The organism is Enterobacter sp. WPR_3_1, assembly GCF_003635055.1.
Classification (GTDB): domain Bacteria; phylum Pseudomonadota; class Gammaproteobacteria; order Enterobacterales; family Enterobacteriaceae; genus Enterobacter; species Enterobacter ludwigii.
Genome location: NZ_RBXU01000012.1, coordinates 115302 through 321065, shown reverse-complemented (window position 1 = coordinate 321065; position 205764 = coordinate 115302). Strand labels below are relative to the sequence as shown.

196 protein-coding genes, 2 tRNA genes, 1 other RNA gene, 2 pseudogenes and 1 riboswitch (1 of these 202 cut by a window edge) are annotated in these 205764 nt (G+C 55.2%); of the genes and pseudogenes, 107 read left to right on the top strand and 94 right to left on the bottom strand.

Annotated features, from left to right (window positions below; translation table 11 throughout):
* Window positions 1-233 precede the first annotated feature (233 nt).
* Window positions 234-486, bottom strand: a pseudogene (locus tag BJ887_RS18185) (DUF4113 domain-containing protein); the annotation flags it as partial.
* An 83-nt stretch (window positions 487-569) separates the two neighbouring features.
* Window positions 570-2603 (bottom strand): peptidyl-dipeptidase Dcp, encoded by a 2034-nt coding sequence (gene dcp / locus BJ887_RS18180; RefSeq protein WP_121340235.1) that lies wholly within the window; start codon window positions 2601-2603, stop codon window positions 570-572.
* Window positions 2604-2745: 142 nt separating this feature from the next.
* Here dcp and ydfG point away from each other — a divergent pair, with 142 nt between their 5' ends.
* Window positions 2746-3492, top strand: coding sequence for a bifunctional NADP-dependent 3-hydroxy acid dehydrogenase/3-hydroxypropionate dehydrogenase YdfG (ydfG, locus tag BJ887_RS18175; RefSeq protein WP_020884259.1), 747 nt, complete (start codon window positions 2746-2748; stop codon window positions 3490-3492).
* 91 nt (window positions 3493-3583) lie between these two features.
* Window positions 3584-4270: a GntR family transcriptional regulator gene (locus BJ887_RS18170; RefSeq protein ID WP_014169893.1), complete on the top strand. Its 687-nt coding sequence runs from the start codon at window positions 3584-3586 to the stop codon at window positions 4268-4270.
* Window positions 4271-4305: 35 nt separating this feature from the next.
* On the opposite strand, the gene BJ887_RS18165 is transcribed toward BJ887_RS18170, so the two are convergent.
* Window positions 4306-4737: a universal stress protein gene (locus BJ887_RS18165; RefSeq protein ID WP_121340234.1), complete on the bottom strand. Its 432-nt coding sequence runs from the start codon at window positions 4735-4737 to the stop codon at window positions 4306-4308.
* A gap of 289 nt (window positions 4738-5026) precedes the next feature.
* Here BJ887_RS18165 and ydfZ point away from each other — a divergent pair, with 289 nt between their 5' ends.
* Window positions 5027-5230, top strand: a complete 204-nt coding sequence (gene ydfZ / locus BJ887_RS18160) for a putative selenium delivery protein YdfZ (RefSeq protein WP_013096785.1) — start codon at window positions 5027-5029, stop codon at window positions 5228-5230.
* Window positions 5231-5273: 43 nt separating this feature from the next.
* Here the strand turns inward: ydfZ and BJ887_RS18155 are convergent, their stop codons facing one another.
* From BJ887_RS18155 to BJ887_RS18135, 5 genes are all read right to left on the bottom strand, one after another.
* Window positions 5274-6737, bottom strand: a complete 1464-nt coding sequence (locus BJ887_RS18155; protein ID WP_121340233.1) for a fructuronate reductase — start codon at window positions 6735-6737, stop codon at window positions 5274-5276.
* A gap of 220 nt (window positions 6738-6957) precedes the next feature.
* Window positions 6958-8337: an MFS transporter gene (locus tag BJ887_RS18150; protein ID WP_121340232.1), complete on the bottom strand. Its 1380-nt coding sequence runs from the start codon at window positions 8335-8337 to the stop codon at window positions 6958-6960.
* A gap of 73 nt (window positions 8338-8410) precedes the next feature.
* On the bottom strand, window positions 8411-9430 hold the full coding sequence (locus BJ887_RS18145; RefSeq protein ID WP_025204304.1) for a Zn-dependent oxidoreductase: 1020 nt from the start codon (window positions 9428-9430) through the stop codon (window positions 8411-8413).
* 14 nt (window positions 9431-9444) lie between these two features.
* On the bottom strand, window positions 9445-10659 hold the full coding sequence (rspA, locus tag BJ887_RS18140) for a starvation-sensing protein RspA (protein WP_020884262.1): 1215 nt from the start codon (window positions 10657-10659) through the stop codon (window positions 9445-9447).
* Between the two features lie 113 nt (window positions 10660-10772).
* Window positions 10773-11099 carry a YnfA family protein gene (locus BJ887_RS18135; RefSeq protein ID WP_025204305.1) on the bottom strand — a complete coding sequence of 109 codons (327 nt, stop codon included), beginning with the start codon at window positions 11097-11099 and terminating at the stop codon, window positions 10773-10775.
* 152 nt (window positions 11100-11251) lie between these two features.
* Between BJ887_RS18135 and BJ887_RS18130 the strand changes: the two genes are divergently transcribed.
* The gene (locus tag BJ887_RS18130) at window positions 11252-11590 is read left to right on the top strand and encodes a DUF1283 family protein (RefSeq protein WP_020884264.1); all 339 of its coding nucleotides are present in this window, start codon (window positions 11252-11254) and stop codon (window positions 11588-11590) included.
* Window positions 11590-12150, top strand: coding sequence for a spermidine N1-acetyltransferase (gene speG, locus BJ887_RS18125; protein WP_020884265.1), 561 nt, complete (start codon window positions 11590-11592; stop codon window positions 12148-12150). The genes BJ887_RS18130 and speG overlap by 1 nt, the downstream gene beginning before the upstream one ends.
* A gap of 16 nt (window positions 12151-12166) precedes the next feature.
* Here speG and BJ887_RS18120 read toward each other — a convergent pair whose 3' ends face one another.
* On the bottom strand, window positions 12167-12877 hold the full coding sequence (locus BJ887_RS18120) for a YnfC family lipoprotein (RefSeq protein ID WP_121340241.1): 711 nt from the start codon (window positions 12875-12877) through the stop codon (window positions 12167-12169).
* Window positions 12878-13299: 422 nt separating this feature from the next.
* Between BJ887_RS18120 and catA the strand changes: the two genes are divergently transcribed.
* The 6 genes from catA (at window position 13300) to dmsD (ending at window position 19184) form a co-directional block, all read left to right on the top strand.
* Window positions 13300-13998, top strand: coding sequence for a type A chloramphenicol O-acetyltransferase (gene catA / locus BJ887_RS18115; RefSeq protein WP_121340231.1), 699 nt, complete (start codon window positions 13300-13302; stop codon window positions 13996-13998).
* Between the two features lie 167 nt (window positions 13999-14165).
* Window positions 14166-14459, top strand: a complete 294-nt coding sequence (locus BJ887_RS18110) for a DUF1161 domain-containing protein (protein ID WP_014169881.1) — start codon at window positions 14166-14168, stop codon at window positions 14457-14459.
* A gap of 145 nt (window positions 14460-14604) precedes the next feature.
* A complete protein-coding gene (gene ynfE, locus BJ887_RS18105; RefSeq protein WP_121340230.1) occupies window positions 14605-17043 on the top strand; it encodes a selenate/tellurate reductase subunit YnfE in 2439 nt (812 codons plus the stop codon).
* 10 nt (window positions 17044-17053) lie between these two features.
* Window positions 17054-17671: a DMSO/selenate family reductase complex B subunit gene (locus BJ887_RS18100; protein ID WP_014169373.1), complete on the top strand. Its 618-nt coding sequence runs from the start codon at window positions 17054-17056 to the stop codon at window positions 17669-17671.
* A gap of 1 nt (window position 17672) precedes the next feature.
* Window positions 17673-18527, top strand: a complete 855-nt coding sequence (locus BJ887_RS18095) for a dimethyl sulfoxide reductase anchor subunit family protein (protein ID WP_121340229.1) — start codon at window positions 17673-17675, stop codon at window positions 18525-18527.
* 42 nt (window positions 18528-18569) lie between these two features.
* Window positions 18570-19184, top strand: a complete 615-nt coding sequence (gene dmsD / locus BJ887_RS18090; RefSeq protein WP_121340228.1) for a Tat proofreading chaperone DmsD — start codon at window positions 18570-18572, stop codon at window positions 19182-19184.
* A gap of 18 nt (window positions 19185-19202) precedes the next feature.
* Here the strand turns inward: dmsD and atzF are convergent, their stop codons facing one another.
* From atzF to BJ887_RS18050, 8 genes are all read right to left on the bottom strand, one after another.
* Window positions 19203-21002, bottom strand: coding sequence for an allophanate hydrolase (atzF, locus tag BJ887_RS18085; protein ID WP_121340227.1), 1800 nt, complete (start codon window positions 21000-21002; stop codon window positions 19203-19205).
* Window positions 20999-24601, bottom strand: coding sequence for an urea carboxylase (gene uca / locus BJ887_RS18080; protein WP_121340226.1), 3603 nt, complete (start codon window positions 24599-24601; stop codon window positions 20999-21001). The genes atzF and uca overlap by 4 nt, the downstream gene beginning before the upstream one ends.
* Window positions 24602-24753: 152 nt before the next feature.
* Window positions 24754-25386, bottom strand: coding sequence for an urea amidolyase associated protein UAAP2 (locus BJ887_RS18075; protein ID WP_047357368.1), 633 nt, complete (start codon window positions 25384-25386; stop codon window positions 24754-24756).
* Window positions 25387-25397: 11 nt separating this feature from the next.
* Window positions 25398-26105 (bottom strand): urea amidolyase associated protein UAAP1, encoded by a 708-nt coding sequence (locus BJ887_RS18070; protein WP_040019021.1) that lies wholly within the window; start codon window positions 26103-26105, stop codon window positions 25398-25400.
* Between the two features lie 13 nt (window positions 26106-26118).
* Entirely contained in the window at window positions 26119-26895 is a 777-nt protein-coding gene (locus BJ887_RS18065; protein WP_014169870.1) for an ABC transporter ATP-binding protein, read from the bottom strand.
* The gene (locus BJ887_RS18060; RefSeq protein ID WP_104440204.1) at window positions 26892-27707 is read right to left on the bottom strand and encodes an ABC transporter permease; all 816 of its coding nucleotides are present in this window, start codon (window positions 27705-27707) and stop codon (window positions 26892-26894) included. Before BJ887_RS18060 ends, BJ887_RS18065 begins: the two co-directional genes overlap by 4 nt.
* 17 nt (window positions 27708-27724) lie before the next feature.
* Window positions 27725-28783, bottom strand: coding sequence for a putative urea ABC transporter substrate-binding protein (locus BJ887_RS18055; protein ID WP_032681129.1), 1059 nt, complete (start codon window positions 28781-28783; stop codon window positions 27725-27727).
* A gap of 57 nt (window positions 28784-28840) precedes the next feature.
* Window positions 28841-28939: riboswitch (guanidine-I (ykkC/yxkD leader) on the bottom strand.
* A 216-nt stretch (window positions 28940-29155) separates the two neighbouring features.
* Window positions 29156-29608: a MarR family winged helix-turn-helix transcriptional regulator gene (locus tag BJ887_RS18050; RefSeq protein WP_014169866.1), complete on the bottom strand. Its 453-nt coding sequence runs from the start codon at window positions 29606-29608 to the stop codon at window positions 29156-29158.
* Between the two features lie 68 nt (window positions 29609-29676).
* Between BJ887_RS18050 and BJ887_RS18045 the strand changes: the two genes are divergently transcribed.
* The 8 genes from BJ887_RS18045 (at window position 29677) to clcB (ending at window position 36785) form a co-directional block, all read left to right on the top strand.
* The gene (locus BJ887_RS18045; protein WP_196480812.1) at window positions 29677-29970 is read left to right on the top strand and encodes a DUF1330 domain-containing protein; all 294 of its coding nucleotides are present in this window, start codon (window positions 29677-29679) and stop codon (window positions 29968-29970) included.
* A gap of 106 nt (window positions 29971-30076) precedes the next feature.
* Window positions 30077-30700 carry a glutathione S-transferase family protein gene (locus BJ887_RS18040; RefSeq protein ID WP_014169864.1) on the top strand — a complete coding sequence of 208 codons (624 nt, stop codon included), beginning with the start codon at window positions 30077-30079 and terminating at the stop codon, window positions 30698-30700.
* Window positions 30701-30856: 156 nt separating this feature from the next.
* Window positions 30857-31600, top strand: a complete 744-nt coding sequence (locus tag BJ887_RS18035) for a YoaK family protein (protein ID WP_121340225.1) — start codon at window positions 30857-30859, stop codon at window positions 31598-31600.
* A gap of 273 nt (window positions 31601-31873) precedes the next feature.
* The gene (gene osmY, locus BJ887_RS18030) at window positions 31874-32584 is read left to right on the top strand and encodes an osmoprotectant ABC transporter permease OsmY (RefSeq protein WP_059306006.1); all 711 of its coding nucleotides are present in this window, start codon (window positions 31874-31876) and stop codon (window positions 32582-32584) included.
* An 18-nt stretch (window positions 32585-32602) separates the two neighbouring features.
* Window positions 32603-33502, top strand: coding sequence for an osmoprotectant ABC transporter substrate-binding protein OsmX (gene osmX / locus BJ887_RS18025; RefSeq protein WP_014169861.1), 900 nt, complete (start codon window positions 32603-32605; stop codon window positions 33500-33502).
* Between the two features lie 8 nt (window positions 33503-33510).
* On the top strand, window positions 33511-34158 hold the full coding sequence (gene osmW, locus BJ887_RS18020; protein WP_014169860.1) for an osmoprotectant ABC transporter permease OsmW: 648 nt from the start codon (window positions 33511-33513) through the stop codon (window positions 34156-34158).
* Window positions 34158-35306, top strand: a complete 1149-nt coding sequence (gene osmV, locus BJ887_RS18015) for an osmoprotectant ABC transporter ATP-binding protein OsmV (protein WP_047357361.1) — start codon at window positions 34158-34160, stop codon at window positions 35304-35306. Before osmW ends, osmV begins: the two co-directional genes overlap by 1 nt.
* 168 nt (window positions 35307-35474) lie before the next feature.
* On the top strand, window positions 35475-36785 hold the full coding sequence (clcB, locus tag BJ887_RS18010) for a voltage-gated ClC-type chloride channel ClcB (protein WP_121340224.1): 1311 nt from the start codon (window positions 35475-35477) through the stop codon (window positions 36783-36785).
* On the opposite strand, the gene bioD is transcribed toward clcB, so the two are convergent.
* From bioD to BJ887_RS17995, 3 genes are all read right to left on the bottom strand, one after another.
* Window positions 36720-37415, bottom strand: a complete 696-nt coding sequence (gene bioD / locus BJ887_RS18005) for a dethiobiotin synthase (RefSeq protein WP_014169857.1) — start codon at window positions 37413-37415, stop codon at window positions 36720-36722. The two genes, clcB and bioD, sit on opposite strands and share 66 nt — an antisense overlap.
* 130 nt (window positions 37416-37545) lie before the next feature.
* Window positions 37546-38766: a sugar metabolism global transcriptional regulator Mlc gene (mlc, locus tag BJ887_RS18000; RefSeq protein ID WP_121340223.1), complete on the bottom strand. Its 1221-nt coding sequence runs from the start codon at window positions 38764-38766 to the stop codon at window positions 37546-37548.
* Window positions 38767-38860: 94 nt separating this feature from the next.
* Complete coding sequence (locus BJ887_RS17995) at window positions 38861-39793, bottom strand: LysR family transcriptional regulator (protein ID WP_032678049.1); 933 nt, start codon at window positions 39791-39793, stop codon at window positions 38861-38863.
* Between the two features lie 121 nt (window positions 39794-39914).
* Here BJ887_RS17995 and BJ887_RS17990 point away from each other — a divergent pair, with 121 nt between their 5' ends.
* Window positions 39915-41168: an MFS transporter gene (locus BJ887_RS17990; RefSeq protein ID WP_032681138.1), complete on the top strand. Its 1254-nt coding sequence runs from the start codon at window positions 39915-39917 to the stop codon at window positions 41166-41168.
* A gap of 1 nt (window position 41169) precedes the next feature.
* Here BJ887_RS17990 and BJ887_RS17985 read toward each other — a convergent pair whose 3' ends face one another.
* Entirely contained in the window at window positions 41170-41532 is a 363-nt protein-coding gene (locus BJ887_RS17985) for a cell envelope integrity protein TolA (RefSeq protein ID WP_121340222.1), read from the bottom strand.
* A 156-nt stretch (window positions 41533-41688) separates the two neighbouring features.
* Here BJ887_RS17985 and BJ887_RS17980 point away from each other — a divergent pair, with 156 nt between their 5' ends.
* From BJ887_RS17980 to BJ887_RS17970, 3 genes are all read left to right on the top strand, one after another.
* Window positions 41689-43176 (top strand): carboxypeptidase M32, encoded by a 1488-nt coding sequence (locus tag BJ887_RS17980; protein ID WP_121340221.1) that lies wholly within the window; start codon window positions 41689-41691, stop codon window positions 43174-43176.
* Window positions 43177-43353: 177 nt separating this feature from the next.
* The gene (gene asr / locus BJ887_RS17975) at window positions 43354-43740 is read left to right on the top strand and encodes an acid resistance repetitive basic protein Asr (RefSeq protein ID WP_025204322.1); all 387 of its coding nucleotides are present in this window, start codon (window positions 43354-43356) and stop codon (window positions 43738-43740) included.
* A 278-nt stretch (window positions 43741-44018) separates the two neighbouring features.
* Window positions 44019-44840 (top strand): serine protease, encoded by an 822-nt coding sequence (locus BJ887_RS17970; RefSeq protein WP_020884292.1) that lies wholly within the window; start codon window positions 44019-44021, stop codon window positions 44838-44840.
* 1 nt (window position 44841) lies between these two features.
* On the opposite strand, the gene BJ887_RS17965 is transcribed toward BJ887_RS17970, so the two are convergent.
* The 3 genes from BJ887_RS17965 to mdtJ form a co-directional block, all read right to left on the bottom strand.
* Entirely contained in the window at window positions 44842-47004 is a 2163-nt protein-coding gene (locus BJ887_RS17965; protein ID WP_020884293.1) for a bifunctional diguanylate cyclase/phosphodiesterase, read from the bottom strand.
* An 85-nt stretch (window positions 47005-47089) separates the two neighbouring features.
* Window positions 47090-47419: a multidrug/spermidine efflux SMR transporter subunit MdtI gene (gene mdtI, locus BJ887_RS17960; protein WP_014169849.1), complete on the bottom strand. Its 330-nt coding sequence runs from the start codon at window positions 47417-47419 to the stop codon at window positions 47090-47092.
* Entirely contained in the window at window positions 47406-47768 is a 363-nt protein-coding gene (mdtJ, locus tag BJ887_RS17955) for a multidrug/spermidine efflux SMR transporter subunit MdtJ (RefSeq protein ID WP_032670478.1), read from the bottom strand. The genes mdtI and mdtJ overlap by 14 nt, the downstream gene beginning before the upstream one ends.
* Window positions 47769-48189: 421 nt before the next feature.
* Here mdtJ and BJ887_RS17950 point away from each other — a divergent pair, with 421 nt between their 5' ends.
* On the top strand, window positions 48190-49233 hold the full coding sequence (locus tag BJ887_RS17950; RefSeq protein WP_014169847.1) for an AI-2E family transporter: 1044 nt from the start codon (window positions 48190-48192) through the stop codon (window positions 49231-49233).
* A gap of 96 nt (window positions 49234-49329) precedes the next feature.
* Here the strand turns inward: BJ887_RS17950 and BJ887_RS17945 are convergent, their stop codons facing one another.
* Window positions 49330-50355 (bottom strand): LLM class flavin-dependent oxidoreductase, encoded by a 1026-nt coding sequence (locus BJ887_RS17945; protein ID WP_014169846.1) that lies wholly within the window; start codon window positions 50353-50355, stop codon window positions 49330-49332.
* Between the two features lie 178 nt (window positions 50356-50533).
* On the opposite strand from BJ887_RS17945, the gene yajD reads away from it, so the two are divergent.
* Both yajD and BJ887_RS17935 read left to right on the top strand, forming a co-directional pair.
* Window positions 50534-50881: an HNH nuclease YajD gene (gene yajD, locus BJ887_RS17940; protein WP_014169845.1), complete on the top strand. Its 348-nt coding sequence runs from the start codon at window positions 50534-50536 to the stop codon at window positions 50879-50881.
* Window positions 50882-50937: 56 nt separating this feature from the next.
* The gene (locus BJ887_RS17935; RefSeq protein ID WP_068794561.1) at window positions 50938-51207 is read left to right on the top strand and encodes a hypothetical protein; all 270 of its coding nucleotides are present in this window, start codon (window positions 50938-50940) and stop codon (window positions 51205-51207) included.
* A 120-nt stretch (window positions 51208-51327) separates the two neighbouring features.
* Here the strand turns inward: BJ887_RS17935 and BJ887_RS17930 are convergent, their stop codons facing one another.
* Window positions 51328-52095 (bottom strand): arylamine N-acetyltransferase, encoded by a 768-nt coding sequence (locus BJ887_RS17930; RefSeq protein WP_025204325.1) that lies wholly within the window; start codon window positions 52093-52095, stop codon window positions 51328-51330.
* Between the two features lie 36 nt (window positions 52096-52131).
* Between BJ887_RS17930 and BJ887_RS17925 the strand changes: the two genes are divergently transcribed.
* The gene (locus tag BJ887_RS17925; protein WP_121340220.1) at window positions 52132-53640 is read left to right on the top strand and encodes a PLP-dependent aminotransferase family protein; all 1509 of its coding nucleotides are present in this window, start codon (window positions 52132-52134) and stop codon (window positions 53638-53640) included.
* Window positions 53641-53706: 66 nt separating this feature from the next.
* On the opposite strand, the gene BJ887_RS17920 is transcribed toward BJ887_RS17925, so the two are convergent.
* Window positions 53707-54762, bottom strand: a complete 1056-nt coding sequence (locus tag BJ887_RS17920) for an SDR family oxidoreductase (protein ID WP_121340219.1) — start codon at window positions 54760-54762, stop codon at window positions 53707-53709.
* A 97-nt stretch (window positions 54763-54859) separates the two neighbouring features.
* On the opposite strand from BJ887_RS17920, the gene BJ887_RS17915 reads away from it, so the two are divergent.
* Window positions 54860-55741, top strand: coding sequence for a LysR family transcriptional regulator (locus BJ887_RS17915; protein WP_121340218.1), 882 nt, complete (start codon window positions 54860-54862; stop codon window positions 55739-55741).
* A gap of 7 nt (window positions 55742-55748) precedes the next feature.
* On the opposite strand, the gene umuC is transcribed toward BJ887_RS17915, so the two are convergent.
* The 3 genes from umuC to BJ887_RS17900 form a co-directional block, all read right to left on the bottom strand.
* Entirely contained in the window at window positions 55749-57011 is a 1263-nt protein-coding gene (gene umuC, locus BJ887_RS17910) for a translesion error-prone DNA polymerase V subunit UmuC (RefSeq protein WP_121340217.1), read from the bottom strand.
* On the bottom strand, window positions 56995-57429 hold the full coding sequence (gene umuD, locus BJ887_RS17905; protein WP_014169838.1) for a translesion error-prone DNA polymerase V autoproteolytic subunit: 435 nt from the start codon (window positions 57427-57429) through the stop codon (window positions 56995-56997). The genes umuC and umuD overlap by 17 nt, the downstream gene beginning before the upstream one ends.
* Before the next feature lie 233 nt (window positions 57430-57662).
* A complete protein-coding gene (locus BJ887_RS17900; protein ID WP_032678040.1) occupies window positions 57663-58529 on the bottom strand; it encodes an aldo/keto reductase family oxidoreductase in 867 nt (288 codons plus the stop codon).
* A 144-nt stretch (window positions 58530-58673) separates the two neighbouring features.
* Between BJ887_RS17900 and BJ887_RS17895 the strand changes: the two genes are divergently transcribed.
* Window positions 58674-60335 carry a methyl-accepting chemotaxis protein gene (locus BJ887_RS17895; RefSeq protein WP_121340216.1) on the top strand — a complete coding sequence of 554 codons (1662 nt, stop codon included), beginning with the start codon at window positions 58674-58676 and terminating at the stop codon, window positions 60333-60335.
* 37 nt (window positions 60336-60372) lie between these two features.
* Here BJ887_RS17895 and smrA read toward each other — a convergent pair whose 3' ends face one another.
* Window positions 60373-60936: a DNA endonuclease SmrA gene (gene smrA / locus BJ887_RS17890; protein WP_020884302.1), complete on the bottom strand. Its 564-nt coding sequence runs from the start codon at window positions 60934-60936 to the stop codon at window positions 60373-60375.
* A 355-nt stretch (window positions 60937-61291) separates the two neighbouring features.
* Entirely contained in the window at window positions 61292-62203 is a 912-nt protein-coding gene (locus BJ887_RS17885; RefSeq protein ID WP_014169834.1) for a LysR family transcriptional regulator, read from the bottom strand.
* 175 nt (window positions 62204-62378) lie between these two features.
* Here BJ887_RS17885 and BJ887_RS17880 point away from each other — a divergent pair, with 175 nt between their 5' ends.
* From BJ887_RS17880 to uspE, 6 genes are all read left to right on the top strand, one after another.
* Window positions 62379-63689: a M20 family metallo-hydrolase gene (locus tag BJ887_RS17880; RefSeq protein WP_121340215.1), complete on the top strand. Its 1311-nt coding sequence runs from the start codon at window positions 62379-62381 to the stop codon at window positions 63687-63689.
* Window positions 63689-65134 carry a M20 family metallopeptidase gene (locus BJ887_RS17875; protein ID WP_121340214.1) on the top strand — a complete coding sequence of 482 codons (1446 nt, stop codon included), beginning with the start codon at window positions 63689-63691 and terminating at the stop codon, window positions 65132-65134. The genes BJ887_RS17880 and BJ887_RS17875 overlap by 1 nt, the downstream gene beginning before the upstream one ends.
* 44 nt (window positions 65135-65178) lie before the next feature.
* Window positions 65179-66705 carry a p-aminobenzoyl-glutamate transporter gene (gene abgT, locus BJ887_RS17870; RefSeq protein ID WP_121340213.1) on the top strand — a complete coding sequence of 509 codons (1527 nt, stop codon included), beginning with the start codon at window positions 65179-65181 and terminating at the stop codon, window positions 66703-66705.
* A 10-nt stretch (window positions 66706-66715) separates the two neighbouring features.
* Window positions 66716-67231, top strand: a complete 516-nt coding sequence (gene ogt / locus BJ887_RS17865; RefSeq protein ID WP_020884306.1) for a methylated-DNA--[protein]-cysteine S-methyltransferase — start codon at window positions 66716-66718, stop codon at window positions 67229-67231.
* 183 nt (window positions 67232-67414) lie between these two features.
* Window positions 67415-68167: a fumarate/nitrate reduction transcriptional regulator Fnr gene (gene fnr, locus BJ887_RS17860; RefSeq protein WP_014070017.1), complete on the top strand. Its 753-nt coding sequence runs from the start codon at window positions 67415-67417 to the stop codon at window positions 68165-68167.
* 439 nt (window positions 68168-68606) lie between these two features.
* Window positions 68607-69557 carry a universal stress protein UspE gene (gene uspE, locus BJ887_RS17850; protein WP_014169827.1) on the top strand — a complete coding sequence of 317 codons (951 nt, stop codon included), beginning with the start codon at window positions 68607-68609 and terminating at the stop codon, window positions 69555-69557.
* A 50-nt stretch (window positions 69558-69607) separates the two neighbouring features.
* Here the strand turns inward: uspE and pntB are convergent, their stop codons facing one another.
* Together pntB and pntA are read right to left on the bottom strand one after the other, a co-directional pair.
* On the bottom strand, window positions 69608-70996 hold the full coding sequence (pntB, locus tag BJ887_RS17845; RefSeq protein ID WP_025204333.1) for a Re/Si-specific NAD(P)(+) transhydrogenase subunit beta: 1389 nt from the start codon (window positions 70994-70996) through the stop codon (window positions 69608-69610).
* A gap of 10 nt (window positions 70997-71006) precedes the next feature.
* Window positions 71007-72536, bottom strand: a complete 1530-nt coding sequence (pntA, locus tag BJ887_RS17840) for a Re/Si-specific NAD(P)(+) transhydrogenase subunit alpha (RefSeq protein ID WP_121340212.1) — start codon at window positions 72534-72536, stop codon at window positions 71007-71009.
* A 535-nt stretch (window positions 72537-73071) separates the two neighbouring features.
* Between pntA and ydgH the strand changes: the two genes are divergently transcribed.
* The 3 genes from ydgH (at window position 73072) to folM (ending at window position 76346) form a co-directional block, all read left to right on the top strand.
* Window positions 73072-74016 (top strand): DUF1471 family protein YdgH, encoded by a 945-nt coding sequence (ydgH, locus tag BJ887_RS17830; protein WP_020884309.1) that lies wholly within the window; start codon window positions 73072-73074, stop codon window positions 74014-74016.
* A 185-nt stretch (window positions 74017-74201) separates the two neighbouring features.
* The gene (locus tag BJ887_RS17825; protein WP_020884310.1) at window positions 74202-75584 is read left to right on the top strand and encodes an amino acid permease; all 1383 of its coding nucleotides are present in this window, start codon (window positions 74202-74204) and stop codon (window positions 75582-75584) included.
* A 39-nt stretch (window positions 75585-75623) separates the two neighbouring features.
* Window positions 75624-76346 (top strand): dihydromonapterin reductase, encoded by a 723-nt coding sequence (folM, locus tag BJ887_RS17820; RefSeq protein ID WP_025204335.1) that lies wholly within the window; start codon window positions 75624-75626, stop codon window positions 76344-76346.
* Here the strand turns inward: folM and BJ887_RS17815 are convergent.
* On the bottom strand, window positions 76343-76678 hold the full coding sequence (locus BJ887_RS17815; RefSeq protein ID WP_020884312.1) for a GlpM family protein: 336 nt from the start codon (window positions 76676-76678) through the stop codon (window positions 76343-76345). The genes folM and BJ887_RS17815 overlap by 4 nt on opposite strands.
* Before the next feature lie 128 nt (window positions 76679-76806).
* On the opposite strand from BJ887_RS17815, the gene rstA reads away from it, so the two are divergent.
* The 3 genes from rstA (at window position 76807) to tus (ending at window position 80311) form a co-directional block, all read left to right on the top strand.
* On the top strand, window positions 76807-77523 hold the full coding sequence (rstA, locus tag BJ887_RS17810; protein ID WP_025204337.1) for a two-component system response regulator RstA: 717 nt from the start codon (window positions 76807-76809) through the stop codon (window positions 77521-77523).
* Window positions 77524-78008: 485 nt separating this feature from the next.
* On the top strand, window positions 78009-79307 hold the full coding sequence (rstB, locus tag BJ887_RS17800) for a two-component system sensor histidine kinase RstB (protein ID WP_014169816.1): 1299 nt from the start codon (window positions 78009-78011) through the stop codon (window positions 79305-79307).
* Window positions 79308-79381: 74 nt separating this feature from the next.
* Complete coding sequence (tus, locus tag BJ887_RS17795) at window positions 79382-80311, top strand: DNA replication terminus site-binding protein (RefSeq protein WP_014169815.1); 930 nt, start codon at window positions 79382-79384, stop codon at window positions 80309-80311.
* Here the strand turns inward: tus and fumC are convergent, their stop codons facing one another.
* A complete protein-coding gene (gene fumC / locus BJ887_RS17790; protein WP_121340211.1) occupies window positions 80312-81706 on the bottom strand; it encodes a class II fumarate hydratase in 1395 nt (464 codons plus the stop codon).
* A gap of 137 nt (window positions 81707-81843) precedes the next feature.
* Window positions 81844-83490 (bottom strand): class I fumarate hydratase FumA, encoded by a 1647-nt coding sequence (fumA, locus tag BJ887_RS17785; RefSeq protein WP_121340210.1) that lies wholly within the window; start codon window positions 83488-83490, stop codon window positions 81844-81846.
* Window positions 83491-83687: 197 nt separating this feature from the next.
* On the opposite strand from fumA, the gene manA reads away from it, so the two are divergent.
* Both manA and BJ887_RS17775 read left to right on the top strand, forming a co-directional pair.
* On the top strand, window positions 83688-84863 hold the full coding sequence (gene manA, locus BJ887_RS17780; RefSeq protein ID WP_020884317.1) for a mannose-6-phosphate isomerase: 1176 nt from the start codon (window positions 83688-83690) through the stop codon (window positions 84861-84863).
* Window positions 84864-84962: 99 nt separating this feature from the next.
* A complete protein-coding gene (locus tag BJ887_RS17775) occupies window positions 84963-86549 on the top strand; it encodes a YdgA family protein (protein ID WP_121340209.1) in 1587 nt (528 codons plus the stop codon).
* Between the two features lie 71 nt (window positions 86550-86620).
* Here BJ887_RS17775 and BJ887_RS17770 read toward each other — a convergent pair whose 3' ends face one another.
* On the bottom strand, window positions 86621-87649 hold the full coding sequence (locus BJ887_RS17770) for a Mal regulon transcriptional regulator MalI (RefSeq protein ID WP_014169810.1): 1029 nt from the start codon (window positions 87647-87649) through the stop codon (window positions 86621-86623).
* Window positions 87650-87826: 177 nt separating this feature from the next.
* Between BJ887_RS17770 and malX the strand changes: the two genes are divergently transcribed.
* From malX to add, 3 genes are all read left to right on the top strand, one after another.
* Window positions 87827-89419: a maltose/glucose-specific PTS transporter subunit IIBC gene (malX, locus tag BJ887_RS17765; protein ID WP_014169809.1), complete on the top strand. Its 1593-nt coding sequence runs from the start codon at window positions 87827-87829 to the stop codon at window positions 89417-89419.
* Between the two features lie 48 nt (window positions 89420-89467).
* Window positions 89468-90640 carry a MalY/PatB family protein gene (locus BJ887_RS17760; RefSeq protein ID WP_121340208.1) on the top strand — a complete coding sequence of 391 codons (1173 nt, stop codon included), beginning with the start codon at window positions 89468-89470 and terminating at the stop codon, window positions 90638-90640.
* 96 nt (window positions 90641-90736) lie between these two features.
* A complete protein-coding gene (gene add, locus BJ887_RS17755; protein WP_014169807.1) occupies window positions 90737-91738 on the top strand; it encodes an adenosine deaminase in 1002 nt (333 codons plus the stop codon).
* Window positions 91739-91783: 45 nt separating this feature from the next.
* Here add and BJ887_RS17750 read toward each other — a convergent pair whose 3' ends face one another.
* Complete coding sequence (locus BJ887_RS17750; protein ID WP_014169806.1) at window positions 91784-92824, bottom strand: oxidoreductase; 1041 nt, start codon at window positions 92822-92824, stop codon at window positions 91784-91786.
* Window positions 92825-93067: 243 nt separating this feature from the next.
* Between BJ887_RS17750 and blr the strand changes: the two genes are divergently transcribed.
* The 12 genes from blr (at window position 93068) to gstA (ending at window position 103361) form a co-directional block, all read left to right on the top strand.
* Complete coding sequence (gene blr / locus BJ887_RS17745) at window positions 93068-93193, top strand: division septum protein Blr (RefSeq protein WP_168112406.1); 126 nt, start codon at window positions 93068-93070, stop codon at window positions 93191-93193.
* Between the two features lie 232 nt (window positions 93194-93425).
* The gene (ydgT, locus tag BJ887_RS17740) at window positions 93426-93641 is read left to right on the top strand and encodes a transcription modulator YdgT (protein WP_006174966.1); all 216 of its coding nucleotides are present in this window, start codon (window positions 93426-93428) and stop codon (window positions 93639-93641) included.
* An 86-nt stretch (window positions 93642-93727) separates the two neighbouring features.
* Window positions 93728-94168 (top strand): DUF2569 domain-containing protein, encoded by a 441-nt coding sequence (locus BJ887_RS17735; RefSeq protein ID WP_025204344.1) that lies wholly within the window; start codon window positions 93728-93730, stop codon window positions 94166-94168.
* Between the two features lie 76 nt (window positions 94169-94244).
* A complete protein-coding gene (gene rsxA, locus BJ887_RS17730; protein WP_014169803.1) occupies window positions 94245-94826 on the top strand; it encodes an electron transport complex subunit RsxA in 582 nt (193 codons plus the stop codon).
* Window positions 94826-95404 (top strand): electron transport complex subunit RsxB, encoded by a 579-nt coding sequence (rsxB, locus tag BJ887_RS17725; protein WP_121340207.1) that lies wholly within the window; start codon window positions 94826-94828, stop codon window positions 95402-95404. Before rsxA ends, rsxB begins: the two co-directional genes overlap by 1 nt.
* Window positions 95397-97520, top strand: coding sequence for an electron transport complex subunit RsxC (gene rsxC, locus BJ887_RS17720; RefSeq protein WP_121340206.1), 2124 nt, complete (start codon window positions 95397-95399; stop codon window positions 97518-97520). Before rsxB ends, rsxC begins: the two co-directional genes overlap by 8 nt.
* Window positions 97521-98573, top strand: a complete 1053-nt coding sequence (gene rsxD, locus BJ887_RS17715; protein WP_121340205.1) for an electron transport complex subunit RsxD — start codon at window positions 97521-97523, stop codon at window positions 98571-98573.
* A 10-nt stretch (window positions 98574-98583) separates the two neighbouring features.
* Window positions 98584-99204, top strand: a complete 621-nt coding sequence (gene rsxG / locus BJ887_RS17710) for an electron transport complex subunit RsxG (protein WP_020884325.1) — start codon at window positions 98584-98586, stop codon at window positions 99202-99204.
* Between the two features lie 2 nt (window positions 99205-99206).
* On the top strand, window positions 99207-99893 hold the full coding sequence (locus BJ887_RS17705; RefSeq protein WP_020884326.1) for an electron transport complex subunit E: 687 nt from the start codon (window positions 99207-99209) through the stop codon (window positions 99891-99893).
* A complete protein-coding gene (gene nth, locus BJ887_RS17700) occupies window positions 99890-100525 on the top strand; it encodes an endonuclease III (protein WP_014169797.1) in 636 nt (211 codons plus the stop codon). Before BJ887_RS17705 ends, nth begins: the two co-directional genes overlap by 4 nt.
* 617 nt (window positions 100526-101142) lie before the next feature.
* A complete protein-coding gene (gene dtpA / locus BJ887_RS17695; protein ID WP_014169796.1) occupies window positions 101143-102651 on the top strand; it encodes a dipeptide/tripeptide permease DtpA in 1509 nt (502 codons plus the stop codon).
* Window positions 102652-102755: 104 nt separating this feature from the next.
* The gene (gene gstA, locus BJ887_RS17690) at window positions 102756-103361 is read left to right on the top strand and encodes a glutathione transferase GstA (protein ID WP_014169795.1); all 606 of its coding nucleotides are present in this window, start codon (window positions 102756-102758) and stop codon (window positions 103359-103361) included.
* Window positions 103362-103420: 59 nt separating this feature from the next.
* On the opposite strand, the gene pdxY is transcribed toward gstA, so the two are convergent.
* The 5 genes from pdxY to anmK form a co-directional block, all read right to left on the bottom strand.
* Window positions 103421-104281: a pyridoxal kinase PdxY gene (pdxY, locus tag BJ887_RS17685; protein ID WP_014169794.1), complete on the bottom strand. Its 861-nt coding sequence runs from the start codon at window positions 104279-104281 to the stop codon at window positions 103421-103423.
* A gap of 65 nt (window positions 104282-104346) precedes the next feature.
* Window positions 104347-105621, bottom strand: a complete 1275-nt coding sequence (gene tyrS, locus BJ887_RS17680) for a tyrosine--tRNA ligase (protein WP_032678025.1) — start codon at window positions 105619-105621, stop codon at window positions 104347-104349.
* Between the two features lie 125 nt (window positions 105622-105746).
* Window positions 105747-106403: a pyridoxamine 5'-phosphate oxidase gene (pdxH, locus tag BJ887_RS17675; RefSeq protein WP_025204349.1), complete on the bottom strand. Its 657-nt coding sequence runs from the start codon at window positions 106401-106403 to the stop codon at window positions 105747-105749.
* Window positions 106404-106460: 57 nt separating this feature from the next.
* Complete coding sequence (gene mliC / locus BJ887_RS17670; protein ID WP_020884329.1) at window positions 106461-106784, bottom strand: C-type lysozyme inhibitor; 324 nt, start codon at window positions 106782-106784, stop codon at window positions 106461-106463.
* A gap of 93 nt (window positions 106785-106877) precedes the next feature.
* On the bottom strand, window positions 106878-108002 hold the full coding sequence (gene anmK, locus BJ887_RS17665) for an anhydro-N-acetylmuramic acid kinase (RefSeq protein WP_020884330.1): 1125 nt from the start codon (window positions 108000-108002) through the stop codon (window positions 106878-106880).
* A 255-nt stretch (window positions 108003-108257) separates the two neighbouring features.
* On the opposite strand from anmK, the gene slyB reads away from it, so the two are divergent.
* Window positions 108258-108725, top strand: a complete 468-nt coding sequence (gene slyB, locus BJ887_RS17660; protein ID WP_014169789.1) for an outer membrane lipoprotein SlyB — start codon at window positions 108258-108260, stop codon at window positions 108723-108725.
* Between the two features lie 248 nt (window positions 108726-108973).
* The gene (locus tag BJ887_RS17655; protein WP_121340204.1) at window positions 108974-110335 is read left to right on the top strand and encodes a GGDEF domain-containing protein; all 1362 of its coding nucleotides are present in this window, start codon (window positions 108974-108976) and stop codon (window positions 110333-110335) included.
* A gap of 35 nt (window positions 110336-110370) precedes the next feature.
* On the opposite strand, the gene slyA is transcribed toward BJ887_RS17655, so the two are convergent.
* Window positions 110371-110811: a transcriptional regulator SlyA gene (slyA, locus tag BJ887_RS17650; protein WP_014169785.1), complete on the bottom strand. Its 441-nt coding sequence runs from the start codon at window positions 110809-110811 to the stop codon at window positions 110371-110373.
* A 186-nt stretch (window positions 110812-110997) separates the two neighbouring features.
* Between slyA and BJ887_RS17645 the strand changes: the two genes are divergently transcribed.
* The 3 genes from BJ887_RS17645 to BJ887_RS17635 are packed head-to-tail and all read left to right on the top strand — an operon-like array spanning window position 110998 to window position 114130.
* Window positions 110998-111234 carry a DUF1656 domain-containing protein gene (locus BJ887_RS17645; protein WP_020884333.1) on the top strand — a complete coding sequence of 79 codons (237 nt, stop codon included), beginning with the start codon at window positions 110998-111000 and terminating at the stop codon, window positions 111232-111234.
* Between the two features lie 2 nt (window positions 111235-111236).
* Window positions 111237-112097: an HlyD family secretion protein gene (locus BJ887_RS17640; protein ID WP_020884334.1), complete on the top strand. Its 861-nt coding sequence runs from the start codon at window positions 111237-111239 to the stop codon at window positions 112095-112097.
* Window positions 112097-114130 carry an FUSC family protein gene (locus BJ887_RS17635; RefSeq protein WP_047366454.1) on the top strand — a complete coding sequence of 678 codons (2034 nt, stop codon included), beginning with the start codon at window positions 112097-112099 and terminating at the stop codon, window positions 114128-114130. The genes BJ887_RS17640 and BJ887_RS17635 overlap by 1 nt, the downstream gene beginning before the upstream one ends.
* On the opposite strand, the gene sodC is transcribed toward BJ887_RS17635, so the two are convergent.
* The 3 genes from sodC to BJ887_RS17620 form a co-directional block, all read right to left on the bottom strand.
* Window positions 114109-114627, bottom strand: a complete 519-nt coding sequence (sodC, locus tag BJ887_RS17630; protein ID WP_020884336.1) for a superoxide dismutase [Cu-Zn] SodC — start codon at window positions 114625-114627, stop codon at window positions 114109-114111. The two genes, BJ887_RS17635 and sodC, sit on opposite strands and share 22 nt — an antisense overlap.
* Before the next feature lie 79 nt (window positions 114628-114706).
* Complete coding sequence (locus BJ887_RS17625) at window positions 114707-115603, bottom strand: aldo/keto reductase family oxidoreductase (RefSeq protein ID WP_014169781.1); 897 nt, start codon at window positions 115601-115603, stop codon at window positions 114707-114709.
* A gap of 48 nt (window positions 115604-115651) precedes the next feature.
* Window positions 115652-115891 (bottom strand): DUF1289 domain-containing protein, encoded by a 240-nt coding sequence (locus BJ887_RS17620; protein ID WP_020884337.1) that lies wholly within the window; start codon window positions 115889-115891, stop codon window positions 115652-115654.
* Window positions 115892-116040: 149 nt separating this feature from the next.
* Here BJ887_RS17620 and eptA point away from each other — a divergent pair, with 149 nt between their 5' ends.
* From eptA to rnt, 5 genes are all read left to right on the top strand, one after another.
* The gene (eptA, locus tag BJ887_RS17615; protein ID WP_020884338.1) at window positions 116041-117666 is read left to right on the top strand and encodes a phosphoethanolamine transferase EptA; all 1626 of its coding nucleotides are present in this window, start codon (window positions 116041-116043) and stop codon (window positions 117664-117666) included.
* Between the two features lie 41 nt (window positions 117667-117707).
* Complete coding sequence (locus BJ887_RS17610; protein ID WP_014169778.1) at window positions 117708-118307, top strand: TetR/AcrR family transcriptional regulator; 600 nt, start codon at window positions 117708-117710, stop codon at window positions 118305-118307.
* Window positions 118308-118360: 53 nt separating this feature from the next.
* Window positions 118361-119458 carry an alkene reductase gene (locus BJ887_RS17605; protein ID WP_020884339.1) on the top strand — a complete coding sequence of 366 codons (1098 nt, stop codon included), beginning with the start codon at window positions 118361-118363 and terminating at the stop codon, window positions 119456-119458.
* A 100-nt stretch (window positions 119459-119558) separates the two neighbouring features.
* Window positions 119559-119966 carry a lactoylglutathione lyase gene (gene gloA / locus BJ887_RS17600; protein ID WP_020884340.1) on the top strand — a complete coding sequence of 136 codons (408 nt, stop codon included), beginning with the start codon at window positions 119559-119561 and terminating at the stop codon, window positions 119964-119966.
* Between the two features lie 96 nt (window positions 119967-120062).
* Entirely contained in the window at window positions 120063-120713 is a 651-nt protein-coding gene (gene rnt / locus BJ887_RS17595) for a ribonuclease T (protein ID WP_014169774.1), read from the top strand.
* 45 nt (window positions 120714-120758) lie between these two features.
* On the opposite strand, the gene grxD is transcribed toward rnt, so the two are convergent.
* Window positions 120759-121106, bottom strand: coding sequence for a monothiol glutaredoxin 4 (gene grxD / locus BJ887_RS17590; RefSeq protein WP_003832760.1), 348 nt, complete (start codon window positions 121104-121106; stop codon window positions 120759-120761).
* Between the two features lie 339 nt (window positions 121107-121445).
* On the opposite strand from grxD, the gene BJ887_RS17585 reads away from it, so the two are divergent.
* Window positions 121446-122219, top strand: coding sequence for a C40 family peptidase (locus BJ887_RS17585; protein WP_014169773.1), 774 nt, complete (start codon window positions 121446-121448; stop codon window positions 122217-122219).
* A 122-nt stretch (window positions 122220-122341) separates the two neighbouring features.
* Window positions 122342-122923: a superoxide dismutase [Fe] gene (sodB, locus tag BJ887_RS17580; protein ID WP_020884341.1), complete on the top strand. Its 582-nt coding sequence runs from the start codon at window positions 122342-122344 to the stop codon at window positions 122921-122923.
* A gap of 38 nt (window positions 122924-122961) precedes the next feature.
* Here the strand turns inward: sodB and BJ887_RS17575 are convergent, their stop codons facing one another.
* Together BJ887_RS17575 and BJ887_RS17570 are read right to left on the bottom strand one after the other, a co-directional pair.
* Window positions 122962-124128 (bottom strand): MFS transporter, encoded by a 1167-nt coding sequence (locus BJ887_RS17575; protein ID WP_020884342.1) that lies wholly within the window; start codon window positions 124126-124128, stop codon window positions 122962-122964.
* 163 nt (window positions 124129-124291) lie between these two features.
* On the bottom strand, window positions 124292-124381 hold the full coding sequence (locus BJ887_RS17570; protein WP_032670423.1) for a YnhF family membrane protein: 90 nt from the start codon (window positions 124379-124381) through the stop codon (window positions 124292-124294).
* A gap of 297 nt (window positions 124382-124678) precedes the next feature.
* Between BJ887_RS17570 and purR the strand changes: the two genes are divergently transcribed.
* Window positions 124679-125704, top strand: coding sequence for an HTH-type transcriptional repressor PurR (gene purR / locus BJ887_RS17565; protein WP_014169769.1), 1026 nt, complete (start codon window positions 124679-124681; stop codon window positions 125702-125704).
* Between the two features lie 16 nt (window positions 125705-125720).
* On the opposite strand, the gene punR is transcribed toward purR, so the two are convergent.
* A complete protein-coding gene (gene punR / locus BJ887_RS17560; protein WP_032681165.1) occupies window positions 125721-126632 on the bottom strand; it encodes a DNA-binding transcriptional activator PunR in 912 nt (303 codons plus the stop codon).
* A 115-nt stretch (window positions 126633-126747) separates the two neighbouring features.
* On the opposite strand from punR, the gene punC reads away from it, so the two are divergent.
* Both punC and cfa read left to right on the top strand, forming a co-directional pair.
* Window positions 126748-127947, top strand: a complete 1200-nt coding sequence (gene punC, locus BJ887_RS17555; protein WP_014169767.1) for a purine nucleoside transporter PunC — start codon at window positions 126748-126750, stop codon at window positions 127945-127947.
* Between the two features lie 299 nt (window positions 127948-128246).
* Window positions 128247-129395: a cyclopropane fatty acyl phospholipid synthase gene (gene cfa, locus BJ887_RS17550; protein WP_014169766.1), complete on the top strand. Its 1149-nt coding sequence runs from the start codon at window positions 128247-128249 to the stop codon at window positions 129393-129395.
* Between the two features lie 28 nt (window positions 129396-129423).
* Here the strand turns inward: cfa and BJ887_RS17545 are convergent, their stop codons facing one another.
* Window positions 129424-130065: a riboflavin synthase gene (locus tag BJ887_RS17545; RefSeq protein WP_020884345.1), complete on the bottom strand. Its 642-nt coding sequence runs from the start codon at window positions 130063-130065 to the stop codon at window positions 129424-129426.
* A 225-nt stretch (window positions 130066-130290) separates the two neighbouring features.
* Here BJ887_RS17545 and mdtK point away from each other — a divergent pair, with 225 nt between their 5' ends.
* The 4 genes from mdtK (at window position 130291) to BJ887_RS17525 (ending at window position 133689) form a co-directional block, all read left to right on the top strand.
* A complete protein-coding gene (gene mdtK / locus BJ887_RS17540; protein WP_106503985.1) occupies window positions 130291-131664 on the top strand; it encodes an MdtK family multidrug efflux MATE transporter in 1374 nt (457 codons plus the stop codon).
* Between the two features lie 153 nt (window positions 131665-131817).
* Window positions 131818-131894 (top strand) — tRNA-Val (locus tag BJ887_RS17535).
* A gap of 4 nt (window positions 131895-131898) precedes the next feature.
* Window positions 131899-131975 (top strand) — tRNA-Val (locus BJ887_RS17530).
* A gap of 118 nt (window positions 131976-132093) precedes the next feature.
* The gene (locus BJ887_RS17525; RefSeq protein WP_121340203.1) at window positions 132094-133689 is read left to right on the top strand and encodes an FAD-NAD(P)-binding protein; all 1596 of its coding nucleotides are present in this window, start codon (window positions 132094-132096) and stop codon (window positions 133687-133689) included.
* Between the two features lie 28 nt (window positions 133690-133717).
* Here the strand turns inward: BJ887_RS17525 and BJ887_RS17520 are convergent, their stop codons facing one another.
* On the bottom strand, window positions 133718-134353 hold the full coding sequence (locus BJ887_RS17520) for a carbonic anhydrase (RefSeq protein ID WP_025204359.1): 636 nt from the start codon (window positions 134351-134353) through the stop codon (window positions 133718-133720).
* 72 nt (window positions 134354-134425) lie between these two features.
* Window positions 134426-135208: an MBL fold metallo-hydrolase gene (locus BJ887_RS17515; protein ID WP_121340202.1), complete on the bottom strand. Its 783-nt coding sequence runs from the start codon at window positions 135206-135208 to the stop codon at window positions 134426-134428.
* 125 nt (window positions 135209-135333) lie between these two features.
* Between BJ887_RS17515 and BJ887_RS17510 the strand changes: the two genes are divergently transcribed.
* A complete protein-coding gene (locus BJ887_RS17510; protein WP_020884349.1) occupies window positions 135334-135474 on the top strand; it encodes a hypothetical protein in 141 nt (46 codons plus the stop codon).
* Window positions 135475-135509: 35 nt separating this feature from the next.
* On the opposite strand, the gene BJ887_RS17505 is transcribed toward BJ887_RS17510, so the two are convergent.
* The 4 genes from BJ887_RS17505 to BJ887_RS23200 all read right to left on the bottom strand — a co-directional run bounded on the left by BJ887_RS17505 (window position 135510) and on the right by BJ887_RS23200 (window position 138283).
* Window positions 135510-135989: a heme-binding protein gene (locus tag BJ887_RS17505; RefSeq protein ID WP_020884350.1), complete on the bottom strand. Its 480-nt coding sequence runs from the start codon at window positions 135987-135989 to the stop codon at window positions 135510-135512.
* Between the two features lie 89 nt (window positions 135990-136078).
* Window positions 136079-136690, bottom strand: coding sequence for a response regulator transcription factor (locus BJ887_RS17500; RefSeq protein WP_014169758.1), 612 nt, complete (start codon window positions 136688-136690; stop codon window positions 136079-136081).
* Window positions 136683-138008 carry a sensor histidine kinase gene (locus BJ887_RS17495; protein WP_121340201.1) on the bottom strand — a complete coding sequence of 442 codons (1326 nt, stop codon included), beginning with the start codon at window positions 138006-138008 and terminating at the stop codon, window positions 136683-136685. The genes BJ887_RS17500 and BJ887_RS17495 overlap by 8 nt, the downstream gene beginning before the upstream one ends.
* A gap of 107 nt (window positions 138009-138115) precedes the next feature.
* Window positions 138116-138283 carry a hypothetical protein gene (locus BJ887_RS23200; protein WP_229216855.1) on the bottom strand — a complete coding sequence of 56 codons (168 nt, stop codon included), beginning with the start codon at window positions 138281-138283 and terminating at the stop codon, window positions 138116-138118.
* A gap of 244 nt (window positions 138284-138527) precedes the next feature.
* Here BJ887_RS23200 and BJ887_RS17490 point away from each other — a divergent pair, with 244 nt between their 5' ends.
* From BJ887_RS17490 to BJ887_RS17475, 4 genes are read left to right on the top strand one after another with little or no spacing between them, the layout of a single operon-like run.
* A complete protein-coding gene (locus BJ887_RS17490) occupies window positions 138528-139358 on the top strand; it encodes an ABC transporter substrate-binding protein (RefSeq protein WP_020884352.1) in 831 nt (276 codons plus the stop codon).
* Window position 139359: 1 nt separating this feature from the next.
* Window positions 139360-140175, top strand: a complete 816-nt coding sequence (locus BJ887_RS17485) for an amino acid ABC transporter ATP-binding protein (RefSeq protein WP_063156077.1) — start codon at window positions 139360-139362, stop codon at window positions 140173-140175.
* Window positions 140175-140921: an amino acid ABC transporter permease gene (locus BJ887_RS17480; RefSeq protein WP_040017295.1), complete on the top strand. Its 747-nt coding sequence runs from the start codon at window positions 140175-140177 to the stop codon at window positions 140919-140921. Before BJ887_RS17485 ends, BJ887_RS17480 begins: the two co-directional genes overlap by 1 nt.
* Window positions 140905-141591: an amino acid ABC transporter permease gene (locus BJ887_RS17475; protein ID WP_121340200.1), complete on the top strand. Its 687-nt coding sequence runs from the start codon at window positions 140905-140907 to the stop codon at window positions 141589-141591. Before BJ887_RS17480 ends, BJ887_RS17475 begins: the two co-directional genes overlap by 17 nt.
* On the opposite strand, the gene fumD is transcribed toward BJ887_RS17475, so the two are convergent.
* The 4 genes from fumD to BJ887_RS17455 all read right to left on the bottom strand — a co-directional run bounded on the left by fumD (window position 141572) and on the right by BJ887_RS17455 (window position 144414).
* On the bottom strand, window positions 141572-141781 hold the full coding sequence (gene fumD, locus BJ887_RS17470) for a fumarate hydratase FumD (RefSeq protein ID WP_014831602.1): 210 nt from the start codon (window positions 141779-141781) through the stop codon (window positions 141572-141574). The genes BJ887_RS17475 and fumD overlap by 20 nt on opposite strands.
* 108 nt (window positions 141782-141889) lie before the next feature.
* Window positions 141890-142702, bottom strand: a complete 813-nt coding sequence (locus BJ887_RS17465) for a MetQ/NlpA family ABC transporter substrate-binding protein (RefSeq protein WP_014169750.1) — start codon at window positions 142700-142702, stop codon at window positions 141890-141892.
* 28 nt (window positions 142703-142730) lie between these two features.
* Window positions 142731-143399 (bottom strand): methionine ABC transporter permease, encoded by a 669-nt coding sequence (locus tag BJ887_RS17460; protein ID WP_020884356.1) that lies wholly within the window; start codon window positions 143397-143399, stop codon window positions 142731-142733.
* The gene (locus BJ887_RS17455) at window positions 143392-144414 is read right to left on the bottom strand and encodes a methionine ABC transporter ATP-binding protein (RefSeq protein ID WP_121340199.1); all 1023 of its coding nucleotides are present in this window, start codon (window positions 144412-144414) and stop codon (window positions 143392-143394) included. Before BJ887_RS17455 ends, BJ887_RS17460 begins: the two co-directional genes overlap by 8 nt.
* Before the next feature lie 399 nt (window positions 144415-144813).
* Here BJ887_RS17455 and BJ887_RS17450 point away from each other — a divergent pair, with 399 nt between their 5' ends.
* From BJ887_RS17450 to lpp, 4 genes are all read left to right on the top strand, one after another.
* A complete protein-coding gene (locus BJ887_RS17450) occupies window positions 144814-146184 on the top strand; it encodes a pyridoxal-phosphate dependent enzyme (RefSeq protein ID WP_014169746.1) in 1371 nt (456 codons plus the stop codon).
* Between the two features lie 11 nt (window positions 146185-146195).
* Complete coding sequence (locus BJ887_RS17445; protein WP_041162559.1) at window positions 146196-147341, top strand: PLP-dependent aspartate aminotransferase family protein; 1146 nt, start codon at window positions 146196-146198, stop codon at window positions 147339-147341.
* Window positions 147342-147718: 377 nt separating this feature from the next.
* A complete protein-coding gene (pykF, locus tag BJ887_RS17435; RefSeq protein ID WP_014169744.1) occupies window positions 147719-149131 on the top strand; it encodes a pyruvate kinase PykF in 1413 nt (470 codons plus the stop codon).
* 310 nt (window positions 149132-149441) lie between these two features.
* A complete protein-coding gene (gene lpp / locus BJ887_RS17430) occupies window positions 149442-149678 on the top strand; it encodes a murein lipoprotein Lpp (RefSeq protein WP_001082307.1) in 237 nt (78 codons plus the stop codon).
* 60 nt (window positions 149679-149738) lie between these two features.
* On the opposite strand, the gene BJ887_RS17425 is transcribed toward lpp, so the two are convergent.
* From BJ887_RS17425 to BJ887_RS17385, 9 genes are all read right to left on the bottom strand, one after another.
* Window positions 149739-150752 carry a L,D-transpeptidase family protein gene (locus BJ887_RS17425; protein ID WP_014169743.1) on the bottom strand — a complete coding sequence of 338 codons (1014 nt, stop codon included), beginning with the start codon at window positions 150750-150752 and terminating at the stop codon, window positions 149739-149741.
* A gap of 97 nt (window positions 150753-150849) precedes the next feature.
* Window positions 150850-151266 carry a cysteine desulfuration protein SufE gene (gene sufE, locus BJ887_RS17420; RefSeq protein WP_025204370.1) on the bottom strand — a complete coding sequence of 139 codons (417 nt, stop codon included), beginning with the start codon at window positions 151264-151266 and terminating at the stop codon, window positions 150850-150852.
* A 14-nt stretch (window positions 151267-151280) separates the two neighbouring features.
* Window positions 151281-152501, bottom strand: a complete 1221-nt coding sequence (gene sufS / locus BJ887_RS17415; protein WP_121340198.1) for a cysteine desulfurase SufS — start codon at window positions 152499-152501, stop codon at window positions 151281-151283.
* Window positions 152498-153769, bottom strand: a complete 1272-nt coding sequence (gene sufD, locus BJ887_RS17410; protein WP_063925053.1) for a Fe-S cluster assembly protein SufD — start codon at window positions 153767-153769, stop codon at window positions 152498-152500. Before sufD ends, sufS begins: the two co-directional genes overlap by 4 nt.
* A complete protein-coding gene (sufC, locus tag BJ887_RS17405) occupies window positions 153744-154490 on the bottom strand; it encodes a Fe-S cluster assembly ATPase SufC (protein ID WP_020884365.1) in 747 nt (248 codons plus the stop codon). The genes sufD and sufC overlap by 26 nt, the downstream gene beginning before the upstream one ends.
* A 9-nt stretch (window positions 154491-154499) precedes the next feature.
* A complete protein-coding gene (sufB, locus tag BJ887_RS17400) occupies window positions 154500-155990 on the bottom strand; it encodes a Fe-S cluster assembly protein SufB (RefSeq protein ID WP_121340197.1) in 1491 nt (496 codons plus the stop codon).
* 8 nt (window positions 155991-155998) lie between these two features.
* Window positions 155999-156367 carry a Fe-S cluster assembly scaffold SufA gene (gene sufA / locus BJ887_RS17395; RefSeq protein ID WP_121340196.1) on the bottom strand — a complete coding sequence of 123 codons (369 nt, stop codon included), beginning with the start codon at window positions 156365-156367 and terminating at the stop codon, window positions 155999-156001.
* A gap of 311 nt (window positions 156368-156678) precedes the next feature.
* Complete coding sequence (locus BJ887_RS17390; protein WP_020884367.1) at window positions 156679-157407, bottom strand: MerR family transcriptional regulator; 729 nt, start codon at window positions 157405-157407, stop codon at window positions 156679-156681.
* Window positions 157408-157595: 188 nt separating this feature from the next.
* Complete coding sequence (locus tag BJ887_RS17385) at window positions 157596-158816, bottom strand: diguanylate phosphodiesterase (RefSeq protein WP_025204373.1); 1221 nt, start codon at window positions 158814-158816, stop codon at window positions 157596-157598.
* A 341-nt stretch (window positions 158817-159157) separates the two neighbouring features.
* Here BJ887_RS17385 and ycgZ point away from each other — a divergent pair, with 341 nt between their 5' ends.
* The 4 genes from ycgZ (at window position 159158) to fdhF (ending at window position 162373) form a co-directional block, all read left to right on the top strand.
* A complete protein-coding gene (gene ycgZ, locus BJ887_RS17380) occupies window positions 159158-159397 on the top strand; it encodes a regulatory protein YcgZ (RefSeq protein ID WP_020884368.1) in 240 nt (79 codons plus the stop codon).
* A gap of 4 nt (window positions 159398-159401) precedes the next feature.
* A complete protein-coding gene (locus tag BJ887_RS17375; RefSeq protein ID WP_020884369.1) occupies window positions 159402-159722 on the top strand; it encodes a hypothetical protein in 321 nt (106 codons plus the stop codon).
* A gap of 29 nt (window positions 159723-159751) precedes the next feature.
* On the top strand, window positions 159752-160030 hold the full coding sequence (locus BJ887_RS17370) for a biofilm development regulator YmgB/AriR family protein (RefSeq protein WP_014169732.1): 279 nt from the start codon (window positions 159752-159754) through the stop codon (window positions 160028-160030).
* A gap of 192 nt (window positions 160031-160222) precedes the next feature.
* Window positions 160223-162373, top strand: coding sequence for a formate dehydrogenase subunit alpha (fdhF, locus tag BJ887_RS17365; protein WP_041162557.1), 2151 nt, complete (start codon window positions 160223-160225; stop codon window positions 162371-162373).
* A 37-nt stretch (window positions 162374-162410) separates the two neighbouring features.
* Here fdhF and fliB read toward each other — a convergent pair whose 3' ends face one another.
* From fliB to BJ887_RS17330, 7 genes are all read right to left on the bottom strand, one after another.
* The gene (fliB, locus tag BJ887_RS17360; RefSeq protein WP_044859405.1) at window positions 162411-163628 is read right to left on the bottom strand and encodes a flagellin lysine-N-methylase; all 1218 of its coding nucleotides are present in this window, start codon (window positions 163626-163628) and stop codon (window positions 162411-162413) included.
* A 110-nt stretch (window positions 163629-163738) separates the two neighbouring features.
* Complete coding sequence (locus BJ887_RS17355; RefSeq protein ID WP_020884372.1) at window positions 163739-164401, bottom strand: LuxR C-terminal-related transcriptional regulator; 663 nt, start codon at window positions 164399-164401, stop codon at window positions 163739-163741.
* Window positions 164402-164448: 47 nt separating this feature from the next.
* Window positions 164449-164964, bottom strand: a complete 516-nt coding sequence (locus BJ887_RS17350; protein ID WP_121340195.1) for a fimbrial protein — start codon at window positions 164962-164964, stop codon at window positions 164449-164451.
* A gap of 8 nt (window positions 164965-164972) precedes the next feature.
* The gene (locus tag BJ887_RS17345; RefSeq protein ID WP_121340194.1) at window positions 164973-165920 is read right to left on the bottom strand and encodes a fimbrial protein; all 948 of its coding nucleotides are present in this window, start codon (window positions 165918-165920) and stop codon (window positions 164973-164975) included.
* Between the two features lie 2 nt (window positions 165921-165922).
* The gene (locus tag BJ887_RS17340; protein WP_121340193.1) at window positions 165923-168448 is read right to left on the bottom strand and encodes a fimbria/pilus outer membrane usher protein; all 2526 of its coding nucleotides are present in this window, start codon (window positions 168446-168448) and stop codon (window positions 165923-165925) included.
* Window positions 168449-168492: 44 nt separating this feature from the next.
* Window positions 168493-169170: a molecular chaperone gene (locus BJ887_RS17335; protein ID WP_020884376.1), complete on the bottom strand. Its 678-nt coding sequence runs from the start codon at window positions 169168-169170 to the stop codon at window positions 168493-168495.
* 54 nt (window positions 169171-169224) lie between these two features.
* Window positions 169225-169755, bottom strand: a complete 531-nt coding sequence (locus BJ887_RS17330) for a fimbrial protein (RefSeq protein ID WP_025204380.1) — start codon at window positions 169753-169755, stop codon at window positions 169225-169227.
* A 451-nt stretch (window positions 169756-170206) separates the two neighbouring features.
* Here BJ887_RS17330 and BJ887_RS17325 point away from each other — a divergent pair, with 451 nt between their 5' ends.
* Both BJ887_RS17325 and BJ887_RS17320 read left to right on the top strand, forming a co-directional pair.
* Complete coding sequence (locus BJ887_RS17325) at window positions 170207-170866, top strand: winged helix-turn-helix transcriptional regulator (RefSeq protein ID WP_025204381.1); 660 nt, start codon at window positions 170207-170209, stop codon at window positions 170864-170866.
* A gap of 67 nt (window positions 170867-170933) precedes the next feature.
* Complete coding sequence (locus BJ887_RS17320) at window positions 170934-171563, top strand: winged helix-turn-helix transcriptional regulator (RefSeq protein ID WP_044858819.1); 630 nt, start codon at window positions 170934-170936, stop codon at window positions 171561-171563.
* A gap of 58 nt (window positions 171564-171621) precedes the next feature.
* On the opposite strand, the gene BJ887_RS17315 is transcribed toward BJ887_RS17320, so the two are convergent.
* The 3 genes from BJ887_RS17315 to BJ887_RS17305 all read right to left on the bottom strand — a co-directional run bounded on the left by BJ887_RS17315 (window position 171622) and on the right by BJ887_RS17305 (window position 175365).
* Window positions 171622-171816 (bottom strand): YdiH family protein, encoded by a 195-nt coding sequence (locus BJ887_RS17315; RefSeq protein WP_003857766.1) that lies wholly within the window; start codon window positions 171814-171816, stop codon window positions 171622-171624.
* 85 nt (window positions 171817-171901) lie between these two features.
* Window positions 171902-172312 carry a 1,4-dihydroxy-2-naphthoyl-CoA hydrolase gene (menI, locus tag BJ887_RS17310; RefSeq protein ID WP_040017277.1) on the bottom strand — a complete coding sequence of 137 codons (411 nt, stop codon included), beginning with the start codon at window positions 172310-172312 and terminating at the stop codon, window positions 171902-171904.
* Window positions 172309-175365 carry an FAD-binding and (Fe-S)-binding domain-containing protein gene (locus tag BJ887_RS17305; RefSeq protein WP_032677991.1) on the bottom strand — a complete coding sequence of 1019 codons (3057 nt, stop codon included), beginning with the start codon at window positions 175363-175365 and terminating at the stop codon, window positions 172309-172311. The genes menI and BJ887_RS17305 overlap by 4 nt, the downstream gene beginning before the upstream one ends.
* A gap of 197 nt (window positions 175366-175562) precedes the next feature.
* Between BJ887_RS17305 and ydiK the strand changes: the two genes are divergently transcribed.
* Window positions 175563-176678: an AI-2E family transporter YdiK gene (ydiK, locus tag BJ887_RS17300; protein WP_020884383.1), complete on the top strand. Its 1116-nt coding sequence runs from the start codon at window positions 175563-175565 to the stop codon at window positions 176676-176678.
* A 208-nt stretch (window positions 176679-176886) separates the two neighbouring features.
* An RNA gene (gene rprA, locus BJ887_RS17295) (antisense sRNA RprA) lies at window positions 176887-176994 on the top strand.
* A 5-nt stretch (window positions 176995-176999) separates the two neighbouring features.
* Here the strand turns inward: rprA and BJ887_RS17290 are convergent.
* The 3 genes from BJ887_RS17290 to ppsA form a co-directional block, all read right to left on the bottom strand.
* Window positions 177000-179375 carry a glycoside hydrolase family 3 N-terminal domain-containing protein gene (locus tag BJ887_RS17290; RefSeq protein ID WP_121340192.1) on the bottom strand — a complete coding sequence of 792 codons (2376 nt, stop codon included), beginning with the start codon at window positions 179373-179375 and terminating at the stop codon, window positions 177000-177002.
* A 3-nt stretch (window positions 179376-179378) separates the two neighbouring features.
* Complete coding sequence (locus BJ887_RS17285; RefSeq protein ID WP_121340191.1) at window positions 179379-180779, bottom strand: MFS transporter; 1401 nt, start codon at window positions 180777-180779, stop codon at window positions 179379-179381.
* A gap of 231 nt (window positions 180780-181010) precedes the next feature.
* A complete protein-coding gene (ppsA, locus tag BJ887_RS17280) occupies window positions 181011-183389 on the bottom strand; it encodes a phosphoenolpyruvate synthase (RefSeq protein ID WP_020884386.1) in 2379 nt (792 codons plus the stop codon).
* Window positions 183390-183724: 335 nt separating this feature from the next.
* Between ppsA and ppsR the strand changes: the two genes are divergently transcribed.
* The 8 genes from ppsR to BJ887_RS17240 all read left to right on the top strand — a co-directional run bounded on the left by ppsR (window position 183725) and on the right by BJ887_RS17240 (window position 191832).
* Entirely contained in the window at window positions 183725-184558 is an 834-nt protein-coding gene (ppsR, locus tag BJ887_RS17275; RefSeq protein WP_020884387.1) for a posphoenolpyruvate synthetase regulatory kinase/phosphorylase PpsR, read from the top strand.
* 152 nt (window positions 184559-184710) lie between these two features.
* Complete coding sequence (gene aroH, locus BJ887_RS17270) at window positions 184711-185757, top strand: 3-deoxy-7-phosphoheptulonate synthase AroH (protein ID WP_025204385.1); 1047 nt, start codon at window positions 184711-184713, stop codon at window positions 185755-185757.
* Between the two features lie 166 nt (window positions 185758-185923).
* A complete protein-coding gene (gene hemP, locus BJ887_RS17265) occupies window positions 185924-186112 on the top strand; it encodes a hemin uptake protein HemP (protein WP_020884389.1) in 189 nt (62 codons plus the stop codon).
* A 76-nt stretch (window positions 186113-186188) separates the two neighbouring features.
* A complete protein-coding gene (locus BJ887_RS17260; RefSeq protein ID WP_121340190.1) occupies window positions 186189-188174 on the top strand; it encodes a TonB-dependent hemoglobin/transferrin/lactoferrin family receptor in 1986 nt (661 codons plus the stop codon).
* A gap of 47 nt (window positions 188175-188221) precedes the next feature.
* A complete protein-coding gene (locus tag BJ887_RS17255; protein WP_044867859.1) occupies window positions 188222-189250 on the top strand; it encodes a hemin-degrading factor in 1029 nt (342 codons plus the stop codon).
* Entirely contained in the window at window positions 189247-190068 is an 822-nt protein-coding gene (locus BJ887_RS17250; RefSeq protein WP_121340189.1) for a hemin ABC transporter substrate-binding protein, read from the top strand. Before BJ887_RS17255 ends, BJ887_RS17250 begins: the two co-directional genes overlap by 4 nt.
* Entirely contained in the window at window positions 190068-191060 is a 993-nt protein-coding gene (locus BJ887_RS17245) for an iron ABC transporter permease (protein ID WP_047955484.1), read from the top strand. The genes BJ887_RS17250 and BJ887_RS17245 overlap by 1 nt, the downstream gene beginning before the upstream one ends.
* The gene (locus BJ887_RS17240) at window positions 191053-191832 is read left to right on the top strand and encodes a heme ABC transporter ATP-binding protein (RefSeq protein ID WP_121340188.1); all 780 of its coding nucleotides are present in this window, start codon (window positions 191053-191055) and stop codon (window positions 191830-191832) included. Before BJ887_RS17245 ends, BJ887_RS17240 begins: the two co-directional genes overlap by 8 nt.
* On the opposite strand, the gene BJ887_RS17235 is transcribed toward BJ887_RS17240, so the two are convergent.
* Window positions 191799-192722, bottom strand: a complete 924-nt coding sequence (locus BJ887_RS17235; protein WP_020884395.1) for a LysR family transcriptional regulator — start codon at window positions 192720-192722, stop codon at window positions 191799-191801. The two genes, BJ887_RS17240 and BJ887_RS17235, sit on opposite strands and share 34 nt — an antisense overlap.
* A 140-nt stretch (window positions 192723-192862) precedes the next feature.
* Between BJ887_RS17235 and BJ887_RS17230 the strand changes: the two genes are divergently transcribed.
* The 5 genes and pseudogenes from BJ887_RS17230 to BJ887_RS17210 all read left to right on the top strand — a co-directional run bounded on the left by BJ887_RS17230 (window position 192863) and on the right by BJ887_RS17210 (window position 197648).
* Entirely contained in the window at window positions 192863-193570 is a 708-nt protein-coding gene (locus BJ887_RS17230; protein ID WP_032677981.1) for a CoA transferase subunit A, read from the top strand.
* Window positions 193571-193572: 2 nt separating this feature from the next.
* Entirely contained in the window at window positions 193573-194229 is a 657-nt protein-coding gene (locus BJ887_RS17225; protein WP_121340187.1) for a CoA transferase subunit B, read from the top strand.
* 9 nt (window positions 194230-194238) lie between these two features.
* Window positions 194239-195419 (top strand): annotated as a pseudogene (locus BJ887_RS17220) (acetyl-CoA C-acetyltransferase).
* 53 nt (window positions 195420-195472) lie between these two features.
* Entirely contained in the window at window positions 195473-196867 is a 1395-nt protein-coding gene (locus BJ887_RS17215; RefSeq protein WP_196480799.1) for a GntP family permease, read from the top strand.
* 10 nt (window positions 196868-196877) lie between these two features.
* On the top strand, window positions 196878-197648 hold the full coding sequence (locus BJ887_RS17210) for a 3-hydroxybutyrate dehydrogenase (RefSeq protein ID WP_044867294.1): 771 nt from the start codon (window positions 196878-196880) through the stop codon (window positions 197646-197648).
* Between the two features lie 59 nt (window positions 197649-197707).
* On the opposite strand, the gene selO is transcribed toward BJ887_RS17210, so the two are convergent.
* The 8 genes from selO to pheT form a co-directional block, all read right to left on the bottom strand.
* Window positions 197708-199150, bottom strand: a complete 1443-nt coding sequence (gene selO, locus BJ887_RS17205; protein WP_121340186.1) for a protein adenylyltransferase SelO — start codon at window positions 199148-199150, stop codon at window positions 197708-197710.
* Between the two features lie 64 nt (window positions 199151-199214).
* The gene (locus BJ887_RS17200; RefSeq protein WP_020884402.1) at window positions 199215-199925 is read right to left on the bottom strand and encodes an EAL domain-containing protein; all 711 of its coding nucleotides are present in this window, start codon (window positions 199923-199925) and stop codon (window positions 199215-199217) included.
* Window positions 199926-200219: 294 nt separating this feature from the next.
* Window positions 200220-200684 (bottom strand): NlpC/P60 family protein, encoded by a 465-nt coding sequence (locus tag BJ887_RS17195; protein ID WP_020884403.1) that lies wholly within the window; start codon window positions 200682-200684, stop codon window positions 200220-200222.
* Window positions 200685-200758: 74 nt separating this feature from the next.
* Window positions 200759-201514 carry a vitamin B12 ABC transporter ATP-binding protein BtuD gene (gene btuD / locus BJ887_RS17190; RefSeq protein WP_020884404.1) on the bottom strand — a complete coding sequence of 252 codons (756 nt, stop codon included), beginning with the start codon at window positions 201512-201514 and terminating at the stop codon, window positions 200759-200761.
* Window positions 201514-202065: a glutathione peroxidase gene (locus BJ887_RS17185; protein WP_014169696.1), complete on the bottom strand. Its 552-nt coding sequence runs from the start codon at window positions 202063-202065 to the stop codon at window positions 201514-201516. The genes btuD and BJ887_RS17185 overlap by 1 nt, the downstream gene beginning before the upstream one ends.
* Window positions 202066-202098: 33 nt before the next feature.
* Window positions 202099-203079, bottom strand: a complete 981-nt coding sequence (gene btuC / locus BJ887_RS17180) for a vitamin B12 ABC transporter permease BtuC (RefSeq protein WP_121340240.1) — start codon at window positions 203077-203079, stop codon at window positions 202099-202101.
* A gap of 103 nt (window positions 203080-203182) precedes the next feature.
* A complete protein-coding gene (gene ihfA / locus BJ887_RS17175; protein ID WP_003857805.1) occupies window positions 203183-203482 on the bottom strand; it encodes an integration host factor subunit alpha in 300 nt (99 codons plus the stop codon).
* Between the two features lie 4 nt (window positions 203483-203486).
* Window positions 203487-205764, bottom strand: partial view of a phenylalanine--tRNA ligase subunit beta gene (gene pheT, locus BJ887_RS17170; RefSeq protein WP_121340185.1) — the 3' portion only. It continues 110 nt past the right edge of the window; only the last 2278 of its 2388 coding nucleotides appear in the window; its start codon lies off the right edge, out of view — the gene reads right to left on this strand; it ends in the stop codon at window positions 203487-203489.

The following is a 205764-nucleotide window of genomic DNA, read 5'->3' as shown; positions in this document are numbered from 1 at the left end:
TTCTTCTAAAACTAACGCACTCTTGGATTTCATAATTGCATCCTTGCGTATGCCCATACTCTTGGATTCTGAAATGGAGGAGTTTTTATTATATATCGTAATTATTACCCAACAGACCTAAATATTTCTGTGCTTCCTCTTCAGGATAGTTACGGAGGTCCGCTTCTGGCACATAACGGCCCTAGAAATTGGGAAAATCACCGGACCCTTAGCAGATCTGAATATCTGGTCGTCTATCTCGGCGACAGCATTTCACGTTTCATCTGCCAATACTGCTATATGCCCTGTCCTGCAAAGTAAAGCGTGCCTTTCCCGTCTTTCGCATTCAGGTGTTCGAGCACCTCAATCAACTTTTCGCTGCCAGCATACGGTGCGTTCTCATCGAAAAGGTTGAGCTGGCTCCCCCTGGCTGAAGAAGTCACCCGACATTATTCCGGCTTTCTGGTAACGATGGCCATCCTTCCAGATTTTATCCAGGCACTTTATGCGGCGTTAATGATTTTGGGGAAGAAAAATCGGACAAAAAACCGGGCATCGCGCCCGGTTCTGTTCCCATACTAAAAAATCCCTTAAGCACTCAATCCACGATTCTCCAGCATCGGTTCAATCCTCGGATCGTGCCCACGCCACTGGCGGTAAAGTTCAGCTAAATCACTACTATTCCCGCGCGACAAAATCGCCTCGCGGAATTTCTGCCCGTTTTCGCGGGTTAAGCCGCCCTGCTCAACAAACCACTGGTAGCCATCGTCTGCCAGCATTTGCGTCCACAGGTAAGCGTAATACCCTGCCGCATAGCCGCCGCCGAAGATATGGGCGAAGTAGCTGCTGCGATAGCGCGGTGGAACGGCGGGCAGATCCAGCCCCTCTTTGTGCAGTGCTGCCGCTTCAAAGGCGTCTACATCGTCCACGGGTTCGCTGATGCCGTGCCAGTTCATATCCAGCAGCGCAGCGCTAAGCAGCTCGGTCATGTCATAACCTTTATTAAACTGCGTCGCGTTAAGCATTTTATCGCGCAGCGCCTCCGGCATCGGCTCTCCGGTCTGATAGTGGCGGGCATAGTGGGCAAACACCTGCGGGTGGCTCGCCCAGTGCTCGTTGATTTGCGATGGGAACTCGACAAAATCACGCGGCGTATTGGTGCCGGAGAGGGAGGCGTAGCGCTGGCTGGCAAACAGACCGTGCAGCGTATGACCAAACTCGTGGAACAGGGTAACCACATCGTCCCAGGAGATCAGCGCCGTCTGACCGTTAGCCGGTTTTTGATAGTTGCAGACATTGTAAATAACCGGGCGCGAGGCAAACTCATACGATTGCTCGACGAAATTCCCCATCCACGCCCCACCGGCTTTCGATTCGCGGGCAAAGAAATCACCATAGAACAGCGCCATCCCTTCGCCGGTATGGTCGAAAATTTCCCACACGCGGACATCAGGATGGTAAACCGGAATATCGAAACGCTCGACAAAGCGGAGGCCAAACAGCTGGCTTGCAGCCCAGAATACGCCATCCTGCAACACCGTGTTGAGCGCAAAGTACGGCTTGATTTGCGACTCGTCGAGGGCATATTTCGCCTGGCGCACACGCTCGGCATAAAAGGCCCAGTCCCACGCCTGCACGGTGAACCCACCCTGCTCGTCATCAATCACTTTTTGGATATCGGCTTGCTCAAGCGTCGCTCGGGTGCGTGCGGCGGGCACAATTCCGCGCATAAAAGCCAACGCGGCGGCAGGTGTTTTCGCCATTTGATCGGCGATACTCCAGCTTGAGTAGTCCTCAAACCCCAACAATTTTGCCTGACGCGCACGCAACGCGGTGAGACGCAGGATCAGTGCCCGGGTATCGTTTTCATCCCCTTTCTGGGTACGCGTCCAGCCCGCGTTAAACAAATTTTCGCGCGTCTGACGGTCACGCAGCGCGGAAAGTGCGGGTTGTTGAGTGGTATTCAGCAGCGGAATCAACCAGCGATCGTTCAGCCCTTTCTCCGCAGCGGCATGGGCAGCCGTCGCAATCTCGTCAGGACTGAGTCCATCAAGCTGATGAGCATAATCCACGACCAGCCCACCGGCTTTGGTGGCGGCCAGCAGACGCTGATTAAACTGGCTGGTGAGGGTCGCCGCCTCGGTATTCAGCGCTTTCAGCTCCGCTTTTTCTGCATCATTCAACCGCGCACCGGCCAGCACAAAGTGCTGGTACGTCTCTTCTGCCAGCCGACGGGATTCGGCGTCCAGCGCAGCACAATCCTGCCAGACGCTCTCCACGCGAGAGAACAGCGTGTCGTTAAGCCAAATATCGTTCGCCAGGGCAGCAAGCTCGGTAGAGATCTGCTCCTCAAGCGCCTGCAAGTCATCATTGGTGTGCGCAGAGGTCATGGCGAAGAAAACGCTGCTGACACGCGAGAGCATGGCACCGCTTTTTTCGAGCGCCAGCACGGTATTGTTGAAATCGGGGGCGGCCGTTTGCGCGACAATCGCGTCAATTTCGGCTCGCTTCTGGCGTATCGCTTCATCGAATGCCGGGCGGTAGTGGCCGTCGTTGATTTCGTCGAATCGGGGTGCCTGATAAGGCAACAGGCTGCTTTCAAAAAAGGGATTAGTGGCCGACATCTTTCACTCCTGAGTACGGTTATCTTCCCAGAGTAGGCCAGGCCGCCACTGCCTGCAATGCCGTCATACAAATGTTGCCTTAACGCATCCTTCTCGGCCGTGCTATGTTAGTACAACACAAAAAGCGTTGAGGAACAGTGAGATGATTATTTTAGTTACCGGGGCAACGGCAGGTTTTGGTGAAAGCATCACGCGTCGCTTCGTCGCCAACGGACATAAGGTGATTGCGACGGGTCGTCGTCAGGAGCGTCTGCAGGAGCTGAAAGATGAGCTGGGTGACAGCATCCTGACCGCGCAGCTTGATGTCCGTAACCGTGCCGCCATCGAAGAGATGATTGCTAACCTGCCGGCCGAATGGCGTGCCATTGACCTGCTGGTCAACAATGCCGGTCTGGCGCTCGGTATGGAGCCTGCCCACAAAGCCAGCGTCGAAGACTGGGAAAACATGATCGACACGAACAACAAAGGACTGGTGTACATGACCCGCGCCGTGCTGCCAGGCATGGTTGAGCGCAATCGCGGCCACATTATTAACATCGGTTCGACCGCCGGAAGCTGGCCTTATGCGGGCGGTAATGTTTATGGCGCGACCAAAGCCTTCGTGCGTCAGTTCAGCCTTAACCTGCGTACCGATCTGCACGGCACCGCCATTCGCGTGACCGATATTGAGCCGGGCCTGGTAGGCGGAACCGAATTTTCCAACGTTCGGTTTAAAGGTGATGACGCGAAAGCAGACAAAACCTACGAGAATGCGAACGCCCTGACGCCGGAAGATGTCACCGAAGCGGTCTGGTGGGTGGCAACGCTGCCAAAACACGTCAACATTAACACGGTAGAAATGATGCCAGTCAGCCAGAGTTTTGGCGGACTTAGCGTCCATCGTGGCTAAAATTGCCCTTCCCGGCCTGCGGGCCGGGTCTGTTTCAGGCCATAAAAGAATGGTAGTATGTTCAGGCTAACTCTCTGAGAAATGACAACTCATGGCCGCTGAATCGCAACTCAATCCTACCCAGCCCGTAAACCAGCAAATCTATCGCATTTTGCGACGTGATATTGTCCATTGCCTGATCCCACCCGGAACGCCGCTCTCTGAAAAAGAGGTGTCCGTGCGGTTTGACGTGTCCCGCCAGCCCGTGCGTGAGGCGTTTATCAAGCTTGCAGAAAACGGTCTGATTCAGATCCGCCCGCAGCGCGGCAGCTATGTGAACAAAATCTCGCTCTCCCAGGTGCGTAACGGCTGTTTTGTCCGTCAGGCCATTGAGTGCGCGGTGGCGCGCCGTGCCGCATCCTTGATTGATGACAACCAGTGCTACCTGCTGGAGCAAAACCTGCATCAGCAGCGTATTGCGATTGACCGCAAACAGCTCAACGACTTCTTCCAGCTTGATGACGAGTTTCACCAGAAGCTGGCGCAAATTGCGGACTGTCAGTTGGCCTGGGACACGATTGAAAACATCAAAGCCACCATCGACCGCGTGCGCTATATGAGCCTCGACCACGTCTCACCACCGGAAATGTTGCTCCGACAGCATCATGATATTTTCAGTGCGCTGGAAAAACGCGATCAGGACGGTGTAGAAAAAGCGATGACGCTGCACCTGCAGGAAATCAGCGAATCCGTACAGTTAATTCGTCAGGAAAACAGCGACTGGTTTAGCGAAGAGTAAAATACGCCGCCCCCGTTTCGGTTGCGGCGAAGAGATTAGCGAACCACCAGCACCGGAATACTCGCATAGCGCAGGATAGATTCCGCATTTGAACCGAGCAGATGGGTGCTGATGCTCGGGTTTTTCGACCCGATGACGATCACGTCATATTCCCCTTCTTTGCTCAGTTTGATAATTTCGTCACGCACGCTGCCAAAGCAGACCAGGCTGTGGATATTCTCCCCGGGGAGATCAAACAGCCTTTTTAGCTCGTTCATTTTCTTCCCGGATTCAGCGGTCATAAACGCTTCAAACTTTTTGATATCGGCGTTGAATCCGCGCAGCAACGAGCGGCTGCTGTTGGGGAGAATGTTCACCAGCGTAATCGACGCACCTTCCGCCTTTGCAAGGTTGGCCGCGTGGCGAACCGCTTTGTCGCTCAATTCCATTTCAAATACATCAACAGGCATTAAAATCTTCTTATACATAAGCCTGACTCCTTATTCCTGTGAAAGGGGTATTCCCTGCTTCAAGAATGGCAGCCGGAATATAAACAAACCCTAAACGCTTGCCTGCAGAAACTATCAATAAAGGAAAATAAATGTGGGCTTTGTAAATTGCTGTCGTGAACCGTCAGCACCCACCAATATTGAGAAAAAAGTGTGAATTTGATCAAAAACAAAAAAATGAGATGCAGACAGGCGTATTTATAGTGCCCCGTGAACGGTGAAACCTGAAATAGCGCCGTAACGGATAAGTGAGAGAGGAGAAAATACCATGATGACATACGACCGTAACCGTAACGCAATTACCACCGGCAGCCGTGTAATGATCAATGGCACAGGACACACCGGCGTGATTAAAGCGATCCACAGCGAAGGGCTGGATGCCGCGCAGGTGCGTCGCAGCAAAACGGTAGAAGTGGAAGGTTGCGAAGGTAAGTTCGAACCGATTGAACTGATTCGCCTGGGTATGCACTGATTCATGCGACATCATGCCGCCGCACGCGGCGGCATGTGATGACTTAGCCGTTCGCCGCGTACTCTGCGACCGTGGCTTTTGCACCTTTTTGCACTAACGTCTGGTAAGCACGCATTACCGCATCCACAAAGACGGTTTCATGCGGGAGTTCTTTGCCAAAAATGGCCTCAATGCCCAGCAGCGCCTTCACCCGGTCTTCGCCCTCAGCACTTCCCTTCACCGCCGCCTGAATGACCGCCAGCTGCGGGTCGCTCACGTCGATAGCGTTGCCCTGCTCATCGACACCACCGACATACCGCATCCAGCCTGCAATGCCTAATGCCAGCAGCGGGAAGCTTTTTTGATGCACCAGATGCCAGCGCACGGAATCGAGCATACGCTGCGGGAGCTTCTGGCTGCCGTCCATCGCGATTTGCCAGGTACGGTGACGTAACGCCGGGTTGCTGTAGCGGGCAATCAACAGGTCAGCATAGTGGCCTAAATCAACGCCTTTCACTTTTAAGGTCGGCGCCTGCTCGTTCAGCATCAGCGCATAGGCGGCAGTACGGTAGTGCTCGTCTTCCATGCAGTCGTTGATATGCGGGTACCCCGCCAGATAACCAAGATACGCGAGGAAAGAGTGACTGCCGTTAAGCATGCGCAGCTTCATCTCTTCAAACGGAATGACGTCTGAAACCAGCTCCGCCCCGGCCTTTTCCCACTGCGGACGGCCTGCGACAAAGTTGTCCTCAATCACCCACTGACGGAACGGTTCGCACGCCACGCCTGCCGGGTCACGAACGCCAGTCAGCTGTTCAATTTTATCCAGCGTCTCCGGTGTAACCGCGGGAACAATACGATCCACCATGGTGGACGGGAAAGTGACGCTGGATTCAATCCAGTCTGCCAGCTCGCCGTCAACCGCGCGGGCATAAGCGCAGGTCACATTACGCATGACGTGACCGTTCTCCGGCATATTGTCACAGGACATGACGCTAAACGCGGGCAGCCCGGCAGCTTTGCGTCGCGCGAGTGCTTCCACCACCACACCCGGCGCAGATTTCGGCTGATGCGGGTTTTGCAGGTCGGCGGTGATTAACGGGTGATCGAGCATCAGTTTCCCGGTCGCCGGCGAGTGGCAATATCCCTTTTCAGTAATGGTGAGCGAGACAATCGCCACCTGCGGCTCACACAGTGCGGCCAGCACGCGTTCCAGCCCGTCAACCTGTGCATGCAGTGCGTTCCTGACCACGCCCACCACCCGCGATGTCCAGGCATCGGCAGACATTTCCGCCACGGTGTAGAGATGATCCTGTGCGTTCAAATCGGCAATCTGCTGTTCACCGCCAATCAGGTTTACCTCACAGTAACCCCAGTCGCTGTTGTGTTCCGCGGCGAGAATGTCGGCGTACACCGCCTGGTGCGCACGGTGAAATGCGCCAAACCCTAAATGAACAATGCGTGCCTTGAGGCGTTCGCGATCGTACTGAGGAAGCGTCGCTTTCGCCTGTAATAACCGGTTTTCCATGATTAAGACTCGTTAAGTTATGTACGCTGGGATTCGCTGCCGCTCTATATGAGCAGCAGCGCCTGCTGACTACACCAACTAGAATGGCAGTCGGGGTAAAAAAGAACTGCCATTAACCATACTGATCCTGCAGTTTGAGATTTTGATTTATATTAACTTTTACGCATGTGGTGTGACATGAACATAAAGTTGTGTGACAGGTCACTAAAGATATAAACCATTACCGCCGCGATGAAACCGCCCCATACCCGACGGAACCACGTGCCGGCCCCTCCGCCGCATCTTCCGCCACACTCAAATCACGATCGCAGACCTCTGGCATGCAGATGGCGGCGATCAGCCCAATCACGGAGTAGGCGATCATCATGGCGACAATTGGCCACCAGGAACCGGTCATATTGCAGAAGATCCCGGCGAGCACTGGCCCAAAGCCTACCGCCACCAGCCCGCCCGCCTCTTTTGAGATAGCCATCCGGGTAAAGCGGTTACGCGAGCCAAACATCTCCGCCATCGTGATGTTTTCCAGGGCAAACAGTCCCAGTACGGCGAAATTATGGATAACGATGATGGAAAGCATGATCACGCCCGGTGCATAGCTCTTATCAACGATAATCGACAGCATCGGGTACGCCAGAATAATGGCGGAGATATTGAGCAGAATGTACGGCAGACGACGCCCCACTTTATCGGAGAGCCAGCCCAACAGCGGGATAGAGATAAACCCGAGAATTGAGCTTATCATCAGCGCATCGGTGGGAATCGCTTTATCGAACAGCAGCGTCTGAACCAGATACCCGGCAAGAAACGTCTGGATCAGACCTGAATTCCCCGCCTGACCAAAACGCAGCCCGGTTGCCAGCCAGAAGGACTTACTCTTCACCATCGCTGCAAATGATAAATCGTGTTTTGTCACCGGTGCGGTTGTCTCAGCCTCGTTCACTTTTTCAAATACCGGGCTCTCCTTGAGGTTCATTCGCAGCCAGATGGCGAAGATCATTACCACCACGCTTGCAAGAAACGGTACACGCCAGCCCCAGGCAACCAACTGTTCGCGGTCGAGGGCGAAGAACATAACTGCCCAGATAGCCGTTGCACTTAGCGTCCCGCAGTTGGTGCCCATCGCCACCAGCGAGGAAATAATGCCCCGTTTCCCTTTAGGGGCGTACTCCGCCAGCATGGTCCCGGCGCCGGAGATTTCAGCCCCTGCTCCCAGCCCCTGGATGATACGCAGCGTCACTAACAGCACGGGCGCGAAAATCCCAATCTGCGCGTAGGTCGGCAAGACCCCGATCAGGGTCGTGCAGATCCCCATCATAGTAATGGTGATAAACAGCACCTTTTTACGGCCAATGCTGTCGCCCATTCGCCCGAAGATAAAGGCGCCGACAATGCGCGCGATATAGCCTGCGCCGTACGTCCCCATCGCCAGAATCAGCGCCATTGCGGCCGATTGTTCCGGGAAGAAGATCTCATGGAATACCAGTGCGGCCCCCAGCGAATAGAGCTGGAAATCCATAAACTCCAGAGCGGTACCCAGCCAGCCGGAAACGGCGGCTTTCACCAGATCTGAAGTCGTTCTTTGTGGTTGTGTTTGCGTCATAATGGCTATCTCTGCAAGGTAAGATGCGTACCACTCAGAGCCTGTCTGCGCAGGCTCTTAACCGCGTGAATTATTATTGCCCGAACGTGAGTAAGACTTTGCAGCACTGCCGCTGATCTTTTTCAAACCGTTCGATGGCGTCTGTTACGTGGTGATAGTCAAAGGTGTGGGTGATCAGTTTGTCCGGGTCGATCAGCCCCTTTTCCAGCCAGTCGATGACGACGGGGAATTTGTTGGCATTCAGCCGTGATGAGAATATCGCCAGCTCTTTTCCGGTGATCCCCTGCTGAACAATCTGGCTTGGGTCGCTGGAAAACCCCATCAGCACGATGCGTGCCGCCGGAGAGGCAATGGTGATGGCTTCCTGTAAAATTGTCGGATGACAGGCTGCGTCAATAATAAGCGTCGGTTTGATCCCTTTTTCTTCCAGCGCCGCCTGTAACGACAGCTCCGCGTTGTTGAACACCCAGTCCGCGCCGCTGCGTTGCGCCATCGCCAGCCGTTCATTGATCCGATCCACAACGATAACCTGCTTCACCTTATAGACACCTTTCAGCGCCTGGACGGTGACAAGCCCCATGGGACCTGCGCCATAGATCAGGGCGATATCCTGCCCGGTGGGTTGTGCGTGGCCCGTCACGTTAGCGGCAATCGTGAACGGCTCGATCATTACCGCGTGTTTATCAGGAATAGCATCCGGAACAACCCAGGCATTTTTTGCCGGTACGACGGCATACTCACTAAAGCCTCCGTCGCGATGAACGCCCAGCACCACCAGAGAGGTACAGACATTGGGTTTGCCCACGGAGCACGGATAGCAGTGTCCGCAGCTGATCACCGGGTCAACCGAGACGCGCTCGCCCACGCGGGCCGGGTCAACACCCTCACCAACGGCATCAATCTCACCAAAAAATTCATGCCCAATCACGCGCGGGTATCGGGCAAACGGATTATGCCCGCGGTAAATATGGCTGTCTGAACCGCAAATACCGGCCAGTTTGACGTTGACGCGCACTTCACCTGCCGCGGGTTCCGGGAGTGGACGATCTTCAATCACCAGTGCATTGGGTTGTTGAATCACTACGCTTTTCATCGTTCGCTCCTCGTTTACCAGTTCCACAACGTGCCATCTTCGAGACGGGCAACCGGAAGATAGGCAGGATCGTACGGGTATTTCGCCGCCAGTTTTTCGTCAAATTCAATACCCAGCCCGGGTTTATCGCCCGGATGCATATAGCCATTATCAAAGCGCCAGCTGTGCGGGAAGACCTCCAGCATCTGTTCGGAGTAACCCATATATTCCTGTACACCAAAGTTTGGCACCCACAGGTCAAAATGCAGCGCGGCGGCGTGGCAAACAGGCGACAGATCCGACGGTCCATGTGAGCCGGTACGCACCTGATAAAGCGAGGCGAAGTCCGCGATGCGCCGCATGCCGGTGATGCCGCCCGCGTGGGTAATGGTGGTGCGGATATAGTCGATAAGCTGCTCTTCAATAAGCTGCTTGCAGTCCCAGATGCTGTTAAACACTTCTCCAACCGCAATCGGCGTGACCGTGTGCTGACGGATCAGCCGGAAGCAGGCCTGGTTTTCCGCTGGCGTAGGATCTTCCATCCAGAACATACGGAATGCTTCAATGCTCTTACCGAATCGCGCTGCCTCAATCGGGGTCAAACGGTGGTGCATGTCGTGCAAAAGATGCTCATTAAAGCCAAACTTACTGCGCACCGCATCGAACAGCTTCGGTGTGAAATCGAGGTATTTTTCAGTGGACCAGAGCTGCTCTTCCGGCCAGTCACCTTTAGTGGCGGGCTCGTAGGCCAGCCCTTTTCCTTTCGACATGCCATAGGTGGTTTTCATACCCGGCACGCCGCACTGAACGCGGATCGCCTTAAAGCCCATCTCTTTATGCCGGGCGTAATCTTCCAGCACGTCATCAATGGAGTGTCCGGTGGTATGACAATAGACCATCACCCCTTCCCGGGATGCGCCGCCCAGCAGCTGGTAGAGCGGCATATTGGCCGCTTTGGCTTTGATATCCCACAGTGCCATATCCACGGCGGAAATGGCCGACATGGTGACCGGACCACGACGCCAGTAGGCGCCTTTATAGAAGAACTGCCAGATATCCTCAATGCGGTGCGCATCACGGCCGATCAACTGCGGGCAAAGGTGATCTTTCAGATAAGAGGCCACCGAAAGTTCACGTCCGTTGAGGGTGGCATCACCCAAGCCGACGATGCCCTCGTCGGTGGTAATCTTAAGGGTGACAAAGTTACGCCCCGGGCAGGTAACAAAGACTTCAGCCCCGACAATCTTCATAATCCATTTCCTTACATCGCTCATTGTGATGCTGGAAACTTACTCTTCTGCACTACTACCATACAAGTATAATGATCATAAAATCAGCGAACGGTCACAAAAAAATCGGGCGCTCAGGCGCGCCCCCATCCGGCAACAATAATCAACATGCCGCACAGTGCAACCAGCGCCCCGGCCCAGTCATACGCGCTGAGCTTCACACCATCCACCACGCGTAACCACAGCAGCGCGGTACAGACATAAACCCCGCCATAAGCGGCGTAGACGCGCCCGCTGGCCGCCGGGTGCAGCGTCAACAGCCAGACAAACAGGGCCAGCGCAATGCCCGCCGGGATCAGCAGGAATACAGTTGCCCCCTTCTTCAGCCAGAGCCACGGAAGGAAGCAGCCGATGATTTCACACAGCGCGGTGGCAAAAAAAAGCAGAGTGGTTTTGAGCATATTTACGTTCATGTGATGATTTATTTAGACATCATACCTGATGATATCGTTTACTTTTCCATACCCGTGTCGCGGGTATGCCGTTATTTCTCTTTGGTGTAGAATCTGAACGGGATAACTTAATTATCTGCGCCCATTTAAAAGGAAACGCTATGACTACATTAAGCAAACGCCTTTGTCTGACAGCCCTGCTGGCGCTGTCATCGTTCGCCTTTGCCGCCTCTGCCACCGCCGAAACCAGCAAACTCATTATTGAGTCTGGCGACAGCGCGCAAAGCCGTCAGAACGCCGCCATGGACAAAGAACAATGGAATGACACCCGTAGCCTTCGTCAGAAGGTGAACAAACGTGTTGAAAAAGAGTGGGACAAAGAAGATGTCGCTTTCGACGCGCGCGATAAGTGTCAGCAAAGTGCCAACGTTAACGCCTACTGGGAGCCAAATACCCTGCGCTGCCTGGATCGTCGTACTGGCCGCACGGTCGCGCCATAATGTCAGTGCAGTGTGACGTTAAGCTCCGCCCGCTGGAGCGTGAAGACCTGCGCTTCGTCCACCAACTCGACAATAACGCCAGCGTGATGCGCTACTGGTTCGAAGAGCCTTACGAGGCGTTTGTTGAGCTGTCGGATCTCTACGACAAGCACATTCACGATCAAAGCGAACGCCGTTTTGTCGTGGAGTGTGAAGGTGAAAAAGCCGGTCTGGTGGAACTGGTTGAGATCAACCACGTTCATCGTCGGGCAGAATTTCAGATTATCATTTCACCTGAGCATCAGGGGAAAGGTCTTGCCACGCGGGCGGCGAAGCTGGCGATGGATTACGGATTCAACGTCCTCAATCTCTACAAGCTTTATCTCATCGTGGATAAAGAAAACGAGAAAGCGATCCATATCTACCGCAAGCTGGGCTTTATGGTGGAAGGCGAACTGGTTCACGAGTTCTTTATCAACGGTGAATACCGCAACACCATTCGCATGTGCATCTTCCAGCATCAGCACCTGGCCGGACACAAACCGTCAGGCGCCAGCCTGCTGAAACCCACCGCGCAGTAACCTGCGCGGCTTTTTCTCAGTAGTATTCAATACTGTTCTTAATGGTGTACTTGCGCTCAACGGCGGGCTTCACGCTGTTGTCGGTGATCGTCAGATCGCAACTCACCGGATTATTGTGTCGATCGTAATCACAGCTCTGATTGACGTTGCCCAGCGGCTTGTCATTCAGCATGCTCACGGCGGAGTAATCCATTCTTTTGCGAAGATCTTTAGACGGCGTCGACTGGACGGATAAATGCTGGTCCCCGGAGACGGTGGTTTTCCCCAGCGGATAGCCATCCGCATCATAGCGGTACTTCACTTCCATCTCTTTGCCGTGCGCCGCCACCACAAACCCGTTATCGTCGGTATCCCACGTTACGCCCGCCGACGGCAATTCGGCCAGCTGGCATTTCCCCTGCAGTTTCACTTTTCGCTGCTGGGTTTCCGCATCAAGGTAGTAATTAGCATCCAGTACCAGCGCCACGCCGGTATTGGCCTCGAGGTCGTGCAGTTCGAGGGTATCGAAACACCCTTCCGTCGACATCGTACCGGTTACCCGTTTGGAGACTTCACCTTTGTCGTTGAACAGTGTCTGGGTAAAGTCTTTTACCGGGCCGCGCAGAGGGTCAAAATCAAATTCATTGGAGAAGCTCGCCATCTCGGGCGTAAACGACAGCGGCGCGGAAGAGTTGTCGCACCCCACCAGTGTTGCTGCCAGTAGCGTTATCGCTGCGTAGTTCTTCACATCATTTACCGAATCAGGGAGAGTATTCCCGATCATATTAGCAAATACCGTTGTTCACACGATAGCAAAATGTCAGGCGAAAAGAGACGTACAATCAATGCATTAATCTCTCTTACCCTCTGCAAAACCTCGCCAGAACGAGAAGGCGCTGTGCCCGCTGTTGAACAGGAAACACACCTGCTTTGAGCACATGACGGATATTCTGTGACATATTAACAACATGAAAACGCCGGCAGATTGCGCCATCTAACTTTTTTCTTTGATATATTAAATGTTTAACATCCCCTTTCTTCCTCTATAAGGATGCGCTACCCTCACAAATGCGTTCGCGTCCAAAACCGCCTGGAATCTCTATGCTTTCTTTATTCATGAAAAAACGTAGGCAAAACGCTGATTTTTGATTGCTCATCAAAGGTTAAAAAATGAAAAAAACAATCTCTGAATATACGCCTGTTGACTTATCACGTTGGGCCAGAAAAGAACATTTCGAGGTATTTCAGTCCTTTGCTCAATCTACATTTAATCAAACTGTTCAAATAGACATCACCGCATTGCTCAAGGATATAAAAGAACTGGGCTGGAAATTTTATCCGACGATGATTTCCCTCCTTTCTAAAATCGTCAACAACCATTCGGAATTCCGTATGGCCATGAAGAACAATGAACTTGTCATATGGAATGAAATTCATCCAAGCTATACCATTTTCCATAATGAAACGGAGACCTTTTCTTCATTATGGAGTCACTTCGATGGCAATATTGATCATTTCCAGAACGTTTATTCGGAAGATGTTGCTCGCTATGGTAATAGCCTTTCTTATTGGCCGAAGGAAGAGTCACGGGAAAATGTATTTTTCGTGTCGTCGATCCCCTGGTCAAGTTTTACCAGTTTTAATATCAACGTAGCCAATATGCAGAACTTTTTTGCCCCCATGTTCACTATGGGGAAATACGTCAACCAGGGTGGAAAAGTATTGTTGCCCCTCGCCGTGCAGGTCCATCATTCCGTGTGCGATGGTTTCCATGTAGCAAGATTGTTCAATGAGTTACAGGCGATGTGTGATGACTTACGGCATCACTCCGGCGAACGACAGGTGCAGAGCAAAACGCACCGCGCTTAGCGTCGCGATGCCGGGCGGGTATAACCGCCCGCAGGACGTGTTGATGGAAATTGGGGAAAATGAGCGCAGGAAGCCTGTATAAGATTGTTCAGAAAGTTATCTCCAATAACAAAAGCTTACACGAACCCTGCTAAGCTTAACCGACACACAGAGAAAAGGAGCTACAGATGAAACGGTTACCCTGGATTACCGCCCTGCTGTTAATGAGCGCTTCTACAGCGGCTCTGGCTGCCCCGGATTCCTGCGAGCGCGTAAAAAGCGACATTCAGCAGAAAATCATCAATAACGGCGTGCCCGAGTCCGGCTTTACGTTGAATATTGTGCCAAACGATCAGGCTGACCAGCCGGATGCACAGGTTGTCGGTCATTGTGCGAACGATACCTTTAAAATTCTCTATACCCGCACCGGTAGCGGTGCCGCATCAGGGATGCAGGATAATGGTCAGGGCGAACCTCAGTGATTTTAATCACTTTCTCGCGGCCAATTCCCTTTGACTTGATGAGGATTAATATTTAATACCTCCAAATAAGTAACATTCACCCCATCATTAGCCCGGTTGTAATCACGGGCGAAAATAATACGCAATTAAAATGATGGGGTGAGTTATGTCCGATGTCGAAAATCACGGCGGGATCAGCCGTCGAACGTTGGTTAAATCCACTGCAATAGGCTCTCTGGCACTTGCCGCCGGGGGGATTTCACTGCCTTTTGGCCTCAAACGCGCCGCTGCCGCGGTACAAAACGCCGTAAAGCCCGCTGAAGACAAAGTGGTCTGGGGTGCCTGCTCGGTCAACTGCGGGAGCCGTTGTGCGCTGCGTCTTCACGTCCGTGATGAAGAGGTTTACTGGGTCGAAACGGATAACACCGGTGAGGATATTTATGGCAATCATCAGGTTCGCGCCTGCCTGCGCGGGCGTTCTATTCGCCGTCGGATCAACCACCCCGATCGTCTGAACTACCCCATGAAGCGCGTAGGGAAACGCGGTGAAGGAAAATTTGAGCGTATCTCATGGGATGAAGCCCTGGACACCCTTACCCGCAGTCTGAAAGATGTCGTCGAAAAATACGGCAACGAAGCGGTCTACATTAACTACTCCTCCGGCATTGTGGGCGGCAATATCACCCGCTCCTCCCCTTATGCTTCGCTGGTCGCGCGTCTGATGAACTGCTACGGCGGCTTTTTAAGCCACTATGGCACCTACAGCACCGCGCAAATAGCCTGTGCAATGCCCTACACCTACGGCAGCAACGATGGCAACAGCACCTCGGATATTGAAAACACGAAGCTGGTGGTGATGTTCGGCAATAACCCGGCAGAGACGCGAATGAGCGGCGGCGGGATAACCTATTATCTTGAGCAGGCCCGCGAACGCTCTCACGCGCGCATGATCGTCATCGATCCGCGGTATACCGACACCGCCGCCGGGCGCGAAGACGAGTGGATCCCGATTCGCCCGGGGACGGACGCCGCGCTGGTCGCGGGTATCGCCTGGGTACTGATCGACGAAAACCTTGTCGATCAGCCGTTCCTCGACACGTACTGCGTCGGCTATGACGAAAAAACGCTGCCGGAAGGTGCGCCTGCTAACGGGCATTACAAAGCGTATATTCTCGGTCAGGGTGACGATGGCACCGCCAAAACGCCGGAATGGGCCTCGCGCATCACAGGCATACCGGCCGATCGCATCATCAAGCTTGCACGGGAAATTGGCAGTACCAAACCGGCCTACATCTGTCAGGGCTGGGGTCCCCAGCGCCAGGCCAACGGCGAGCTGACCTCCCGCGCCATTGCCATGTTGCCGATTTTGACCGGAAACGTCGGTATTAATGGCGGTAACAGCGGCGCACGTGAATCGACCTACACGATCACCATTGAGCGTATGCCACTGCCGGATAACCCGGTGAAAACGCAAATCTCATGCTTTAGCTGGACCGACGCCATCGCGCGCGGACCCGAAATGACCGCCCTGCGCGACGGCGTGCGGGGAAAAGAGAAGCTGGATGTGCCGATCAAATTCATCTGGAACTACGCCGGCAACACCATCATCAACCAGCATTCCGACATCAACAAAACCCACGATATTCTGCAGGACGAGAGTAAATGCGAAACCATCGTGGTGATCGACAACTTTATGACCTCGTCGGCGAAATATGCTGACATCCTGCTACCCGATTTAATGACCGTTGAGCAGGAAGACATTATTCCTAACGATTATGCGGGCAACATGGGCTATCTGATTTTCCTTCAGCCCGTGACCGCACCGAAGTTTGAGCGCAAACCGATCTACTGGATCATGAGTGAAGTGGCGAAACGCCTCGGCCCGGATATTCATCAGCGATTTACCGAAGGACGTACCCAGGCGCAGTGGCTGCAGTATCTGTATGCCAAAATGCTCGAAAAAGATCCGCAGTTGCCGTCCTATGACGAACTGAAAGAGAGGGGTATTTATAAGCGTAAAGATCCGGCCGGGCACTTCGTGGCCTATAAAAAATTCCGCGATGATCCGCAGGCTCATCCGCTCAACACCCCCTCGGGCAAGATTGAAATTTACTCCAGCAAGCTGGCAGAGATTGCGGCTACCTGGGAGCTCGCCGACGATGAAACCATCAGCCCGCTGCCGGTCTACGCCTCGACCTTCGACGGCTGGGACGCCCCGGAACGTCATAAATTCCCGCTGCAGCTCTTCGGCTTCCACTTCAAAGCTCGCACCCATTCCAGCTACGGCAATGTCGACGTGCTGAAAGCCGCCTGCCGTCAGGAGGTCTGGCTTAACCCCGTGGACGCGGCGCAACGCGGCATCAAAAATGGCGATACGGTGCGCGTGTTTAACGATCGCGGCGAAGTACGCATCGAAGCGAAAGTCACACCGCGCATCATGCCCGGTGTGAGCGCGATGGGCCAGGGAGCCTGGCATGACGCCAATATGAACGGCGATCGTGTCGACCACGGTTCATGCATCAACACCCTGACCACGCACCGCCCGTCACCGCTGGCCAAAGGTAACCCGCAGCACACCAATCTGGTGCAGATCGAGAAGGCGTAAGGAGTAAGTGATGACCACTCAGTATGGATTTTTTATTGATTCCAGCCGCTGCACCGGGTGCAAAACCTGCGAGCTCGCCTGCAAGGATTACAAAGATTTAACCCCGGACGTCAGCTTCCGTCGTATTTACGAATACGCGGGCGGTGACTGGCAGGAAGACAACGGTGTCTGGCACCAGAACGTGTTTGCCTACTACCTGTCGATTGCCTGCAACCACTGCGAAGACCCGGCCTGCACCAAGGTCTGCCCGAGCGGGGCGATGCACAAGCGTGACGACGGGTTCGTGGTAGTGGATGAAGATGTCTGCATCGGCTGTCGCTACTGCCACATGGCCTGTCCGTACGGTGCCCCGCAGTACAATGCCGCCAAAGGGCATATGACCAAGTGCGACGGCTGCCACACCCGCGTGGCAGACGGCAAAAAGCCGATCTGCGTGGAGTCCTGCCCGCTGCGTGCGCTGGACTTCGGTCCTATCGACGAACTGCGTAAAAAACATGGTCAGCTGGCGGCCGTCGCGCCGCTGCCGTCCGCGCACTTCACGAAGCCAAGCATCGTGATTAAACCTAACGCCAACAGCCGCCCGACAGGGGATACCACCGGCTACCTGGCAAACCCGAAAGAGGTGTGAGATGGGAAGTGGATGGCATGAATGGCCGCTGGTGATCTTCACCGTCTTCGGACAGTGCGTCGCCGGGGCATTGATCGTTATGGGGCTCGTCTGGCTTACTGAAAAAGACGACGCGGTGAAAACACGCCTTGTCCGCAGTATGTTCTTTCTGTGGCTGGTGATGGGCATCGGATTTTTGGCGTCCGTGCTGCACCTTGGCTCCCCGCTCCGGGCCTTTAACTCGCTCAACCGCGTGGGTGCTTCGGCGCTCAGTAACGAAATTGCCGCGGGATCCGTTTTCTTTGCCGTGGGCGGTTTCTGGTGGCTGGTATCCGTTATCGGTAAAATGCCCCCGGCACTGGGTAAAATCTGGCTGGTCGTTAGCCAGATCCTGGGCGTTGTCTTTGTCTGGGCGATGACCCGGGTTTATCAAATTGATACCGTACCGACCTGGTACACGGGTTACACCACGCTGGCCTTTTTCCTGACGCTGGTATTGGGGGGGCCGCTGTTTGCAGCCCTGTTGCTGCGCGTGGCAAACACGACATATAAAAGCACATTCGCGGCCTCTGTCAGCGTGCTGGCACTCCTGGCCTGCGTGGCGGTCATCGTGCTGCAGAGCAATGACCTGGCGACAATCCACAGTTCCGTTCAACAGGCGAGTGCCCTGCTGCCTGACTATGGCGCACTGCAAATCTGGCGTATCGTACTGCTTGCCGCCGGACTCGGCTGCTGGTTGTGCCCGCTGATGCGTCGGCAGGAGCCTAAAACCCTCGCTCTTTTTGCAGGCGTGATACTGGTCGTCGTGGGTGAACTGATTGGCCGTGGTCTTTTCTATGGTCTGCACATGACCGCAGGTATGGCGATTGCGGGTTAACACAGTCGCGTGGGCTACTCCGCGCGAGCAAGGAAGGTAGTCATGAAAGAAGTCTCACAGCGTGATTCGTTCGCGTTCAGCGCCCGGGTACTGGGCGCGCTGTTTTATTTTGCTCCGGATAGTGAGGAGACTGCGCCGCTGGTGCAGGCGCTCACCGCAGGCGACTGGATTCAGGACTGGCCGCTGGCGCCGGAAACGCTGCAGTCCGTTGCAGATGCGTTCAAAACGCCATCCGATGAAGCGTTGAAATATGCCTGGCAACGTCTGTTTATTGGCCCTTACGCCCTGCCGTCACCGCCGTGGGGTTCCGTCTGGCTGGATCGGGAATCTGTGCTCTTCGGCGACTCTACCCTCGCGCTGCGCCAGTGGATGCGTGAAAACAACATTGCCTTCGAGATGAAGCAGAACGAACCGGAAGATCACATCGGTACCCTGCTGTTACTGGCCGCGTGGCTGGCAGAAAATGGCCGCGACGCTGAACGCGACCAACTTCTGGCGTGGCACCTGCTGCCGTGGAGTACCCGCTTCCTGTCCGTGTTTGTTGAAAACGCCGGGCATCCGTTCTACACCGCACTGGGCAAACTCGCACAGCTGACGCTCGCGGACTGGCAGGACACGTTAATTATTCCGGTCGCGGAAAAAACGCTGTACCGCTAACGCCAGCACCTGGCTTGCTCACCGCTTCCGGGCAAGCCAGGCTCTCCAGCCACCAAATTCCGTGATATCCCGTGCCCCCTCCAGGCCATACGCCTCGCAGATAAACCCGGTCAACCAGCGTCCATCCTGCAGCTCGATTTTTCCCAGCCCCAGAGGTGCGGGGATCCCGGCGAGAAACGACCCCACTTCGCTGTGCGGTAGCTCCCAGACTTCGACCGCAATCCCGGCCCCCTGGTCTGCCACCCGAACCATTCCGGGACGTTTACCGTCCGCCAGCGCATACAGACGGTAATGAGGTGCGCTGGTGGTCGCGTCTACAAGGCGTGCTCCGCGCTCACGTAACTGAACATTGAGCGCCAGACCGTCCATATGCGCACCGCAGACCACTATCCGCAGGCGGTCATGGGTTGCGGTGCAGGTCGGCGCGTCGTCCAGCATGGCACGATTGCCCGGTAACGTTAACTTTGTGTGACGTTGTAACGCATCGGCCAGACTGAGCAGATACTGATCGGTAAACGCGCGGCCAAACAGCGTGACGCCGGATGGCAGCCCATTGTTCATTTCACCGACCGGGACCGCTACGGCGGCATAGTCGAGCAGGTTCATAAAGTTGGTATAGATGCCCAGCGCCGAGTTGCTTTTAACCGGTTCATCGGCCAGCTCAGCCAGACTCACCGGGCGGGGATACGTCGGAATTAATACGCAATCCAGGTCGGCCATCATGGCATCGCATTCGGCTTTATACCGCTGGAGTTTGTACTGCGCGTCAAACGCCGCCACCGCAGTGGCTGCAGGCGCGTTTTGCAGGACATCACGTATAACCGGTAACACCGCATCGGGCTGGCGTTCAATCAGCGCACCCGCGAGGTGATAACGCTCGGCGACCCACGGGCCGTCATAGAGCAGTTTCGCGGCCGCCAGAAACGGTGCAAAGTCGAGAGTCACGGGCACGCCCCCCAGCGCGATAAGCCTCGTCTTTGCGCGGTGATACAGCGCCTCGCTTTCTGCACAGCCGAGAAACTCTAGCGTCTCCGGCACGCCAAAGCGAAAGCCCGCAGCAGGGGCACCAAAAGCCTGAGGGCCGTTCCACGTCGGGTTGGACCGGCTGTATTCGTCACGCGGATCCTGTCGCGCCGTGAGTGCCAGCAGCTGGCTGGCCTCTGCTGCTGTCGCGGTGAAAAACGTGACGCAGTCCAGCGTGCGGCAGGCAGGCACAACCCCTGCCGTGGAGATGAGTCCTTTGGTTGCCTTGAGGCCGACCAGATTATTCAGCGAGGCCGGTACGCGCCCGCTACCGGCCGTGTCCGTTCCCAGCGCGAAGCTCGCCAGCCCCAGGGCGACCGCCAGCGACGACCCCGCGCTGGATCCACCGGACGGGTAATCCGGATGAACGCTGTTACGACATGGGCCATACGGCGAACGCGTACCGTTTAAGCCGGTAGCGAACTGATCGAGGTTAGTTTTCCCTAGAGGAATCGCCCCCAGCGCAATCAGCTGCGAAACTATCGTTGCATCCTGTTCTGCCCGATACGCAAACGCCGGACAGGCGGCGGTGGTGTCGATCCCCGCCAGATCGATATTGTCTTTGATGGCAAAGGGCACGCCGAACAGCGGCAGCGCGTCCGGCGCTACGCCCTCCAGCGCAGCAAGGTACGGCTCCAGCTCTTCAGGGGTGAGCAGATAAATAAAAGCGTTAAATGACGGGTTCAGCGCCAGCGCGCGCTCGCGTAATGCCGTTATCACCTCACGCGGGGCGATCTGGCCTTCACGGTATGCCTCTGCCAGCACAGAGAGACGTAAATCATAAAGAGGCTTCATGCTGTTTTCTCCAGAACGACCACGCACTGGCCCGCCCGCACCGACGACCCCGGCTGGACACGGACCTGACTGACCACGCCGTCCTGAGTGGCAACTAACGGGATTTCCATTTTCATCGACTCCAGCACCACCAGCACATCGCCTTCGCGCACGGTGTTGCCGACCACAACGTTCACCTGCCACAGGTTGCCGGCAACCGGGCTTTCAACACCGGATTCTCCCGACCGTAACGGCACGTCGTCACCGTCATCCGTCGTTTCGTCGCTGCTGTCAAAATGCGCCTGCCCGCCCGCTATCCAGCGCTCACGCTCGGCGTTAAACGCCGCCTGCTGATGCGCACGGAATGCCTCAATCTCAGGTGCTTCGTCAGCCAGAAACTGCTGATACTCCGCCAGTTTCAGCGTGGTGTGTTCAATACGCAGCGGATAACGCCCCAGCGGGAAATCTTGGCGGATGGTTTGCAACTCCCCGGCTGAGACCGGATAAAAGCGAATTTGATCGAAGAAACGCAGCAGCCAGGGCTTGCCGCCGAAATCCTCTACCGTGCGATAGCGATTCCACATCTGCAGGGTTCGCCCCACAAACTGATACCCGCCCGGCCCTTCCATACCGTAGATGCAGAGGTATGCCCCGCCAATGCCCACCGAGTTCTCCGCCGTCCAGGTACGCGCCGGGTTGTATTTGGTGGTCACCAGACGGTGTCGCGGGTCGAGCGGCGTGGCCACCGGCGCGCCGAGGTAAACATCCCCCAGCCCCATCACCAGATAACGGGCGTCGAACACCGTTTTATACACTTCATCGATGTTAGCCAGATCGTTTATGCGACGGATAAACTCCAGGTTGCTCGGGCACCACGGCGCATCGCGGCGCACGGTGGTCATGTATTTGTCGATGGCTTTCTGACACGCCGGATCGTCCCAGGAGAGCGGCAGCCAGACGATGCGCGACGGCACGTCCAGCGAGTCCTGGTCACAAACGCCCTGCCACAGCCCGGCGATCACCTCCAGCAGGCTATCCAGGCGCAGCGTTTCCGGCTGATAATGAATTTGCAGGGAGCGGATCCCCGGCGTGAGATCGATAACGCCTTTCAGCGCCCGGCCCTCCAGCGCCTGCATCAGCGCGTGGCCGCGAAAACGCAGCACCAGATCCAGCTCAGGCTCGCCAATCTCCAGCAGCAGATGGGTATCACCCGACACTCTCGCCACCAGACGTTTATCGTCCGTCCCCTGCGTCAGCACAATCGGTGAGTCCAGACCGGCAGGTTGCCATGTGACAGGTTGCGGGGTCAGGCTGGCGATTTGGCGCTCCTGCGCCTGCGCCAGCCGTCGCGCGGTGGCAATATCCACCGGCACAAAGCGAACGTAATCTCCCGCCTTCAGTTGCCCTACCGCGTGCAGATCGGCCTCGATGATGGTGACCGGACAGACAAACCCGCCCAGGCTTGGGCCATCCGGGCCGAGGATCACCGGCATATCGCCGGTAAAATCCACCGCGCCGATGGCATACGGATTGTCATGAATGTTCGACGGATGCAGACCCGCCTCGCCGCCGCTGTCGCGAACCCACTCCGGTTTCGGGCCAATCAGGCGTACCCCCGTCCGGCTGGAGTTGAAATGCACTTCCCATTCGGTGGCGAAAAACGTCGCGATGTAATCCGGCGTGAAATACTCCGGTGCACCGTGCGGGCCGTAAATCACCCGCAGTTCGCGCACCGCGTCCAGCCTCGTGTGCAGCGCCTGCGGCAGCGGCGCGTCCGCTACCGGCTCGGTTAACGGCGCCAGGTGCAAAATGTCACCTGTGCGGAGCGCCCGTCCGGCGTGCCCCCCGAACTGCCCCAGCGTGAAGGTGCTTTTACTGCCCAGATATTCCGGCACGTTAAACCCGCCGCGCAGGCAAAGATAGCTTCGCACGCCCTCACCGCGGATCTCTCCCATACGCAGCGTCATGCCCGCACGGACGCGAAAAACGTGATTATTGGCCAGCGGTTCACCGTCCAGCGTGAGCGCAATTTCAGCGCCCGTCACCACCAGCTGCGCATCGCAGTTGAATTTCAGCGTCGGGCCGCTGAGGGTGATCTCAAGCGCGGCGGCATCGTCTTTATTGCCCAGCAGACGGTTACCCAGACGCAGCGCCAGGCTGTCCATTGGCCCGGATGGCGGAACGCCAACCGCCCAGTAGCCTGTGCGTCCCGGGTAATCCTGTACCGTGGTCTGCGTACCGGCGCTGAGCACCTCCAGCGTGGACGCCTGGTACATCAGGTGCTCAAGACAGCGGGTCCAGGGCTCACCTGCGGCAAACGGTGCGAAGGTCAGGATCTGCTGCAGATAACTGCGGTTGGTTTCAACGCCATAAAGACGGGTCTCCCCCAGCGCGGTATGCAGCACGCGGATAGCGGCTTCGCGTGTCGGCTGCCAGGCGATCATTTTGGCTAACATGGGGTCAAAAAACGGCGGGACTTCGCATCCGGCCTCAACCCAGCTGTCGATGCGCAGCGTAACGCGGTCATCGGACGGGAAAGCCACGTCGGTGAGCAGTCCCGGTGAAGGCTGGAACTGGCGGCCCGGGTTCTCGGCATAGATCCTGGCCTGAATGGCATGCCCCTCCGGTTTCAGGGTGTCACGCAGTGTCGCCAGTGGCGGCAACGTTCCGGCGGCAAGTTCGATCATCCAGCGTACCAGATCCACGCCCCACACCTGTTCGGTCACGCCGTGCTCCACCTGCAAACGGGTATTCACCTCAAGGAAGTAAAAGCGGGCGGCGTCGCTGTCATAGACGAATTCAACGGTGCCCGCGCTGCGGTAGTTGACCGCTTTACCGAGCGTTATCGCCGCCTCGCACAGTGACTGCACCATGCCCGCCGGCAGGTTTGGCGCGGGCGTCTCCTCCAGCACTTTCTGGTTACGCCGCTGCACAGAGCAGTCGCGCACGCCGAGGGCAATCACCTCGCCCTTGCCGTCGCCAAACAGCTGTACTTCCAGATGACGCGCCCGCTCAATGTACTTTTCGATAAAGACACCCGCGTCGCTGAAGTTATTTTTCCCCAGACGTACTACCGCATCGAACGCGTCACGCAGATCTTCTGCGTCATAGCAGACGCGCATACCGATACCGCCGCCTCCCGCCGTGCTTTTCAGCATCACCGGATATCCCACTTCGGCGGCAGCGGTGACGGCCTGGTTAACATCGGCCAGCAGGTCGGTGCCCTCCAGCATCGGAACCCCATGCGTTTTCGCCAGCGCGCGAGCGGTATGTTTTAGCCCAAACAGACGCAGCTGTTCCGGCGTGGGGCCCACAAAGGCAATCCCCGCGGCGTCACACGCTTCGGCGAACGCGGCGTTTTCCGAGAGAAAACCGTAGCCCGGATGAATGGCCTGTGCGCCGCTGGCTTTCGCGGCGGCGATGATCTTCGTGCTATCCAGATAGGTGTTCGCCGCCGGGCCATCGCCCAGACTCAGCGCTTCATCGGCCTCGCGGATATGCAGGCTGCTGATATCCGCCTCGGAATAGACTGCCACACCACGAATTTTCATGGTGCGCAGGGTGCGTAAAATGCGGCAGGCTATCGCCCCGCGGTTCGCAATCAGGAGTGTCGTCAACATAGGTCAGACTCAATCGTGGCGGGTCGTCCCGCCGAAAATCGGCTCACCCATGGTCGTCCATGGGGGAAAAAGCGGTTACGGCAGAATGCGTCCGGCACGGACTTCAAACAGGCGGTACAGCGCCTGGCGCAGTCGCTGCCAGCGGGTGGGCGTCAGTTCCATACCAGCACCTCAGCGGGCGTTGGGTTCCAGCCGTTGCAGGGGTTATTCAGCTGTGGACAGTTGGAAATCAGTACAATGACGTTGCACTCGGCGCGCAGGTCGACGTATTTCCCCGGCGCGGAGATGCCATCTTCAAACGTCAGCCCGCCCTCTGGCGTCACCGGCACGTTCATAAAGAAATTGATGTTGGCCGTGATGTCACGTTTTTGCAGACGTCCATCGTGCAGACAGGCGCAGAGGAAGTTATCGCGACAGCTGTGCATATGGCGTTTATCGAGGGCGTATCGCACGGTGTTGCTCTCCTGGGCGCAGGCCCCGCCGAGGGTATCGTGACGCCCGCAGGTATCGTCGATAATGGTCAGCAGGGGGTTACCGAGGCTGGAGTACAGGACGCTGCTACGCGTGAGATAGGCGTTGTTCTGACGGCGCAATGTGCGCTGCGCATCGTAACGTTCACGCGGGTTATCGGCATTGTAGAACAGCGTGTCGACCGCCTGGTTACCTTCCAGGTCGAGCAGGCGCAACGTCTGCCCTTGTTTCACCTCGAACAGGTACGGTTCACCTGCCGGTATCACGTGGCGAAATACCGCGTCTTGCACATGCTTTTCAGAGATCATGGTCATTTTACTGCTCCTTACAGGGCGAAAAGCCGGGTATTGGTCATGGCGCGTTCGTTTTCCGGGCGCGTCAGAAGCGCGTTAACGGCCCCCTCTTCATCCTCAGCCTGTCGCCAGCTCAGCGCGACCGGTCGTGGGGCATATTCCCGGGACGGATCCATCGGATGCTGCAGCGCGGTCATCACCACAAGCGTGTCCATGGGGGCGTACAGCTCCACGTAACTGCCCGGCTGCGAATAACCGCCGTGGAAGGTGAACTGACCGCGGTCATCGACGGTGACTTTGCTGAAGAAGTTGACCACCATCAGCAGATCTTCGAGATTGAGATCCCACTTCCCCATCTCCACCAGCAGGTTGTCCGTTCCGTTTCGGTAAAACCCGTTGCGCAGTTCCTGATAGCGTCCCTGGCCATACTTTTCAGTCACCTCGGCGGCGTTCAGTACGCCGCCAAACGGGTCATGCCAGCCGCAGGTATCTGCGGTGATGCCTGCCAGCACGCGTCCCATGTCGGAGTAAAAGCAATGTCCGGCGGTCAGACGTGCGGTGTGCTGGCCTTTCAGGGTGTCGGGCAGGTTCAGACGTTCACTTTTCTCGTGCGGATTCAGCATCAGCAGGCTGACGTTTGCTCCACCTTCAATGTCGGTCATACGCAGGATCTGCCCGCGCTTAAGCACAAATGAGAGGTGACCGCCGCCGGGCAGGATCTCTTCACGTAACATGGTCATGGTATTCACGGTGTTAACCCCTTAATGCATAAACGTTATCGGGAGCCGTTCCACTCAGCGCGGAGAGCCGCGTCTCGTTGAGCGGAATGTCGTAGGTAATACGGGCGCCAAAGGCGTTGGGCGCCTGCGGGTCGAGGCGCACTTTGTCGAACACCAGTAAGCGGGTGCCGAGGTTAAAGCCTTCCGAAAGATCGTGGGTGACCATAAAGACAGTCATGCGGGTCTCCCCCCACAGTTGAAGCAACAAGGCGTGCATATCTTTACGGATACCCGGGTCCAGGGCGCCAAACGGCTCATCCAGCAGCAACACGCGCGGCTGCATGATGAAGGCCTGCGCAATGGCTAAACGTTGCTGCATACCGCCGGAAAGCTGGGCCGGGTATTTGTGCATCGCATGCCCGAGACCGACTTTTTCCAGCATCCCGGTGGCCCGCTCACGCGCCGCGCGTTTCTTTGCCCCAAACAGTCGCCCGAACAGCGGCGCTTGCGGCAGTTCCAGACCTATGGTGACGTTATCCAGCACGCTGAGATGCGGGAAAACGGAGTAGCGCTGAAACACCACGCCCCGGCTGCTGTCCGGCTCGGCGCGCAGCGGTTTACCATCCAGCGTAATGGACCCTCGGCTGGGCGCTTCCTGACCGAGCAGCAGGCGCAAAAACGTGGATTTTCCGCAGCCAGAGGCCCCCACCATTGAGCAGAACTCGCCCTCTTTCACCTGCAGATTGAGGCGCTCCAGCACCACGTGGTCGCCGTACTCCTGCCAGATATTGTTGATGGTGATAAAGCTCATGCCTTCCCTCCTTCCGCCCAGGGAAACCAGGTTTTATGTAACTGGCGCAGGGCCAGATCCATCAGCCAGGCCAGCAGCGTGATCCACAGGACGTACGGAATGATCACATCCATCGCCATATAGCGGCGCACGAGGAAAATGCGATAGCCCAGCCCGGCGGTTGAGGAGATGGCCTCCGCCGAAATGAGAAACAACCATGCCGACCCCAGCAGCAGACGCAGCGAGGTCAGCAGCCGCGATAACAGCTGCGGAAGCACCACGCGCAACACCAGCGTCCAGCTGCTGGCACCCAGCGTCTGGGCTTTGATCAGAATCTCCGGTGGGATTTCGCACGCGCGATGCTCCAGATCGCGCGCCAGCATCGGAGTGATGCCGATGACAATCAGCATCACTTTCGACAGTTCATCCAGCCCGAAAACGATAAATAGCACCGGCAGGATCGCCAGCGGCGGGATCATCGACAGCACCGTCATCAGCGGCGAGAGCGACGCGCGCCACAGCGGGAAAACACCGGCGGTGACGCCAACACAGAGGCCGATGATCGAGGCGATGACCAGCCCCGTCAGAAGACGGGCAAGGCTCACCAGCGTGTCCACCCAGAACAGATAGTCACCGCTGCGTTTATCCGGGGTAAACGCCATGCGTGATAGCGCGTCCAGCATCTGCTGCAGGCCAGGCAGCAGCTTGTCCTGCGGGTTAGCCTCCAGCCTGACCGCGGAACCGAAAAAGTATGCGGCCAACAGCAGGACGAAAGGCAGCATCACGAGCATCAGCCGCATGCCGGGCGTGGGATGGCGATTAATTTGTCGCATGGATGTTCCGTCCGTTATCACAGCGTGCCGGCAGCGGCCATTTTCACGAAGCTGTCGTCAAAGCGCAGCTTCACGTTGCTGGCATCGCCCTGGGTGACATTGCCCGGGAAGCGCATGCCGATGAAATCCGCGCTTTGCGCCCCATCGCCCAGCAGCCCTTTATCGAACGAAAACGTGGCCACGCGCTGCATGGTTTTCGCCAGCTCCGGCGACGTTAAAAAGGCAATATTGTCCTGCGGGGTATAGAACAGATGGGTTGTTTTCAGCTGCGCCTGATAACCGGCCAGATCGGTACCGGAGGCGGCGGCCATTGCGTTGAGCACGGTGGCATCCTGCGCTTTCATCAGCCCCATCATCTCGTACCATGCGCCGGTTAATGCTTTGCCAAGCGCCGGGTTGTCTTTCAGGGTTTCGCTGTTGACCACCATCATGTCGATAAGCTCACCCGGTACCTGAGAGGAGCTGAACACTTCTGTTGTTTTTGGCGTGCCTTTGATGACCGACAGCTGCGGGTTCCAGGCTACCGCCGCCTGCACATTTGCCGTGCCAAAAGCGGAGACGATGTCCGCGTCAGACGTGTTTACCACGGTGACGTCTTTTTCGGCCAGGCCGGCTTTTTCCAGGCCGCGCACCAGCAGATAGTGGGAAACAGAGAGCTCAGGCAGGTAGACTTTCATCCCTTTCAGGTCGTTGAGCGTTTTGCCCTCGCCCTTCATCACCACGCCGTCGTTGCCTTCTGAATAGCTGCCAAGGATCAGCGCCGTGGTATCAACGCCGCCCGCGGCCGGTATGGTCAGCGCATCCATATTGGTCATGGTGCAGCCGTCAAACTGGCCCGCAGTGTACTGGTTGATGGATTCGATATAGTCGTTGAGCTGAACAACATTGATTTTGATGCCGTATTTATCGGCCCATTTATCGATGATTTTGCTACTGCTGAGGGTGCCCCAGGGCATCCAGCCGGCGTAGATGGTCCAGCAGACGTTGAACTCTTTCTTCACCGCAGCAAAGGTGGGGAGACTGACCAGCATCGCCAGGGAGAGTACCAGGGTGCGGAATAATGGCGTTTTCTTCATGCTTGACCTCTGAGTGGCACAAAATTAGGGGGCAGCGCGACACCTTCAGGTGCTGCTGTCTCCCGGGCTTTTGTCCCGCCGTGTAACCTCTCAGAGGTCGCCAGCTCTTGGACCAGCCATTCACCGCAGTGAACCGGAACCCTAGCCAGCTATTTTTCAAATTGTGGTGTGCTGCCCTTCAGTGTTAAGCGTTGCAAGGGATATGCCAGAATTTTTTATGTTAATTATTAAACTGTTAAGTCTGCCTGTGCAGGCTGTTTCACCGTTTTGGTGAGACACGGCGAGTTGAGTGCACCGTGCTGGTGCTCTTTGGGATGACGCGTGGTGCTGACGGCGTTGCCCACAGAACGTGTCTGCGACAGCAGGAAAGGCTCAAAATGATGTGCTGGTTTTTGCCAGGTCTTTCATCATCGTCGTCGTCAGGCTGAGCTGCTCGCTTCCCATTTTACGTGACAATTCCTCTCTTGCGGACTGCCATACGGGGATCACGGATGTCAGAAGCGCCCACCCCTGCGCGGTCAGGCTAAGTTGTTTTCCACGGCGTCCGCGCCCCCCCGTTGATTCAATAACCCCACGGGACTCCATAATCCGTATGTTTCGGCTCAGTGTGGTTGCATCCACCCCGGCCTTTGATGCAAGCCCTGCCACCGTTTCATTTACGCCACCGCCGATCCCCACCAGCAGGCTGAACTGTTCTGCCGTCAATTCATAAGGTCTGAAGCAGGCGTTGTAATAACGCGTAATAGCCCGTGCGGTTGCACGTGCCTGATACGCCGGACAGGTTTCGGGGATGGTTTTTAGTAACGCCAGATCAACAGTGTTCATACTTTACGCTCGACAGATACGGTGAGATAAAATAGTGTATATACACTATTAACGCTATTCAAGGTATCATGATGCCCGCATTTATCCATATCAATTTACGTGTTATCGACCCTGCACGGCAGGCCAATCTTGCCCCTCGCTTCAGACTGGCACTTGAAGAGGCCGGCGGCAAAATTCTGCATTTTGGTCCTGTTGTTGAAGTCCTTGAAGGCGATGAAGAACCGCTACCCTTTGCTGGCATTTTTGAGTTCCCTTCACTGCAGCAGGCGCTGGCGTTTTACCATTCGGAAAAATATGCCCCGATTAAAGCTGAACGCCAGCTGGCACAGCAGGCAAAAATGTTCGTTGTCACCACTGACTAAGCGTTTCGTTTCCTTGCCTGCGGTATCGTTTCCAGATTTCTCCACCCGTTCGCCAGAACCGGTGTAGAGTTTTTAAACACTGCATCTCTAAAAGGACACCGGCATCATGTTAAGCATCCTGGGCAAGACAACCTCGATCAACGTACGTAAAGTGCTCTGGACCTGCGAAGAAGCGGGTATCGAGTATCACCAGGAAGACTACGGCAGCGGTTTTGCCTCCACGCAAACCGCTGCGTTCCGCGCCCTGAATCCCAACGCCATGGTTCCCGTGCTGCTCGATGACGAGTTCGTCCTCTGGGAATCTAACGCAATCTGCCGTTATCTGGCCCGTAAAGCCGGCCGTGAGGATCTCCTGCCAACGGAACCGCAGGCCTGCGCCAACGTCGAACGCTGGATGGACTGGCAGGCAAGCGAATTTAACAATGCCTGGCGGTATGTCTTTCCGGCACTGGGACGCAATAACCCGGACTATAACGACCCGGAGCGTATTGCCGCCGGAATTAAAGCGTGGAACCACTGCATTGCTATTCTGGAGGAGCAGTTGCAACGCACCGCAGCCTATACGGCGGGCGAGGTGTTTACCCTTGCAGACGTGGTACTTGGTCTTTCGGTGAACCGCTGGAAAATGACGCCATTTGATAAGCCTGATGTGCCGGCAATTAACGCCTGGTTCGAACGGCTTAATCAGCGACCGGCATTTTTACGTCACGGGAATAACGGTATGGTGTAAGTTTTTCAGCCCACACACATTCAGCAAGGATATTTTATTTAATTACAAAACCCTGAATGCCGTTATCAGGAATAATAATTAAGCAATATCCTGGACAGCCCCTTGCACCGCTTTGCTAGCCTGAATAGTCAGGCAAAGCTCAACCCGGAGGTATTCTTGCTGATTAAACTCAAAAAAGAACGAACGCATCAGGAGGATCGCCTGCTCGCACTCTGGCTGGCGACCTCTGCAGGCTTGCTCAACGCCATCGCCCTCGGGGCATTTGGCTTTTTTCCCTCCCATATGACCGGCAATACCTCCCAATTATCCAGCGAAGTTTCCTCTACCGATCTGAATGATATGTTGTTCTTTGGCGCCATTATTCTGTCTTTTGTTGCCGGCGCAATCATGGCCCGTATCATCGTGTTATGGGGGATTATCCATAATATCAGGCTGGTTTTTTGCCAGATACTGTTGGTCGAGGGATTATTACTGACCGGCGTTTCCTGTTACGAGATGTATTTCCATGCCCTCACGACTAACCGTGAAATTATTATCTTTCTTTGTGGTCTGATGGGGATTCATAATTCAACATCGACCCAGCTTTCCGGCGGCCGGGTAAGATCAACCCATATTACCGGCACGCTGACGGACGCGGGAATATCTCTGGCCTCGGTCCTGGTGGCGATGCTCCGCCGGGATTATTCCAAAGATACGGCAGCGCAAAAAAGTCAGCTCAAAACCCACTTAACCACCATTTTCTCGTTTATTACCGGCGGTATCGCCGGGCTACTCCTGTTCAGGTGGATTGGGTTTAACGCCATGCTGGCGCTTGGGGTGATGCTCGTCGTTGTCGCCGCCTTTTCCATCATCAGCACCTCAGTGCGCGTTCGCCGGGTGCGCGCCGCCTTCAGCCGATAATGAGGGTCGCAGGCGTGAGGAGACGCTCACGCCATGTGACACTGTCACATTTTAAATTACGCTTTAGGACAATTCTGTCTGCCCCACAGCCAGCCCTTGCTCCATAAGGCTTAACCTAAGGTTGTCACTAATTTCATAGGGTTACTGATTTTCCCCCTTCGCTGGAACCCATCCCAAACGCTTGCTATAGGTCATCTACCCCTGCCGAAACATGGCATAACAACAGGCAACCCGTGGTTGCTATAACGCATGCGCACAGGGAGACACATCGCAATGCACCCATTACTCAAACGTTCGCTGCTTTTTGTCGGCGCCATTATTGTGGTCGTTGCCCTCCTCACCTGGGGAATTGGGCTGGATACAATTAAGGCGCGTCAGGTTGACCTGATTTACCTCGGGCAACAGCATTTAATCCTGGTATTCTCATCCATGTTCTTTGCCCTGCTGATGGGTATTCCCAGCGGCATTTTGTTGAGCCGCCCGTCAGCACGCGGTATCGCTGAATACGTGATGCAGATCTTTAACGTCGGTAATACCCTGCCGCCGCTGGCCGTTCTGGCGCTGGCAATGGTGGTGATTGGTATCGGTGATACGCCTGCGATTATCGCCCTGTTCCTCGCCTCGCTGCTGCCGATAGTGCGAAACACCTATGCCGGACTGTGCTCGGTTCCGTCGTCGTTACTGGAAGCGGCTAATGGCATTGGGATGACGAAATGGCAGCGTCTGCGCCAGGTCGAACTTCCCAACGCCTGGCCAGTAATGCTCTCCGGGATCCGCATTGCCACCGCCATCAACGTGGGTACCGCCCCGCTGGCCTTCCTGATTGGTGCCAGCAGCTACGGCGAACTGATTTTTCCCGGTATCTACCTCAACGACTTCCCGACACTGATCCTCGGCGCGGCGGCCACCGCCCTGTTTGCTCTGATCCTCGACACCCTGCTGGCTGCGCTGGGTCGCGTGATGAGTCCACATCTCGCTCGATAACAATAACAAGGAGCTTTTATGAGACTGATATCCAGCCTGACGGCGCTGTGTGCCGCGGCACTGTTCACCAGCCAGGCGATAGCGGCCCCGCTGATCCTGGCGACCAAGAGCTTTACCGAGCAGCACATTCTCTCGGCCATGACCGTCCAGTATCTGCAAAAGAAGGGGTTTCAGGTCCAGCCACAGACCAATATTGCCACGGTCATTTCCCGCAACGCGATGATCAACAAACAAATTGATATGACCTGGGAGTACACCGGCACGTCGTTAATCATTTTTAACCACATCAACAAGCGCATGTCGCCACAGGAGTCTTACGAGACGGTGAAACGCCTGGACGCGAAGCACGGTCTGGTATGGCTCAACCCCGCCGATATGAACAATACCTACGCCTTCGCCATGCAGCGTAAACGCGCCGAAGCGGAACACATCAACACCATGTCTGAAATGGTCGCAAAGATTGAGCAGATCCGTAAAACCGATCCGGATAAAAACTGGCTGCTGGGTCTGGACCTCGAATTTGCCGGACGCAGCGACGGGATGAAACCGCTGCAGGCGGCATACAACATGGAACTGGATCGCCCGCAGATCCGCCAGATGGACCCGGGCCTGGTCTATAACGCGGTGCGGGACGGTTTCGTCGATGCCGGGCTTATCTATACCACCGACGGGCGGGTAAAAGGTTTCGACCTGAAGGTGCTGGAAGATGATAAAGGCTTCTTCCCGAGCTATGCGGTCACTCCCGTGGTGCGTAAAGACACCCTTGACGCCAATCCGGGTCTGAAAGAGGCGCTGAATACTCTCTCCGCCCAGCTCAATAACGACGTTATCACCGAACTGAATAAGAAGGTGGATATCGACCATCAGTCACCGCAGCAGGTCGCCCGTGATTTCCTGCGTAGCAAACAGTTGCTGTAGGAGGCGCTATGGAGACGATTCACTACATTCTGGATAACTGGGACTATCTGTTAACCCTGACGCTGCAACACCTGTGGCTGGTGGCGCTGGCGGTTGGGCTAGCCATACTCATCGGCGTCCCTCTGGGGATTTTGATTGTCCGCCACAAATGGCTGGCGACGCCGGTGCTGGGGATTGCCACCATCGTGCTGACAATACCGTCCATTGCGCTGTTTGGCCTGATGATCCCGCTCTTTTCGTTGATCGGTCAGGGCATTGGCGCCCTGCCCGCTATCACGGCGGTGTTTCTCTACTCGTTGCTGCCAATTGTGCGTAACACCCATACCGCGCTGGACAGCCTGCCGCCGGGCCTGCGTGAAGCCGGACGCGGTATCGGGATGACCTTCTGGCAGCGTTTGCGCTGGGTTGAAATCCCGATGGCACTGCCGGTGATTTTTGGCGGCATCCGCACCGCCGTCGTGATGAACATCGGCGTGATGGCCATTGCCGCAGTGATTGGCGCTGGCGGTCTTGGCCTGCTGCTGCTTAACGGCATCGGCGGTAGCGATATTCGTATGTTAATTGCGGGTGCACTGATGATCTGTCTTTTAGCGATTGTGCTCGACTGGCTGCTGCATCGTCTGCAGGTCGTTCTGACTCCAAAGGGGATACGATAATGATAAAACTGGAAAACCTCACCAAACAATTTTCGCAAAAACACGGCCAGAGCGTTAAGGCCGTCGACAACGTCAACCTCAACGTGCCTGAAGGGGAAATGTGCGTCCTGCTTGGCCCGTCAGGCTGTGGGAAAACCACCACCCTGAAGATGATTAACCGTCTGATCGCACCAAGCAGCGGCACGATCCTGATTAACGGCGAAGACACCAGCGGGATGGATACCGTGACCCTGCGCCGCAATATTGGCTACGTTATTCAGCAGATTGGTCTGTTCCCGAACATGACCATTGAGGAGAACATCACCGTGGTGCCGCGCATGCTGGGCTGGGATAAAGCCCGGTGTAAAACCCGCGCTGAAGAGCTGATGGATATGGTGGCCATGGACCCGCATAAATTTCTCAACCGCTATCCGCGTGAAATGTCCGGCGGTCAGCAGCAGCGTATCGGCGTGATCCGCGCCCTGGCGGCGGATCCTCCGGTACTGCTGATGGATGAACCGTTCGGTGCGGTGGACCCGATAAACCGCGAGGTGATCCAGAACCAGTTCCTGGAGATGCAGCGCAAACTGAAAAAGACCGTGATGCTGGTCAGCCATGACATCGACGAGGCCCTGAAGCTTGGGGATCGTATCGCCGTCTTCCGCCAGGGGCGTATTGTCCAGTGCGCCAGCCCGGACGAACTGCTGGCAAAACCGGCGAATGAGTTCGTCGGCTCGTTTGTCGGCCAGGACCGTACGCTCAAGCGTTTGCTGCTGGTATCGGCAGGCGATGTCACCGACCAGCAACCGACCCTCACCGTGCGGGGCTCTACCCTGCTTTCTGAGGCCTTTGCAACCATGGATGACAACGATATTCGCGCCATTACCGTCGTGGACGATCGGGGTAAACCGCTGGGCTTTGTGAAGCGTCGGGAAGCGCGTAATGCCAGCGGCACCTGTGCCGATATCCTGCATCCGTTCCGTATGACCGGCAAAGCGGAGGATAACCTGCGCGTGGTGCTTTCACGGTTGTATGAGAGCAACACCAGCTGGATGCCGATTGTCGACGAAGAGGGCCGCTATAACGGCGAGATCTCACAGGATTATATTGCCGAGTATCTCAGCTCCGGCCGTACGCGCCGGGCGCTGAATATTCACAGCGAGAGTTAAGCGAAAACACTCCGCCGGGCGGGCCAGACGTATGGCGCTGACCTGCCCGGCGGCACGCTCCCCTACAGCGCGTTTGCTCAGGCCGACACGGTTCATCGCACGCATACCTTTTGCTAACCCCGCGATTTCCCCTCACAATATTGTATCTCCCACGTTTAATTGCGGCCCATGCAACGTCTTCACGCTTATCCCGACATCCGCGCGATGTTTCGCAGACTTCTGATTGCCACCCTTACCGGCATACTGGCCGCGCTGGCCGTCGCGGTGTTCCGCCACAGCATGTATCTGCTGGAGTGGCTGTTTCTCAGTAACAACAGCGGCAGTCTGGTGAATGCCGCGGCGGCGTTATCCCCGTGGCGTCGCGCGCTGACGCCCGCGCTGGGAGGGCTGGCGGCGGGGTTATTGTTGTGGGGATGGCAGCGGCTTACGGCACAACGTCCTCATGCGCCGACCGATTACATGGAAGCGCTGGAGACGGGCGACGGCCAGTTTGATTATGGCTCGAGCCTCGTAAAATCCCTTGCGTCACTGCTGGTTGTCTCCAGCGGGAGCGCCATCGGCCGCGAAGGTGCCATGATCCTGCTTGCGGCGCTGGCCGCCTCCTTTTTCGCCCAACGCTTTACGCCGAAATCCGAATGGAAATTATGGATTGCCTGCGGAGCCGCGGCCGGGATGGCAAGCGCCTATCACGCGCCCCTGGCCGGCAGCCTGTTTATTGCCGAAATTCTGTTTGGCACGCTGATGCTGGCCTCGCTCGGGCCGGTGGTGATTGCGGCGGTGGTAGCCCTGCTTACCACGCGACTCTTAGCGCCCGGTGCCGGTACGCTCTATGACGTCCATCTGAGTGGCCTACTCAGTGCGGCAGATTATGGCCTGCTTGTCGCGACAGGTCTGCTGGCGGGCCTGTGCGGACCGCTGCTGATGTGGCTAATGGCGTTCAGCCATTCGTTATTTCTGCGTCTCAGGCTTTCGCCGCCCTGGCAACTGGCGCTCGGCGGAGCGATCGTCGGGCTGCTGTCGCTCCTGACGCCTGACGTGTGGGGGAATGGCTACAGCGTGGTTCAGGCTTTTCTGTTCGCCCCACCACTGCTGTCCGTGATAGCAGGTGTATTTATCTGTAAATTGCTGGCGGTACTGGCAAGCAGCGGTTCTGGCGCGCCGGGCGGGGTTTTCACACCGACGTTGTTTGTCGGCTTGGCCACAGGAATGCTGTTTGCACAACTCTTCGGGCTGTGGTTTCCGGGGTCTGAAACGGTGATTTTGCTGGGGCTGGCAGGCATGGCGACGTTACTCGCCGCGACGACCCATGCGCCCATTATGTCTGCGTTGATGGTCTGTGAAATGACCGGGCAGTATTTTTTGCTGCCCGGTTTGCTGATTGCCTGCGTGATCGCGTCCGTCTTGTCGCGGACGTTACGCCACGACTCGATCTACGGACAACATGCGACCGAGGGAAGAGAGATCGATGTACTGCGCTAATTCACGCTGTTCGGCACGCGGCAAATAAGGCAGCTCGCCCACCAACGGTCCCGGCAGTTTTTTGCTGAGCACGTCGATGATTTCCGCGTAGTGCGCCAGGCCCGGGTTGATACGGTTTGCGACCCAGCCAATCAACGGCAATCCGTCATTGGCAATCGCCTGCGCCGTCAGAAGCGCATGGTTGATGCACCCTTCCTGAATACCGACCACCATGATCACCGGCAGTTGCTCCTGCACCACCCACTCAGAAAGCGGGCGCAGATCGTTCATCAGGCTGCGCCATCCGCCGGTACCTTCCACCACGACATGGTCGGCCATCTCGCTCAGGTTCGCCAGACCGTCGGACAACAGGGTGTAATTAATCAAACCGCTGTGCGCCACGCTGCTTTCATCTTCGCTTAAGGCAATGGGATTGATCGCGTGATATGGCAGTTCCAGTGACGAGACGCTTTGTAACACCAGGGCGTCTTTATTCCGCAATCCTTCGGGCGTCTCTTTACTGCCTTTTGCGACCGGTTTGTACCCTGCAACGCGTTTACCGCTTGCTGCCAGAGCCTGTAGCAACGCGCGGGATACAACGGTCTTGCCGACAGAGGTATCTGTACCCGTAACAAAGAAACGCTTAAGCATGACTCATTCCACCTCTTGGGTATGCTTCGAAAATATAAACCAGAGAAATAATTCAGTGGGGGAAGTCTACGGGATGCGTGCGCTACCCAGCTTGAGATAGCGCAATTTTTCGTACATCTGCGGAAAAGAGTTAACCCTGTAACAGGCGGATCAGCAGCGAGCCGTTGTACATGGCGTCCTTGACCAGGGCTGCACCAGCCATGGTGCCCTGATTGGAAAACTGGGTGCTTTCCACGGCAATATTTTTGCTGTAGGCCGGGAGCGCCTGTTGATGAATACAGGCAGAGATAGCCGGGAAGAGGATTTCCGCCGCCTGACTCAGCGGTGAGCCAATCAGGATTTTTTGCGGGTTGAAGAGATTCACCATAATGGCCAGAATGCGGCCAACGTTATTCCCCACTCCGGTAATAATATCCTTTGCCAGCAGATCCCCCTGACGCGCTGCGGCGCAGAGTGAATCGACGGTCAACGGTTGTCCGTGCAGCGAAGAGCTCATGGACTGGCTGAGCCTGACCTGCGCCAGCTCCAGCACGCTTTCCACGCTGGCGATGGTTTCCAGACAGCCATGGTTGCCGCAGTAACAGCGCTTGCCGTAGGGATCGACCTGCGTGTGACCGATTTCGACCAGGCTACTGCTTCCGGCATGCAGAAGGCGTCCGTCGGTGATGACGCCCGCCCCGACGTTATGGTCAATCACCACCTGAATCACGTCCCTTGCGCCGCGGGATGCGCCAAACAGCGCCTCCGCCATCGTCCAGGCGCTGATGTCATGCTGAATATAGACCGGCACGCCGGTGTGATTTTTCAGCACCTCGCCCAGCGCCATCTCTTTAACATCGTCGTAAAACGGCATGCGGTGCACGATTCCATTTTCGGTATCAATAATACCCGGCATGGTGATCGCAATGGCCGTTAAGCGTTCAAGGCGTTGCTGATGGCGAATAAAGAAGTGATCGATATGGGTGACAATGGCATCGAGGAGCGATTGTTCAGCCTTGAGCGGCAGCTCCAGCCGGTCTTCTACCACCAGCTTGCTGCTTAAATCGCGCAGGGCAAGGAAGATCTCTCCCCGGCTAATGCGCAGTGACAGGTAGTGCCACGCTTCGGTCTCCACCACCAGGCCGACCGCCGGACGGCCGCGGCTGCCCGGCTCCTGAATTTCCGTCTCCTGGACCAGGTGGGCTTCCAGCATTTCACGAACAATCTTGGTAATACTGGCAGGTGCCAGTTGTGCCAGGCGCGAAAGATCGATACGCGAAACCGGGCCAAGCTGATCAATCAGGCGATAAACCGCGCCAGCGTTGGTCTGCTTAATCTGATCAATGTGCCCTGGCTGACTATCAGCAACCACCTCGTACTCCCTTATTTTCGAGCATCGAAATAAACTGTGGGCTATGGTGAAGCACTTCAATGGCCGTCGTCAAATATTTACTTAGCCATGTGATTTACTGCACATTTTTACCCACTTTTCCCTCTAAATATCGTCCTGCAGAGGCGCTTAACAGCTGTGCTTTAAACCGCTGCGCTGCATGGCTCTGCTCATGATGTTTCGACCATACCAGCCACATTTCCGAAACAGCATCGTCTTCGGCGATAGCAACCCAGCGCATTTCACGCAATTGTACCCGTTTAAACGAGGCCGGAAGAATAGAGACACCCAGCCCCGCCGCGACAAGCCCAATGATGGTCATCGCTTCCCCGACTTCCTGCGTAATGATCGGGGCAAGATCGTAGCGTCGTAACAGGCCCAGAATATCGTCGTACAGACCGGTACCTACCTGCGGGTCGAAAAAAACAAACGGCTCTTTTGCCAGCTCTGCCAGCGTGACCGCCGAACGCGAGGCGAGCGGATGATCGTGCGGGATCATTGCCATTAACGGTTCGCGCAGAATAACCTGCCACGCCAGCGTATCCGGGAGTTGGGTGTTACGCATCAGACCTAAATCAAGAGAACCTTCATTCAGCGGAGCGATTTGCTCGCGGGTATTAATTTCGCGCGTCTGAATATGCACATCCGGAAAATGCCGGCGAAACGACGACAGGGTCTGCGAAACAGCGCTGATAAACGGTGCAGACGAGGTAAACCCAATCCGCAACTCTCCGGTTTCCCCGAGATAAAGCCGCTCTGCCCGGGCTGCCGCCTCATCCACCATACTGAGAATTTGTCGGCTGTCGGCCAGAAATTGCTTCCCGGCCGCCGTCAGGCTCACGCTGCGGTTGGTCCGTGCCAGAAGGCGCGCCCCGACCTGTTGCTCAAGGATCTGGATCTGCTGGCTTAGCGGGGGTTGTGAGATATTCAGTCTTGCCGCCGCGCGGCCAAAATGAAGCTCTTCAGCGACGGCGACAAAGTAGCGCAGATGACGCAGTTCGATATTCATATTTTTAAAGTATCATTTGAGATTATTAATATATTAGACAGAATATTTACATTTTCCTACTCTGATCGTGTGGTCATACCCGTCACCCGAAACCACGGGGATGTTTAAGCAAGGACATTGTGTGAGTCGTACATCTACCATTGATATCGATCCGGCCAGAGATATTGATGATTTACCCGCAGCATCGCAGCCGGTTCAGTTCATTAAACGTGGTACCCCCCAGTTTATGCGCGTCACGCTGGCGCTTTTCTCAGCGGGTCTGGCAACCTTCGCCCTGCTCTATTGCGTTCAGCCGATCCTGCCTGTTCTTTCCCATGAATTTGGCGTATCGCCTGCCAGCAGCAGTATTTCGCTCTCCATCTCTACCGGCATGCTGGCGATTGGTCTGCTTTTCACCGGGCCACTTTCCGACGCCATTGGCCGTAAACAGGTGATGGTTACCGCCCTGATGCTGGCTTCGATTTGTACGTTACTCTCCACGATGATGACCAGCTGGCACGGTATCCTGGTGATGCGCGCGCTGATTGGGTTATCCCTGAGCGGCGTGGCGGCGGTCGGGATGACCTATCTCAGCGAAGAGATCCACCCGAGCTTTGTCGCCTTCTCTATGGGGCTGTACATCAGCGGGAACTCGATTGGCGGAATGAGTGGACGTCTGCTGAGCGGGGTGTTTACGGACTTCTTTAACTGGCGTATTGCGCTGGCGGTGATCGGCTGCTTTGCCCTTGCGTCTGCGCTGATGTTCTGGAAAATCCTTCCGGAATCACGTCATTTTCGTTCCACCTCCCTGCGCCCGAAAACGCTGTTTATCAACTTCCGTCTGCACTGGCGTGACAAAGGGTTGCCACTGCTGTTCCTGACCGGCTTTCTGCTGATGGGCTCATTCGTTACGTTGTTTAACTATATCGGTTATCGCCTGATGCTCTCCCCGTGGCACCTGAGCCAGGCGGTGGTGGGTCTGCTCTCTGTGGCGTATCTCACCGGCACGTGGAGTTCACCTAAAGCCGGAGCGATGACGGCCCGCTTTGGACGCGGTCCGGTTATGCTGGTCTCTACGGCCGTCATGCTGCTCGGCCTGTTGATGACCCTTTTCGCCTCCCTGTGGCTTATCTTCGCCGGGATGCTGCTTTTCTCTGCCGGTTTCTTCGCCGCTCACTCGGTGGCCAGCAGCTGGATTGGGCCACGCGCTCGCCGGGCCAAAGGCCAGGCGTCGTCTTTGTATCTGTTCAGCTATTACCTCGGCTCCAGCTTTGCGGGGACGCTGGGTGGGGTGTTCTGGCATAACTATGGCTGGAACGGCGTGGGCGGTTTTATTGCGCTGATGCTCTGCGGGGCGCTGCTGGTAGGGACCCGTTTACACCAGCGGCTGCACTGATTCAGGGTTTGAAATCGAGCGTGTAGTTTTCCCCGATACGCTCATCAGGTACCACTGGGAGCACATGATCGTCACTGGCAGACTGTAAGGCCGCAATGGCGGCCTTACACAGCTCAGGATCGCTGCCTTTTACCACCTGAATATTGGTCACATAGGCCGCGCCTTTGGGCTGGTGAATCTTTAACGAGCAGAGCTTCCCTTCATACTGCTCTGTGGTTGTCATCCTTTGTTTCACTGTTTCCACATACGCAAACGCCCATGCGTGCGCGGAGTCTTCTTCGGTGTTGAACGGGATTATGTCATGATGATGTGTCTGGCATCCCGTCAGCAACACTGCAATCCCTACACTCACAACCTTGTTCATTTTCCATCCGGCAGTCGTTTTTTTTTAGGGTTATAACACAGCGTTACTGAACGAAATAGCACCAAACTCTAAGGGGTAATGGCTTGGATTCAGGCGGGAATTTTGATACTACTCACTCTTCATGCCTGAAACATCGCCTTGCAAAGAGAAAACGAAATGAGCGAAAACAGCCACTACCAACAACTCACCCGCACCTTCCAGCGCCTCTCCCGTTTCTCCCACCTCTCCTCCATCGCCAGCTGGGATATGTTTACCATGATGCCGCCGGGCGGCAGTGCCGCGCGCGGTGAAGCGCTGGCCGAAATGAGCGTTCTGCAACACCAGATCCTGACCGATAAAAAGGTGGGTGAATGGCTGTCCGCCGCGGCCGGTGAGGACCTGAATGATATTGAACAAGCCAACCTGCGTGAAATGACGCGTCATTACCAGCAGGCGTCGCTGTTGCCGGAAGCGCTGGTGGAAGCCAAATCGCTGGCAGGCAGCAAATGTGAGCACGCCTGGCGTACCCAGCGCCCGGCCAATGACTGGCAGGGGTTTGCCGTCAACCTGAAAGAAGTCGTCAAACTGAGCCGCGAGGAGGCTCGTCTGCGTGCTGAAGCCAAAGGCTGCAGCCCTTACGACGCGCTGCTGGATATTTTCGAACCGGACATGACCAGCGCGCGCCTGGACGTACTGTTCGCGGATATGAAATCCTGGCTGCCGGACCTGCTGGCAAACGTTGTGGAAAAACAGGCTCAGCAGTCGTTCGTTCCGCCGCAGGGCCCCTTCCCGACGGCAACGCAGCGTGAACTCGGGCTTGAAGCCATGAAGATGCTCGGCTTTGATTTTAACGGCGGTCGCCTGGACGTCAGTGCACACCCGTTCTGCGGTGGCGTGCCGGAAGATGTGCGCATCACCACGCGTTATGATGAGGACGAGCTGCTCAGCGCGCTGTTTGGCGTGATCCACGAAACCGGACACGCGCGCTACGAGCAAAACCTGCCGCGAACGTGGGCCGGTCAACCTGTCGCGCTGGCCCGTTCAACGGCGATCCACGAATCCCAGAGCCTGTTCTTTGAGATGCAGCTGGGGCGCAGCGACGCTTTTCTTAAACATCTCCTCCCTGCGGTTCACGCCCGTTTTGGCAGTCAGGCGGCGTTCAGTGAAGAGAACTTTATTGCCTGGAACCAGCGCGTGAAACCGGGCTATATCCGCGTCGATGCCGACGAAGTCAGCTACCCGGCACATGTGGTGCTGCGCTATGAAATTGAACGTGCGCTGATCAATGGCGATATCGAGGTGGATGACATTCCGGCACTGTGGGATGAGAAAATGCAGGCCTGGCTCGGGTTATCAACCAAAGATAACTACCGCAACGGCTGTATGCAGGACATTCACTGGACCGACGGCGGTTTTGGCTACTTCCCGTCCTACACGCTCGGCGCGATGTACGCTGCGCAATTGTTCCATGCAGCCAAAACGGCGCTGCCGGGTCTGCAGTCCTCCATCGCTGAGGGCGATTTCTCCGCCCTGTTTGACTGGCTGCGTCAGAACATCTGGCAGCACGGTAGCCGCTTCACCACTTCGCAACTGATTACCCAGGCGACGGGTGAAGACCTGAATATCCGTTACTTCCGCGAGCATTTGACGTCCCGTTATCTGTAATCCAGCGGCCGGAGTACGCTCCGGCCGTTTTCCTTTTGCGCACCCTGTACCGCCCTTTGTACATTCCGTTACACGCCGATACCAATCACTCACGGAAACCCCGAATTTACAGGGATATAGTTCTTTCAACGGCCCCGCAGTGGGGTTAAATGAAAAACCAAATTCGAGGGTATGAACATGAAAAAAGTATTAGCTCTGGTTGTTGCCGCTGCTATGGGTCTGTCTTCTGCTGCGTTTGCTGCTGAAACCACTGCTGCACCGGCTGCTGCTCCAGCTGCAACAACGACTGCTGCTCCGGCAAAAACCGTACACCACAAGAAACACCATAAAGCCGCTAAACCTGCTGCAGAGCAAAAAGCCCAGGCTGCTAAAAAACACCACAAAAAAGCCGTTAAACAAGATGCCGCTAAACCGGCTGTAGAGCAGAAAGCGCAGGCCGCTAAAAAGCACCACAAAAAAGCGACCAAACCTGCTGTAGAACAGAAAGCCCAGGCCGCTAAAAAGCATCACAAAAAAGCAGTAAAACACGAAGCTGCTAAACCAGCTGCACAGCCAGCTGCGTAAGAGTACAAGCTTAACCGTGCCTTTCGGGGCACGTTGGTAAACCGGCGCTGAACCGGAAAGGTCCAGCGCCGTTTTTTTTATCCGGAGGGCGTATGCTGCGGCGCTATCGGTTTGAGCTGATTCTTATCCTGCTTATTTTATGCGCGCTCATCGCAAGCCATTTTTATCTTTCCTGATCGTAGCACGCTGATTTTACTCCCACTTTAGCGCTGTCCCGTCTATAGTATTTTCATAGGGTTCACTTTTAATAATCATAATTGCCCCCACCAGAGTGTGATATGCGTAAATCTGTTGTGTTGTTACTGGGAACGTTTGGTCTTTTTTCTGGATTCTCACATGCGGATGATGGCGGTGATGAAACCATTAGCGCGAAAGAGCTTAAAACGCTGTTTTTCGGTCATGACGATCGTACGCGCGTCGCCGATCCTACCCAGGCACCCTGGGACGCTATCGGGCAACTGGAAACCGCCAGCGGTAATTTATGTACCGCTACGCTGATTACCCCGCAACTTGCCCTGACGGCAGGCCACTGCCTGCTGACACCGCCAGACGGCAAGCCAGACAAAGCCGTTGCCCTGCGGTTTGTGTCGCAAAAAGGGATGTGGCGTTATGAAATTCACGGTATTGAGGGACGGGTTGATGCTTCTCTCGGCAAACGTCTGAAGCCCGACGGTGACGGCTGGATAGTGCCTCCGTCAGCGGCATCCTGGGATTTTGGCCTGATCATTTTGCGCTACCCGCCTTCTGGCATTACCCCGCTTCCGTTATTTGACGGAGACAAAGCCGCGCTCACTGCCGCACTGAAAGCCGCCGACCGTAAGGTGACGCAATCAGGCTACCCTGTCGATCATCTGGACGCGCTGTACACCCACACGGACTGTATTGTCACAGGATGGGCGCAAAACAGCGTGCTCTCACATCAGTGCGATACGTTACCCGGTGACAGCGGCTCGCCGCTGATGTTAAAAACGGATAACGGCTGGCAGCTGATTGGTGTTCAAAGCTCTGCGCCAGCGGCAAAAGACAGATGGCGTGCAGATAACCGGGCCTTAGCCGTGACCGGTTTTCGTGACAAGCTGGAAGCACTGGCGCAGCAGTAACTCAGCACTGTCTGACCTGACGTAACGCCCTGATTGATTCAATCGGCATCGGCTGGCTGAACCAGAATCCCTGCAGCTGATCGCAGCCAGCCAGCCGTAACAATTTCATCTGCTTTTCGTTTTCCACCCCTTCAGCGACCACCGCCATGCCCAGGGCATTGGCGATCCTCACCGTGCCGCTCACCAGCGCCGCCGCCTGCTCATCGTTGTCCACCAGCCCGGCCAGTGATTTATCAATCTTAATGGTGTCGAAATTAAAACGCCGCAAATAGCCAATACTCGAATAGCCCGTGCCAAAATCATCCAGCGCCACCGCGGTGCCCAGCGCTTTAAGGTTGGCAATCGCCGTGCGGGCACGCTCGGGGTTTTCCAGCACATAGGTCTCCGTGACTTCGAGCTGGAGTCGCCTGGCCGGGAAACGGGTGCTTTCCAGAACCCAGGCCACTTTTTCTTCGAATTCAGGGTCGCGAAACTGCGCCGGGGAGATATTAACGGAGAGCTTCAATTCGCTGTACGGCTCCAGATCCTGGCAGGCACGCTGCAAAACAAACTGGCCCAGTTTGTAAATCAGCCCGCTCGTTTCCGCAATGGAAATGAAGGTATCCGGACCGAGTTCACCTTCCGGGCGACGCGGCCAGCGAACCAGCGCTTCCACACTGCTCATTTTCTGACTGCGGGCGTCAATAATCGGCTGGTACCAGACCTCAAACTCGTCTCGCTCCAGTCCGTTACGGATCTGGTTTTCAATCGCAAGCTTGCGTTCCCGGGCGTTATTCAGCGCCGCGTCATAGTGGGTGACACGCCCTTTCCCGCTAATTTTGGAATGGTACATGGCGATATCGGCGCGGCGAAACAGCTCGGAACTGGTGCATTCAATCAGGGTTCCGCTGGCAATCCCGATGCTGGCGCCGATATGAATGGTGCGCTCCCCCAGACGAATAGGGGTATTGAGAAAATCCAGTACGGATTCAGCAAAGGTGGTCGCCAGCGCTTCTGCCCCTTCACCGCCGATGGTCATGGCAAACTCATCGCCTCCCATGCGCGCCAGCATCCCGCCCGGTGGAACGCATTCATTCAGCGTTTTGGCAATGGTCACAATGAGATCGTCACCGACGCTGTGGCCGTAGATATCGTTGACGTCCTTGAAGCCATCCAGATCGATAAACACCACGCTTTTGACGTCAATATCGCCACGCAAACTCACGCGGTCCAGCGCTTCAATGAGTGCGCGGCGGTTCGGCAGATGGCTTAGCCAGTCCGTTCTGGCGACCAGACGCGCCTGGCTTTCTCCGCGGGCCAGTTTGTACAGGCCCACGCAGCTCACCATAATGAACAGCAGGATCAGCACCGATGCCAGCACCACTATCTGCGTAATATCGGATGATGCGGCCCGGGCCGCCTGCGCGCCAGGAAGGCGTGCCTGCCAGTTGAGGTAACCCAGTAACTCCCCAGCAGAACTGCGCAGCGGCATACTCAGACTGTTGATTTTATCCGGGGTAAAGTTGAGGTTATCAATCTGAAAGGTCTGCCCCAGATCGGATAATATGCCGCTATTCAAATGGCGGGTAATCACCAGATAGCGGCGTGTACCGTCGTTAACCTGCAATCGCCCGATCATCGGTCGGATCAGCCCTATTCCGACAAACGCGACGCCGTGACGCGTTCGGGTGATCCCGGCATAAATATTCTTCTGGCTGGGTAATTCACGTCCGTGCTGCTGAATAAGCGCTTGCAGGCCTTTGCCAAAAAAGTCGAGATTCGTCTCCGCAAAAGGCTGGCTTTGAAACGATCCCCAGATAACGTTGAAATGCTCATCCAGCACGAAAGTGCCGTCATAGAGGTTATTGACTTTAAAGCCCGCTCCCCAGGTGTTGTATAACCATTCGGTATCGAGCTTTGGGCGGTAGACCTCGCGTACCGCATCGTCCCAGACGGCATTATCAATCACCAGGGTCGAGACACGGTTAACCGACGTTTGTATCGCACCCTGCACGGAAAGCGTGGTGCGGTGCTCGTCAATTTCATTGGTTTTGGTGCTGATCAGGTGCAGAGATAAATAGAGCAGCGCGACAATGGAGATGATTAAGCCGATCCCCGCCATGAAGATCATGGCAAACAATGTTCTCGCGGTGGGAATATTGCGCCAGCTTAATGTGCGATACATTAGCCATCCTCTTCAATGTTTTGCTTTTTTTAAGAGTAATACAGGCAGCGAATTTCGCTGCCTGTAAATAATGGCTTAACGTGTATCAGGCGAGTTTTATCATGATCATGCCGGCAAGCAGCAATATCAGTCCAATCCAACCTTTGTTATTTAAACGCTGACCGAACAGCACCCAGCCGGCTGCCAGGGTGGCGGCAATACCAAACCCGCCCCACAGCGCATAGGCCACGGACAGATCGATACCCTTCACCGCCTGTGACAGGGCGCTGAACGCCCCCAGTACGGCGGCAATCGACAACAGTCCGTAAATTTTACGACGAAAACCGTCAGAGAATTTTAGCAGGACGTTCGCTAAAATCTCCAACACGATGGCAAACCCCAACCAGGCCGCGTGGATCCATTCAAACTGCTGCATGGGTCTGCTCCTTCGGCTGCTTAGTCGGTTTGCGTGTACCCGATTTAATCAGCACGATACCTGCTACCAGCGTCGTTAACCCGGCAATCTTCATTGTTGATAATGTTTCGTCAAATAATAAGACGCTGAACAGGGTGATCAACAAAATACCGATCCCTTCCCACAGCGCATAGGCCACACCCAGCGCAATTTTCTTCACTGCAAACGACAGGAAAATATAGGAAAGTGAAATCATCACCAGCATTAAAATAAAGCCGGTATTGCCATCGCTGACGCTTGCCCATTTCATAGACAGCGTGCCGGTAATTTCAGCGACAATAGCAAGGGCTAATAAAATCCAGTAAAACATGTTTTTCTCCTGCTTGAGAATATAATCCATCGTGGCCTGCTGCGTGCAGCAAACCCAAAAATATGAAATTAAATCAGACAGCTAAGCGCGTAGCGCCAGCTCAGGCAGAAGATGTGACTATAGCGCGTTGCGCCAGTGTTGCTCACCAGAAAGAAGGCAGAAGGAAGTGAAAAATACAGCGGTGTTGTTTGAAGAATACGTCCTGAACAAATTGTCCATAAAATTACAATTATCCGCGTTGTTGCTTCTCGTCTTTGCGGATGAAAATTGTCCTCGGTAGTTGAACACGCCAAATTTGTACCATAAGTAAGGCTTTTACTCAAAGTCTTTTCAATTCTTTACCCATCCCGTTTGATTTTGGTTAGTTTATTGAAACGGGTTTCGCCTTTATTATAAATAAAAATATTATTCAGGAACCCCCATGGCTAAACCCATCATTACCCTGAACGGGCTAAAAATTGTCATCATGCTGGGCATGCTGGTGATCATACTGACGGGCGTTCGTTTTGCCGCCGACATCATCGTGCCGTTTATTCTGGCCCTGTTTATTGCGGTGATCCTTAACCCGCTCATACAGCGCATGACGCGGTTCCGCATCCCGCGCGTGCTGGCAATCACGATGCTTATCAGCATCATTATTATTGCCATGGTGCTGCTGGTCGCTTATCTCGGCACCTCCCTCAATGAACTGACGCGAACGTTACCGAAATACCGCTCGTCGCTGGCGATACCGCTGTTGCAGCTTGAACCCTGGCTGCAGCGTGCGGGAATCGAAGTGTCCGTTGAGGAGTTGCTGAAGTACATTGATCCGAATGCCGCCATGACCCTCGTCACCGGCCTGCTGGCGCAGCTCTCTAACGCCATGACCTCGATTTTCCTGCTGTTTTTAACGGTGGTGTTCATGCTGCTGGAAGTGCCGCAACTGCCCGCAAAACTGCAGCAAATAATGGTCCGTCCGGTTGAAGGCATGGGAGCGATTCAACGCGCGCTGGATAGCGTCTCCCGCTATCTGGTCCTGAAAACCGCCATTAGCCTGGTCACCGGGGCCGTGGTCTGGGGAATGCTGATGGCGCTGGATGTCCGGTTTGCGTTCGTCTGGGGATTACTGGCCTTTGCGCTCAACTATATCCCCAACATCGGTTCGGTGCTGGCCGCCATTCCCCCTATTCTGCAGGTGCTGGTGTTCAGTGGGTTCTATGATGCGCTGATTCTGCTGGCCGGGTATCTGGTGATTAACCTGGTGTTCGGGAACATTCTTGAGCCACGCATGATGGGGCGCGGTCTGGGATTGTCCACGCTGGTGGTATTTCTGTCTCTTATATTTTGGGGATGGCTGCTCGGCCCGGTCGGCATGTTGCTCTCCGTTCCGCTGACCATCATTGTGAAGATTGGCCTCGAACAGACGGCGGGCGGGCAAAGTATCGCCGTGCTGCTGAGCGATATGAGCCATAAGCCAGTGGAATAACCTTCGTAGATACCTGTCTCGTCCCCCTTACCGGGGGTGACGAGACAGGCAGGCGTTACGGCCTTCGCGCGCGGCGCCCGGCGCACAACAAAATGGCTATTCGCGCCATCCCATTGCCGGTGCAACATGTTTCAGAATGGATTCGATAACATGCGCGTTGTAATCCACTCCGAGCTGGTTCGGCACGGTGAGCAATAAGGTGTCCGCTTCGGCAATCGCTTCGTCCTGTTTCAACTGCTCAATCAGCTTTTCAGGCTCAGCGGCATAGCTGCGTCCGAAAATTGCGCGCGTTTTCTCATCAAGGTAACCCACGCTATCGCTGTCGTTCCGGCTTGCGCCGAAGTACATGCGGTCACGATCGTCCATCAGCGCAAAAATACTGCGGCTGACCGAGACGCGCGGCTGACGAGTATGCCCGGCTTCCGCCCATGCCTGTCGGTAGGCGCGGATCTGTTTTGCCTGCTGAATATGGAATGGCTCACCGGTTTCATCATCTTTCAGGGTTGAGCTTTGCAGGTTCATCCCCAGTTTTGCAGCCCATACCGCTGTCGCGTTCGACCCTGCGCCCCACCAGATGCGCTCACGTAAACCTTCGGAATGTGGCTCCAGGCGCAGCAGTCCCGGTGGATTTGGGAACATGGGTTGTGGGTTCGGTTTTGCAAACCCTTCTCCGCGCAGCACCTCGAGCAGTACCTCGGTGTGTCGGCGCGCCATATCTGATTCATTTTCCCCTTCCTGCGGGACATAACCAAAATGACGCCAGCCATCAATGACCTGCTCCGGAGAGCCCCGGCTGATCCCCAGCTGCAAACGTCCGCCGGAGATTAAATCCGCCGCGCCCGCATCTTCCGCCATGTACATCGGATTTTCATAGCGCATATCGATCACGCCAGTACCGATTTCGATGCTTTTCGTTTTCGCACCGATCGCCGCCAGTAAGGGGAACGGAGAGCTGAGTTGACGGGCAAAATGATGCACACGGAAATAAGCACCGTCTGCGCCCAGCTCTTCAGCGGCGACGGCCAGGTCGATGGATTGCAACAGAGTGTCCGCCGCGGAACGCGTGCCGGACTGAGGTGACGGTGTCCAGTGACCAAATGACAAAAAGCCGATCTTTTTCATAACGAGATATCCTGATGATGCTTTGCGTTATCTCTACTTTACGCATTACCCGGGGAGAATAAATGCCCTTTATTTAACGGAATAATTCAAATAAATTGACTGAATTGAGCGGATCGCAATGACGCCCCATAATGAGATATAGTGCGTCTTTCTTTTTCCCTGGCAGGTAAAACCGGCAATGGCTCTGATCCCTAAAAACTACGCGCGACTGGAAAGTGGCTACCGTGAAAAGGCATTAAAAATCTATCCCTGGGTCTGTGGACGCTGCTCACGCGAGTTCGTCTATTCAAACCTGCGCGAGCTCACGGTTCACCATATCGATCACGATCATACTAATAACCCGGAAGATGGCAGCAACTGGGAGCTGTTGTGCCTGTTTTGCCACGACCATGAACACTCGAAATACACCGAAGCAGATCAGTACGGTACTACCGTTGTGGCGGGTGAAGACGCGCAAAAAGACATGGGCGTGGCCACTTTCAACCCGTTTGCCGATCTAAAAGCGATGATGAATAAGAAAAAATAATTCCCTAATATTGCCCCTCTTCGTCATATGGGCCGCACAGTTACAGGTAAAAGGATATGGATACACTCCGTTGCTACTGGGACGTTTTTTTCAATGCTTATGGCTCACTGCTCACGAAAACCGTGCTGGTATTACTGCTGGTGTGGTGGTGTCATCAAACCCTGCAGCGCTTCAGAAAAGAAGCCCCTGACGCTACCGGCCCCATTGCCGAGGCCAATGCCAGAGAACGCTACCAGTGGCGCTACTTGCGGTGGGCTTTAAGTAGCATCCAGGGTATCCTTTCTCTGTATATTATCTGGTCGATTATTACGACGCTTTTTACGTAGCGGATACGGTTTCTGCCCTGAAGACGTCTCAGGTAGCCTCTGTATTTAACAGTCCGCATTGTCGATGATAAGCCGGGGACGCATGCGCAGACTCGATACAGTCCAGCGTCCCCCTGCGGATCACTCAACCGTCAGCGCAAAACAATTTTTCAGTACAGAGGCAATATCATCTTCTGCCAGCTGTTGCGTTTCCACGCCCTGCGCGGTGATCGTTTTCAGCACGTTACCCAGCAAAATCTGGCGTCCTTCAGGGCGATGCTGTACGACGAGCAGCTTCTGCACAAAAATGGCGTCCGGGTGCGTGGAGTTAAGGTAGTTGGCAGGCACAAAATCAATCCACTCCTGAGGAGAGAGGTCAAAGCCGTACTGACTGGCCCATTTACCCTCCACCCGTGCCTGAAGCAGATACTCACCCTCAGCGTTACGGGTCAGCCGGAACGTGTCGAAATCCTGCCGGATATCCGTATCAAGCATGTCTAACGCCATCGGCGCACGGATGCCGTAGCTACCGAACCCGAGGTCACAAAGCCACTGACGACCGTCAATCTCAGCAATGAGTGCCATATGGGTTTTAGGCCGACGCACCGGGTAGAACATCGGGCGCGCCGCGACAAAACGCCAGCGAATGCCCAATGCCTCCAGCGCCATCGCAAATAGCCCATTCACCTCATAGCAATAGCCGCCGCGCTTCTGCCTCAACAGCTTATCGGCAATGTCTTCGGGTACCAGCGAGACAACTTTACCCGCCTGTACATCCCCATTTTCAAAGGGTATCGAAAAGAGCTGATGGCGCATAAGCGCATGCAGGGTTGCAGTATCGGCAGCCGCCGGGCCGGTATAATTTATGCGCCTGAAATAGGCAGAAATATCGAAATTATCGCTGTGCATAGTGCCTCCTTGTCTGGAACATGCCGGACACTATAGATGGGGCACTTCATTGGCTGTATAGTCAGTTTTATCGAAAATTTGACTGCACAGATCCCCATGGCCGCCCCGTCCCCCCATTACCGTCGGATTGCTGAGATGCTGCGTCTTACGCTGGCTTCAGGCGCGTTGCAAATCGGCGACCGGATGATCTCTGCACGTAAACTGGCCGAGCGCGAACAGGTCAGTCTCCCGACGGCACTGGAAGCACTCCGCTGCCTTGAGGCCGAAGGCCTGATCGTTGCGCGTCCGCGTTCGGGCTACTACGTCCGTCAGACCCGCCTGTCCCGATGCGTGCAGCCCACCCGTTCCCTGCCCGGCCCCGTGCCTGTGACAATGTCAGCCGTCGCCCGATCGTTATTCAGTAGTGCAGAAGCCCGGCTGATACCGCTGGGGGCTGCCTTGCCCGACCCCGCGTGGCTACCAGGCGATACCCTGCAACGTGCGCTGCAGTCTGCAGGTCGACGTCTGGAAGCGCGTGGGCAAAGCTATAGTCTGCCTCCGGGACGGGTTGATTTGCGCAGTAAGATTGCCGCCCGGGCAGCGCAATGGGGTGGCCGTTTTGGTGCAGAGGATCTCATCATCACCGCTGGCGCGACACAGGCGCTGCGTCTGGCGTTGCGGGCTGTGTGCCAGCCTGGCGACGTGGTGGCGATAGAACAACCCGCCTATTTCGGTACGCTATTGCTGCTGGAAGATTTGGGCCTGAAGGCGCTGGAGATCCCAACCGATCCTCAAGAAGGGTTGTTGCTGGCGCCGCTCGCCGATGCTATTCGGTGCCATCATCCAGCGGCCGTTCTGGCCTCGCCCACCGTGCAAAATCCGCTGGGCGCCAGTATGTCCGTCCCCCGCAAGCAGGAACTTGTTGCCCTGCTGGAAGATGCAGGTATCCCGTTAATTGAGGACGATGTTTATGGCGATCTGGTCGGCGAAGGGCAACGTCCTCCGGCCTGTAAAGCGTTCGACCAGAGCGGGAATGTCATTTACTGCAGTTCATTGTCTAAAACGCTTGCGCCCGGATGGCGCATCGGCTGGATTGCGGCCGGACGTTACCACGCCCAGGTCCTGCAGGCGCGTATGGCCGGAGACTGGGCAGGCGCGCCGCTGTTTGAGGCCGCAACGAGCGAAATCCTGGCCAGTGGCGACTACGATCGTCATCTGCGGCGGCTAAAGCGGCGCATCGCGGAGGGGATTGGTGCCGTCATTGCGCGCGTCAAGGCAAGCTTCCCTCCCGGCACGCGCGTTAACGTGCCGGCTGCCGGTTTCCTGTTGTGGGTTGAACTTCCACACCAGGTGAATGCACTGGAGGTGCACCGCCGCGCGCTGGCACTGAACATTGGCGTTAGCCCCGGGCCGCTGTTCTCCCCCCGCGCACACTTAACGAATTACCTGCGATTAAATTGTGCCAACGAACCCACGCCCCTCCTGCTGAATGCGGTGGATCGGATTGGCGCGCTTTGTCATGAACTGGCCGGCTCCTCTGGCCTTATTCCAGAAAGTGAACATTGAGCGCTCTTTACTCCCTGCATCCGGGTTCGCGTTTTTTACTGCCGTCAGAAACGCACTCCCCTTTTTTCACGGAATAATACGTGCCGCTCTTAGCTGCGAGAACAGGCTGAAAAACATCTCATCGGTTGCCTGCATTCGCGTGAACCCTGACCGGCGGAGCTTACTGCCGTCGCCAAACATGTCATAATTCCAGCTAAAGACAAAATCGGCAAAATGCCCGTCGTTCAGCTGCAAAATATCCGCCTCCACCAACCGCTCCCCGGCAATGTCGCGCCATAACGCACGATAATCCTTAAACAACTGATGGAATGACAATCTGACCGGCGGCGCAGAGTCCAGTTCAAACCAGCGTGCGATGCGCGGCCACAGCTCGCTCCAGCGCCAGATGTCCCCATTATTCACGTTGAAAGCCTGGTTGTTAGCCCTACGTGATGTGGCTGCCCACAGCGTTGCCTCCGCCAGCAATTCGGCGTCAGTATGATCAACAATGCTGTGCCAGGTCTGTTCCGAACCGGGAAAACGCAGAGGTAAACCCAGAGCCTTACACAGGGACGCATACAGTGCGATGCTCAGCGCAAGGTTCATGGTATTGCCTGGCACCGAACTGCCCACCACGCCTGGCCTGATGGCATTCCAGTGCCAGCGTTTTCCCCGCTGAAAATCACGGAGCCACGCGAGCTGAGCGGCGTTAAATTCTGCCCCGGGTACGCCCGGATCGCTTTCGCGTGCCGGGGTTTTGAACGGTCCCAGGTGCGCGCCATACACTTTGTATCCCTGCATCAGGCTTACCGTCTGCAAAGACGCCGTTTTTTCAATATTGCTGACCAGGTTACGCAACATCGTGACGTTCGGTTCAACCATTTCCGTCCAGCTCCCGGCATTCATCCAGGCGCTGTAAAAAATATGGGTGATCTCGCCAGCGGCTTGCAAAGCCCTGGCGCTATCCTCCGCATCCAGTAAATCAACGTTGATCAACGAAATAGCATCAGAATGGGATAAGGCATGGCGGCTCAGGCCAATCACCTGCCATTTGTTGTCCAGGAGCGTTTTGACGAGCTGTCTGCCTACGATCCCGCTGGCGCCAGCGACCAGCGCGACGTTTTGTGGCTGCATCTTATTCACGGTGTTTCTCCAGTTAGGGTGACAGACACAGTGTGATATATTATTTTTTCCCTACATATCCCCTGAATTCGATGGCACTTATAAGAAAAAACATTAAATGAACAATAAGCTCAACGCCATTTCCACCTTTCTGCGCGTCGCAGAAGCGGGTTCCTTTTCGGCAGCCGCTCGTCAGAGCGGAATGAAGCAGTCTGCCGTCAGCCAGCAGATTGCCGCCCTGGAACAGGAGCTCGGGGTGGTATTACTGCATCGGACAACGCGAATGATGAAGCTCACCGAGCAGGGTGAACGTTATCGCCGTGATATGCAGCTTTTGCTGGATGCCATGCAGGAAGCGGAGAAACGGTTGAACCCTGCCGATCATCAGTTTCAGGGCAGCGTCCATGTTCAGTTGCCAAGCGGTCTGGGGCAGATCGTTTTGCCCCCTCTGCTGGCGCTTCAGCGCCTGCATCCGGCGTTGCACCTGACGCTGTCCCTCGATGACCGCATCGCCGACCTGGTGAGCGAAGGGGTGGATGTCGCGCTACGCCTTAGCGCTGAGCCTCCGCAATCGCATGCGGCACGTCTGCTGATGCGGATTGAAACCGCGCTGTTCGCTGCTCCCGGCTTTCAGGCGGTACACTCCGTCAGCGAACTGGCGGCACATCCCCATGTGCGATTTAGCGGCATCCCACGGGATGCGCCTCTACGGTTGATCGCCGGTGAGGAAGCAATTGACGTGAAAGTGCATACCGTTTTTCGTGCCAACACCAGTGACGCCCTGTTACAGGCGCTGGAGTCAGGCCTCGGGATTGGCGGCATGCAGCTGCCGCTTGCGGCAAAGGCGTTGCAAGCCGGCACGCTGGTGCCGGTATTACCGGCCTGGCGGTTACCTGACCGGTATCTCTATGCCGTCTACCCCGACGCCCGCTTTATCCCACAACGCGTCAGAAGCGTGATACAGGTGATCGAACAAATCCTGCCGACGCTTGCCAAATAACCGGCGTCTACTTCGCTACCGGCAAATCCGCGTACCGCGTCGTATAAGCCGGTGACAACATCTCGCGCTTCATCGCCCAGGATTTCTCAATCCCCTGCCCGGCAAACCATATCTTCCCTTTCCCGGAATGATTCACGCTGTCGATCAGCGCCATCAGCGCCGCGCTGTTGGCGCGCAAACGGTTATCGTCAAATAAATTCAGCTGGGCGACGCCGCTACTGAAAAAGTCCGCCAGCATCACCCCCGCTTTCATGTAGCGATAGCCGTCAAGCCATATACGCCCCAGCGCATCGGTGGCGGCACGGATGATATCGCGCGAGTCATTGGTGGGCGTCATCAGGGTGACAGACGCCTGATTGCCGTAATAAATCTCGTTGTCCGCATGCGGGCTGGTACGTAAAAACACGCTGATAAAGCGACAATATTGATGCTCGCTGCGCAGCTTTTCCGCAGCCCGTTCAGCGTAGGCGCAAATGGCCTGGTGCATCTCCTCGTATTGCGTAATACGGTGTCCAAACGAGCGGCTACAGATAATCTGCTGCTTCGTGGGCGTAAACTCTTCCAGATCAAGACAGGGCTCGCCGCGCAGCTCGCGCGCCGTGCGCTCCAGGACAACGTTAAAATGTTTGCGGATGACCCACGAGGAAGCTTGTGCCAGATCCAGCGCCGTGGTGACGCCCATCGCATTAAGTTTTTTGGTAATGCGCCGCCCGACGCCCCACACCTCCTCTACCGGTACGCGCGCCAGCAGTTTACGCTGCCGCTCGCGATCCGATAAATCCACTACGCCTCCCGTGCTGCTCCACCGCTTTGCCGCATAGTTGGCCAGCTTCGCCAGCGTTTTCGTGGGGGCAATGCCTACGCCAACGGTTAATCCCGTATTTTTAAACACCTGCGTGCGCATATGATGACCAAACGCCTCCAGCGCCATGCAGTTGCTGACGCCAGCAACGTTCACAAACGCCTCATCAATGGAGTAAATCTCTATGGCCGGGGCGAAGTCGGTCAGCGTCTGCATCACCCGGCTGCTGAGATCGGCATAAAGCGCATAGTTCGAGCTAAAGACGTAAACCCGCGCGGGAAAGCGCTTCTCTTTGAATTTGAAATACGGCTCGCCCATTTTTATATCGAACTGCTTTGCCTCCCGCGACAGCGAAATAATGCAGCCGTCGTTATTGGAGACCACCACCACGGGTTTGCCCCGCAGATCGGGCCGAAACACCGTCTCGCAGGAGGCATAAAAGCTGTTCACATCAACCAGCGCGAACATGTTTATGCGTTTTGAGTGTGTGGGTGACAACACCGAAGATCTGCAGTTCCTCTTCGGACTGAAACGTGATCGGCTGATAGCGAACGTTATGCGGCACTAACCTCAGGATCGGGCGGGTCTGCAGCTCTTTGACCGTAAACTCACCCGCGACGGATGCCACCACAATATCCCCGTGCACGGCGTTTAACGAACGATCGACGACCAGCAGATCGCCATCGCCGATCCCAACGCCGATCATCGAGTCTCCGCTCACCTTCACAAAGTAGGTCGCGCTGGGATGCCTGACGGCCAGGCGGTTAAGATCGAGACGATCTTCCACATAATCCTGCGCCGGGCTTGGAAAACCACACGCTACGCGTTCTACAAATAACGGTAATTCAAGAGGTTGCTTTGGATAATAAGAAAAGAGAGTGTCCATAAATGCCTTTCTCGCCAGATACTGTATATAAATACAGTATTACGGATTATGGACAAGGATCAAGGTCCTTTACGGGGGTTACCCCAAACGCATTGAAGTGTGAGCGGATTTAATTCAGCCGTATCCTGCGCATCGGCGAAAGAATAGCCAGATAACGCCTGCGGCAACGACATCCAGGTTTCAACCGGTGCAAAAAAGCCCAAAGCACTGCTTTGGGCTTATGCTTGTCTGGCTTAATCCGCCAGCGAATTGAGCGTTTCCAGCGCGTCAGCCGGGAGCACCAGCTCCGCCGCCGCAAGATTTTGTCGCAGATGCGCCACGGAGGAGGTGCCGGGGATCAGCAGGATGTTCGGCGAACGTTGCAGCAACCACGCCAGCGCGACCTGCATTGCCGTTACGCCCAGCGAATCAGCGACCGCCTGCAGCCCGGATGATTGCAGGGGTGTAAAACCGCCCAGCGGGAAGAACGGCACATACGCAATCCCCTGCTGCGCCAGCGAATCCACCAGCGCATCATCGCCACGGTTCACGATGTTGTACATGTTCTGCACACACACCACCTGCACCATCTTCTGCGCTTCCGCAACCTGGGTGGCCGTGACGTTGCTCAGGCCAATATGGCGCACCAAACCTTGCTGTTGTAACTCGGCCAGCGTGGCGAGAGGTTCAGCAATTGAGCCTTCTGCTGGCCCGTGAGCGCTGAACATGATGCGCAGATTAACCACATCCAGCACATCCAGCTGCAGATTACGCAGGTTGTCATGTACCGCCTGCGTCAGTTCCTGCGCGGAGAAGGCCGGCAGCCAGGAAGCATCACTGCCGCGACGGGCACCAATCTTGGTGACGAGCGTCAGATCGTCGCGGTACGGATGAAGCGCCTCGCGGATCAGCTGGTTGGTGATATGCGGCCCGTAAAAATCGCTGGTATCAATGTGATTCACCCCAGCAGCCACCGCTTCGCGGAGCACATTCAGCGCGGCATTTTTGTCCTTTGGAGGACCAAACACGCCCGGCCCGGCAAGCTGCATCGCGCCATAGCCAAGCCGTTTAACCGTCCGCGACCCGAGTGCGTACGTCCCGCTTTTATCAATGCTGCTCATGTCGACCTTCCTCATAAAAATGATCCGGATTTACAACGAGTTCCTTAACAGACCCCGTAGTTAAGCGCGAGTTAAATTAAAGTTTAATTTCTCTACGACGATAGTATTTGTGTAACCCTGCATCTTCTCTAACGGACGACCGCTATGCTGAAAAATCTGCACGTGATTACCGGTATTATCTTTGCTCTCACCATATTCTGTCTGTTGCAAGTTGTCACGGGAGGGTTGTTCTACTCTGCCGTCAGCAACGACCGCCATAACTTCCAGAACTCCGGGGTGCTCAATGCCCAGCAGGAGAGCCTGAGCGACAGCGTGAACACGCTGATCAAAACGCGCGTCACCGTCACCCGCGTGGCGATCCGCTACCTGAAAAACCAGCGCGACCCGGCGTCCCTTGCGGCGATCAACAAACTGCTTGGCACCGCGACTGATTCTCTGGCTAAAGCGGAAGCCTATAACAAAGAGTGGCAGAAAATGCCGCAGGTTAACGGCCAGAACGCGGCATTAACCGACGAAATGCAGAAATCATGGAGCCAGATGCACGAAGTGATGCGTCTCTCCATTGCGTATCTGCGTGCCGACAACTACCAGGCCTATGGCGATCTGGATGCCCAACAGGCCCAGGACGATATGGAAGGGGTTTATAACCGCTGGCGCGCCGAAAACAACACCCTGCTGAAAGCCGCAACCGAAGAGAACCAGAGCAGCTTTACCCAGATGCAATGGACGCTGGCAGCGATCTTCCTGGCCGTTATCGCGGTGCTGGTGGTGATCTGGCAGGGTTTACAACACCTGCTGTTAAAACCGCTCCACATGATTATGAACCATATTCGCGCCATTGCGGGCGGCGATCTGACGCAGGATATCGCCCTGTCTGGCCGCAATGAGATGGGCCAACTGGCGGCGGGTCTGCATGAGATGCAGCAGTCGCTGGTGACCACCGTCAGCGCCGTGCGTGGTAGCACCGACTCCATTTACACAGGCGCAGGTGAAATAGCCGCCGGAAGCAACGATCTGTCTGCCCGCACCGAGCAACAGGCGGCTTCGCTGGAGGAGACGGCAGCCAGCATGGAAGAGCTGACAGCAACGGTTAAACAGAACTCCGACAACGCCCGTCAGGCTACGCTACTGGCGAAGAACGCTTCAGAAACGGCGGCCCGTGGCGGTCACGTGGTGGATAACGTTGTCCGTACCATGACCGAAATCGCCGACAGCTCGCAGCAAATTGCGCACATTACCGGCGTGATTGACAGCATTGCCTTCCAGACAAACATTCTGGCGCTTAACGCGGCGGTGGAAGCCGCGCGTGCCGGGGAGCAAGGTCGTGGCTTTGCGGTCGTCGCAGGTGAAGTCCGCACGCTGGCCAGCCGCAGTGCGCAGGCGGCGAAAGAGATCAAAGGGCTGATTGAGAACTCCGTCAGCCGGGTGAATACCGGTTCAGAGCAGGTCAGCGAAGCGGGCGCAACCATGAAGGAGATTGTCGCTGCCGTCACCCGCGTGACCGATATCATGGGCGAGATTTCGTCGGCGTCCGATGAACAGAGCCGCGGCATTGAACAGGTGAGCCTGGCCGTTTCGCAGATGGACAGCGTCACACAGCAAAACGCCGCGCTGGTACAGCAATCCGCCACGGCGGCGGCGGCCCTGGAAGATCAGTCGGAACAACTGCGCCAGGCTGTGGCAGCGTTTCGCCTGAACGGAAAGGAAAAAGCCACCGCGCCCCGCCCGGCCACGGTGAAAACCCCACAGCTGTTACGCCCGGCAACGGCCAACACCGCCACCGACAGCAACTGGGAAACCTTCTGAGTGACAGGCGGGCGAACGTCTCGCCCGCCAGAAGCACTTAACGGCTGCGCTTAGCGTGCCGTTCCCAGTTCTCCTGTTTCGCTTCGTCAGACTTTCGTAGCGAAACATAGCATGCTCCGCTGCCGCCGTGATGCGGCAGCGCCACGCAAAAGGCCTGCACTTCCTCGAACTCGGTTAACCAGCGCGCCAGATAGCTGCGTACCACGTTGGGATGGGCGTTCTGCTCCCGCCCTTTTCCATGAATGATCACCAGGTTACGTAATCCATCGCGTCCAGCCTGGCGGATAAAGGAAAACAGCATCTGCCGGCAACGCTCGGCGGGCTGGCGTAACAGATTTAAGCTGGCCTGGCGGGAATATTTACCCGAGCGGAGCTTATCAATAACGCCCTGTTGCACCCCTTCCCGTCTGAACGCCAGCGGCTCCTCCAGGGGCAGAAGTTCCAGGAAGCCCAGGGTCAGGAAGTTATCCAGTTGCTCGGTATCAATCTCCTGACGCGTCCGCGTGTTGCGGCTCGGCTGCCAGTGAATATCCGTGCAGCGCTTCAGGGGCTGGATACCCTCCATGGCGTCAAGAAAAAGTGATTTGTCGTCAGGGTTCATGGACATCCTCCCGCTACATCTGAGCCTGTACTATACCTGCGCCAGGCATGGGCCTCAATAACCGCCCCCCAGGATGAGGGCATAAATATTAACCTGATGAATATAAAAATTATTTCTCCACAAAAGTTAAACGCGACTTAACTTAAATTTCAGCACACATAAAACAGAAAGTTTAGGTTAAAAAAATGTGGAATCAATGATGCTAAAACATATCTTTTTGAGGGTTGGCTGTTATAATTAAATAAACCTGCTTCACGGATATAACATTCAGGATCTGCGAAGGGAAGCACTGCTGTGTGTTGTAGGGTCTGTCTGATGTCGGACAGGCTCTGTTTTTTTTATTTTACTCCCCGCTTCACTCCGATACTATTTTCCGCGCCTCTCTTCTGAATTGCGTAATTAACGATTCGGTCAGTGGTGTCTGACGAGAATCACGGCGCTGAATTAAATAATAGGCCGCTTTAGGTAGCGATTCGACAACGGGCAGCATAACCAGACGGTGCGCCAGCAGCGGGTCACAGCCCAGTTCCTTTGGCAGGATACTTAAAAAATCACTTTGTGCAACAAGACTAATGCAGGAAGAAAACGTTTCGCAGACAACGTCAATGCGCGGTATTTGCGAGCGATGAGTAAAAACATCTTCTAATTGCTTATAATAACTCCCGCGTGGCGTCGGCATTGTCCAGTTATAATTCAGCAATTCGGTAATGGATGTCGCGCCCGTCGCCGGATGCCCTTCCCGACAAAATACGGCGAAAGGCTTTTCAAACAATTTTTCAAACGTAAACTCATGATCGTACGGCCCCTGATAATAGGTGTTGATGGTGAAATCCAGCTCGCCCTGGCGTAATTCATTGATCATCGACACCAGTTGCCCTTCCATAATCCGGACTTTTACCTGCGGATGTTGTGCATGAAAGCGGGTGATCACCGCGGGCATAAGGCTTCGCGAAATACTGGCTCCCATTCCAATGTTAATCTGCCCGGCCAGTTCCCCCTGGCGCTGGCGGATATCATCCTGCGCCGCGCGTAACTCTTCCAGAATCAGCCTGGCGCGCGAGTAAAACCCTTCCCCACACTCGGTCAATGCGACGCCTTTACTCCTGCGCACAAAAAGCTGCGCCGCCATCCCCTCTTCCAGCTCTTTGATCGATTTGGTCAGCGCCGGTTGCGAAAGATTAAGCGTCCTGCTAGCACCGCGGATACTGCCCTGACGCGCGACTTCAACAAACGCCCGGATTTGATGAAATTTAATCTGAAATGACATAGCCCGACCGATAACCGTTGTTTATCAGAGTAAAGAAACTGTCATCTACTTTAATGGAAATGGATGTGCGAGGGTAATTCCTGAACGGTTAAAACTGTGAAAAAACGGTTAGTGATAAGTAAAAACTATCACAGCGTGAAGCAGTTCACATATTTTAATGATGACAGGAACAGATATGGAATCACTGGCGCAGTACATCCAGACATTAGCCCCACAACTGAGCGCATGGCGTCGCGATTTTCACCATTTCGCGGAGTCCGGATGGCTCGAATTTCGCACGGCGGCGAAAGTCGCGGAAATCTTAGACCAGCTGGGTTATTCGCTGGCGATGGGCCGCGACGTGGTGGACGCCGAAAGCCGTATGGGATTACCCGATGACGCCACGCTGGCGCGAGAGTTTGCTCGCGCCCGGGCGCAAGGCGCACCAGAGAAATGGCTGGCCCCGTTTGAAGGGGGATTTACCGGCATTGTGGCGACCCTGAATACCGGCCGCCCAGGCCCGACGCTGGCGTTTCGCGTGGATATGGACGCGCTGGATTTAAGCGAAGCACTCGATGACAGCCATCGCCCGTTCCGCGACGGGTTTGCCTCCTGCAACCCGGGGATGATGCACGCCTGCGGACACGATGGCCACACCACCATTGGTCTGGGGCTGGCGCACGTGCTTAAGCAGAATGAATCGCAACTCAATGGCACCATCAAACTGATCTTCCAGCCTGCCGAGGAAGGCACCCGAGGCGCTCGCGCCATGGTGGCCGCCGGGGCGCTCGACGACGTGGACTACTTCACCGCGATTCACATTGGCACCGGTGTGCCCGTCGGTGTGGTGATCTGCGGCAGCGATAACTTTATGGCCACCACCAAGTTCGATGCGCATTTTACCGGGGTTGCCGCACACGCCGGCGGTAAACCGGAGGACGGCCGTAATGCCCTGCTCGCCGCGGCTCAGGCCGCTATCGCGCTTCACAGCATTGCCCCACACAGCGAAGGTGCATCGCGGGTGAATGTCGGCGTGATGCAGGCCGGCAGCGGACGCAACGTCGTGCCGGCTAACGCCCTGCTCAAGGTAGAAACCCGCGGCGTAAGCGAAGCCATTAACCAGTACGTCTTTGAACGCGCGCAGGCTGTGATTACCGGTGCGGCGGCGCTCTACGGCGTGAGCGTCGAGATGCGTCTGATGGGCGCCGCCACCGCCAGTGCCCCTACACCGGCCTGGGTAGATTATCTGCGCCAGCAGGCAAGCCAGGTGACCGGCGTGGTGCAGGCCATTGACAGAGTCAACGCCCCCGCAGGTTCCGAAGACGCGACGCTGATGATGGCCCGCGTGCAGCAGAATGGCGGAATGGCGTCGTATATGGTGTTCGGTACCGAGTTAAGCGCAGGTCATCACAATGAAAAATTTGATTTTGATGAGCAGGTCATGAACCTCGCTATCGAAACGCTGGCGCGCACTGCGCTTAATTTCCCGTGGACGCGAGGTGTGTAATGCAGGAGAACTACGCTTTTATTGCCGATGCCATCGACACACGATGTCAGCTGTTAACCGACATTGCCGACGATATCTGGGATCACCCTGAAACGCGTTTTGAAGAGTTCTGGTCCGCGGAACGGATTGCCGGCGCGCTGGAAGCGGAAGGTTTCAATCTGACCCGTGAAGCCGGCGGGATTCCGAATGCCTTTATTGCCAGCTTCGGCAGCGGTAAACCCGTTATCGCCCTGCTGGGGGAATATGATGCTCTGGCCGGATTGAGCCAGCAGGCACACTGCGCGACGGCACAGTCCGCCACGCCGGGTGCCAACGGCCACGGCTGTGGCCACAATTTGCTGGGAACGGCAGCGCTGGCGGGTGCCATTGCGGTGAAAAGCTGGCTGGAGCAGCACGGGGGGAGCGGCACCGTGCGTTTCTACGGCTGTCCTGGTGAAGAAGGCGGTTCAGGGAAAACCTTTATGGTGCGCGAAGGTTTGTTTGATGACGTTGATGCCGCCGCCACCTGGCACCCTGAAGCATTTGCCGGCATGTTTAACGTCAGCACGCTGGCCAATATTCAGGCCGCCTGGCGGTTTCACGGCGTGGCGGCACATGCTGCTAACTCGCCACATCTGGGGCGTAGCGCGCTGGATGCCGTAACGCTGATGACCACCGGCACCAATTTCCTCAACGAACACATCATTGAGAAAGCGCGCGTTCATTACGCTATCACCGATACCGGTGGAATCTCACCCAACGTGGTGCAGGCGCAGGCTGAAGTGCTGTACCTGATCCGCGCGCCGGAAATGGCCGATGCGCAGCAGATCTACGAACGTATCGAGAAAATCGCTCAGGGCGCGGCAATGATGACCGAAACCACCGTTGCGTGTCGCTTTGATAAAGCCTGCTCCAGCTACCTGCCCAATCGCACGCTCGAAGCGGCGATGTATCGCGCCCTGCAGCATTACGGCACGCCGGAGTGGACGGAAGAGGAGCGCCAGTTTGCGCAGGATATTCGTGCCACGCTAACGCCAAATGACCTGCAAAACAGCCTGAAGAACATTGCCGCGACGGGGGGAGAAGCCGGTAACGCTTTTGCGCGCCGTCAGCAGGAGATGTTACTGACAGATGAGGTCGCACCTTACGCCATTACCGATAACGTACTGGCCGGGTCAACCGATGTGGGCGATGTCAGCTGGAAAATGCCGGTGGCACAGTGTTTCAGCCCCTGCTTTACCATCGGAACGCCTTTGCATACCTGGCAACTCGTGGCTCAGGGGCGAACCTCCATTGCTCATAAAGGCATGCTGCTGGCCGGTAAAGTGATGGGCGCAACCGCGCTAAATCTGCTCCAGGATGCAACGCTGCTGCAACAATGCCGGGAAGAGTTCGAACAACAAATCACCGAAAAGCCGTACATGTGTCCGATTCCGGCAGGCGTGACGCCGTCACCTTTAAAATAACAAAACACAACACAACAACACAACAACAGTCCCGAGGAACGCCCATGAGTATGTCTTCCATACCTTCGCATTCCCCATCCGGTAAGCTCTATGGCTGGGTTGAAAGGATCGGTAATAAAGTGCCGCACCCTTTCCTGCTTTTTATCTGGTTGATCGTGGTTTTGATGGTGGCGACAGCGGTGCTGTCCGCCTTTGATGTCAGCGTGCGCAGTCCGGCCGATGGCAGTCTGGTGGCGGTCAAGAACCTGTTGAGTGTCGAAGGGTTGCACTGGTTCTTACCGAATGTGGTTAAAAACTTCAGCGGCTTCGCCCCGCTGGGGGCCATTCTGGCGCTGGTACTGGGCGCCGGGCTTGCCGAGCGTGTCGGTCTGTTACCGGCGCTGATGGTGAAAATGGCCTCCCACGTCAGCGCACGTTACGCCAGCTACATGGTGCTGTTTATCGCCTTCTTTAGCCACATCTCCTCGGATGCCGCGCTGGTGATCATGCCGCCCATGGGCGCTCTGATTTTCCTCGCCGTCGGACGCCATCCCGTGGCGGGTCTGCTGTCGGCGATTGCGGGCGTAGGCTGCGGCTTTACCGCCAACCTGCTGATCGTGACCACCGATGTTCTGCTCTCAGGCATCAGCACGGAGGCGGCCAAAACCATCGACACCGCGATGCACGTCAGCGTCATCGACAACTGGTACTTTATGGCCAGCTCGGTGCTCCTGCTGACCCTGGTGGGCGGACTGATTACCGATAAACTCATTGAGCCGCGTTTAGGGAAATGGGAAGGCCGAAGCGATGAGAAGCTGGAGACGCTGAGTAAAGAGCAACGCGTTGGCCTGCGCGTGGCAGGCGTGGTCTCGCTGGCGTTTATTGCCGCGGTCGCGCTGATGGTGGTACCGGAAAACGGCATCCTGCGCGATCCGGTTAAACATACCGTTCTCCCCTCGCCGTTTATTCAGGGCATTGTGCCGCTGATTATTCTGTTTTTCTTTGTCGTTTCGCTCGCCTATGGGATCGCCACCGGCAAAATTCGCCGTCAGGGCGATCTGCCGCAGTTGATGATCGAACCCATGAAAGAGATGGCGGGCTTTATTGTGATGGTGTTCCCGCTGGCGCAGTTCGTGGCGATGTTTAACTGGAGCAACATGGGCAAATTTATGGCCGTGGGTCTGACCGATGCGCTGGAAGCGGCGGGGTTAAGCGGCGTCCCGGCATTTGTCGGCCTTGCGCTGCTGTCGTCACTGCTGTGCATGTTTATCGCCAGCGGCTCGGCTATCTGGTCGATTCTGGCCCCCATCTTTGTGCCGATGTTTATGATGCTGGGGTTCCACCCGGCGTTTGCCCAGATCCTGTTCCGTATCGCAGACTCCTCCGTCATCCCCCTGGCACCGGTCTCACCGTTTGTTCCGCTGTTTTTAGGCTTCCTGCAGCGCTATAAACCAGAGGCAAAACTGGGTACCTACTATTCGCTGGTTTTACCCTATCCGCTTATCTTTTTAGGGGTATGGCTGGTGATGCTGGTGGCATGGTATCTTGTCGGTCTGCCGATTGGGCCGGGGATTTACCCAAGGCTGCACTAAAGGATTAACGATGCTGAGATTACTCGAAGATAAAATTGCCACGCCGCTTGGTCCACTGTGGGTGATTGCAGACGAGCAGTTCTGTCTGCGCGCCGTTGAATGGGAAGAACACAGCGACAGGATGGACACGTTGCTCAACGTGCACTATCGCGCGCAGGGTTATGAACGTATCAGCGCCACCAACCCCGGCGGCCTGAGCGACAAACTGACGGCGTACTTCGAGGGCGATCTCAGCATCATTGACACCCTGCCGACCGCCACGGCAGGCACACCTTTCCAGCGCGAAGTCTGGCAGGCGCTGCGCAGTATTCCGTGCGGACAGGTCATGCATTACGGCCAGCTCGCCGGACAACTCGGCCGTGCCGGCGCGGCCCGCGCGGTCGGCGCGGCAAATGGCGCTAACCCCGTCAGTATTGTGGTCCCCTGCCACCGCGTGATTGGCCGCAACGGCACCCTGACCGGCTATGCCGGTGGCGTGCAGCGCAAGGAGTGGTTACTGCGTCACGAGGGGTATCTCCTGCTCTAGTTTCCAGGCTTTTAGTGCTTAATTTTCTTCCGGTTAGGCTAAAAATCCATAATCAAGCTGTGGAATTTCAAGAAGATGGCAACAGGTTGCCGTCTCTTGTCCTTATTGATGGTTTGGCAGGCTTACGTACTTACCAAAAAGATGTTAAAATTGACCAATATCAATTAAGGCTTGAGCAAACCTATGATCCCGGAAAAGCGAATTATACGACGCATTCAGTCTGGCGGTTGTGCTATCCATTGCCAGGATTGCAGCATCAGCCAGCTCTGTATCCCGTTTACCCTGAATGAGCATGAACTCGATCAGCTTGATAATATCATCGAGCGCAAAAAGCCTATTCAGAAAGGGCAGACGCTGTTTAAAGCGGGAGACGAACTGAAATCGCTCTATGCTATCCGTTCTGGCACCATCAAAAGCTACACCATCACTGAACAGGGTGATGAGCAGATCACCGGCTTCCATCTGGCGGGTGACCTGGTTGGCTTTGATGCCATCGGTACTGGCCATCACCCGAGCTTTGCTCAGGCGCTGGAAACCTCAATGGTTTGCGAAATTCCGTTTGAAACGCTGGACGATCTCTCAGGCAAAATGCCCAATCTGCGTCAGCAGATGATGCGTCTGATGAGCGGTGAGATCAAAGGCGATCAGGACATGATTCTGCTGCTTTCCAAAAAGAATGCAGAAGAACGCCTGGCCGCGTTTATCTATAACCTCTCACGCCGCTTCGCGGAGCGCGGTTTCTCCCCGCGTGAATTCCGTCTGACCATGACGCGTGGCGATATCGGTAACTACCTGGGCCTGACCGTGGAAACCATCAGCCGTCTGCTGGGTCGTTTCCAGAAAAGCGGAATGCTGGCCGTTAAGGGTAAATACATTACCATCGAAAACGGTGAAGCTCTGGCCGTTCTTGCCGGTCACTCCCGCAACGTGGCATAACGCCCCCGCATGATTGATGCCAGACCGATAAATTTTTATGATTTATTGGTCTGGTACGTCACCACTTCCGTTTCACCACGTTTCCCTGGCACCGCCCCACTCAGTCCCTGAAAGGTTCTTGTTGAGGTTATGAATTGAGAGAAAGTTTATTTTTCGTTTCAGTCGTTATCGCCTCAGTGACCTTCATATTCATCTGGATCATGCTTGTCGGGCCAATGAAGGGTGAAGAAAAAACCTACGTACAGGATTCAACGACGTTTGCGATTGCGGTGATGGTACTGCTGTTGATTGCCTTTATCGCGGTAACAACAACGGTTCTTTTTCTGTGACAGATTTTCATGATTTATTGATCTGACAAAAACTTCCCCCCTGTTTCATTCAAGATATATAGGTTACTCTTTTAATTACAGACTGTGGTGACAGTAGTAAGGAGACCTGTATGGCAAAGTATCAAAACATGCTGGTGGCTATCGATCCTAACCAGGACGATCAGCCGGCATTACGACGTGCTGTGTATCTACATCAACGGATTGGTGGCAAAATCAAAGCGTTTTTGCCGATCTATGACTTCTCATATGAGATGACCACCCTTCTGTCGCCTGACGAACGCACCGCAATGCGTCAGGGAGTGATCAGCCAGCGTACCGCGTGGATCCGTGAACAGGCCAAATATTACCTAGAAGCGGGTGTTCCTATCGATATTAAAGTGGTCTGGCATAACCGACCTTTCGAAGCCATTATCCAGGAAGTGGTCGCCGGTGGGCACGACCTGTTGCTGAAAATGGCGCACCAGCACGACAAGCTGGAATCCGTGATCTTTACCCCTACCGACTGGCACCTGCTGCGTAAATGCCCTTGCCCGGTGTGGATGGTAAAAGACCAGCCGTGGCCAGAAGGCGGCAAGGCCGTCGTGGCTGTCAACCTGGCGAGCGAGGAGGATTACCACAATTCGCTCAATGAAAAGCTGGTCAAGGAGACGATCCAGCTTGCCGAGCAGGTTAACCACACTGAAGTCCATCTGGTGGGCGCTTACCCGGTAACACCGATTAATATTGCCATCGAGCTGCCTGAATTTGACCCGAGCGTGTATAACGATGCGATCCGGGGGCAGCACCTGCTGGCCATGAAGGCGTTACGCCAGAAATTCAGCATCGATGAGAAAATGACACATGTGGAAAAAGGGTTGCCTGAAGAGGTGATCCCGGATTTAGCAGAACATCTGCAGGCGGGGATTGTGGTACTGGGTACCATTGGCCGGACCGGTATTTCTGCCGCGTTCCTGGGCAATACCGCCGAACAGGTGATCGACCATCTGCGCTGTGACCTGCTGGTCATCAAGCCGGATGAGTATCAGACACCGGTTGAACTGGACGACCCGGAAGACGACTAAGTTCAGACATAAAAAAACCGCCGGAAACGGCGGTTTTTTTTGTCGCTGATTTACAGCGATTTTAGAATCGCATCGACACTGGCTTTTGCATCGCCAAACAGCATGTGCGTGTTCTCTTTGAAGAACAGCGGGTTCTGAACCCCTGCATAACCGGTATTCATGGAACGTTTGAAGACAATCACGTTCTGCGCCTTCCACACTTCCAGAACCGGCATACCGGCGATTGGGCTACGCGGATCGTCCTGCGCCGCCGGGTTAACGGTGTCGTTGGCACCAATAACCAGGACGGTGTCGGTATCGGTGAAATCATCGTTGATCTCATCCATCTCCAGCACGATGTCGTAAGGCACTTTCGCTTCCGCGAGCAGCACGTTCATGTGGCCTGGCAGACGCCCCGCTACCGGGTGAATGCCAAAGCGAACCTTGATACCACGCGCACGCAGCTTCTCGGTGATCTCCGCAACCGGATACTGAGCCTGTGCCACCGCCATGCCGTAGCCTGGGGTAATGATGACCGAGTGTGAGTTTTTCAGCATCTCTGCGGTATCTTCCGCGGTGATCTCACGGTGCTCACCCACTTCTTCGTCAGAACCGGTTGAGGAGCCGTCAGAACCAAAGCCACCCGCGATAACGCTGATAAACGAACGGTTCATCGCCTTACACATGATGTAAGACAGGATCGCACCAGAAGAACCGACCAGCGCACCGGTGACGATCAACAGATCGTTGCTCAGCATGAAGCCAGCTGCCGCCGCGGCCCAACCGGAGTAGGAGTTCAGCATGGAGACAACCACTGGCATATCGGCACCACCAATGGAGGCCACCAGGTGCCAGCCAAAGGCCAGAGCAATCAGGGTCATCACCAGTAACGCCAGCACCTGCAGGCCCACGCTTTCAGTGCGCACGAAGACCACCAGCAGCACAAAGGACACGACCAGCGCCGCCAGGTTCAGCTTGTGACGGTTTGGCAGCATCAGCGGTTTAGAAGAGATCTTACCGCGCAGTTTGCCGAACGCGACAATTGAGCCGGTGAAGGTCACCGCACCAATGAAGATGCCGAGGAACACTTCCGTCAGATGGATATTGACCAGAATCGGTTCCAGACCGGGTGTGTGGTACAGGTAGCTGTTGAAGCCCACCAGCACCGCCGCCAGCCCCACAAAGCTGTGCAGAATGGCCACCAGCTCCGGCATCTCGGTCATTTCAACGCGTTTCGCCAGGCGAATACCAATCGCGCCACCGATGATCATCGCCACCAGGATCCATGCAACGTTGCCGGTGTCCGGCCCGAAGATGGTGGCAATCAGCGCAATCGCCATCCCGGCGATACCAAAGTTATTTCCCTGCTGAGACGTTTCGTGTTTGGAAAGTCCCGCCAGACTGAAAATAAACAGGATTGCAGCAACAATGTATGCGGCTGTGACTAATCCTCCAGACATATGCTACCCCTTAGCCTTTACGAAACATTTTCAGCATGCGCTGAGTCACGGTGAACCCACCGAAAATATTGATACTGGCGATCAGCACCGCGATAAAGCTCAGGAAGCTTACCCAGCCGCCGTGGCCAATCTGCAGCAGCGCCCCGACCACGATAATCCCGGAGATGGCGTTAGTGACCGACATCAGTGGCGTATGCAGCGCATGAGAGACATTCCACACGACGTAGTACCCCACCACACACGAGAGCGCGAAGACGGTAAAGTGGCCGAGGAATTCTTTCGGCGCGACATCTGCCAGCCAGCCAAACAGAATAATGACCAGCGCCATGATCGCGTACTTGCGCCACGGAGAAGCCGGTTTAGCTGGCTCTTTAGGCTCAGGTGCCGTTTTCGGTGCCGACTGAGGCTGCGCGGACACCTGAATCGGTGGCGCAGGCCAGGTGATTTCGCCTTCACGCACCACCGTTACGCCACGCACAACAACATCGTCAAAATCAACGGTGATGTTGCCGTCTTTCTCTTTGCAGAGCAGTTTCAGCAGGTTAACAAGGTTGGTACCGTACAGCTGAGAAGACTGGGTTGGCAGACGGCCCGGCAAATCGGTATACCCGATCACCTTCACGCCGTTAGCAGTTGTGGTCACCTGATTTGGCACGGTGTATTCACAGTTGCCACCGTTCTGCGACGCCAGGTCGACGATCACGCTGCCCGACTTCATTGAGTCAACCATCTCACGGGTAATCAGCTTCGGCGCGGGTTTACCGGGGATAAGCGCGGTAGTGACAATGATGTCGACATCTTTGGCCTGCGCGGCGAAGAGTTCCATTTCCGCTTTTATAAAGGCTTCGGACATGACCTTCGCGTAACCGTCACCGCTGCCCGCTTCTTCCTTGAAGTCCAGCTCAAGGAATTCGGCACCCATACTTTGGACTTGTTCTTTTACTTCAGGACGGGTGTCAAAAGCGCGTACGATAGCGCCCAGGCTGTTTGCCGCGCCGATAGCCGCAAGACCCGCCACGCCCGCGCCAATCACCATCACTTTCGCCGGAGGCACTTTCCCTGCCGCGGTGATCTGACCGGTAAAGAAGCGACCAAACTCATGCGCCGCCTCAACAATCGCGCGGTAACCGGCAATATTCGCCATGGAACTTAAGGCATCCAGCGACTGCGCGCGCGAAATACGCGGCACGGAGTCCATGGCCATCACGGTCACGCCACGTGCTGCCAGCTTCTCCATCAACTCAGGATTCTGTGCAGGCCAGATGAAGCTCACCAGCGTCGTGCCAGGATTCAGCAGTTCAATCTCGCTCTCTTCCGGCGCATTAACCTTGAGAATAACGGGCGACTGCCAGACTTCAGCACCGTCCACCACTTCCGCGCCAGCCTGAATAAAGGCCTCGTCATCGAAACTCGCCAGTTTGCCCGCGCCGCGTTCAACTGCGACGGTAAAACCCAGTTTAAGCAGTTGCTCCACCGTTTTCGGTGTTGCCGCTACGCGGGTTTCATTGGCTAACCGTTCTTTTGGTACCCCAATACGCATAGTTTTCCCTTCCATCGGTTTTTGATGATGGTTTGTCGATAAATGCCCGCGGTTTGTATCAACTTTCGCCAGCAGGACAGCGACGACATATGATTAACCCCAGAAAATAAAACAGTAACAAACTTTCTATAACCTACTGAAAATAACGCCCGTGATCTACCGCCAGAAAACACTATTTCTTACTTTATCTGTGAAAAATAAGTGATCTGCGTCGCTGACAGTGATATTTACCTTAAATTCATCGCTGAGACCGATAAATAGCGCAAGCGAAGCGGTAAAAACATGATATAGCGCCATTAGAGAACAACTTATTAACATTAAATTAACTTGTAAAAGTCATAAGCTTTATCAGTTTTGCTTGTCAGACGCCTGTTTTTTCAACATATCACTAAATGTTATCAAATCAGATGATTCAGTGAGCACAGGCTGTGAAAAATGGCGCAGACAGCGACGGGTTTTAAATGCCATAATCGGGACCGTCTCAAATTAACAACAATACCAGTACATGGTTTGCGCAAGGCGAAGGATTATTTTTATGAAGCTTAAGAACACACTCCTGGCGTCCGCACTTCTCTCCGCGACCGCCCTGTCTGCGAATGCCGCGACAGAGTTAACGCCGGAGCAAGCGGCAGCGTTAAAACCTTTTGACCATACGGTCATTGTGGGTCGTTATAATTCTATTGGCGATGCCGTCGCCGCCGCATCAAAAGCCGCCGATAAAAACGGTGCGGCCTCGTTTTACGTTGTTGATCAGTCTGACTCCGGCAACAGCGGTAACCAGCGCGTGACCATTGCGCTGTATAAAGACAATGCCCCGAAAGCTGACGCACCGAAAAACCGCGTGATTAACGGCGTCGTTGAATTACCAAAAGATCAGGCGATTGAGCTGGAACCTTATGACACCGTCACCGTGCAGGGCTTCTATCGCAGCCAGCCTGAAGTGAACGATGCCATCACCAAAGCCGCAAAAGAAAAAGGCGCGTACTCTTTCTTTATCGTGCGTCAGGTCGATGCTAACCAGGGTGGCAACCAGCGTATTACCGCGTTCATCTATAAAGAAGATGCGAAAAAACGCGTTCTGCAAAGCCCGGACGCCATCCCTGCTGATTCCGAAGCGGGTCGTGCGGCGATAGCAAAAGGCGGCGAAGAAGCGAAGAAAGTGGAAATTCCAGGCGTAGCCACCTCTGCCGCACCAAGCGCTGAAGTGGGCCGTTTCTTCGAAACGCAATCCACCAAAGGTGGCCGTTACTCCGTTACCCTGCCAGACGGAACCAAAATTGAAGAGCTGAACAAAGCCACTGCAGCGCAGATGGTGCCGTTCGACAGCATTAAATTTACCGGCAACTACGGCAACATGACGGAAGTCTCTTATCAGGTCGCGAAACGTGCGGCGAAGAAAGGGGCGAAGTATTACCACATCACCCGCCAGTGGCAGGAACGTGGTAACAACGTGACCATCAGCGCCGACCTGTACAAGTAACAGAACGGTTGACCCGAGGCGGCGCAATGCCGCCTTTTTTGTTACTTTTTTTTGAATTTCGGCCCCACGTCATTGCATGCTTTCGTGACACTCCGTAAAATCCCGCGCCTTAGTGTGATCCACCATTTTTATGCGCCTGTGCGAAATAATTATTCTGGATTTGGACCTTTCATAACAGGAAGCCAATGGAAAAGAAACTAGGCCTGAGTGCTTTGACTGCACTCGTTTTGAGCTCAATGCTGGGTGCGGGCGTGTTCAGCTTACCGCAGAATATGGCAGCGGTCGCCAGCCCTGCCGCACTGCTTATAGGGTGGGGCATCACGGGTGCCGGGATTTTGTTGCTGGCGTTCGCAATGCTGCTTCTGACCCGCATCCGCCCGGATCTGGATGGAGGGATTTTCACTTACGCCCGTGAAGGTTTCGGCGAACTGATTGGCTTCTGTTCCGCATGGGGCTACTGGCTATGTGCGGTCATCGCAAACGTCTCCTACCTGGTGATCGTCTTTTCGGCGCTCAGTTTCTTTACCGATACCCCTGAACTGCGGTTCTTTGGCGACGGCAATACCTGGCAGTCCATTGTGGGCGCCTCGGTACTGCTGTGGGTTGTTCACTGGCTGATTCTACGTGGCGTACAGACGGCGGCCAGCATTAATCTGGTGGCAACTCTGGCCAAACTGGTTCCGCTCGGCCTGTTTATCGTGCTGGCCTTTATGGCGTTCCGTCTCGATGTGTTCAGTCTCGATTTCAGCGGTGTCGCGCTGGGCGTACCGGTCTGGGAGCAGGTCAAAAACACCATGCTGATCACCTTGTGGGTCTTCATCGGTGTTGAAGGGGCCGTCGTGGTCTCTGCCCGGGCGCGGAATAAGCGCGATGTGGGTCGCGCCACGCTGCTGGCGGTACTGGCGGCGCTGGGCGTGTATCTGATGGTGACGCTGCTGTCGCTGGGGGTGGTCGCGCGTCCTGAGCTGGCCGAAATGCGTAACCCGTCGATGGCGGGCCTGATGGTGAAAATGTTCGGACCGTGGGGTGACGTGGTGATTGCCGCGGGGCTGATTATCTCCGTGTGTGGCGCGTACCTGAGCTGGACCATTATGGCGGCAGAAGTGCCGTTCCTGGCCGCAACGCACAAAGCATTTCCACGCCTGTTTGCTCGTCAAAACAAAAACAGCGCGCCGTCGGCCTCACTCTGGCTGACCAACATCAGCGTTCAGGTCTGTCTGGTGCTGATCTGGCTCACAGGTTCAGACTATAACACTCTGCTGACCATCGCCTCGGAGATGATTCTGGTACCCTATTTCTTAGTGGGTGCATATCTGTTAAAAATCGCCACACGTCCGGCGCACTATGTGGTGGGCGTCGGAGCCTGTATTTACGGCCTGTGGTTGTTGTATGCTTCCGGGCCTATGCATCTGCTGCTGTCGGTGGTGTTGTATGCACCGGGCCTGCTGGTGTTTATCTACGCCCGCCGCACGCATCAGTTAGAGAACGCGCTTAGACGCCGTGAGATGGCCTTAATCGGGCTGTTACTGGTTGCTGCCGTACCGGCAACCTGGATGTTAATGGGATAGAATCGCCTTTCCCATTGTTGAACTGAAAAGGAGAACACGATGGGAAACGCGCAGCAACGCCCAATACTGATTACTGGTGGAGGCCGTCGTATCGGCCTCGCCCTTGCCCATCACTTTCTCAATCTTCGCCATCCGGTCATCATCAGTTACCGCAGCGAATATCCCTCGATTGAGGGGCTACGCAAAGCCGGTGCGATCTGCATTCAGGCCGATTTCTCAACCGATGACGGTATTCTGGCCTTCGCTGAAAAAGTAAAATCTACCACCCCCGGGCTGCGCGCCATTATCCATAATGCCAGCGCCTGGCTTCCCGAAAAATCCGGTACGCCACTCAGCGAAACGCTCTCCTGCATGCTGCAGATCCACGTCAATGCGCCCTATCTGCTGAACCATGCCCTGCTCGACCTGCTGCGTGGTCACGGACATGCGGCGGGTGATATTATTCATTTCACCGATTACGTCGTGGAGCGCGGCAGCGACAAGCACATCGCCTATGCGGCCAGTAAAGCCGCACTCGATAACATGACGCGCTCGTTCGCCCGTAAACTTGCCCCTGAAGTTAAGGTGAACGCCATCGCCCCGGCGATGATTTTATTCAACGAAGACGATGATGCGGAGTATCGCCAGCAGGCGCTAAATAAATCGCTGATGAAAATTGCGCCAGGTGAAAAAGAGGTTATCGATCTTATCGATTATCTGCTCACCAGTTGCTATGTCACTGGCAGAACCTTTGCCGTGGACGGCGGTCGACCGCTGCGCTAGTGAAAGCGGCTCCAGAAGAAGATAAGCACCCAGGCGCTGAGCCCCCAGCAGACAACGGCCCCGCTCAGCGCCAGGGGAAGTCGCATAAAACCGGTGAAGTACCAGAGCGAAAGCAGATAAAGAAAATAAGGGATGATCGACCACATCCCGAACACGATAGTCGTACGCAATGCTTCCGTGCCTCGTTCTGAGGCGACAATATAGTGCGCTATTAACGCAAAGGTCGGGAAGAGTGGGATCAGCCCGGCAATATAATAATTCCTGGTTTTAGCCAGAATACCAATCAGTAACACCACCAGCGCACCCAACGCGGCTTTTATCACCAGCCCCATCTTTTTCCCTATAACAATCAAATAACACTATGAGCCAGAATAACGGAACTGGCGTTAATTATGAAAGATTAATGGAACGTTAAGGTTGTGCGGTGTATGTTGGCTTTTTTCGCAATAACAGACGTTGTATGAATAAGATTGTTTATGTTGAAGACGAGCCCGAAGTGGGGCAATTGATCGCCGCCTATCTGGGTAAACATGATATGGACGTCATTGTTGAGCCTCGTGGCGATCGTGCCGAAGAGGTGGTCTTACGTGAAAACCCGGACCTGGTGCTGCTGGACATTATGCTGCCCGGCAAAGATGGCATGACGGTCTGCCGCGATCTGCGCGCCCGGTGGGAGGGCCCTATCGTGCTGCTGACCTCGCTGGACAGCGACATGAACCATATTTTGTCACTCGAAATGGGTGCCAATGACTACATTCTGAAAACCACGCCCCCTGCCGTCCTCCTTGCTCGTCTGCGCCTTCATTTACGCCAGCGTGCCAGCGTTGAACGAGAAGCGCCTGCTCAGTCGCTGACCCCGCACAAAGCGATGCGTTTTGGTACCTTGTCTATTGATCCGATTAACCGTCAGGTTCTGCTTTCTGGCGAGCTTATCGCCCTTTCCACCGCAGATTTTGACCTGCTCTGGGAACTGGCAACCCACGCCGGGCAGATCATGGACCGCGATGCATTACTGAAAAACCTTCGCGGCGTCAGCTACGACGGAATGGATCGCAGCGTTGACGTGGCTATTTCGCGCCTGCGTAAAAAACTGCAGGATAATGCCACTGAGCCGTACCGCATTAAAACCGTGCGTAACAAGGGCTATCTGTTCGCGCCTCACGCCTGGGAAACCTGATGCCGGTTCCCCGAACGAGACTGTTTAAAACATTACGCAGACGAGGTCTGACAGTTGCATAAAATAAGAACACTCAGCCTGATCTGCTGTTTTGGGTTAACCGGGTGCGTTGTCGCAGATATGGATTCAAGTCATTATGACTATGTTCCGTATATTCAGACTATCCAGAATCCCTGGACCCCGGGCCATACCAATGTGCAACAACGCCGTGAGGATTTGTACGCCTGCGGCGTTGATCGAAAGTATTCGCTCAATTCATGGGACGAAAACTTCAGTCGCAACCGCCTGCTGCCGGGCGAAACGATAGAACAGCAAGATTCCAGGATCAAAAAAATAGAAGACTGTATGAAATCAAAAGGGTACGTTCTGTGGGATTACTCACAATGCGGACCCCGTAAAAAACCGAGCGGTATGTGTAACTAGTTTGGGTTTGCGTGTTTGTCTTCGACGCAGGTTGTTAACGTATTGATTTTCGGTGAGATTGAATGAAAAAGCTGTTTGTACAGTTTTATCTCCTGCTGTTTGTCTGCTTCCTGGTGATGACCATGCTGGTTGGGCTGGTCTATAAATTCACCGCCGAACGTGCGGGCAGGCAGTCACTGGATGATTTAATGAAAAGCTCGCTCTACCTGATGCGCAGCGAGCTGCGAGAGATCCCGCCACACGACTGGGCCAAGACCTTAAAAGAGCTGGATCTGAACCTGTCGTTTGATCTGCGCATCGAGCCGATGAAGGATTTCGATTTAGAGCCACCCGCCATGCAGCGACTGCGTGACGGGGACATTGTAGCGCTGGATGAGAAATATACCTTTATCCAGCGCATTCCACGGAGCCATTACGTTCTGGCCGTGGGGCCGGTACCTTATCTCTATTATCTGCACCAGATGCGCCTGCTGGACCTTGCCCTGCTGGCTTTCATTGCCATTTCGCTCGCGTTCCCGGTCTTTATCTGGATGAGGCCACACTGGCAGGACATGCTGAAACTGGAATCAGCTGCGCAACGTTTTGGTGACGGGCATTTTACCGAGCGCATTCACTTCGACAGCGGTTCCAGCTTCGAGCGTCTTGGCGTGGCGTTTAACCAGATGGCCGATAACATCAATGCGCTGATTATCAGTAAAAAACAGCTCATTGACGGAATTGCTCACGAGCTGCGTACGCCACTGGTACGCCTGCGCTATCGGCTGGAGATGAGCGAAAACCTGACGGAGGCCGAGTCTCAGGCGCTGAACCGCGACATTGGTCAGCTTGAGGGCCTCATTGAGGAGCTCCTGACCTACGCGCGCCTCGATCGCCCCCAAAACGAACTGAACCTCAGTACGCCGGACCTGCCCGGCTGGTTACAAACCCATATCGATGATGTCCAGAGCGTAAACCCGCAACGTACCCTGCTGACACACGTCACGCCCGGCGATTATGGCGCACTGGATATGCGTCTGATGGAACGCGTGCTGGATAATCTGATGAACAACGCCATGCGCTATAGCGAGAGCACGCTGCAGATTGGCTTAGATTTACAGGGTAGTCAGGCCTGTCTGACGGTTGAGGACGACGGACCTGGCATCGCCCCGGAAGCGCGTGAAACGGTGTTTGAGCCGTTTGTACGCCTCGACCCCAGCCGCGATCGTGCCACGGGGGGATGTGGCCTGGGGCTGGCAATTGTTTACTCCATTGCGCAGGCGATGGGCGGCACGGTGCATTGTGAAGAGAGCGCACTCGGCGGCGCGCGCTTCTGCTTTAGCTGGCCGGTATATCACAACATCACCCTTCCCGTCCCTGCCTGACCTTTATCGCACGCTGGCCTGACCCGGCGTGCTGTGCTATATGATAAGTATGTTGTAACTAATGAAGAGTTATCATGGCGACGTACGATCTCATCGAAAGGCTGAACAGCACGTTCCGCGACATTGAACACGAGTTACTGACCCTGACCGAACGTTTGCAGACCTGCCGTCTGTTAGCCGCGCGGGTCTTTACCCTGCCGGATGTGGTGAAAGGCGCTGAACACGACCCGCTGGAAACCATAGAGGTACAGCAGCATATCGGCAAAGCGGCGCTGGAACTGACGCTGCGGCACTACCGTCGCCTGTTTATCCAGCAGCAGTCAGAAAACCGCAGCAGTAAGGCGGCCGTTCGTCTGCCGGGCGTAATCTGCCTGCAAACTGATGCAACAACGCGAGAAGCGCTGGAAAACCAGATTGCGCATATCAACACGCTTAAGGCGACGTTTGAAAAGATCATCACTGAAGAGTCGGGTCTGGCCCCTGCCGCCCGTTTTGAATGGGTACACCGACAGCTACCGGGATTAATCACCCTGAATGCCTACCGTACGCTCACGGTACTGCGTCATCCCGCCACGCTTCGCTTCGGCTGGGCCAACAAGCACATCATTAAAAACTTCACCCGGGATGACATTCTGGCGCAGTTGGAAAAGAGTCTGAAGGCACCGCGGACTGTCGCACCGTGGTCACGCGAGCAGTGGATTGAACGGCTTGAGCAGGAGTACCACAGCATCGCCTCACTACCGGCGGATACCCGGCTTAAGATTAAGCGTCCGGTGAAGGTGCAGCCTATCGCGCGCGTCTGGTATTCCGGCCAGCAAAAGCAGGTACAGTATGCCTGCCCGACGCCGCTGATCGCACTTTATGATGCCGATCAGGGGGCCATTGTGCCGGATATTGGCGAACTGCTGAATTACGATGCTGAAAATGTCCAGCATCGTTACAGACCTCAGGCGCAACCGCTGCAGCTGATTATTCCGCGGCTGCACCTGTATGTGGCGCAGTGATTATTTCAGGCTGCCGACCATCGATTCCGGGCGTACCCATGCATCAAACTCAGCCTCCGTCAGGTAACCCAATGCCAGAGCGGAGGCTTTCAGCGTCAGCCCCTCTTTATGCGCTTTTTTCGCAATCTCGGCGGCTTTGTCGTAGCCGATATGGGTATTCAGCGCGGTCACCAGCATCAACGACTCATTGAGCAACTGGCTGATGCGCTCGCGGTTTGGCTCAAGGCCTGACGCACAGTGCTCGTTGAAACTCTCCATACCGTCCGCCAGCAGGCGTATGGACTGAAGCACGTTGTGAATCACCATCGGGCGATAGACGTTGAGCTCAAAGTTACCGGACGCGCCGCCCATGTTAACGGCAACGTCGTTACCCATTACCTGACAGCAGAGCATGGTCATGGCTTCACACTGGGTCGGGTTTACTTTGCCCGGCATGATAGAGCTACCCGGCTCGTTTTCCGGAATGCTAATTTCACCGATACCGCAACGGGGACCCGAGGCCAGCCAGCGCACATCATTGGCGATTTTCATCAACGACGCTGCCAGCCCCTTGAGGGCACCGTGGGTATGAACCAGCGCATCACAGGTGGCCAGCGCTTCAAACTTATTCGGCGCCGTGATAAACGGCTGCCCGGTGATGGCCGCCAGCTCGTCGGCAACGCGCACCGCATATTCCGGATGGGTATTTAACCCCGTACCGACCGCCGTTCCGCCCAGCGCCAGCTCAGCAAGATGCGGCAGGCTGTACTCGATGTGCTTGAGGTTATGTTCTAGCATTGCCACCCAGCCGGAAATCTCCTGGCCGAGCGTCAGCGGCGTGGCATCCTGCAGGTGAGTACGTCCTATTTTGACGATATCGCTGAAAGCCTGCGCCTTCTCGCCAAGGGTGGTTTTAAGCACGTTGAGCTGCGGGATCAGATGTTCACGAAGCGCAATCACCGCCGCCACGTGCATCGCCGTCGGGAAGACGTCGTTCGAACTTTGGCTTTTGTTTACGTCATCGTTCGGGTGAACCTTACGCTCCATACCGCGCACGCCGCCCAGCAGTTCGCTTGCCCGGTTCGCCAGCACTTCGTTCATATTCATGTTGCTCTGGGTGCCAGAACCGGTCTGCCAGATGGCGAGGGGGAATTCATCGGGATGCTTGCCGGCCAGCACTTCATCGGCAGCAGTAATAATCGCGGTGGCCTTATCTGCCGCCAGCAGGCCTAAATCCTGATTCACTTTGGCGGCCGCACGTTTAGTGAGCGCCAGCGCCTGAATCAGCGAGACGGGCATTTTCTCGGTCGAAATACGGAAATGTTCCAGCGAACGCTGGGTTTGCGCGCCCCATAGCTTGTCAGCCGGGACATCGATCGCGCCCATAGAGTCTTTCTCACGGCGTACCGTAGTCATTACTTTCTCCTTGATAACACTGTCGGGATTGCTCACATGCTTCAGAGATAAGTATTGATTGCTTTACAGAAAAGATATGGCGCTTTGTGCGCTCTTTGATGTGCCGGGTGACGTGAACGCCACCCGGCTATAGTAGATTACTTCACACACGCCGAACATTGAGAGGACTGGATCTGCCTGAAGAAGTCGTTACCTTTGTCATCCACAAGGATAAACGCCGGGAAATCTTCCACTTCAATTTTCCAGATAGCTTCCATACCCAGTTCCGGGTATTCAATGCACTCCAGGCTCTTGATGCTGCCCTGCGCGAGTACGGCAGCCGGACCGCCGATGCTGCCCAGGTAGAAGCCACCGTGTTTATGGCAGGCATCCGTCACCTGCTGGCTACGGTTTCCTTTTGCCAGCATGATCATGCTGCCGCCGTTGGCCTGCAGCTGGTCAACATACGAGTCCATACGGCCTGCGGTGGTCGGGCCTAACGAGCCAGAGGCGTAGCCTTCTGGCGTTTTGGCCGGGCCTGCATAGTAAATCGGGTGATCTTTGATGTACTGCGGCAGCCCTTCCCCGTTGTCCAGACGCTCTTTCAGTTTCGCGTGAGCGATGTCACGACCAACGATGATGGTTCCGTTAAGAGAGAGACGGGTCGACACCGGATACTGAGACAGCTGCGCCAGAATCTCTTTCATCGGACGGTTCAGGTCAACGTGAACGGCTTCACCCTCGCCCGCTTTGCGCAACGCTTCAGGAATGTACTTCCCTGGGTTATTCTCCAGTTTTTCGATCCAGACGCCTTCGCGGTTGATCTTCGCCTTGATGTTACGATCCGCAGAACAGGAGACCCCCATCCCAACCGGGCAGGAGGCACCGTGGCGCGGCAGACGGATCACACGCACATCATGGGCAAAATATTTGCCGCCGAACTGCGCGCCCAGGCCAAGGTTACGCGCTTCTTCCAGCAGTTCCTGTTCGAGCAGAACATCGCGGAACGCCTGGCCGTGCTCGTTCCCTTCGGTAGGCAGGCCGTCATAGTATTTGGTCGACGCCAGCTTCACCGTTTTCAGGGTGCTCTCTGCTGACGTACCGCCAATCACAAAGGCAATATGGTACGGCGGGCAGGCAGCGGTGCCGAGCGTGCGCATTTTCTCAACCAGATAATTCTTCAGCTTGCCCGGCGTGAGCAGCGCTTTGGTTTCCTGATAGAGATAGGTTTTGTTCGCTGAACCGCCACCTTTGGCGATGCAAAGGAATTTGTATTCATCACCGTCCACGCTATACAGGTCAATCTGCGCAGGCAGGTTTGTGCCCGTGTTGACCTCTTTGTACATATCCAGCGCCGCGTTTTGCGAGTAGCGCAGGTTGTCTTCGGTGTAGGTATTGTACACGCCGTGCGCCAGCGCCGCTTCGTCGCCGCCGCCGGTCCAGACGCGCTGGCCTTTTTTACCCACAATGATGGCCGTGCCGGTGTCCTGACAGGTAGGTAAAATACCTTTCGCCGCGATATCCGAGTTACGCAGGAATTGCAGGGCGACGTATTTGTCGTTTTCGCTGGCCTGCGGGTCGCTCAGGATATCGGCAACCTGCTGCTGGTGCGCAGGGCGGAGCATAAACGAGGCGTCGTGGAAAGCCTGCTGCGCCAGTAACGTCAGCGCCTGCGGATCGACCTTGAGGATCTCCTGCCCTTCGAATTCAGAGACGGAGACGTGATCGCGGGTTAACAGGTAATATTCGGTTTGATCCTTACTGAGGGGGAAAGGATCCTGATAATGAAAGGGTTTGTTCGACATTGTTCTCTCACTTACTGCTTCAGTCTGATTATTTGGGCAGATGTTCCGCTGCCCGCTTAAAAGCGAGTCAGCTTATCCTACACAATTTTTTAACAAAAACTGAGACTAGTACGACTTTTTACATCCACAGGTTACTTCCATGTGGTTTATTGCTTTAATACCCGGAGTTAATTCCACCATTGAATCAGGGCTTGATAATGCAAAAACTCATTAACTCAGTGCAAAACTACGCCTGGGGAAGTAAAACTGCGTTAACGGATCTCTACGGTATCGCGAACCCAAACAACCTGCCAATGGCAGAACTGTGGATGGGTGCGCACCCGAAGAGCAGCTCAAAAATTGAAGACGCAAGCGGCCAGGTTCGCTCTCTGCGCGACGTGATTGATGCCGACAAAGCCACCCTGCTGGGTGACAAGGTTGCCAGCCGTTTTGGTGAGCTGCCGTTCCTGTTTAAAGTGCTGTGCGCCGACCAGCCGCTCTCTATCCAGGTTCACCCGAATAAAAAAGCCTCTGAGATGGGCTTTGCGAAAGAGAACGCGGCCGGTATTCCGTTAGATGCGGCCGAGCGTAACTACAAAGATCCTAATCACAAGCCGGAACTGGTCTTTGCGCTGACCCCCTTCCTGGCGATGAACGCGTTTCGCGAGTTCTCAGAAATTATCTCCCTGCTGCAGCCGGTGGCGGGTGCTAACAACGCTATCGCTCACTTCCTGGAAAACCCGAATGCAGAAGGCCTGAGCCAGCTTTTCGCCAGCCTGCTGAACATGCAGGGAGAAGAGAAATCTCACGCCCTGGCGGTGCTGAAAGCGGCGCTGGACAGCCAGCACGGTGAGCCGTGGGATACCATCCGCCTGATTTCTGAATTCTACCCGGACGACAGCGGCCTGTTCTCCCCTCTGCTGCTGAACGTGGTGAAGCTGAACCCGGGCGAGGCGATGTTCCTGTTTGCTGAAACCCCGCACGCCTACCTGCAGGGCGTGGCGCTGGAGGTGATGGCCAACTCAGACAACGTACTGCGTGCAGGCCTGACGCCGAAATACATTGATATCCCTGAGCTGGTTGCCAACGTGAAGTTTGAGGCGAAGCCTGCGGATCATCTGCTGACTCAGCCTGTTAAACAGGGTGCGGAGCTGGACTTCCCGATCCCGGTGGATGATTTTGCCTTCTCACTGCATGACCTGAGCCCGGCAGAAACCGCCATCGCGCAGGAGAGCGCAGCAATCCTGTTCTGCGTTGAAGGTGAAGCAACGCTGCATAAAGGTGGCGAGCGTCTGGTGCTCAAGCCAGGCGAATCGGCATTTGTAGCGGCAAACGAGTCGCCGGTGAGCGTGAGCGGTACCGGTCGTCTGGCGCGTGTTTTTAATAAGCTATAAGCACTTACTGAATTTTTTAACAACTCTTGCTAAGCTAGTTGAAGACTTTACATCACCGGGCGGTTTCTACCGCCTGGTTTCATTTTAGGGATAGTCGCAATGAAAAAATCGGTCGTAGCGGTAGGAGTGATTGTAGCGTTAGGCGTGGTCTGGACAGGTGCCTCCTGGTTTACCGGGAAACAGCTGGAAAGCCGTCTGGCTGAGATGGTGGCACAGGCTAACGGAGAGCTTAAGCGTGGCGCGCCGGAAGCAGGCGTGGAGCTTGCCTACCAGAATTATCAGCGTGGTATCTTTACCAGCCATATGCAGGTGGTTGTCAAGCCTGTTGCCGGTAATGAAAATGGCTGGCTGAAACCGGGCCAAAGCATGGTGCTGGATGAAGTGGTCAGCCACGGTCCGTTCCCGCTGGCACAGTTAACGTCTTTTAACCTGATCCCGTCGATGGCGTCCGTTAATACTGTACTGGTGAATAACGACTTAACCAAACCGCTGTTTGATCTGGCAAAGAACGAGTCACCTTTTGAGGTTAACACCCGCATCAGCTACGCCGGTGACACACGTTCCAGTATCGATCTGAAAGCACTGAACTACGAGAAAGATAACGAGAAAGTGACCTTTAGCGGGGGGAATTTCAAGGTTGATGCTGACCGCGATGGAAATGTCTTCTCCCTGACCGGTGAAGCAGAGAGCGGCCTGATCAATGCCGTCAATGAATACGGTCAAAAGGTTCAGCTGACGTTCAATAACCTGAAAGCCGATGGCGACAGCAAGATGACCGATTTTAAAGAGCGTATCGGTAATCAGAAACTCTCTTTCGACAAGATTGCTATCGCGGTTGAAGGGAAAGAGATGGCCGTGCTGGAAGGCATGGAGGTGGACGGCAAATCCGACGTGTCTAAAGACGGTAAGAGCATCAATACCCAACTGGATTACGCCCTGAAGAGCCTGAAAGTGCAGAACCAGGATCTCGGGACCGGCAAACTGTCGCTGAAGATTGGCAATATCGACGGTCAGGCGTGGCATGAATTTAGCCAGAAATACAGCAAAGAGAGCCAGGCACTGCTGAGCAATGCCGCGCTGCAGCAGAATCCGGAAGTTTACCAGCAGCAGGCCATGGCGGTGCTGATGAATAACCTGCCAATCCTGCTGAAAGGCGAGCCGGTTATCACCGTGGCCCCGCTGAGCTGGAAAAACAGCAAAGGCGAAACCAACTTTAACCTGTCCCTGTTCCTGAAAGACCCGGCAACCGCAACGGGTGAACCTCAGACGCTGGCGCAGGAAGTGGATCGCAGCGTGAAGTCACTCGACAGCAAGCTGACCATCCCTGTGGATATGGCGACCGAGTTTATGACCCAGATTGCGAAGCTTGAAGGGTATGGCGATGAAGATGCCGGCAAGCTGGCGAGCCAGCAGGTGAAAGGTCTGGCGGCAATGGGCCAGATGTTCCGCATCACGAAGATGGAAGACAACACCATTTCCACCAGCCTGCAGTATGCCAACGGTCAGGTCACGCTAAACGGCGATAAAATGCCGCTGGAAGATTTTGTCGGGATGTTTGGTATGCCTGCTCTGGGGATGCCGGAACCGGCTGAACCTGCAGCGCCGGCCGTGCCTGAAGCACCTGCTGCACCTGCTGCACCCGCTGCACCCGCTGCACCCGCTGCACCCGCTGCACCACAGCAGTAATCATCAAAACCCCTCTCTGATGAGGGGTTTTTTATTACCGGTTGCAGGTACTCAGCCTGGTGCCACGAATACTATTTCACCGTCACTAACCGTGCCGACACAATCTGGTGCCCGGCCTGCACGTCTGCTTTTTCGATGCGCTGCATAATCCTGTCCGCCAGCGTGTAACCCATCTCCCGGGCAGGTGTGGTGGCCCAGACAATGGGCAGATCGTCCAGCGCGTTTTCACCAACATCTGCAAATGCCCCTAACGCCACCTGGTGGCCGAAGAAGGTTTCAACCCCACCCTCGCCGCTCTGACGCCCGGCGCGGATCAGGCCAAACCAGGCCCCCATCGCAATCACCTCGTTATAGCAAATCACGGCGCTTATCGTCGGGCTACTCCGTAATAACGCGTTTATCGCTTCCGCGGCTTTCTTCTGGCTGGATTCGCATTCCACCACCCATTCGCTGTGGAACGGAAGGCCGTATTTAATCAGCGTCGCGCAGTAACCGCCTACCCGCTCGGCTCGCGTCAGGGACGAGCTTTTTCCGCCAAGCCAGGCAATGCGCTGATGCCCCCGATGAATGAGATGCTCCGTCAACATTTGTGCGGCCTGCATGTTGTCCGGTCGCAGGGTATCGGCTTCGTCCAGATAACTGGCGCGCGAGGCAAACACCAGCGGCACGCCTTTTTCGGCGGCGCGCTCGCACAAGTCATTACTCACACCCGACGCGCCGGCGACGATAACCCCGTCGACGCCCTGCGTAAGCAGCATATCCAGACGGGAAAGGAGCTGATCGGCCTCGCGACCGCCGTGAAGCAAAAAGACCATCCGTCCCTGCGCTTCAAGCGCTTCGGTCAGGCCAGCGGTCAGTTCGGCATAAAAGGGAGAGGTCAGGTCACGCACAATCAAACCGATCACACCGCTTTGGCCGCCGCGCAGCGCTGATGCCTGGCGGTTACGTACAAAGCCCAGTTGCTCAACCGCCTCGTTAACCCGTTGCCCGGTCGCGGGAGAAATGCGTCCTTTCCCGCTGAGCACCAGTGAAACGGTGCTGACGGAAACCCCCGCCGCCAGCGCGACATCGTTGATGGTGATTTTTTTCGCTACAGCCATGTGTCGGCGTGACTCCCTGAAATGAGATCGGTAAAACGTTTTATCAATATGTAATCTTTATACTACCAGTCAAAGCCTGAGAATGTGATTCAGAGCGCACTAAACTTTGATAAAACGTTTTATCTTCTCGCAGCATTGAAGCAGATAAACTGATTTTAACAATAAAGGAGTCGTTTTATGACGGCGAAAGCAGCACAAAAAATATCGCTGTGGGAATTTTTCCAGCAACTGGGTAAAACCTTTATGCTGCCCGTGGCACTCCTCTCGTTCTGCGGGATCATGCTCGGGATCGGCAGTTCGTTGAGCAGTAAGGACGTCATCACGCTGATCCCGTTCCTCGGGACACCTGTGCTGCAGGCGATCTTTATCTGGATGAGTAAAGTCGGCTCCTTCGCCTTTAGCTTCCTGCCGGTGATGTTCTGTATTGCTATCCCGCTGGGTCTGGCACGCGAGAACAAAGGCGTGGCCGCCTTTGCCGGGTTTGTCGGTTATGCGGTAATGAACCTTGCGGTGAACTTCTGGCTGACGGCTAAAGGCATTCTGCCCACCACCGATGCCGCCGTGCTTAAAGCGAACAACATTCAGAGCGTTATCGGGATTCAGTCCATTGATACCGGGATCCTCGGCGCGGTGATCGCCGGGGTGATTATCTGGATGCTGCATGAGCGCTTCCACAATATCCGCCTGCCTGATGCGCTGGCGTTCTTCGGGGGCACCCGCTTTGTACCCATTGTAACCCTTGTGGTCATGGGTCTGTTTGGCCTTATTATTCCGCTGATCTGGCCAGTCTTTGCGCTGGGGATTAACGGGATTGGTCGCATCATCAACGGTGCGGGCGATTTTGGTCCGATGATCTTCGGAACCGGCGAACGTCTGCTGCTGCCGTTTGGTTTGCAACATATTCTGGTGGCGCTGATCCGCTTTACCGAAGCGGGCGGCACAATGGAGGTGTGCGGACACGATGTGAGCGGTGCGCTGACCATCTTCCAGGCACAGCTGAGCTGCCCGACCACGCACGGCTTCTCTGAAAGTGCGACCCGCTTCCTGTCACAGGGTAAAATGCCGGCCTTCCTCGGCGGCTTGCCGGGTGCGGCGCTGGCCATGTATCACTGTGCTCGTCCGGAAAACCGCCATAAAATTAAAGGGCTGCTGATTTCCGGGGTCATCGCCTGCGTCGTGGGCGGTACAACGGAGCCAATCGAATTCCTGTTCCTGTTTGTCGCGCCAGTGCTGTATCTCATCCACGCGGTACTGACCGGTCTGGGCTTCACCGTGATGGCGGTGCTGGGCGTCACCATCGGGAATACCGACGGCAACGTCATCGACTTTGTGGTGTTCGGGATCCTGCACGGGTTGTCGACCAAATGGTACCTGGTACCGGTGGTGGCCGCTATCTGGTTCGCGGTGTACTACGGCATTTTCCGCTTCGCCATCACCCGCTTTAACCTCAAAACGCCTGGACGGGATACCGATACCGCCAGCAGCGTTGAGCAGGCTGTTGCAGGTACCGTGGGTAAGTCCGGCTATAACACCCCTGCTATTCTGGCGGCGCTGGGCGGTGCGGATAACATTACCTCTCTGGATAACTGCATCACCCGACTGCGCCTGTCGGTGGCGGACATGTCGAAAGTGGACACCAACGCCCTGAAAGCCAACCGGGCCATCGGCGTGGTACAGTTAAATCAACATAATTTGCAGGTGGTTATCGGCCCGCAGGTTCAGTCAGTGAAAGATGAGCTGGCAACCCTGATGCGTACAGTGGAAGCCTGATGCCTCACCCCCTCGCGCTGAGGGGGTTTTTCTTTAAGGACTTGAGTCATGTTCGATTTTTCAACCGTCGTGGATCGACACGGCACCTGGTGCACGCAGTGGGACTATGTCGCCGACCGCTTTGGCGCGGCCGATCTGCTGCCCTTCACCATCTCCGATATGGATTTCGCGACCGCGCCCTGCATCACCGAAGAGCTGCACCAGCGTATTCATCACGGGGTGTTTGGCTACAGCCGCTGGAAAAATGAAGAGTTTCTCGCCGCTGTGGCGTACTGGTTCCGGCAGCGCTTTAACAGCCACATTGATACCGAATCGCTCGTGTACGGGCCTTCCGTTATTTATATGGTATCCGAACTGATTCGCCTCTGGTCAACTCCCGGCGACGGCGTGGTGGTCCACACCCCCGCTTACGATGCGTTCTATAAGGCCATCGAGGGGAATGCCCGACAGGTGGTCGGCGTGGCGATGGAAAAACATGCCACGGGCTGGCAGGGAAATAGGGCCGCGCTTGAGGCGGCGCTGGCAAAACCGGAAAACAAAATTTTGCTGCTGTGCAGCCCGCAAAATCCCACGGGTAAAGTCTGGACCCGTGAAGAGCTGAGTCACATGGCAGAACTGTGCGCCCGTTATGACGTGGCGGTGATCAGCGATGAAATTCATATGGATATGGTGTGGGGAGGCCGTCGCCATACGCCGTGGAATGAAGTGGCACGCGGCAAATGGGCACTTCTGAGCTCTGGTTCAAAAAGTTTTAACATACCGGCGCTCACCGGTGCCTGGGGGCTGATTGGCGATGAAGAGAGCCGTAACGGTTACCTCCGCGCATTAAAAGGTCGTGACGGGCTCTCTTCCCCTTCCGTGCTGGCGCTGACGGCCCACATTGCTGCCTATCAGCAGGGAGAGCCATGGCTGGATGCGTTGCGGGCGTATCTGGAAGAAAATCTGGCGTACATTGCACGCGAATTACACCGCGCGTTTCCGACGCTCAACTGGCAGCCACCCGAAGCCACGTATCTGGCCTGGATCGATTTACGTCCACTCAACCTTGACGATAAAATGCTACAAAAAGTCCTGATTGAGCAGCAAAAGGTCGCCATCATGCCGGGATACACCTACGGCGAAGAGGGTAACGGTTTTGTCCGTTTGAACGCGGGATGCCCGCGTAGCAAGCTTGAGCAAGGGGTTCAGCGGCTGATCGCTGGCATAACGACGCTCCTGTAATCAGATTGCGCAACGGAATATTCCCTTGCGCAAATAGCTTTTTACCTCGTTTTGTTTTTATAATATGACGCACTTTAACCAGAAAAGAGTGCGACCATGATTGATACACGCCTGCCACTAACTGATATTCACCGCCATCTTGACGGTAACATTCGTGCCCAAACCATCCTCGATCTTGGCCGCCAGTACAATCTCACGCTCCCTGCACAAACGATTGAGACCCTAATCCCCCACGTTCAGGTTACCTCAAATGAACCGGATCTGGTCAGTTTCCTGAGCAAACTCGACTGGGGCGTGAAGATGCTGGCCTCGCTGGATGCCTGCCGCCGTGTTGCTTTCGAAAATATTGAAGATGCCGCCCGTAATGGCCTGCACTACGTTGAACTGCGCTTTTCGCCGGGCTATATGGCGATGACCCACAACCTGCCCGTTGCAGGCGTGGTTGAAGCGGTAATTGACGGCGTGCGCGAAGGGTGTAAAACCTTCGACGTTCAGGCTCGCCTGATTGGCATTATGAGCCGTACCTTCGGTGAAGCGGCCTGCCTGCAGGAGCTGGAAGGGTTACTGGCACATCGTGATGCGATCGCTGCCGTTGACCTGGCGGGGGATGAACTCGGCTTCCCGGGCAGTTTGTTCCTTTCTCATTTCAACCGCGCGCGTGACGCCGGCTGGCACATTACCGTGCATGCCGGTGAAGCGGCAGGCCCTGAAAGCATCTGGCAGGCCATCCGTGAGCTGGGTGCAGAGCGTATCGGTCATGGTGTCAAAGCCGTTGAAGATCGCGCCCTGATGGATTTCCTTGCCGAGCAGCGTATTGGTATTGAATCCTGTCTGACGTCTAATATTCAGACCAGCACAGTGGCATCACTGGCGCATCACCCGCTGAAAACCTTCCTGGAGCACGGTGTTCTGGCCTCACTGAACACGGACGATCCGGCAGTACAGGGCGTGGATATTATTCATGAGTACACCGTCGCCGCACCGCAGGCTGGCCTGAGTCAGGATCAGATCCGCCAGGCGCAGATTAACGGCCTGGACATCGCCTTCCTGACGCCAGCAGAGAAACAGGCGCTGAGGGATAAGGTCGCCCGCGGCTAAGCCCGTTACCGGGTGGGCGCTTAGCCTTACCCGGCTTTGCCAGAATCACGCCAGACAGAGCGTTGCGCGGTGTTTGGCTGATTCAATCCCCAGTTCAATCAATTCCATAATCTGAATCGCCTGGCTGGCCGGAACCGGGTTATCCCCCGTCCCGTTTAGCGCATCACGGATAGCGGCATAATACGCCGGATAGTTACCCGGGATCGTCAGTAACGTTTCTTCAACCCTCTCCTCGCCTTCCACCCGCGTCACAACCCCGTCCCGCATGTCATAGCCCCAGTCTTCCTGCGGCAAACGCTCGCCGTTTTTCAGGCGTTCTTCCTGAGGATCGAGACCAAACTTCACATAGCTCCCGCGGGTACCGTGAAGGATATAACGCGCTGATTCGGCGGCTGCCACCATTGTCCCGTGCAGTACAATACGCCGCTGCGGGTAACTCAAGACGGCATGAAAGTAGTCAGTGGTTTGCGCTCCGGGTCTGAGCTGGGCCAGATCAACCGTCATGCTGACCGGCAGGCCAAACAAATTTACGGCCTGATCGAGAAGATGCGGCGCTAAATCGTACCAGATGCCGCTGCCCGGCCCGGCTTGCTCACGCCAGCGGTTTCGGACCTGAGGGCGGAACCGGTCAAAGTGCGATTCAAAAAAGAGGATTTCGCCCAGCGTACCTTCATTAAGGAGCGCTTTTACCGTCAGGAAATCACTGTCCCAGCGGCGGTTATGAAATACCGAAAGCACTCTTCCAAAACTTTTTGCCAGCGCATCCAGTTCGCGCGCCTGTGACAACGTCACCGTGAAAGGTTTATCGACAATAACGTGCTTACCGGCTTCCAGTGCGGCCTTTGCCAGCGGAAAATGCGTGTCATTGGGGGTGGGAATGACGATCAGATCAATATTAGGGTCGTTAAAAAGATGCTTAGGTTCAGAAACAACCGGCACGGAGGGCCAGTCGGCATGCACTTTCGTGGCATCGCTACTGGAAACTGCCGCCAGCGCCATGCCCGGCGTCCCGGCAATCAGAGGCGCATGAAAAGTCTTGCTCGCGTAACCGTAACCAATAAGCCCGACGCGGATGCTATCACTCATAATGTTGCCCTCTTTTATGACTATCTTATTTCACACTGGCTGCTCTGACGTTCTTACAGATTAATCATGTGCCATATGACGTAAAATAGCAGGCTATGCCGGTTGTTTTTGTTACATAGATTTAACGTTCTGATTTTGTTTAGGGGAACCGTTCCCAAAGCACTTGCCGCGGGGGAAACGGCGCTGTAAAATTTGCAACCTGTATTTATGGATAAATTACACGTACCAGTCATGACGTCAATTATTAATCGAATCATTGAATTAGCGGGATGGATTGTCCTTGGGGTATCGGTCATTTTGCTTGGCGTTGCCAGCCATATCGATAACTACCAGCCGCCGGAGCCTGTCACCGTCGCCCAACCTAAGTAACCGGTTACCGCAATAAAGAGTGACATAATATGTCAGTTACTTATTGCCAGCCCTGGTGAACACGGTTAACCTTCTCTTCCAGGCATCGTCTGATGCCTGTACTTTCAGCAAAGAAAACTCCTAATTTAGTCGCGTTATCTGAGTGGGCTGTTTACGTCTTTATTAATCCGTTTATTATTCGGACGAATTACCTTAACTGGTATTACTCACTTTTATATGGAAACTTATTAATATGACAGTTCAGGACTATTTATTAAAATTTCGCAAGATCAATTCGCTTGAGAGCCTGGAAAAACTGTTTGACCATCTGAACTACACGCTGTCGGATAATCAGGAAATCATCAATATGTATCGCGCCGCTGACCACCGCCGTGCGGAGCTGGTCTCCGGTGGCCGTTTGTTCAACGTCGGTGAAGTGCCTAAGTCTGTATGGCGCTACGTTTTATAAGAAAGTAGCCATCCGCGCGAAATGTTATATACTCTCCGCCCTGCAAACTGGCTGTACAACATTTCGCGCAGATTATGGGAGAGTTCATGACCGCAACGCCTGGAGAACGAATTGGAGGCTGGTTAATCGCCCCACTGGCATGGCTGCTGGTTGCCTTATTAAGCGCATCACTTGCGCTGCTGCTTTATACCACCGCTCTGATTACACCTCATGCAATCCAGACCCTGATGTCGCAAAGTGTGCTTAATATTACGATGTGGTTTGTGTCGTTCGTTTTTGCAATCGGGATGTGGTACTACACGCTATGGCTGACCATTGCCTTCTTTAAGCGCCGTAAGGGTGTCCCTAAACACTACATTATCTGGCTGCTGATTTCGGTCCTGCTGGCGGTGAAAGCCTTTGCTTTTTCGCCAGTTTCTGATGCCCTGGCCGTTCGCCAGCTGCTTTTCCCGTTACTGGCGGCGGCGCTGCTGGTGCCCTATTTCAAGCGTTCGACGCGGGTGAAGAACACCTTTGTGAACCCGTAATAACCTTACAGATAACCTGTTGTCGCCTGCGGTGGTTTGTCCGATAATAGGCGGCTTTTTTATTTCAGGCTAAATAATGACCGATTACTTACTGCTCTTTGTCGGCACTGTGCTGGTTAACAACTTCGTCCTGGTGAAGTTCCTTGGCCTGTGTCCATTTATGGGGGTTTCCAAAAAGCTGGAAACTGCGATGGGCATGGGGCTGGCCACCACCTTCGTGATGACGATGGCGTCTATCTGCGCGTGGTTGATTGATAACTGGATCCTCATCCCGCTGGATTTAATCTATCTGCGTACGCTGTCCTTTATTCTGGTCATCGCGGTGGTAGTGCAATTCACAGAAATGGTGGTGCGTAAAACCAGCCCGGCTCTCTATCGCCTGCTGGGTATCTTCCTGCCGCTGATTACCACCAACTGTGCAGTACTTGGCGTGGCGCTGCTGAACATCAACCTTGGGCATAATTTCATGCAATCGGCGCTGTACGGTTTTTCTGCCGCCGTCGGTTTCTCTCTGGTGATGGTGCTGTTCGCCTCGATTCGCGAGCGTCTGGCAGCAGCGGATATCCCTGCGCCATTCCGCGGTAACGCGATCGCCCTGGTGACAGCAGGTTTAATGTCTCTGGCCTTTATGGGCTTTAGTGGTCTGGTGAAGTTGTAATGAGTACTGTCTGGATAGCCATCGCCTCTATCAGCGTGCTGGGGTTGGTGTTTGGCCTTATTCTGGGTTACGCCTCCCGCCGTTTCGCGGTAGAGGACGATCCTGTTGTAGAAAAAATCGATGAGCTTCTGCCGCAAAGCCAGTGCGGGCAGTGTGGCTATCCTGGCTGCCGCCCCTATGCCGAAGCGGTAGGCGTGCAGGGTGAAAAAATTAACCGCTGCGCACCCGGCGGTGAAGCGGTAATGCTGAAAATAGCCGCCCTGCTTAACGTTGACCCGCTACCTGTTGACGGCGATGAAGATGTGCAGGAGCCGGTTCGCGCCCTCGCCGTGATTGACGAAGCGAACTGTATCGGCTGCACAAAATGCATCCAGGCATGCCCTGTCGACGCCATCGTTGGCGCAACGCGCGCCATGCACACCGTCGTGGCGGATCTGTGCACCGGCTGTAACCTCTGCGTGGCACCCTGCCCGACGCAATGTATCGCGTTGCGCCCGGTTGAACCGACTACCGAAAGCTGGAAGTGGGATCTTCAAACCATTCCGGTTCGCATCATTCCTGTGGAACAACATGCTTAAGTTATTTTCTGCTTTCAGAAAAGAGAAGATTTGGGACTTTGACGGTGGTATCCATCCACCTGAAATGAAAACCCAGTCCAACGGCACGCCGCTGCGCCAAATTCCGCTGGCGTCCCGTTACGTCATGCCGCTGAAACAGCATATCGGTGCTGAGGGTGAACTGTGCGTGAAAGAAGGCGATACCGTCCTTCGCGGCCAGCCGTTAACGTTCGGTCGCGGACGTATGCTGCCGGTCCACGCTCCGACGTCCGGTACAGTGGTGGCGATCGCCCCCCATACCGTAGCACACCCCTCTGCGCTCTCCGAGCTGAGCGTCATTATTGAAGCCGACGGAGAAGACCGCTGGATAGACCGTGACGGCTGGAGCGACTACCGCAACCGGAGCCGCGAAGCGCTTATCGAGCGTATTCATCAATTCGGCGTTGCCGGCCTGGGCGGCGCGGGGTTCCCTACTGGCGTCAAACTGCACGGCGGCGGCGATAAAATTCAGACTCTGATCATCAATGCAGCAGAATGTGAACCCTACATCACCGCCGACGATCGTCTGATGCAGGACTGCGCCGCGCAGGTCGTGGAAGGGATCCGCATTCTTGCCCATATTCTGCAGCCACGCGAAGTGCTGATTGGCATTGAAGATAACAAGCCACAGGCTATTTCGATGCTGCGCGCCGTCCTCAACGGCAGCCACGATATCGGCCTGCGCGTTATCCCAACCAAGTACCCCTCTGGCGGCGCCAAACAGCTGACGCAAATTCTGACCGGCAAGCAGGTTCCGCATGGCGGACGCTCTTCGGACATCGGGGTGCTGATGCAAAACGTCGGGACAGCCTACGCCGTGAAACGTGCGGTGGTGGACGGTGAACCGCTGACCGAGCGCGTGGTTACGCTGACCGGTGAATCTGTCGCACGTCCGGGCAACGTCTGGGCGCGTCTGGGTACGCCGGTTCGTCATCTGCTGGAACAGGCTGATTTTTGCCCGGGCAGCGACCAGATGGTGATCATGGGTGGCCCGCTGATGGGCTTTACCCTGCCGTGGCTCGATGTCCCGGTAGTAAAAATCACAAACTGCCTGCTTGCCCCCTCCCCGACCGAAATGGGTGAAGAGCAGGAGGAGAAAGGCTGTATCCGCTGCAGCGCCTGTGCCGATGCCTGTCCGGCGGATTTACTTCCGCAACAGTTGTACTGGTACAGCAAAGGTCAGCTGCACGATAAAGCGCAGGCCCATAACCTGGCCGACTGCATCGAATGCGGTGCCTGCGCCTGGGTCTGCCCAAGTAACATTCCTCTGGTGCAGTACTTCCGCCAGGAGAAGGCCGAGATTTATGCCATCTCCATGGAAGAGAAACGCGCAGCCGAAGCGAAAGCGCGTTTTGAAGCGCGTCAGGCGCGTCTGGAACGTGAAAAACTGGCCCGTCAGGCGCGTCACAAACAGGCAGCAGTTCAGCCCGGCGAAAAAGACCAGGATGCGATTAATGCCGCACTGGCACGCGTGCGGGAGAAAAAAGCGACGGCAGCCCAGACCGTGGTGATCCCGGCCGGTGAAAAACCGGATAACAGCGAAGCGATTGCCGCCCGCGAAGCGCGTAAAGCGGCTGCGCGCGCCCGTCAGGCAGAAAAAGCACAGTCAGCCTCCTCTGACGCTGAGATCGATCCGCGTAAAGCCGCCGTTGAAGCCGCCATTGCCCGCGCCAAAGCCCGTAAGGCCGGCGAGCAAAACGTGGTAGTTGAACAAGAAGCGGAGGCCGTAGATCCCCGTAAAGCGGCTGTTGAAGCGGCGATCGCGCGCGCTAAAGCGCGCAAAGCAGCGGCGCAGACTGAAACCGCTACGCCTGAAGCCCCCGTCGACCCGCGTAAAGCGGCTGTCGAAGCCGCCATTGCCCGTGCCAAAGCGCGTAAAGCGGCGGCGCAGCCTGAAGCCGCTGAACCTGAAGCACCTGTCGACCCGCGTAAGGCGGCTGTTGAAGCCGCCATTGCCCGCGCCAAGGCCCGCAAAGCAGCACAGCAGGAAGAACAGCAGCCGGCCGCAAACGACGACCCACGTAAAGCCGCAGTCGCCGCCGCCATTGCGCGCGTTCAGGCGAAGAAAGCCGCACAGCAAGCAGTTAACGAGGATTAAATGGTTTTCAGAATCGCAAGTTCCCCTTACACCCATAATCAGCGCCAGACATCACGCATCATGATGCTGGTGTGCCTGGCGGCGCTGCCGGGCATTGCCGTACAGTGCTGGTTTTTCGGCTGGGGAACGCTGTTCCAGATAGTGCTGGGCGGTGCCAGCGCCTTAGGGGCAGAAGCCCTGGTGCTTAAACTGCGTAAGCTGGCGGTTTCCCGCATACTTGCCGATAACTCAGCACTGCTGACTGGCCTGTTGCTGGCAATCAGTATTCCACCGTTTGCCCCGTGGTGGATGGTGGTGCTCGGTACGGTGTTTGCAGTCATTATTGCCAAACAGCTTTATGGTGGGCTGGGCCATAACCCGTTCAACCCGGCGATGATTGGCTACGTCGTACTGCTGATCTCCTTCCCGGTTCAGATGACCAGCTGGTTGCCGCCGCATGACATTGCCGCGACGGTACCCGGCTTTATGGATGCCCTGCACGTTATCTTTACCGGCCATACCGCGCTCGGTGCGGATATGAACGCGCTGCGTATGGGCGTGGATGGCATCAGCCAGGCCACACCACTCGATACGTTTAAAACCTCCCTGCATGCCGGACACTCCGTCGATCAGATTATGAAATCTGCCATCTTCAGCGGCATGCTGGCGGGCGCGGGCTGGCAGTGGGTGAACCTTGCTTATTTGCTGGGCGGGCTCTTCCTGCTGCAGCAGAAAGCGATCCGCTGGCATATTCCGGTCAGCTTCCTCGTGACGCTGGCGGTCTGCGCCACACTGGGATGGGTGTTCTCGCCAGAATCGCTCGCCAGCCCACAGATGCATCTGCTCTCGGGGGCAACCATGCTGGGTGCGTTCTTTATCCTGACCGATCCGGTAACGGCATCTACCACGAACCGTGGCCGCCTGATCTTCGGTGCACTGGCCGGCTTGCTGGTGTGGCTCATCCGCAGCTTTGGCGGTTACCCGGACGGTGTGGCATTCGCGGTTCTGCTTGCGAACATCACCGTTCCGCTCATCGACTACTACACGCGTCCGCGCGTGTACGGCCACCGTTAAGGGTTTCGCGATGCTGAAAACAATGCAAAAACATGGCGTCACGCTGGCCATTTTCGCCGCGGTCCTCACCGGACTGACGGCCCTGGTGAACAACCTGACCAAATCGACCATCGACGAACAGGCGGTGAAGCAGCAAAAAGCCCTGTTCGATCAGGTGATCCCCCCTGATTTCTACGATAATGACCTGCAGAAAAGTTGCTTCGTGGTCCAGGCACCTCAGTTAGGCAAAGGCCCGCACCGCGTCTTTATTGCCCGTAAGGGGGATAACGCGGTAGGCGCGGTAATGGAAGCGACGGCGCCCGATGGCTACTCCGGGGCGATTCAACTGCTGGTCGGCAGCGATTTCTCCGGTACCGTGTTGGGTACGCGCGTGACGGAACATCATGAGACGCCAGGCCTGGGGGATAAAATTGAAACCCGTCTGAGCGACTGGATTTTGCATTTTGCCGGAAAAGTGATCCACGGCGAAGCGGATCCTGCATTTGCTGTGAAAAAGGATGGCGGCGAGTTTGACCAGTTCACGGGGGCAACCATTACCCCACGGGCCGTGGTCAATGCCGTAAAACGAGCCGGGCTGTATGCGGAAACGCTGCCCGCGCAGATGAACAATCTTCCGGCCTGTGAGGAGTAATCATGAGCCAGGTTAAAGAGGTTATCGTCCAGGGATTGTGGAAGAACAACTCCGCGCTGGTACAGCTGCTGGGGATGTGTCCGCTGCTGGCAGTGACATCCACCGCCACCAACGCGCTGGGTCTGGGGCTGGCAACCACGCTGGTTCTCACCCTGACCAACCTGTCCATCTCTGCCCTGCGCCGCTGGACGCCATCGGAAATCCGTATTCCGATTTACGTCATGATCATCGCGTCGGTGGTGAGTATCGTCCAGATGCTGATTAACGCTTATGCGTTCGGTCTGTATCAGTCGCTCGGGATCTTTATTCCCCTCATCGTAACCAACTGTATTGTGGTCGGGCGCGCGGAAGCTTTTGCCGTGAAAAACAGCCCGGCGATGTCGGCTCTGGATGGTTTCTCTATTGGTATGGGGGCAACCGGTGCCATGTTCGTGCTCGGCTCAATGCGTGAGATCCTGGGTAACGGAACGCTGTTTGATGGCGCAGATGCGCTGCTCGGCGGCTGGGCTAAAGCGCTGCGCATCGAAGTCTTCCACACCGATACGCCGTTCCTGCTGGCCATGCTGCCGCCAGGCGCGTTTATTGGCCTCGGCATGATGCTGGCGATAAAATACCTGATTGATGAAAAACGTAAGCGTCGCGCGGCTGAGCGCAGCGTACAGGAAGGGATACCCGAGAAGGCCTCATGAATAAAGAAAAGCGCATTGCGATCCTGACCCGTCTGCGGGATGAGAACCCACACCCGACGACGGAGCTGAATTTTAACTCCCCGTTCGAGCTGTTGATCGCCGTGCTGCTCTCTGCGCAGGCTACCGACGTGAGCGTTAATAAGGCGACCGCCCTGCTTTATCCGGTCGCCAACACGCCAAAGGCGATGCTGGAGCTGGGCGTGGACGGGGTGAAGTCCTATATCAAAACCATCGGTCTGTTTAACAGCAAGGCTGAGAACGTGATCAAAACCTGCCGGATCCTGCTGGAACAGCACGGGGGTGAAGTGCCGGAAGATCGCGCCGCGCTGGAAGCATTACCCGGCGTGGGACGTAAGACTGCGAATGTGGTACTTAACACCGCGTTTGGCTGGCCGACTATCGCCGTTGATACCCATATTTTCCGCGTCTCTAACCGCACGAACTTCGCACCGGGTAAGAATGTCGAGCAGGTTGAAGAGAAACTGCTAAAAGTGGTTCCCGCCGAATTTAAGGTGGATTGCCATCACTGGCTCATTCTCCATGGCCGTTATACCTGTATTGCCCGTAAGCCTCGCTGTGGCTCCTGTATTATCGAAGATCTCTGCGAGTACAAAGAGAAAGTGTATCCCTGATATCTTCCGCTTTTCGTTTTCTGACGCAACGGCAATTCCTTACCAAAAGAGGGTCTACCAGAGGACCTTCTTTTGACCATAATTTATCCGCCTTCCTTACCGCTTCCCTTATCACTTGTTCGAGCCTTTAACGCTCAAACAGGTTAATACTTTTTTCATAGCCGAAAATTTCTATACATATGTGATCAAGATCACCCTGATAACTTCGTGTTGAATTTTTGTTGTTAAAAGCGGCGTAAACCCTTTGCCAGACAAGATCAAACTCATCACGAGCAACACATAAGACCAGCTATTTTTCAGAATATGGGCTATATCACTGCAATAAACCTCAAATAGCAGAACATATCGCCATTGAGGGCAAATTATGGGTGAATGCCAGTCAAAAAAACTCCCTTTACAGATCGTATGAAATTTAACGCTGAATAACATTTGTATGAACCGCCGATTATAGCGGCCCAGTTATATGTAACAGATTATTACAAACGTATTGCCAGACGGTGCAGGATAGTGAACATTACCCGCCGTTTCTCCTCCCAATATAACTATAAGGCGGATGGACTACGGCCATCACGCGATGAACACCCCCGTTAATATGGGATGTAAAAAAAGAGGTATATGTGTCGACTGCAAACAATAAACCAACAGATGAAAGCGTAAGTCTTAACGCTTTTAAACAACCTAAAGCGTTCTATCTCATCTTCTCTATCGAGTTATGGGAGCGTTTTGGTTATTACGGCCTGCAAGGGATCATGGCGGTTTACCTGGTAAAACAGCTGGGTATGTCCGAAGCAGATTCCATTACGCTGTTCTCCTCTTTCAGTGCCCTGGTGTACGGTCTGGTCGCTATCGGCGGCTGGCTGGGTGATAAAGTCCTCGGGACTAAACGTGTCATTATGCTGGGTGCGATTGTCCTGGCCGTTGGCTATGCGCTGGTTGCATGGTCTGGTCACGATGCCGCTGTGGTGTATATGGGTATGGCGACTATCGCCGTCGGTAACGGTCTGTTCAAAGCGAACCCGTCTTCCCTGCTCTCTACCTGTTACAACAAAGATGACCCGCGTCTTGACGGTGCATTCACCATGTACTACATGTCCGTGAACATCGGTTCCTTCTTCTCCATGCTGGCAACCCCGTGGCTGGCCGCTAAATTCGGCTGGAGCGTTGCGTTCTCCCTGTCCGTTGTCGGTATGCTGATCACCGTGGTTAACTTTGCCTTCTGCAAACGCTGGGTTAAAGACTACGGCTCCAAACCAGACTTCGAACCGGTTCACATTGGCAAACTGCTGGCGACCATTGTCGGCGTGGTGATCCTCGCGGCAATCGCAACCTGGCTGCTGCATAACCAGGGCATCGCGCGTGCCGTTCTGGGTGTGGTTGCGCTGGGTATCGTGATCATCTTCGCGAAAGAAGCCTTCGCCATGCAGGGTGCCGCTCGTCGTAAGATGATTGTGGCCTTCATCCTGATGCTGGAAGCGATTATCTTCTTCGTTCTGTACAGCCAGATGCCAACGTCTCTGAACTTCTTCGCTATCCGTAACGTTGAACACTCAATCCTGGGTATCGCGTTCGAGCCGGAGCAGTATCAGGCCCTGAACCCGTTCTGGATCATGATTGGTAGCCCGATTCTGGCTGCTATCTATAACAAGATGGGCGACCGTCTGCCGATGCCGCACAAATTTGCTATCGGTATGCTGCTGTGTTCTGGCGCATTCCTGGTACTGCCGCTGGGTACGAAATTTGCGACTGACGCCGGTATCGTCTCCGTTAACTGGCTGATCCTGAGCTACGCGCTGCAGTCTATCGGTGAACTGATGATCTCCGGTCTGGGCCTGGCGATGGTTGCACAACTGGTTCCTCAGCGTCTGATGGGCTTCATCATGGGTAGCTGGTTCCTGACCACTGCGGGTGCCGCCATCATCGCAGGTAAAATTGCAAACCTGATGGCCGTGCCGGATAACGTGACTGACCCACTGGTCTCTCTGAACGTCTACGGTACCGTGTTCATGCAGATTGGTATTGCTACTGCGGTTATCGCGGTTCTGATGATGCTGACTGCGCCGAAGCTGAATCGCATGACTCAGGACGACGACAAGACGGCGAAAGCGACCGAAACCGCTACCGCATAATGTCACTGAGAAACGACTGAACAGAAGCCGCTAATGTATTAGCGGTTTTTTTTTACCCGTTCGCGCACTAACATAGCTGAAACCTCAGCAAAAAGGAGTTACCGATGAAACTGTTCTACAAACCGGGCGCGTGCTCTCTTGCTTCCCACATTACCCTGCGCGAGAGCGGCAAAGATTTCACGCTGGATGGCGTTGACCTGATGAAAAAACGCCTGGAAAACGGCGATGATTTTTTTGCTATTAACCCGAAGGGACAAGTTCCGGCTCTGCTGCTGGATGACGGTACCCTGCTGACCGAAGGCGTGGCGATTATGCAGTTCCTCGCCGATAGCGTGCCCGACAGGCAATTGCTGGCACCGGTAAGCACGGTTTCTCGCTACAAAACGCTGGAGTGGATGAACTACATTGCGACCGAGCTGCACAAAGGCTTTACGCCGCTGTTCCGTCCGGAGACGCCAGAGGAGTACAAACCGACCGTACGTGCTCAGCTGGAGAAAAAACTGCAGTACGTTAACGCATCGCTGAAAGACGATCAGTGGATTGGAGGCGCGCGTTTTACGATTGCCGATGCCTATCTGTTCACCGTGCTGCGCTGGGCGCGGGCCATTAAGCTCAACATGGACGGGCTGGACCACATTGCATCGTACATGGATCGCGTAGCCGCGCGTCCTGCGGTGGCTGCAGCGCTTAAAGCAGAAGGGTTGAACTGACCGGCGCACTGTATTGCCGGGTGGCGCTGTCGCTACCCGGCCGACAGGAACGTGAACCGTTATAACCGGGTCGCGCTGAAGTAATGCTCCGGTTTCGCGATACGATCCTGTGCCGCGACCACCTGCAGTTCATACTCCTGCATCTCTTTTGTCGCCTTCATGATTTCGTACACCGCAGCAGTCACATGCTCAAGCGCATCCCGCAGTGTGGCCCCCTGAAGTAATTTCACCAGCAGCAAACCGCTTGTCACATCACCGACACCCACCGGCTGACGCATGCCGAAGTCCACCAGCGGGCGGCTGATATGCCAGGCTTCGTCTTTCGTCACCAGCAGCATCTCAAAACGGTCCCTGCTCAGCCCTGCGCGCGCGAGATGTTTCACCAGGACAATCTCCGGCCCCTGGGCTATTAACTCGCGAGAAGCGCTTACCGCCTCTTCTACACTATTCACCGGATGCTCGCAGAGAATTTCCAGCTCAATGAGGTTCGGCGCAATAATATCGCTGGCCGGCAGCGCGTGACGCACATGGAATTCAGCCACGCCGGGGGCCACGATACAGCCTTTCTCCGGATGCCCCATAACAGGATCACAAAAGTATTTCGCCGCCGGGTTTGCCGCTTTCACCTGGCGGACAATGCCCAGGATATGCTCTCCCTGCTCTGCCGAACCGAGATATCCGCTCAGTATCGCATCACAGCGTTTTAGCTGATCGATATTGGCAATGCCCTGCACAATGTCGGTGAGGTGCGAAGGCGGCATCACGCAGCCGGTCCATTGACCGTATTGTGTATGGTTTGAGAACTGCACGGTATTGAGGGGCCAGACGTTGGCACCGAGGCGGCGCATCGGAAATTCCGCGGCGCTGTTGCCAGCATGCCCAAAGACAACGTGGGACTGAATGGCGAGGATGTTCTTCATTTTTACTTACCAAACCCTGAAAAAACAAAAGGGGCGTGGTTTCCCACGCCCCTGGATACTTTTAATTATTTCCAGCAGACCAGACAGTAGTTTTTCTTACCGCGACGCAGAAGCGTGTAGCGGCCATACAGACGATCGCTGTCAGCGAAGGTGTATTCCGGGTCGGCCTGTTTTTCACCGTTAATGGTGATAGCGTTCGAGGCGATGGTTTTACGCGCCTGACCGCGGGATGGCTGCAGCTCGGAGTCCACCAGCGCCTGCATCAGGTCGGCACCTTTTTCCATCTCAACCATCGGCACGCCATCCTGCGCCAGCTGTTCGAAGTCCGCTTCGCTCAGATCGCTCAGCGTCCCGTTGAACAGGCTTGCAGTAATGCGTTTTGCCGCGGCCAGACCTTCTTCACCGTGAACCAGTTTGGTCACTTCATCAGCCAGTACGTACTGAGCACGTGGTGCTTTACCGCTGGTTTTGTCTTCTTCTTCCAGAGCATTGATCGTCTCAATGTCCATAAAGGTGAAAAACTTCAGGAAGCGATAAACATCGGCATCCGCCGTGTTAATCCAGAACTGGTAGAATTTGTACGGGCTGGTTTTCTTCGGATCAAGCCATACCGCGCCGCCTTCGGTTTTACCAAATTTGGTGCCGTCGGCTTTGGTGATCAGTGGAACGGTCAGACCGAAGACCTGGTTCTGGTGCAGACGACGCGTCAGATCGATACCCGACGTGATGTTGCCCCACTGGTCAGAGCCGCCAATCTGCAGGCAGACGCCGTGCAGTTTATTCAGGCAGGCAAAGTCATAACCCTGCAGCAGGTTGTAGGAGAACTCGGTAAAGGAGATACCCTGGTCGTCACGGTTCAGACGCTGCTTCACCGCTTCTTTGTTAATCATCTGGTTAACAGAGAAGTGTTTGCCAATGTCGCGCAGGAAGGTCAGCACGTTCATGCCGCCAAACCAGTCATAGTTGTTGGCCGCAATCGCAGAGTTGTCACCGCAGTTAAAGTCGAGGAAAGGCGCAACCTGTTTGCGGATCTTATCCACCCACTCCTGCACGGTGTCTTCGGTGTTCAGTTTACGCTCGGCAGCTTTAAAGCTTGGGTCGCCAATCAGACCGGTCGCGCCGCCAACCAGTGCGACAGGCTTGTGGCCCGCCATCTGGAAGCGTTTCAGGCATAACAATGGAACAAGATGCCCCAAATGCAAGCTGTCAGCGGTAGGATCGAAGCCGCAATAGAGCGCGATCGGGCCTTGCGCCAGTCGCTCTGCTAACGCTTCCTCGTCCGTCACCTGAGCCACAAGGCCCCGCTCTTGCAATTGTTTAATCAAGTTACTGCTTGCCATCAAATTCTCCATGTATAAACGACTGCACCTTTGCCGGTACACGACTTTTCGCCTGATGCGAAAGGTACATAGAATAAAGCGCAAGCGCGGCCTGCGCTAGCGCTTAAATCAACAAATTTCGGCGATTACGGTGCCAGCCTGTCGATTTTCCAGCCGCCATTTTCACGCTGGTATAAAAAGCGGTCATGCAGACGGTGTTCGCCGCCCTGCCAGAACTCCATCTGCTCGATCGGAATGCGGAAGCCCCCCCAGAAACTGGGCAACGGAACTTCGCCCTGCTGGAATTTCTGCTTCAATTCGAGGAATTTGCTTTCAAGCACCCCACGCGCCGAAATACGGCTGGACTGTTTTGAGACCCAGGCGCCAATCTGACTGTCACGCGGACGGCTGTGGAAATACTTCACCACTTCCAGCGTGGAGAGACGCTCTGCTTTGCCGGTGACCATCACCTGACGCTCCAGCATATGCCACGGGAACAGCAGGCTGATACGAGGATTGTTTTCTAAATGGTGTGCCTTACGACTGCCCAGGTTGGTGTAAAACACCAGGCCTTTCTCGTCATAATGTTTGAGCAGGACGATACGCTGATACGGTTGACCGTTTTCATCTACCGTTGCAACAACCATTGCCGTTGGGTCGGCGAGTTTCGCTTCGCAGGCCTGTTTCAGCCAGCGTTCAAAAAGCACGAGGGGTTCGGCGGGAAGATCCTGGCGACGCAGGCCGCCTTTGGTGTATTCACGGCGCAGATGCGCAATTTGCTGCAGTTCGTCGTTATCTGACATGGCGTTAGCTGACATTGACATTGGGTGGCGCTATTGTGCGCCGCCCCTGTAAAAATCTCAACGCTTCGGATTTTCGAGCTGGCAATTGTTCAGCACAATACGGTCGCGTTTGTAGACGGTGGCGCTGTCGCCTTTCGACCAGAAGACATAAATTCCGTCCGTGTAGCGTGCGCCGGAGGCAGAAATGCCCTGCTTGAGGGTGAGCAATTTGTTGTCGTAGACAAAACTGGCTTCCTGACGCGGATTGTTCAGCTTAACGGTCAGCGGTTTTTCATCACAGCGATACTCCAGGGTATCGGTCTGCATGCGATCAAGGAACTGGTTGTAGACGCTGCATCCTGACAGCAATAAAGGCGCGGCAATAAGAAGAAGTTTTTTCATGGGCGTATTCCGAAGACTTTCCTGGTCCTGGAGGGCATGGCTGCCCTCCTGTTTCATTCCATTCTAACGACCACACGCAGCGCTGAATTTCAGTTAACTCTGATTATGACGTGGATTCGCCGGGAAAATGGCCCCGAGGACGCTGGCCTCACGTGCGCCAGTCACCGACGGCAAATTGCCCGGAAGCCCGGCAATGGTGCGCCAGGCAAGCCAGGCAAAGGCCAGCGCTTCCATATCATCGCCGCTGATGCCGGCTTCATCGGTGGTCGTCACCTCGGTACCCGGCAATAACCCGGCAAGACGTGCCATCACCAACGGGTTACGGCTGCCACCGCCGCACACCAGCAGGCGTTCGCATCCACCGCTGAGAAGAACCTGTTCCGATATCGAAACCGCCGTTAACTCGGCGAGCGTCGCCTGGACATCCTGCGGTGCAAGCGCCGGGAACTGCGCCAGCTGACGTTCGAGCCAGCCATAGTTGAAATATTCGCGCCCCGTGCTTTTGGGCGCCGGTAAAGCGAAGTACGGATCGCTTAGCATGGACTGCAACAGCGGGATGATCACTTTGCCTTCGCTGGCCCACTGCGCGTCTTTATCATAAGCCTGACCACGCTGACGCCAGATCCAGGCATCCATCAGCATGTTACCCGGGCCGGTGTCATAGCCGCGTACGGGTTGATCCGGGATAAGCAGAGACAGGTTGGCGATACCGCCAATGTTCAGCACCATTCGGCGCTCTGTCGGATGGGTCAACAATGCCTGATGAAAAGCGGGCACCAGCGGCGCGCCTTGCCCGCCAAGCGCAATATCGCGACGCCGAAAATCACCGACTACGGTCACGCCCGTCTTCGCCACAATCTGGTTGTTGTCGCCGATTTGCAGGGTATGCGGTGCATCGCCGACCGGCTCATGCCAGACCGTTTGTCCGTGACAGCCGATAGCGACGACATCCTGCGGGCGAAGCTTTTCTTTATGCATCAGGGCCAGTACCGCATCGGCAAACAGCGCCCCCAGCCGCACATCAAGCTGACCAAGCTGAGAAAGCGTCAGTTGTTGCCCCTGACAGACACTGAGAATGTCCTCTTTCAGCGCCAGGGGGATAGGCCAGGTCAGGCTCGCCTGCTGTGCCACCATGTTTTCATCAATAGCGGCCAGAACGACGTCTACGCCATCCAGACTGGTACCCGACATCACACCAATGTAGCGACCCGATTTCATGCGCTTTCCTTACGTTGCGTGGGCTAATGCTCTCCACTCAACCATAAACAGCGCCGCTTTGCTATCCGGCGATAATATTTTTTAACAATCTCAGACAGGTAACCTGCCGGGTGCCCGTTTATGTCTCGTTAAGTTAAATTCAAGTACAATTTTCTTATTGTTAGTGCAAAGATATGAACTATGGCCCCTTATGCCATATAATTTAGCCATAACGGATGCCCGCCATCGGGCGTTTTTGGTGAACAGGAGATTCAAATGATTTTACGTGTACTGGGCGTTTCGCTGATCGGTTTAACCCTTGCAGGCTGTGTGAATGACAGTTCACTTTCTGGCGACGTGTACAGCGCTTCTGAAGCCAAACAGGTTCAGAGCGTCACTTACGGTACCGTTGTTAACGCACGCCCTGTACAAATTCAGGGTGGCGATGACAGCAACGTGATGGGTGCCATCGGCGGTGCTGTGCTGGGTGGCTTCCTCGGTAATACCGTAGGCGGTGGCACGGGCCGTTCGCTGGCCACGGCAGCAGGTGCCGTTGCGGGTGGTGTTGCAGGCCAGGGCGTTCAGGGTGCAATGAACAAAAGCCAGGGCGTAGAACTGGAAATCCGTAAAGATGACGGCAGCACCATCATGGTAGTACAGAAACAGGGTAATACCCGTTTCTCTGCCGGCCAGCGCGTTGTTCTGGCGAGCAACGGAAGCCAGGTCACCGTTTCTCCACGCTAATTCAAACTGGATGTGGTCATCAGACCACATCCATTTAACAAATCCATTTAACAAATCCGTTTAGCGAAGCCCGTAAACAAATCTATTTACATATAATATAATTATCAGCAATATATTTACAAAAAACATTCCCGCCATGAATCATTAAGCGCGGTATATCTTGTTCCTGCGCAAAGTATTTACTCTCCACGCCTGTTACTCTCTTTCTTACTTTACATTATTTAATTTTATTATTCCGTCAAATCCCTATGCTTGCACTACAACGATATTTTAAGAACCCTTATATTACATTCTGTTTTGGATGCATCGTCGTCGTTGGAATATTACAAGGTCTCTTTGTAAAACTGGTCGAATTAGTCCCTTCATTCTCACCGCTGCTATTCCCGACACTTACCATATTTTTGCTGGTATTCCACCTGTTTATTGCCTGCTTCATGGTCATGAAATACTGGTGCGACAGACGGCGGTTGTACCTTATCGCCCTCGCCTCGGCCTTTGCCGGGTCGACGATGCTGATGGCCGGCACCCTGTCCAGCTTCCCGTCATGGCTGGATCTCTATCAGTTCAATGTTGTCGACTATAACGACGCCATGATCTTCTTTATGTTCCGTCATATTCTTATGGCGGTGCTGATAATAGTCTCAGCTTTGCTCTATTCTATTCGGGATTATCCCCTTTCACGCCCCGCGCATATTGCCGTGGTTATCGGTACACTGCTGTTTACGGTTTCTATGGTCGCCCTGGCCTGGTTCTGCTCCAGCCACTCGGCACTGATAACGCTGGATCTGGTGGATAATGAAACCCGGCAATTTATGGTTCTCTGGAGCCAGGTCATAAATATCTTTTTGATTCTTCTCTGGGTTGTGGCGTTAGCAACGTTAATGACGATTACCCGGGTGCGGAATCTTTTTTGGGTTGGCGGTAATTTCTTATGTGTTTGTTATGTCCTGACGCTCTCATTACTGTTAGCCGGCGGACATGCTGAGGACACGTCCTGGTATCACGCTCGCTTATTCGAAACCGTGGCGACGCTGATGATTATTTTTGTCCTGCTGTACGACGTCTTTAACCTGTATCGTGACTCGCACATAAAGTATCAGCAGTCTTATCAGAACTCGATCCGCGACCCGCTGACGCGCCTCTACAACCGCAGTTATTTTTACGACGCCTTAAATCAGGCACTCAGCATCAGCAAAGCCAACCACCCTGTGTCGGTTATCGTCAGCGATCTCGACCGTTTTAAGCGCATCAATGACTGCTACGGCCATCTGCAGGGAGACAAAGTATTGCAGTTTGTCGCCAACCTGCTGATGGATTCCGTCCGCCCGCAGGACATCGCGGCACGTATTGGCGGGGAAGAATTTGTCCTGATGCTGACCAATACTTCGTCGGAAGCAGCGTACCAGGTGGCTGAACGCATACGGCTAAAGCTGAGCAGTTTTGATAAGGTCAGCAGCGGGGGTCAGTTACCTGAATCCATCACGATTAGCATGGGGGTGTTTACCGCCACCTCTCCGACGACGACCGCTGAAGCGTGCGTGGAGAATGCTGACAAGGCGATGTATGAAGCGAAAGAGACCGGGCGTAACCGCGTCGTTGTGTCGAGTTAAAAAAGGCCTTGCTGCTGCAAGGCCTTGTGATGGTCTCAGTCGCGTGACTGCAGCTCATGGATGTTCTGCTCAAGGCGCCCAATGAGGCTGATGAGCAGTTCAAGCTCTGCGGGTGAAACCCCGGAAAGGATTTCGCCGCGCGTTTTGGTGATAACGGCTTCCATTTCAGTAATGATAGGTGCCGCTTTCTCAGTGAGCTTAATCCGCTTAGCGCGACGATCGCTGGCGCAGGTTTGCCGGGAGATGAGTCCTTTCTCTTCCAGTTGGTCAAGCGTACGTACCAGTGACGGTTGCTCAATGCCGATCGCTTTTGCCAGTTGAATTTGTGACTGGTCGGGTGGCAGCTGATGAATGTTATGCAGCGTGACCCAGTGCGTCTGTGTCAATTCCAGAGGTTTCAGGCGATGGTCAATCAGAGCACGCCAGACGCGTACCAACCTTGCCAGATCAGAACCTAATGGCGATTCCAATTTCATCTCCTTATAATTAGCTTGCTAAGTTATTATACTGATTTTAGAATAGTGTGCAGCATTTGTATTGGCAAAACAAATGCAATACTGCATTCATCGAACTTAAAAGGATGACTTACACTGAATTGTGATGTTCCATCAGATTAAGACTCGCCCTCGCGGCATTTTGTTCACTGCAAAGGATCTCTGCCCGTGACGTTTTTTCAAAGCTCCGTGGGACTCCCCCTTCAGGACCTGATTTTCGGTGCGTCAGTCTACTTTCCGCCCTTGTTTAAGGCCGTCCTGGTCGGCTTTATGATTTGGCTCATAGCCCATCGCCTGCTTCGCGACTGGATGTACTCCGGCGAGATTTGGCACCCCATGTTAATGGACCTCTCCCTGTTTGCCCTTTCCGTATGCCTGGGCCTTGCTGTCTTGATTGTGTGGTGAATATGCCCCTGAAAACGCTGAAGTACTTTTCCACGCTGATTGTTCTTGCCCTGGCCCTGGTTGCCGGGTGGTGGCTCTGGAATTTTTATATGCAGTCACCCTGGACACGTGACGGCAAAGTGCGGGCTGAGCAGGTCAGCATTACCCCACAGGTGTCGGGCAGCATTACGACGCTTGTCGTGAAAGATAACCAGTACGTTAAAAAGGGTGACGTGTTATTCCGTATCGACGACACCCCCTATCATATTGCGATCCTTAACGCCCAGGCACAGCTGGCGAAGGCCCAGTCTGATTTAGCAAAAGCCAATAACGAAGCCAATCGCCGCCGGCACTTGTCGCGCAACTATATTTCCGCAGAAGATTTAGATACTGCCAATATCAACGTTAAGGCCATGCAGGCGAGTGTGAACGTCGCGGAGGCTACGCTCAAACAGGCGCAGTGGGAGCTGACACAAACCGTTATTACCGCGCCAGTCGATGGATGGATCACCAACCTGTCAGCGCGCGTGGGGAATTATGCCACCGCCGGGCAACCCGTTTTCGCCCTTGTCGACAGCCACTCGTTCTATGTGGTGGGTTATTTTGAAGAGACCAAGCTTCGCCATATTCGCGAAGGGTCTGCCGCTACCATTACGCTTTACAGCGGCTCGCAGAGGTTACAGGGTCACGTCTCCAGCATTGGCCGCGCCATCTACGATCAGAGTGTTGAAATGGATTCAGGCCTGGTACCGGACATCAAACCGAACGTGCCGTGGGTGCGTCTGGCCCAGCGCGTACCGGTTCGTGTGGAGTTTGACCATTTACCGCAGGGCATGACGCTGGTCTCCGGCACAACCTGCACCGTCGCCATCGGGACCCGTTGATGAACCTGCAGGCCTTCTCCTGGCGAAATACGCCGTGGATGAAAGCGACACGTCCGCAGTGGCGCTATGCGCTGCGTAATGGCATTGCGATGTGTCTGGCGCTGACTGTCGCCTATTACCTCAACCTTGATCAGCCCTACTGGGCAATGACCTCTGCCGCGGTGGTGAGTTTCCCCACCGTCGGCGGGGTGATTAGCAAAAGTCTTGGACGTATTGCTGGCAGCCTGTTGGGTGCCACCGCAGCGTTAATCATTGCAGGTCATACGCTGAACGATCCGTGGCTTTTTTTGTTGAGCATGGCGATATGGCTGGGCTTTTGTACCTGGGCCTGCGCGCACTTTACGAATAACGTTGCCTATGCCTTCCAGCTGGCTGGCTATACCGCCGCCATTATCGCCTTTCCGGTGGTGAATGTGCTCGATACCACCGAGCTGTGGGACATCGCTCAGGCGCGCGTCTGCGAAGTAATTGTCGGTATTCTGAGCGGCGGTTTCATGATGATGATCCTGCCGAGCACTTCCGATGGCACCGCGCTTATTACCGCCCTGAAGACCATGCATACTCGTTTACTGGAGCACGCAAGCCTGCTCTGGCAACCGGATACCAACGACGACATCCGTCTTGCGCACGAAAAGGTGATCGGCCAGATCCTGACCATGAATCTGTTACGCATTCAGGCCTTCTGGAGCCACTATCGCTTTCGTCGTCAGAACACCCTGCTGAACTATCTGTTGCATCAGCAGTTGCGTATGACCAGTTCAATCTCCAGCCTGCGCCGGATGCTGCTCAACTGGCCTACACCCCCTGCACATACGCGCGCCGTGATTGAAACGCTGCTCGCGGCGCTTGCACGCCCGGATGCCGACATCTACACCGTCGCGAAGATTATCGCCCCGCTCGCGCCAGTAGATGAGTACGATTACCGTCACCGCGCCTTCTGGCAGCGTCTCAACTATTTTTGCCGGTTGTATCTGCGCAGCAGCCGCTGGATTAACGCCGTGGAAAATGCCACCCCGGTCACCGAGTTCGCTGTCCCCGGTAGCCCGGCGCTGGCACGACACACAGACTCGATGGAGGCACTGTGGAGTGGTTTTCGTACCTTTTGCGCGCTCACGCTGGTTGGCGCGTGGAGTATCACCACCCAGTGGGAGTCAGGCCCTGCGGCCCTGACGCTTGCTGCTATCAGCTGCGTGCTGTACTCCGTCGCCGCGTCACCGTTCAACTCCCTCACGCTGCTGCTACGCACCCTGGTGCTGCTTTCGCTGTTTAGTTTTGCCGTGAAGTTTGGGTTGATGGTGCAGATAAGCGACCTGTGGCAGTTCCTTCTGTTCCTGTTCCCGCTGTTAACCACCATGCAGTTGCTGAAGCTGCAAATGCCCAAACTCGCGGGGCTGTGGGGACAGCTGATTGTATTTATGGGCTCGTTTATCTCCGTCACTAACCCGCCGGTTTATGACTACGCCGATTTTCTCAATGATAATCTGGCGAAGATCCTTGGCGTTGGGCTGGCGTGGCTGGCATTTGCGGTGTTACGTCCGGGTTCAGATGCGCGCAAGAGTCGCCGGCATATCCGCGAGTTACGCAGAGGTTTTGTCGACCAGTTGAGTCGAAAACCGCATTTACGTGAAAGTGAGTATGAATCGCTGGTCTATCACTATGTCAGCCAGCTCAATAACAGCCAGGACTCCCTTTCGCGCCGCTGGCTGTTGCGCTGGGGCGTGGTGCTGTTGAACTGCTCTCACGTGGTCTGGCAACTTAGGGCATGGGAAACACGTTCCGACCCGCTGTCGCAGGTTCGTGATGTCTGCATCACCCTGCTACGCGATGTCATGAGCGAACGCGGTGTCCAGCAGCGTCCACTGGAAACCACGCTTGCTGAACTTCAGCGAATTTGCGATACCCTTGCGCACCACCACTCGCCTGCAGCACGAGATTTAGCCTCGATAATCTGGCGCCTGCACTGCTCGCTGTCGCAGCTGGAACAGGCACCGGCTCCGGGTACAATTGGGGATCACATCACCCCGCAGGCATAGCGAGCCCCGCCACCGCCAAGCGGTTTTGGCTGATCGGACATATTGTCGCCGCCGACGTGGATCATCAGCGCCTTGCCTTTCACTTCATCCAGCTTTTTCAGCCGCGGCGCGACAACGGGATCCGTGGCTTTGCCGTCGTTATTCACCACCAGCACCGGCAAATCGCCCAGATGTCCCATGCCGTCAGGACCTTCATGCTTACCGGTATGTTGTGGGTCGAGGTGGCCGCCTGCCGCCTCCGCAGCCGAGGCTTTACCCTCTTTTAATGCGGGCTGACAGCTACCGTTGGCATGGACATGGAAACCATGTTCGCCAGGAGGAAGGGCTTTGAGATTGGGCGCGAATTCCAGTCCCTTGTCGGTTTCAGTGATTTTCACCGTGCCGATGGACTGACCTACACCCTGAGAGGTGACGAGATTCATTTCCACTTCATCACTGGCCGCCTGCGCACCTGCACAGACCACCAGCGTGACGAGAGCCAGAGTAAAACGCTTCATATGACCTCCACGGGTTGTTTTTTGCCCCTTAAGTTTATACCAGGGGCAAAGATTTCACCGGAAAGTCACGTTTTACCGGTTACGGTACGTCGTAACCCAGCGCCGCTTTGCGGATGCGGAACCACTGCTGACGGGTCATCTGCAACTCTTCCGCGGCAATGGCGGCGCGTACGCGTTCAATTTTGCCCGAGCCAATGATTGGCAGTGGTTTTGACGGCAGACGCAGGATCCACGCGTACACCACCTGTTCGATGCTTCCGGCATTCAGTTCGCGGGCAATGGTCTCAAGCTCAGTGCGCAGCGGCTGGAATTCATCATCATTAAACAGGCGTCCGCCGCCCAGGCACGACCACGCCATCGGACGGATACGCAATTGCTGAAGCTGATCGAGCGTGCCATCCAGCAGCAGCGGCTGATGAACCGGAGAAATTTCAACCTGGTTGGTGGCCAGGGTAAACGGCAGACGAGACTGCAGCAGCGCAAACTGTGCAGGGGTAAAGTTTGATACGCCGAAATGACGCACTTTGCCGCTTTGATGCAGATTCAGAAACGCTTCGGCCACCTCATCGGCATCCATCAACGGATCGGGGCGGTGGATCAGTAGCAGATCGATATGATCGGTCGCCAGATTAACCAGCGACTGTTCGGCGCTCTTAATGATGTGCGCGCTGTCGGTAATGTAATGGCCGAGAGCATGTTCCGGTTTTGCCGTCGTGGCAATCCCGCATTTGGTGACGATCTCCATGCGTTCGCGTAACGCAGGAACCAACTTGAGTGCCTCGCCGAACGCGGCTTCACACTGATAGCCACCGTAAATATCAGCGTGATCGACCGTGGTGATCCCTAAGTCGAGATGCTCTTCAATAAAGCTTGCCAGCTGGAGGGGGGACATATTCCAGTCCATCAGGCGCCAGTAGCCCATCACAAAGCGGGAGAATTCTGGCCCCTGGGGGGCAAGGGTAATTCGCTGAACCATAACATTTTCCTCAAGGACGTGATGTCATGAGTATACGCAATTACCGTGTTAAAACAGTGAAGGTTGCTGGGGTTCTTCGGTGTCACCGGCTTTGTTTGCGCGTATTTTGCGCAGAAGTCGCTGTCGACAGAGACGGAGCACTTCCTGTTTCTGCGTGTCGCTGAAGTGTTGCCAGTTAAAACGCTCATCGCGCGTGCGCATGCAGCCACGGCAATATCCGCGTTCATCCACCTGACAAATACCCCGGCACGGGCTCTGGATGGGGAAAAACTCCAGTTGCTCTGCCACACTCACCTCCCGATAACGACTATCACCTACAGTGAAGACGCTAAACGTCCCGCGTGCAAGGGCTTTACCACAGTTTTGTGGCATTAAGGTTTCACTAATCTTCGTTCTCTATACTCGCCCCATCATTAAAATTGCAGGTTTTCTGATCGATGTGGCCAATCAAAAAGTTACAATGTAACGATATAAAATTTACTCTGGGCTGTGCACTTTTCTTTACCGTATTAAACGCGCTGTTTATTCAGCGTAGCTGGGCAATTATCGCGCCCGCGCATATCCATGACGTCCTCTTTGCCGCGTCCGTTCCACTGGTGCTGTTTTGCGGCTGGGTCATTGTTTTTAGTCTGCTTAATATCCCGTTTATCCGTAAGCCGCTGCTGATTGTCTTGACCGTCGGATGCGCCGCCGCGACTTACTTTATGTATACCTACGGCGCGGTTATCGATCAGAACATGATTGTTAATGTGTTCGAAACCAACTCTCAGGAAGCCACTGCCCTGGTGACGCCGCAGATGATCCTGTGGATTGTCGTTGCCGGTCTTGTTCCGTCCGTGGTGCTGGCCATGATCCGCATTCGCACCGGGAAATGGTGGTACGCCCTGCTGACCCGTTTTGCCGCCATGCTCGGCGCCCTGCTGGTTATCATCCTCATCGCCGCCCTGTTTTATAAAGATTACGCATCGCTGTTTCGCAATAACAAAAGCATCGTCAAAATGGTGACCCCCGCTAACTATGTCAGCGCGATGGTCAAATACAGCAAAATGCGCTGGTTTGCAGGCGATCAAACACTGGTCCGGATCGGTGAAGATGCCCATAAAGGGCCGCTGATTGCAGGCCAACAAAAGAAAACCGTTCTGGTGCTAGTCATCGGCGAAGCGTCACGCGCCGCGAACTACTCGTTGAATGGCTACGGGCGTGAAACAAACCCCGAGCTGAAAAAGCAGGATGTGATTAACTTCCCGCAGGCCTCCTCCTGCGGCACCGAAACAGCCGTCTCCGTGCCCTGCATGTTCTCCGGTATGACGCGCAGTAAATACGATGCCGACCTGGCCCATCACCAGGAAGGGTTGCTGGACGTGCTCGCCCATGCGGGGATCAATATGCTGTGGCGTGACAATGATGGCGGTTGTAAAGGCGCCTGCGATCGCGTTCCCCATACCGACATGACCCAGTGGAAACTCGATCAGTTCTGCAAAGACAACTCCTGCATTGACGATGTGAACTTCACCCGTCTGGATAATGTCCTGGATGGCCTGAAGCAGGACTCCGTACTGGTCATCCACCTGATGGGCAGCCACGGCCCGGCATACTATCGCCGTTATCCGGATAATTTCCGCAAATTTACGCCAACCTGCGATACCAATGAAATTCAGGATTGCGATCACCAGGCGCTGATGAATACCTATGACAATACCATCCTGTATACCGACAGCATGGTCAGCAAAACCATCGATGCTCTGAAAGCGCGTCAGGCGAGCATGAATACAGCCCTGATTTACCTTTCGGATCACGGGGAGTCGCTGGGCGAAAGCGGGATTTATCTGCACGGCACGCCGTATCTGCTGGCACCAGAGCAACAAACGCACATTCCGTTTATGTTCTGGTTATCACCAGACTATGCGAAAAATTTCGGCGTCAACGCGCAGTGTTTACGTGACTATGCAGCAAAAAATGCGGTTTCGCAGGACAATTTGTTCTCTACTGTATTGGGTATGATGGACATTAAATCAAAGGTTTATCAACAGCAGCTGGATATTCTGAACGCATGTCGCCACTGAACACGCTTGCAATAGACCGAACGGTCTATTAGAGTGCGGCCATGAGCAGAAATACAGAACACGATACCCGAGAACATTTACTGGCGACCGGCGAGCGACTTTGCATGCATCGCGGGTTCACCGGTATGGGGTTGAGCGAGTTATTAAAAACCGCTGAGGTACCGAAGGGGTCATTTTATCACTACTTCCGGTCCAAAGAGGCGTTTGGCGTGGCAATGCTGGAGCGGCACTATGCCAGCTACCATCAGCGCCTGGCAGCTCACTTTGCCACGGGCGAAGGTAATTATCGCGATCGTGTTCTGCACTTCTATCAGGAAACGCTGAACCAGTTCTGTCAGCAGGGCATCATCAGCGGTTGCCTGACGGTAAAACTTTCTGCCGAAGTGTGCGATCTTTCAGAAGATATGCGCACAGCAATGGATAAAGGGGCCCGCGGGGTTATCGCCCTCATGGCACAGGCGCTGGAGAAAGGCCGCGATGAAAAAACGCTGACTTTTCCCGGTGAACCTTTAACCCAGGCGCAGGTTTTATACGCCCTCTGGTTAGGCGCGAACCTGCAGGCCAAGATTTCACGCAGTGCGGTGCCGCTTGAAAGCGCACTGGCACATGTAAAAAGCAGCATTACTACGCCTCGCGTATAGCAGGCGTTTTTATTTACGTAATTACTAGACGACTGGTCTACTCAGGAGCCTTTATGTCCGCTGAAAAATTATTTACCCCCTTGAAAGTGGGTGCCGTTACCGCGCCAAACCGTGTGTTCATGGCCCCGCTTACCCGTCTGCGCAGCATTGAGCCGGGTGATATCCCTACCCCGTTGATGGGTGAATATTACCGTCAGCGCGCAAGCTCTGGCCTGATCATCACCGAGGCCACTCAGATTTCTGCTCAGGCTAAGGGTTACGCTGGCGCACCAGGTCTGCACAGCCCGGAACAGATTGCCGCGTGGAAAAAAATCACGGCTGGCGTTCACGCTGAAGAGGGTCGTATTGCGGTCCAGCTGTGGCATACCGGTCGTATCTCTCACAGCAGCATCCAGCCTGGCGGTCAGGCACCGGTTTCCGCCTCTGCCCTGAGCGCGAACACCCGCACCTCGCTGCGTGATGAAAACGGCAATGCGATCCGCGTTGATACGTCTATGCCGCGCGCTCTTGAACTGGACGAGATCCCGGGGATTGTTAACGATTTCCGCCAGGCCGTGGCGAATGCGCGTGAAGCCGGTTTCGACCTGGTTGAACTGCACTCCGCGCATGGCTATCTGCTGCACCAGTTCCTGTCACCGTCCTCTAACCATCGTACCGACCAGTACGGCGGCAGCGTTGAAAACCGTGCGCGCCTGGTGCTGGAAGTGGTGGATGCCGTATGTCAGGAGTGGAGCCCGGACCGCATTGGTATCCGCGTTTCCCCGATTGGTTCTTTCCAGAACGTTGATAACGGCCCGGACGAAGAAGCGGATGCCCTTTACCTGATTGAAGAGCTGGCAAAACGGGGTATCGCGTATCTGCATATGTCTGAGCCAGACTGGGCCGGTGGTCAGCCTTACACTGAAGCCTTCCGTCAGAAAGTACGCGAACGCTTCCACGGTGTGATCATCGGTGCAGGTGCATATACCCCTGAGAAAGCTGAAGATCTGATTAGCAAAGGTTTGATCGACGCCGTTGCATTTGGTCGCGATTTTATCGCTAACCCTGATCTGGTCGCCCGTCTGCAGCAGAAAGCCGCGCTGAACCCTCAGCGTCCGGAAAGCTTCTACGGCGGCGGCGCTGAAGGTTATACCGACTACCCTACCCTGTAATCTCTTCATTGCTCATTGATAGCGGCGACCTTTCGCCGCTATACTAAAACATCGTTTCTGTTCAAATAGATATTCTATTCCATTGGTTAATGAGGAAATTATGCGCCTACTTCACACCATGCTGCGCGTTGGCGATCTGCAACGTTCTGTCGATTTCTACACTAACGTACTGGGTATGAAACTGCTGCGCACCAGCGAAAACCCGGAATATAAATACTCGCTGGCGTTTGTGGGTTACGGCCCGGAAACGGACGAAGCGGTCATCGAATTGACCTACAACTGGGGCGTGGACAGCTATGAGCTGGGCACCGCTTATGGTCATATCGCGCTGGAAGTGGACAACGCAGCCGAAGCCTGTGAACGTATTCGCAGCAACGGCGGTAACGTGACGCGCGAAGCTGGCCCGGTCAAAGGCGGCACCACCGTGATCGCGTTTGTTGAAGATCCGGACGGCTACAAAATCGAACTGATTGAAGCCAAAGACGCTGGTCGCGGTCTGGGCAACTGATCCCGCAGGGCGCAACATGCGCCCGTACTTTTACTGCATCCCCATCCAAAATTTGCCATAATGCGCACTGCTTTTTTCCCCATGTAAGAGACCCTGATGTCCGATAACGCTCAATTTAGCGGTCTGTGCGACCGTTTTCGTGGTTTTTATCCTGTTGTGATCGATGTTGAAACAGCCGGATTTAACGCTAAAACCGATGCGCTGCTTGAAATTGCCGCCATCACGCTGAAGATGGATGAACAGGGATGGCTTACACCGGACACCACGCTGCATTTCCACGTTGAACCGTTTGAAGGGGCCAACTTACAGCCCGAGGCGCTGGCCTTTAACGGCATCGATCCGCATAATCCGCTGCGTGGTGCGGTAAGTGAATATGACGCGCTGCACGCCATTTTTAAAATGGTGCGTAAAGGCATGAAAGAGAGCAACTGCAGCCGCGCCATTATGGTGGCGCATAACGCCACGTTCGATCACACCTTTACGATGGCCGCCGCTGAGCGCGCGTCGCTCAAGCGTAACCCTTTCCACCCGTTTGTGACCTTCGATACCGCGGCACTGAGCGGTCTGGCGTTGGGACAAACGGTATTATCAAAGGCCTGTATTACGGCAGGCATTGAGTTTGACGGTACGCAGGCGCATTCCGCACTTTATGACACCGAGCGGACGGCGGAGCTGTTTTGCGAAATTGTGAACCGCTGGAAGCGTCTGGGCGGCTGGCCACTGCCGATGGGTGACAGTGAAGAATAAAAAAAAGCGACCTCATGAGGTCGCTTTTTTGTCTTCGCAGATAACTTACTCCGCGTCTGGCTCTTCCGTTTTGTACTTCGCAGCCGTTTCTTTGATCAGCTGCTGCAGTTCGCCGCGCTGATACATTTCGATCAGGATATCGCAACCGCCGACCAGCTCACCGTCTACCCACAGCTGTGGGAACGTCGGCCAGTTAGCGTATTTAGGCAGCTCAGCGCGGATGTCCGGGTTCTGCAGGATATCAACGTAAGCAAAACGCTCACCACAGGCAGACAGCGCCTGAACCGCTTGCGCGGAGAAGCCACAGCTTGGCAGCTTCGGAGAACCTTTCATATACAGCAGAATCGGGTTTTCAGCGATCTGGCGCTGGATTTTTTCAATAGTGGTGCTCATGTCTTGCTTCCTTTAACTTCTGTTACGGCATTCGTCTGTCATTGTAGCGGTTCAGACTGCCATCGGAAAATAACATTTTTGTCACGTCTTTCTTATTTTACCGCGAGTGATGAAAAGTTGCATTGCAAATGGTGTTTAACCCTGCGGCACTCAGGGTTTTGTTTAGGGAGTGAACAATAGTGCGACAGATTGATGAATTTTTTTGCACTTGCTAACGAAACAGGATTGTAGATTGAAAAATGCTATTAACTTATCGGGTTTTTATAGATTAGAATCGACGGGCTTTGTAAATCATTCGCGGGTATTATTGATGACCTGCATTTATCAGGGGACTGCCCAGTGGCGCGGATAAATAAAATCTCGATCACGCTCTGTGCTTTACTGTTTACAACACTCACTTTCACGCCAGTGGCGAACGCCTCTCAACAGGCGCGGCACTCTGCTGTACAAAAAACGCATCTGGCCAAAACCACAGACCGTAAGAAAAAAACCACCAGCAAGAACGACAAAAAAAAGACCACCACCCAGACTAAAAAGACCGCCTCCAGCAAGACGAAAACAAAACCTTCCCGCACTGCCCACGCAACCAAAAGCAAAGCCTCGCAAACTGCAGCTAATCTCGTGACGGAAAAATGCATCCCCCGCAAAGGTCATAAAGCGAAATGCACGAAGGTCACGAAAATAGCGGAAGTGCATAAGGTTCGCGTGCAGAAAGCGCAAAAAACGGCGTTGAACAAACTGATGGGGCAGATTGGCAAACCCTATCGCTGGGGCGGCAGCTCACCGCGTACCGGTTTCGACTGCAGCGGCCTCGTCTATTACGCCTACAAAGATCTGGTGAAGTTCCGAATTCCACGTACCGCCAATGAGATGTATCACCTGCGCGACGCGTCACCGGTCAACCGCGGTGAACTGGAGAATGGCGATCTCGTCTTCTTCCGCACTCAGGGGCGCGGCACGGCTGACCACGTTGGCGTATATGTAGGCAACGGGAAATTTATCCAGTCCCCACGTAGCGGCCAGGACATCCAGATAACCTCTCTCAGTGAAGACTACTGGGTACGTCACTATGTCGGCGCACGCCGCGTGATGACGCCAAAAACCATTCGCTAACCCCTGCCCTGCCACAGCCGTGGCAGGGTAAGTTCCTCTTTTGCATACCCTTTCAATTTGCTATTCTGTCCCTGTTGTCTGTGTGGTTATTGGCAACATAAAAAACAATAAGGAGAGAAGCAATGTCGTTCGAATTACCTGCACTACCATATGCAAAAGACGCCCTGGCCCCGCACATTTCTGCGGAAACCCTGGAGTATCACTACGGCAAACATCACCAGACGTACGTCACCAATCTGAACAACCTGATCAAGGGCACCGATTTTGAAGGCAAAACGCTGGAAGAGATCGTCCGCAGTTCAGAGGGCGGTGTCTTTAACAATGCCGCTCAGGTGTGGAACCACACCTTCTACTGGCACTGCCTGGCACCGAATGCAGGCGGCGAACCTACGGGTGAACTGGCTGGCGCGATTAACGCGGCGTTTGGCAGCTTTGCTGATTTTAAAGCGAAGTTTACGGATGCTGCAGTCAAGAACTTCGGTTCTGGCTGGACGTGGCTGGTGAAAGACGCGGACGGCAAACTGGCTATCGTTTCCACCTCGAACGCGGGTACGCCACTGACCACCAGCGCAACGCCGCTGATGACCGTGGACGTCTGGGAACACGCTTACTACATTGATTACCGTAACGCGCGCCCGAACTACCTGGAGCACTTCTGGGCACTGGTTAACTGGGCGTTTGTGGCGAAGAACTTCGCCGCGTAAGAGACACGCAGAAGGGGTTGCCCTTCTGCGTTTTTTCATTATTTAGCAGCGCACGCTGCTTCCGGCTGTTTACGGCCAGACATCATCACTAACAGCAGGCCGAGCGCGGCAATTATCGCCCCCATCACCGGCACAAAGCTGTATCCCAGGCCGCCAGAAATGACGGCACCACCGGCAGCGGCACCGAGCGCATTGCCAAGGTTAAACGCGCCAATATTGACCGACGACGAGAGACCCGGTGCCTCATGGGCAACGCGCATCACGCGCATCTGCAGCGGCGGAACCACGGCAAAGGTCGCAGCCCCCCAGACAACCATCGCCATCGCCGCCCCGACTTCATTACGCGCCAGCCATGGAATGGCGATCATGATGACAATCAGCAGCGTTAAAAAGCCTTTCAGCGTCCCGCTCACGGAACGATCGGCGAATTTCCCGCCGAGATAGTTGCCTATAGAGAACCCGACACCAATCAGCACCAGCATCGCGGTCACAAAGAGAGGCGTCGCGTGGGTGATATCGTGCAACACCGGTGAAATATAGGTGTACAGAGTAAACATGGCGCCCGCCCCCAGTACGGTGGTCAACAGCGCGGAGAGCACCTGCGGGCGCATCAGTACCGACAGCTCTTTGCGGACGTCAGGACGTTCACCAGCGCTGCCTTTCGGCAAGGAGAAGTACAACGCCACCATGGCGATAACACCCAGCACGGCCGTCGCCAGGAACGACATGCGCCAGCCTATCGCCTCACCCAGCCAGGTTGCGGCAGGTACACCGCCAATGTTGGCAATCGTCAGACCCATAAACATGGTTGCCACGGCACTCGCCTGCTTGTGTTTTGGCACCACGCTTGCGGCCACAACCGATCCCAGCCCAAAGAACGCGCCGTGGTTAAGGCTGGTCAGAATGCGGGACAACATCAGGGTGGTGTAATCCGGCGCAATCGCGGAGAGCACGTTGCCCAGCGTAAATATCGCCATCAGGAAAATCAGCGCATTGCGGCGCGCGCGGTGTGAAAGCAGAAGCGTCATGAGCGGTGCCCCCACCATCACGCCAATGGCGTAGGCGCTGATGAGCATCCCGGCCGCCGGGATAGAAACATCCACGCCCCGGGCGATAACAGGCAGTAACCCCATCGGGGAGAATTCAGTGGTGCCAATCCCAAAAGCGCCAATCGCCAGGGCAAGCAGGGGAAAATTGATTTTCATGCGTCAACTCCGGATGCCGTGTCATGTCGTGACACAGAACAAAGAAGCCGAAAGCATGACATCAATCACAAAAAATGAGAAGTTAACAAATTGGCAAAAGATTTTTGCCGCAGGCGTAACAATCAGGAAAACTGAGAGGGAGAGAGCTCTCCCTCCGTGTAAATCAGTGCAATGCAGCCGTCAGACCCGCCGCAACAATCAGAGCCAGTACAATAACGGTGGTCACCAGCGAAAACTTCAGATCGTAGCTCATCAATTTTTCTCCTTTTAATCTCCCCACGAAAAGTGAGCCTGCTCATTTTTACACAGTTTAGTTCAAAAATCTTCCTGGATTTAAACTGATAACCACTTTAGCTCTTCCCCTTTTCATCAAGATAGGACAAAATTCCACGCTAAATTTATTAGCGTACCGGCCATTGACCCCCTCCTGACGTCCTGTGTCGTTTTCCCGGCGTGCCGCAATTCAAGATTGCGTGATAAGGGTGAGAGAAGGCAAACGTTTACCTTCAAGTTTTTCAGGAGTTTAGGATATGGTCTGGAGTGACATTTAATGGCAACAATTAAAGACGTAGCAAAACGCGCAAACGTTTCCACTACAACCGTATCACATGTAATTAACAAAACCCGCTTTGTGGCGGAAGAGACGCGCAACGCCGTCTGGGCGGCAATCAAAGAATTACACTATTCACCGAGTGCGGTGGCGCGCAGCCTCAAAGTTAATCACACCAAATCCATTGGTTTGCTGGCAACCAGCAGTGAAGCGGCCTATTTTGCCGAGATCATTGAAGCAGTCGAGAAAAACTGCTTCCAGAAAGGCTATACCCTGATTCTGGGCAACGCGTGGAACAGCATTGAAAAACAGCGCGCTTATCTCTCCATGATGGCGCAAAAGCGTGTGGATGGCCTGCTGGTGATGTGTTCAGAGTATCCGGAGTCCGTGCTTTCCATGCTGGAAGAGTACCGCCATATTCCTATGGTGGTCATGGACTGGGGCGAAGCACGTGCAGACTTCACCGACTCCGTCATCGATAACGCGTTTGAAGGCGGCTATATGGCAGGCCGTTATCTGATTGAACGTGGTCACCGCGAGATTGGTGTGATCCCGGGTCCACTGGAGCGCAACACCGGTGCCGGGCGTCTGGCCGGGTTTATGAAAGCAATGGAAGAGGCGCTGATTACCGTGCCGGAAAACTGGATCGTGCAGGGTGACTTTGAACCGGAATCCGGTTACCGCGCGATGCAGCAGATTGTCTCCCAGTCGCATCGCCCGACAGCCGTTTTCTGTGGCGGTGACATTATGGCGATGGGTGCTCTCTGTGCCGCCGATGAACTGGGTTTGCGCGTGCCGCAGGACATTTCCGTGATCGGGTATGACAACGTGCGCAACGCGCGCTTCTTTACCCCGGCGCTGACCACCATCCACCAGCCAAAAGACTCGCTGGGTGAAACGGCCTTCAATATGCTGATGGACAGGATCGTCAACAAGCGTGAAGAGTCTCAGTCCATTGAAGTTCACCCGCGTCTTATCGAACGCCGTTCCGTTGCGGATGGTCCGTTCCGCGACTATCGTCGTTAATCTTTTACGGGGCCAGTTATACTGGCTCCCGTAGCCATTCCCGGTTAAGCGTCTCACTGTCTCCCAGGTAATCCAGAAGCCAGGCCATTGCGGGCGACACATCATTTTGTTGCCAGGTGAGGCAACAGGCCGCATCCGGAAAAGGATTTTCCAGCGTCAGTTCAACCCATTCACCGGTGTCGATTCGGGGCCGTGCAAAATGGCCAGGAACCATGGCAACGCACAGCCCTGCGCTGAGGCATGTTGCTGAGGATTCCCAGTCCGGCGCAACCACCCGTCGCTGGTTATCCAGCAGCCAGGTAATGCGTTTGGGCAACGAACGCGAGGTATCTTCCAGCACCAGCGAGGGCCAGTTACGGAGCGTTTCGTCGCTGAGCGGCCCGTCCAGGGCCGCCAGCGGATGATCGCTTGCCACCACACATTTCCAGCTGAGCATGCCCATGTCGCGAAAGGCAAAGCGTCCCCCGACCGGGATCGCCTGCGTGGCACCGATCGCCATCTCTGCCCTGCCATCCGCCAGCGCATCCCAGACGCCGTTAAACACTTCCTGGGATACCCGCAATTCGACATCCGAGAAATGGCGATAGAAATCGACAATCATTTGCCGGGTACGTTCCGGTTTTACGATGTTATCCACGGCAATCGAAAGATGCCCTCGCCAGCCGTTAGCGATCTGCTGACACTGTTCGCGGGTGATCTGCATTTTTTTGATAACAGAACGCCCTTCTTTCAAAAACCATGCCCCGGCGGGCGTTAATTCCACATCACGGTGACGCCGTTCAAACAGCGGAACGGCCAGCCATTCCTCAAGCTGACGCACCGTATAGCTGATTGCCGAGGGGACGCGGTGCAACTCCTGCGCTGCACCGCTAAAGCTGCCGTTGCGCGCAACAGCATCGACCACTTCAAGAGAATAATCTGACCACATTTTCTGCCTGCAAAAATTTTGAATGCACTCGCCAAATATTAGCGTTTCACAAGCTGCTTTGCACTCCCTACACTCTGCGCAAACATAGACCTGCCTCCCTCAGGAGAAAAAAACAATGCAACCCAGGAAAGGATTTTTAGTCTGGCTCGGTGGTTTAAGCGTGCTGGGCTTTTTAGCCACTGATATGTACCTGCCTGCCTTCGCCGCAATGCAGGAAGATTTACAGACCCCGGCGGCAGCCATCAGCGCCAGCCTGAGCTTATTCCTCGCGGGCTTTGCCTTCGCGCAGCTGCTCTGGGGGCCTCTCTCTGACCGCTTTGGCCGTAAACCGGTGCTGTTGCTGGGGCTGGCTATCTTTGCAGTCGGCTGTCTGGGAATGTTATGGGTACGCGATGCAACCTGGTTGCTGGTACTGCGCTTTGTGCAGGCCGTTGGCGTCTGTGCTGCCGCGGTGACCTGGCAGGCGCTGGTCACCGACTACTATCCGGCCAACCGTACAAACCGCATTTTCGCCACCATTATGCCGCTGGTAGGGCTTTCGCCTGCCCTCGCCCCGCTGCTCGGGAGCTGGATCCTGGCGCATTTCGACTGGCAGGCCATTTTCGCTACGCTGTTTGCCATCACGCTGGTCCTGATGATCCCGGCATTCACACTCAAGGCGGCACATAAGAAAGAGACGCCTGCTGACACAACACCGGTGACCTTCACCTCTCTGCTGAGCACCAAAGCGTACCGCGGTAATGTCCTGATTTATGCCGCCTGCTCGGCGAGTTTCTTCGCGTGGCTGACCGGTTCGCCGTTCATTCTTCACGATATGGGTTACAGCCCGGCCGCCATCGGTCTGAGCTATGTCCCGCAGACCATCGCGTTTCTGGTCGGGGGCTATGGCTGTCGCGCGGCGCTGCAAAAATGGGAAGGTCAGCAGATGTTGCCCTGGCTGCTGGTGCTCTACGCGCTGAGCGTGATCGCCACCTGGGCTGTGGGCTTTATCCCGGGCGCAGGTCTGGCAGAAATTCTGATTCCCTTCTGCGTGATGGCCGTGGCGAACGGTGCGATTTACCCTATCGTCGTGGCCCAGGCGTTACGTCCGTTCCCACAGGCAACAGGTCGTGCGGCCGCGCTTCAGAATACCCTGCAGCTGGGTCTGTGCTTCCTGGCAAGCCTGGTGGTCTCTGCGCTGATTGCCACGCCGCTCCTGACCACCACCAGCGTCATGCTGGTTACGGTTGCGCTGGCCCTTCTGGGATACCGTATGCAGTCAGCGGCACAACGTGAGCAGGATGACCGCGCAGAGGTGAAAACCTCGCATGCATAATCGCGCCAGAAATTATGTTAAATATCAGTGATTAGGTTGCTAAGAATTTTCTATTGAATCACCAAATTTTGAGGCCTATACTAAATTTGGTTCGATTAAATACGATAAATATTAAGTGTTAACGGGAGCCGGAGCGCTCCCGTTTTACCATGGAAGGCATTTCGGCAAGGGTTATCTCCCTTCCTCTGTTCTACGTCGGATACTAGCCTCACGGGGAAATACCGTGAGATTTCTCACAAACCATAAAAAGCGTCTACGCTGTTTGAAGGTTCTGATCACAGTAAGGTGATGGAGAAGCTATGAGTTCATCGTGTATAGAAGAAGTCAGCGTTCCGGACGATAACTGGTCCCGGATCGTCAGTGAACTGTTAGGTCGTGCAGGCATCACTATTAATGGATCTTCGCCATCCGATCCACAGGTTAAGCATCCCGACTTTTTTAAACGCGTATTGCGGGAGGGATCGTTAGGCCTGGGGGAAAGTTATATGGACGGCTGGTGGGAGTGTGAACGGCTGGATATGTTTTTCTCCAGCGTGTTACGCGCCGGTCTGGAAAACCAGCTCCCCCGCAATCTGAAAGATACATTACGTGTCGCCTCCGCCCGGCTGTTTAATCTGCAAAGCAAAAAACGGGCGTGGATCGTCGGCAAGGAGCATTACGACCTCGGTAATGACCTGTTCAGCCGCATGCTCGATCCTTTCATGCAATATTCCTGCGCCTACTGGAAAGAGGCCTCAACCCTTGAAGAAGCCCAGCAGGCTAAGCTGCGTCTGATTTGTGAAAAACTGCAGCTACAGCCGGGTATGCGTGTGCTGGATATCGGCTGTGGATGGGGTGGTCTGGCCTATTTTATGGCGAAGCATTATGGTGCCAGCGTGGTCGGTGTGACCATTTCAGCTGAACAGCAAAAAATGGCACGGGAGCGCTGCCAGGGCCTTGATGTGGATATTCGCCTTCAGGATTATCGCGACCTGAACGAGCAGTTTGATCGCATAGTCTCCGTCGGCATGTTCGAACACGTGGGGCCGAAAAACTATGACACCTACTTCAGCGTGGTGGACCGTAACTTGAAACCTGACGGTATCTTCCTGCTGCACACCATTGGTTCTAAGCGCACCGACAATAACGTCGATCCGTGGATCAACAAATACATCTTTCCGAATGGCTGTTTGCCGTCCGTTCGCCAGATTGCTAACGCCAGTGAACCTCATTTCATTATGGAAGACTGGCATAACTTTGGCGCGGATTATGACACCACGTTGATGGCATGGCATTCACGTTTTCAGGAAGCCTGGCCAGAAATTGCGGACAACTATTCTGAACGGTTTAAACGGATGTTCAGCTATTATCTCAATGCCTGCGCAGGCGCCTTTCGCGCGCGTGATATTCAACTTTGGCAGGTTGTTTTCAGCCGAGGGATAGAACACGGTTTGCGGGTCGCACGCTAAAAAAAACCCCGGATATCCGGGGTTCATTTTATTCTTCTTCTGCGGTCTTTATTATTGCGGCTTCTTTTGCCGCCAACAGCCGCTCAACGGTATCCACAACCGCCTGAGTCTGCGGATCGATTTCGATATTAACCCGATGCCCCAGTTTTTTCGCCCCCAGGGTTGTACGCTGGAGAGTTTCAGGAATTAAATGCACGCAGAAACGGGTCGGCGTCACTTCCCCAACCGTCAGGCTAATCCCATCAATACCAATAAATCCTTTATACAGGATGTATTTCATTAATGAAGGATCCTGCACTTTAAACCAGATTTGACGGTTATTTTCCGAGGTGACAATCTTCGCCACTTCCGCGGTGGTCATAATATGGCCTGACATCAGATGGCCGCCAATCTCATCGCTGAACCTGGCCGCACGCTCTACGTTTACGGTATCCCCCACCACCAGCTCGCCCAGGTTGGTGATGCGCAGCGTCTCTTTCATTAAATCAAAGCTAATCTGGTTACCGTTAATTTCGGTTACCGTCAGGCAACAGCCGTTATGTGCAATCGAGGCGCCAGTTTCAATGCCATCAAGCATATATTCCGGAAGCTCAACCACATGAGTTCGGAAATTAGGTTTTTCATCAATGGACACCACTTTGGCGGTGCCCTGCACAATACCAGTAAACATGCTTACAACTCCTGTTTTTTCCGGACGGTGGTGACACCGTTTAATCCCACCACAATAACAGTTGGAAAAACAGGTTGCCAGCGGAGCGCATTTTGTGGCGATTTTTTCACTAGATAAATAGCTAAACCCCGCTACAATAGCTGGCACCCCCCTGCATTTTCTTCTTGCTGCCAGTTACGGCGGCCTTTTTAGTCTCTCAAATAACTAGAATATAAAGGTGTTCACGTGCAGAAGTACATGAATGAAGCGCGCCAGTTATTGGCACTGGCTATACCAGTGATCATCGCGCAAGTGGCCCAGACCGCAATGGGATTTGTGGATACGGTAATGGCGGGTGGCTACAGCGCCACCGATATGGCCGCCGTGGCAATAGGCACCTCGATCTGGCTTCCGGCCATCCTGTTTGGCCACGGCCTGCTGCTCGCCCTCACCCCGGTTATCGCTCAGCTAAATGGCTCAGGGCGACGTGAACGTATTGCCCATCAGGTTCGACAGGGGTTCTGGCTGGCAGGGTTTGTCTCCGTGCTGATAATGGTTGTGCTGTGGAATGCCGGTCATATCATCCGCGCCATGCATAATATTGACCCGGCACTGGCTGACAAAGCCGTCGGCTATCTGCGGGCCCTGCTGTGGGGTGCGCCTGGCTATCTGTTCTTCCAGGTCGCGCGTAACCAGTGTGAAGGCCTGGCGAAAACCAAGCCCGGAATGGTAATGGGCTTTATCGGCTTGCTGGTGAATATTCCGGTGAACTACATCTTCATCTATGGTCACTTCGGTATGCCGGAGCTCGGCGGCGTCGGCTGCGGCGTGGCGACGGCTGCCGTCTATTGGGTGATGTTCTTCAGTATGATCTCCTATGTGAAACGTGCCCGTTCAATGCGCGATATCCGCAATGAACGTTCGTTCAGCACGCCGGACTGGAACATCATGACGCGTCTGGTGCAGTTAGGCCTGCCGATTGCGCTGGCGCTGTTCTTTGAAGTGACGCTGTTTGCCGTGGTCGCCCTGCTGGTTTCTCCGCTCGGCATTGTGAACGTAGCCGGTCACCAGATTGCGCTGAACTTCAGTTCCCTGATGTTCGTATTGCCGATGTCGCTGGCCGCAGCGGTGACCATTCGCGTGGGCTTTCGTCTGGGACAAGGTTCGACGCTGGATGCGCAAACGGCGGCCCGCACGGGGCTTGGCGTCGGTGTCTGTATGGCCATCTGTACGGCACTGTTTACCATCACGCTGCGTGAGCAAATTGCCCTGCTTTACAACGACAACCCGGAAGTGGTGGCCCTGGCCTCCCATCTGATGCTGCTTGCCGCGGTGTACCAGATCTCCGATTCCATACAGGTGATTGGCAGCGGCGTACTGCGTGGGTATAAAGATACGCGTTCGATCTTCTTTATCACCTTCATCGCTTACTGGGTGCTGGGTCTGCCGTGTGGTTATATCCTGGCACTTACCGACCTGGTGGTTGACCGCATGGGGCCGGCAGGATTCTGGATGGGCTTTATCATCGGCTTAACCTCTGCGGCAATTATGATGATGCTGCGCATGCGCTTCCTGCAACGCCAGTCATCCGCGGTAATATTGCAACGCGCTGCACGTTAAATACAAAGTAGCCGCCAGCTGGCGGCTACTTTCTCTTCACTTTGCGCGGTAATAAAGCAATCGCGTGAAATCAGAGAGAAAAATGCATTTTCCCTCTTGCCTCAACGATGCTGTGCCGCTAATATTCGTCCCCGTTGTCACCGACAACACGTTGCGTTCATAGCTCAGTTGGTTAGAGCACCACCTTGACATGGTGGGGGTCGTTGGTTCGAGTCCAATTGAACGCACCATTCTGCGTCCGTAGCTCAGTTGGTTAGAGCACCACCTTGACATGGTGGGGGTCGGTGGTTCGAGTCCACTCGGACGCACCATTTCAGTCCTGAAATGGTGCAAATCCTCTTCTTAAGCCCTGATTTTTCTTAATACCCCAATTTCATCATTATTCTCCTGCTACGCTTTTCTTATGGAAAAAAAACAGGAAGACTGTCGATGAAGAAAATCGCCATTATCGGCTCCGGCCCTACAGGGATTTACACCTTTTATTCTCTTCTTAAGAACGCGTCGCCGCTCTCTGTCTCCGTTTTTGAACAGGCAGACGAAGCTGGCGTGGGAATGCCCTACAACGACGACGATAACTCTCGCCTGATGCTGGCGAACATTGCCAGCATTGAAATCCCGCCCCTTTTTATGACCTACCTCGACTGGCTTAAGCGCCAGAGTGAAGCCCATCTGGCGCGCTTTAAGGTTGATAAAGCCACCTTGCATGACAGACAGTTTTTGCCCCGTATTCTGCTGGGCGAGTATTTTCGCGACAGTTTCCAGACGATAGTCCAGGAAGCTAAGAGGCGGGGATTTCAGGTTGAGATCCACACGTCTGCCAGCGTCACCGATGTTGCCCCGTCCTCCTCCGGCGTGACGCTTTCGGTCAATGACACGCCGTTTCCGGAACGATTCGATCTCGCCGTGATCGCCACCGGGCATGTCTGGCCAGAAGAAGAGGAAGCCACGCGCGCGTATTTCCCAAGCCCGTGGTCAGGGTTGATGGATGCCCGCATCCGCCCCTGCCGCGTCGGTATTATGGGAACATCCTTAAGCGGGCTGGACGCGGCGATGGCCGTGGTCATGCAGCACGGTGAGTTTCGCGACGGCACGTTCCTCCTCGATAAAGGAAGTGAAGCGTTAAAAATTGTACTCATGTCCAGGACCGGGATTCTGCCAGAGGCCGATTTTTACTGCCCTATTCCGTACGAACCGCTGTCGGTATTAACCGAATCGGTACTCGAAGCCGAAATCGCCAAAGGATCAGACGGTCTGCTTGACCGCATTTTCGCCCTGATGGTGAAAGAGCTTGAACTCGCCGACCCGGCCTGGTGTGAGAAAATATCGCTGCGCATGCAGACGGCGGACAGCCTTCGCGAAGCGTGGTTTGAGGATCGAAAACAGCACGGTCCGTTTACCTGGGCTGAAGAGAACCTGAATGAGGTCGAGCGGAACAAACGTGACCGGCGCACGGTGGCCTGGCGCTACACCGTGCTTCGGCTGCATGAAGTGGTCCAGGAGATGGTTCCTCATCTTACCGAAAAGGACGCTGAACGCTTTAAAAACGGGCTGGCACGCGTCTTTATCGACAACTATGCCGCCATTCCCCCGCAGTCGATTCGCAGGCTTCTCGCGCTTCGTGAGGCCGGCATCATTAGCGTTGTGGCGCTGGGTGATGATTACACGCTGGATATTGGCAGCGCGCAGACGGTCATCACCACAAAAGAAACAACCTACCGTTTCGACGTCTTTATTGATGCCCGCGGGCAAAAGCCGCTTAAAACAAAAGATCTGCCCTTCCCGACGCTGCGCAAACAGCTACAGGCGACGGGCGATGAGATCCCGGATATTGGCGAGGATTACACGTTAAAAGCGCCGGAAACGCTTCGCGGACGCATTGCATTTGGCGCAATCCCGTGGCTGATGCACGATCACCCTTTTGTTCAGGGACTGGCGGAATGTGCAGAGATAGCAGAGGCGATGGCAAAAGCCGCAGAGAAAACCGCATCGGGTTCAAGAAGGAAATTACCGTACAGTGATGACTGACAGGGCATCCGTGCCCTGCAACGCGGGATTACTCGAAGTAAACCTGCGGGTTATCGGATAAAGAGACGAAGGTTTTCGTCTCTTTATCCAGTGCAAGGATTTTGCCGCTTTCAATGTCATACACCCAGCCGTGAAGACGGATGGCGTTATTGCGCAGGCCCACCGCCACTGACGGGTGAGTCTTAATGTTGCTCAGCTGCGCAAACACGTTTTCCTGCACCATCGCATTCACTTTATCGATTGGCTTATCCCAGGTTTTCTTCTCAACCACCGCTTTTGCCGCATCGGAATAGCGTAACCAGTGAGAAACCGCCGGCATAGGTTCGAGGTTCGCATTGTCGGCAATGGCTTTCATGGCCCCACAGTTGGAGTGGCCGCAGATAACAATATCGGTCACGCCCAGCGCGACAACCGCGTATTCAATCGTTGCGGAGACACCGCCTGGCTCAGGGCCGAATGGTGGCACGATGTTGCCAGCATTACGAATGACAAAGAGTTGTCCTGGCTCTTGCTGAGTGACCAGTTCTGGGACCAGACGGCTGTCGGAGCATGAGATGAACAGCGCTTTGGGATTCTGGCTGGACGCTAAACTGCGGAAGAGCTCTTTACGTTGCGGGAAAATCTCTTTTTGAAAGCTGAGAAAACCTTCAATGATATGTTGCATAGCAATTTCTCTTTTATCTGTTTTAGTTTAGGTATGATCGGGATCACACAAGTAAAGTTTACCCACCGGACTTTACTTCAGACAAGCAATATATTTCTGGCCCGACCGCTGCACAATCTCATCCGCATTCGCCAGGATATTTTGCCCTTCAAAAGCGCCGTACAGGCGAGCGAATTTTTTCCCCACCAGCCGCCCGGTCACGTCTTCGACGCTGCGGGCGGGCAACGGCAGCATATTCGGATAGCTCCACATAAACGAGACGGCATCTTTGCCCGGCGTGACCTGTAGAATATCGCCTGCCAGCAAGACACCATCACCCCCCTGCCAGTGCAGCACCGTTCCGCCAGCGAAATGTCCTCCGAGGCGTAATAACGTTACCGCGGGGAAAATGTCCAGCGTATCGCCCTGCCAGAAGTGGAGCATCGGGCTGTCGCGCATAACCCACTCGCGATCGTTCGCGTGCAGGTAAACCGGCGCATCGAAAGCCCCGGCCCACTCCTGCATCGTGGTGTAGTAGTGAGGGTGTGAAATCGCGATCGCGCTGATACCGCCGAGCGCCGTGATGATGGTTCTGGTTGCCGGGTCGAGATTCGCAATGCAATCCCAAAGGATATTGCCATGGGGGGTACGCAGAAGCAGCGCGCGCTGGTTGATGGCAAAAGCGGGCACCGTTTTGATACTGAGCAGCTGCGGCTCCAGCTGCTGCCATTTATTGCTGTGTGTGGCCGTCACCGTCGCAAAATCACTCCACGCCTGGCCGCTGGCCGGAACATACTGGCGTTCATCCTCGCATACAGGGCATCGCGCCGGCGTTTCGTCATAAGAGGTACCGCAGGTTTTACACAGTGTAATCATGAGCTCTCCTCAGCGATAAAGCACTGAGTATGGCAGGGATTATCGTTATGTGCTGCGCGGTACATTGCCGGCTCTTTTTGCCCTATACTGTGCCAGTATCAAAAACCGAACAAAGCAGGTGCCATATGGAAATTGATCTCGAAAACTTGGTCTTTAACGGGCTGGATGAAGCTGAAGAGCGTAACGCGGAACGTCTCGACGACGCTGATAAAAAAGCGCAGTCGATTATCGCCGATGACGACTGCGGTGATGCCTGCAAGATCTGATGATAAAGCACCGGAAAACCCGGTGCTTTTTTATATTATTTCTTCAGCCCGTCAATCGCCGCCTGCGCGCACGCTTCATCCAGATGACCACCCGGCGCACCGCCGATCCCTATTGCGCCGATCACCTCATCCCCCTCTTTCACCGGCAGACCACCGGCCAGCAGCAGGAAGCCCGGAATATCACGCATGTTTTGTGCGCCGGCATTGCTCTGCGCGGCTTCCATAACCTTGCCTGACGCGTTTTTTGCACTCAGCGCGGTATAGGCTTTCATTTCGCTGGCTTTTACCGTGTGGGGCCCGGCATTGTCGGTACGCTGCACCGCTTTGACCACACCGGCGCGGTCCACCACGGTGACCGTCACCTGGTAGTTTTTCGCTACGCAGGCCTGAATAGCGGAGGTCGCCAGCGCGTTGGCCTGCGCCAGGGAGAGATTTTTCTGGTTCAATGCGTCGGCCTGTGCCGTCAGGCTTACGCTACCGGCGACAAGCGCGGCTGCCATCATTACTTTTTTCATCGCACGTCCTCGAATGATTGAATACCGTTCGATCGTACTCAGACGCGCGATGAAGCGTAATTCGGTTGATTACGCAATTATCCTGGTAGTTATACGGATTGTAATTTGTCGTAATCGCGGATTGCCTGCACCAGGCTGGTCACGCCAAGCTTGGCGAACGCCGCGGCCCGGTGCGCTTCAACCGTTCTGGGCGAGAGGTTCAACTGCAGGGCCACCTCTTTATTGCTGCGTCCTTCCATCAGCACCGCCAGCACCTCGTGCTCACGCGCCGTCAGTTGTTCGAAACGCGCTTTAATCCGCGACGTTTCCTGCCAACGGGTCAGTCGTCTCTGGCTCTCTTCGAAGGCGAGCCCCACCGTTTCAATGAGCTTATCGGCATCCAGCGGCTTGGTGAAAAACTCAAAGACGCCATTGCGAAAGGCGCGGCGGCAGGCATCAACGGTGCCGTGTCCGGTCATGACGATAACCGGCAGCAGCGGCCAGGGCCATTTGCCCTCCTCCAGCCAGGTCAGCCCGCCTTTTCCCGGCATGCGCATATCCAGCAGCAGACAGCCGACGAGCGCCGCGCGCCCACCGTGCGCTGACGTAAACGCGTCCACGCTTTCAAACCCATTGACCTGCCAGCCCATTCCCGAGAGTAAGAAGGCCAGCGACTCACGGATGGATTCATCGTCATCAATCAGCCAGACTGTGTTATCCACGCGTATTTACCTCTCCACTCGCCAGTTGTAACCGAACCTGCGCCCCGCCCTGGGGCGCGTTGCCCAGCGTGATTGTTCCATTCATGCGCGTCATCAACGACTCCGTTAACGTCATTCCCAGCCCTATTCCTTCCGTCCGTCCGCTGTAAAACGGCATAAAGGCGTTCTGCAAGGCCTCCGGGCTAAAGCCAGGTCCGCCATCAGTTATGGTGATATAAATCCAGTTTTCCCGTTTCTCGCTGGTTATTTTCACCCACCCTTGCGCGCACTCTTGCTGGGCCTGAATGGCATTACTGAGCAGATTATGCAGCACCTGTTCAAGCCAGAGTCTGTCTGCCAGAACCCGCGTGGCACCTGCCGCGAACGCATGGCTCACCGCGATATGCTCAGAGCGGCGTTCATGTTCAAGGAGATCGACCACCTGTTGCCAGCACGATTTCAGGTCGATGTCGCGCAAGGTGACTTTTTCCTGAACCACATGTTCGCGAAAGCGGGTTAAGAGCGCGCTGATACGCTGGGTTTGTACCAGCGCGGCAGCCAGCGCCTGCGATACGGCCTGCGGATTCGCCTGCTGCTGCTGACGCTGAGCACCCTGAATCCAGGTCTGAACGGCAGTCAGCGGCTGGTTAATCTCATGCACGATCCCAGCGGTGATCTCTCCCAGGGTGTTGAGCCTTGCATGCTGGTAATAGTGTGCGCGCTGTTCGGCGTGCTGGCGCTGCCGCCGTTGCCAGAGCAGCAGGCTGGCCGCGGCGATAAGCACTGCCCAGCCGAAGAACAGGAACGGATATACCCACCAGGAGACGGCCAGCCAGTGCGGCTTTGCCGTGGCCATAAGGGTAAAGGGTTGTGTGGGTTGCGTGAAGGTCCGCTGCCAGTGCCAGAAAGCCCCGGCAGGGGGCGCGTTATCTGCGTCATTGAAGCGAATGGCAAGTGCATCAAAGGTATGTTGGGTGCGGAGCAGCGGCGCAAGATCGATAAGTACGCGGATCTGACGCCAGGGATTATACAGCCAGTACTGACAATCGCGGGTCGATTCCACACGGGCAGCGTTCAGCGCACGGCCTGAGGTTTTCTCAAGGGCGAGGATGTGCGGGAATTTTTTGCGCAGGGCCGCGAGGTCTTCCTCGCCGTTGAGTAACGGCAAAACAGATTCATTTTGCGTCAGCACGGCGCTAAGGGTGGAATAGCGTGTCGAAAACTCACGATCGCGTTCCCAGAACTGGCGGCGGATCTGTTCGGCATAGAGCAAAACGCCGCTGATGAGGCACACCAGCAGCCAGACAATAACCGTGCGCCTGAAAAGAGTGTTATTCATTCCGTTAACGGGTCAGGAGATTCATCCTGCCGACATTAGCAGTTAACCGTTGTCAGAACAAAATTTCGCACAGCTCATTCCAGTACATTTCGCGCGTGCGGCGCAGTTCAGCGTGACGTTTTATCATGGAACCACTCCGGATGAATGTTGGCAACGTCCACGCCATACAGGCTGGCGACAGGCAGTACGGACTCAAGAACACGTTGCGCGCTGTTCTCCGCATTCGCTGGTCGGGTCGCAAAAAACCGCCGTAACGTGTTTATCCACTTTTTCATCGTCTTTCCCCCTATCGCTTCACTTGCCCTAAGTTAAACACCCAACACCCGCACAGGGGAAATACCAAAATCCACTGTCGATGTGCAGGATTTGCAAATAGCCCTCCATTCTTTTACTCACCATTAACACCTTGTTCACTAATGCTTTTTTGCTAATAGCAAAGAACGATTTCTTATTTGGCGAGAGCTTTCGCTTATGGGAGCGTGACGGGGTAAAACAAAAACAACGGGATGAACAATCACTATGGCAGCAAACACGAAAGGGTTTAAAAAAAGGACACTGGTGCTGGGCTTACTGGCGGCAGGCGGTCTGTTCTCGATGCAGGTGCAGGCCGATCAACTGGCGGATATTAAAGCCGCAGGCGTGGTCAAAGTTGCCACCTTTGATGCCAATCCACCGTTTGGCTCCATCGATGCAAAGACCCATGAGATTGTCGGCTACGACGTCGATTTCGCCAGAGCGCTCGCCAGTGCACTTGGCGTGAAGCTTGAACTGGTCGCCACCAACCCGGCTAACCGCATTCCCCTCCTGCAGTCCGGTAAGGCAGATTTGATTGTGGCAGATATCACCATTACCCCGGAACGGGCGCAGGTGGTTGATTTCTCCCTTCCCTATTTCGTGACCGGCCAGCAGTTCCTGGTACCGGTAAAAGCTGCCGATACGCTTGAGGCCTATAGCCGGGCGCGCATTGGCGCGGTAAAAGGCACAACGGGTGAACAGGCGCTGCACCAGCGTTTCCCGCACGCCCGCGTGCTCTCTTATGACGATATTCCGCTGGCGCTGACGGCCCTGCGCAACGGTAACGTGCAGGCTATCACTCAGGACAGTACGATTCTGGCCGGTCTGCTGGCGCAGGCGCCGGACAAGGCGAACTTCAAAATCCTGCCCGATCTGCTCAGCAAAGAAGAGATTGGCGTGGGGGTAAAAAAAGGCGAAACCGCTCTGCTGAAAGCCGTCAACGACGAGCTTGTTAACCTTGAGAAGAACGGTCAGGCGGCAAAAATCTATGACGTCTGGTTCGGTCCGGATACCCCCTCCCCACAGCCTCGTGCCTTTAAAATAGAAGCTCAGTAATATGCTCTCAGCGCTTTTTTCACACTCCGCGGCCGGTGCCGCGGATTTTTCACATCTGGAACACGCCAGCGTCGAGTTTCGCGATGTGCAGAAACATTACGGTAACCATCAGGTCTTAAAGGGCATTAACCTCACCATCACGCCAGGTGAAGTGGTGGCCATTCTCGGGCCTTCGGGTTCCGGAAAATCCACCCTGATCCGGCTTATCAATCAGCTTGAAACCCTGAGCGGTGGCGAGATCCTGATCGATAACAAACCCACAGAACGGCTCTCCGGTACCGCGCTGCGTCAGTTGCGCAGCCGCGTCGGGTTTGTGTTTCAGCAGTTCAATCTTTACGCCCATCTCACCGCCAGTCAAAACATCACTCTGGCGCTGGAGCATGTTCACGGCTGGAAGGCCCAGCCAGCTCAGGCGCGGGCGCTGGCACTGCTGGAAAAAGTGGGGATGCTGGAAAAAGCACACCATTTCCCTGCCGAACTTTCCGGCGGTCAGCAACAGCGCGTGGCGATTGCCCGCGCGCTGGCCTCTTCACCGCAAATCATTCTGTTCGATGAGCCAACCTCCGCGCTTGACCCGGAGATGATTGGCGAAGTGCTGTTCGTGATGAAGGCGCTTGCGCACAGCGGGATCACCATGATTGTGGTGACGCATGAGATGCAATTTGCCCGGGAAATTGCCGACCGGATTGTGTTTATCGACGCCGGGCACGTTCTTGAAACCGCGCCACCGGAGCAATTTTTCAGGCAACCGTCGCACCCACGCGCTCAGCGATTCCTGCAAAAAGTCCTGAACCCGCTGCATCAGGAGCATCTCTAATGCCCGCACTTGACTGGCAGGGCGTGCTGACCGGACAGCCCCTGCAGTGGATCGTATCCGGATTTCTCACCACCCTGTGGGTGACGCTCGCGGGGATGCTGCTGGCAACCCTGCTCGCGCTGCTTTTTCTGCTTCTTCGCCTGACGGGTGGACGTGTCGGGAACGCGGTCGTCAGTAGCTGGGTATCGCTGTTTCGCAATACACCGCTGCTGGTGCAACTGCTGTTCTGGTATTTCGCCGCCTGGAACGGGTTACCGCAGGCGTTCCGGGATGCCGTGAATGCGGATCACCGCTGGTCCGTTTTGCCCGGTGACGTCTGGTGGTTTACCCCCGAGTTTTTATGTTCTGCATGGGGGTTAGGCGTATTCACCTCGGCTTTCTTGATTGAGGAAGTGGCATCGGGACTACGTTCAGTCCCTGCCGGGCAACGGGAAGCGGCGCTCGCACAGGGATTTTCCGCGTGGCGCTTATTTCGTTACATCCTTCTGCCGCAAGGGCTGGCCAACGCCTGGCAACCCGTTGTCGGGCAGTATCTCAATCTGATGAAACTCTCATCGCTCGCCAGCGGCATTGGCTTTGCCGAACTGACCTATCAGGTGAGACAGATTGAAAGCTACAACGCCCATGCGCTGGAGGCGTTTACCGTCGGCACCGTCCTGTACCTGCTTACCGGTATGCTGATGGGGGCGGTGCTGGTGCGCCTCGGCCCAATCTCAGGGAGGGGAAACCATGCTTGCCGGACTTAATGTCATTACCGATAACCTGGATTACCTGCTCTGGGGACGTGCGGCAGTTGGTGAGCCTGGCGGGGTCTTGCTCTCGTTGCTGATGGCGCTGGGCGCGGCGGCTCTCGCCCTGCCCGGTGGAATTGCTCTCGCGTGCCTGGCCTGGCGTTTTACGGGGCTTGTGCGCAAGGCGCTCTTTGTATGGGCGGAATTAATTCGCGGGATCCCGCTAATCTTTGTGATTTTCTGGATGTGGTATCTGCTGCCGCTCATCACCGGCGGCGATCTCCCGGGGGCGCTCACCGTCACGCTGGCCCTGGCCTGGTTTACCGCGGCCTCGGTTATGCATTCAGTACTGGCCGGACTCAGTGCCTTACCGTCAGGGCAGTACGAGGCCGCCCTGTCTCAGGGTTTCAGTACCCGGCAAACGCTGTCGCGCGTGCTGCTGCCGCAGGTGCTGCGCAATATTCTGCCGTCACTGGTGGGGATTTTTATCAGCCTGCTGAAGGATACGTCGCTGGCGTTTATTGTGAATGTCCCTGAGCTCACCACGGTGGCCGGCCAGGTGAACAACCGGGTGCAAATATACCCGGCAGCCATTTTTATCTTTACGGGTGTGGTCTATTACCTGCTCTGCTGCGCCCTTGAGCAGCTTGCGAAACGCTGGCGCTTCAACCGGCCAGCGCTTTGACCACGGTTTCCATCGCCTGGGTGGTTAACTCGCTACGTTTTACGCGCTGGTTCGCCAGCGCCGTACGCAGCACCCCCGCGATGACAATATGCTTCGGCTCCTGCCCCAAATCACGCATCTCCAGAACGACCTTCCCGACCACCCGACACATCTCCTGATACAGCGCTTCGTCTTTGGTCACATTACCCATCGTCATCACTCCATTGCCCTAAACTCTCAGCTTAAATGATTCATCGCCCGGATACAAAAAAGAAGCCCGGCGAGAGTCCCGCCGGGCTTCATTCGTAAAATCAATAAATTAGTTGTTTACCGGGATCACTGCGCCTTTGTATTTGGTGCGGATCCAGTCCTGGATCGCTTTGGAGTGCAGAACGTTCACCAGCGCGACGATATCTTTCTTCTTCTCGTCACCACGATGCACGGTAATGATATTGGCATACGGGTTATTTTCACCACTCTCTACCGCAATCGGGTCATGTACAGGATCAAGGCCCGCATCAATCGCGTAGTTGGCGTTAATCACGACCGCGTCACCTTCGTCGTTGTTGTACATCTGTGGCAGCAGAGAGGCTTCCACGTTAGGCGTGAACTGCAGTTTTTTCGGGTTTTCCACGATATCGCTGATACGCGCGGTCACTTTGTCGATGCCCGGCTTCAGTTTGATCACCCCCTCTTTTTCGAAGATAGAGAGAATGCGGCCCTCTTCAGATACAGCATCACGCATGATGATTTTGCCGCCCTGCGGCAAATCTTTCAGGGATTTGTATTTTTTGGAGTAGATCCCGATTGGCTCGATGTGGATCGCGCCCGCGCTGACAAAATCATAATCCTTATCACCGGCGTGATCTTTCAGCACGCTGTTCAGGTAAGGAATATGCTGGAAATAGTTAGCGTCAATATCATGACCCGCCAGCGCGGTGTTGGGCAGAATGTAGTCCTGGAAAGGTTTGATCTCCAGATCGATACCCTGCTTCGCCAGGATAGGCTTCGCCTGCTCCAGAATTTCGGCGTGCGGCGTGTTGGATGCCCCCACGGTCAGGGTATCAGCCCAGGTGGCAAAGCTCAGGGCGCTCAGGGTTGCTGCGGCGATCAGTGTCAGTGTTTTTTTCATGATGATGGTTCCTGTGTGTTATTAGAGATTATCGTTTATCTAACAGTGAGGTCAGGACGTCGCCGCAGAACTGGATAATGAAAACGATGATCAGAATGGTCACCGTCGCCACCAGCGTGACGTCGCCATGGTTGCGCTGGAATCCTTCCAGATAAGCCAGATTTCCCAAACCGCCTGCGCCAATCACCCCCGCCATGGCGCTGTAACTCACCAGCGCAATCAGCGTTACCGTAATACCTGATACCAGTGCAGGGGATGACTCCGGCAGTAAAACCCGAAACACCAGGGTGCTCAGTCGTGCGCCCATTGAGCGCGTGGCCTCAATAACCCCCTTGTCCACTTCACGCAGGGCAATTTCGACCAGGCGTGCGTAGAACGGTGCCGCACCGACAATCAGAGCCGGCAGCGCCGCGTTGGCGCCAAGAATGGTGCCGACAAGGGTTTTCGTGAACGGGATCAACAGCACAATCAGAATGATGAACGGGATAGAACGAAACACGTTCACCACAATTGAAATCACGCTGTAGACCGTGCGGTTGTGGAACAACCCGCCGCGCGCGGTTAAAAACAGCGCCAGGCCAAGGACGATTCCAAGAACAAAGGTTGCCACGCCGGAAAGGGCAGTCATGTACAGCGTTTCCAGCGTCGCCGCCCAGAGTTGCTCCCACTTCAGATGAGGAAAAAGCGTCTCAGCCATGTTTAATTACCTCGCCTTCAATATCGCTGTGCTTCAGGTCGGCGAGGATATTGCTCAGTTGTTCATCCGATGCCACGACGTGTACCCAGAGTTGCCCAAATACGCCGTGGGCCGTTTGGGTCATTTTTCCGTGCAGAATGTTAAACGGCAGGCCGTAGCGCAGAGTCAGCTCGCCCACGATCGGTTTATGGGTGCTGTGGCCCGTAAAGGTCAACCTGATGACGCTACCTTCAAGGTCCGCTGCCAGCTCCGTATTAAACGTCTCTTCCTCGGCATACTGGCTCACCTGGCGGACAAACTGCTGAGTGATAGGCAGCTGCGGACGGGTAAAGACGCTCAGCACCTCCCCCTCCTCCACCACTTTGCCGTTCTCCATCACCGCCACGCGGTCGCAAATTTTGCGCACCACGTGCATCTCGTGCGTGATCAGCACAATGGTCAGCCTGAAGCGGCGGTTAATGTCCAGCAGCAGATCGAGGATTTGATCGGTGGTCTGCGGGTCGAGGGCTGACGTGGCTTCATCGCATAGCAATACGTCGGGGTTATTGGCCAATGCACGCGCAATCCCCACACGCTGTTTTTGCCCGCCACTCAGCTGCGAGGGATAGGCGTTCTCGCGTCCCTTCAGCCCAACGAGATCGACCAGTTCGGCCACGCGGGCCTTAATGTTGGCTTTTGGCACACCGGCGATTTGCATTGAGAACGCAATATTCTCACTCACCGTGCGCGACCAAAGCAGATTAAAGTGCTGGAAGACCATGCTGATCTTCAGACGCGCCTGGCGCAGTGCTTCGCCCTTTGCGGCAGAAATGTCCTGTCCGTTGATGGTCACGCTGCCGCGAGTGGGTTTTTCCAGTCCATTCAGCAAACGAATAAGAGTACTTTTACCCGCGCCGCTGTAACCGATAATGCCGTATATCTGCCCCTGCTCTATCGTCAAATTGACGTTATCAACGGCAGTGAGTGCAACCTTCCCGTTGTCAAAAACCTTCGAAATATTGCTGAGTACAATCATTCTTATATGTAATCCGTCCCGCGCATGGCGGTTTAGCAGTATGGATGTCCAAATGATAGTAAACAGGCGTTATCACCTTTTAAATGAACAAAAAGGAATTTGTTATAACTTTCAGGAATAAATAGCGGTTTTCGCGCCGGCAGGCATTTAGACCAATTTCAGAAATGATTATCTGGCATGTGCATATCAGCGGGTCATCACCTGATGAAAACGGTTAATTTTGCAGCATTTTTGACTAATATAGCCATCCTCACATCCAGAGCACTTTACGTCTTGCTATCCCTCCATCCAAAAACGGCATTTATATTCTTTTCTGTTCTAAAACGGAGTGAAGGATTCTTTAAGGGGTTAATTTCCCCGCCCTATCATCCTGTCATGACCTCCTGAAAGGAAAACACCATGACGATTTACCACTCCGTCACCGAACTGATTGGCCACACCCCGCTTATCCAGCTGCATAAGCTTGATACCGGTCTCTGCTCGTTGTTTCTGAAGCTGGAAAACCAGAACCCGGGCGGTTCGATTAAAGACCGCGTTGCACTGTCGATGATTAACGAAGCGGAGCGCAACGGCCAGCTCCAGCCAGGCGGTACCATCATTGAGGCGACGGCGGGAAATACCGGTCTTGGCCTGGCCTTGATCGCCGCGCAGAAAGGCTATTCGCTGATCCTGGTGGTGCCAGACAAAATGAGCCGCGAGAAGATTTTCCACCTGCGGGCACTGGGGGCTCAGGTGGTACTGACCCGCTCCGATGTCAATAAGGGCCACCCTGCCTACTATCAGGATTACGCGCAACGTCTGGCGAATGAACTGCCGGGGGCGTATTACATCGATCAGTTTAATAACGAAGCCAACCCGCTGGCGCACCGCACCACCACCGCGCCTGAACTGTATGAACAGCTTGACGGTAAGATTGACGCCATTGTCGTCGGCGTGGGGTCTGGCGGGACGCTGGGTGGGCTACAGGCGTGGTTCGCTGAGCACTCACCGCAGACTGAATTTGTGCTGGCCGACCCGGCCGGTTCGGTCCTGGCCGATCAGGTAGAAACGGGACGCTATCAGGATGCGGGCTCGTGGCTGGTTGAGGGGATCGGTGAAGACTTTATTCCTCCGCTGGCACACATCGAAGGGGTGAATCGTGCCTGGCGCATCACCGATCGCGAGGCTTTCACCACCGCCCGCGAGCTGCTGAAAACGGAAGGTATCCTGGCAGGCTCCTCCAGCGGCACCCTGCTGGCGGCTGCGCTGAAATATTGCCAGGCACAGACCACCCCGAAACGGGTTGTGACCTTCGCCTGCGACAGTGGTAACAAATATCTCTCAAAGATGTTCAACGATGACTGGATGCGCCAGCAGGGTTTGATCTCCCGGCCGCAGGCTGGCGATCTCTCCGACTACATTGCCCTGCGCCACGATGAAGGCGCAACCGTCACCGCCGCGCCAGATGACACCCTCTCCACCGTACTGGCGCGGATGCGTTTGTATGACATCTCCCAGTTGCCGGTCCTGGAGAACGGTCAGGTCGTGGGCATCATCGACGAGTGGGATCTTCTGCGCCATATCGGTGGCGATGGCGACCGCTTCTCGCTTCCCGTGACCGCGGCAATGACCCGTCAGGTGGAGTTCCTCGATAAAAACGCCCCGGAGAGCGCCCTGAACGCCATTTTCGATCGCGGTCTGGTGGCGGTTATTAATGACAATGACCGCTTCCTGGGCCTGATTACGCGCAGCGACGTTCTTACCGCCTGGCGCAACCGTCTTCAGCAATAAAGGAATACATGATGAAAAATCTGGCAACCCTGAGCGTACACAGCGGTGAGTTTAACGATCGGCATGGCGCGGTCATGCCCCCGATTTACGCCACCTCCACGTTTGCGCAACCGTCGCCCGGCGAGCACACCGGCTATGAATATTCGCGCAGCGGCAACCCGACCCGCCATGCGCTGGAAACCGCCATCGCCGAACTGGAAGGCGGGACCCGCGGCTATGCCTTCGCTTCCGGCCTCGCCGCCATCTCTACCGTGCTTGAACTGCTGGATAAAGACAGCCATATCGTCGCCATTGACGATGTCTACGGCGGGACCTGGCGCCTGATTGAAAACGTGCGCAAACGTAGCACCGGCCTGCAGGTGAGCTGGGTCAAGCCGGACGATTTGGCCGGTCTTGAAGCCGCCATCCGGCCGGATACGCGAATGGTATGGGTTGAAACGCCAACCAATCCGTTGCTTAAACTGGCGGATCTGGCGGCTATCGCCGACATCGCCCGTCGTCATCACGTCATCAGCGTGGCCGATAATACCTTCGCGTCGCCCGTCATCCATCGCCCGCTGGAAACGGGGTTCGACATCGTCGTGCACTCTGCCACCAAATACCTGAATGGTCACTCGGACGTGGTCGCCGGACTGGCGGTTGTGGGAAATAACGCCGCGCTGGCGGACAAGCTTGCCTACCTGCAGAACGCGGTCGGCGGTGTACTGGATCCGTTTAGCAGCTTCCTGACGCTGCGCGGTATTCGTACGCTGTCGCTGCGGGTAGAAAAGCACAGCACCAACGCGCTGGCCATTGCGCAATGGCTGGAGCAACAGCCGCAGGTCGAAAAGGTATTTTATCCGGGGCTGGAATCACACCCGCAATATTCGCTTGCCCGCACGCAGATGGCGCTGCCGGGCGGCATGATTTCTCTGGTGGTGAAAGGCGATGCGCAACGGGCCACAGAGGTGATCCGCTCACTGAAATTATTCACCCTCGCCGAAAGCCTGGGTGGCGTGGAAAGTCTGGTCAGCCAGCCTTACAGCATGACTCACGCTTCGATTCCGCTTGAGCAGCGGCTGGCCAACGGCATCGTACCGCAGCTGATTCGCCTGTCCGTGGGCATTGAAGATGCCAAAGACCTGATTGCCGACCTCAGCCAGGCGCTGAAAAACTAAGCAAAACGCGGCAGGTCACGCACCTGCCGCGATAAGATGTCATCTAACCTTAACGCCTTGATAACAATCTCATGTGGATCTGCACAGATTATTTTTGAAACGCTGTTTTCATTTTCCTTTTATCTTAAAATCAGCGTATAATGCGCGCCTAATCCCTGGTGAATGGTTTCAGCGCTTGGAATACAAAAAACAACGTACAACTACTCCTCTCCTTCGTTGGGCTGTCACTCAGGCACACTTTCTTCTGCACGCTCATTTGATGTCTCCTATCCTTAGTGCGTGTCATATACTCTTTTGCAACACAGGTTTGACTCCGCGGCGGTGCGCCCCCGGAGCGAGATTTCCATATCCTTCCCAACTTAAAGACTAAGACTGTCATGAAAAAGACGAAAATTGTTTGTACTATCGGCCCGAAAACCGAATCTGAAGAGATGCTGAGCAAAATGCTGGACGCCGGCATGAACGTTATGCGTCTGAACTTCTCCCACGGTGACTATGCTGAACACGGTCAGCGTATCCAGAACTTGCGCAACGTGATGAGCAAGACCGGTAAAAAAGCAGCCATCCTGCTGGATACCAAAGGTCCAGAAATCCGCACCATCAAACTGGAAGGCGGTAACGACGTCTCTCTGAAAGCGGGCCAGACCTTCACCTTCACCACTGACAAGACTGTTGTCGGTAACAACGAAATCGTTGCGGTCACCTATGAAGGTTTCACCAGCGACCTGTCCGTTGGCAACACCGTGCTGGTAGACGATGGTCTGATCGGCATGGAAGTGACCGCCATCGAAGGTAACAAGGTTATCTGTAAAGTGCTGAACAACGGCGACCTGGGTGAAAACAAAGGCGTTAACCTGCCAGGCGTTTCCATCGCGCTGCCAGCCCTGGCTGAAAAAGACAAACAAGACCTGATCTTCGGTTGCGAGCAAGGCGTCGACTTCGTTGCGGCATCCTTCATCCGTAAACGTTCCGACGTGGTTGAAATCCGTGAGCACCTGAAAGCGCACGGCGGCGAGAAGATCCAGATCATCTCCAAAATCGAAAACCAGGAAGGCCTGAACAACTTCGACGAAATCCTCGAAGCGTCAGACGGCATCATGGTTGCACGTGGTGACCTGGGTGTTGAAATCCCGGTTGAAGAAGTTATCTTCGCGCAGAAGATGATGATCGAGAAGTGTGTTCGCGCGCGTAAAGTGGTTATCACCGCAACGCAGATGCTGGACTCCATGATCAAAAACCCACGCCCAACCCGCGCAGAAGCTGGCGACGTGGCTAACGCCATCCTCGACGGTACCGATGCAGTCATGCTGTCCGGCGAATCCGCGAAAGGTAAATACCCGCTGGAAGCCGTTGGCATCATGGCGACCATTTGCGAACGTACTGACCGCGTGATGACCAGCCGTCTGGACTTCAACAACGACAGCCGCAAACTGCGTATTACCGAAGCAGTCTGCCGCGGTGCGGTAGAAACCGCTGAGAAACTGGAAGCGCCTCTGATTGTGGTTGCCACCCAGGGCGGTAAATCTGCTCGCGCAGTCCGTAAATACTTCCCGGACGCGACGATCCTGGCGCTGACCACCAACGAAACCACTGCCCGTCAGCTGGTGCTGAGCAAAGGCGTGGTTGCGCATCTGGTGAAAGAAATCGCGTCTACCGACGATTTCTACATTCAGGGTAAAGCGCTGGCGCTGGAAAGCGGCCTGGCACAGAAAGGCGACGTTGTGGTCATGGTTTCTGGTGCGCTGGTACCAAGCGGAACCACCAATACAGCATCTGTTCACGTGCTGTAATAATTCCCGAACGAATTAATTTTCATAAAAAGCGTCCTCCGGGACGCTTTTTTTATTTCATGCATTAGCCAAAGTCATTCAAAAAGCAAATCGGGTTTCTCTATTTAATTGCGAATTATCTAAGATGAATCCGATGAAAAATGCCTTTTTTTACAGAGCTTTTTGCCAAAAAAGGGCCGATTCGATGCTTCTTTGAGCGAACGATCAAAAATAGGCGTATTCCCATCAAAAAAATATTCTCAACCTAAAAAACTTTGTGTAATACTTGTAACGCTACATGGAGATTAACTCAATCTAGAGGGTATTAATAATGAATCGTACTAAACTGGTACTGGGCGCGGTAATCCTGGGTTCTACTCTGCTGGCTGGTTGCTCCAGCAACGCTAAAATCGATCAGCTGTCTTCTGACGTTCAGACTCTGAACGCTAAAGTTGACCAGCTGAGCAACGACGTGAACGCAATGCGTTCCGACGTTCAGGCTGCTAAAGACGACGCAGCTCGCGCTAACCAGCGTCTGGACAACCAGGCTACTAAATACCGTAAGTAATAGTACCTGTTAATAAAATGGCGCACATTGTGCGCCATTTTTTTTGTCTGCGTCAAACCCCTACTGCGTCACCTTCTCACCGTCATTTTCCGCGACCACAGCGGATGTCCGACTGTTCTGTACTGACAACACGTTCTGACGCGCTGACGCGCCGTTATCGGCCGACACGGCTACCGGGATCCCCGCGCGGCGTGACAAGGCTTTATCGATAAGCGCTTTATCACTTCCTGACTGCGAGACAAACGTCGCAAAGTCTGCGGAATGCGAAATGGGTGTCATCTGGGGGTTTTCACCCTCAACCTGCGCCAGCGGACGATGCACTTCAATATAGCGTTTACCGTCAGGCTCAACGGAGAACTTCACCGGCTCATTAATGATTTGCACCCGCGTGCCGACCCGCACCTGCTCAAACAGCGCTTTGATATCCGGCGCATTCATGCGCATACAGCCAGAGCTGACCCGCAGGCCGACGCTGTCCGGCGCACTGGTGCCGTGTATCAGGTATTCCCCGTGACCCACGCCTAAACGCAATGCAAAGCGTCCTAGCGGGTTATTTGGCCCGGCCGGGACCACGGGCGGCAATTTGATGCCCTGCTCCAGAGAGCGCGCTCTGATGCCCGGTGTTGGGGTCCAGGTAGGATTAGGGATCTTCTGGCTGACCCGGGTGGTGGTGACCGGCGTTTCCAGTCCCAGTTGCCCAATGCCGAGCGGGAAAACCTGAACAATGTTTTCGCCCGGCGGGAAGTAGTAAAGCCGCAGCTCCGCCAGGTTCACGACAATCCCCTCACGGGGCGTGTCGGGCAACAGCATCTGCGAAGGGATCGTGATCACCGTCCCCGGCGCAGGGTTTACCGGCGCAATAGTATTATTGGCTTCAAGGATAAGCTGTGCTGCAGTATTAAACCGGCGAGCGATGGTCTGAAGTTTATTATCCCCTTCCTGTATCGTGTAGGTTTGATTTTGCCCAATCAGACGGCTGCCTGCGGGCGGCAACGGGTAATCCATCGCGCGGGCCGAATTAAGAGCACCGAGCGAACCCAGGAGTAATAGAGTTATTAGAGACGCGCGCTTCATGCTGAGATTCCTTATTCACTGGCCGGATGCCAGAAAGCTGAAAAACCAGCGAGGCGGGAACCACCTCGCGAAACAGAATGAATGCTGTTCTGTTAGTCTAGCTAAGGATTGCAGCTTTGGCGCGGATGGCGCGAATCATCGCTTCCAGCCCCTGGGAACGGGACGGGGTGAGGTGTTGGGTCAGGGCCATTTTTTCAAACCACGGGCGGACATCAAAAGCGACAATATCCTGCGCTGACATCTGGTGATAGAGAATAAATACCACCGCAATAAGCCCTTTCACAATAGCGGCATCGCTGTCGCCCTGTAATTCGATCACGCCGTCGCGCGTCTGCTCCATCACAATCCAGACCTGGCTCTGACAGCCCTGAATAATATTTTCCGGGTTGTGTGCCTCTTCGCTGAGCGGCGGTAAACGCTGGCCCAGTTCAATGATATAGAGGTACTTCTCTTCCCAGTTTGCGCAACGCCCGAAGTTACGCAGTAATTTTTCTTTATCCGGCAAATCTGCCATCTTTCGCCTCTCCGTTAGCCCAGCAACTGGTGAATGCGTTTAAGCCCCGCCACCAGCCTGTCGACCTCTTCCGTTGTGTTGTACATCACCAGCGATGCGCGGCACATCGCCGGCACCTGGTAAAACGCCATCAACGGCATAGCACAGTGGTGTCCGGTACGCACGGCCACGCCGTAATTATCGAGGAAACTGCCCACATCGTATGCATGGTGTTTACCGAGATTGAACGCAATTACCCCCTGGCGGTCCGCCGGGCCATACAGGGTCAGCGCCGGTACGCTGGCAAGCTCCTGCAGCGCGTAGTGCATCAGCAGTTGTTCGTACTCCTGAATCGCGTCAAGGCCAACAGACGTGACATAGGCGATGGCCGCCCCCAGCCCGATAATCCCGCCGGTATTCGGCGTGCCAGCTTCAAAGCGCCACGGTGCGCGTGCGTAGGTGGTCCCCTCTGAGAGACTGACGGTCGCAATCATCGAGCCGCCCCCTTCCCACGGTGGCATCGCCTGCAGAATATCTTCTTTCACGTACAGCACGCCAATCCCGGTCGGCCCATAGAGCTTGTGCCCGGAGAAGACGTAGAAATCGCAGTCCAGCGCCTGGACGTCGACCGCGTGGTGCATGACCGCCTGCGCACCATCAATCAGCACCTTCGCGCCAGCCTGGTGGGCTTTCTCAATAATCGCTGCCACCGGGTTCTCGGTTCCCAGCACGTTAGAAACCTGGGTCACGGCCACCAGCCGCGTACGCGTATCCAGCAACGCGTCAAGTTGCTCAAGCTGCAGGGTGCCATCAACGTTCAATGGGATCACCCTCAATTGCGCACCGACACGCTCACAGAGCATCTGCCACGGCACGATATTGGCATGGTGCTCCATCTGGGTGATGATGATGTTATCCCCCGCGTGGACCTGCGCGTTGCCCCAGCTGTTGGCAACAAGGTTGATCCCCTCGGTGGTACCGCGCACAAACACCAGTTCCTCTGGCGAGCGTGCATTGAGGAAAGTGGCGATTTGGGTACGCACATTTTCCATACGCTGGGTCGCCTCCGCACTCAGGGTGTGGATCCCCCGGTGCACGGCAGCATAACCGTGGCGGTAGAATTCCGCTTCCGCTTCGATCACCTGATTCGGTTTCTGCGCGCTGGCCGCACTGTCCAGATACGCCAGGGGCAGACCGTTCACTTCACGGGTCAGAACCGGAAAATCTGCCCGTACTTTCTCTACGGGAAAACTCATGCTTCGCCTCCAGGCAGACGCTGCCCGATACGGGCCAACACCTGCTGTTTTAACAGGCCATCGTGCAGCGCTTCCGTCAGTTCAGCGGCAAACGCATAGATAATCATTTGCTGCGCCGCCTGCTGGTCGATACCGCGGGAGCGTAAATAGAACATCTGTTCGTCATCAATTCGCCCGACCGTCGCGCCATGGCTGCACTTCACGTCATCAGCATAGATTTCAAGCTGTGGTTTGGTGTCCACTTCCGCCAGGCGTCCCAATAGCAGGTTGTTGTTGGTCATCTGCCCGTCGGTTTTAATCGCGTGCTGCGCCACGTTAATCAGGCCGTTAAACACCGCCCGCCCTTTGTCGCTGACAATGGTTTTGTGCAGCTGGCGACTGTTACAGTAGCCTTTGTTGTGCTCAAGCCAGGTGCGTGTATCGCACACTTGCGTTTTAACCGGCATCGCCAGGCTGTTGATGCGAAGCGTTGTATTCTCGCCGTTAAGCTGCGTGCTGGTGTTGTGGCGCAGTACCGCGCCGCCGAGCAAAAAGCTGTGGCTGTATGCCGCGGCATCTTGTCCAAGCAGCATGTCATTATGCGCAAAGTGGTGGCTCTGCGGGTTTTCAAACGCCAGTTTGATATGGTGAAGTTGGGCATTGGCGGCAACATGCATTGTCAAACGCGCCCCGGTAAAGTGCCGGGCCTCGTTGAGGCTGACGTAATGCTCAATCACCGTAGCCTCCGCCCCTTCCGCCAGCTCAAGATGGTGGCGGTAGTGAGCAGTGTTGATCTCGTCGCCGTCTGCTCCCTGAGTGATGTGCATCAGCAGCAGTGGTTTTACCGGACGCTGGTTACGCTTAACGCGAATATGCGTCACGCTCCGCGCCAGGCTCTCGGTGAGATGCAGGAAGACCTCGGGCTGTACCGGGGCGCTCAGGCTCTGACGGTCATCGTTAATGGCAATCTCAAACCCACAGTCCTGGGTGCTGTCACTCAGCTCAGGGCGGAACTGACCATCGACGAAGACCAGACGCACGGCATCCACGGTCAATGCCAGGGCATCGCGCTGCGCCGGGCTGATGTCTGCCAGGCGGGTGACAAACTCGCCGTTCAGCAGGCCATCAAGCGGCGTGTATTTCCAGTTCTCCTGCTTGCGTGACGGCAAACCGAGACGCAGCATCTGCTGCAGGTGCTGTTGCGCCTGTTCCGAGCGCGTATTGCCCTGCGCTTCAAACAGACGGTGCCACTGCTGGAGCGCATTACTGCTGTTCGGTAAGCCAGCCATAACCCTGCTCCTCCAGTTGTTTAACCAGCGTGAAATCACCGGATTTCACAATACGCCCCTGGTAAAGCACATGGACGTAATCCGGCTTGATGTAATCCAGAATACGCTGGTAGTGAGTGACGATGATGAACGCGCGTTTGCCGTCGCGCAGGGAGTTCACCCCGTCGGCGACAATCTTCAGGGCATCGATATCCAGACCGGAGTCGGTTTCATCCAGAATGCACAGTTCAGGCTCAAGGACCGCCATCTGCAGAATGTCGTTACGCTTTTTCTCACCGCCTGAAAAACCGACGTTGACCGAGCGGGTCAGCAGGTCTTCCGGCATTTTCAGTAGCTTAATCTTCTCTTCCATCAGGTCCTGGAAATCAAAGCGGTCCAGCGCTTCCAGTCCGCGATATTTACGTACCGCGTTCAGCGCCGTTTGCAGAAAGAACTGGTTACTCACCCCCGGGATCTCCACCGGATACTGGAAGGCCATAAAGATACCTTCACCGGCCCGCTCTTCCACCGACATCTCCAGCAAATCTTTGCCGTTAAACTCGACCGACCCGTGGGTCACTTCGTAATCTTCGCGTCCTGCCAGCGTCGCGGAGAGCGTACTTTTCCCGGAGCCATTGGGCCCCATAATGGCGTGGACTTCACCCGGTTTGACGTCAAAATTGAGACCACGCAGGATCTCTTTGTCTTCCACGCTAACCTGTAAATCTTTAATACTTAACATGTGCTTTCCTTAACCGACGCTGTGTTCAAGACTAATGGCGAGGAGTTTCTGGGCTTCAACGGCAAATTCCAGCGGCAGTTCAGAGAACACATCCTTACAGAAGCCGTTCACAATCATTGAGATGGCATCTTCCTCACTGATCCCGCGCTGCAGGCAGTAGAAGAGCTGATCTTCCCCAATACGTGACGTCGTCGCCTCGTGCTCAAGCTGGGCGGTATTGTTACGGCATTCAACGTACGGGAAGGTGTGTGCCCCGCAGTCTGCCCCAATTAACATTGAGTCACACTGGGTAAAGTTTCGGGCATTGGTGGCCGTCGGCATGATTTTGACCAGCCCACGATAGCTGTTCTGACTGTGCCCGGCGGAGATGCCTTTGGAAATAATGGTCGACCGGGTGTTTTTACCGATGTGGATCATCTTGGTACCCGTATCTGCCTGCTGATGGCCGCTGGTCAGCGCCACGGAGTAGAACTCACCGATCGAGTTATCCCCACGCAGAATACAGCTCGGGTATTTCCAGGTGATCGCAGAGCCGGTTTCCGACTGGGTCCAGGACATTTTGCTGTTTTCGCCTTCGCACAGCGCACGCTTGGTCACGAAGTTCAGAATACCGCCGGTGTTGCCATCGCCCGGGAACCAGTTCTGCACCGTGGAGTATTTCACCTCGGCCTCTTTATGGATGATGACTTCAACCACCGCGGCGTGAAGCTGGTAGCTGTCACGGACCGGTGCAGAGCAACCTTCAATGTAACTGACGTAGCTGCCTTCATCGGCCACCAGAATGGTGCGTTCGAACTGACCGGTTTTTTCCGCGTTGATACGGAAATAGGTTGACAACTCCATCGGGCAGCGAACGCCTTTTGGCACGTAGATAAAGGTGCCATCAGACGCTACCGCCGCGTTTAGCGCGGCAAAAAAGTTATCGTTACTCGGCACCACGGTGCCGATGTACTTTTTCACCAGCTCAGGGTGCTCGTGAATCGCTTCGCCGAAGGAGCAGAAAATAATCCCCTGCTCTGCGAGTTTTTCACGGTAGGTTGTCGCCACTGAGACGGAGTCAAAAATGGCGTCCACCGCCACCTCTTTCCCTTCGCGAACGGGCACACCCAGCTGGTTAAATGCCTCTTCCACTTCTTTGCTCAGGAAGCTGTTGTCCGCACCGGTTTGCTGCACCGCGCCAGGCTGTGAGGCGCAGGTGTCGTCGCAACTCCCGCAGGATGGCGCAGAGTAGTAGCTGTAATCCTGATAGTTCAGCTTGTCATAATGCGCTTTCAGCCAGTGAGGTTCTTCCATTTCCAGCCACGCCCGGAAGGCGCTCAGACGAAACTCAAGCATCCACTCAGGTTCATTGCGTTTGGCCGAGATGGCCCGGACGACATCTTCATTGATGCCTTTCGCCAGTTCATCGGTCTGCAGCTGGGTAAAGAACCCCTCTTTATAATTGAGGTGGCCGCCACTCCAGGTGTTAACATCACTCGTTGCTTCAGTATTACGAGACATAGTACCGCCTATACCCCAAAGCTTTCGCCGCACCCACATTCGTTCTGGGCTTTCGGGTTATGAAATTTGAATAAATGGTTTAAACCTTCACGTACGTAGTCCACTTCCGTGCCGTCAATAAACGGCATGGCCTGCAGGGCGACATACAATTTTGCGCCGTCAGTTTCGAATACCAGATCATCCTTCTCGGGTTCTGTGACGGTATCGAGCACGTAACCGAATCCTGCGCAGCCGGTCTGTTTCACCCCCAGGCGCACGCCGAGGATCTCTGGCTTTTTCGCCACCAGTTCGTGAATATGTGCCGCCGCCGCTGGCGTGAGCGTTAAGCCACGCCAGGCGAAGTCGGCAGGATTGAAGGTTTCTGAATGCAGTTCCATAGGTCCACCTCATCTAATAAGCCCCAGGGCATAACACCATGTTAGTGATAACGATTATCACTTCAACCCTCTGTCAGCAGGGGCATTGGGCTAAATCGCCCTTTTTGCATACTTTTATTAAGCATAGACCCTGTCAGCGGATGCGGGCGGGATGGATTTAATTGTTCAATACTTTGAAAAATAATGGGTTATCGAATCAGAAAAGCGGAGTAAAGGGGAAAAGTAAAATATGCATCGGAAATGCCTATTTTTAAGATAGATTTTATCCAGGGAAACGACGAGCAAAAAAAGGCCTTCAAGGCCTGCGGAAATTAATGATGAAAGGAGACAACAAAACCCTGTTCACGCCAGTGGTCAAGCAGTTCCTGCTGACGCGGCGTCGGCGCTTTACCGGTCCAGACGAAAATTCTTTGCCCAGGAAAAAGCTCCGGACGAGGGGAATCAATCGGGTCGGCCAGCACATCAATATGCCACCCCTTCTGTGCCAGACGCGCAGCCTCAAGCCACAGGTGGGTCCGGTCATCGCACTCCCAGCCAATAAGCAGAGCATCTTTACCGGCTTTCTTACGTGACTCCGCCAGGCTTGCGACAGCAAACTCTATCAGCACACCGTCAAGCAGGCTCGCCATATGACGCACCGTATTTTGATCCTGATTCATTCGCTGACGAACGGGAGAAATAATATTATCGATAAGCGCATCCATCGCGTGATCGCGGCGGAATTCGCCTATTTTGGCGCGCAGCTTTGCCGGGCTGGCATAACGCAAAACCGTCATCATCTCTTCCTGGATTGATGCCCAGTTACCCTGAGTCATCACTTCTTTGTTTTCCAGCAAGCCTTTGACTTTGCCGACCGAAACGCCGCTTTTCATCAGGCGTTTGATCTCTTCAATACGCAGGATATCTTCATCGTCAAACTGACGATGGCCCCCTTCGCTTCGCTGCGGCTTCAACAATCCATAACGGCGCTGCCAGGCACGCAGCGTAACGGGGTTGATACCGCATCGTTCGGCCACTTCGCCGATACTGTAATAGGCCATTAACTCCCTCACGCTTAGAACTTCCATACCCAACCAGACCAACCTTATCAGATTGTACAAACCATTTGTATAACTAAGGCCTCTTTTTGAGCGGGTGAAGGGTATACAAGTTCCTTCACCCGTTAATGTATTGTTGTACAAATTTTGCCGCGCGTACAGTCAAGCTTGCAGGTTTATGTACAGCTTTCTCAAAATTCAAACTTCTTCTCTGGCCACGCGATCGCCGGAATTCCCCCGTGACGCGGGCTGGCAAACAGGTGCCCCTGGAACTGGGAAATGCCTGCAGACTCCAGCCACATCCACTCTTCAGGCTTCTCAACGCCGACGGCACAGAACTGGATCTCCAGCGAGGAACAGCAGGTAATAATCGCCTGAATGATGGCCTGCCGCGGGCCGCTTTTGTGCACATTCGCGACCAGATCGCGGTTAATCTTAATTCTGTCAGGCTGGAATTGCGCCAGTAACTGCAGACCGGCAAAACCGGCACCAAAGTGATCGATGGTTACGCTGATACCGGCACTTTTTAGCTGCCTGACCGAATGGGTAAACTCTTCAAAACGGGAAATCGCTTCGCTCTCGGTGAATTCCACCACAATCTGCTCCGGCACAAAGCCATTCGCGTCAATGGCCGTCAGCAGGAAATCCACGGCGCCAGGCACGTTGACCAGCGTCATGGGCAGCAGGTTAATGGATAATGTCTGATCCTGTAATCCCAGAGCGCTCGCCATGGAGAGCGCAACCTGCTTGCTTTTCAAATCAGAGGCGTACACCTCTTCACGAGGAATTTGGGCAAAATAGGCTCCGGGCGATTCACCGGTGGGCGTGCGGATCAAGGCCTCCCAGGAGACGACCTGCTGCATAAACGGATCCACGATAGGCTGGAACGCAAAACTGCAATCCGCGCCTTTAGCCACCACCTCCGGTTGCGCCGATAAAGGCGTCTCTTCCGGGATAAAATCCCAGGCATCTGCAGGGGGCAGTTCAAAATAGTTGGCTTTCTCCGTGGCCTCCACGAAGGTGCGGAAAAACTGCAGGGCGCGATCGCTATATGTCAGCTGATACCTGCTGGTGCCTTTGTCGAGAACCTGCTGAAGCACCTCTTCCCTGTCGAACTGACGCAAGTCAAAAAGCTCCATGCCAACCTTGCCGAAGCGTCGGGAGGGGCCGTGATCGCGCATCAGCTCCACCACGTTATGGTGGCGGGTGTCCTGGCAAATCTGCTCGTAAATGGATGAAACGTTTTCCGCAGGGCCTTCGAGCAACTGAAAAAAATGCGTGCCGTTAAACAGCAAGATCCCCGTGACATTGGATTGCCGGTTTTTACTATTTGCAGCAGCTACCATGTTTTCCAGCGCTTTCACTGGAACGTCCTCGCAGATATGACTGCGGTATATGATGGTTGTAAGCATGCTTATCCTGAAGGGGGTTAGGGGTTGGCCATAAAAACACGTCGGTAAACATCTGTTATAGCATATTAATTACGTGACAAATAATTTACATCTCAACCATTTACGGCACCTAATGCATCCGTTTCCTGCGTTGTACAACTTATCCATCACCGGGCGTATTGTACAATATATTCTGTAACGGAAATGCTTCATTTTTATGACTCAACCGACTGATAAACATAGAATTTATAAAATATATCACAATTATTTTAAAAAATTGTACATTTTCTATGTACAGATTTGGAAATTGTGTATACCTTAAATGTAACGTTAGTGATTACATTTTTTTACAGGAGCGAAACATGCAGCAGAAGGACTATGTCGCAGATTCAGCAGCAGCGATCGCGCACTACTTCGAGAAGGCCGCGCTTCCTACCCAACAGGAGACGCTCGGTCAGGTCGTGGTTGAGATTCTTAGCGACGGGCGAAATCTGAATCGCAAATCGCTCTGTACCAAACTCTTAAGCCGCCTCGAAAAGGCCGATGGGCCTGAAGAGGAACAGCATTACCACATGCTGCTTGGTCTGCTTTTCGAACGGTAATGTTATGAACAGCAGTGATGCAGACCGACTGATTGACCAGCTTATCGGTGAAGCCGTTCTTTCTCTTTTGAAAGAGCGAGGCCCCGTCACAACCGAAGCTCTGGTTCAGCGTCTGCGGGATATGAAAGCGCATGAAAAGGATCCCCAGCGGCGGGAGACACTTGCGATGGTGATTGCCGACATCGGTTCAAACAACATCGCCCTGAAACGTCGCAGAACCGCGCAAGGACGAACGGATAGAGAGGGATCTCTCAACGTTAAAAGAGACAATGTAGTGCCGTTATTTGGAAATGGAAAACCGTCCGATCCAAGGAAAATACATTGACTGCAATTTTACAGCTACGGTGAGAACAAATGAGACAAAATATTCAGCTTCAACCCGAATACCATTCCGCTTTTTTAGAAAGCGCGCTGTCGGAATATTTCCGTCACGCAGGCGATCGTTTTGCTGAAGAGTCCGCTGTTTTTTCTACTGCAGTACGCTGTGTTCTGGCTTCTGAAGGACACCTGTCCAACAAAGCGATCATTTTGTGGCTGATCCAGACGCTGGAATCCACAAACGACGTTGTGCAGGCAGATGTCATTCGTAAGACCCTGGAAATCGTTGTGGGTCACACCATGGACGATCTCTAAAAACCCTCCCCTCTGTGAAGGCTAACGTGTCATCGTCAAAACTGACGATCGGGCTGACGATGACACGTTCCCTCCTCGTATAACACCCTGTAAAACCTACAAAGTAAATGTGGCATGGTTCCTGCTTACTCCCGTTTACGGGACTGGGCTACCCAGTCAACTATGCTTCATTTCTTAACAGGTCTGTTATTGATGAAAAAAATCGCCAGCGTCTGCCCCTACTGTGGTGCAGGCTGCAAATTAAACCTTGTCGTCGAAAATAACCGTATCCTCCGTGCCGAAGCGGCCGAAGGCGTAACAAACCAGGGCACCCTGTGCCTGAAAGGCTTTTATGGCTGGGACTTCCTGAACGATACGCGTCTGCTTACCCCCCGTCTGACTCAGCCCATGATCCGCTACCACAAGGGAGAGGCTTTTACCCCCGTCACCTGGGAAGAGGCGATCCGCTATACCGCCCATAAACTCAGGAGCATAAAAGAGCAGTATGGCCCGCGGTCCATCATGACCACCGGTTCCTCCCGGGGAACAGGGAATGAAACGAACTATGTGATGCAAAAATTTGCCCGCGCGGTGCTGAATACCAACAACGTGGACTGCTGCGCGCGCGTCTGTCACGGCCCTTCTGTTGCCGGGTTACAGGAAACCCTCGGAAACGGTGCAATGAGCAATTCCATTAACGATATTGAAAACTCAAAATGCCTGCTGGTGTTTGGCTATAACTGCGCCGATTCGCACCCCATCGTCGCCCGTCGGGTCTTAAAAGCCCGCGAAAATGGCGCGAAAATCATCGTCTGCGATCCCCGTCGCATTGAAACCGCACGCATTGCCGACCAGCACCTGCAGCTGAAAAACGGCAGCAACATGGCGCTGGTCAATGCGTTTGGCTATGTCCTTCTGGAAGAGGAGCTGTACGACAAAAACTACGTCGCGCGCTTTACCGAAGGGCTTGACGCTTATCGGGAAACGGTCAAAGACTACGCGCCCGAAAACGTCGAACATCTCACCGGCATTCCAGCCCGGGACGTGCGTCAGGCGATGCGGACGTTCGCGGCTGCGCCTTCCGCCACCGTCATGTGGGGCATGGGCGTAACGCAGTTTGGTCAGGCTGTAGACGTGGTCAAAGGTCTCTCCAGCCTGGCGCTGCTGACCGGAAACCTTGGTCGACCTGCCGTCGGCGTTGGGCCAGTACGTGGTCAAAACAACGTTCAGGGCGCGTGTGATATGGGCGTTCTGCCCAATATGTTCCCGGGGTATCAGGACGTTACGGACCCGGCGGTCCGGCAGAAATTCGCCACTGCCTGGGGAATCGATGTCGGGATTATGGACAAAGAGGTTGGAACGCGTATCACCGAAGTCCCTCACCTTGCGCTGGAAGGCAAGGTAAAAGCCTATTACATCATGGGCGAGGATCCGCTGCAGACTGAAGCCGATCTGGGGCTGGTGCGCCGCGGTTTTGAAGCACTCGATTTCGTGGTGGTTCAGGACATCTTTATGACGAAAACAGCGGAAGTGGCGGATGTTCTGTTACCTGCCACATCGTGGGGAGAACACGGTGGCGTCTTTACCTGTGCCGACCGCGGTTTCCAGCGTTTCGGTAAAGCCATTGAGGCCAGCGGCAACGTGAAACGGGACTGGGAGATCATCAGCCTGCTTGCTACCGAAATGGGCTATCCGATGCATTACACATCCAACCAGCAGATCTGGGACGAGATGCGCGAGCTCTGTCCGCTGTTCTATGGCGTGACATACGAAAAAATGGGTGAAATGGGCCATGTGCAATGGCCGTGTCCAACGCTCGATCACCCGGGGACGCCGTATCTCTATAAAGATAACCAGTTCGATACGCCGAGCGGCAAAGGCCAGCTTTTTGCGGCAGCCTGGCGCGCGCCAGCCGAGATACCGGACGAAACGTATCCGCTGGTGCTCTGCACCGTGCGTGAGGTCGGCCACTACTCCTGCCGTTCAATGACCGGCAATTGCGCCGCGCTGCAAAGCCTTGCCGACGAACCAGGCCGTGTACAAATGAACCCCCTTGATGCGGACAACCTGGGCATTAAAGACGGACAGCTGGTGTGGGTGCATTCCCGTCGGGGTAAAGTCATTACCCGTGCCAGCATCAGCGAGCGCATCAACGCCGGCGCGGTTTATATGACCTACCAGTGGTGGATTGGCGCCTGTAACGAACTGACGCAGGATAACCTTGACCCGGTCTCCAAAACGCCAGAAACCAAGTATTGTGCGGTTAAGCTTGAGGCAATTGAAGATCAGCGCTGGGCGGAAGACTTTGCGGCGTCGTCTTATCAGACCATGAAGACGCGGTTAATCACGGCGGTGAACGTCTGAGGAAAAAGAGGCTCGCCACGGCGAGCCTCGTTATACGTTAGCCAATGAGCAGCAGGCACGAGAGGTCGTCCCCACCGTTAATCTTATCGATAGCAAAATCCATACGGGCATCAATGGTCTGATTGTGCAGGGTCTTTTCTGAGAAGCTGGCGATGGTTTTCATGACCATCTGCTGGTCCAGTTGTTCATCCATTGATTTGACGCTCAGGAAAACTTTCAGGTAAAAAAAGTCCAGAACGATGCGATAAAACTGACGCATAATGGTAGCGGTATTCTTACCCGGGAAATAGCCGCTGTAGAGTTTGTACAACAGATAGTTGCGTAATACGTACGGCTCTGACAGACAGGATTCCTGGCAAAGTTTCCCCCACTGCTGGTTAATCGCGTCGAATTTCTGCGCCAGCCTGGCGGGATCGCTGTCATGGCTGAAATTCAAAAAGTCAGCAATTTGCCGATGCCCTTCGTTGATATACCCATCCCGTGCAGAATCTCGCGCCACGTTCGTGCCGAGGATCGACAATGCCAGATATTTCATCGCATTTGATCGCCCGACATTGCTTTCAGAGAGCAGCGATTTACCGCTCTGCAACGCTTCCAGCAAGGCTTCGTAAAAGCGTTCAACCTGCTCATACTGATTGTGCAAATCGAAGTTCACATGCTGTAAGGTCAGGATCAACTGAGCCAGCGCCATCAAATTTTCTTCAACATTCCTCGCTGGCGACTGGATTATTTTCCACGCAAGGAGATGAATGACCTGGCTGCTTTGAGGCATAGACTGGCGCTGACCAATCAGATTGGTTTTATAAACGGCCAGCAGTTCATCCTGCTCCTGCAATAACATCGCATCGGGGTCGAAGAGAACCCGCCTGACCACTTCCGGACATGAAAGGGTCATGCTGTGGCGAGTTTCATCCAGATAGCGGGTGGAGCTTCGGGGATAAGTACTGCAGGTGTGCGATAAGGCACTTTCACCTAAATCACGGTGTACCATACAGAGCTTATTTTCATCGATAAACGGACACTCCCCATTTTCATCCAGTTTAATACGGGAATAGTTTACTTTGCCTTTACGCTGCAAAATCAGATTGTCTTTGGCTATTGCAGCGATACCAGGATGCGTTGATGAAAGATATTTTTGATGTGTTTTTTTATCAATGGAAATTGTCCAACCGCGGCAGCAGGAAATTAAACATTCCGGGCCCACACACTTGAACCTGGTCACAAAAATCGGTTTCAGGGTTTTATGAATTTGCATCGCTAATTAATCGTTATATAAAACGTAAAAATAACATGCTGCAGATGCAACTCTAAAGTTTCATAACCGAACACTTGTTTCCGTTATTCCTGTCATCAATAAAAGTGTCTTTACGCCTCCAGACAGGGGCGGTCCTGTAAACCCTGTCTCACAGAATCACGAAAAATATTGGGGGTGCCGTTTTTCTTCACCATCCTGTTGAGCAGCGCGATAAGCTCATAATCACTTCGCAGGTTAAATTTTTGCATGATCATGTACTTGTGTGCAAAAACGGTCTTATAGCCGATCTGTAACGCGTCTGCCGTCTGCATAACGGATAAGCCTTTATACAGGTTCATGACGATGCGTATTTGCTGCGGTGATAATATTTTATGCTCGCAATCGAAACAGGACGTTTTCTGCAGCACATGCCCCTTCAACTGCGCTTTACGCCACGCGCACCATACCGTCTCGCCAATCATGTCAAGAGAGGCCCTGCGGGAGATGAAAATAATATCCTGATAACAGGATTGCGACGCCGTAGACCGTTGCTCATCGTCAACCCAGCCGATCACAATGCCTTTTTGCCGTGACTGTAATTCCGGAAAACAGGTCAGGGTTTCTCCCTGGCATAAAGAGAGGACAATAATATCCGCCGTGCTGACGTTATGCGGCGTCATTTCATAATCAAAGTGAATACAGTCATTAAAATTACGCCAAAAGAAATCCATAAAAAAATACTGCAGACCAGACTGAAATAACGAATCCGTCTCGCTAATTAAAATATTCAACATAGACCACACCGACGGGAAGCAAAAATGCGCGTGAAATCCCGCGCGACTTAATTGTATTGCAGCGTAATGACCACCACTGCGCTGAGGGTGCCGGGCGTCGCCCTGCCTCCGGTGGATATAACCGCAGCCTGCATCGCCATCTTCGCCGTCCGGTCTGAGGCGACATATTCCGTCATGCTGGAGCCGTTCCCTTTCAGTATGCCACTTCCGGCCTCGCGCATTGCTATCGCCACGTGGGTGGCCGTACCGCGATTAATGTAATAGTCGGCGCCGGCAACAGGGTCGGGTGTGCCCGTAAAGGTAGCGGTGACGCTACGCGTCCCCACCGGACATTGGGTAAATAACAGATCAAACGTAACCGGGTCTGAGGATGATCCTGGCGTCACCATATTACTTGCCTGGATATTGCCCAGATTAATATCGAGATTCGTATTGCCGTTATTAAACAGGCAGGGTGAGGCCACGATATTTCCGGAGACCCCGATATTTACGCTGTCTGCACATAGCGCTTTGCCGCACAGTAAACCCGACACAAGCAACGCCGCGGGAATTATTTTCATCATCTCACCGGTTATTGATAGGTTATCGTGAGCGTGGCTGACGCATTTGCCGAGCCTGATTCCACGGTGGTTAACGTCTGGTAATAGCGCGCGGTTAACGGGAGCGTCTCCTGTCCTCCCGCAGACTGTTTTAATAACAGGCGACCGTTCATTACCAAAGGAGAACCGTTATAAAGTAGCTGAACCCCTACCCCTTTTGCCGTACCGGCATTCCCCTGACCGGTTAATGCCATGACGCTGGTATTGGCGCTGTCCGGATTTTGCATACCGCTGAGTGACACACTGATATTGGTGCCGGCACTGCAGGTTAACCCCAGATTTTGCGTATTTTGGGCGCCGGATGGCGTGGTTCCAATAACGGAGCCAAACGATGAGGCCGGAATATCGCCTATCGTGAACGTCAACTGCGCCGTCGTTATCGTGCATGCCAGCGCATTAATTGTGCCGTCAGTTAACTGGACCGTCAGACCGTCATGATAAACACCGTCACTTCCCTGAAGCGCCACGGTTCCGATAACGCCCGGCGTTAAAGCGCCCGACGTTACCGGGCCGGTCACCACCAGCTCAACTTTTCCACCAAACCAATCCACATACGACGTCACCGCGTTATACGAAAACGTGTAAGCCGGGTTTTCAAAATAATTCCCCGAGGAAAAGCGAATACCAATACCGCTGACATTGGTGGCATAAACATGGTTACCGTAGCTGCTCAGGTTCCCATTGTTATATCGCATACTGAATCCCAGCATCAGCGGGTTAGAACATCCCGTTAAATAGGTTCCCGTTGATGAGGCGGCGCGAGAAAAAATAATGGTGCCCACGGGGGCATCGCGCTGCACGTTAATCGTGCCCACAGATATCGTCGATATTTGCGGCGTGATGGTTGTACAGGTGCCGGCACGGGCGCTATTCCACCCGCTCAGTAAACAGAGCAGGATCAGAGATAAAGCAAATTTCATTTTTAACCTTCCTGGCGGCAAAGCGCGTTAACGTCGGTTATCCCGCCGTAGGTGGGTTGTGCAGGCAGGCTAAACTGCGCGCGGCACTGCTGACCGGATTGATTTCCCCAGGTTGCCACGATTTCTCCCTGTCCGGGCAGTCCCGTTAAATAGACCTGACCACGGTCGCCCACAATAAAGCTGCTGTTGCTGTCGCCTTTGAGCGTGACGACCGCACCAAACGGAACGGCATACTGCCCGTCGGACAGGGTCATTAGCACCCGGCGCCCGATTTTAGACACATAATCGGCTTCCACTATCGCCCCGCGGGTCGGTGTTACGGTGTGCGTATTAATCTCAAGTTCCACGTCATCCGGCATAGTTTCCGGCTCAAGAGTGATGTCGTTTTTTCGGTATACCGACAGATTGTTAACCACCGTATACCCGCGGTAATCCGTACGAACCCCGGGTTGATTGCGAATATCGACACCGTGTGCACCCGGCGCTTTCACCAGGATATTGGTTTCACCGAGCGGCTGCGAAAGCGTGATGCCGTCACGGTGAGCAATGACGCCCCCCTGCAACCCGTAATTCAGGCGCTCGCTGTGTTTGTCGTAGCTGTAGCCCGCGACAATTTCGCCATAGGTGCCTTTATAGTCGCCGTTCAGGTTGCCGGTATTTCCCGTGCCCTGTGTGCCATAACCTTGCTGCACGTTCCAGTTCAGGGCGCTGTTTTCCAGAGACACGCCGTTCAGCCCGACCACGTGCGTCATGCCGTTGTGCTTACTGGCGTTCATGCCATAGTTAGCCCAGGTACGCGGCAAGAATTTGTCCAACGGTACGCTGACGTTAAAGGCCAGCAACCGATCGTGGTCCGCGTTTTGTGCGCTCCCGCGTCCATTCTTGCTGTAGGTCCAGGTCAAACCGTAACTGACGTTGTTCCAGTCATTGTTGTAGCCCACGCTCCAGGAGGCCATCGCCTGACCAGAATTCCAGTAATCTTCGCGTGCGGCGCTGAGCGTCAGTGAACCCAGTGCGCCGCCCAGCGTCTGGCTCATGGTCAGTTCAGCACGGTTACGCCGCCGATCCTGCAGGGCGCTGCTGTCGCCGTAGGAATCCAGCACGTCCTGCATCCCGTAATAGCCACGGGTTGAATATCGGTATCCCGCAATTGAAAAGTTTGTCCCGGTCTTCGCAATATTTTTGCTGTAACGCGCGCGCAAGGACTGACCGGATGTTTTGTCGGTGTTATTCGGCGTTGACCAGGCCTGGGTCACGTCGAAAGAGATCGCGCCGATATCCCCCATGTTTTTACCGATGCCAAACGCCACTGAACGGTATTTATCAGACCCCTGCATCCCGCCGTAAACGGTGATGCCGTGCTGAATCCCATAAATACCGGTGATTTGACCAAAAGACGTTTTCTCCACGCGGCTGTTGTAGGCGCGATACTGCCCGGCCGTCACCGCATACTTCAGGCGTCCTTCCCGCTGCAGGACCGGCAGCGAGGCATAAGGCAGCGTGAAATGCTGCTCACTCCCGTCAGCCTCTTTGATGGTCACATCCAGATCGCCTGCGCCGCCGGTGGGATACATGTCCGAGATTTCAAACGCGCCTGGCGCCACGTAGCTCTGATAAATTTGATAACCATTCTGGCGGACCACCACCTGCGCATTGGTTCGCGCGATGCCGCGGACCACGGGCGCATAACCTTTAAGAGAGTCCGGCAGCATCTCATCATCCGAGGCCAGTTGACCGCCGCGAAATGGCATACTGTCGAAAACATCCGCCGGTGCGGTACTGTCCCCGATAATCAGCTGTGCTTTCAGCGGAATAACGGCGCGCTGCGCATAGGTATACACGTTGTCCCACCGATCCTCACCGGTGGAATCCCGTGACCAGGTGGTGTAATTACGTAAGCGCCACGGCCCGATATTGACCCCGGGGCGCAGGTTGGCGTACTGGCTATCATTCTGGCTGCCGCGAGTGTTCTTCGCCCACGCGTTTGCGCCGCTCAGACTGTAATTAAGCATGGCGGCATTAATCCCCTCATCCCACATCTCTGGCGGGACCGCGTCCCTGGCTGGCAGGTCGATGGCGGCCTGAGGAATGCTGATCACCAGCCGCTGTGCGCCAAACTGAAAATCGCTACTGGCCTGCGGGATCGCCTGAAGGTTTGCGCATTCACCGTTGTTCGCCGCCAGCTGCGGGAAAAGCGTGGTTCTTACGCCCCACTGTTTTAACTGGTCAAGACTCAGGCACGGCCGGAGTACGTCATTGCCATTTTCGTCTTTTACTGCAGTAAAGGTGATATCGCGGGTCGCCATTAGCTGGTCATCAAGAACAATATCGACGTGATAGGTGCCGGGTGCCTGCGATCCGGATTCAAATGCCGATAAATCCGTTCTCCCTCTTCCTGGATTATCAAGTTCAACCAGTTCGGCATTAAATGTCTCACCGGCAAAAAGCGCCTGCGATGAACCTGCAAGTATTAATCCGATCACTGTCGCCAGGGGTGCAGGTCGAGCCCGAAAATAGTGTATTGCCATCGCTTTTAACTCATTTATGACAGGCAATGCCCGCGTTTCACCGGTTATAAGGTTGCCTGATGCGCGCCCCCAGGGCTGCCGAAGTCATTAATCACTTTAAACGTCAGTACACTGCCGCTGGCCCCCTGCGGTAACGTGAAACGGACTGAGCCACCGGGTAAGACATATGACACGTCATCGATTTTTTTACCCCCAAGGGTGATTTCATTAAAATTGATGACATACGCTGTCGGGTTATTAACCTGAAGTTCATTTCCGGTTCTGCGCCAGCGTAATTGACTGGCCTGTTCGTCAGGCGTGGACGCGTGCAGCTCAGCGGGCCGATAAATCAGTTTGATGCGCGTTTTAACCGCAATTTGTAATGCGTTCATCTGCGTTGAGGCAGACGGTATCGCTTTAATATTCAGCCAGAATAAACTTTCCCGATCCTGAGGCAGTGCCCCCGTCATCACGATGCGCTCAACGTTTTTTTGCCCGCCATCCAGACGATACAAAGGCGGCGTAATAATAAAAGGCACCTTGCCTGACGCCCCTTCCTGCACGTCGATCCATGACTGAATTAAATACGGCGTACCATCAGGGTTATTCACACTGAGTGACGTTTCCTTTTTAGCGCCATCAAAAATAATGCGCGTACCACCAATAATGACGCCGGCATGAGCCGTTGACAGCATCAGAGATAACAACGCTGTTGCCAGTAAAGGGGTTCTGAAAAAATACATTCTGTTCCTCATAAAATTGGGGGCCGGGGCGGCCCCGACGTTCAGGCAAAAGAGCTAGTTATAAACCACCGAGAAGTTGGCGACAGAATTCGCCGGGCCTGCCGTGACGCTGGCCGTGGTCGAAATATACTGGGCATAGAAATTGAGCGTGTTGTCTGCGGAGCTGCTGAGCATGTAGGTGTAACCATTGCTGCCATGCAGAGGCAGGTCGGCTTTATCCGCGGTCATCAGGTTGATCGCCACGCCCGTTGCAGCCCCCGCCACGGAGGTGTCAATCGCCAGAAGATTGCTATTAGACGCATCCGGAGTACCGTCAAAGCGCACTTTGGCATTCGTGACCGAGACCGGACAGTTTTTCAAAATAATATCGAATTTCGTTGCCGCGGTTCTCGCCCCCGTCGCGGTAAACTCTGTTTTATAATAATCCCCAAGTACAACCACCTGGTTCAGCGATGCCACATCAACATCACAGGCAGAATCCAGAATATTTCCGTTAAAATTAACGGTACCTGCAGCGGCAAACGCATTGGCCATTGTCAGTACGGAACCTGCTGCGATCGTTGCCAGAAGAAGTGTTTTTTTCATCATGCTATATCCTGTATCACTTTATTTATTATTAACATTCAGACAAAAAGACGCGTCGGTTTTTTCACCCACTTAATGTTTTGTCTTTTACAGACAGCAGCAAAAAAAATGAAATAATTTTATTTCATTAAACGTCTGAAGACGCATATGACTTGCTGTCGATGAAATAAAATTTATACAACTCCGTTGACGTCGACAATCATTTTCGGAGTCTTTCCGTAGACCCGTAATTAACAAAAATAAAACATTGTAAATAAGGAATGCCTTATGCATATAACGGGCAGTCTATTAATAGACCGGAGTGTTAAGATCATTAAATTCAAAATGTTAGTCAGGATAATATTGAAAGTCTACTTTTAGACCTGTGCTGCATATTCCCGTAGTCGCTGTTTTTTAAGATAATTCTCTACGCCGGTCACCCATGATCGCAATGAAAGCAGTGGAGCACCTTATGAACACGCGAATGACAGCGGTCCTCACCGATGTAAAATCTACCGTACTGGATTTAAAGCCGTATGCCCATATTGATAAGTTAATCAGTACTGTGCTGCCTTTTACGGAAAGGCATATTCTCGCAAAAGGCGAAATTATTCAGTATCACAATAATGATGTTCGCCTCTGTTTTTTGCTGTTACACGGCAGCGTTGCGCTGCATCGTCGTGGCGATGGTATTGTTTTAAACTCAGAGTCCTCACCTTTTATTCTGGGTGTCAGCAGCCAGTTCTCCTCTGAACATCTGTACGTCAGAGCGCTTGAAACCTCAGAAATAGCGCATGTCTCTCTGGATAATTTTAATAAGATCGTGGCGGAAAAAAACTTATGGGAACATTTTTCAAAGCTACTCATCTATACCGCCTCCCGGGTATACGAGCACTGCGCGCAAATATCGCAGATGTCAGCCTATGACATTATCCGGTTCCAGCTGGTCGAACTGATGCAGGAGCCAGATGCCGTACGGAAAAACATCACGGCGGCAGCGTATATCAAGAGTCGAACCTACCTTTCACGCAGTGGGATTATGCGTATTCTCGCGGAACTGCGTACCGGAAAGTACATCACGATGGAGCGTGGCGTGCTGCTGGAAATCCGTCATTTACCACGTAAATACTGATTAGCCTCGTGTTTACGATAAGGAGTAACGCTATAATCAGGGGGGTTATCGCTACGGGTTATAGGTTATGTCCTCTACTGAAAAAATGCATCGTGGTTCTCCTTACGCGCGAGAACTGATTTCATTCCTGCAACCCTACTGTACCACGCGCAATGTTGCTCCCGGCGAACAGCTGGATCTCCAGGTGAATGGCCAGAGCGTGTGCTATTTGATCCTCGAAGGCACCGTTGCTATCTACCGCAGAAGCGACAACATGATGCTCACCACCGCACGTAGCCCGGCGCTTTTTGGCCTCGCCAATCTGACAGACATCTACTTCAATGATTATCTTAAAACCGTGACCCCCTGCCTGACGGGTATGCTTACCACCGCTCAGGTGGAAGCCGTTATCAAAGAGAATGGGTTATGGGGGTTGTTGTCTAAGCACCTGATGTTTGTTTATAACCGGCTATACAATAATGTGATGCCTCAGGGCGCGCCCACGGCCTATGAGATGATTCGCCAGCAATTGATAAAGCTGATGGATGAAGATGAGAGTTATCGCAACGCCATCACCGCAGAGCGGTATATTCGCGAAAAAACCCAGCTGTCGCGCAGCGGGGTGATGCGTATTCTGGCGGATTTAAAAACAGGCGGGTTCATTGAGATAGAAGATGGCAGGCTCGTTAAAATCAATAAACTGCCTGCCCGGTACTGAATGTCAGATACAAAAAAGACCGCTGACGCGGCCTTTTTTTTACTGTCACGATCAATGATCAATGGACGTGAACGCCCAACCGCCAGGCAAAGTAGATCTCTTCTTTAAGCTCATTTGAAGAGAGCGCCAGCAAATCTGTGAACTCCAGTTCAAGCTGTTTCAGCTTTTTCAGGTACTGCGCCGGAGACAGGTTGCTTTTATCACGACGTAAATATTCAATTGCCAGCTGTGTTGGGGTTATTTCAGTATCCATGATGTCCTCGCTTATGTACAAAACCTGACCAGTATATCACAAGAGGCTGGCTAGTTTTTGACCAAAGGCAAAACATCTGAAAACTTTACACGACCGCCGTCGTCAGTCGCGACGAACAGCAGAGCCGATCCTGCTCGTCAAGAATGTCGATCTGCCACACCTGATGGCGGCTACCGGCATGTAGCGCCCGACAAACGCCGCGCACCCGTCCACTTCGCACCGAGCGAATATGGTTCGCGTTCACCTCCAGCCCGACGACCTTTTGCTCCCCTTCGGTGCAAAGATAGCCCGCCACGGACCCCAGGGTTTCGGCCAACACGACGGATGCGCCGCCGTGCAATAAACCAAACGGCTGATGCGTGCGATGATCGACAGGCATCGTGGCCTCCAGTTCATCCTCGCCAATATGCGTGAACTGAATGTCCAGCAGCCCTACCATATTCCCCTCGCCCATGGCATTCAGCGCCTGCAGCGTCACGGCTCGTTTCCAGATCATCCAATTATCTCCAGTAAAGCCTGTAATGGGTGACGCACTCCGTTCCCTTCAACCCGTTTCACCTGGCTTCGGCAGGAGTAGCCCGTGGCCAGACAGCGGTTCCTCGGCAAACGCTGCATCGCCTGATGCCACGACAACTCATAGATACCGAGCGAGTTCGCGTGGTTTTTCACTTCGTGCCCGTAGGTACCTGCCATGCCGCAGCAGCCCACGTTGACGCTCTCAAGCTTCGCCCCGAAGCGGGCAAAGATAGAAGCCCACTGCGCCGGGGCGCCCGGCAGTGCCGTCACTTCCGTGCAGTGGCCGAACAGATACCACGATTCACCGCTCACATCCTTCACGGTCGCCTGTTGCAGCGCCGCCGGCAGCCACTCGTGCACCAGCATGACGTGGAAATCACCGCGTTGCTCCCCAAGCGTCTGCTTATACTCATCGCGGTAGCAGAGCACCAGCGCCGGATCGACACCGACCATCGGCATCCCTAGCTGCGCCACCCGGTTGAGGAAGTCAGCGGTTTTCCGCGCCGTTTTCGCAAAACGGGTAAGGAAACCTTTAATGTGCTGCGCTTTGCCGTTTGGTGAGAACGGCAGTACCACCGGCTGATAGCCCAGTTTTTCTACCAGACGGATAAAATCGGCTACCACCTGGGCATCGTAGTAACTGGTAAACGGATCCTGCACCACCAGCACCACATTGGCTTTCTGCTCAGGGGTCAGCGCCTCAAGCTGCTCCAGCGTCATATTCGCCGAACGGTGCCCCACGAGCTGACGCTGTAGCGAAGGGACTGACAGCAGCGGCAGGTCCACCATCCCGATATGTTTTTCGGAAAGCTTTCGCACCAGCGGCTGATTGATGAAGAAGTTAAAGGTCTTCGGCGCACGCGCCATCAGCGGGGCATAGCTCTCCACCGTCGCCACCAGATGGTCACGCATTGGACGCAGATAGCGGGTATGGTAAAGCTGCAGGAAGCGTGAGCGAAACTCCGGCACATCAATCTTGATCGGACACTGGGTTGAGCAGGCTTTACAGGCCAGGCAGCCGGACATGGCCTCCTTCACCTCGTGGGAGAAATCATACTCGCCTTTGTTCGCATGCCAGCTGTTGCGGGTACGTTCAATCAGCGAGCGCAGACTGGCGCGTTTTTCCGGTAATTCCTGTTCCAGCTTCAGCGGATCAACCCCGCGGTCGGCCAGCAGACGCAGCCATTCGCGGACCAGCGTTGCGCGGCCTTTGGGCGAGTGAATGCGGTTACTGGTAATTTTCATCGACGGGCACATTGGGCTTTTCACGTCGAAGTTGAAACACAGACCGTTACCGTTACACTCCATTGCACCACGCCAGGAGGCGCGCACCGCAATCGGGATTTGTCTGTCATAGGTGCCGCGCTTGACGGCGTCCACCTGCAGCATTGGGGCATCGACGCCCTCTGGCGGGCAAATTTTACCCGGGTTGAGACGGTTATCCGGATCGAATGCCGCTTTGACCTTACGCAGTTCAGCGTAGAGCGCTTCACCGAAGAACGCCGGGCTGTACTCCGCGCGGAACCCTTTCCCGTGTTCTCCCCAGAGCAGACCGCCATATTTCGCGGTCAACGCCACCACATCGTCGGAGATCTGCTTCATCAGGATCTCCTGCTGCGGATCGCACATGTCCAGCGCAGGACGCACGTGCAGCACCCCGGCATCCACGTGGCCGAACATGCCGTAGCTCAGACCGTGGCTGTCCAGCAGGGCGCGGAACTCAACGATGTAATCCGCCAGATGCTCAGGCGGGACGCAGGTGTCTTCAGCAAAGGGAATCGGTTTGGCAGCCCCCTTCGCGTTGCCCAGCAGCCCCACCGCTTTTTTACGCATCGCGTAAATACGCTCAATGCCGGAGAGTTCGCTGCAAAGCTGCCAGCCAATCACCCCACCTTCGCCTGCTGCAATCAGTTCGTCCAGCCGCTGACAGAGCGTGGTGACCTGGCTTTCAATCAGTGCTTCGTCATCGCCGGCAAATTCAACGATGTTAAGACCCAACATCTCTTTATCAGGTACATCGGTGATAAGCTCACTCACCGAGTGCCAGACGATGTCTTCCCGAGCCAGATTAAGCACTTTAGAGTCGACGGTTTCCACCGACAGCGCCCGCGCGTCAACCATAAAGGGTGCATTTCGCAGGGCAGAATCGAAGGAGTTGTATTTGACGTTCACCAGCCGACGCACTTTCGGCAGCGGCGTAATGTCCAGCCGCGCCTCGGTAATAAATGCCAGCGTCCCTTCGGAGCCTGTCAGCACGCGGGTTAAATCAAACTGCGTCAGGTCATCGTTAAAGACATGACGCAGATCGTAGCCGGTTAAGAAGCGGTTCAGTTTAGGGAATTTGTCGAGGATCAGCTGGCGGTTATCGCGACAGCGCTCAAGCACGGTGCGGTAAATCCGCCCGTTGGCCGTGTTGTCTTTACCCAGCGTTTCCGCCAGTTCGACCGGCATCGGCTGGGTATCCAGGATATCGCCGCCCAGCAGCACCGCGCGCACGCCAAGAACGTGATCGGAGGTTTTACCGTAGACCAGCGACCCCTGCCCGGAGGCATCGGTGTTAATCATCCCACCGATTGTCGCACGGTTGCTGGTTGAGAGCTCGGGGGCAAAGAAGTAACCATAAGGCTTGAGGTACTGGTTAAGCTGATCTTTGATGACGCCCGCTTCGACACGCACCCATCCTTCTTCGGGATTGATCTCAATGATGCGGTTCATATAGCGCGACATATCAATGATGATGCCCTGGTTCAGCGCCTGACCATTGGTGCCGGTGCCGCCGCCGCGTGGGGTGAACACCAGCGAGGTAAATCGCTCCTGCGTTGCCAGTCGCGCAATAAGCGCCACATCGGCGGTTGAACGGGGAAACACGACTGCATCGGGAAGAAGCTGGTAGATACTGTTGTCGGTCGCCATTGTCAGCCTGTCGGCATAATGTGTGGCGGTATCCCCTGTAAAACCCTGTTGCTCCAGTGCCTGCAAAAAATTAAGCACCAGCTGAACGACGCCAGGTGCCTGAGAAATCTGTGGGATCATTACTGTCGACCCTAATTAGAGGTGTGAAATCGTTTGCGTGTATCGTAAAAGTTTTATCACATTTTTTTCTTATACGCTCTGCAGAATTACAGGCAGAATTCGCCTGTCAAAAATCGCTGAAATCATTAATGATTAGAGAATCGCGGTTTTCCGTTCCCGCCAGCCACGCTGGTGTTCAATTAAGGAAAGTTTCATTTATGGTCAATCTTCGCCAGCCCAGGGATGTTGCGCAAATTTTGCTGTCGGTGCTGTTCCTGGCCCTCATGATTATTGCGTGTTTGTGGATCGTTCAACCCTTCATTCTCGGCTTCGCCTGGGCGGCAACCGTTGTGGTTGCCACCTGGCCTTTACTGTTACGGTTGCAGAAACTGCTCTTCGGACGTCGTGGGCTGGCGGTCCTGGTGATGACGTTGCTGTTGTTCCTGCTGTTCATTATTCCCGTTGCGCTACTGGTGAACAGCCTTGTCGACTCCAGCGGCCCGGTGATTCGCGCCGTGACCAGTGGCGATCTGACGCCGCCGGATCTCGCCTGGCTTAACAGCATTCCGGTTGTTGGCGCAAAACTTTACAGCGGCTGGCATGGCCTGCTGGAGATGGGTGGCAGCGCGCTGATGGCGAAAGTGCGCCCGTATATTGGCACCACCACCACCTGGTTTGTGGGTCAGGCGGCGCACATTGGCCGCTTTATGATGCACTGTACGCTGATGCTGGTCTTTAGCGCCCTGCTGTACTGGCGCGGTGAGCAGGTAGCTTTAGGCGTGCGTCATTTTGCCACTCGCCTGGCGGGCAAACGGGGTGATGCCGCGGTTCTGCTGGCGGCGCAGGCCGTGCGCGCGGTTGCGCTTGGCGTCGTGGTAACGGCGCTGGTTCAGGCGGTGCTGGGCGGTATTGGTCTTGCGATTTCTGGCGTGCCGTACGCCACCGTCTTCACCGTGGTCATGCTGATGACATGCCTTGCGCAACTGGGTCCGTTGCTGGTGCTGGTACCCAGCATTATCTGGCTGTACTGGACCGGAGATACCACGTGGGGCACCGTTCTGCTGGTCTGGAGCTGCGTGGTCGGCACCATGGATAACGTTATTCGTCCCATCCTTATTCGCATGGGCGCAGACCTGCCGCTGATCCTGATTCTCTCAGGCGTCATTGGTGGATTGATTGCCTTTGGGATGATTGGTCTGTTTATTGGTCCGGTGCTTCTGGCCGTGACCTGGCGTCTGTTCTCCGCCTGGGTGCACGAAATCCCGCCTCCGGGAACGGACCCGGACGTGATTTTGAGCGAACTGGAAGAGCTGGAAGATAAGAACAAGCAGTAATGGACAGGCCGGGTAACGCAGTCGCGTACCCGGCCTACATATTCTCCTTTAATACTTAAACGTTGCTAAAGTATTTATTCGTTGCGCACTGGTCAGACCCGCTATTACGGCTCTAAGTCCCCTATTAACCTCAAGAAATCTTTACGTCTCTTTAACTATTGAGACGAATCTGATCGACGCTAAAAGCTGACATGCCTACTATTAGGACACGGTTATAAATCAACACCTTGATTTATAAGCATGGAAATCCCCTGAGTGAAACAACGAATTGCTGTGTGTAGTCTTTGCCCATCTCCCACGATGGGCTTTTTTTTATCCTGATTACGCGCGGCTGACGTCACAGGTGCTAAGCATCCGCCATTCCGTTGACAATACACGGGTTTCTCCAGTCACATTGACCGTCACCACCTCGCGAATATCCGCCGACGATGCACCAATCTGCAGCTCAAATTCACCCGGCTCAACGATCCGTTTGCCGTCACGACGGGTAAAGTTGAACATCTCTACGGGCAACGTAAAGGTGAGCGTGGCGGTTTCACCCGGTGAGAGCGTGACGCGCTGGAACGCCTTCAACTCCTGCAATGGCCGCACTTGCGTGGCGACGTTATCCCAGACATAGACCTGTACCACCTCGCTGCCGCTGCGCTCACCGGTATTAGTGATATCCAGGCTTACGACCACCTCGCCGTCGATCGGAACGCGGGGTTCAGCCACGCGCGCCGTTCCCCAGCTAAACTGCGTCCAGCCGAGACCGAAGCCAAAGGGATAGCGGGAGCCAAAATGGAAAGCAAACGGTGTGCCGCCACTTTTGAGCTTGTGGTTGTAGTAATAGGGCATTGCTCCCGCGCTTTTCGGCACGCTGACCACCAGACGCCCCTGCGGTTCAGCGCGGCCCGTTAATACATCCGCAATCGCCCAGCCGCCCTCCTGCCCTGGTGCCCAGGCCATCATCAGCGCGGCGACGTTATCTTCCAGCCCCTGAAGGTTGTAAGGCCTCCCGCCGGTCATGACCACGATAACCGGCTTGCCGGTGGCCACCAGCGCAGCCAGCAATTGTTGCTGTACGCCCGGCAGATCCAGAGAGTCGGTATCAGAGCCCTCACCGACGGTTCCGCTCTGGAACAGCCCGGCGAGATCGCCAACGCAGGCCACCACCACGTCACTCTCCTGTGCGGCTTTCACGGCTTCAGGGATCAGGTCGGTACGCTGCGAAACCGGAGATTGCTGCATGGGTTTACCGCCGCTGTCACCCGGAAACACCGGCGCACCCGCCATCCGTTTTTCGATAATGTGACAGCCTTTGGCATAACGTACCCGCGAGGCCCCCAGATACTGCTCGAGCGCCGCGCGCGGTGTCGTGACCTGAGAGGTCTCTTCCACCATGTCGCTAATAATTAAGTGCACCGGAAAACTGTAACCGCTGAGGAGCGCCAGCGGATCGTCTGCCGTTGGCCCGACGACCGCCACGCGAGGGTTGCCGCCGAGGGGCAAAATGCCGTTATTCTCAAGCAGCGTCAGCGAACGGGTCGCCACTTCCCTTGCAACCTGACGCGTTGCCTCATTTTGCAAATCGATGCCCTCTTCATCGGCATACGGTTTTTCAAACAAACCAAGACGGAATTTTTCGGTCAGGACGCGTGCCACTATTTCATCGACTTTCGCCATGGAAATCAGTCCGCGCTCAACAGCTTGTGCCAGATGACGCGCGCAATCATCTTTTGGTAGTTCGACATCCAGCCCGGCATTGAAGGCCAGCGCTGCAGATTCGGCGGCATCGTGCGAGATGCCATGATGCTGGTGCAGCAGGCTCACGCCGCCATAGTCCGCAACGATGATCCCATCGAACCCCCACTGCTCACGCAGCACGGTTGTCATCAGGAAGTGGTCGCTGTGTCCGGGCTGGTTATCGATATCGTGATAGGCAGGCATCACCGAACCGGCATTGGCCAGCTTCACCGCCATCTCAAACGGCAGCAGGAAGATGTCGTTCAGTTCGCTAAAGCCAAGATGCACCGGCGCGTGGTTGCGTGCCCCTTCGCTGAAGGAGTGGCCCACATAATGTTTGAGCGTTGCCAGAAGATCGCGCTTATCGCCCTGCAAACCCTTCACGTATGCCGTGGCCATCACCCCCACCAGCCACGGGTCTTCTCCGAAGGTCTCTTCGGTGCGTCCCCAGCGAACGTCGCGAGAGACATCCAGCACCGGGGCCAGCCCCTGCTGGCAGCCAACAGAGCGTGCTTCTTTGCCAATCTGTTCTGCCGCACGCTGCACCAGCTGCGGATCCCAGGTCGAACCGTAGTTCAGCGACGACGGGAACAGCGTGGCATCTTTGCACAACAGCCCCACCAGGCACTCTTCATGGAACAGCGCCGGAATACCGAGGCGCGTCTCTTCCATCATCATGCGCTGCAGACGGTTAGCGGCACGCACGCCTGTTTTCGCATCAACAATATGGGTGCCCAGTGGACGCGTGATCTGTCCCACCCCCAGTTTCAGCCGTTCGCTAAGCGCAGCCTGTTCGCTCACGCCCGCGAATTCATCGCTCAGATCGCTGCGTTCGCGGTGGTTACCGTTTTCATCGAGGATCAACCAGTAGGCATGCATCTGGGCGAACTTCTCTTCCGGGGTCATGCGTGCCAGTAGGTCGGCGACGCGTTCATGCACGGGACGTCCCGCGTCCTTATAAATCGCAGTCATGTGTTACTCCTGTATTGCGGAATGGGTGGCCGGGGTGAGTTGTCCTGTCTCGTCTCGCACCTCGCGTTTGCTGGCCAGCTCGCGGGCGATGGAATTGACGAGCTTGCTGTTGAGTTTGTAAATGGTCAGCAGCGCGACCATACAGAGGAACAGCACGCAGGGGATGAGGGTGAAGAGCGCATTAATGGTAGAGAGCACGTGCGGTGCCTGGGTTGCCTGACCGGGCGCATAATCCACCATCCCGAGAACCCAACCGACCACCGCCCCGCCCAGCGCCAGACCAAATTTGATGGCAAACAGCGCGGTAGAAAAGACCAGACCATCCAGACGACGGCCGCTGCGATGCTCCTCATAATCGACCACATCAGAGAACATGGTCCACTGCAGCGGCGTGGTCAGGTTCTGAATAAAGCTAAAGATAATGTTGAGGCCAAAAATCAGCCAGATCTGCGAAGGCGGCAGGAAGAAAATCAGCGCGCCGAAAATCACGAAGGAAATAATGGTCCACTGATAGGCGCGGACGCGGTCAAATTTCCCCAGCAAACGTTCAGATAATAATGCCCCCGTTAAGGACGCCACCATCCCGGAAACAATAAAGGCAAATACCAGCTCCGGGCGCAGAAGCACATATTTCACGTAATACATGGTGGCAGAACCACGCGTCACCACTGCGGTTAACAGCAAAATATTAAACAGGAAAACAATTCGCCATTGGCTATTTCGGGCCAGCAGTTTTAAATCGCCGATCATCGAACCCGAGGTGTCATTACGCGGGGAATAACGCTCGCGGGTCATCAGGAAACAGCAGAAGAAGAGAATAATACCCAGCAGGCCCATCATGCTCATGGCATAGAAATAGCCTTTCTGAACGTTGCCCTGGCCTAACAGCGAGACCAGCGGTAAGGCGATCACCGTCACAATCAACCCGCCGATGAACGACAGGCCGAAGCGCCAGGACTGCAGCGAGTGACGCTCACGCGGATCCAGCGTCAGCGCCCCGGGCATGGCGCAATACGGGACGTTAATCGCGGAATAAATAAGGCTTAAGATGGCGTAAGTAACGCAGGCATAGACGATTTTCGCCGTCGGCCCGACGTCCGGTACATAGAAGGTGATAAGGCAGCTTACGCCAAATGGGATGGCAAACCACAATAGCCAGGGACGAAAGCGACCGTGCCGCGTCTGGGTGCGGTCGACCAGCGCGCCGATGCAAGGGTCGACAAAAGCATCCACCACGCGCACCACTAAAAACATGGTGCCCATGATGGCCGCCGGCAAACCGAAAACATCCGTATAGAAATAGGCGAGAAATAAGGTTGCCGTTTGCCAGACCAGCGCACTGGCCATATCACCTAAGCCATAACCTATTTTATCTTTGGTACGCAATACAGAGGAGATTGTCATTGTTATTTGCCTTTTTATCAGGTTAAAACGTATTTCAACCAGTTGCGCATCAGCGAGGGAAATGCGCGGTAAGGCTCAAGTATTAGCAACGCTTTGCGCGCTAACAATTGTCTAAATTAACAGACAAATTATGATATTTGGTTTTTTACTTTATTTGTGATGGGGAGCAAATAAGGCATGAAATAAAAAAGGCGAGGAATATATCCTCGCCTTTTTCTGGTGCTGATGGCGTTACTTGTTGAGTTCGGCCAGGCTCAGCCAGGTTTGCACCACGGTGTCCGGGTTCAGGGACAGGCTGTCAATCCCCTCTTCCATCAGCCATGCGGCAAAGTCTTCATGGTCAGACGGACCCTGACCGCAAATCCCGACATATTTACCCTGTTTCTTCGCCGCGCGGATGGACATCGACAGCAGCGCTTTCACCGCCTCGTTACGCTCATCAAACAGTTCAGAGACCACGCCGGAGTCACGGTCAAGACCGAGCGTCAGCTGCGTCATGTCGTTCGAGCCGATAGAGAAGCCGTCGAAGTACTCCAGGAACTGCTCAGCCAGCAGGGCGTTGGACGGAATTTCACACATCATGATAATCTTCAGCCCGTTTTCGCCGCGCTTCAGACCCTGACGTGCCAGCTCCTCCACCACCGCTTTTGCCTGATCCACGGTACGCACGAACGGGATCATGATCTCAACGTTGGTCAGTCCCATGTCGTTGCGCACGCGCTTCACGGCGTCACATTCCAGCGCGAAGCAGGCACGGAAGCTGTCAGAAACATAACGTCCGGCGCCACGGAAGCCGAGCATTGGGTTCTCTTCTTCTGGCTCGTAACGCTCACCCCCCACCAGATTCGCGTATTCGTTTGACTTAAAGTCGGACAGACGCACGATCACGCGCTTCGGATAAAACGCCGCGCCCAGCGTGGCAATCCCCTCGGTCAGACGACCGACGTAGAACTCTTTTGGCGAGTCGTAACCTTTCATCATCTCGCGGATTTCGTTCTGCAGCTTCGCGTCCTGGTCGTCAAATTCCAGCAGCGCGCGCGGGTGAACACCAATCATACGGTTGATGATAAATTCCAGACGCGCCAGGCCAACGCCTTCGTTCGGCAGGCAGGCAAAGTCAAACGCACGATCCGGGTTACCAACGTTCATCATGATCTTCAGCGGCAGATCCGGCATGGTATCAACGCTTGAACTCTTCACGCTGAAGTCGAGAATATCGGCATACACGTAACCGGTATCGCCTTCCGCACAGGAGACGGTCACTTTCTGATCGTCCTTCATGCGTTCGGTCGCATCACCGCAACCGACAACGGCAGGGATCCCCAGCTCACGGGCGATGATTGCCGCGTGGCAGGTACGGCCACCGCGATTGGTGACGATGGCCGCCGCTTTCTTCATGATCGGTTCCCAGTCCGGGTCGGTCATGTCGGTCACCAGCACATCGCCTGGCTGAATGCGGTTCATCTCGCTGATGTCATGGATCACTTTGACAGGACCGGCACCGATGCGATGGCCAATCGCGCGGCCTTCCGCCACGATTTTGCCCTGTGCGTGCAGGGTATAACGCTCCATCACCTGACCGCGGGAGCGGACAGTTTCCGGACGCGCCTGCACGATAAACAGCTTGCCGGTGTTGCCATCTTTGGCCCATTCGATATCCATCGGACGGCCGTAGTGTTTTTCGATCTGTACCGCCTGTTTCGCCAGCTCCTGCACTTCTGCATCGGTCAGGGAGAAACGGTCACGCATTTCCTGCGGTACGTCTTCAATCTTAACCTGCTTACCATGCTCCTGCGTCGGCGCATAGATCATGCGGATTTTTTTCGAGCCCATCGTGCGGCGAACGACCGCCGGACGGTTTGCGGCCAGCGTCGGCTTATGAACGTAGAATTCGTCAGGGTTCACCGCACCCTGTACTACCATCTCACCCAGACCCCACGCCGAGGTGATGAACACCACCTGGTCGAAGCCGGATTCGGTGTCGATGGAGAACATCACGCCGGAAGAGCCCACGTCGGAGCGCACCATGCGCTGTACGCCAGCAGAAAGCGCCACGCCGCGATGGTCATAGCCCTGGTGCACGCGGTAAGAGATGGCACGGTCATTGAACAGGGACGCGAAGACGTGCTTCACCGCCACCAGCACGGCGTCATAACCCTGGACGTTAAGGAAGGTTTCCTGCTGTCCGGCGAATGACGCATCGGGCATATCTTCCGCGGTGGCAGAAGAACGCACGGCAAACGACGCCTGGGCATCATCCGCTGATAGCTGGTTGTAGGCTTCGTGAATGGCTTTTTCCAGTTCCGGCTGGAAAGGTGTGTCGATAATCCACTGGCGGATTTGGGCACCGGCTTTCGCAAGCTCGGTCACATCATCAATATCCGTTTTATCCAGCAGGTCATAAATGCGCTGGTTTACACCGCTCTGGTCTAAAAACAGGTTAAAGGCATCGGCGGTTGTGGCAAACCCGTTCGGTACGGAGACACCCATACCCGACAGATTTGTAATCATTTCACCCAGGGAGGCATTTTTGCCCCCAACTCTGTCTACATCATTCATGCCGAGTTGGTTATACCAAAGCACCAGCGGTGACGAGCCATTGTTGGACATCGAAACAATCCTTTTGTGATATTTGATCGGAGTAAGAAACACCTGACTACGTATTTATACTGGCATAATTATTTCCGCTAAAAAAACGGTGAATCGTGTAAGCAATTTAAATTTTCAACTTTTCGGATACTTTCCCACCATCCGCTAACCCGATGATTCCTATATATTCAGCCAAAAACCCTAAAAATAAAGTCGCTAATTGAAAAATGAAATCCACTTTTCAGGAAAATCAAAAACACCGTTTCATTTATAATTAGGATAAGTTCTTTGCTGTGTAATTTACTTTTTTAATTTATGCTTTCAGACAATTACGTACGATATTCAGGGTGGGTAAAATGGATAATGCTGTCGATCGCCACGTTTTTTATATTTCTGATGGTACGGCGATTACCGCCGAAGTGCTGGGACATGCGGTGATGTCGCAGTTCCCCGTTTCGATTAACAGCATCACGCTGCCGTTTGTGGAAAATGAGAGCCGTGCAAAGGCGGTGAAGGACCAGATTGACGCCATCTTCCAGCAGACGGGGGTCCGCCCGCTGGTCTTCTACTCCATCGTGATCCCTGAAATTCGCGCGATTATTTTGCAAAGTGAAGGGTTCTGTCAGGATATCGTTCAGGCGCTGGTGGCCCCGCTGCAGAGCGAACTGAAACTCGATCCGACGCCTATCGCTCACCGAACGCACGGGCTGAACCCCGGCAACCTGACCAAATACGATGCGCGTATCGCCGCCATTGATTACACCCTGGCGCACGACGACGGTATTTCGCTGCGTAACCTCGACCAGGCGCAGGTGATACTGCTTGGCGTCTCGCGTTGCGGGAAAACCCCGACCAGCCTTTACCTGGCGATGCAGTTCGGTATCCGCGCCGCCAACTACCCCTTTATTGCTGACGACATGGACAATCTGGTGCTGCCGGCCGCCCTTAAGCCGCTCCAGCACAAGCTGTTTGGCCTGACCATCAACCCGGAACGGCTAGCGGCAATACGTGAAGAACGCCGAGAGAACAGCCGCTACGCCTCAATGCGCCAGTGTCGAATGGAGGTTTCCGAAGTGGAAGCGCTGTACCGCAAAAACCAGATCCCGTGGCTAAACAGCACTAACTATTCGGTAGAAGAGATCGCCACCAAAATCCTCGATATCATGGGACTCAACCGCCGCATGTACTAACATGCTAGTACAATAACTCAGAATCGGGTATCATCACCACATCCTCGGCGCGCAGACGCGCCGAACTTGAATTCAGCAGGGATTGGTTTAAGGTGATGCCCATCACTTCCCGGTAGTCTGCCGATGAAGCAAAAATTTTTCTGAGACATTTCATGAATAAAACCGATGAACTCCGCACTGCGCGCATTGACAGCCTGGTCACACCGGCTGAACTGGCACAGCGGCATCCTGTTTCCGCGGGTGTAGCGGAACATGTCACGGCATCCCGCCGTCGCATTGAAAAAATCCTTAATGGCGAAGACAAACGTCTTCTGGTGGTGATTGGCCCTTGCTCCATCCACGATCTGGATGCCGCAATGGATTATGCAAAACGGCTTCAGGGGCTGCGGGACAAGTACCAGCATCGCCTTGAAATTGTCATGCGCACCTACTTTGAAAAACCGCGCACCGTCGTGGGCTGGAAAGGGCTGATTTCCGACCCGGACCTGAACGGCAGCTACCGTGTTAATTATGGCATTGAGCTGGCGCGTAAACTGCTTTTGCAGGTCAATGAGCTGGGCGTACCGACGGCCACCGAGTTTCTCGATATGGTGACCGGACAGTTTATCGCCGATCTCATCAGCTGGGGCGCTATCGGTGCGCGCACCACGGAAAGTCAGATCCACCGTGAGATGGCCTCTGCCCTCTCCTGCCCGGTTGGTTTTAAAAACGGTACCGATGGCAACACGCGAATTGCCGTTGACGCGATCCGCGCATCGCGTGCCAGCCATATGTTCCTGTCGCCGGATAAGCGCGGTCAGATGACCATTTATCAGACCAGCGGCAACCCATACGGGCATATCATCATGCGTGGCGGGAAAAAGCCTAATTACCACGCGCAAGATATTGCTGCGGCGTGTGAAACGCTGGCCGAGTTCGACCTGCCGGAACACCTGGTGGTGGATTTCAGCCACGGCAATTGCCAGAAACAGCATCGCCGCCAGCTGGATGTGTGTGATGAGATCTGCCAGCAGATCGTCAGCGGTTCAACCGCCATCGCGGGCATTATGGCCGAAAGTTTTATCCGGGAAGGCACGCAAAAAATCGTAGCCGGACAGCCAATGGTTTACGGCCAGTCGATCACCGACCCGTGCCTGAGCTGGGAAGACAGCGAACTGCTGCTGGAGAAACTGGCGGCAGCGGTCGATTCACGTTTTTAGTCCTTGCCTTTTACCCTCTCCTGCGGGAGAGGGTTTACGTTCGCGCACAGCCACATCCTCTTCTGTTTTGATCCCATCACAGTTTTTTCACAAAAACGCTTGCCGTGAATTTTCACTTTGTTGATAATGATTATCATTGTTACATTGATTGTTATTTATAAACATTATGTCACGTACGGATAACAACGCGGCAACGCCCGAAAACACACACACAGCACCTGCCCCAGCGCGCACCGATCGTCGGATCGACAGTAAAAGCCTGCTGGGGGACGAGGGACGCGTGATCATCGAGCATGACGGCCAGCTTTATCTGTTGCGCCAGACCCATGCCGGGAAGCTGATCCTCACCAAATAAATACCACAATACCTTCGCCAGCCACCCAGGTGATCCCCAGGCAGCCAGCGCTTTCGATTCTTTATGGAGAGTTGCTATGCCACACCTGCATTCCGCATTTTTGCGCCCGTCCTGCCTTGCGCTATCCGTTATCAGCGCCCTGCCGGGCGTCGCGTTTGCGGCCACAGATGACATGACCGTTATCGCCACCGGCAACGCCCGCAGCGCCTTCGAAGCCCCGATGATGGTCAGCGTGATTGACACCGCGGCCCCGGAAAATCAGACCGCCAGCTCCGCCGCCGACCTGCTGCGCTACGTCCCAGGCCTGATGCTTGACGGCACCGGGCGCACCAACGGTCAGGACGTCAACCTGCGCGGTTACGACCGCCGCGGCGTGCTGGTGCTGGTGGATGGCGTGCGCCAGGGGACCGATACTGGCCACCTGAACAGCACGTTCCTCGACCCGGCCCTGATTAAACGTATCGAAGTGGTTCGCGGCCCGTCAGCCTTACTGTACGGCAGCGGCGCGCTGGGGGGCGTGATCGCGTATGACACCGCCGATGCAAATGACCTGCTGGAACCGGGCAAAAACAGCGGCTACCGCGTGTTTGGTACGGGCGCGACGGGCGATCACAGTCTGGGCATGGGAGCCAGCGCTTACGGGCGTACCGAAACCCTGGACGGACTGGTTGCCTGGTCGAGCCGCGATCGCGGCGATCTGCGCCAGAGCGACGGTGGAACAGCGCCGAATGACGAATCCATCAACAACATGCTGGCAAAAGGCCGCTGGGCCATCGACCCGGCCCAGACGCTGAGCGGATCCCTGCGCTATTACAATAACGCGGCGCAGGAGCCAAAAAACCCGCAAACCCCCGCCGCGGACGCCAGCAGCAATCCCATGACCGATCGCTCCACCATTCAGCGAGACGCTCAGCTGGGCTATCACCTGGCTCCCCAGGGCAACGACTGGCTGAATGCCGATGCGAAACTCTACTGGTCTGAAGCGCGCATTAACGCCCAGAACATTGACGGCACCGGCGAGTTTCGCAAGCAGACCACCCAAGGTGGCAAAGTGGAAAACCGCACCCGTCTGTTCAGCGACACGTTTGCCTCACATCTTTTGACCTATGGCGGCGAATACTACCGTCAGGAGCAACATCCGGGGGGCACCACCACCGGCTTCCCGGAGGCTAAAATCGATTTCAGCTCCGGCTGGCTGCAGGACGAGATCACCCTGCGCGACCTGCCGGTCACGCTTCTCGGCGGTACCCGTTACGATAATTACCGCGGGAGCAGCGAAGGATACGACGATGTGAACGCGGACAGATGGTCCTCCCGTGCCGGACTGACCGTCAGCCCGACCGACTGGCTGATGCTGTTCGGCTCTTACGCACAGGCCTTCCGTGCGCCGACCATGGGTGAAATGTATAACGACGCCAAACACTTCTCCATCGGCCGCTTTTACACTAACTACTGGGTACCGAACCCGAACCTGCGTCCGGAAACTAATGAAACTCAGGAGTTTGGCTTCGGACTGCGCTTTGACGACGTCATGCTTGCTAACGATGCGCTGGAGTTCAAGGCCAGCTACTTCGACACCAAAGCCAAAGACTACATCTCCACCAGCGTCGATTTTGCGGCTGCGACCACCATGTCCATGAACGTTCCCCACGCCAAAATCTGGGGCTGGGACGTGATGGCGAAATACACGGCCGACCAGTTCAACCTCGACGTCGCCTATAACCGCACCCGGGGAAAAGATACCGATACGGGCGAGTATATCTCCAGCATCAACCCGGATACCGTCACCAGCAAGCTGGATATCCCGGTGGCGCAAAGCGGTTTCTCCGTCGGCTGGATCGGCACCTTCGTCGATCGCTCAACCCATATCAGCAGTAGCTACAGCGAACAGCCGGGCTATGCGGTTAACGATTTCTACGTAAGTTATAAAGGCCAGGAGCAGCTCAAAGGGGTAACTACGACGTTGGTGCTGGGTAACGCGTTCGACAAGGCGTACTGGTCTCCTCAGGGCATTCCTCAGGACGGACGCAACGGTAAGATTTTTGTGAGTTACCAGTGGTAATCCCCATGCCCCGGCCTGCCGGGGCCCTTATTCGAAAGGAAGAGACAATGAATCACTACACACGCTGGCTTGCGCTGAAAGAAGAAAATCCGGGTCAATACGCACGTGACATCGCAGGCTTAATGAACATCAGCGAAGCAGAGCTGACCTTCGCCCGCGTGGGCCACGACGCCTGGCGCCTGCACGGCGACATCCGCGAAATCATCGGCGCGCTGGAAGCCGTGGGCGAGACCAAATGCATCTGTCGTAACGACTATGCAGTTCACGAGCAGGTGGGCGCGTTTACGCATCAACACCTTGGCGGCCACGCCGGGCTGGTACTGAATCCGCGGGCGCTGGATCTGCGTCTGTTTCTCAACCAGTGGGCGAGCGCGTTCCACATCAGTGAAACCACCGCCCGCGGTGAGCGTCAGAGCATTCAGTTCTTCGACCTTCAGGGCGATGCCCTGCTGAAAGTTTACACGACCGATAACACCGATATTTCTGCCTGGGGCGACCTGCTTACGCGCTTTATCTTTGCCGATAATCCGCCACTGGCGCTGAAGCATGCCGATGTCCCTGCCCACAACGAAAAGGCTGATGCCGCCCTCGTTGATCAGGAGTGGCGCGCCATGACCGACGTGCATCAGTTCTTCGGCCTGCTGAAGCGCCACAATCTGAGCCGCCAGCAGGCGTTTCGGCTGGTGGGTGACGATCTGGCCTGCAGGGTAGACAACACCGCTCTGGCACAGCTGCTGGAAACGGTCCGCCTGGAGGGGAATGAGATGATGATCTTCGTCGGCAACCGCGGCTGCGTGCAGATCTTTACCGGCGTGGTGGAAAACGTCGTCCCGATGAAAGGCTGGCTCAACATCTTCAACCCAACCTTTACCCTGCATCTGCGGGATACGTCCATCGCCGAAACATGGGTGACGCGTAAACCCACCGCTGACGGGCACGTCACCAGCCTGGAGCTCTTCGCCGCCGACGGGACGCAAATCGCTCAGCTGTACGGTCAACGCAGCGAAGGTGAACCAGAGCAGCGTCAGTGGCGCAGCCAGGTCGACGCCCTGACCCGAAAAGGGCTGGCCGCATGAAAAAATGGCTCGCCCTGCTCTGCGCCCTGCCGCTGGTGACGTTCGCGGCCACACCGCAGAAAATTGTCGCCCTGGGGGGTGACGTGACTGAGATTGTTTATGCCCTTGGCGCGGGATCGTCACTGGTTGCCCGCGACAGCACCAGCCAGTGGCCGCAGGCCGCGAACGCCCTGCCCGACGTCGGCTATTTGCGCCAGCTTAACGCGGAGGGGATCTTATCCATGCGCCCGACGCTGGTGCTGGCCAGTGCTCAGGCGCAGCCCTCTCTGGCGTTAAAACAGGTCGAGCAAAGTCACGTCAGTGTCGTCACCGTTCCCGGCAGTCATGACCTGAGCGTGATTGACGACAAGGTGCGAGTCATTGCCGAAGCGACGCATCGCGAAGCACAGGGGGACGCATTGCGCGCCAGGCTGCGCCAGGCGCTGGCAGCCCTGCCCACCTCGCCACTCGACAAACGGGTGCTGTTTATCCTCAACCACGGCGGGATGACCGCGATGGCTGCCGGACAACAGACCGCCGCGGATGCTGCCATTCGCGCAGCGGGTTTGCAAAACGCGATGCAGGGCTTTACCCGTTATCAGCCGCTGTCCCAGGAAGGCGTGATTGCCAGCCAGCCTGACCTTGTGGTGATTTCGCAGGATGGCGTAAAGGCATTGGGCGGCGAAGCGAATGTGTGGACACTTCCCGGCCTGGCGCAAACGCCGGCGGGACGGAACAGGCAGGTGCTGACCATCGACGATATGGCGCTGCTGGGCTTTAGCGTACGCACGCCGCAGGCCATACAGCAATTGCGCACCCGGGCGGAGCAACTGCCCTGATGTCCAGACGGATCGCGCTGTCGCTGTGGATGCTGGCCGCCATCCTGACGGTCATGACGCTGGCGGCCTCCGGGGCTGGCGCACTGCATCTGCCGGTCAGTCTGCTGTGGCGCGGCAGTGATGAAACCCTGCGTCAGATCTGGCTGACCATTCGTCTCCCCCGGGTCCTGCTGGCGCTGGTCACCGGCGGTTCGCTGGCGCTGGCAGGCTGCGTAATGCAGGGGCTTTTTCGTAATCCGCTGGCGGATCCGGGGCTGCTTGGGATCAGCAGCGGCGCGGCGCTGGCCGTGGCGCTGTGGGTGGTCATTCCCCTCTCGCTCCCTGCGCTGATGATGCTTTACGCTCCCATGATCGCGGCATTTGGGGGTGCGCTGGCGGCCACTTTGGTCATTTTCGTCCTAAGCCAGCAGCGTAACAGCACACTTTCACGGCTGTTACTGGTAGGCATTGCCCTCAATGCCCTGTGCGGTGCGGCAGTCGGCGTACTGTCATGGCTCAGCAATGATGCCCAGCTTCGCCAGCTCTCCCTCTGGGGCATGGGCAGCCTGGGTCAGGCACAGTGGTCTACGCTGCTGGCCGTCACCTCGCTGATGGTGCCAGGCGTTCTGATGATCTGGCGTCTTGCCTGCGCGCTCAATTTATTGCAGCTGGGGGAAGAAGAAGCGCACTACCTTGGCGTGGCGGTAGCGACGGTACAGCGGATCCTGTTGCTGTGCAGCGCCTTACTGGTTGCCGCCGCGGTTGCCGTCAGCGGGGTGATTGGTTTTGTCGGTCTGGTGGTGCCGCACCTGATACGGATGTGGCTGGGCGCCGATCACCGGGCCGTGATCCCCGGCTCCGTACTGGCCGGGGCGTCGCTGCTGCTGGTTGCCGATACGGTGGCGCGCACGCTGGTCGCACCGGCTGAAATGCCGGTCGGTTTACTGACCAGTCTCTTCGGCGCGCCGTGGTTCCTGTGGCTCATTTTTCGTCGTGGAGGCGCACATGGCTGAACGCTACTGCGCGGAACGTCTTGTTTATCAGGTCGGGCAACGGACGCTTATCAACGACGTGTCGCTGGCATTATCTCCGGGGGAAATGGTGGCGTTGATTGGGCCTAACGGTGCCGGAAAATCGACGTTACTGCGCCTGCTCACAGGCTATCTCACGCCTTCAGGCGGGCAATGCAGCCTGGCAGGTACGCCGCTTGAGGCGTGGCACCCGCAAAAGCTCTCACGCCGTCGGGCAGTGATGCGCCAGAATACGCAGCTCGGTTTCGACTGGCCGGTCGACGCGGTGGTGGGTATGGGCCGCGCGCCCTGGACGCGCTACCCGGAAGCCCCGGTTGTCGAAGCCGTAATGGCGATAACGGGCTGCCTGCCCCTCGCAGACCGACACTTTTCGGCCCTCTCCGGTGGCGAGCAACAACGGATCCAGCTCGCCCGCGCCCTGGCGCAGCTCTGTCATGACGGCGGGCCGCGCGGCTGGCTGTTTCTCGATGAACCCACTTCCGCGCTGGATCTTTACCACCAGCAGCATCTGCTGCGGCTGTTGAAATCCCTGACCCGTCAGGGCGATTTTCACGTGTGCGTGGTGCTGCATGACCTCAATCTGGCAGCGCTGTGGGCGGACCGGATCCTGCTGCTGCATAACGGCACGCTGGTTTCTCAGGGCACGCCGGAAACGGTTTTACAGGCCGACGCGCTGGCCCGGTGGTATGGCGCGCAGGTATACGTTGGCCCACATCCGGTTCACGCCTCACCGCAGGTATTTCTCGCCCCCTGACCGGGCTGATAAAAATCTTTCAGCGTCTCAAGCAGGGCATGCGCCGCTTTTGAAAGCTGCGTGTGCCCGGGGTGGATCACGCCGATGCATTTTTCAATCGGCGGGTTATCGAGTGGAATACAGACCGCGCCTAACGAGGTCATCTGCGCCTCACACAGTGCCGGGACCGCACTGCCGCCCAGACCGCTGGCGACCATTCTGCCCACCGTCACCAGTTGATGGCTCTCCAGAGCCACATCCAGTTTACGACCGCTGCGGGCCAGCTCTTCTTCCATCATCAGACGAACGGCCGAAGGGCGCTGCAGGGTAATAAAATCCAGCGTCAGTAGCGCCTCCCATGAAAGGCGTTTTTTGGCTGCCAGAGCGGATGATTTCGGCACAATGGCGACAAATCGATCGAGACCCAACGGCGTAAAAAGCAGGTTATGGGTCGGCGCCGGTTCAAACGCGATCCCCATCTCGACCCGCCCTTCCCGCACCATTTCAATTACCTGCTCGTTGATAACATCGTGCACGGTGACGTTGATCCCGGCGTGGCGATCGCGAAATGCCTTGAGCACCTCCGGCAGGACATTCGCCGCAAATGACGGCATCGCCGCGACTGAGATTTTGCCGCGCTGCAGCGTAAAGCACTGATGCATGGCCTCTTCGGCGTTATCCCAGTCCGCCAGCAGCTGCCGCGCCATCGGTAAAAAGGTCTCCCCCTCCTGCGTCAGCGCCACCTTGCGGGTGCTGCGCTGCAACAGCGGTCCCCCCAACGCCTCCTCCAGGCCTTTAATCGTCAGGCTGAGCGCCGGCTGGGAAAGATTCAGCCGTTCACTGGCATGCGCGAAATTCAGAGTGTGAGCTACCGCTAAAAACGCGCGTAACTGTTTGACACTCATTCTCATTTTTCACCTTGTTAACTAATTGAAAAAATTTAGTTAACAGGAAATTAATAAAAAAACCAAATGAGTGGGTCACAAATTCAAAATTAACAAATGAGTCGCCGCCCCTAATGATACCGGCACGGATAACGGGAGGGATGATTATGGCGGGACTGGATAAGCGCGTCGGCAGCTATGCGCAGGCGCTGGACGGGCTGACGGACGGAATGACATTGCTGGCAGGCGGCTTCGGCCTGTGCGGCATTCCTGAGAACCTGATTGCCGAAGTCAGACGCCGTCAGGTGCAGGGGCTAACGGTGGTTTCAAACAACTGCGGCGTCGATGGTTTTGGTCTCGGGATACTCCTTGAGACGCGCCAGGTACGAAAAGTGGTGGCGTCGTACGTGGGCGAAAACGCGCTGTTCGAGCAACAGGTGTTGAGCGGCGAGCTGGAAGTGGAACTCACCCCACAGGGAACCCTGGCAGAAAAGGTTCGCGCTGGCGGAGCGGGTATTCCGGCGTTTTACACGGCCACCGGCTATGGTACCCCCGTGGCTGCTGGCAAGGAAGTTCGCCAGTTTGCCGGCAAGCATTATGTCCTCGAAGAGGCCATCACCGGCGATTTTGCGCTGATCAAGGGCTGGAAAGCGGACTGGTACGGCAACGTTATCTATCGCCATACCGCGCAAAACTTTAACCCGCTGATGGCCACCGCGGGCCGGATAACGGTAGTGGAAGTGGAAGAGATCGTCGCCCCGGGCGAACTGCCCCCGTCGGCCATTCATACCCCGGGGATCTACGTCGACAGGCTGATTGTCGGCCAGTTCGAGAAACGCATTGAACAGCGCACGCTGCGCGCAGAGGGAGTCTGAAGATGTTAACCCGTGAACAGATGGCCATGCGCGTCGCCCGAGAACTGCGCGACGGTTACTACGTCAACCTGGGGATAGGGATCCCGACCCTTGTGGCGAACTATATTCCGGCGGGAATGGACGTGATGCTCCAGTCTGAAAACGGCCTGCTGGGGATGGGAGCCTTTCCGGATGAGCAGAGCCTTGACGCCGACATGATCAACGCCGGTAAGCAGACCGTCACCGCGAGGATCGGTGCCGCCATTTTCGACTCGGCCCAGTCGTTCGCCATGATCCGGGGCGGTCATGTTGACCTGACCGTACTCGGGGCGTTCGAAGTGGATGTCGAAGGCAACATCGCCTCGTGGATGATCCCGGGCAAGATGGTGAAAGGGATGGGAGGCGCGATGGATCTGGTCGCCGGGGCGCAGAACATCATTGTGGTGATGACCCATGCCGCAAAAAACGGAGAGTCAAAACTGCTGCCGCGCTGCACGCTGCCGTTGACCGGCGCTGGCTGCATCCGTCGGGTGTTAACCGACCTTGCGTTGCTGGAGATTGAAGACGGCGCGTTCATTCTGCGGGAATACGCCCCCGGCGTCAGTGTTGACGACATCGTCAGTAAAACAGCCGGGAAAATCATCGTGGCGGACGACGTGCACGAGATGCGCTTCAACTGAGGAGTGAACATGAATGAGGTCATGATTGTCGGGGCCACGCGAACCCCTGTAGGCAGTTTTCGCGGATCGCTCTCCTCCCTTTCCGCGGTTGAACTGGGTGCCGTAGCGGTTCGTCGCCTGCTCGAGAACAGCCAGCTGTGCGCAGATCAGGTAGACGAACTGATTTTCGGTCAGGTGCTGACGGCAGGGTGTGGACAAAACCCCGCCCGTCAGACCGCTCTCATGGCCGGATTGCCCGTCAGTACCCCCGCGACAACCGTCAATCTGGTGTGCGGTGCTGGCTTAAAGCGGTGCAGCTCGCCGCGCAGACTATCCGCTGCGGCGATGCCGACGTGGTTATCGCTGGCGGCCAGGAGAGCATGAGCAATGCCCCTTACCTGCTGGACGGTGCGCGGTCAGGGTTGCGTTTTGGTCATACAGGATTGCAGGACAGCATGATAACGGACGGCCTGTGGGACGCATTTAACGATTATCACATGGGCATCACCGCGGAAAACGTTGCCCGCCAGTATGGCATCTCCCGCGAGCAGCAGGACGCTTTTGCCGCCCGGTCGCAGCAAAAAGCGGCGTCGGCCATTGCGCGCGGTCTGTTTGACGCGGAGATGGCTCCGGTCACGGTGAGCGAGGGTAAAAAGCCGCCGCGCCTGGTCAGCAGTGATGAACAACCCCGGCCGGGAACCACCGCTGAGCAACTCGCGCACCTGCGCCCTGCCTTTCGTCGTGAAGATGGAACGGTGACGGCGGGTAATGCCTCAAACCTGAACGATGGTGCCGCTGCGGTGCTGTTAATGAGCGGTGAAAAAGCGCGGGAAAGCGGATTACCGATCCTGGGACGGGTCGTGAGTTATGCCGTGACCGGCGTTGATCCATCGGTGATGGGCATCGGGCCGGTCAGCGCCTGCCAGACGGCTCTGGCCCGGGCAGGCTGGGCGCTGGATGAGGTGGACGTCATTGAAGCGAATGAAGCCTTTGCCGCACAGGCGCTGGCCGTTGGCAAACTGCTCGGCTGGGATGAACGTAAGGTGAACGTTAACGGTGGTGCGATTGCGCTTGGCCACCCCATCGGCGCCTCTGGCTGTCGGATCCTCGTCACGCTGCTGCATGAGATGCAACGCCGCGACGCGAAAAAAGGGCTCGTCACCCTGTGTGTGGGAGGTGGGCAAGGCATTGCATTAACCCTTGCGCGCTAACCGCGCCCGGACATCTCGTTGGTACCCGAATATAACAATGATAGTGAGGAGTCATAATGAGTGTGTTGATTGCCCTGGCGGCGCTGGCATTGCTGATGCTCGCGGCCTATCGCGGATACAGCGTTATTCTGTTTGCCCCCATCGCGGCGCTGGGTGCCGTGCTGCTGACCGACCCGGGGGCCGTCGGCCCGACGTTTACCGGTCTGTTTATGGAAAAGATGGTCGGCTTCGTCAAGCTCTACTTCCCGGTGTTCCTGCTGGGTGCCGTGTTTGGCAAGCTGATTGAGCTTTCCGGTTTCTCACGCGCGATCGTCGCTGCAGCGATCCAGATCCTCGGGCGCCGCCATGCGATTCCGGTCATTGTGCTGGTGTGTGCATTGTTAACGTACGGCGGCGTTTCGCTCTTCGTGGTGGCCTTTGCCGTCTATCCTTTTGCGGCCGAACTGTTCCGCCAGAGCGGCATCCCCAAACGTCTTATCCCGGCGACCGTGGCTCTGGGTGCGTTCTCGTTTACCATGGACGCCCTGCCCGGCACGCCGCAGATCCAGAACATTATCCCCACCAGCTTCTTTGGCACTAACGCCTGGGCCGCCCCGTGGCTTGGGCTGATTGGCTCGCTGTTTATCCTCTGTTTTGGCCTGCTCTGGCTGGAGCGTCAGCGGCGAAAGGCGCTCAACAACAATGAGGGTTACGGTTCCGATCTGAAAAATGAACCTGAAACGCCGGACAACATTAACCTGCCCCATCCGCTGATCGCCATTTCCCCTCTGCTGCTGGTGGGGATCCTCAACCTGCTGTTTACCCGCTGGATCCCCGGCTGGTACGGGACGCAACATGAGCTTATCCTGCCCGGACTGGCGAAGCCGATTGTCACCGAGGTCAGCAAAATCACCGCCATCTGGGCCGTGGAAGCGGCGCTGATCGCGGGTATTGTCATGGTACTGCTTTTTGGATTTCGCAATATCCGGGGACGGCTAGCAGAAGGCAGCCGGACGGCGGTCAGCGGCGCCATTCTGGCGGCAATGAATACCGCGTCTGAATACGGTTTCGGGGCGGTGATCGCTGCGCTGCCCGGTTTTCTGGTCTTATCCAAAGCGCTCGCCGCTATCCCGAACCCGTTGCTCAACGAAGCCATCAGCGTGACCGTGCTTGCCGGGATCACCGGTTCGGCGTCGGGCGGGATGAGCATCGCCCTTGCGGCCATGGCCGATACGTTTGTCGCGGCCGCCCACGCAGCCAATATCCCTCTGGAGGTTCTCCACCGCGTGGCCTCGATGGCCAGCGGCGGCATGGATACGCTTCCCCATAACGGGGCCGTGATTACGTTGCTTGCCATTACGGGTCTGAGCCATCGTCAGGCGTATGGCGGCATTTTCGCTATCACCCTCATCAAAAGTCTGGCGGTGCTTTTTGTCATTGCCGTGTTCTATCTCACCGGCATTGTGTAAGGAGAATAAAATGAATCTGAACGGTAAAACCGCACTGGTGACTGGCTCGACCAGCGGTATCGGACTTGGGATCGCTGGCGTGCTGGCGAAGGCTGGCGCGCAGTTGATTCTTAACGGTTTCGGCGACAGTGAATTGGCAAGAGACGAAATCGCGAAACGGGGTAAAACGCCGGGCTATCACGATGCGGACCTGCGTGACGTCCAGCAGATTGAAGCCATGATGCACTACGCCGAAACCCGGTATGGCGGAGTCGATATTCTGATCAACAACGCCGGTATACAGCACGTCGCTCCTGTTGATGCGTTCCCGGTGGAGAAATGGAACGACATTATCGCCATCAACCTCTCTTCCGTCTTTCACACCAGCCGACTGGCGCTGCCTGCGATGCAGGCGAAAAACTGGGGGCGCATCATTAATATCGCCTCCGTGCATGGGCTGGTTGCGTCGAAAGAGAAATCCGCCTATGTTGCCGCCAAGCATGGCGTGGTGGGCTTTACCAAATCCCTGGCGCTGGAGACCGCCCGCACCGGTATTACCGCCAATGCCATCTGCCCGGGCTGGGTGCTGACCCCGCTGGTGCAGCAGCAAATCGACAGACGTATTGCCGATGGCGTCGCACCGGATGTCGCTCGTGAGCAACTGCTGGCAGAGAAACAGCCCGCCGGTGAGTTTGTTACGCCGGAACAGCTAGGCGAGCTGGCGTTGTTTTTGTGCAGTGACAGCGCAGTACAGGTCCGCGGCGCCGCCTGGAATATGGATGGCGGATGGGTCGCACAGTGACCGCGGTATCGGCATAAAAAAACCTGGCACCGCAAGGTGTCAGGTTTTGTCCGCCCGGGCTAGCTCGAACAGCTCACTTCCAGGCGTTTTCCCCAGTCCGGCGGACGGCTGACATAGTCGTCATCACGGTCAGCAAACGGCGTACGCAGAGCCACATGCAGGCGATGTAATTCGTCATACTCCCCCTGCTCTGCCTGTTCAATGGCCCGCTGCGCCAGCCAGTTGCGCAACACCATCGCCGGGTTCGCCGCGTTCATTTGCGCCTGCCGGGTTGCGTCGTCGACCTGCTCTTGCTGCAACCGCGCGCGGTAAAGCGCAAACCAGTCGTCAAAGCCCTGCCTGTCAATGAACTCATCGCGTAGCGGTGAGGCACTACTGCGTTGCTCAGTCTGGCTCAGCATCCGGAAGGTGCGGGTGTAATCGCTGCCTTCACGTTCCATGAGGGCAAACAGAGCGTTCAGGATGTCGTTATCGCCCCTCTCCTGCGTCACCAGCCCCAGCTTGTTGCGCATCAACGCGCCGTATTCGCGCAGTAAAATGTCCTGGTAGCTGTCGAGCGCATCATTCAGGGCATCAACGTCGATAAACGGCGACAGAGTTTGCGCAAGGCGCTGCAGGTTCCACAGGCCAACAGCCGGCTGATTGTCGAAACTGTAACGTCCCTGATAGTCAGAATGGTTGCAGATGTACCCCGGCTGATAGTCATCAAGGAAGCCGAACGGACCGTAATCAAAGGTCAATCCGAGAAGCGACATGTTGTCCGTGTTCATCACCCCATGGGCAAACCCGACCGTCTGCCAGCGGGCAATCATGGTTGCGGTACGGGCTACCACATCGCGGAACCAGAGAATGTACTTATCGGCCTCGTCCTGGAAATGAGACCAGTGATGACGAATGGCATAATCCGCAAGCTGGCGGACTTTTTCCGGCTCTCGACGATAATAAAAGTGTTCAAAGTGGCCAAAACGCAGATGGCTTTGCGCAACGCGCATAAGCATCGCCCCTTTTTCCATCGTTTCACGTGCCACCGGGGTGTCACTGGTTACAATCGACAGTGCGCGAGTGGTGGGGATCCCCAGCGCGTGCATCGCTTCTGATGCCAGACATTCGCGAATAGTCGAACGCAATACCGCGCGCCCGTCGCCCATTCGAGAGTAAGGGGTCAGGCCGGCCCCCTTCAGGTGCCAGTCCACCGTCTCCCCGTTGGGCAGCCGTTGTTCGCCCAGCAGAATCCCCCGGCCATCGCCCAGTTGTCCTGCCCAGACGCCAAACTGATGTCCGCTATAGACCTGAGCCAGAGGCTGCATACCGGCAAGCAGCGTTTCGCCTCCCCAGACGCCAGCGCCGTCGGAGGGCTGAAACATCTCAGGTGGAACAGCCAGCTCATCTGCCAGCCGATCGTTATGCCAGATAAGACGGGAATTTTGTAACGGTGTGGGTTTGAGTGCGGTATAAAAACCCGGCAACTCGTCATGCCAGTGAGCAGTAAAAGACAGGGTCATAGGTCCTCCTGCTTTTAGTGTAGAGGGTTTACCCGGACTTAAACACGGGCGAAAGAGAGGGTTATCACTGAACGAGCGTGGTGACGTGCTCTGCAGAGACGGCTGGCCAGAGCGCCCCCTGCATTGCGCCAAAGTTAAAGGACAAGACGCGCTGCAATAAACCGTGGTCATCAATGCCGCCGACGAGCACGGACTGACAGTGAGGCGTTATTTGCCAGAGGATTGCGCGCATAAAAGGCTCAAAAGAGAGTTCAGAAGCACGCTGCTGGATAAATCCCTTGTCGAGAATGACCCGTTTAAACAATCCATCATAAACGGCTTTCAACGACGCTGCGCCTGCGCCAAAGTTTGCCAGCACCAGCGGAAAATGGATTGCCATTCTCGCCAGTTGCAGATCGTCCTTCCCGTTATTTAAACCTGGATAATTCTCATTAACAGTAAACTCAAGAAACGGATAACGCTCAAGTATTGAAACAGCGTTCCCATTACTTAATAAAAATTCAACAATTACAGGTGTAATATTGATCCATGCAATTAACTGATGCTGAATAAAAAACAGTTTACAGGTATCAAGCAATTGCAATTTCTCGTTAAACAACGCTAACTCTTCTTCAGCCGAAAGCCGCGGGATAACGAGTTCGGTGGGGATCCGAACGTGGGTACCGACGCCAGTAAAGTTAACCAGAACCTCTAAACCTTTAAGCTCGCCGGCGCTATTACGGGCAGGCAGAAGCATCAGTTCAGACTGGTAAGCATTATCTAGCGTAATAATCATTGCACTCGCCCCGCATTAAAGATGAGAGAGGACATCCTGGAGCAATTGCCGACACAATTCCACTGTCTTGATTTTAATAAGATTAATTTCATTAGTTCCGTATTATTTTTCAGATTTATCCCTGAATCTAAAATAATCTTATCCTGGTTGCTCAGTAATAGCCAGTTTTAGATAAAACAGACACCTGAGGAGATAAGTCATTTTTCGTAAATTTAACTTTAAACCTCTTATTTGAGAAAAAATGGCATGATTTATTAGTTATCATGCCATCATAAGAGACTGCTCTTTGACAGACTAAATACGTCGTGCCTGCCAGAAGTTTTTACGCCAGTAAACATTATCGAGCGACGAGCGCATCACCCCACGACTGGTCGAGGCGTGAATAAACTGATTATCGGTATCATAAATACCGACGTGAAGCCCACTGTCACCCGAGCCGGTTTTGAAAAAAACCAGGTCGCCGGGCAGCAAATCATCTTTATCGATTTCCGTGCCAATTTCCGCCTGTTTGCGCGTTTCGCGCGGAAGCTGTAAATCAAACTTATCGCGAAACGTCATCAGAACAAAGCCAGAACAATCTACGCCCCCACGGCTCATGCCGCCATAACGATAGGGCGTGCCGCGCCAGTTGCTCAGCTGATCGTTAAGGCTGGCAATGACGGTAATAGAATCTGAAAGCCGCGGGTTAGGCGGCGGCGCACGATGGCTACTGCATCCCGCAAGAAATAACGCGGCCATCAGGAGAAACCAGAATCGCATTTTCAGACGAATCCTCTGCTTTTTTTGTTCTTTTCGTAATTTAGCGTGCAACGGCGTTAACAGGCAAGAAACGGTTACGCCTGCGCGGTAGAAATCAGCATCTTATGCCCTTCTATATCCAGCCTGCGGAAAGACATATTGTACGCGCGGGCAAGATTTGGCGGCGTCAATACCGCATCGCGCGTGCCGCTGGCAATCATCTTTCCTCGCGCCAACAGCCACACCCGGTGGGCGTGACGCAGCGTATGGTTCAGGTCATGACTGCTCATGACCACGCCGATCCCTTTTCTGCTCAGGGAGCTTAACAGGGTGTCCAGCGCGGCCTGTTGTGCCACATCCAGACCGCTCATCGGTTCATCCAGAAGCAGCAGTCTGCCGTGCGGATTGCCGGCCGGGTGAATCTGCAAAATGACGGCCGCCAGACGCACGCGCTGCCACTCGCCCCCCGAAAGCTGGCTGGCATGCCGGGACAGTTTATCTTCTAGCCCTAATCCCGCCGCCACCTCAGTGAGCAGCGACGTATGCTGTTTATCGTGCAGATGCAGCATCAGGTAGTGCCAGACGGGCATCGCAAAGGGCGGGACCTGCTGCTGCACCAGATAGCTGCGCCTGTGCGCCAGCGAGACTGGCGACCAGTCAGCAAGGTTATGCTCCAGCAGGGTTATCTCCCCCGCGCCGGCGGTCAGCCCTGCCATGCGCGCCAGTAAGGTGCTTTTTCCTGCGCCGTTCGGCCCGACAAGATGCAGGATTTCGCCTGCATTGATGGCACCGGTTATCGGCTCCAGACGCCCCGTATCGGCGACGTCCGTGAGCTGCATCAGCAACGTCATTATTTCGCCAGCGCCAGCTTGATAGACTCCATAACAATCGGATCTTCAGGCGTCATGTCCGGTGAAAAACGCTGCACCACCTGTCCGTCACGACCGATAAGGAATTTTTCAAAATTCCACAGGATATCGTCCGGATAGAGCGGCGCGCGTCCTTTACTGGCCATGCGCTCATAAAAACCGCTGCCTTCCGGCGCAACGGCGGTCGGCGCGGCCGCCACCAGCTTGGCATACAGGGGATGGCGATGTTCACCGTTAACGTCGATTTTGCTGAACATCGGGAACGTCACACCGTAGGTGGTGCTGCAAAACGTTTTGATTTCGTCTTCGCTGCCCGGCTCCTGGCCCAGGAACTGGTTGCACGGGAAGCCCAGCACGGTGAAACCGTCTTTCTCCCAGGCTTTTTGAATGTTTTCCAGCTGTTCGTACTGCGGCGTCAGGCCACATTTGGAGGCCACATTCACGATGAGCAGCACGTTGCCTTTATAGCTTTCCAGCGTGGTTTTCTCACCCTCAATGGTGGTCACTTCGGTATTCAAAATATCAGACTGCATAGCATTCCCTCAGGTTATCTTACGGGTAGTGATTTAACGTCCGGATTTTAATAGTAGCCAGATAAATACCGGCGCGCCCAGCGTGGCGGTCACCACGCCTATTGGCAGCTCAGCGGCTGTCAGGGCGAGCCGGGCGATGATATCCGCCACCAGCAGCGTTACCGCCCCGGCAACCGCCGAGGCCGGCAGTAAGGTTCGATGGTCGGTGATACCGCACAGACGCAGCATGTGCGGGATAACCAGCCCAATAAAGCCAATCGCCCCGGCCAGTGCCACGCTCACACCAACCAGCCAGCCAATGGCAATGACCAGCACGTTACGCCAGAAGCCTATCGGCATGCCAAGCTGGCGGGCCGAGGTTTCCCCCAGCGCGAGAATATTCAGCGGCTGTGCCTGCAGGACTGCCCACAGCAAGACCGGTATCAGCAGTGCCATCAGCCAGCCCTGGCGCCAGTCTACGCCCCCGAAGCCGCCCATCATCCAGTACATCAACTGACGCAAGTCAAAGGACGTGGAGAAATACACCGCCCAGGTCATCAGCGCGCTACAGATGATCCCCAGAGCCACCCCGGCAAGCAGCAGCCGACTGGTTGATAAGTGCCGTCTGGCAAAGCGCAAAAGGATTACCGTTATCAGCAACGCGCCGATAATGGCGCTGAGGCTAATCCCCCATGAGGAGAGTTCCCCCCCGCCCAACATCACCGCCGCCACCAGCCCTACGCCCGCGCCATTCGACACGCCGAGCAGCCCGGGCTCCGCCAGCGGGTTATCAAATAATGCCTGCATAATGGTGCCGCACAATGCCAGCGCGGCACCCACCAGGATCACCGCCAGCGTGCGCGGCAGACGGATTTGCCAGACGAAAAGCTGCCCCTCAGGCTCAAACCAGTGTTCAGGCCCTATCCACTGTTCCCCGGCGCACAGGCTGACACCTGCGGTAACAATGAGCAGCAGCACGAGCAAAAGCAGGTGTCGTTGATCTAAACGGTGCTGGCGATGGGCATAATCAAGCATGGACATGGTTTTAGTAGCGTGTGATGTAATTGATTTTACGGCGGGTTTGCCAGAGAGCGCAAAGAAAAAAGGCCGCGTGAGCGGCCTTTTTAGTTAGTTCATATTACTCTGCTTTGGGCGTTGCGTTTTCGACACGGCTTTTTAACTTCTGGCCGGGTCTGAAGGTCACCACGCGGCGGGCTGTAATCGGAATATCTTCCCCCGTCTTTGGGTTACGGCCCGGACGTTGGTTTTTGTCACGCAAATCAAAATTGCCAAAACCGGAGAGTTTTACCTGCTCACCATTTTCCAGAGCACGACGGATCTCTTCGAAAAACAGCTCTACCAGCTCTTTGGCATCTCGTTTGCTAAGCCCAAGCTTATCAAACAGATATTCTGACATTTCAGCTTTTGTAAGCGCCATAGGTTCAATCCCTCAATGATGCCTGGAATCGCTCTTTTAATGCCTCTACACATTTGGCGACGGTAGCGGCAATCTCCTCTTCTTCGAGTGTACGGCTGGTATCCTGAAGGATAAGGCTAATAGCGAGGCTCTTGAAACCTTCTGCTACGCCCTTGCCGCGGTACACGTCAAATAAGTTTACGCCAACTACCTGATTTACGCCAACTTTCTTACATTCGGCCAAAATATCTGCTGCGGGCACATTTTCCGCGACCACAACCGCGATATCACGGCGGTTTGCAGGGAAGCGTGAGACGTCGCGGGCCTGAGGAATGACGCGGTCTGCAACCGGGCTCCATTCCAGCTCGAACACGATGGTACGGCCGTTCAGGTCCAGCTTGCGCTCCAGCTCAGGATGAACAACGCCAATGAAACCAATGCGTTTGCCGTCTAAATAGATAGCCGCGCTCTGGCCTGGATGCAGCGCAGGGATCGCTTCTGCACGGAATTCAATTTCAGATAATTTACCGGTCAGATCGAGAATTGCTTCCAGATCTCCCTTCATATCGTAGAAATCAACCGTGCCTTTTGCCAGGTCCCAGTGCTCTTCGTAACGGTTACCGCTGATGGCACCAGCCAGCATGAGATCCTGACGGATGCCTAAATTTGCCTGATTATCCGGTACAAAGCGTAAACCACTTTCGAAAATTCGCACGCGGTTTTGCTGACGGTTCTGGTTGTAAACGATAGTTCCCAGCAGACCGGTCCACAGGGACAGGCGCATCGCGGACATTTCGCTGGAGATTGGGCTTGGCAGGATCAGCGCCTCCTGGCCCGGATGGATCATCTGCTGCAGTTTTGGATCAACAAAGCTGTAGGTGATCACTTCCTGATAGCCTTTGTCGTTCAGCATGGTTTTCACACGCTTAAGAGACAAATCTGCTTCACGGTGGCTTCCCATCACCAGACCCGCCTGAACAGGCTCATCGGGGATGTTGTTGTAGCCATATACGCGAGCCACTTCTTCCACCAGATCTTCTTCGATCTCCATGTCGAAACGCCAGGATGGCGCAACGGCTTTCCACTCGTCCTGCCCTTCGGTCACGTCACAACCCAGGCGGCGAAGGATATCGCTGACCTGTGCGTCAGCAACATGGTGACCAATCAGACGATCCAGCTTGCTACGACGCAGGGTAATGGTCGCACGCTTCGGCAACGTCGCTTCGTGGGTGACGTCGATAACCGGGCCCGCTTCACCGCCGCAGATGTCGATCAGCAGACGCGTCGCACGCTCCATCGCTTTGTGCTGCAGTGCCGGATCGACGCCACGCTCATAACGGTGAGAGGCATCGGTATGCAGGCCGTGACGACGTGCGCGACCGGTGATAGAGAGCGGGCTGAAAAACGCACACTCCAGCAGAACGTTTTGCGTTTCATCGTTTACACCGGAGTGTTCGCCACCGAAGATACCGCCCATCGCCAGCGCTTTAACGTGGTCCGCTATCACCAGCGTATCAGCATTCAGTTTTGCTTCGCTGCCGTCGAGCAGAACCAGGGTTTCGCCCTCTTTCGCCATACGCACCACAATACCGCCTTCGATACGATCTTTATCGAACGCGTGCATCGGCTGACCCAGCTCCAGCAGAACATAGTTGGTCACATCAACGACGGCGTCGATAGAACGAATACCACAGCGACGCAGCTTCTCTTTCATCCACAGCGGGGTTGGCGCTTTTACGTTGATGCCTTTCACCACTCGACCAAGGTAGCGTGGGCACGCCTCAGCGGCTTCAACCTGAATCGGCAGTGTGTCACTGATGGTAGCGTCAACCGGTACGATTTCCGGTACGTTCAGTTCAGTCTGGTTCAGCACGGCCACATCGCGGGCCACGCCGATAATGCCTAAGCAGTCCGCACGGTTTGGCGTCACGCTGATTTCAATGGTGTTGTCATCGAGTTTCAGGTATTCGCGGATGTCGGTACCAATAGGCGCATCAAGCGGCAGCTCAATGATGCCATTGTGATCGTCGGAAATACCCAGCTCAGAGAACGAACACAGCATGCCTTCAGACGGCTCACCGCGCAGTTTCGCTGCTTTAATTTTAAAATCGCCCGGCAGTACTGCCCCCACGGTCGCCACGGCCACTTTCAGGCCCTGACGGCAGTTTGGCGCGCCGCAGACGATATCCAGCAGGCGATCGCCGCCTACGTTAACTTTTGTCACACGCAGCTTGTCAGCGTTAGGGTGCTGACCGCACTCAACCACTTCGCCCACAACGACGCCATTGAAAGCGCCAGAAACC

Excerpts from the sequence above, each read along its gene's own strand:
- dcp (WP_121340235.1), bottom strand. The coding sequence starts at position 2,603 with ATGTCGGCCACTAATCCCTTTTTTGAAAGCAGCCTGTTGCCTTATCAG.
- ydfG (WP_020884259.1), top strand. The coding sequence starts at position 2,746 with ATGATTATTTTAGTTACCGGGGCAACGGCAGGTTTTGGTGAAAGCATC.
- BJ887_RS18170 (WP_014169893.1), top strand. The coding sequence starts at position 3,584 with ATGGCCGCTGAATCGCAACTCAATCCTACCCAGCCCGTAAACCAGCAA.
- BJ887_RS18165 (WP_121340234.1), bottom strand. The coding sequence starts at position 4,737 with ATGTATAAGAAGATTTTAATGCCTGTTGATGTATTTGAAATGGAATTG.
- ydfZ (WP_013096785.1), top strand. The coding sequence starts at position 5,027 with ATGATGACATACGACCGTAACCGTAACGCAATTACCACCGGCAGCCGT.
- BJ887_RS18155 (WP_121340233.1), bottom strand. The coding sequence starts at position 6,737 with ATGGAAAACCGGTTATTACAGGCGAAAGCGACGCTTCCTCAGTACGAT.
- BJ887_RS18150 (WP_121340232.1), bottom strand. The coding sequence starts at position 8,337 with ATGACGCAAACACAACCACAAAGAACGACTTCAGATCTGGTGAAAGCC.
- BJ887_RS18145 (WP_025204304.1), bottom strand. The coding sequence starts at position 9,430 with ATGAAAAGCGTAGTGATTCAACAACCCAATGCACTGGTGATTGAAGAT.
- rspA (WP_020884262.1), bottom strand. The coding sequence starts at position 10,659 with ATGAAGATTGTCGGGGCTGAAGTCTTTGTTACCTGCCCGGGGCGTAAC.
- BJ887_RS18135 (WP_025204305.1), bottom strand. The coding sequence starts at position 11,099 with ATGCTCAAAACCACTCTGCTTTTTTTTGCCACCGCGCTGTGTGAAATC.
- BJ887_RS18130 (WP_020884264.1), top strand. The coding sequence starts at position 11,252 with ATGACTACATTAAGCAAACGCCTTTGTCTGACAGCCCTGCTGGCGCTG.
- speG (WP_020884265.1), top strand. The coding sequence starts at position 11,590 with ATGTCAGTGCAGTGTGACGTTAAGCTCCGCCCGCTGGAGCGTGAAGAC.
- catA (WP_121340231.1), top strand. The coding sequence starts at position 13,300 with ATGAAAAAAACAATCTCTGAATATACGCCTGTTGACTTATCACGTTGG.
- BJ887_RS18110 (WP_014169881.1), top strand. The coding sequence starts at position 14,166 with ATGAAACGGTTACCCTGGATTACCGCCCTGCTGTTAATGAGCGCTTCT.
- ynfE (WP_121340230.1), top strand. The coding sequence starts at position 14,605 with ATGTCCGATGTCGAAAATCACGGCGGGATCAGCCGTCGAACGTTGGTT.
- BJ887_RS18100 (WP_014169373.1), top strand. The coding sequence starts at position 17,054 with ATGACCACTCAGTATGGATTTTTTATTGATTCCAGCCGCTGCACCGGG.
- BJ887_RS18095 (WP_121340229.1), top strand. The coding sequence starts at position 17,673 with ATGGGAAGTGGATGGCATGAATGGCCGCTGGTGATCTTCACCGTCTTC.
- dmsD (WP_121340228.1), top strand. The coding sequence starts at position 18,570 with ATGAAAGAAGTCTCACAGCGTGATTCGTTCGCGTTCAGCGCCCGGGTA.
- atzF (WP_121340227.1), bottom strand. The coding sequence starts at position 21,002 with ATGAAGCCTCTTTATGATTTACGTCTCTCTGTGCTGGCAGAGGCATAC.
- uca (WP_121340226.1), bottom strand. The coding sequence starts at position 24,601 with ATGTTGACGACACTCCTGATTGCGAACCGCGGGGCGATAGCCTGCCGC.
- BJ887_RS18075 (WP_047357368.1), bottom strand. The coding sequence starts at position 25,386 with ATGACCATGATCTCTGAAAAGCATGTGCAAGACGCGGTATTTCGCCAC.
- BJ887_RS18070 (WP_040019021.1), bottom strand. The coding sequence starts at position 26,105 with ATGACCATGTTACGTGAAGAGATCCTGCCCGGCGGCGGTCACCTCTCA.
- BJ887_RS18065 (WP_014169870.1), bottom strand. The coding sequence starts at position 26,895 with ATGAGCTTTATCACCATCAACAATATCTGGCAGGAGTACGGCGACCAC.
- BJ887_RS18060 (WP_104440204.1), bottom strand. The coding sequence starts at position 27,707 with ATGCGACAAATTAATCGCCATCCCACGCCCGGCATGCGGCTGATGCTC.
- BJ887_RS18055 (WP_032681129.1), bottom strand. The coding sequence starts at position 28,783 with ATGAAGAAAACGCCATTATTCCGCACCCTGGTACTCTCCCTGGCGATG.
- BJ887_RS18050 (WP_014169866.1), bottom strand. The coding sequence starts at position 29,608 with ATGAACACTGTTGATCTGGCGTTACTAAAAACCATCCCCGAAACCTGT.
- BJ887_RS18045 (WP_196480812.1), top strand. The coding sequence starts at position 29,677 with ATGATGCCCGCATTTATCCATATCAATTTACGTGTTATCGACCCTGCA.
- BJ887_RS18040 (WP_014169864.1), top strand. The coding sequence starts at position 30,077 with ATGTTAAGCATCCTGGGCAAGACAACCTCGATCAACGTACGTAAAGTG.
- osmY (WP_059306006.1), top strand. The coding sequence starts at position 31,874 with ATGCACCCATTACTCAAACGTTCGCTGCTTTTTGTCGGCGCCATTATT.
- osmX (WP_014169861.1), top strand. The coding sequence starts at position 32,603 with ATGAGACTGATATCCAGCCTGACGGCGCTGTGTGCCGCGGCACTGTTC.
- osmW (WP_014169860.1), top strand. The coding sequence starts at position 33,511 with ATGGAGACGATTCACTACATTCTGGATAACTGGGACTATCTGTTAACC.
- osmV (WP_047357361.1), top strand. The coding sequence starts at position 34,158 with ATGATAAAACTGGAAAACCTCACCAAACAATTTTCGCAAAAACACGGC.
- clcB (WP_121340224.1), top strand. The coding sequence starts at position 35,475 with ATGCAACGTCTTCACGCTTATCCCGACATCCGCGCGATGTTTCGCAGA.
- bioD (WP_014169857.1), bottom strand. The coding sequence starts at position 37,415 with ATGCTTAAGCGTTTCTTTGTTACGGGTACAGATACCTCTGTCGGCAAG.
- BJ887_RS17995 (WP_032678049.1), bottom strand. The coding sequence starts at position 39,793 with ATGAATATCGAACTGCGTCATCTGCGCTACTTTGTCGCCGTCGCTGAA.
- BJ887_RS17985 (WP_121340222.1), bottom strand. The coding sequence starts at position 41,532 with ATGAACAAGGTTGTGAGTGTAGGGATTGCAGTGTTGCTGACGGGATGC.
- BJ887_RS17980 (WP_121340221.1), top strand. The coding sequence starts at position 41,689 with ATGAGCGAAAACAGCCACTACCAACAACTCACCCGCACCTTCCAGCGC.
- asr (WP_025204322.1), top strand. The coding sequence starts at position 43,354 with ATGAAAAAAGTATTAGCTCTGGTTGTTGCCGCTGCTATGGGTCTGTCT.
- BJ887_RS17970 (WP_020884292.1), top strand. The coding sequence starts at position 44,019 with ATGCGTAAATCTGTTGTGTTGTTACTGGGAACGTTTGGTCTTTTTTCT.
- BJ887_RS17965 (WP_020884293.1), bottom strand. The coding sequence starts at position 47,004 with ATGTATCGCACATTAAGCTGGCGCAATATTCCCACCGCGAGAACATTG.
- mdtI (WP_014169849.1), bottom strand. The coding sequence starts at position 47,419 with ATGCAGCAGTTTGAATGGATCCACGCGGCCTGGTTGGGGTTTGCCATC.
- mdtJ (WP_032670478.1), bottom strand. The coding sequence starts at position 47,768 with ATGTTTTACTGGATTTTATTAGCCCTTGCTATTGTCGCTGAAATTACC.
- BJ887_RS17950 (WP_014169847.1), top strand. The coding sequence starts at position 48,190 with ATGGCTAAACCCATCATTACCCTGAACGGGCTAAAAATTGTCATCATG.
- BJ887_RS17945 (WP_014169846.1), bottom strand. The coding sequence starts at position 50,355 with ATGAAAAAGATCGGCTTTTTGTCATTTGGTCACTGGACACCGTCACCT.
- yajD (WP_014169845.1), top strand. The coding sequence starts at position 50,534 with ATGGCTCTGATCCCTAAAAACTACGCGCGACTGGAAAGTGGCTACCGT.
- BJ887_RS17935 (WP_068794561.1), top strand. The coding sequence starts at position 50,938 with ATGGATACACTCCGTTGCTACTGGGACGTTTTTTTCAATGCTTATGGC.
- BJ887_RS17930 (WP_025204325.1), bottom strand. The coding sequence starts at position 52,095 with ATGCACAGCGATAATTTCGATATTTCTGCCTATTTCAGGCGCATAAAT.
- BJ887_RS17925 (WP_121340220.1), top strand. The coding sequence starts at position 52,132 with ATGGGGCACTTCATTGGCTGTATAGTCAGTTTTATCGAAAATTTGACT.
- BJ887_RS17915 (WP_121340218.1), top strand. The coding sequence starts at position 54,860 with ATGAACAATAAGCTCAACGCCATTTCCACCTTTCTGCGCGTCGCAGAA.
- umuC (WP_121340217.1), bottom strand. The coding sequence starts at position 57,011 with ATGTTCGCGCTGGTTGATGTGAACAGCTTTTATGCCTCCTGCGAGACG.
- umuD (WP_014169838.1), bottom strand. The coding sequence starts at position 57,429 with ATGGACACTCTCTTTTCTTATTATCCAAAGCAACCTCTTGAATTACCG.
- BJ887_RS17900 (WP_032678040.1), bottom strand. The coding sequence starts at position 58,529 with ATGAGCAGCATTGATAAAAGCGGGACGTACGCACTCGGGTCGCGGACG.
- BJ887_RS17895 (WP_121340216.1), top strand. The coding sequence starts at position 58,674 with ATGCTGAAAAATCTGCACGTGATTACCGGTATTATCTTTGCTCTCACC.
- smrA (WP_020884302.1), bottom strand. The coding sequence starts at position 60,936 with ATGAACCCTGACGACAAATCACTTTTTCTTGACGCCATGGAGGGTATC.
- BJ887_RS17885 (WP_014169834.1), bottom strand. The coding sequence starts at position 62,203 with ATGTCATTTCAGATTAAATTTCATCAAATCCGGGCGTTTGTTGAAGTC.
- BJ887_RS17880 (WP_121340215.1), top strand. The coding sequence starts at position 62,379 with ATGGAATCACTGGCGCAGTACATCCAGACATTAGCCCCACAACTGAGC.
- BJ887_RS17875 (WP_121340214.1), top strand. The coding sequence starts at position 63,689 with ATGCAGGAGAACTACGCTTTTATTGCCGATGCCATCGACACACGATGT.
- abgT (WP_121340213.1), top strand. The coding sequence starts at position 65,179 with ATGAGTATGTCTTCCATACCTTCGCATTCCCCATCCGGTAAGCTCTAT.
- ogt (WP_020884306.1), top strand. The coding sequence starts at position 66,716 with ATGCTGAGATTACTCGAAGATAAAATTGCCACGCCGCTTGGTCCACTG.
- fnr (WP_014070017.1), top strand. The coding sequence starts at position 67,415 with ATGATCCCGGAAAAGCGAATTATACGACGCATTCAGTCTGGCGGTTGT.
- uspE (WP_014169827.1), top strand. The coding sequence starts at position 68,607 with ATGGCAAAGTATCAAAACATGCTGGTGGCTATCGATCCTAACCAGGAC.
- pntB (WP_025204333.1), bottom strand. The coding sequence starts at position 70,996 with ATGTCTGGAGGATTAGTCACAGCCGCATACATTGTTGCTGCAATCCTG.
- pntA (WP_121340212.1), bottom strand. The coding sequence starts at position 72,536 with ATGCGTATTGGGGTACCAAAAGAACGGTTAGCCAATGAAACCCGCGTA.
- ydgH (WP_020884309.1), top strand. The coding sequence starts at position 73,072 with ATGAAGCTTAAGAACACACTCCTGGCGTCCGCACTTCTCTCCGCGACC.
- BJ887_RS17825 (WP_020884310.1), top strand. The coding sequence starts at position 74,202 with ATGGAAAAGAAACTAGGCCTGAGTGCTTTGACTGCACTCGTTTTGAGC.
- folM (WP_025204335.1), top strand. The coding sequence starts at position 75,624 with ATGGGAAACGCGCAGCAACGCCCAATACTGATTACTGGTGGAGGCCGT.
- BJ887_RS17815 (WP_020884312.1), bottom strand. The coding sequence starts at position 76,678 with ATGGGGCTGGTGATAAAAGCCGCGTTGGGTGCGCTGGTGGTGTTACTG.
- rstA (WP_025204337.1), top strand. The coding sequence starts at position 76,807 with ATGAATAAGATTGTTTATGTTGAAGACGAGCCCGAAGTGGGGCAATTG.
- rstB (WP_014169816.1), top strand. The coding sequence starts at position 78,009 with ATGAAAAAGCTGTTTGTACAGTTTTATCTCCTGCTGTTTGTCTGCTTC.
- tus (WP_014169815.1), top strand. The coding sequence starts at position 79,382 with ATGGCGACGTACGATCTCATCGAAAGGCTGAACAGCACGTTCCGCGAC.
- fumC (WP_121340211.1), bottom strand. The coding sequence starts at position 81,706 with ATGACTACGGTACGCCGTGAGAAAGACTCTATGGGCGCGATCGATGTC.
- fumA (WP_121340210.1), bottom strand. The coding sequence starts at position 83,490 with ATGTCGAACAAACCCTTTCATTATCAGGATCCTTTCCCCCTCAGTAAG.
- manA (WP_020884317.1), top strand. The coding sequence starts at position 83,688 with ATGCAAAAACTCATTAACTCAGTGCAAAACTACGCCTGGGGAAGTAAA.
- BJ887_RS17775 (WP_121340209.1), top strand. The coding sequence starts at position 84,963 with ATGAAAAAATCGGTCGTAGCGGTAGGAGTGATTGTAGCGTTAGGCGTG.
- BJ887_RS17770 (WP_014169810.1), bottom strand. The coding sequence starts at position 87,649 with ATGGCTGTAGCGAAAAAAATCACCATCAACGATGTCGCGCTGGCGGCG.
- malX (WP_014169809.1), top strand. The coding sequence starts at position 87,827 with ATGACGGCGAAAGCAGCACAAAAAATATCGCTGTGGGAATTTTTCCAG.
- BJ887_RS17760 (WP_121340208.1), top strand. The coding sequence starts at position 89,468 with ATGTTCGATTTTTCAACCGTCGTGGATCGACACGGCACCTGGTGCACG.
- add (WP_014169807.1), top strand. The coding sequence starts at position 90,737 with ATGATTGATACACGCCTGCCACTAACTGATATTCACCGCCATCTTGAC.
- BJ887_RS17750 (WP_014169806.1), bottom strand. The coding sequence starts at position 92,824 with ATGAGTGATAGCATCCGCGTCGGGCTTATTGGTTACGGTTACGCGAGC.
- ydgT (WP_006174966.1), top strand. The coding sequence starts at position 93,426 with ATGACAGTTCAGGACTATTTATTAAAATTTCGCAAGATCAATTCGCTT.
- BJ887_RS17735 (WP_025204344.1), top strand. The coding sequence starts at position 93,728 with ATGACCGCAACGCCTGGAGAACGAATTGGAGGCTGGTTAATCGCCCCA.
- rsxA (WP_014169803.1), top strand. The coding sequence starts at position 94,245 with ATGACCGATTACTTACTGCTCTTTGTCGGCACTGTGCTGGTTAACAAC.
- rsxB (WP_121340207.1), top strand. The coding sequence starts at position 94,826 with ATGAGTACTGTCTGGATAGCCATCGCCTCTATCAGCGTGCTGGGGTTG.
- rsxC (WP_121340206.1), top strand. The coding sequence starts at position 95,397 with ATGCTTAAGTTATTTTCTGCTTTCAGAAAAGAGAAGATTTGGGACTTT.
- rsxD (WP_121340205.1), top strand. The coding sequence starts at position 97,521 with ATGGTTTTCAGAATCGCAAGTTCCCCTTACACCCATAATCAGCGCCAG.
- rsxG (WP_020884325.1), top strand. The coding sequence starts at position 98,584 with ATGCTGAAAACAATGCAAAAACATGGCGTCACGCTGGCCATTTTCGCC.
- BJ887_RS17705 (WP_020884326.1), top strand. The coding sequence starts at position 99,207 with ATGAGCCAGGTTAAAGAGGTTATCGTCCAGGGATTGTGGAAGAACAAC.
- nth (WP_014169797.1), top strand. The coding sequence starts at position 99,890 with ATGAATAAAGAAAAGCGCATTGCGATCCTGACCCGTCTGCGGGATGAG.
- gstA (WP_014169795.1), top strand. The coding sequence starts at position 102,756 with ATGAAACTGTTCTACAAACCGGGCGCGTGCTCTCTTGCTTCCCACATT.
- pdxY (WP_014169794.1), bottom strand. The coding sequence starts at position 104,281 with ATGAAGAACATCCTCGCCATTCAGTCCCACGTTGTCTTTGGGCATGCT.
- tyrS (WP_032678025.1), bottom strand. The coding sequence starts at position 105,621 with ATGGCAAGCAGTAACTTGATTAAACAATTGCAAGAGCGGGGCCTTGTG.
- pdxH (WP_025204349.1), bottom strand. The coding sequence starts at position 106,403 with ATGTCAGATAACGACGAACTGCAGCAAATTGCGCATCTGCGCCGTGAA.
- mliC (WP_020884329.1), bottom strand. The coding sequence starts at position 106,784 with ATGAAAAAACTTCTTCTTATTGCCGCGCCTTTATTGCTGTCAGGATGC.
- anmK (WP_020884330.1), bottom strand. The coding sequence starts at position 108,002 with ATGAAATCGGGTCGCTACATTGGTGTGATGTCGGGTACCAGTCTGGAT.
- slyB (WP_014169789.1), top strand. The coding sequence starts at position 108,258 with ATGATTTTACGTGTACTGGGCGTTTCGCTGATCGGTTTAACCCTTGCA.
- BJ887_RS17655 (WP_121340204.1), top strand. The coding sequence starts at position 108,974 with ATGCTTGCACTACAACGATATTTTAAGAACCCTTATATTACATTCTGT.
- slyA (WP_014169785.1), bottom strand. The coding sequence starts at position 110,811 with ATGAAATTGGAATCGCCATTAGGTTCTGATCTGGCAAGGTTGGTACGC.
- BJ887_RS17640 (WP_020884334.1), top strand. The coding sequence starts at position 111,237 with ATGCCCCTGAAAACGCTGAAGTACTTTTCCACGCTGATTGTTCTTGCC.
- BJ887_RS17635 (WP_047366454.1), top strand. The coding sequence starts at position 112,097 with ATGAACCTGCAGGCCTTCTCCTGGCGAAATACGCCGTGGATGAAAGCG.
- sodC (WP_020884336.1), bottom strand. The coding sequence starts at position 114,627 with ATGAAGCGTTTTACTCTGGCTCTCGTCACGCTGGTGGTCTGTGCAGGT.
- BJ887_RS17625 (WP_014169781.1), bottom strand. The coding sequence starts at position 115,603 with ATGGTTCAGCGAATTACCCTTGCCCCCCAGGGGCCAGAATTCTCCCGC.
- eptA (WP_020884338.1), top strand. The coding sequence starts at position 116,041 with ATGTGGCCAATCAAAAAGTTACAATGTAACGATATAAAATTTACTCTG.
- BJ887_RS17610 (WP_014169778.1), top strand. The coding sequence starts at position 117,708 with ATGAGCAGAAATACAGAACACGATACCCGAGAACATTTACTGGCGACC.
- BJ887_RS17605 (WP_020884339.1), top strand. The coding sequence starts at position 118,361 with ATGTCCGCTGAAAAATTATTTACCCCCTTGAAAGTGGGTGCCGTTACC.
- gloA (WP_020884340.1), top strand. The coding sequence starts at position 119,559 with ATGCGCCTACTTCACACCATGCTGCGCGTTGGCGATCTGCAACGTTCT.
- rnt (WP_014169774.1), top strand. The coding sequence starts at position 120,063 with ATGTCCGATAACGCTCAATTTAGCGGTCTGTGCGACCGTTTTCGTGGT.
- grxD (WP_003832760.1), bottom strand. The coding sequence starts at position 121,106 with ATGAGCACCACTATTGAAAAAATCCAGCGCCAGATCGCTGAAAACCCG.
- sodB (WP_020884341.1), top strand. The coding sequence starts at position 122,342 with ATGTCGTTCGAATTACCTGCACTACCATATGCAAAAGACGCCCTGGCC.
- BJ887_RS17575 (WP_020884342.1), bottom strand. The coding sequence starts at position 124,128 with ATGAAAATCAATTTTCCCCTGCTTGCCCTGGCGATTGGCGCTTTTGGG.
- BJ887_RS17570 (WP_032670423.1), bottom strand. The coding sequence starts at position 124,381 with ATGAGCTACGATCTGAAGTTTTCGCTGGTGACCACCGTTATTGTACTG.
- purR (WP_014169769.1), top strand. The coding sequence starts at position 124,679 with ATGGCAACAATTAAAGACGTAGCAAAACGCGCAAACGTTTCCACTACA.
- punR (WP_032681165.1), bottom strand. The coding sequence starts at position 126,632 with ATGTGGTCAGATTATTCTCTTGAAGTGGTCGATGCTGTTGCGCGCAAC.
- punC (WP_014169767.1), top strand. The coding sequence starts at position 126,748 with ATGCAACCCAGGAAAGGATTTTTAGTCTGGCTCGGTGGTTTAAGCGTG.
- cfa (WP_014169766.1), top strand. The coding sequence starts at position 128,247 with ATGAGTTCATCGTGTATAGAAGAAGTCAGCGTTCCGGACGATAACTGG.
- BJ887_RS17545 (WP_020884345.1), bottom strand. The coding sequence starts at position 130,065 with ATGTTTACTGGTATTGTGCAGGGCACCGCCAAAGTGGTGTCCATTGAT.
- BJ887_RS17525 (WP_121340203.1), top strand. The coding sequence starts at position 132,094 with ATGAAGAAAATCGCCATTATCGGCTCCGGCCCTACAGGGATTTACACC.
- BJ887_RS17520 (WP_025204359.1), bottom strand. The coding sequence starts at position 134,353 with ATGCAACATATCATTGAAGGTTTTCTCAGCTTTCAAAAAGAGATTTTC.
- BJ887_RS17515 (WP_121340202.1), bottom strand. The coding sequence starts at position 135,208 with ATGATTACACTGTGTAAAACCTGCGGTACCTCTTATGACGAAACGCCG.
- BJ887_RS17510 (WP_020884349.1), top strand. The coding sequence starts at position 135,334 with ATGGAAATTGATCTCGAAAACTTGGTCTTTAACGGGCTGGATGAAGCT.
- BJ887_RS17505 (WP_020884350.1), bottom strand. The coding sequence starts at position 135,989 with ATGAAAAAAGTAATGATGGCAGCCGCGCTTGTCGCCGGTAGCGTAAGC.
- BJ887_RS17495 (WP_121340201.1), bottom strand. The coding sequence starts at position 138,008 with ATGAATAACACTCTTTTCAGGCGCACGGTTATTGTCTGGCTGCTGGTG.
- BJ887_RS23200 (WP_229216855.1), bottom strand. The coding sequence starts at position 138,283 with ATGAAAAAGTGGATAAACACGTTACGGCGGTTTTTTGCGACCCGACCA.
- BJ887_RS17490 (WP_020884352.1), top strand. The coding sequence starts at position 138,528 with ATGGCAGCAAACACGAAAGGGTTTAAAAAAAGGACACTGGTGCTGGGC.
- BJ887_RS17485 (WP_063156077.1), top strand. The coding sequence starts at position 139,360 with ATGCTCTCAGCGCTTTTTTCACACTCCGCGGCCGGTGCCGCGGATTTT.
- BJ887_RS17480 (WP_040017295.1), top strand. The coding sequence starts at position 140,175 with ATGCCCGCACTTGACTGGCAGGGCGTGCTGACCGGACAGCCCCTGCAG.
- BJ887_RS17475 (WP_121340200.1), top strand. The coding sequence starts at position 140,905 with ATGCTTGCCGGACTTAATGTCATTACCGATAACCTGGATTACCTGCTC.
- fumD (WP_014831602.1), bottom strand. The coding sequence starts at position 141,781 with ATGGGTAATGTGACCAAAGACGAAGCGCTGTATCAGGAGATGTGTCGG.
- BJ887_RS17465 (WP_014169750.1), bottom strand. The coding sequence starts at position 142,702 with ATGAAAAAAACACTGACACTGATCGCCGCAGCAACCCTGAGCGCCCTG.
- BJ887_RS17460 (WP_020884356.1), bottom strand. The coding sequence starts at position 143,399 with ATGGCTGAGACGCTTTTTCCTCATCTGAAGTGGGAGCAACTCTGGGCG.
- BJ887_RS17455 (WP_121340199.1), bottom strand. The coding sequence starts at position 144,414 with ATGATTGTACTCAGCAATATTTCGAAGGTTTTTGACAACGGGAAGGTT.
- BJ887_RS17450 (WP_014169746.1), top strand. The coding sequence starts at position 144,814 with ATGACGATTTACCACTCCGTCACCGAACTGATTGGCCACACCCCGCTT.
- BJ887_RS17445 (WP_041162559.1), top strand. The coding sequence starts at position 146,196 with ATGAAAAATCTGGCAACCCTGAGCGTACACAGCGGTGAGTTTAACGAT.
- pykF (WP_014169744.1), top strand. The coding sequence starts at position 147,719 with ATGAAAAAGACGAAAATTGTTTGTACTATCGGCCCGAAAACCGAATCT.
- lpp (WP_001082307.1), top strand. The coding sequence starts at position 149,442 with ATGAATCGTACTAAACTGGTACTGGGCGCGGTAATCCTGGGTTCTACT.
- BJ887_RS17425 (WP_014169743.1), bottom strand. The coding sequence starts at position 150,752 with ATGAAGCGCGCGTCTCTAATAACTCTATTACTCCTGGGTTCGCTCGGT.
- sufE (WP_025204370.1), bottom strand. The coding sequence starts at position 151,266 with ATGGCAGATTTGCCGGATAAAGAAAAATTACTGCGTAACTTCGGGCGT.
- sufS (WP_121340198.1), bottom strand. The coding sequence starts at position 152,501 with ATGAGTTTTCCCGTAGAGAAAGTACGGGCAGATTTTCCGGTTCTGACC.
- sufD (WP_063925053.1), bottom strand. The coding sequence starts at position 153,769 with ATGGCTGGCTTACCGAACAGCAGTAATGCGCTCCAGCAGTGGCACCGT.
- sufC (WP_020884365.1), bottom strand. The coding sequence starts at position 154,490 with ATGTTAAGTATTAAAGATTTACAGGTTAGCGTGGAAGACAAAGAGATC.
- sufB (WP_121340197.1), bottom strand. The coding sequence starts at position 155,990 with ATGTCTCGTAATACTGAAGCAACGAGTGATGTTAACACCTGGAGTGGC.
- sufA (WP_121340196.1), bottom strand. The coding sequence starts at position 156,367 with ATGGAACTGCATTCAGAAACCTTCAATCCTGCCGACTTCGCCTGGCGT.
- BJ887_RS17390 (WP_020884367.1), bottom strand. The coding sequence starts at position 157,407 with ATGGCCTATTACAGTATCGGCGAAGTGGCCGAACGATGCGGTATCAAC.
- BJ887_RS17385 (WP_025204373.1), bottom strand. The coding sequence starts at position 158,816 with ATGCTTACAACCATCATATACCGCAGTCATATCTGCGAGGACGTTCCA.
- ycgZ (WP_020884368.1), top strand. The coding sequence starts at position 159,158 with ATGCAGCAGAAGGACTATGTCGCAGATTCAGCAGCAGCGATCGCGCAC.
- BJ887_RS17375 (WP_020884369.1), top strand. The coding sequence starts at position 159,402 with ATGAACAGCAGTGATGCAGACCGACTGATTGACCAGCTTATCGGTGAA.
- BJ887_RS17370 (WP_014169732.1), top strand. The coding sequence starts at position 159,752 with ATGAGACAAAATATTCAGCTTCAACCCGAATACCATTCCGCTTTTTTA.
- fdhF (WP_041162557.1), top strand. The coding sequence starts at position 160,223 with ATGAAAAAAATCGCCAGCGTCTGCCCCTACTGTGGTGCAGGCTGCAAA.
- fliB (WP_044859405.1), bottom strand. The coding sequence starts at position 163,628 with ATGCAAATTCATAAAACCCTGAAACCGATTTTTGTGACCAGGTTCAAG.
- BJ887_RS17355 (WP_020884372.1), bottom strand. The coding sequence starts at position 164,401 with ATGTTGAATATTTTAATTAGCGAGACGGATTCGTTATTTCAGTCTGGT.
- BJ887_RS17350 (WP_121340195.1), bottom strand. The coding sequence starts at position 164,964 with ATGATGAAAATAATTCCCGCGGCGTTGCTTGTGTCGGGTTTACTGTGC.
- BJ887_RS17345 (WP_121340194.1), bottom strand. The coding sequence starts at position 165,920 with ATGAAATTTGCTTTATCTCTGATCCTGCTCTGTTTACTGAGCGGGTGG.
- BJ887_RS17340 (WP_121340193.1), bottom strand. The coding sequence starts at position 168,448 with ATGGCAATACACTATTTTCGGGCTCGACCTGCACCCCTGGCGACAGTG.
- BJ887_RS17335 (WP_020884376.1), bottom strand. The coding sequence starts at position 169,170 with ATGTATTTTTTCAGAACCCCTTTACTGGCAACAGCGTTGTTATCTCTG.
- BJ887_RS17330 (WP_025204380.1), bottom strand. The coding sequence starts at position 169,755 with ATGAAAAAAACACTTCTTCTGGCAACGATCGCAGCAGGTTCCGTACTG.
- BJ887_RS17325 (WP_025204381.1), top strand. The coding sequence starts at position 170,207 with ATGAACACGCGAATGACAGCGGTCCTCACCGATGTAAAATCTACCGTA.
- BJ887_RS17320 (WP_044858819.1), top strand. The coding sequence starts at position 170,934 with ATGTCCTCTACTGAAAAAATGCATCGTGGTTCTCCTTACGCGCGAGAA.
- BJ887_RS17315 (WP_003857766.1), bottom strand. The coding sequence starts at position 171,816 with ATGGATACTGAAATAACCCCAACACAGCTGGCAATTGAATATTTACGT.
- menI (WP_040017277.1), bottom strand. The coding sequence starts at position 172,312 with ATGATCTGGAAACGAGCCGTGACGCTGCAGGCGCTGAATGCCATGGGC.
- BJ887_RS17305 (WP_032677991.1), bottom strand. The coding sequence starts at position 175,365 with ATGATCCCACAGATTTCTCAGGCACCTGGCGTCGTTCAGCTGGTGCTT.
- ydiK (WP_020884383.1), top strand. The coding sequence starts at position 175,563 with ATGGTCAATCTTCGCCAGCCCAGGGATGTTGCGCAAATTTTGCTGTCG.
- BJ887_RS17290 (WP_121340192.1), bottom strand. The coding sequence starts at position 179,375 with ATGACTGCGATTTATAAGGACGCGGGACGTCCCGTGCATGAACGCGTC.
- BJ887_RS17285 (WP_121340191.1), bottom strand. The coding sequence starts at position 180,779 with ATGACAATCTCCTCTGTATTGCGTACCAAAGATAAAATAGGTTATGGC.
- ppsA (WP_020884386.1), bottom strand. The coding sequence starts at position 183,389 with ATGTCCAACAATGGCTCGTCACCGCTGGTGCTTTGGTATAACCAACTC.
- ppsR (WP_020884387.1), top strand. The coding sequence starts at position 183,725 with ATGGATAATGCTGTCGATCGCCACGTTTTTTATATTTCTGATGGTACG.
- aroH (WP_025204385.1), top strand. The coding sequence starts at position 184,711 with ATGAATAAAACCGATGAACTCCGCACTGCGCGCATTGACAGCCTGGTC.
- hemP (WP_020884389.1), top strand. The coding sequence starts at position 185,924 with ATGTCACGTACGGATAACAACGCGGCAACGCCCGAAAACACACACACA.
- BJ887_RS17260 (WP_121340190.1), top strand. The coding sequence starts at position 186,189 with ATGCCACACCTGCATTCCGCATTTTTGCGCCCGTCCTGCCTTGCGCTA.
- BJ887_RS17255 (WP_044867859.1), top strand. The coding sequence starts at position 188,222 with ATGAATCACTACACACGCTGGCTTGCGCTGAAAGAAGAAAATCCGGGT.
- BJ887_RS17250 (WP_121340189.1), top strand. The coding sequence starts at position 189,247 with ATGAAAAAATGGCTCGCCCTGCTCTGCGCCCTGCCGCTGGTGACGTTC.
- BJ887_RS17245 (WP_047955484.1), top strand. The coding sequence starts at position 190,068 with ATGTCCAGACGGATCGCGCTGTCGCTGTGGATGCTGGCCGCCATCCTG.
- BJ887_RS17240 (WP_121340188.1), top strand. The coding sequence starts at position 191,053 with ATGGCTGAACGCTACTGCGCGGAACGTCTTGTTTATCAGGTCGGGCAA.
- BJ887_RS17235 (WP_020884395.1), bottom strand. The coding sequence starts at position 192,722 with ATGAGAATGAGTGTCAAACAGTTACGCGCGTTTTTAGCGGTAGCTCAC.
- BJ887_RS17230 (WP_032677981.1), top strand. The coding sequence starts at position 192,863 with ATGGCGGGACTGGATAAGCGCGTCGGCAGCTATGCGCAGGCGCTGGAC.
- BJ887_RS17225 (WP_121340187.1), top strand. The coding sequence starts at position 193,573 with ATGTTAACCCGTGAACAGATGGCCATGCGCGTCGCCCGAGAACTGCGC.
- BJ887_RS17210 (WP_044867294.1), top strand. The coding sequence starts at position 196,878 with ATGAATCTGAACGGTAAAACCGCACTGGTGACTGGCTCGACCAGCGGT.
- selO (WP_121340186.1), bottom strand. The coding sequence starts at position 199,150 with ATGACCCTGTCTTTTACTGCTCACTGGCATGACGAGTTGCCGGGTTTT.
- BJ887_RS17200 (WP_020884402.1), bottom strand. The coding sequence starts at position 199,925 with ATGATTATTACGCTAGATAATGCTTACCAGTCTGAACTGATGCTTCTG.
- BJ887_RS17195 (WP_020884403.1), bottom strand. The coding sequence starts at position 200,684 with ATGCGATTCTGGTTTCTCCTGATGGCCGCGTTATTTCTTGCGGGATGC.
- btuD (WP_020884404.1), bottom strand. The coding sequence starts at position 201,514 with ATGACGTTGCTGATGCAGCTCACGGACGTCGCCGATACGGGGCGTCTG.
- BJ887_RS17185 (WP_014169696.1), bottom strand. The coding sequence starts at position 202,065 with ATGCAGTCTGATATTTTGAATACCGAAGTGACCACCATTGAGGGTGAG.
- btuC (WP_121340240.1), bottom strand. The coding sequence starts at position 203,079 with ATGCTTGATTATGCCCATCGCCAGCACCGTTTAGATCAACGACACCTG.
- ihfA (WP_003857805.1), bottom strand. The coding sequence starts at position 203,482 with ATGGCGCTTACAAAAGCTGAAATGTCAGAATATCTGTTTGATAAGCTT.